Below are 229,015 nucleotides of genomic sequence, written 5' to 3'. Positions count from 1 at the left end.
CCCGTCGGCCGAGGGCGCCGGGCCGGTCACGCTCCCGCCGGTGAGGGCCCGGAGCCGGTCCCGGTCGTGCCGCACGGCCTCGCGGTCGGCGGCGCTCAGGCCGCCCTCTCGTGCGTACACGAGGACCAGCGTGCTGTCGCGCCCGGCGGGGAACTCCCGTCTGGCCAGCTCCACGGCCCGGGTCGACGGGGCGCTCGCGGGCATCCAGTTGGCCTCGTCGTTGTCCTGCACCTGGCCGATGCCCCCGGCCAGCGCGCCGAGGGGAACGAGCATCACCAGCCAGGCGGCGATCACCGCCCACTTGCCGATCCGCCCGGCCGGCAGCCCGGCCAGGCGTCGCAACGTCACCATTTCGCACCTCTCGTCGTCCTGGATGGGACATCAACGGTGGTGCGCAGGGGGCGTCACGGGCGTCCCCCGTGGAACGTCACGTGCCGCTACGGCGCGGCGCGTACGCCCCGGGGGCCGTCCGCGCCGTGGTCAGATGGTGATGACGACCTTGCCGAACGCCTCCCCTGAGGCGTAATGGCGGTAGGCGTCGTGAGCCTGGTCGAAGGGGAATGTGCGGCCGACGACCGGGTGAAGGCCGTTGACCTCGATGGCTCGGTTCATGGCGAGGAACTGGGCTCGGCTGCCGACCGCGACGGCGCGCACGGTGGCGCCGGAGGCGAAGAGCGCGCGCGCATCGAGCGCGGGCGCGGTGCCGGAGACGAAGCCCACGCAGGCGACGTGCCCTGCCATCGCCACCGCCGTGAGGGACTGTTCCAGCAGGCCGGCGACGTCGACCACGCGGTCGGCGCCTCGCCCGCCGGTGAGTTCGCGGACCCTCGCCGGCCAGTCGGGGACGGCCCGGTAGTCGATGACCTCGTCCGCGCCGAGGGCGAGCAGGCGGGCCGCCTTCTCGGGGCTGCTGGTGGTGGCGATCACCCGGGCGCCGAGCGTCTTGGCGAACTGCAGGGCGAACAGCGACACCCCGCCCGATCCCTGCGTCACCACGGTCTGGCCAGGACGCAGGCCGTCCCCGCCGGTCACGGCGTTCCAGGCGGTGACCGCGGCGCACGGGAGCGTCGCCGCCTCCTGATAAGACAGGTGGCCGGGGACGGGCACCAGGGCGTCCTGGTCGACCACGGCGCGTTCGGTGAGCATGCCGTCCAGCGAGCCACCGCGCTGAGGCAGGTGCTCGATGCCGAACGGGCCGTCCTGCCAGCTGGGGAAGAGGGTGGCGGTGACCCGCTCGCCGATCAGCCGCGGGTCGACCCCCGGCCCGACCGACACGATGTCGCCGGCGCCGTCGGACAGCGGGACCACGTCCGGTTTCACCGGCAGGACGTAGTCGCCGCGGGCGATCATCAGTTCCCGGAAGCTCAAAGACGCCGCGCGTACGGCGACGACGACCTGACCGGCGCCGGGGACCGGGTCGGGGTGGTCTCTGATCGTCAGACCCGCGAGCCCGGCGCCGCTGTCGAGGTGGTAGCTGCGCATGGTCAGGCCTGGGCCTCGGTGTCCGTGGCGAGGGGGACGGGGGCGCCGGTCTTGCTGTAGCCGAGGGCCTCGATGATTCTCCCGTCGCGGACCCGCATGAGGTTCACGCCGCGCACCGAGTCGTCGGGGCCGTCGCCGAAGCGGTAGCGCCACAGGATCGTCGCGCGGTCGCCGTCGACCCAGACCTGCTCGGGCCCGAACTGCGTGGTGCGGTCGTCGGCGAGCGTCCGCCAGAACGTCAGGCACGCCTGGCGACCCTCGACGCGCTCCCCGTCGGGAGCCGGCTGGATCGCCTCCATCACGCAGTCCTCGGCGATCAGGTCGTCGAGGACCTCGGGGTCGTGGTGGACGAACGCGTGGTTGAAACGGTCGATGACCTCGGCCGTGGTCAAGTGCGGCACATCGGCTCCTGGGAAGAGATAGAACATTCGGTCTATGGATTTATATCGACCAGTCGATCTACTCGTCAACAGGGCGCGAGGACGGCGCCCAGCCGTGACGCGCCGGAGCGTCAGGCGCGGTAGGTGCGGCGGACGTTGTCGTCGGGCGTGGGCAGGCGCTCGGCGGCGGGGCCTTCGGCGAAGCCCTTCAGCAGGTTGGTCGTCGCGGCGGTGACGAAGGCCCGCGTACGCGCGTCGATCCCGTGCGCCCGCGGCAGGTCGCGGGTGCGGGCCATGAGCGTCTCTGCCCACCGCATGGTCCCCGAGGCGAACACCCCGGCCCCGCTCGGGACGGTGTAGTAGGCCGCGTCGGCGAAGCTGGGCCGTCCCACACAGGTCACCGGCGAGTGGGCGAGGATCTGCAGCGGCCGAGGCGTCGGCACGTCCGTGTTCACCCGGTCGTACTCCACGCCCACGAGGTGGGGGAACGCGTCGCCGCGGCGCACGCCGGTGCCCGCGAAGATCCAGTGGCGGGGCTCGTGCACCACGAACGGCGCGTCCACCGGATAGCCGTCGTAGTAGACCCCGATGAGCGACGACTCGGGATCGGCCTTCGGCGCCGCCCGGAAGTCGGTCGTCGCGAGCGACGGGCGCGTGCGGACCAGCGGGTCGAGGTCCACCGCGGTCTTGTAGCAGACCACCAGCTTGCCGTCCTCCTCCATCCGGACGCGGCGGTAGCAGGTGTTGGCGCCCAGGAAGGCCAGGTTGGCGCCCGCGTCGCGGGCCTCGGTCACGGTGCGGCGCACCCCGGGCGTCCAGTACTCGTCGTGCCCGAGGAAGATCACGGCGGAGGCGCCGGTGAGCACGTCGTCGCCGGCCTCCAGGTCGCCGCCCGTCGTGTACGCCAGGGGCAGGCCGAGCCGTTCGGCCAGCGCCACCACCGGCCGCTCGTGGATGAGGAACTTCTCCATGCCGGTGCTGTCGTAGGGCCGGTCGAAGCTGACCGCGAGCGAGCGGCTCTCGTAGCGGCCGTCCTCGCCGTAGTAGAGGCTGTAGCCGCCCCACCGGTTGTACGCCTGCCAGGTGGGGGTGGCGTGGACCAGGACCGTGCGACCGGCCCCGGAGGCCGAGCGCACGACCAGCGGCACGTACCGCTGGTAGCCGCGCTCGGTGTCCAGGCGCAGCAGATAGGCCCCCTCAGGCCAGCCTTCCGTGGACACGGTCAGGGAGCGCCGCCACCCGGCCCGTACGGTGCGGGTGTCGCCGGCGAGCCGTCCGCGGCCCTGGTCGCGTCCCCTCATCCACCCCGAGCGCCACACCTGGCGGGCGAGCGTCCCGCCGTACCAGCCCATCCGGTAGGCCGTGACCCGGTAGCGCTCCTCCGTGGTGGAGACGTGCAGCCCGAACGACTCCCCGGGCAGCACGCTCGCCCGGTCGCCGTAGCCCTCGATCGCCTCGTCGGGGCCGTGCCTGCGCACCCGCCAGCCGGGGTCGCCGGGCAGCAGCCGTTCCGCCACCGGCTTCCTGCTGGGCGACGTGGAGGTGGAAGAAGGCGACGGGGAGGCGGGAGTGGAGCTTTCCCGGGACCCGGGCGCGCATGCGGCGACCGAGCCGACGGCGGCGGCGCACGCGATGCGGAGGAAACCGCGTCGTCCGAGCTCGTCACGTGGTGCGACATCCATGATCGCCCATTGTGCCCGCAACCGGGGCGTGCCCGGGACCGACGGCCCGCCCGGCCTGCGAGATACTTGCCCCGGCACGGAATGCATGGGGATCTTTTGGAGCCGGAGGAGGACCGCGGCGGGCGTGGTCGGTTACAGTCGCACAGTGGCAGGCCTCGACCCCCGCGCCGTTCTCAGGGAGCGTCCGTCCATCGGCCTCATCGTGGGTCTGGTCGTCGCCGGAATCTGCGCCCTGGTGTCGTTCTCCTTCGACATCATCAACGGCGAGCCGGTCCAGTTCTTCATCGCGCTCGGGCTCGCCGTGGCGCCGGTGCCGTTGCTGCTCGCGGGCGTGCTCGCCCTCGACCGCATGGAACCGGAGCCGCGCAGCAACCTGATATTCGCCTTCGCCTGGGGCGCCGGCATCGCCGTCCTGCTCGCCGGCGTGCTCAACTCTCTCAACCTCGTCTACGTGGCCCACCAGCTCGGGGACACGACCAGCGCGCGCAACCTCGTCGCCACGTTCGGCGCCCCGCCCGTGGAGGAGACGGCCAAGGGGCTGGTCCTGCTCGGGCTGCTGTGGTTCCGGCGGCAGGAGCTGGACGGGCCCACCGACGGGATCATCTACGCCAGCATGGTCGGGCTCGGCTTCGCCATGTCGGAGAACGTCAGCTACTACCTGGCCGCCCTGGAGGAGAACGGCGCGCAGGGGCTGGCTGCCACGCTCGTGCTGCGGGCCGTGCTGTCGCCGTTCGCCCATCCGCTGTTCACCTCCCTGATCGGCATCGCCGTGGCGTACGCCGCCCAGCGCGGGGGCGCGGTGGGGGTCGTCGTCATCGTCATCGGGTGGATCGGCGCCATGCTGCTGCACGGCCTCTGGAACGGCTTCGCCTCCTTCGGCGGCCTCGGCGGGCTCGCCATCGCCTACCTGCTGCTGATGATCCTGCTCATCGTCGAGATCATCGTGATCTTCCGGGACAGGCGGCGGATCGTCGGCCTGATCCACCACTACCTGCCGCCGTACGAGCGCAACGGGCTGATCAACCAGGCCGACATCTTCATGCTGTCGTCCCTGCGCCGGCGGCGGCAGGCCAGGGCGTGGGCCAAGGCCCACGGCGGCAGGGCCGGGGCACGCGCGATGATCGACTACCAGGTCGCCTCCACCGAGCTCGGGCTGCTGCACGCCCGTGCGGCCCGGGGCGGGGTGGACGAGGAGACCTTCCGCGTTCAGCAGCGGTCGCTCGCGAATCTCATGGCCTACGCCCGGCTGTCGTTCCCGCTGCCGGAACGCCACCAGGCGAACGCCGCGCGGGGGGTGCCCCCGCCGGGGTACGCGCCGGGCGCCCCGCCCCCGGGCCGGTGGCCCGGCGCCAGCCCCGCCGTGCCGCCCTGGTACGGACAGCAGCCGGGCGGGCCGGGCAACCGGCGGCAACCGGGCGGGCCGGGCTACGGCCCGCCGCCGGGAGGGCCGCCTCCCGGGTACGGGCACCCGCCGGGCGGTCCCGGACAGCCACCCGGTCCGCCGCAGGGCCCGCCCCAGGGTGGCCTCGGTCCCGGCGCCGGGCCGGGTCCGGGGCCCGGCGACCCGCGGCGCTGATCCGCTCGGCACGGTCGCGGTACCGCTTGGCCCGGACGGCCGGTGCGTGTTTCAATCACTGTGCGCGGTGGCCACTTGATGGGTGGGCTCCAGGAGGGCGTGCGGCGATGCCGCATGCGTTCTTCTCGTACGACAGCCCGAGACGGCGCGGCCTTCCCCCGAAGGCGTGCCCGCCCACCATGAGGAGAACCCCCAACCATGAGCACCACAGCGCAATCCCCGCGTTGGAGATCGCTGTCCCTGAGGTCCGGGCGAAAACTCGCCGTGCTCGCCGCGGTGGCGGCCGTGCTCGCCGGCCTCGTCGCGGTCCTGACGCAGACCGCGGCCGAGGCGCACGGCGCCCTGCAGGCCCCCGCGAGCCGCACGTACGCGTGCTACACCGACGGCCTCACCGGCGGCCAGATCATCCCGAACAACCCCGCCTGCAAGGACGCCGTGGCGGCCGGTGGCACCCAGCCCCTCTACGACTGGTATGGCGTGCTCCGCTCCGACGGGGGCGGCCGCACCCGGGGCTTCATCCCCGACGGCCAGCTGTGCAGCGGCGGTTTCAGCAAGTACGCCGCCTACGACGCGCCCAGGACCGACTGGCCGACCACCACGCTGAAGGCCGGCAGCACGTACGACTTCGTCTACGGCGCGTGGGTGCCGCACCCCGGCGGCTTCAAGCTCTACGTCACCAAGGACGGCTACGACCCGACCAAGCCGCTGACGTGGGCCGACATGGAGGAGCAGCCGTTCCTCACGGCCGACCCCGAGCCCGCGGTCACCAACGGCGCCTACCGCTTCTCCGGCAAGCTGCCCAACAAGAGCGGCAGGCACATCATCTACGCGGTCTGGTACCGGTCCGACAGCCAGGAGACCTTCTACGGCTGCTCGGACGTGAACTTCATCAACGACGGCGTCTCGCCCAGCCCCTCGCCGAGCGCCTCGCCCACCAGGAGCCCGTCGCCGAGCCCTTCGCCGAGCGCCTCGCCCACCAGGAGCCCGTCGCCGAGCCCCTCGGCCTCCCCGACGTCCGGGAACCCGGCGTGCACGGCCACGGTGAAGCTGACCAACACCTGGCAGGGCGGCTTCCAGGGCGAGGTCACGATCAAGAACACCGGCACGGCCCCGCTCAACGGCTGGTACGTCCAGTGGCAGATGTCGAACGGCGCGACGATCACCCAGGCGTGGAACGGGACGTCCATGCAGAGCGGGCCGTTCGCGATGATCCACGCGCCGGAATGGAACTCCTCGCTGGCCCCGGGGGCCTCGGCCACGGCCGGGTTCCTCGGCAGCGGGTCGGCCACGCCGTCGATCAGCGACATCAGCTGCGGCTGAGCGGCGCCTGATCGCGCCGGGCACGGCCCGGCGCCGGAGCCCGCGGGAGACGCCCGGGGAGCCGTCACGGCGGCGCCCCGGGCGTTGCGCGATGGGTGGACGGAGGAGGATCCGCCTCGTACCCGCGGTGCGATAGCCACTGTGGGTGTGGCCTCACCTCCCTCTGGGGATGGTGGGAGCGCTCCCACGTGGCCCGGACCCTAACGCGCCGCGCCGTCACCGGCCAGTGGACGCACCCGCGCCCGTCCTGTCCGCCCAGCTCAGGGCGCGTCGCCCGATGAAAGTTTCGTCCTGCCGGCCGCCGGGCCGCTGACCCTCAAAGGGGGAATTCAGCCGGCCAGCGCGCGATCGAGCGCGGTTTCGCGACGGCCGAGAAAACGCGGCGAGGAGTGCAGGACCAGACTGTCCAGCAGGCCCTTGGCGGAGGCGGGGAACTCCCTGACGGCGTAGGCCGCCGTCTCCATCGGCCAGTCGTGGCTGGAGTCGTCGCCGACGCCGAACGCGTCCAGCCCGGCCGCGCGGCACAGCGCGACGGCCCGCGGGAGGTGGAACACCTGGGTCACGACGACGAGACGGGACGCGCCGAAGATCTCCTTGGCCCGTACGCAGGAGTCCCACGTGTCGAACCCGGCGTAGTCGAGCACGATCCTTCCGGCCGGGACGCCGTGCGAGATCAGGTAGTCACGCATGATCGAGGGCTCGTCGTAGTCCTTGCGGCTGTTGTCGCCCGACAGCAGCAGGGCCCGCACCCTGCCCGTGCGGTACAGCTCGGCCGCGATGTCGAGCCGGGCGCCCAGCATCGCGCTGGGCTTCCCGTTCCAGACGCCCGCGCCCAGCACGAGCGCGGCCGGCATCGCGGGCACCTCGGCGGTCCAGCGCGTGCCCGGCTCGGCCGTGACCCGATGGGCGGCGCTCGTCAGCCAGACCCAGGTCATCGGCGCCAGCGGCAGCACGCTCAGGGCGACCAGCCCCTGGAAACCCCGGCGCAGGGCCGTACGCGACCAGGTCCAGGGGCGGGCGACCCGGGACAGGACGCCCGCGCGCGACGAGGAGCCCGATGATCCCCCCACCGGGAGTCACACCCCCGCGTGGTGGAGCTCCGGCTGCTCGGGAGCGGGGGCGGGGGCCGGGCCCCGGGTCCGCATCAGGAAGACGACGCGCAGCGCGCAGACCCACACGAGCGTGGCTCCCAGCACGTGCAGGAGCACCAGGGCCGCGGGGACGGCGAGGAAGTACTGCACGTACCCGATCACGCCCTGGGACAGCTCCACCCCGAGCAGCGCGAGCGCGCCGCGCCGGGCGCGGCCGGGGGAGTCGCTGACGCGCAGGGCGAACAGCAGGGCGAACGTCAGCCCGACGACGACGTAGGCGATGTCGGTGTGCAGCCGCACCACGCTCTGGATGTCGAAGCCGAAGCGGGAGGCCGCCTCGTCTCCCGAGTGCGGCCCGGTGCCGGTCACCACCACCCCGGCCAGCAGCAGCGCGAAGGCCGCCGCGGCCAGCACGTACGCGAGCGTGCGGATGTCCTTGTGGACCAGCCGCTGCGCCGGGGCGTCGCCCTCGCCCGCCCGGGCGAACAGCACGACGGCGGCGGCGGTCATGCCGATGGACAGCAGGAAGTGGACGCTGACGGTCACCGGGTTGAGCATCGTGTGGACCACGACCCCGCCCCACAGGGCCTGGACGAGGACGCCGGCCGGCTGCACCAGCGCGAGCCGCAGCAGGACCGGGCGGCCGCGCTCGCCCCGCGACAGCCGCCACGCGGCGACCACACACGCGGCCGCGACCGCGAGCACGAGGAACGACAGCAGCCGGTTGCCGAACTCGATCGCCATGTTGAGCGGCGCGTGCGTGTCGATCCTCGCCGGCACGAAGCTGTCGGGCGTGCAGCGCGGCCAGGTCGGGCAGCCGAGGCCGGAACCGGTGACGCGGACGGCGGCGCCGGTGACGGTGATGCCGACGTTGACCACGATCGCCGCCAGGGCCCACCGCCGCATCGACTCGTTCGTCGGGAACGTGAACGAGCGATACAGGGCGAGCAGCGTGCCGCGGATCCGGTCAGTCGTGGGATTCACGGAATTCATCGTAGGCGGCCCTGGGGGTGGTCCCCTCTCCGGGCCGCGCGCCGCCGGCGGGGGCCCGCGCCGCCCCCGCTCCCCAGGCCCGCCTGGGGACGCGCTGATCGTTTCCCCCGGCAGGGGCCGGTACGATCGGCCGTACGGGACCGAGGAGGGCGGTGGCCGGTCGATGGGCGCGGCGTGGAACGGACCGGCGGGCCGCGAGCGTGACGACCTCCGCGTGCCGGGCGCCGGAGCGCGGCAGAACCTGCGCGAGCAGGTGGCGCAGGCGCTGCGCGACGCGCTGGTGGCCGGGGAGATGCGGCCCGGCGCCGTCTATTCGGCCCCCGCGCTGGCGGCCAGGTTCGGGGTCTCGGCCACACCGGTGCGAGAGGCGATGCTCGACCTCGCCAAGGAGGGACTGTTCGAGGCCCTGCGCAACAAGGGCTTCCGGGTCGCCGAGGTGTCCGAGCGCGACCTCGACGAGATCATCGAGATCAGGCGGCTGATCGAGGTGCCCACGGTGGCCAGGCTCGCCGCGGAGTCCCCGGGCGCGCGGGCCGAGGCGCTGCGCCCGATCGCCGAGGAGATCGTCTCGGCTGCCGCAAGGGGCGACCTGCTCGCCTACGTGGCCGCTGACCAGCGGTTCCACCTCGCGCTGCTGGCCCTGTCGGGCAACGCCCGGCTGGTCGAGACGGTCAGGGACCTGCGCGCCCGGGCCCGGCTCTACGGGCTGCGCGGGCTGCCCGACGCGCGGATGCTGGCGGCCTCGGCGCGCGAGCACCTCGATCTCCTCGACGCCCTCGTACGCGGCGACGCCCAGGCGGCCGAGCGCCTGATGAACCACCATCTCCAGCACGTGCGCGCGATCTGGTCGGCCGACTCGCCGCAGCCGGGGGCCGGGCCGTACGGGTAGGCGAGAGGTCGCCGGCGCGGCCGGCGCGGCCCGGGAAAGCGGCCCGGGAAAACGGGAGGCGTCGGCGGGCGCGCCCTTCCTAGGATCAAGCGCGTGGACACGCCGAGCCAGGTCGACCTCGCCGCCGACCGCGATCTGCTGGCGGAGATCTACCGCCTGCGCGCGGAGTGCCATCGTCTCGACGCGCCTGAGGAGCCGTTCGCGACCGAGCAGGTATGGCGGGGCGTCGTACTGCACCCGCCGGCGCCCGTGACCCGCCTGCACTGGGTTGCCGGGGACTGGGTTGCCGAGGACTGGGTTGCCGAGGACTGGGTCGCCGAGCGAGGAGCCGTCGAGGGCGGGTATGCGGGGCTGTCGTGGATCCGCGGGGCCGCGGGCGCCTCGGTGGAGATCTGCGTGGCACCGTCCCGACCTGGATCAAGCGGGAGTCGTTGCGGCTGCCGGCCGCGGACCGGCCCGACGTCGCCCTGGTGACCACCGCGAACGACGCGTCGAACGCCGCGATCCTCGCGGTCAACCGGACGCTCGGCTTCGGGCCCGTGTCCACCTGGACCGACGCCGTCCTCCGGTTGTAGTCCCCGGCCCGAGCGGTACGGCTCAGCCGCCGCCGGCGCGGGTGGCGCCGATGGAGGCGACGACCACGCAGCCGATCGCCGCCCACTCGCGGACCTGGAGCACCTCGTGCAGGACGAACAGGCCGACGAGCGCGGCGGCGGCGGGCTCCAGGCTCATCAGGATGCCGAAGACCCGCTTGGGCATCCGGCGCAGGGCCTCCAGCTCCAGCGAGTAGGGGATGACCGAGGAGAGCAGGCCGACCCCGGCACCGATCAGCAGGATCTCGGGCCGCAGCAGGTCGCTCCCGCCCGCGGTGACCCCGATGGGCGCGATGACGATCGTGGACACGATCATGGCGAACGACAGCCCGCTCGCTCCGGGGAAGCGAGCGCCGGTGGCCGCGGAGAACACGATGTAGGCGGCCCAGCACGCCCCCGCAAGCGCCGCGCACCCGATGCCGACCCAGCTCGCGGTCCCCGCCCCTCCCCACGGGGCGAGCAGGATCACGCCCGCCGCGGCCAGCGCCACCCACAGCAGGTCGAGCCGGCGGCGGGAGGACACCACGGCCAGGGTGAGCGGCCCGATGAACTCGATGGCCACCGCGATCCCGATCGGCAGCCGGGCGAGGGCCTCGTAGAACGACAGGTTCATCAGGCCGAGGCTGAGCCCGAACGCGACGCCGACGGCGAGGTCGCGCCGCGACAGCCCGTGCACCCTGGGCCGGACGACGGCCAGCAGCATGACGGCGCTGGTGGCGATGCGCAGGAAGACCACGGCCGAAGGGGGGAGCTGCGTGAACAGGTTCTTGGCCAGTCCGGCGCCCACCTGCACCGACAGGATGCCCAGCAGCACCAGCCCGGACGGCGGTATCGCGTCCGAGGCGGCCCGCAGCGCCCTGCCCGGCGACGGCCTCATGCGATACGGCTCGGCTCCCGGAAGGGACTCAGCGGTCATGCCGGCAACCCCACAAGATGGCATTGATCACGAACAAACGCACGCAATCATATGCGCCGGCCGCCAGGCCGCAGGTAGGGCCCCCGGCGTCATACGCCGGGGCCCGGTGTCACTCCCGGCGGCCCGGTGTCACTCCCAGCGGAACGTGCGGGCGGCCAGGGCGAGCGCGGCCACCGTCCAGCACAGCAGCACGAGCAGCGCGCCGCCGGGGAAGCCGCCGCCGGCGCTCAGGACGGTCCGCAGGCCGGAGGTGAGCGCGCTGATCGGCAGCAGCCCGAGCACGTGCTGCACCCCGGCGGGGAACCGGTCCAGCGGGAACAGCACGCCGCCGAGCCCGAGCAGCACCAGATAGACGAGGTTGGCCCCGGCCAGCGTGGCCTCCGCCCGCAGCGTGCCGGCCATGAGCAGGCCGAGGCCGCTGAAGGCCGCCGTGCCCAGCAGCAGGAGCGGCACGGCCCACAGCGGATCGCCGTGCGGAGACCAGCCGAGCGCGAGCGCCACCGCGACGATCACCACGACCTGCAGCGCCTCCACGGCGACGACCGCGACGGTCTTGGCCAGCAGCAGCCCGGCCCGCGACAGCGGGGTCGCGCCCAGGCGCTTGAGCACGCCGTACCTGCGCTCGAAGCCGGTCGCGATCGCCTGCCCGGTGAACGCGGTCGACATGACCGCGAGCGCGAGGATGCCGGGAGCGACGAAGTCGACGCGCGCGCCGCCGCCGACGTCCACCAGCGGGGCCGTGGAGAAGCCGACGAGCAGCAGGATCGGAATGATCATCGTGAGCAGGAGCTGCTCGCCGTTGCGCAGCATGGCCCGGATCTCCGCGCCCGCCTGGGCGAGGACCATCCGGTGCAGCGGCGCGGCCCCGGGCCGCGGCGTGAGGTCCAGCGTGGCGATCGTGCTCACCGCAGCTCCCTGCCGGTCAGTTCGAGGAAGACGTCCTCCAGCGTGCGCCGCTCGATGCGCAGGTCCTCGGTGGTGACGCCCTCGGTGGCGCACCAGGCGGTGACCGTCGCGAGCAGCTGCGGGCCGACCTGCCCCTCGATGATGTAGTGGCCCGAGGGCGACTCCTTGGCGGCGCTGCCCGGCGGCAGCGCGGCCAGCAGTTCCTCCAGATCGAGTCCGGGGCGCGCGCGGAACCTGAGCTGGCGCTCGGCACCGGTGAGCGACTCGGGCGTGCCCTCGGCCACCACCCGGCCGTGGTCGATGACCACCACGTGGTCGGAGAGCTTCTCCGCCTCGTCCATCTGGTGGGTCGTCAGCACCACCGACACCCCGGCGGCGCGCAGCGCGGCGACCAGGTCCCAGCAGGCGTGCCGCGCCTGCGGGTCGAGCCCGGCGGTCGGCTCGTCCAGGAAGACCAGCTCCGGCCGCCCGATCACCGCCGCCGCGAGCGACAGGCGCTGCTGCTGGCCGCCCGACAGCCGCCGGTACGGTGTGCGCGCGTGGTCGGTCAGGCCGAGCACGCCGAGCAGGGCGCCGGGGTCGATCGGGTGGGCGTAGAACCGGGAGACCACCCGCAGCCACTCGCCCGCGCGGGCGGCGGGAGGCACCCCTCCCGTCTGCGGCATGATGCCCAGGCGCGGTTTGAGGGCGGGGTCGGCCGGGTCCAGGCCGAGCACGCGCACGGTCCCGCCGTCCGGCCGGCGGAAGCCCTCGCAGATCTCGATCGTCGAGGTCTTGCCCGCGCCATTCGGCCCGAGGATCGCCGTGACGGCGCCCCGCGCGCAGGTGAGGGTCAGCCCGTCGACGGCCGTGGTGCTTCCGTAGCGCTTGACGAGCCCGTCGATCTCCACTGCCGGCGCGGCGTCGCCCGCGCTGCCGAGCGTGCTCTCGAACGTGCTGTCAACCCCCGGCACTCCCACCGGCCTCCCCTCGCAGGACCGACCGCCGCAGCCGGCCGGATGCGGGCGGCCCTGGTCAGTCGTCGACGGCATCGAGTCTAGGGAGCGGGGGGCGCGCTCTCGTCGGCGAGTGCCGCCATTCCAGCCCAAGGAGGTAAAGGATGCGGAAAAGTCGCGTCGTCGCAGGTTAGGTAAGGCTTACCTGCGTGAGAAATTGCATCTCCGTCGACCTCGCCTTGGGTTTGTCGCCGGGGAAGGAATTACGGCACACTGATGTTGTGAAAAACGTGCAGGGGAAGCAGAGCGCCGAGAAGGCCGTGGTGACGCGGCCCGTTCCGGCATCCCCTGTGCACATGGACATCAGTGCCGAGCGCGGCACCCGGGCCAGGGTGGCGCGGCTCATCCTGGAGCACGGGCCGGTGACCGCCGCGGCGCTCGGCGAGCGGCTCGGGCTGACGCCGGCCGCGGTGCGCCGTCATCTCGACGCGCTGCTGGCCGAGGGCATGATAGAGCCGCGTACGGCCCGCCCGCGCGGCCAGCGGGGGCGCGGCAGGCCGGCGAAGATGTTCGCGATCACCGACGCGGGCCGCAGCGCCTTCGTCCACGCCTACGACGACCTCGCCGGCAGCGCGCTGCGCTTCCTGGCCGAGCGCCTGGGTGGCGAGGCGGTGTCGGAGTTCGCCCGGGCGCAGGTGTCCGGGCTGGTCGGCCGGCTCGAGGCGCTGATGCGCGAGGTCCCCGCCGACCAGCGGGTCCGCGTGCTGGCCGAGGCGCTGTCCACCGAGGGCTACGCGGCGTCGGCGTCCGCGACGGGCAAGGGCGGCGAGCAGCTGTGCCAGCACCACTGCCCGGTCGCGCACGTCGCGGCGCAGTTCCCGCAGCTGTGCGAGGCGGAGACCGAGGCCTTCGCCCGGCTGCTGGGCACGCCCGTGCAGCGGCTCGCCACGATCGCCAACGGCGACGGGGTCTGCACCACCCATGTGAGTTCACACGCGCTCGCCGCACGGCACGCGCGTCCCGATCTATCGACCGCCGATTCATCGACCGCCGATCTATCGGCCGCACATCAATCGAGCACATCGACGAGCAAGGAGTCCGGAAGGTGACTGTCACCGACCGCCCGGAGCTGGAAGGCCTCGGGAATTACAAGTTCGGCTGGGCCGACACGGACGTGGCCGGGGCCGCGGCCCGTCGTGGGCTGTCCGAAGAGGTCGTCCGCAACATCTCCGCGCTCAAGAACGAGCCGGAGTGGATGCTCGACCTGCGCCTCAAGGGCCTTCGGCTGTTCGGGAAGAAGCCGCTGCCGACCTGGGGCTCCGACCTCACGGGCATCGACTTCGACAACATCAAGTACTTCGTCCGCTCGACGGAGAAGCAGGCCGCGTCCTGGGACGAGCTGCCCCCCGACATCAAGAACACCTACGACAAGCTCGGCATCCCTGAGGCGGAGAAGCAGCGCCTCATCGCCGGCGTCGCCGCCCAGTACGAGTCCGAGGTCGTCTACCACAAGATCCGTGAGGACCTCGAGGAGAAGGGCGTCATCTTCGTCGACACCGACACCGGCCTGCGCGAGCACGAGGAGCTCTTCAAGGAGTACTTCGGCACGGTGATCCCGGTGGGCGACAACAAGTTCGCCGCGCTCAACACCGCCGTGTGGTCGGGCGGCTCGTTCATCTACGTGCCGCCGAACGTGAACGTCGAGATTCCGCTGCAGGCCTACTTCCGGATCAACACCGAGAACATGGGCCAGTTCGAGCGGACCCTGATCATCGTGGACGAGAACTCCTACGTCCACTACGTCGAGGGCTGCACCGCGCCGATCTACTCGTCCGACTCGCTCCACTCGGCGGTCGTCGAGATCATCGTGAAGAAGGGCGCCCGCTGCCGCTACACGACGATCCAGAACTGGTCGAACAACGTCTACAACCTGGTCACCAAGCGCGCCGTGGCCTACGAGGGCGCGACCATGGAGTGGATCGACGGCAACATCGGCTCCAAGGTGACCATGAAGTACCCGGCCGTCTACCTGATGGGCGAGCACGCCAAGGGCGAGACGCTGTCGGTGGCCTTCGCCGGCGAGGGCCAGCACCAGGACGCGGGCGCCAAGATGGTGCACCTCGCGCCCAAGACGTCCTCGACGATCATCTCCAAGTCCGTGGCGCGCGGCGGCGGCCGCACGTCCTACCGCGGCCTGGTGCAGATCGAGGAGGGCGCGGCAGGCTCGGCCTCGACCGTCAAGTGCGACGCGCTGCTGGTCGACCAGATCAGCCGGTCCGACACCTATCCCTACGTGGACGTCCGCGAGGACGACGTGTCGATGGGCCACGAGGCCACGGTCTCCAAGGTGTCGGAGGACCAGCTCTTCTACCTGATGAGCCGCGGCCTGGGCGAGGACGAGGCGATGGCCATGATCGTGCGCGGCTTCGTCGAGCCGATCGCCCGCGAGCTGCCCATGGAGTACGCCCTGGAGCTCAACCGCCTGATCGAGCTGCAGATGGAAGGAGCGGTCGGCTGATGGGCCTGGAGACCAAGCCGCTGTCGACGCTGCACGAGAAGTCGTCGTACGACGTGGCCGACTTCCCGGTGCCGACGGGCCGCGAGGAGGAGTGGCGCTTCACGCCGCTGTCGCGGCTGAAGGGGCTGCACAACGGCACGGCCGCCGTCACCGGCGGCGTCGTGGTGGACGTCGAGGCCGCGCCCGAGGTGCGCGTCGAGACGGTCGGCCGCGACGACGCGAGGCTCGGCAAGGCCTACACGCCGGCCGACCGGGTCAGCGCGCAGGCCTACTCGTCGTTCGAGAAGGCCACCGTCGTCACGGTGCCGAAGATGACGGCCGCCTCCCGGCCCACCGTGATCACGCTGCGGGGGTCCGGGGCGGGCGCCGCCGCGTACGGGCACATCCTCGTGTCGGTGGAGCCGATGGCCGAGGCCGTGCTGGTCCTGGACCACCGCGGCAGCGCCGTCTACGCCGACAACGTCGAGTTCGACGTGGCCGAGGGCGCGACGCTCAAGGTCGTCAGCCTGCAGGACTGGGACGACGACGCCGTGCACGTCTCCCACCACCACGCGCGGCTCGGCAAGGACGCGACGTTCCGCTCGTTCGTGGTCACCCTCGGCGGCGACCTGGTACGGCTGTCGCCCTCGGTGTCGTACACCGCCCCGGGCGGCGACGCCGACCTGACCGGCCTGTACTTCGTGGACGCGGGCCAGCACCTGGAGCACCGCCTGCTGGTGGACCACAGCGTGCCCAACTGCCGCAGCAACGTGACCTACAAGGGCGCGCTGCAGGGCGACGGCGCCCACGCGGTCTGGATCGGCGACGTGATCATCCGGGCCGAGGCCGAGGGCACCGACACCTACGAGCTGAACCGCAACCTCATCCTCACCGACGGCGCCCGCGCCGACTCGGTGCCGAACCTGGAGATCCTCACCGGCGAGGTCGCGGGAGCGGGCCACGCGTCCGCCTCCGGCCGCCTCGACGACGAGCACATCTTCTACCTGCAGGCCCGCGGCATCCCGTTCGACGAGGCCCGCCGCCTGGTCATCCACGGCTTCTTCGCCCAGCTGCTGGAGAAGATCGAGGTGGCGGAGATCCGCGAGCGGGTCCTGTCCGCGGTCGAGGCGGAGCTGGCCCGATGAGCGCCGAGACCGCCCACTGGGAGAAGGTCTGCCAGGTCGGAGACATCCCCGACGGCGGCGTCCTCGGCCTGGAGGTCGGGGAGACGCCCGTCGCGCTGGTGCGGACCGCCGGCGAGGTCTTCGCCCTGCACGACGTGTGCTCCCACGCCGAGGTCCGCCTCAGCGAGGGCGAGGTCTACGACCACACGCTGGAGTGCTGGCTGCACGGCTCCTGCTTCGACCTGCGCACCGGCAAGCCCACCGGGCCGCCGGCGACCAGGCCCGTCAACGTCTACCGAGTCAAGATCGAAGGCGACGACGTGTACGTCTCGCTCTCGAAGGAGTAAATACAAGTGTCCACCCTTGAGATTCGTGACCTGCACGTCGCCGTGGGCGACAAGGAGATCCTGCGCGGCGTCGACCTGACGGTCCGCAGCGGCGAGACGCACGCCATCATGGGCCCGAACGGCTCGGGTAAGTCCACGCTGGCGTACGCCGTCGCGGGGCACCCCAAGTACACCGTCACCTCCGGCTCCGTGCTGCTCGACGGCGAGGACCTGCTGGAGATGTCGGTGGACGAGCGCGCCCGCGCCGGCCTGTTCCTCGCCATGCAGTACCCGGTCGAGGTGCCCGGTGTCAGCGTGTCGAACTTCCTGCGCTCGGCGATCACCGCGGTCCGCGGCGAGGCGCCCAAGCTGCGCGAGTTCGCCAAGGAGCTGAAGTCGGGCATGGACGCGCTGTCCATCGACCCGGCCTTCGCCCAGCGCAACACCAACGAGGGCTTCTCCGGCGGTGAGAAGAAGCGCCACGAGATCCTCCAGCTGGAGCTGCTCAAGCCCAAGATCGCGGTGCTGGACGAGACCGACTCCGGTCTCGACGTCGACGCCCTGCGCGTGGTCTCCGAGGGCATCAACCGGTTCCGCGCCTCCGGTGACACCGGCGTGCTGCTGATCACCCACTACACCCGCATCCTGCGCTACGTGAAGCCGGACTTCGTCCACGTCTTCGCCGGCGGGCGCGTTGTGGAGGAGGGCGGCCCCGAGCTGGCCGACAAGCTCGAGAACGAGGGCTACGAGGCCTACACCTCGAAGGCGTCCGCCTGATGAGTGCGCCCGGCTTCGACGTGGAGAGGATCAGGAAGGACTTCCCGGTCCTCGCCCGCGAACTTCCCGGAGGCAGGTCGCTGGTCTACCTCGACTCCGGCAACTCCTCCCAGAAGCCGACCCAGGTGATCGAGACCATGCGCGATCACCTGACCTGGCACTACGGCAACGTCGGCCGGGCGCTGCACGTGCTGGGCAGCGAGTCGACCGAGGCGTACGAGGCGGCGCGCGACAAGATCGCCGCGTTCGTGAAGGCCCCGTCGCGCGACGAGATCGTCTTCACCAAGAACGCCTCCGAGGCCCTCAACCTCGTGGCGTACGCCTTCGGCAACCCCGTCGGCGAGGACGAGCGGTTCCGGATGGGCCCCGGCGACGAGATCGTCATCTCGGAGATGGAGCACCACTCCAACATCGTGCCGTGGCAGCTGCTCGCGCAGCGGACCGGCGCGACGCTGCGCTGGTTCCCGGTGACCGACGAGGGCCGCCTCGACATCGGGGGCCTGGAGGAGCTGGTCAACGAGCGCACGAAGATCGTCTCCATCGCGCACCAGTCGAACGTCCTCGGCACGGTCAACTCGGTCTCGCCGATCCTGGCCCGCGTGCGCCAGGTGGGTGCGCTGATGATGCTCGACGCGTCGCAGTCGGTGCCCCACCAGCCCGTGGACGTGACCGAGCTGGATGTCGACTTCGTCGCGTTCACCGGCCACAAGATGGTCGGGCCGTCCGGCATCGGCGTGCTGTGGGGCCGCCGCGAGCTGCTCGACGCCATGCCACCGTTCCTCGGCGGCGGCGAGATGATCGAGGCGGTCTGGATGGACCGCTCGACGTACGCGCCGGTGCCGCACAAGTTCGAGGCGGGGACGCCGCCCATCGTCGAGGCGATCGGCCTCGGCGCCGCGGCCGACTACCTGACCGCCGTCGGCATGGACCAGATCAAGGCGCACGAGAAGGAACTGGTCGCGTACGCGCTGGAGGCGCTGCCGGAGGTCCCGGGGCTCAGGATCATCGGCCCGCGCACGCCCATCGCCAGGGGCGGAACGATCTCGTTCACGCTGGAGGGGATCCACCCGCACGACGTGGGGCAGATCCTCGACGACGTGTACGGGATCGCGGTGCGGGTAGGTCATCACTGCGCCCGGCCGCTCCACCTCAGGTTCGGAATTCCGGCCACCACGCGGGCGTCTTTCTACCTGTACAACACGACGGCCGAGATCGACGCACTGGTCCGCGGCCTCCACCACGTGCAGAAGGTGTTCGGCTGAGCCATGATCGGTGAATCCATGTACCAGGAGCTGATCCTGGAGCACTACAAGCATCCCCAGGGGCGGGGCCTGCGTGAGCCGTACGACGCGGAGGTGCACCACGTCAACCCGACCTGCGGCGACGAGGTGACGCTGCGGGTGAAGGTGGCCGACGGCGGCAAGGTGCTCGACGTGTCCTACGACGGCCAGGGGTGCTCCATCAGCCAGGCCGCCGCCTCGGTTCTGCACGAGCTCGCCACCGGCTCCACGGTGGAGGAGTCGCTGTCGGTGGTGGACGAGTTCACCCGGCTCATGCAGGGCAGGGGCCAGGTGGAGCCCGACGAGGACGTGCTGGGTGACGCGGTGGCGTTCGCCGGTGTGGCGAAGTTCCCCGCCCGCGTCAAGTGCGCGCTGCTGGCCTGGATGGCCTACAAGGACGCGCTGATGAGGAGCCAGGGATGACCGGCGGCCTCCGCCGCGTTGGGAAGTACGGCGCCGCGCCGCGGGCGCCGCGAGGTGAGGAGACGACGTGAGCAAGCCGACCGAGACCCCGACGGGTACCGCGACCGAGGCGCCGACCGGGACCTTCGACGGGCAGACCTCTCTCGACGACGTGGTCGAGGCGTTGAAGGACGTCGTCGACCCCGAGCTGGGAATCAACGTGGTGGACCTCGGCCTCGTGTACGGCGTCAACCTCGACCCGGCCGCCGAGGGCGAGCGCCCCATCGCCACCATCGACATGACGCTCACCAGCGCCGCCTGCCCGCTGACCGACGTGATCGAGGACCAGGCCAACTCGGCGCTCGCCGACCTGGTCTCCAACGTGGTCATCAACTGGGTCTGGCTGCCGCCATGGGGCCCCGACAAGATCACTGATGAGGGTCGCGACCAGCTTCGCATGCTCGGTTTCAACGTCTGACCGGCCGGACCGGGTCCGGTCCTGCCACCCGTGTGTCCGGGGCCCGGCGCCCCGGACACACGCGTTCCGCCGGTCGTTTTCCCGGGTGCTCACGACGCGGCGCTCGCGCCGCGGTGCCGCAGCCTTTGCGATCCGGTGCTTGCGATGCGGTGCTCGCGCCGCCGCGCCCCGGCCGCCGTCGGCCCGTTGAATCGCCGCCGCGGCGCGGGAATGCCGTACAGTTGTTCTTTGCTTCTCTTTGTGCGACGTGAGTGACGGGCGTCCGTGGGATGCCGCCACCCGGCGGTCTCCACTTCTGCGGGACGCGCTCACGGCATCACCCGGGCGCAGGCCGCTTTCACTCTCCGGCCCGCGGCGCCCCGATCGGTACGGCCTCGCTCGCCGTACGTGTACAGGCTCGTCCTTTCGCAGAAGTGACGCGCCCACGTGTTCCGGCACGTTCTTTCTACGAAAGGCACGATTTCGTGACCATGCTTGACCTCGGTGAGGGCACCGAGACCCGCGCCGAGTTCGCACTGCTGGGTCTGCCCAAGCCGCTCGTGGCGGGGCTGGCCCGGCAGGGCATCAACGAGCCGTTCCCGATCCAGCGGGCGGCCATCCCCGACATCCTCGCCGGGTACGACGTCCTCGGCCGGGGCCAGACCGGCTCCGGCAAGACGCTCGCCTTCGGCCTGCCCACGCTGACCAGGATCGCGGGGGAGAGGGCACGCCCCGGCCGGCCCCGCGCCCTCGTCCTGGTGCCCACCCGCGAACTGGCCCTGCAGGTGACCGACGCCCTCGAACCGCTCGGTCGCGGGCTGTCGCTGCGCACCCGCACGGTCGTCGGCGGCATGTCCATGGGCCGCCAGATCGAGGACCTGCGCCGGGGGGTCGACGTCGTCGTCGCCACGCCCGGCCGCCTCACCGACCTCATCGAGCAGGGCGAGTGCGCGCTGGACGACGTCCAGATCACCGTCCTCGACGAGGCCGACCACATGTGCGACCTCGGGTTCCTGCCCGTGGTCAGCGCGCTGCTCGCGCGCACGCCCGCCGACGGGCAGCGCCTGCTGTTCTCCGCGACCCTCGACGGGGACGTGGACACACTGGTCAAGCGCTTCCTCACCGACCCGGTGATCCACTCTCTGGACCCGGCCACCTCCTCGGTGGAGACGATGGAGCACCACCTGCTCCAGGTGCACCGCGACGACAAGGTGGACGTGACGGCGGAGATCGCCAACCGGGACGGCCGTACGATCCTGTTCGTCCGCACCCAGCACGGCGTCGACCGCGTCGTGAAGCAACTCGCCCGGTCGGGGGTCCGCGCGGGCGGTCTGCACGGCGGCAAGCGGCAGAACCAGCGCACCCGCATCCTCGACGGGTTCCGCGAGGGCACGATCGGGGTGCTCGTCTGCACCGACGTCGCCGCCCGCGGCATCCACGTGGACGACGTGAGCCTCGTGCTGCACGTGGACCCGCCGGCCGACCACAAGAGCTACCTGCACCGGGGCGGCCGTACGGCCCGGGCGGGCGAGCGCGGCGTGGTGCTGACGCTGGTCCTGCCGAGCGAGCGCCGCGCCACCGAGTCGATGACCCGCAAGGCGGGGGTGACCCCGTCCCGTCACCGGGTGGCGCCGGGTGACCCGATCCTGGGCGAGATCGCCGGGGCCCGGCGGCCGAGCGGCGAGGCCGTTCCGGTGTGGGAGCCCGACGTGCGCAGGCCGCTGCGGCCCGCGCGCGACGACCGGGCGCCCGGCCGACGGCGGCACGGCGGGGACCGTCATCGCGGCGCCGACCGCCCGGGTGACGGGGACGGCCGGCGCAGGCGGTCCGACCAGGGCGAGCGGCCTCGCGGTCCCCGGACCGGCGACGGCTGGACCGAAGGCCGCGCCGAGTCCCACGGCGGCCACCGCCGTGGCCGCACGGGCGGACAGGGCGGCCAGGCCGGGCACGGCCAGGGCGGTTACAGCGGTCAGGGCGGATACGGCGGTCAGGGCGGATACGGCGGTCAGGGCGGACGCGGAGGCTACGGCGGGGACGGCGGCCGTGGCGGCAGCCGCGGCCGCGGCAGCCGCTTCACCGGCCGCTGAATCCATCCACCACATTGCCTGAGCAACCAACGGGCCGTCCGTACGGGCGGCCCGTTGGCGTGTCCGGGGCGAGCCCTCGGTCATGGCGCGGCCGAGAGCTGCAGCCTGCCCAAGATCGTGGACGCTTGCTTGGACAAAATATGTAGACCGGTCTATTGTCACCCGCATGAGTGGAACCAAGGGAGCCGAGACCAGTGCCCGGCTGGTGGAGTCGATGCTGGAGCTGATCCAGCGGCACGGCTACAGCGGTACGGGACTCAACGCGGTGGTGGAGCATGCGGCCGCCCCGAAGGGGTCGCTCTACTTTCACTTCCCTCAGGGGAAGGAGGCACTGGGAGAGAAGGCCGTCGAACTCGCGGCGGCGCGGTTCGGCTCCCTCGTCGCCGATTCCGCGCTGGAGTCGGCCACTCCCGGCGCGGTGGTGGGCCGCGTGATCGACGCGGTGGCCGGGATCCTCACCGACAGCGACTTCCACCTGGGCTGCCCGGTCTCGGTGGTGACGCTGGAGATGGGCGCGCAGAGCGAGCGGCTGCGGGAGGCCTGTGCGAACGCCTTCGAGTCGTGGATCGCGCCGGTGACCGAGTATCTCGTCGCGCGCGGTCGTCCTCGCTCCGATGCCCGCGCGACGGCCACGGCCGTCGTCAGCATGGTGGAGGGAGCGGTGATCGTGTCCCGTGCCCAGCGGTCGACCGAGCCCCTGCGCTGCGCGGCCCGGGCGCTCGCCGTACTGCTCGACGGCGTCTCCCCGGACGACGAGGCGTCCCACGGTGAGCGCACGGAGGTGTCGTCGTGAGCACCGGGGACCGGCACGCGCTGGTCCTGGGCGCGACCGGCTTCGTCGGACGCCACCTGGTCCTGGCACTCGGTCACGCCGGCGTCCGGGTGAGCGCGGCCAGCCGGAGCCCTGAGTCCTACCGGCGGCTGGTCCGCTGGCTGATCGAGCACGGGCATGACGAGGCCCCGGCCGACCTCCGGGTCGATTTCACCAAGCTGTCGCTGATCGAGGGTGAGCTCGACGACGTCACCGAGGTCTACAACTGCGCCGGCGCCTACCGGTTCGGCATGTCGGCGGACGAGGCCCGCCGCGCCAACGTCGACAGTGTCCGCGCGGTCGTCGCCTTCGCGGCGCGACTGTCGCGGCTGCGCCGCCTCGTCCACGTCTCCGGGTATCGCGTGAGAGGGCAGGACCCCCACCCCTGGAGCGAGGAGCGGCGGCGGGACACCTATCGGGCCCTGGGCGCGTACGAGGCGTCCAAAGTGGAGGCGGACGCCGTCTTCCGGGCCGAGGCGGATCGGCTGGGCGTGCCCTGGTCGGTCGTCAATCCGGCCAGCGTGATCGGTGACAGCGTCACCGGCGAGTCCGACCAGCACCTCGGGCTCGCGTCGACCCTGCGCGACCTCTGGCAGGGCGACCTCCCCGCGGTTCCGGGAAACGCGCGGACGTTCGTCCCCGTGGTGGCGGCGGACTACCTCGCCCGGTTCATGACCCTGCTGCCGGTCGACGAGACCGCCGAGCGCGCCTCCTACTGGCTGCTGGACGACGACACGCCCGCACTGCCCGGCCTGATCGCGCTCGTCGCGGAGCACTACCGGGTCAGGGCGCCCTGGGCGCGGGTTCCGGTGGCCGTGGTGAAGCGCCTGCCCCGCCGGCTCACGAAGGCCGATCCGGAGACGCTGACGTTCCTGTCGAGCGACCGTTACCCCACCGCCTCGGCCCGCGCCTTCGCCGCCCGTCACGGGCTGACCATGCCGGACACCGCCACGACGATCCGCCGCTGGGCCGACCACCTGGCGGCGAACCGGTTCGGGGACGCCCCCGGCGGCGGCAGGAGGTTCACCCGTCCGGGCGGGGTGCGGACGTTCGAGCTCGGCGAGCCGGGCGCGCCCACGGTGGTGTTGCCGGGTCTGCCGGTCAACGCCGACACGTGGGCGCGGGTCGTCGCGGCGCTGGGCCGGGCCCGCGCCGCCGACCTGCCGGGGCTGGGGATGAGCGCGGGAGGCCGCGAGGACTGGCCGTCCTGGCTGACCGCCCTCGTCACCGAGACCGGCGCACGCCACCTGGTCGGTCACTCCATCGGCGCCGCGGCCGCCGTCGAGGCCGCGGCCGCCCATCCGGGCGCGGTGGACCGGCTCACGCTCGTGGCGCCGTTCTTCCTCCAGGAGCGCTCCGCTCCCGCCGCCCGCTTCGCACTCCCGGCCCGCTGGTACCTCGACCGGGTCTCCGCCCGGGCGCTGGCCGCGCGGCTCACCGGAGACCCGGCGCACGCGGCCGCCCTCCACTCCAGCGTGGCGGACCTGCGCCGCGGCGCCGCCGCCACCGCCGCCCGGCTCCTGGCCGCCGCGGCGTCGCCCCGGTGGCGGGCGGATCTGCGGGCCGAGCTCGCGCGCTACCCGGGACACGTGCACGTCGTCGTGGGTTCCCGCGACCCGCTCGGCCCGGAAGGGCGGGCCCTTCTGGACACGCTCCCGCGGGTCACCGTGACGGTGATCTCGGACGCCGGTCATCACCCCCAGCTCACGCATCCCGAGGAGGTCGCCGAAGCCGTCCGGGCGTAGGGAGCCTCCCCGGGTGCGCGCGCCGTTCAGCCCTTCAGGCCGCTCAGCACGATCCCGCGGGTGAAGTAGCGCTGGAAGGCGAGGAAGAAGGCGATCGACGGCAGGGAGGCGAGCAGGCCGCCCGCCATGATCGCCCCCTGGTTCTGCGCGCCCGTGAAATAGGAGTTGAGGCGGGCCAGGGCGACCGGGATGTTCGCCATCTCGTCGCTCTGCACGATGATCAGCGGCCAGAGGAAGTTGTTCCACTCCGCGAGCACGATGAAGATCGACATCGCGGCGAGGGCCGGGCGCAGCAGCGGCAGCACGATCCGCCACCAGATGCGCCACTCCCCGGCGCCGTCGACCCGGGCGGCCTGGATGAGCTCGTCCGGGACCGAGTGGAGGAACTGCACCAGGAAGAACAGCACGAACGCCTTGGCCAGCGCCGGGACGATGTAGCCCTGGTAGGTGTCCAGCCAGCCCAGGTTGCGCATGATGACGTAGTTCGGCACCAGGGTGGTCTGCCAGGGCACCATCATCGAGGCGACGATCAGCAGGAAGATCAGCCGCCGCCCGGGCACGCGGTGCTTGGTGATCACGTACGCCGCCAGCGAGGCGATCAGCAGCGACCCGACCGTGATCGCGACCGTGATCACCAGGCTGTTGAACATGAAGCGGCCGAACCCGAAGTCCACCTGGAACCGCTGGAAGATGCCCTGGAGATGGCCGGGGTTGACCCGGGTGGGGGAGTAGCCGGGGTCGTAGAAGTTGTTCAGCGTGGGATGCTCGGGCACGAACGACGGCGGCTGCCGGTTCAGCTCCGTCACCGGCTTGAACACCGTGATCAGCATCCAGTAGAACGGCGCGATCATGGTGAGCGACAGCAGGTAGAACGGCAGGCGCAGCAGGTGGCCCCGCCAGGTGGCGCCCGTCCCGGCGGCGGGCGCCTGCCGGGGTGCGGCGGCCGGGTCGGCGACGATCGGTGTGGTCGTGGGGGCGACGGCCATCACAGCTCCTTCAGGGCGCGGCCGATGCGGAGGTTGACCATGCTGAGGGCGAAGATGATCAGGAAGAGCACCCAGGCGATGGCCGAGGCGTAGCCGAGCTTGAAGTGTGTGAAGCCCTGGTCGTAGAGGTAGGGCACGATCATCAGGCCCGCGTCGAGCACGCCGCCGATGTTGTTGGTGCCCCGGAACACGATGTAGACGGCTTCGAAGACCTGGAAGGCCCCGATCAGGCCGGTCACGACCACGTAGGTGGTGACCGGGCGCAGCAGCGGCAGCGTCACCCGGCGGAACTGCTGCCAGGTGCCGGCGCCGTCGATGCGGGCCGCCTCGTAGTACTCCTGCGGGATCGTGTTGAGCCCGGCGACGTACAGGACCATGCCGTAGCCCATCCCGCCCCACACCGACATGAGCACGAGGACGGGGATCGTGAGCCCGGGGGTGGCGAGCCATTCGACCGCCCTGCCGCCGAACCAGGTCATGACGGTGTTGGCCAGGCCGAAGTCGCCGGGGCTGAGGATCCACTTCCAGAGCAGCATGAGCGCGATCGACGAGGTCACCGAGGGCAGGAAGAAGATCGTCCGCATGATGCGGTGCGGCCAGCTCGACCCGCTGAAGGCCAGCGCGAGGCCGAGCGACAGCAGCGTGCCGATCCCGACGGACGCCACGACGTAGAGGAACGTGTTGCCGAGGGCGTGCCGGAACCGGTCGTCGTCGAACAGCAGGCGCCGGAAGTTCTCCAGGCCCTGGAACTGCGGGGCGTTCACCCCGTCGAACTTCGTGAAGCTGAGATAGAGCGAGTTGGCCAGGGGCCAGACCAGGAATCCGGCGAACAGGCCGAGGAACGGCAGCAGCATCAGATAGGAGGTGCCGTAGCGGCGCCATCGTTGCCGGGGCGCGGCGGCGTGAATTGCCATGTCGTTCTCCATCCGGAGGGAAACCGTGGACGGGACCCGGGCCGGTGCGGGGTCGGGCGGCACCGGCCCGGGCAGGTGTGCAAGGACGGAGGCCGCGGCCGGTGAGGGGTCAGGCGTCACCGGCGAGTCACGGCCGTCCCGGCTATCCGGCGTTGCGCTCCATGACCTTGGCGGCCTCGGCCAGGGCCGTCTTCACGTCGGCCTTGCCGAGGATCGCAGCCTGGAACTGCTTGGCCACGTCGGACGCGCTCTCGTCCCAGCCGGGGCATCCGGGCGCCGCCGCACCGGTCTTGATGATCTCTCCGAACACCGCCGAGTGCTCCGGCGTGAACGGGGAGTCGGCGACCTTGTCCGGGCGGGGCGGGATGTAGGCGATGTTGCGGGCCTTCGACTCCGCCGTCACCGCGTCGACGGCCTCGTCGGTGTAGAGGAACTTGACGAAGTCGGCCGCCTGCTGGATGTGCTTGCTGTACGACGTGACCCCGACGGCCCGTCCGCCGATGAAGGTCGTGGGCGCCGCCGGGCCGGCCGGCAGCGGGGCGATGGCCCACTTGCCCTTCAGCTTGGGCTTGCTGGTGTCGATGCCGAGGGCGTTCCAGTTGCCGCCGTAGACCATCGCGATGCCCTGGTCGAGCGCGTCCGAGGTCGTCACCGTGTCGGTCGGCGCGCCGTACTTACGGTGCAGGTCGATCCAGTACGACAGCGCCTGCTCGGCCTGTGGGGTGTCGAGCGAGGGCTTGCAGTCCGGCGTGTAGAAGCTGCCGCCGGCCTGGTAGAGGAAGTTGAAGTAGCCGATCCAGTCGAGGTTGCCCCAGTCGATGCTGAACGGCGTCTTCACCCCGGATTTCTTGAGTTTCCCGATGTCGGCGGTCAGTTCCTCCCAGGTCTTGGGCGGCTCCTTGAGCCCGGCCTTCTCGAACAGGTCGGTCCGGTAATAGAGGGCCTCGGTGGACATGTCGAGCGGGATGCCGTAGACGGTGCCGTCGGGGGAGACGGCCGACTTCCACTGGGCGGGCTGCGCCTTGGCCTGGAGCTGCTCGACGCCGTACTTACGCAGGTCGACCATCCCGCCGCGCAGGCCGAACTGGATGGTCCAGGTCATGCCGCCGGAGATGATGTCGGGCCCGCTGCGGCTGGTCGAGGCCGCCAGCAGCTTGGCGTACGCGTCGTCCCAGGCCAGCGTCTGCACCTTGATCGTCACATTGGGATGCGACTTCGTGTACAGGTCGGCCGCCTTCTGGAAGGCCGCGCTCTCGTCGTCGCCTCCGGTGGACCACCACGTGATCGCGGCGGGGGCGTTCGCGTCGGCCTGTCTGGTCTCCGAGGTGCCGCTGGTCGCGCAGCCCGCGCCGAAGGCGGCGATCAGGGCGGCGCAGGTCGCCGCCGTCGTTCGTCGCATGGACGTCTCCGATCTCTACGGAAAGTGATCGACTGACATGTCGTGCCCCCGAGAGGCGGCCCGCCGCGAGGCCGTGCCCGTGCGGCGCACCGCCCACGCTTCGAATTTGTGCAGAGTCCAGCACTAAACCGGATTAGTTTCAAGAGGGTGTTTCATGCCGTCAATCCGGACGTCACGCCGTTCGTGGCGTGATTTCGCAGGTTAGAGGCGTTGAGGATGGCGTGCCGGATTCCGGTGGACGACTCTTAACCGGGTCAGAAGTATGAAACAAGGCACTTGTGTAACCTTGCGGCGTACACGAGCCAGGCCCACCACCCCACGGGAGCTCCCATGTTCGTCGACATGCCCCTTGACCAGTTGCGCGCCTACCTTCCCGAGCGCCGGGAGCCCGCCGACTTCGACGCATTCTGGGACCGCACGCTCGCCGAGGCCCGCGCGCACGACCTGGATGCCGTCTTCGAGCCGTACGAGGCCGACCTCGCGCTGGTGGACGTGGCCGACGTGACGTTCGCGGGATTCGGCGGGCATCCGATCAAGGGGTGGTTCATCGCGCCCGCGGGCGCGCAGGGACCGCTGCCGTGCGTGGTGGAGTTCATCGGGTACGGCGGCGGCCGCGGCCGGCCGCACGACTGGCTGCTGTGGCCGGCCGCCGGATACGCGACCTTCGTGATGGACACCCGGGGGCAGGGCGGCACCTGGCGCTCGGGCGACACCCCCGACCCGGTGGGCGGAAACGGCGGGCAGATCCCCGGCAAGCTCACGCAGGGCGTGTTCGACCGCGACGACTACTACTACCGGCGGCTCTACACCGACGTCGTGCGCGCGGTCGAGGCGGCCAGGTCGCACCCCCTGGTGGACGCCGGGCGGGTCGTCGTGGCCGGCGGCAGCCAGGGGGGCGGCATGGCGCTGGCCGCCGCCGCGCTCGTGCCCGACATCGCCTACGCGTTCGTCAACGTGCCGTTCATGTGCGACATCCGGCGCGCCGTCGAGATCACCGACGAGGACCCGTACGGCGAGCTGGGCCGGTTCTGCGGAATCCACAGGACGCGGGTCGAGGACATCTTCGCGACCCTCGACTACTTCGACGGGCTGCACTTCGCGGCGCGGGCCCGCACACCCGCCCGGTTCTCCGTCGCCCTGCGCGACGGCGTCACCCCGGCCTCGACGGTGTTCGGGGCCTACAACCACTACGCCGGTCCCAAGGACATCACGGTCTGGCCGTTCAACGGCCACGAGGGCGGGGAGTCGCAGCAGGCGCTGGAGCTGCTCAGGCTGGCCAGGAAGGTCCTCGGCTGACCCGGCCTCGAAGGAGCCTGGGCACGGGACCGATCTCGCAGGGTGGACGCGGGGCGCGGCGGCCCGCCCCCGCGACTACCCTGGGGCCGATACCCTGAACGCGCAGGCACACGACCCGAGAGAGACCATGAAGACCTTCGAAGAGCTGTACGCCGAGCTGGCAGAGAAGGCGCGCACCCGGCCCGCGGGGTCCGGCACCGTGGCCGCCCTGGACGCCGGCGTCCATGCCATCGGCAAGAAGGTCATCGAGGAGGCCGCGGAGAGCTGGATGGCGGCCGAGCACGAGTCGGCGGACCGGGCGGCCGAGGAGATCTCGCAGCTGCTCTACCACGTCCAGGTCCTGATGCTGGCGCGCGGAATCGGGCTGGACGAGGTCTACAAGCATCTGTAGCCGCCGCGGCGGCCCCGGATCGTCCATCGACCTCGTTCTTGCCCGAAAGGATCTCCCACTCATGCTGCGCATCGCCGTACCGAACAAGGGCGCGCTCTCCGAGGCCGCCCAGACCATGCTGAAGGAGGCTGGCTACCGCCAGCGCAGGGACAGCAAGGAGCTCGTGGTCGTCGACTCCGAGAACTCCTGCGAGCTGTTCTTCCTCCGCCCGCGCGACATCGCCGTCTACGTCGGCGAGGGCACTCTCGACGCCGGGATCACCGGGCGCGACATGCTGTTCGACTCCGGCGCTCCGGCCGAGGAGGTCATGCCGCTCGGGTTCGGCCGGTCGACGTTCCGATTCGCCTCCACGCCGGGCGCCTACTCCGGCGTCGCCGACCTGTCCGGCCTGCGCATCGCCACCTCGTACGCAGGGCTGCTCGGCAAGCACCTCGCCGACCAGGGTGTGGACGCCAGGGTCATCAAGCTCGACGGCGCGGTCGAGACGGCGATCAGGCTCGGCGTCGCCGACGCGGTCGCCGACGTCGTGGAGACCGGCACGACGCTGCGCAACGTCGGCCTGGAGGTGTTCGGCGAGCCGATCGCGCACTCCGAGGCCGTCTTGATCAAGCGGGACGGCGCCCCCGAGGCCAACGGCTTCCAGCAGCTCATCCGCCGCCTGCAGGGCGTGCTCGTGGCCCGCGACTTCGTGATGATCGACTATGACATCCGGGCCGAGCGCATCGATGAGGCCATCGCCATCACCCCGGGCATGGAGGGGCCGACCGTCTCCCCGCTCCACCGCGAGGGCTGGGTGGCCGTGCGGGCGATGGTCCCGCGCAAGGGCCACCAGCAGGTGATGGACCAGCTCTGGGAGATCGGCGCCAAGGCGATCCTCGTCACCGCCATCTTCGCCTGCCGTCTCTGACCCGCGGAGCCCGCCGGGTGACGCGCGGATGACAAATGTCATCGCGAACGCCGGAGACGCGGCACTGATGATCGGACCCGCCCGATCCCTACCGTGAGGGCATGAACGCCATCGCCTTCACCGACGTCACCAAGAGGTACGGGGACGTGCTCGCGGTCGACGGCCTCGACCTGGAGGTCCCGGCCGGCGCCACGGTCGCCCTCCTCGGGCCGAACGGGGCCGGGAAGTCCACCTCGATCGCCATGCTGCTGGGCCTGCTGCGGCCCAGTTCCGGCGAGATCCGGGTCTTCGGCGAGCCGCCGCAGACGGCGGTCGCCAACGGGGAGATCGGCGCGATGCTCCAGGAGGGCGCGCTGATCCCCGAGCTGACCGTGGCCGAGACCGTGGACTTCGTCCGGCGGCTCTACCCGCGTCCGCTGCCGCTGGAGGAGATCCTGCGGCTCGCCGACCTCACCGAGCTCGCCCGGCGGCGGGCCGACCGGCTGTCCGGCGGCCAGACCCAGCGGGTCCGGTTCGCGCTGGCGATCGCGGGCGGGCCGAGGCTGCTGCTGCTCGACGAGCCGACCGCGGCCATGGACGTCGAGTCCCGCCGTACGTTCTGGGACAACATGCGGGCGTACGCCGCGCGGGGCCGGACGATCCTGTTCGCCACCCACTATCTGGAGGAGGCCGACGAGAACGCCGACCGGGTGGTCGTGATCGCCCGCGGCCGGGTCGTCGCCGACGGCAGCGCCGCCGAGATCAAGGCCGGGGTCGCCGGTCAGGCGGTGAGCTTCCTGCTGGGCGAGCAGCCGGTCGCCGGGCTCGACGCCCTGCCCGGGACGACCGGCGTGGAACTGCAGGGCGGCCGGGTCACGCTGCGCACCACCGACCTCGACGCCACCGTCGCCGCGTTGTATCGCAAGACCACCCTCGACATCCGCGACCTCCAGCTCCACGGGGCCGATCTGGAGGACGCCTTCCTCGCCCTCACCAAGGAGGCCTGACGATGCGGCACTACATCAAGGTCGAACTGCTGCGGATGCTGCGCAACAAGCGCTACGTCATCTTCGTGGTCGCCTTTCCCGTCGGGTTCTACCTCCTCTACTCCAACCTCTGGGGGGCGGAGTCCGACCAGGCGACCGGGCTGCGCGGCAGCGTCCTGCTGATGGTCTCGATGGCCGCGTACGGCGCGCTGGCCGCCGCCATGATGTCGACGGCCGTGCCCTGGTCGCAGGAGCGGCACAGCGGCTGGCTGCGGCAGCTCCAGATCACCCCGCTGCCGGGCCGGGCGATCATCCTGACGAAGCTGATCTCCTCGCTGCTGCTGGTGCTGCCGTCGCTGCTCCTGGTCGGCCTGGCCGCGGTGCTGACCCAGCACGTGTCGCTGTCGCCGGTGCGGTGGGTGGAGCTGATCCTGGCGATGTGGGCCGGCACGATCCCCTTCGCGGCGCTGGGCCTGGCGATCGGATCCCTGCTGCCGCCCGACACCGCGCAGCCCGTCGCGATGATCGGCATGTTCGGGCTGGCCCTGCTCGGCGGGCTCTGGTTCCCCGAGAGCATCATGCCCGCGGCCATGAAGAGCATCGCCCACGTGACCCCGTCGTACGACTACGCGCGCATCGGGTGGCGGATCGCGGCGGGCGAGACCCCGCACGCGGCCGACGCGGCCGGCATCCTCGTCTGGGCGGTGGCCCTGGTGGCGCTGGCGCTCGTCGCCTACCGTCGCGCTACAGTACGCGCCTGATATCCACCAGCTTCGGAGGGAACGGCGGGATGAGCCGGCTGGCCAGAGTGTTCACCTTCGGCGGGATGGACGACCGTCCCTCCCGCCTGAGGCGCCTGATGGGCATCTCGCTGGGCCTGATCTACCTCTTCTACCCGGTCTCCGAGGTGGTCGACGGCACGGTGAGCGGCGCGCGGGCGCTCTGGTGGATGGCCGCGCTCGCGGTCTTCGTGGCCGTCTACCTGACGATCGCGCTGGGGCCGCGCGCTCTCGACGACCATCCCCGGTGGCTGTTCCCCCTGCTCGGCGTCGCGACGGCGATGGCGGCGGTCTTCCCGTTGATCTTCTGGAGCCCTTCCTGGCTGGCCCTGTCGGTCTACCTGGTGGTCGTCTACTCGATGGGGCTGCCGCCCCGCCGCGCCCTGCTCGGGGTCGCGGCCATGGCCGCGCTCGTCGTCGCCGAGGGCAGGGTCATGGGCGCCGACGACGGCACGGTATGGGCGCTCGTGCTGCAGGTCGTCACGCTCGGCGTGCTGTTCATGAGCGTGCGCAACACCCGCGTCCTCGTCGTCCAGCTCAGGCAGGCGCAGAGCGAGGTCGCCAGGCTGGCCGCCACCGAGGAGCGGCTGCGGATCGCTCGCGACCTGCACGACCTGCTGGGGCACAGCCTCTCGCTCATCGTGCTCAAGAGCGAGCTGGCCCGCCGCCTGGGCGAGCAGGGCTCGCCGAAGGCCGCCGGGGAGGTGGCCGACATCGAGTCGGTGGCGCGGCAGGCGCTGGCGCAGGTGCGCGAGGCCGTGAGCGGATACCGCCGGCGCCGCATGTCGGAGGAGATCGACGGCGCCAGGTCGGCGCTGGGCGCCGCCGACGTCGCCCTCACCGTGCGCACGCGCGGCACCCCGCTGCCCGAGGACCTCGACGGCCTGTTCGCCTGGGCCGTACGCGAGGCCACCACCAACGTCGTACGGCACTCCGGGGCCACCCGCTGCGAGATCGACGTGGCGTACGGCGAGGAGGGCGCGGTGCTGGAGATCGCCGACAACGGCGGCGGCGGGGCCTACACGGCGGGCAACGGGCTCATCGGGCTCGGCGAGCGGGTGCGCGCGGCGGGCGGGGACCTGGAGGTCGAGGCCGGCAAACGGGGGTTCAGGGTGCGGGTCGAGGTTCCGCCGCCCCTGGGCCACACGGCCGAGATGATCGCGGATAGGTTGGGCGAATGATCAGGGTCGTGCTGGCGGAGGACCAGAGCATGGTGCGGGGAGCGCTCGCCTCCCTGCTCGGTCTGGAGCCCGACATCGAGGTGGTCGGAGAGGCGGCGAACGGGGACGAGGTGATCGCCGTCGCCGAGGCGACCCGGCCTGACATCGCGCTGCTCGACATCGAGATGCCCGGCAGGGACGGGATCGCCGCCGCCGAGGAACTGCGCCGCCGGGTCCCCGGGTGCCGGGTGGTGATCCTCACGACGTTCGGCAGGCCCGGCTACCTGCGCCGGGCGATGGAGGCGGGGGCGGTGGCCTTCCTGGTGAAGGACAGCCCCGCGAGCGAGCTGGCCGCCGCGATCAGGCGGGTGCTGCGGGGTGAGCGCGTGATCGACCCGGGGCTTGCCGCCGCCGCGCTCAGCGCCGGGCCGAACCCGCTGTCGCCGCGCGAGCGCGACGTGCTGTCCGCCGCCGTGGACGGCTCGACGATCAACGACATCGCGCTGCGGCTGCACCTGTCGGAGGGCACGGTGCGCAACTACCTGTCGGCGGCCATCCACAAGACCGGCGCGCGCAACCGCATCGAGGCCGTGCAGAAGGCCCAGGCGCAGGGCTGGCTCTAGAGTCCCTCCCGCGGCACTGCCGGCGAGGCGGGGCCGGCCGTGGTCACCAGGCGTACGCCTCGGGCGCGGGCTTGGCTCCGTTGGGCCCCGGAGGCGGGAAGAGCTCGTCCAGCCTGGCGAGCGTGCCGTCGTCGAGCGTGATCCGAAGTGCGCGCAGCGAGCCGTCGAGCTGCTCGACCGTTCGCGGTCCGACGATCGGTCCGGTCACCCCGTCCTGCGCGAGCAGCCACGCGAGTCCGACGTGGGCCGGGTCCTCGCCGATCTCGGCGCACAACTTCTCGTACGCCTCGACGGAGTCCCGGTGCTCGGCCAGCGCGGCGGCCCAGAGTCCCGAACCGCTGCGGGCGGCGATCCCCTCACGCTGCTTGCGCAGGACGCCGCTGAGCACTCCGCCGTGCAGCGGCGACCACGGGATCACCCCCAGCCCGTAGTGCCGCGCGGCGGGCAGCACCTCCAGTTCGGCCCAGCGCGACATCAGGTTGTAGATGGACTGTTCGCTGACGAGCCCGAGGAAGTGGCGGGACCGCGCGGCCTCCTGCGCCTGCGCGATGTGCCAGCCGGCGAAGTTGGACGAGCCGAAGTAGAGCACCTTGCCCTGCTGGCGAAGGACGCCGAACGCCTCCCAGATCTCCTCCCACGGCGTGCTCCGGTCGATGTGGTGCATCTGGTACAGGTCGATGTGGTCGGTCCGCAGCCGCCTGAGTGACGCCTCGCACGCGCGCCGGATGTGCAGAGCGGACAGGAACCGTTCGTTGGGCCGGTTCCCCATCGGCTGATAGACCTTCGTGGCCAGCACGGTCCTGTCGCGCCGGCCGCCGCCTTGGGCGAACCAACGGCCGATGATCTGCTCGGTGACGCCTTCACCCTGCTGCGCGCCGTATGCGTCGGCCGTGTCGAAGAAGTTGACGCCGTGCTCGTGCGCACGGTCCATGATCGCGTGACTGTCGTCTTCGGACGTCCGTGAGCCGAAGTTCATCGTGCCGAGGACGATCCGGGACACCGAAAGGCCGCTGCGGCCGAGGCGGGTGTACTCCACGTGTTTCTCACTCTCGAAGGGGCGTCACTGGTCGCATCAAGAAGGACGCAGTGAAGCTACAACTTGCGACATAGGTGTTGCAAGTCGTTCGCCAAGCGGCGACGCTGCCGTACGCGTTGCCCCTGGAGACAGCCGAACGCGCCCTCGGCGGTGGGCGTGCGGCGGCTTCAGCGAACCGGGCGCGCCTGGAGGTCGGCGGCGTGCCGCAGCAGGTCGCCGACCCGCACCACGCCCATGCACCTGCCGACCTCGTCGACCACCACGAGGTCGTCGTACACCCGGGCGTTGTCCCGGCCCGCCACCTGCATGGCCGCGACCACCGGGGTCGTCTTGGCCACGATCTTCGCGGGGTCCGCCAGGCGGCCGGCCGGCTTCCTCGCGTGCAGCGCGTGGCCGTACGCCCCGGCCATGAAGAGCAGGAACCGGCTGCGGTCGACGCTGCCCTGCGGCCGCTGGTATTCGTCCACCAGGATCACGCTCGTGATCGAGGGTTCGGCGCTCAGCACGGCGACGACCTCCTCGGCCGTCGCCTCGGCCGGCAGCGTCACCGCGGGAAGCAGGAGCTCCTGCACCCGGGGGCCCAGCGACGCGGTGACGGCGGCCGCCTCCGGCACAGGCAGCGGCACATGGACGCGGTTGTACCCGTGGGAGGGCCGCCAGTCGGACGGCGCGAGCAGGGGACCCTGCGCGAGCCGGATCCCCCAGCCGCGCACCGCCGCCAGCTGCGTCTCGTCCCGCACGCCCGGGGCGAGCACGTGCGCGCCGACGCCGCGCGCGAGCCGGACCAGCGACTCCGCGAGCGCGCCGCGCCGGGGATCGCGCGGTCCCCGCGCCACCAGGTCGGGGGCCAGCGCGATCACGTACGGCGAGGCGTCGGCGAGCAGGTCGAGCGGCAGCGCCGCGGTGCCGATCCCGCCGAACGCGATGAGGTAGCCCACCGCGCGCAGCCCGTCGATCCCGGACAGCAGGGCCGTGCGCTCCACGGGCGCGAGATCGCCCTCGATGACGAGGATGACCTCGCGGGGACGCCGGTTGCACATGCGCATGGCCTCGTGCAGCGGTGCGAGGCCGGCCGACCCGCTGGCCACGGCGGCGGCGGAGATCGGCAGGACCAGCGGCAGCAGGGCCTCCTCGCGGGCGGCGGCCAGCAGGCCGTTCACCGTGCCCGCCACGCCCGGGCCGCCGGGGGAGGCGCCCTCGGCGATCACCTCGATCGCCACGGCGCCGCCGGTGTCGAGATCGACCACCGGGAGGAAGAGCGGGGCGGCCGGGCCGGGGAAGCCGGGCGAGGAGGGCGCGTACGCGCGCGGGTCGTGCGGCTGGGCGGCGGCAGGGGTGTACCTCCGCACCATGGTCGCCGGGGCGTGGTCCCACACGACGTCGGCCGGGCCGTGTTCCCGCGCGGTGTCCGCCGGGGCGTGTTCCCGCCCGCTGTCCGGGGGGAACGGGGTCGCCGGGGCCGAGCCGGGCGCCGGCACGCGCTGAGGGGCCGCGGCGAGCGGCGCCGCCGAGGGGGAGGGGAGCGACACGATTGAATTGTGGGACGCCGGGCCCACGACGTTGACGCCCGCAGGAGGAAATTCACCTATATTTCCCCGTCAGTTGGACGGAATCCGGCAAACGGGTGCACGAGTAGGCTGATCAGCCATGACGGCAGGCCCCGCCGCGGGAGGCGGCAGACGGATCTCGGTCGCTCCCGAGCGGCTCGCCGGATGGATCGGGCGCTTCGCCGAACGGCACGGCGCGATCGAGGCCGTCGTCCTGCCCGACCTGGTCCGTCTCGACGCCGCGGACGGCGCGGTCGCCGAGTGCCACGTGCCGTTCCCGCCGCTGCGTCCCTCCCGCCACGGCGAGGACGGGCGCGAGGGCGAGGGCGGGCGCGAGGACGGGTTCCGCCTTCCTCCTCCCGCGGCGGCGCTGGTGGCCCACGTGTGCCGTGAGCGGACCGTCGGAGTGCTGCTGGCCCGGCTCGGCGGGCACGCCGCCGGCGTCTTCACCGGCGCCCGCCTGGTCACGGGCAAGGCCGGCTCGCGTCAGGTCCACGGCCGCAGCGCGGCGGGCGGGTGGTCGCAGCAGCGCTTCGCCCGGCGCAGGGACAAGCAGTCGGCCGAGGCGCTTCGGGCCGCCGCCGACGTGGCCGCCCGGGTGCTCCTGCCGAGGCTCGCGGACCTGGAGGCCGTCGTGCTCGGCGGGGACCGGCGCTCGATCGACGAGATCAGGCGCGACCCGCGCCTCGCGCCGCTGTTCGCCCTGGAGACCGGCCCCTTCCTCACCGTCCCCGACCCCCGGCCGGCGGTCCTGGAGGGCGCCCCCGCACTGTTCCGCGCCGTACGGATCCGCCTGCTCGACCCCTGACCGGCCGCGCGGCGGCGGGACGCGGGCGGGGGTTTCGCCGCAGGCGGCGGTAGGCGGGGCGGCACTACACTTGAGCCCATGCGCGCTCCCGATTGATCGCTCCCGGCGCCGATCCTGACCTCATCACCTACGGGAGTGTCCCCTTAACCATGATCATCGCAACCGACATCGAACTTCGCGCCGGCTCGCGCCTGCTCATCGAGGGCGCCTCGTTCCGGGTGAACCCGGGCGACAAGATCGGCCTGGTCGGCCGCAACGGCGCCGGCAAGACCACCCTCACCAAGGTCCTGGCCGGAGAGGGCCTGCCCGCCGCGGGCACGGTCACGATCTCCGGCAGCGTCGGCTATCTGCCGCAGGACCCCCGCACCGGCGACCTGAGCGTGCTGGCGCGCGACCGGATCCTGTCGGCCCGCGGCCTCGACGACGTGCTCCGCGAACTGCGCGAGGCCGAGGCCGGGATGGCGGCCGACGACCAGCGCGTACGCGACCGGGCGGTGCGCGCCTACGGCCGCCTGGAGGACCGGCTGCACGTCCTCGGCGGCTACGCGGCGGAGTCGGAGGCGGCGTCGATCGCCTCCAGCCTCGGGCTGCCCGACCGCGTCCTCGGCCAGCCGCTGCAGACCCTGTCCGGCGGTCAGCGGCGGCGGGTGGAACTGGCCCGCATCCTTTTCTCCGGAGCGGAGACTCTCCTGCTTGACGAGCCCACAAACCACCTCGATGCGGACTCGATCGGCTGGCTTCGTGATTTTTTGCGCTCGCACCAGGGCGGCTTGGTGATCATCAGCCATGATGTGAACCTTCTTGATGCGACGGTAAACCGGGTGCTCCACCTCGACGCCAACCGCTGCGTGATCGACACCTACAACGTCGGCTGGAAGGCCTATCTGGCCCAGCGGGAGACCGACGAGAAGCGGCGCAAGCGCGAGCGGGCCAACGCTGAGCGGCAGGCGTCCGCCCTGCTGTCCCAGGCCGACCGCATGCGGGCGAAGGCCACCAAGGCCAAGGCGGCCCAGGACATGGAGCGGCGCGCGCGGCGGCTGCTGTCGGGCGTGGAGGGCGAGCGGCGCTCCGACCGCGTCGCCAGGCTGCGCTTCCCCGAACCCGCGCCCTGCGGGAAGACCCCGCTGACGGCCCGCGGCCTGTCCAAGTCGTACGGCTCACTGGAGGTGTTCACCGACGTCGACGCCGCGGTGGACCGGGGCTCGCGCATCGTCATCCTGGGCCTGAACGGCGCGGGCAAGACCACCCTGCTGCGCCTGCTCGCCGGCATCGAGAAGCCGGACACCGGCGAGGTCATGCCCGGCCACGGGCTCAAGATGGGCTACTACGCCCAGGAGCACGAGACGCTCGACGCCGACCGCACGGTGCTGGAGAACATGCGGTCCGCCGGGCCCGATGTGGCCGACGTCGACCTGCGCAAGGTGCTGGGGTCGTTCCTGTTCACCGGCGACGACGTGGACAAGCCCGCCGGGGTCCTGTCCGGCGGGGAGAAGACCCGTCTCGCCCTCGCGACGCTGGTGCTGTCGAGCGCCAACGTGCTGCTGCTCGACGAGCCCACCAACAACCTCGACCCGGCCTCCCGCGATCAGGTGCTGGACGCCCTCGGCTCCTACACGGGCGCGATTGTGCTGGTCACGCACGATGAGGGGGCGGTGGAGGCGCTGAAGCCGGATAGGGTGATTCTGTTGCCAGACGGAGTAGAAGACGCATGGAGCGACGAATTTTCCGATCTTGTGGCGCTTGCCTGATCTTAATTTGAGCGGGTAGGGATCTTTTCCCGCGGAGTAGGTAGCCGATCCCGTCGAAATGACTGATCATGGGCTGAAGTAACGCTGCGGAAGTCTGGCACTACAGGAGGTACTCGTGGCCGAGACTCTGAAGAAGGGCACCCGGGTGACCGGGGCCGACCGGGAAAAGCTGGCCGCCGATCTCAAGAAGCGCTATTCCGCGGGTGAGAGCATCCGCGCTCTGGCTGCTTCCACCGGCCGGTCGTACGGGTTCATCCACCGCATCCTGAGCGAGTCCGGGGTGACTCTGCGCGGGCGCGGCGGCGCGACCCGGGGCAAGTCCAAGCGCTAGAGATCCACCTCAAAGACGCGCGACCGCAGCCGCTCGTTCCTGCAGGAGGAGCGGTCGCGTCCGACTCGCCAGAACGTTATTCGGTAAGCTCGGGCGCGACCGCGGGATGAACAGGAGGGCGGACGCCCGGCACGGACGGTGCGCCGCACCGGACCGGCCGTGCGAGGCGACGCCGCTCCGCGACGGACGCAGGAGCAGGGCATGGCGGAAGCGGCAATGGGGGGGAATCTGGAGCACGCCCGTGAGACGGGCGACGGCTCCGATGTGTCGACGATCTCGGCGGCCGCGCCGGCCGAGGTCGGAGTGCGCTTCGAGGTGGACGGCGAGATCGCGACCGTCACTTTGGACCGGCCGGACAAGCGCAACGCGCAGACGTTCGCGACATGGTCGGCCCTGGCCCGGATCGGGGAGACCCTTCCGGAGCAGGTGAGAGTGGTCGTGGTCAGAGGCGAGGGGCCGTCCTTCTCAGCCGGGATCGACCTGCGCATGTTCGGGCCCGAGGGGGTGCCCGGGCAGGGATCGTTCGCGAGCGCCGCCGCGCTCGGCGACACCGAGTTCGAGCAGCGGATCGCTGAGGCCCAGAAGGGCTTCCTGTGGCTGCGCAGGCCGGAGATCGTGTCGATCGCGGCCGTGCAGGGCCACGCGATCGGGGCGGGCTTCCAGCTCGCACTCGCGTGCGACCTGCGTGTCGTCGCGGACGACGTGAAGTTCTGCATGAAAGAGCCCGCGCTGGGGCTGGTTCCCGACCTGACCGGGACCAAGCCCCTGGCCGACATCGTGGGGGTTCCCCGGGCCATCGAGATGTGCCTGACCGCGCGTACCGTGGGGGCGGCCGAGGCCGTACGGCTCGGCCTGGCCGAGATCGCGGTGCCCGTGTCCGAGCTGGCCCAGGCCGTGGACGACCTGGCCGCCGCGCTGCTGTCGACGAACCGCGCCGCCGCGGCCGCCACGAAGCGGCTGCTGCAGGCCGCGCCGGGACGCACACTGGAGGAGCAGGCCGCCGCCGAGCGGGCCGAGCAGGTGACGCGCATCCGGGCACTGTTCGGAGCGAGCTGAGGGTCGTTGTCCGGAGCCGAACCGAGGGTCACTGTCCGGGGCGAACTAGGGTCGGTGTCCGGGGCGAACTGATACGTGCTGTTCGCTTCGAGCTGACGGGGGAATCGGGGGAGTCCTCCCACTGCTGCACGGCTGGGAGGATGTACGGCATATGTCGATGATGAACGGGGGCTACGGCCTTCAGGTGATGCGGTCCTTACGGCGTGACAGCTCCGTGACGAAGGAGCGGCTCGCGCCGGGGACCGTCCGGCGCATCGCCGGCTACGCCCGGCCGTTCCGCACCCAGATCGCCGGTTTCCTCGCGCTGGTCGTGGTCGACGCGGTCATCGTGGTCGCCAACCCGCTGCTGATGAAGGCGATCATCGATTACGGCATCACCCCCAAGCGGGTCGACGTCGTCGTGTGGCTCGCCGTGGCGATCGGAGCGCTCGCCGTGCTGGACGCCGGGCTCGGCCTGGTGCAGCGGTGGTTCTCCGCCCGCATCGGCGAGGGCCTGATCTACAACCTGCGCACCGAGGTCTTCGACCACGTGCAGCGGATGCCGGTGGCGTTCTTCATGCGCGCGCAGACCGGCGCACTGGTCTCCCGGCTGAACACCGACGTCATCGGGGCGCAGCGGGCCCTCACCAGCACCCTGTCGTCTGTGGTGTCCAACGTCATCAGCCTGGTCATGGTGCTCGGCACCATGCTCGTGCTGTCGTGGCAGGTCACGCTGGTCGCGCTGGTCCTGTTGCCGATCTTCATCTTCCCGGCGAAGTGGGTCGGCCGCCGGATGTCCGCGCTGACCCGCGAGCAGATGCAGCTCGACGCCGAGATGAGCTCGGTGATGACCGAGCGGTTCAACGTGGCCGGGGCCATGGTCACCAAGCTCTACGGCAGGCCGGACGACGAGGCGGCGCACTTCGCCGAGCGCGCGGGCCGGGTCCGCGACGTGGGCGTGATCGTCGCCATGTACGGCACGGTGTTCCGCATCGCGCTCGGCCTGGTCGCCGCGCTGGCGACCGCGCTCGTCTACGGCCTCGGCGGCGTGCTCGCGATCTCCGGGGCCTTCGCGCTCGGCACCCTGGTCGCCCAGTCGTCCCTGCTCATGCGCCTGTACGGCCCGCTGACCAGCCTGTCGAACGTCCACGTGGACGTGATGACCGCGCTGGTGAGCTTCGACCGGGTCTTCGAGGTGCTCGACCTCAAGCCGATGGTCGCGGAGAAGCCGGACGCACGGCCGATCCCCGAGGGGCCGGTCACGATCGAGTTCGACGACGTCCGCTTCCGTTACCCGGCCGCCTCCGAGGTGTCGCTGGCGTCGCTCGAGTCGGTGGCCCGCCCGGACACCGGGCCCTCGCAGGAGGTGCTCAAGGGCGTGTCGTTCACCGCGCGCCCGGGCGAGCTGGTGGCGCTCGTCGGCCACTCGGGCGCGGGCAAGACGACCATCACCCAACTGGTGTCCCGGCTGTACGACGTGGACGAGGGCGCCGTCCGGATCAACGGCGTGGACGTCCGCGACGCCACCCTGGACGGCATCAGGGACACGGTGGGAGTGGTGATGCAGGACGCCCACCTGTTCCACGACACGATCGGCAACAACCTCCGCTACGCCCGTCCCGAGGCGACCGACGAGGAGATCTGGGAGGCCCTGCGCGCGGCCCAGATCGCCGACCTGGTCAAGAACCTGCCGGAGGAGCTGGAGACGGTCGTCGGCGACCGCGGCTACCGGCTGTCGGGAGGGGAGAAGCAGCGCATCGCCCTGGCCCGGCTCCTGCTGAAGGCGCCGCGGGTGGTGGTGCTGGACGAGGCGACCGCCCACCTGGACTCGGAGTCCGAGGCCGCGGTGCAGCAGGCGTTGAAGACCGCCTTGCTGGGCAGGACGTCGCTGGTGATCGCCCACCGGCTGTCGACCATCCGCGAGGCCGACACGATCCTGGTGGTCGAGGACGGCCGGGTCGTCGAGCGCGGCCGGCACGAGGAGCTGCTGGAGCGGGGCGGCGCCTACGCCGAGCTCTACCGCACCCAGTTCACCGGCTCGGGCCCGGGCGGTTCCTGAAACGGTCCTCAGCGGTAGCCGAGGCGGGTGAGCTCCTCCCTGGCGACCTTCTCCACCAGTTCGGCGTCCTCGGCCGACAGCCGCCTGCGCCAGCTTCCCGGCCGGGGGATCGTCGCGCCGTACAGCGCGATCGTCGAGATCTTGGCCTCGAGGAAGGACGACACCGCCTCGATCGCCTCTCCCGGCGCGGCCACCATGTCCTCGTACCGCAGGGTGAGCAGGTGCTCGCCGGGCAGCTCGTGGCGCAGGGCGGCGCTCAGCCGTACGGCGCCGCGCCAGCGCAGGGCGCACTTGCCCGCGGGCGGCATCCCGGCCCAGCGGTCGCGGTGCTCGGCCGAGCGCACACCGAGGAACGGATTGGGAAACTCGGCGTCCTCGCTGAGCATGTGGGGCTTGACCCAGGTCATGCAGGCCGGATCGGCGAGCATGTCGGCGACCACGTCACGGCCGTCGCGGATGATCTGGATGAGCCGGGCGTCGGGGAACGCCCGCAGCAGCACCGGCGCGCTGTAGAGCAGGTCGGGGCTGGCGTCGCCGAACCGGGACAGCGCGCCCTGCCCGACGCAGGGCCCCGCGCCGACGATGCCGCCCGCCTCCCGGCAGGCGGTCGTGCACTCCGCGCACGCCGCCGGGACCACCTGCCACGCCTCCGCCAGCACGTCGCGCAGCACCTGCGGAGCGCCGCCGCTGCGGGCGATCGACGGTCTCCTGGCGAAGGCGTAGACGACCCGGGCCACCGGGCCCCTGCCCATGGTCACGTGGAAGCCGGGCGAGCGCTTGAGGGCACGGCCCAGCAGGTCCGCGCCGGAGTGCGGCGCCGCGACAACGAACACCGGACGGCGGACCTTGACACCGTTGACCACGAGGATGTGCGTCGGAGGTCGCATAGATACCGCTAAGTCTGACACCCTTTGAAGGGTGAGCGAGCGCTTCCCGGGAGGGGCGGGCGGTGACGCCTCGGTAACGGTCCCGAGGCTGCCCCGGCGGCTGCGGCCCGGCGACACCGTCGCGCTTGTCGCGCCGGCCGGCCCCGTCGATCCCGCACGGCTGGAGCGCGGCACCGAGGTCCTGACCGGGCTCGGGCTGCGGGTCGTGCACGGGGCGTCGATCCTCGCGCGGGAGGGCTACCTGGCCGGGCCGGACGCCGCACGGGCGGCCGACCTCCAGGACGCGTGGTGCGATCCCGGGGTGGCGGCGGTCATCTGCGCCAGAGGCGGTTACGGCACCACCCGGCTGCTCGGGCTGCTCGACTGGGACGCCATGGCGGCGGCCGGTCCGAAGATCCTGCTCGGGTCGAGCGACATCACCGCGCTGCACCGGGCCTTCGCCGACCGGCTGGGCCTGGCGACGCTGTTCGGGCCCATGCCGGCCACGGCGGCGATCAGCGAGCCTGAGGGGCCGGAGCCGGTCACCTTCGCCCAGCTGCGCGAGGCTCTGTTCGAGGGCGGCACGCCCGCGCCGGTGACGGGCGACCGGGTGATCGTGCCGGGCCGGGCCGAGGGCCGGCTCACCGGGGGCAACCTCGCCCTGCTCGCCGCCCTGTGCGGCACGCCGTACGCGCTGCGCGCGCGGGGCCGTATCGTGCTGCTGGAGGACGTCACCGAGGAGCCGTACCGGATCGACCGCATGGTGACGCAACTGCTCCAGGCCGGGTGTCTCGACGGCGTGGCGGGCATCGTGCTGGGATCGTGGGTGGAGTGCGGCGACCCGCTGCCCGTGCTGGCCGAACTCCTGGCCCCGCTGGGAGTGCCGACCGTCGCGGGCCTGCCCGTCGGCCACGGCGCACCACAGATGCCGATGTGGTTGGAGACGAATGTGGCTATTGTGACCGAATCGTGCTCTGTCGCGGGCACCTTCCGCGACTCTGACGCGGCAACCTGAGACGCGCCCGGATGCGCCCGGGCCGTGGCGAAGGGATGGTGCGTTGGGACTCTTGCGGCGACTGCTCAGCCGGACGCGGCCGGACCATCCCGCCCCGAGAGCCGTCGAGGACGTCGATCTCGACTCCCTGCTGGCCCTGGTCGCCGAGACCATGGGCTATACCTGCGCGTTCGCGGCCGACGGCACGTCGCTGACGCTGTCCTCGCCCGAGCGCGAGCGGGTGGTGAACCTCGTCGGCCTGCGCAGGGAGGCCGGTCGCCGTGCCCGTGAGGACTGGCCGATGCTGGTCTCGGAGCACCTGGCCCACGCCGTGTCGGGCGAGCCGTTCGACGCCTGCAACCTCACGCCCATCAAGCCGCTGCTGCGCACCCGGGTCCACGCCGCCGACGACCCGGCCTTCCCCGACCCCTCCCGGATCATCGGCCGCCACCTCAGCGCCGACCTGATCGAGGTGCTGACCGTCGGCGCCCGTCCGGTGCGGCCGGAGGAGGCGTTCTGCTGGCCGATCCCGCCGGCCGAGGCGCTCGACGTGGCCGTCGGCAACGCCCTGAACGACGAGCGGCCCACCGTGTCGCGGCTCGACCTCGCCGGGACCGAGGTGTCGCTGCTGACCGCGCCCAGCGCGGCGGCCCACCTGCGCCGCCTGACGGCGTACATGCACGTGCCCGAGGACGGCATGCTCGCCGTGCTGCCGCACCGCGGCATGGTCGCGGTGCACCCGGTGGCCGGCATCGGCGTGGTCCGCGCGATCGAGCGCCTGCGCATCTTCGCCCACCGGGAGCACGCCGGCCGGGCCGACGGGCTCAGCCCCCACGTGTACTGGTGGCGCCGGGGCAAGCTGACCCGCATCCAGGCCGACCTCATCAGCCACGACGGGCAGACCCGGCTGGTCGTCGCGCCGCCGCCGGAGTTCGCCCGGCTCCTCGCCCGCATCGCCGGCCAGCAGTAGCCCGATGGCCGCCTGAGCGCCGAGGCAGGGCGAGGAGGGCCGTCGCGCGGGAAATCACGTGCGGGGACACGCCGGCCGGAGTGAGACTGGCCGGCATGACGAGCGCGCGCTTCGACCGCAGGCCCTACGCCGGGGCGGAGGACCTGCGGGCCATGCAGGACCTCGCCGGCCGGTTGTGGTCGCCGGGAGCGACGTGGCACGTCGGCGACCTGGCCTGGGAACGCTTCCAGCACACGGGCAGGGAGCACGAGTGGCCGACCATGCTCTGGGACACCGGCGGCGCGACCGCGGCCTGGGGATGGGCCGACTCCGGCCACCTCGGTCTGGCGGCCGATCCGCGGCACCCCTCGCTGGCCGGCGAGGTCCTGGACTGGTTCGCGGCGACAGCACCTGCGACAGCACCCGGGCCGGCCCGGACGGTCACGGTCTCCAGCACCGAGACGCACCTGTTCCCGGCGCTCGACCGGCATGGCTACCGCCGTACGGGCGAGGGCCCCTTCTTCGTGCACATGGTCATGGACCTGGCCGGCCGCCTGCCCGAGCCGAGCCCGCCCGCCGGATACCGCCTGCGCGCGGTGGGCGACGCCGACGTACCCCAGCGCGTCGCCGCGCACCGGGCGGCGTTCCATCCGTCCAGGGTGACCGAGGAGAGCTACCGCGCGGTCCGGCGGGCCTGGCCGTACCGGCCGGATCTGGACTGGATCGCCGCGGCGCCGGACGGGAGCGCCGCGGCGTTCTGCCTGGTCTGGCTGGACGAGGCCAACCGGGCCGCCCGGATCGAACCGGCGGGCACGGCCCCGGGCCACCGCCGGCGCGGCCTCGCCCGGGCCGTCTGCCTGGCCGCGCTGCACGCGGCGCGACGGGCGGGCGCACGGTGGGCCGTGGTGAGCCCGCGCGGCGACGACGCCTATCCGGTGCCCGCCCGGCTGTACCGGTCGCTCGGGCTGCGCGAGTGCGCCAGGAGCCTCGGCTACCGCCGCTCGGCGTAGCGGGCCAGCGCCTGGGCCGTGCGGATCAGGTGGATGTGGGTGAACGCCTGGGGGAAGTTGCCGAGCTGGCGGCCTGCTCTTGGGTCGTATTCCTCGGCGAGGAGGCCGACGTCGTTCGACAGGGCGACGAGGCGTTCGAACAGCTCGACGGCGTCGTCGTGGCGGCCGATCATGGCTCTGGCCTCGGCGAGCCAGAAGCTGCAGGCGAGGAAGGCGCCTTCGCCGCCGGGGAGGCCGTCGACGGGGTTGTCCTCCGCGAGGGGGTAGCGCAGCACGAAGCCGTCGGTCATGAGTTCGCGTTCGATGGCCTCGACGGTGCCGATGACGCGGGGGTCGTCGGGGGGCAGGAAGCCGACGATGGGGATCTGCAGGAGGGCGGCGTCGAGTTCGCGCGAGCCGTAGGACTGGGTGAAGGTGTTGCGTTCGGGGTCGTAGCCCTTGTCGCAGACCTCGGCGTGGATGCGGTCGCGCAGGGCGCGCCAGCGCTCCACGTCGCCGCGCCGGCCCAGCTCCTCGATGACGCGGACCATGCGGTCGGCCGCTACCCAGGCCATGACCTTGGAGTGGACGAAGTGACGGCGGGGGCCGCGCACCTCCCACAGCCCCTCGTCGGGCTGGTCCCAGTTGTGCTCGAAGAACTCCATGACCTTCGTGACCAGGGCCCAGGCGTGGTCGTCCGGCGCCATGCCCTGCTTGCGCGCCTGATAGAGGGCGTCGACGAACTCCCCGTAGATGTCGAGCTGGAGCTGGGTGGCCGCGCCGTTGCCGATCCGCACGGGCGTCGAGTTCTCGTAGCCGGACAGCCAGTCGAGGGTCATCTCCGGCAGGCGGCGTTCGCCGGCCACGCCGTACAGGACCTGGACGTCCTCGGGGCGGCCGGCGATGGCGCGCAGCAGCCAGGAACGCCAGGCCGCGGCCTCCTCGACGTATCCGGCGCCGGTCAGCGCGTCGAGCGTCATGGAGGCGTCGCGCAGCCAGCAGTAGCGGTAGTCCCAGTTGCGCACACCGCCCAGGTGCTCGGGCAGCGAGGTGGTCGGCGCGGCCACGATGCCGCCGGTCGGGCTGTAGGTCAGCGCCTTGAGCGTGATCAGCGAGCGGACCACGGCGTCGCGCCAGGGACCCCGGTGACCGCAGCGCGAGACCCACTCCTCCCACAGGAGCCTGGTGTCGGCGAGCTGCTCCAGCGGGTCGATCCGCTCCGGCTCCGGCTGGTGGGAGGGGTGCCAGGTGAACACGAACGGCACGCGCTCCCCGGCGGCGACCGTGAACGTCGCCTCGTGCCGGTAGTCGCCGCCGCGCAGCGGGACGGCGGAGTGGATCCAGACCGAGTCGGGGCCACCGATGGCGTGCAGGTGCCCGCTTCTGCGGCGCACCCAGGGGACGATGCGGCCGTAGTCGAAGCGGATGCGGATCTCCGTCGTCATCTCCACGGTGCCGGACAGGCCCTCCACGATCCGTACGAGATCGGGGTTGGCGTGCCGGGGCGGCATGAAGTCGATCACCTTGACCGCGCCCGTGGGCGTCTCCCAGAAGGTCTCCAGGATGAGCGTGTCCTCGACGTACGCGCGGCGGGTGGCCTGCTCGTGTCCCGCGGGGGCCAGGCGCCAGAAGCCGTTGTTCTCGTCGCCGAGCAGCCGGGTGAAGCAGGAGGGGGAGTCGAACCGCGGCAGGCACAGCCAGTCGATCGAGCCGTCCCGGCCGACGAGGGCGGCCGACTGCATGTCGCCCACCAGGGCGTAGTCCTCGATCCGCATGCCCGTCACGCTACCGGGCGCGGGCCGTCCTCTCATCCGCGGGTGGATTGCCCTGTGAATTGAAAGGCTTTACTGACGCGGGACGCGAACGTAATCTTTGCGTCTGCCGCTTTTCGCCGATCGTGCTGGAGTCCGCCGTTCTCATGACTCATCCGCCGTCGGTGCCGTCGCCGGCCCCGCAGCCGCCGCCCACGCCAGTGAGCACGAAAGACGCACCGCCCGCGTCCCGGCCTTCGCCGGCGCCTCAGCCGTCTCCGGTCGCGGCAATTAGTGGCGGCTATTCCGGGATAAATCCGGCTTCAATGGATGAATTCGAGAAATGGCTCGGCCGAGCCGAGGACGTGATCGGCCGCAACGAGCAGGTCCTCGACCGAACCCTGCGAGGCCTCGATCTCGACACCTCAGGTCTGGCGGCCGTACGGGAGATGCGCACCTGGATCGCGGCGGGCCGTCCCGACCTGCGCAGGCGCAGCGCGACGATCCGCGCGGAGCAGACGGAGTGGGCCGCCTCGGCCGGAGTCCCGGGCGGGCTGAGCGCCTTCGACGAGGCCCTGTACGGCAGGGCCGGCCGCGATCCGGACGTCTACGCCGCGGTGACGACGCTGACGCAGGCCGCCGCCGGCGGCGAGGTGGACGAAAGGACCTTGGCGGCGCTGGAGAAACGGACAGGGGACGCCGCGTTCGCGACCGCGCTGATGACCACTCTGGGCGCGACCGGGTTCCGCAGGCTCATGGCCCAGACCGTCGAGCGCGGCGGCGACCAGAAGGTGAAACGGCTGCAGGCCGCTCTCGGGTCGGCACTCGGCACCGCGAGCGGACGGCTCGGCGACGCCTGGCGCGACGAGCTGACCGCGGGCTTCCGGGTGGGCTGGCAGGACGGCCTGGCGGTCGCACTCGCCCTCAAGCAGGGCAAATACGACACCGGGTTCCTGACGGCGGTGGCCAGGAAGCTCGACGCGTGGGACCGTGAGATGAGCAAGTTCCCGGTCGGCTCGGACCCCGGGGTGATGCGCACGGTCATGGAGGCGCTGAGCCGCGATCCCGCCGCCGCGCAGGACTTCTTCACCGGCGACCCGACCATGCTGCGGCGCTTCCTGACCGAACGCGGGCTGGGCGACGGCGGCACGGCCCTGGGCGAGGCGCTCGAGGCCGCCACGCTGAAACTCCGCGACCACGAGGGCTCCCCGCAAGACCCCTCCCGCGGCTACCTGTCGGCCAAGCTGACCTCCGAGTTCGTGCACATCGAGGCCGAACGCATCGACGCGGGCCGCCCCTCGCTCCTCAAACCCGTCACCACCGGCCGCATCCTCGCCGGCTACATCAGCGACATCGATCGCGTGGCCAGGGCGGGACACGACATGGTCTCTCTCGGCGTGCACGGAGGAGACAACCCGGGCGCGCCTCGCAAGGACCCGTGGGGTGCTCAGTTCAACAAGCAGGAGTTGCAGCATGTGATGCGTGAGGCATTCGCGGATTCCTCGGCGTTCGCCCATGTCACTACGGCGCAGACCGCGTTCGCCGCCATGTTGCTCGATGAGGCCGCTGCGAAGATGGCCGCGGGAGATGACGGCGACGCGCTCTTCGCGAGCGCCAAGCTGGTGGGATCGGGCTTCGGACTGATCACCGATGCCGCCGGACTGGCCAAGATCGAAGAGGGCAAGAACATGGACGAGGCGCAGGAGCGGAACATGAAGATCTTCACGGCCGTCGTCAACACCGGACTCGCCGTTCCTCAGGCGGCAGGCTGGTCGATCGCATCCGGTGTGGCCGGCGCGTGGACGGGCCTTGTCGAGGATATGGCGAAGGGCGACGCGGAGAGCAAGGCCCGCAGCGAGGCCAATGCCGCAGTGGACAAGGCCCGGATCCTGCTGCACGACCTGACCGCACAAGCCATGCTCAAGCACCGCCTGTTCGGCTCTGCGGATCCTCCCGCGAAGACCCACCCCTGGGCGACGCTGGAGGGGCTGGGAAAGGGAGACGACCCGCGTGCGAATCCGAACAACTTTCTCAAGGACGACGGTCGAACCCTCATGACCATCGACGAGATGGTCGACAAGACGGCGACCAACAGCACCGACAAGTACCGCAGGCTTGAAGCCTATGAACGTTGGCTCTACGACGGGCCATCCGGAAAGCCATGGCGAGACGTGGAAGTACGGCTCGACCAGGGGTTCGCGAACGCCTTCGCGCAATACGCCGCATGAGAAGGGGTCTTGCGCTGACGCTCGCCGTGCTCTGTGTGCTGCCGCTCGCCGCTTGCCGGCGCGACGAGCGGACCATCGACCGCACCCCGATGCCCACTGCCGCGACGGCTCCCTACGTCTGCGGGCACATCCCGCTGAAGGCGGTACAGCTCATGACGGGCGTTGTGAACCCGCACGTGCGGGGAGGTTTCGATTTGGCAAGCGCAGGAGGCATCGGTGAAGGCAGTTGCATCCTGTACCGGAACGGGGGCGACCGGCTGAAGGTGCTGGAGGTCGGCCTCGCACCGGACGGTTACCAGGGTGAGGTCGACGACCAGATCGAGGACGGAGCGACGCCGCTGCCCGAGATCGTGCCGGGAGCGACGGGCTGCTATTACAAGAGCCCGGGCAGCGGACGTACCGATGCCTTCGCACTTCTGGTACGAGGCAGGGCGGAACTCGCCATCAGGCTGGCCGCAGGCGTCGAGGGGCGGGACAACGCGGGGGATGTGATGGCGCTGATGAAGCTGATCGCGCCCAAGCTGATCACGGATGCGAGCGCCCCGTCGGCGAGCCCGTCTGTTTCCGGGAAGGGCTGATCGGCGTCATGGCCGCGCTGGTGCCCAATCCACTGTATCTGGCGCTGCGTGAGGCCCTGCGGACGGCTGAGCCTCTCGTCGAGGAGATCGAGAAGGCCGTCGAGGGACCGTACCTGTTCTTCCACAACGGCACCGTGTGGACCGGGCCGGCGGCGCGGCGCTTCGACGCGGAGTTCGCTCAGCACCGGTCGCGGGTGCGTGGTTCTGGTGACCGGATCCTGTCGGACCTGCGGCAGGCGCTGGCCCGGACCCCGCCGGAGGTGACGGAGGAGGAGGCCAGGTCCATCAGGAACCGGTACGACCTGCCGTGAGACCGCGAGCGGGCTGTCAGACGCTCATCACCGTGGCGGCGCCGGCGCCGCGTACCTCTCCGCTCAGCGCCTGGGCGGTGTGGATCAGGTGGACGTGGCTGAAGGCCTGGGGGAAGTTGCCGAGTTGTCGGCCTGCTCTGGGGTCGTATTCCTCGGCGAGGAGGCCGACGTCGTTCGACAGGGCGACGAGGCGTTCGAACAGTTCGACGGCGTCGTCGTGGCGGCCGATCATGGCTCTGGCTTCGGCGAGCCAGAAGCTGCAGGCGAGGAAGGCGCCTTCGCCGCCGGGGAGGCCGTCGACGGGGTTGTCCTCCGCGAGGGGGTAGCGCAGCACGAAGCCGTCGGTCATGAGTTCGCGTTCGACGGCCTCGATGGTCCCGATGACGCGGGGGTCGTCGGGGGGCAGGAAGCCGACGACGGGGATTCGCAGGAGGGCGGCGTCCAGCTCGCGCGAGCCGTAGGACTGGGTGAAGGTGTTGCGCTCGGGGTCGTAGCCCTTGTCGCAGACCTGCGCGTGGATGCGGTCGCGCAGGGCGCTCCACCGGTCGAACGGCCCGGTGCGGCCCAGCTCAGCGGCCCCCCGGGTCATGCGGTCCAGGGCGAGCCACGCCATGATCTTGGAGTGGACGAAGTGGCGGCGGGGGCCGCGCACCTCCCACAGCCCCTCGTCGGGCCGTTCCCAGTTGTGTTCGAGGAACTGGGCCCCTTTCATCAGCAGCGACCAGGTGTAGTCGTCGGGCGGCATGCCCTGCTTGCGCGCCCTGTAGAGGGCGTTGACCACCTGGCCGTAGACGTCGAGCTGGAACTGGCCGGCGGCGCCGTTGCCGATGCGGACCGGGCGTGAGCCCTCGTAGCCGGACAGCCAGTCGAGGCTCATCTCCGGCAGGCGGCGTTCGCCGGCCACGCCGTACATGATCTGGTGGTCCTCGGGGCGGCCGGCGATGGCGCGCAGCAGCCACACGCGCCAGGCGTCCGCCTCCTCGACGTACCCGGCCCGCAGCAGCGCGTCGAGCGTCATCGCGGCGTCGCGCAGCCAGCAGTAGCGGTAGTCCCAGTTGCGCACCCCGCCGAGGTGCTCGGGCAGGGAGGTGGTCGGCGCCGCGATGATGCCGCCGGTCGGGCTGTAGGTCAGCGCCTTGAGCGTGATCAGCGAGCGGACGACGGCGTCCCGCCACGGGCCCCGGTAGCCGCAGCGGGCGGCCCAGTCCTGCCACGTCTGGACGGTCAGGCCGAGCTCGGCGAGGGGGTCGATGGCCCGGGGCTGCGGCTGGTGGGAGGGGTGCCAGGTGAACACGAACGGCATCCGCTCCCCGGCGGCGACGGTGAACGCCGCCTCGTGCCGGTAGTCGCCGCCACGAAGCGGGACGGGCGAGTGGATCCAGACCGAGTCGGGGCCGCCGATGGCGTGCAGATGGCCGCCCGCCCGGCGTGCCCACGGCACGATCCGCCCGTAGTCGAAGCGGATGCGGATCTCCGTCGTCATCTCCACGACCCCGGACAGGCCCTCCACCATCCGGACCAGGTCCGGGTTGCCGGAGCGGACCGGCATGAAGTCGAGCACCCTGGCCGTCCCGGTGGAGGTCTCCCAGTCGGTCGCGAGCACCAGCGAATCCTCGACGTACGCCCGCCGGGCGGCCCTGTCGCGTCCCGCGGCGGCCAGCCGCCAGAAGCCGTTGTGCTCGTCGCCGAGCAGCCGGGCGAAGCAGGAGGGGGAGTCGAACCGCGGCAGGCACAGCCAGTCGATCGATCCGTCCATGCCGATGAGGGCGGCCGACTGCGTGTCCCCGATCAGGGCGTAGTCCTCGATCCGCACGCCCTCACCTCCCCGCGCTCACCTCCGCGTGCGTACGGCGCGTCCCCCTCAGCGCCGGGCGTGGGCCATGAGGGAGCGCAGGACGCCCACGGAGCCGGGCCGCCCGGTCAGGCGCTGCTCCACCTTCCCGCCGAGGGTCATCACCGCCGCTCCGGCCGCCCCGGCGACCAGGCCTTCCCAGAGCGCTCGCCTCATCATGACGGCTTTCTACCCGGTGGCCGGGCGGTGTCCCCGGTGGGAGCCCAGAGCTTCATGAAGACCTGCGTCGCCGGGCCGATCGTCAGGGCGAACACGACCGTGCCGATCCCGACCGTGCCGCCGAGCAGCCAGCCCACGGCGAGCACGCTGAGCTCGACGACCGTGCGAGCGAGCCGGATGGACAGGCCGAGCCGGTTGAGGCCCGTCGTCAGGCCGTCGCGCGGCCCAGGACCGAAACCCGCGTGGATGTAGAGCCCGGAGGCGGCGGCGATGGCGAGGATGCCGCCCAGGAGGAAGGCCCACTGGACCGGCCAGGCAGCGGGCGCGGGGACCAGCGCCATCACCCCGTCGGCGCTGGTGCCGACCACCAGGACGTTGCTGATCGTGCCGAGGCCGGGCCGTTGCCGCAGGGGGATCCACAGCAGCAGCACCAGCGCGCCCACCAGGTTGATGCACATGCCGATCGACCATCCGGTGCGCAGCGACATGCCCTGGTGGAAGACCTCCCAGGGGTCGAGGCCCAGCCGGGACCTGACGAGCAGGGCGATCCCGGCGCCGTACAGCGCCAGGCCGGTGTAGAGGCGGATGAGCCGCAGGGGGAGCGAACGGGGGCGGGGAAGGGACAGTTCGGTCATAGTCGGCCCATCGTGCAGGCCGGCCGGGTTGCGGGAAAAGAGCCAATCAGAGAAATTGGCCTTCATGGATCGGTATCTCAGCGCTCCCCAGCTCGCGCGGCTCGTCCGGGGCGGCACGGGGAAGGCCGCCGGGAAGAGCGCTGGACACGGTGCGGGAGGCACGCCGGACGCCCGGCCCTACTACCGGGCGCTCGCCGAGGCCGTGCGCGGCCTGGTCCTCGACGGGCGGCTCGCCGTGGGGGTGCGCCTGCCGGCCGAGCGGCACCTGGCCGAGGCCCTCGGCGTGAGCCGCACCACCGTGACCGCGGCGTACGACCGGCTGCGCGAGCAGGGCTACCTGGAGAGCAGGCAGGGATCGGGCAGCCGCGCGGCCCTGCCCGACGCGGGCGCGCTCGGGACCGACAACCCGTGGCTGGCGTCCGACGACGACGGGCTGCTGCCGCTGCACGCTGCCGCGCCCCCGGCGACCGCCCTGCTCGGCGGGGCCATCGAGGAGGCGGGCCTGGCCTACCACCGGTACGCGCTGGGCATGGGCTACCACCCGGCCGGGCTCGCGCCGCTGCGTGAGGCGATCGCCCGCAGGTACGGCGAGCGGGGGCTGCCGACCCGGCCGGAGCAGATCCTCGTCACCGCCGGAGCCCAGCAGGCCATCCATCTGCTGATGTCGGCGTTCGCCGGGCGGGGCGACCCGGTGCTGGTCGAGTCGCCGACCTACCCGCACGCGATCGACGCGGCCCGGATGCGGGGAGCCCGCCTGGTGCCGGTCGGCGTCCAGGAGGATGGGTGGCACCTCGACCTGGTGAGCTGCGCGATGCGCCAGTCGGCGGCCCGCCTGGCCTACGTCATCCCCGACTTCCAGAACCCGACCGGCCACCTGCTGTCCGACGCCGGCCGCGCCGAACTGGTGGAGGCGGCCCGCCGGTACGGCGTCACGCTGATCGCCGACGAGAGCTGGGTGGAGATCGCGCTGGACGAGACGGCCCGTGCGACGCCGCTGGCCGCGTTCGACACCGACGGCCGGGTGATCAGCGTGGGCTCGGCCTCGAAGCTGTGGTGGGGCGGCCTGCGGGTCGGCTGGATCCGGGCGAGCGCCGCGACCGTCCGCCGCCTGGCCGTGCTGCGCGCCGCCGTGGACATCGCGGGCGCGGTCTTCGAGCAGCTCGTGGTGGCGCGCCTGTTCGACCGGATCGAGGAGGCGCGCGCCGAGCGCCGCCGTGCGCTCGGCGCGTCGTGCGCGGCGCTCGCCGCGGTCCTGCGCGAGGAGCTGCCCGGCTGGGCGTTCACGGCGCCGCGCGGCGGCGGCTCGCTGTGGGTGCGGCTCGACGGGCCGGTGGCGAGCTCGGTCGCCGAGGCCGCCGCCGCCCGGGGCGTACGGCTGGCTCCGGGACCGTGGTTCGGCGTGGACGGCACGCTGGAGCGCTACCTGCGGCTGCCGTTCACCCAGCCGCCGGCCGTGATGGAGGAGGCGGTGCGCCGCATCGCCCGCGACCCCGCCGGCTATCGCCCGTGCGAGCCGCTCACGCCGACCCTGTGAGCCGCCCCTGTGAGCGGCGTGTTCAGCCGGCCGCGGGCACCGACGGCACGGGGTGCTCGGCCATCAGCGTGCGGAGCCTGCGGACGAACAGCAGCATGACGAGCCCCGCCGCGATCGCGGCGAGCGCGAGGACGAGGTAGTACACGGGCATCGGCACGACCTTGGTCAGCCGGTAGGCCTGGCCGCCGACGGAGTCGCCGAGGGCCATGGACAGGAACCACAGGCCCATGAGCTGGTTCTCGAACGCCCGGGGGGCGAGCTTGTTGGTGACCGACAGCCCGGCCGGGCTGAGGAACAGCTCGCCGACGGTCTGGATGAGGTAGACCGACAGCAGCCACATGATCGAGACCTTCACCCCGCCGGAGGCGACGCCGGCCGCGACCGACATGACGACGAAGCTGAGCCCGACGATCACCAGGCCGACCGCGAACTTGAGCGGCGTGCTGATCCGGGTGCCCGCCCTGAGGAACATCTCGGCGAAGAGGGGGGCGACGATGATGATCGCGAGCGAGTTGACGTTGCCCACCCAGCCCGGGGGAATCGTGAAGCCGAGCACGTTCAGGTCGGTGTCGTTCTTCGCGAACAGCAGCAGTGCGCTGCCGGCCTGGTCGTAGACGAGCCAGAAGATCGCGGCGGCCAGGAACAGCCACACGTACGCGAACAGCCCGGTCCGCTCCTCCGCGGTGACCTCCCGTGAGGAGAACAGGAAGGCGAAGTAGGCGACCGGCACGGCCGCCGTCACGACCGTGAGCACGAGGGCGAAGCGGTCCACGGTCAGCGTGCCGCTGAGCGCCCACAGGGCCAGCGCGCCCGCGCCGACGGCGAGCGAGACACCCGCGACGACCTTGAAGCGCCGCTCCTCGTCCGGTGTCAGCCGGTGGTCCGGCTCCTCGCCCGCGCCGCACAGCGTGGCCCGGCCCCGCACGTACTGGGTCAGGCCGATGGCCATGCCGAGCGCCGCCGCGCCGAAGGCCAGGTGCCAGCGGCCGCCCGTCTGGAGCCAGGGCACGACCATGATGCCGAGGAAGGCGCCCAGGTTGATGCCCATGTAGAAGATCGTGTAGCCGGAGTCGCGCCGGGCGTCGTCCTCGTGCCGGTACAGCTCGCCCACCAGCGCCGACATGTTCGGCTTGAGCAGCCCGCTGCCCAGCGCGATCAGCACGAGGCCGAGCCAGACGAACCCGCCGCCCATGGGCATCGCCATGCTGACGTGGCCGCCCATGATGACCAGGGCGCCGCACAGCACGGTCCTGCGCGCCCCGAGCAGCCGGTCGGCGAGCCAGCCGCCCGCGAGGGCGAGCAGGTAGACCGAGGCGATGTAGACGCCGTAGATGCCGACCGCGGTCGTCTCGGGCAGGCCCATGCCGCCGCGCGCGACCGGCGCGGTCAGGAACAGCACGAGGACGGCGCGCATGCCGTAGTAGCTGAAGCGCTCCCACATCTCCGTGCCGAACAGCGTGGCCAGCCCCCGTGGATGGCCGAAGAACGTCCGCTCGGCCATCGGCGGACCAGATCTTCCGGATGCCATGCGATCCCCCCGATCACGCATCATCCCGTGTACCTTACCTGCCTTTATGTCTTGTTTGTCCGATTGTGATGCCCGGCTATAGCACAGCCCGCCCCGCTTCTCACCGCCGGGGTCTTGTCCGTGGTGATCTCGTGTGGTGCGATGCATGCCACGCGTGCGAGATGCCCGTTGGGAGGCGCGATGACCGGCGTGCTTGAGGAACGGGCCGCGATCGAGCGGGAGATCGCGGGCAGGACGGTGTGCGGGCAGCTCAGGTGGGCCGCGCAGGAGCATCCGGACTCGCCGGCCTACTCCGATCCCGACGGTGACGGCTGGACGACCCTGACCTACGGCGAGGCGCGGAGGAGGGTGCTGCAGATCGCCGCGGGCTACGCCGCGCTGGGCCTGCGGCCGGGCGATGCCGTCGCGCTGATGCTGGTGAACCGCAGCGAGCACGTGCTGGCCGACCTCGGGGCCGTCCACGCGGGCGCCGTCCCCTGCTCGATCTACGCGACCTTCGCCCCCGAGCAGGTCGCGTACGTCGCCCGGGACGTCGGGGCGCGGATCGCGGTGCTCGGCGGCCCGGCCGACCTGGCCCGCTGGGAGCCGATCCTCGGCGAGCTGCCCGCGCTGACGAGGATCGTCATGCTGGAGGGCGCCCCCGAAGGCGACGAGCGCTTCCTGAGCTGGGAGGCGTTCCTGAAGCTCGGCGCCGACGCGCTGGCCGCCGACCCGGCCGCGGTGGACGCGCGCTGGCGCGCGGTCACCCCGGAGGACACGCTGGCCGTCCTCTACACCTCGGGGACGACGGGCAACCCCAAGGGCGTCCCGCTGACGCACGCCAACGTGCTGTTCGAGATCGCCACGACCCAGCGGATGATCGACCTGCCCGCCCACGGCACGCAGATCTCCTACCTCACCTACGCCCACATCGCCGAGCGGGTGCTCAGCCTGTATCTGCCGCTGGTCAAGGTCAACCACGTCTACTTCTGCACGGACATGGCGAACCTCGGCGCCACGCTCGGCCGGGTGCGCCCGGTGTTGTTCTTCGGCGTCCCCCGCGTCTGGGAGAAGATGATGGCCCGGCTGCAGGCGCTGCTGACCGCCCAGCCGCCCGAGCAGCAGGAGAACGTGCGCGCGGCGATGGCCGCCGGGCTCGCGTACGTCGAGGGGCTGCAGCACGGCCACACCGTCACGCCCGAGGTGCGGGAGGCGTACGAGCGGGCCGACGCCGCGCTGCTGTCGGTCGTCCGCGGCCTGATCGGGCTCGACCAGGCCCGCTGGTGCGCCACCGCCGCCGCGCCGATGCCCGTCGAGGTGCAGCGGTTCTTCGCCGGGCTCGGCCTGAAGGTCATCGACGTGTACGGCATGACCGAGACGACCGGCGCCTTCACCGTCAACTCGCCGGACGTCTTCAAGCTCGGCACGGTGGGCCGGGCCGAGCCGGGCGTCGAGGTGCGGATCGCCGAGGACGGCGAGATCCTCACCCGCAGCCCGCTCAACACCCGGGGCTACCTCGGCCTGCCCGAGGCGACCGCCGAGCTCCTCGACGACGACGGCTGGCTGCACACGGGCGACGTGGGGTCGATCGACGAGGACGGCTTCGTCCGCATCGTCGACCGCAAGAAGGAGCTGTTCATCACCTCGGGCGGGGAGAACGTCTCGCCGGCGGCCATCGAGGGCCACCTGAAGGAGCATCCGCTCATCGGGCAGGCCCTCGCGTACGGGGACCGCCGGCCGTACCCCGTCGCGATCCTCACCCTCGACGGCGAGGTGGCCCCCGAGTGGGCGCGGGCGCGCGGCATCGCCTTCGGCTCCCTGGCCGACCTCGCCGCGCACCCGGACGTGCTCAAGGAGGTCGAGGCGGCGGTCGAGTCCGCCAACCGCAAGCTCGCCCGGGTGCAGCAGGTCAAGCGGTGGCGGCTGCTGCCCGCCGAGTGGACGGCAGAGACCGCGGAGCTCACCCCCAGCCTGAAGCTCAAGCGCCGGGTCGTCCACGCCAGGTACGCCGAGGTGATCGAGGAGCTGTACGGGACCGGCTGATCGCGAGGCGGCTGCTTTCCCCGTGCCGAGTTCCCCTGCCGAATCTTTACCCGGCGAGGAGTGTGTCGGGGGCGGGACGGCCCGCGGGCCTGCGTACGGTCACGGGGCATGATGAGACCTCTGCTCGCGACGCTGGTCCTCGCGACCGCGACGACGGCGGCGGCGGCCGCGCCGGCCCCCGCCTCCGGCGACCTGGCCATCCGCTCGGTCGAGGTGCGCCCGTCCGACCCCGTGGTCGGCCCGAGCGGATCGGTGCGGCTGGTCGTCGACGTGGTGGCGCGCGGCGCGGACCGCGTCTCCGTCGTCCTGGAGCCCGGCCGCGCCCCCTCGGAAGGCGACGAGCCCGGAGGGGAGCCCGAGCCGGACGCGACCCCCTCGCCGCCGTCCGGAGACGCCGTGCCCGTGCCGTCCGTCTCCCCTGATCCGGTGGTCCCCCCGGGCGCCGCCGTGCCCGCGGCCGTGCCGCTGCCGGGGCTGGGCGGGCTGGCGTCCGCCGCGATGCCCGGCGTGGTGGGCGCGTCGCGCGACGGCGGACCGGCCCGCCGGATCGCGTCCGGCGAGTGGGAGACCTGGCGGTTCCTCCCGGACAAGCCGCTGTCGCGGTGGTATCCGAGCGGCCCGTGGACGGTCACCGCGACCGCGGTGAACGCGCGGGGCGAGCGCGCCGTCGCCCGGGTGGGGTTCAACCTGCGGCGGGCGACCGAGATCGAGGGGCTCAAGGTGGTGCGCGACGGAGAGGGCGTGCGCGTCACCGGGACGCTGATGCGGGTGGACCCGGTCGGGAAGGTCGACTACCGGCCCTTCCCTGGGCAGCGGGTCAGGATCTGCTTCCGCCCCGCCGGGTCGTCCCGGTGGAAGACCGTGGGGGAGGCGGTCACCCGCAGGGACGGCTGGTTCACCGCGCGGGTCCGCGCGGACGGCGAGGGCGCATGGCGCGCCGAATATGCAGGTACGTCCCGCTATGCCGCCGACGCCAGCCCACAACGAGAGGCGTGAACACGCCGTTATTACCGAAAAGGAATAAAACAGACATTAAGGACAGTTATCGTTTTGTGATCTGATTTCAGAAGGAGACCGGCAACTTTTCTTTCCCTTGTGACGTCTATGACGTAGGCGCGCCCCAAACCGGGGGCGCGTTCCTTGACGGGGAGAGGAACACCCTCATGGTGAAACGAGCTGCTACCACCCTGGTAGCGGTCGCCATGGGCGCCACGGCGCTCGCGACTGCGCCCGCGTACGCGGACCCTGTCGCGCCCACGTCGTCGCCCACGCCGAGCCCCACCACCGCTGGGGCCGACTTCCACAAGCCGTACACGCCCGACCCGCGCATCGTGTCCGTCGACGTCGACCCCGACGTGGTCGTGGTGAGCAAGGGCCGGTCCGCCCGGGTCACCGCCTGGGTCACGACCAAGGACGTCCAGAGCGTGGACATCGACCTGTGGGCCCCGTGGGGCCACGGCGACCACGGCGGCGACCACTGGTTCGGCAAGCGGAAGGGCGGCCACGACGACGGTCCGAAGTTCGACCGCGCCTCGCGGTCGTGGAGCTTCGACTGGAGCGACCGGGCGGGCACCTACCGGGTGCACGTCGAGGCGATCGGGCTCGACGGCAAGAAGTACACCGAGGATCGCTCCTTCACGGTGAAGCGCAGGGAGTGGCACCCGCCGCGTCCGACGGGTCCCAAGGCGACCCGCATCGCCGGCTTCGACGCCACGCCCGAGCCGGTCCGCAAGGGCCGCTCGCTCACCCTCAAGGGCACGCTGCAGGTCGCGCAGTGCTGGGGTGACTGGTACTACGACGACTGGGACAACTTCTCCGGCCGTCGCGGCGGCGACCGCTACTGCTTCGACAGCCGTGACTACTGGAACGACTGGCACTGGCTGGGCTCGCAGGACCTGAAGGTCTACTTCCAGCCCTCGGGCTCCCACAGGTGGCAGTACGTGGACACGATCGAGACCGACGGCGACGGCGACTTCGCCGCCAAGGTCCGGGCCTGGCGGTCCGGCACCTGGGCGGTGCGGTTCGACGGCACCGGCCGGCTCAAGGGTTCCGAGGCGACCGACTACGTGAAGGTCTGGCACCGCTGGTAGACCCCACCGCGACGCCCGGCTCCCAACGGGGGCCGGGCGTCCGGCTTTTTCTCTGACGCGGTTTCTGATTAAAGGTGACAGTTGGGGTAGAGAGGTCACGGCATGCGCGCGGAACCTGCATAGTGAGTGAAGCGCCGCGGTCACCAACGGCGAGCATCCGCTCGCACCGCGTGTAGGGGGTCTGGGTTGATCCGACTGATGCTCGCCGAGGACATGCACCTCATCCGTAAGGCGCTGGTCGCTCTGCTGTCGAGCGAGGACGACCTCGAGGTGGTGGCCGAGGCGGACAAGGGCGAGGACATCGTCCGGCTCGGCTGCCTGCGGCGCCCCGACGTCGCGGTGCTCGACATCGGGATGCCCGGTGTCGACGGCCTCACCGCGGCGGCCGAGCTGCACCGCCGATTACCCTCCTGCAGGACCGTCGTCCTCACCGGGCTCGGAACGCCCATGGCGCTGCGCAAGGCGCTGGACGCCAACGTGCGCGGCTTCGTCGTGAAGGACGCCTCGCCGGGCCACCTCGTGGACTGCATCCGCCGTGTGGCGAAGGGGGAGCGGGTCATCGACCCCGAGCTCGCGGTGGCCGCGCTCGACGCCGACAGCAACCCGCTGACCGCCCGCGAGCTCGACGTCCTGGAGACCGCGGCCGGCGGCGCCACCGTCGGCGAGATCGCCGACCGCCTGTCGTTGTCGCGGGGCACGGTCCGCAACTACCTGTCCCGCATCCTCACCAAGGTCGGCGCCCGCTCACGCGTCGAGGCGATCCAGATCGCCTCCGAGTGCGGCTGGCTGTGGCCCACGGCCGGCCGCGACATCGGCATCCTGCGCTACCGTCCCCGCCGCTAGCCTCTCCGGGCCCTCCCAGTGGCCCACCAGGTCGGCGTACAGCGGTGAGGAGGCCACCATCTCCTCGTGCGTGCCGAGCAGGACGCGGGTGCCGTCCATGACGAGCACCCGCCGGGCCCGCAGGGCCGAGGAGATCCGGTGCGCCACGACGACCACCGTGCCCCCGCGCGCCGCGAAGGCCGCCTCCGCCCGCGCCTCCGCCGCGGGGTCGAGATGGCAGGTCGCCTCGTCGAGCACGACCAGCCGGGCGGGGGACAGGTAGGTCCTGGCCAGCGCGACGAGCTGCCGCTCGCCCGCGGACAGCTCGGCCGGGTCGAGCGGGCCGCCCGCGGTGCGCTGCGCGAGCTCCGCCAGCCCGAACGCCGCCACCGCCTCGTCCACCCGCTCGGGAGGCGTCCCCGGCGCGAGGTACGTCAGGTTCTCCGCCAGCGTGCCGGGGAAGACGTACGCCTCCTGGGGGATCAGCGCGCGGGCGGCCGGGTGGACCCGCGCGGCCGGGACGCCGCCGACCAGGACCTCGCCGTCGTCCGGGGTCAGCAGCCCGGCGACGAGCGCGGCCAGCGTGGACTTGCCGATCCCGCTCGGGCCGACGACGGCCAGGTGGTCGCCCTCGGGCACGTCGAGGTCGAGGCCGTCGATCACCGGCTCGGGGGCCTTCTGCCCGGGCGTGCCGTAGGCGAAGCGCACCCCGCGCAGCTCCAGCCGGACCCCGCCGGGCCGGCGGTCGCCGTGCGGCACGGGCGGGCCGGGCGCGTGCAGGATGCGCTCGAGCGTGACGGCCAGGCGGACGCCGCTGACGCCGAGGCCCTGGACCAGGCCGCCGAGCGCGGGGGAGAGCGACTGCATCACGTAGGTCAGCGAGCCGAGGATCACCCCGCCGGTGACCCCCTGGCGCACCAGCCAGGGCGCGCCCGCCAGCAGCAGCACCACCGGCAGCCACGCGCCCACGGCCAGCGTCAGCGTCCTCGACGCCGTCACCCGGGCCAGCGCCCGCGCGGCCCTCGCCTGCCGGGAGACCTCCCGCCCGACGCTCGCCGCGACGCGCTCCTCGCCGCCGCAGGCGGTCACGTCGCGCAGGCCGCCCGCCATCGCGGCCACCGCGGCGGCCGTGCGCTCGTCGGCGACGATGAACTCGCGCTGACGCCGGGCCAGGGCGGGCAGGGAGACGAGGAACAGGCCGAGGCCCAGGGCCACCGGCGCCAGCACGAGCGGGACGACCTGCGGGGCCAGGGTCGTCAGCCCCACCGCCACACTCGCCAGCGTGAACACGAAGGTCCTGACCACCGTGATGATCGCGCCGAAGGCGTCCCTCGCCAGCTCGACCTGGTGGTTCATCCGGGCGACGGCCGCGCTGTCGCCGCCCCGCCCGGCCCGCAGCGCCCCGGTCACCACGCGCTCCAGCAGGTCGTCCCGGAACGGCTCGACGATCCCGGCGATGAGCAGCAGCACCTGCCGGGCGGCCACCGCGGCCACCCCCCACGCGGCGGCGAGCACGCCCAGCCACATCAGGCCGGCGCCGGGCCGTCCCGCGGCGAAGCCGTCGTCCACGGCCCGCGCGATCGCGTACCCGCCGGTCAGCGCGGGCAGGGCCTCCGCCACCGACCAGCAGGCCAGCCACACCAGCCGGGAGGGTTCGCGCCGCAGCGCGCCCGCGACCACCCGCCCGGCGGCCGCTCCCCGCCGCCCCGCGCCGGGCGCCCGGCCCTTCACGAAGCCTCCTCGGCGCGGAAGACCGCGCGGTAGCCGGGATCGTCCCACAGCCCCTCGTGCGTGCCGGTCGCGCGGATCCGCCCGTTCTCCAGCCACACGACCTGGTCGGCCTGCGCCGCCGTCGTCACGCGATGGGCCACCACCAGCCGGGTGCGGTCGGACAGGCTCCCGGTGAGCGCCTGCCCGACCTGCCGCTCGGTCACCGTGTCCAGGCTCGACATGGCGTCGTCGAGGATCAGCAGCCGGCCGGCCTGGGCGAACGCGCGGGCCAGGCCGACCCGCTGGATCTCGCCCCCGGACATCGGCGCCTCGCCGACCGGGGTGGCGTACGCGAGCGGCAGCCGCCGGATGAAGGCGTCGGCGCGGGCGGCGGCCGCGGCCGCCCGCACCCTTTCTCCGCTCCGCTCGCCGGTGTCGTCCCGTGCGCCGAGGCCGAAGGCGACGGCCTCGCCCAGTGTCTCGCCGAACAGCGCGGGCCGCTCGAACGCGTACCCCACCGCGCGGCGCAGCGGCTCCCGGGCGATCTCGCGCAGGGGCACGCCGTCCAGCAGGACCGCGCCGCGTTCGGGATCGACGAGGCGGCCGGCGACGGCGGCCAGCGACGACTTGCCCGAGCCCGAGCGGCCCACCACGGCCGTGCACGTGCCGCCGGGCACGACCAGGCTGACACCGCTCAGCAGCCGCGCGCCGTCGGCCCGCACGGTCACGTCGCGCAGTTCCAAGGTCCCCGGGCCCGGCGGCAGCGGCCGGTCCCCGTACGTCGGGGGCGGCACGGCGAACAGCTGCTCCAGGCGCCGGGCGGCCGACCGGGCGCGGGCGATGCGCGCCGCGTACCCGAGCGCCGACCCCAGGCCCGCCCCGAGCACGACGTAGCGGGCGGCGGCGAGCAGCTCTCCGACGGTGAGGCCGCCGGCCGACAGGCGCAGACCGCCGACGCCGAGCACGGCGATCTCCAGGAGCGGGACGACGACGGCGGCCTGGACGCCGGCCCGCGCCTGCAGCCGCCACAGCGCCAGGCCGTGGGCGCGCAGGCGGGGGAGCGGGGCGAGCACGCGCGCGGCCTCCCGCTCCTCGGTTCCCGCCGCGGTGATGGTGCGGGCCCCGGCGAGCGCGCCCACCAGCATGCCCGCGATGTCCCCCTGGGCCTGCTGGTAGCCGCCGGAGGCGGCCGTGGTCCTGCGCATGAACGCGCGCAGCACGGCGACGATCAGGAGCAGACCGGCGACCAGCGTGACCGCGAGCCACGGGTCGATCAGCGCGAGCGCGACGACGCTGCCGGCCGCCGGAACGATCAGGGTGGCGGCGGTGACCACCGCCTCGGGGGTGCGCCCGGCCTCCTCCACGTTCACCCCGGCGCGGGTGACGATCTCACCCGGCGTGAAGTGGCGGGTCATGCCGGCGCCGACGGCCAGGGTGTGGGCCACCACCCGGGAGCGCAGCCACTGCGCGGCCCGCGCCCCGCTCACCCCGGCGGCGAGCACGCCCAGCGCGTCGCACGCGACGACCAGCGCGACCAGCAGCGCGGCGGTCGCGAGCGGGCCGGTGATCCCGGAACCGGCCTCGGCCCCGGCCCCCGCCTGGGGCCGCACCACGGCGTCGACGGCGCGGCCGAGCGCCGCCGGGATCAGCAGGTCGGCCGCGGCGCCCAGCAGCGCCGTCGCCGTCAGCACCGCGAGCCACGGGCCGCCGCGCCGTACGGCCCGTGCGATCAGCAGGTCCGCCGGACGAGAGCTCACCGGATCCTCCAGAGATGAAAGGCCGGACGGGTACGGGGGACAGGGGCGGCCGGGGCCGGAAACGCGGAAGCCTGGGCGGCCGCGACGACCGCCCAGGACTCCGGTTCACGTGCTATCAGCCGCAGATGATGCTCAGGCTGCTGTTCTCGTGCGGGGTGCAGCCCAGCAGCGACAGGTTGCTGCCGGTGCTGCCGCCGCCGCCGGTGGGAAGCTCGAGGGTCTGCAGGTCGAGAAGCGCCATTTCGATCATCTCCTTGTATGAGTGCCGTCAGCCGCGGATGAGGCTGAAGTTCGTGTTCACCGAAGGGACCGTCAGCCGCAGATGAGGCTGAGGCTGCTGTTCTCGTGCGGGGTGCACCCGAGCAGGCTCAGGTTGCTGCCGCCGCCGTCGTGGCCACCGGGGGCCTCGAGGGTCTGCAGGTCGAGGAGCGCCATTGTGCGTTCACCTCCTTCCGGGGCTGGTCGGGACGTTCGACCCGGCGGCGGTGCGCAGGGGCCCCTGCGCCTGGGACCGTCCGGGGGGCTCGAGGAACGGGAGGTGGACCGGCTCGTCGTGCAGCGCGGTGCCGAGCGCGAGCAGCACGCCGGCGCTCCCGGTGGCGAGGTCCATGGACAGGCGGAGCAACTGGGCTCCGGGGAATGCCAGCCCGCCCTGGTAGGGAAGCTCGTGCCAGGCCAGCCGGGCGATCTGCGCCGCGGCGGCCTCGGGGTCGGGGCGGGAGCCGGACGACAGGCAGGCGATCATGCCGGCCCGGCCCGCGAACAGCCCCGACTGGACGTAGTAGTGCAGGGTCGTGACCGGCCGGATGGCCTCCAGCGACTCGGCGAAGGTCTCGTCGTGCCGGTGGGTCAGGTAGCGGTCCAGCACCAGGCCGATGCCGGCCGACCCCTCGTCGAGGTAGGGATTGGTCCGCCAGCCCTGCTGCACCTGGAGCTGACCGTCCTCGCGGCCGACGCACCGGCGCAGGTCCTGGCGCAGCGCGGTGGCCGCGAGGTCGAGCAGCCCGGGGTCGCCGGTGCGCTCGTAGGCGTGCAGGAACATCAGGGCGGGTCCCGACGACCCGTACATCAGCCCCGCGTGCGGGTACTTGCCGCCGCTGATCTCGGGCACGTCGTCCGGACCGCCGAGCCGGTCGGCCACCAGCGCCACGACCCGCTCGGCCCGCTCGCGGAACTCCGGTTCGCCGGTCGCGTCGTGCAGGTGCATCAGGGCGAGGGCGATGCCCGACAGGCCGCGGTAGAGGCTCAGGTCGAGCCCTTCACGAAGCTCCCGCCCGCATCGCCGCGCCACGTCGAGTGCCTCCTCGCGGCGGCCGAGCGCCTCCAGCGCGTACGCCACGCCGTGCAGCCCGTTGTAGAAGCCGGGTCCGATGCCGGGTTCGGCGGCCTGCCTGAGCAGCCACTCCTCGTGCTCGGGGAAGCGCCCCGCCCCGGTGGCCGCCAGCGCGTACAGGACGCCGGCCGCGCCGTTGGCGAGGCTCACCCCGCCGCCGGGCTCGAACTGGACGATGTCGCCGGGGAACAGCCGGTCCTCGCGGTCCGGTGTCGCCGAGGCGACGATGGCCTTCGCCAGCGCCTCCCGGACCGCGGGCCAGCCCTCCGCGAGCCGGTCCGGCCGGGGGAGCCGGCTCGGCTCCGGTGCGGGCGGATCCTGCCCGAGGATCGTCCGTACGGCCCCCTCGATCAGCGCGGGGGGCACCGGGAACGTCTCGACGATCAGCCGGCCGAGCTGGGCGGCCTTGGGCCGGTGGAGCTGCAGCAGCATGGTGGTCATCGGGGCGAACACGCCCAGGTGCAGGCAGGCCAGCGCGTACTCGTCGGCCTCGACGCCGGCCAGCTCGCGCGGCGGCACGAAGCCGGGGTTGGCGAGCGTGGGCCGCCTTCGCTCCTCGACCGGCGAGGAGACCTCGAAGTCGATCAGGACCACACGGTCGCCCTCCACCAGGATGTTGAAGGGGTGCAGGTCGCCGAACACCACGCCGCGCTCGTGCAGCGCCGAGACCGCCGCCCGCACCTTGGCGAGCATCCCGATGGCCCACTCGGCGTAGTCCGCGTCCAGCTGCGGGGTGCGGTCGGCCCGCGTGAGGGGGTGCCTCTGGGCGACGAGCTGACTGAGCGAGGTGCCGTCGACGTACTCCTGCACCAGGAAGTGGTGCTCGCCGACAGTGAAGTAGTCGCGCAGCGCCGGCACGACGTCGAGACCGGCAAGGCGTTCCATGATCGCGGCCTCGTGCCGCAGGCGGGTGACGGCGTCGCGTCCCTCGACGTCGAGCCCGGCGTGCGGGCGGGCCTCCTTGAGCACCACCTTCTCGCCGGTGCGCCTGTCGCGCCCCAGGTAGACGCCGCCGCCGTTGGAGAAGTGCAGAACGCTGTCCACCGCGTACGGCACGCCTTCGAGCGTCACCGCGTTGCGCGCGGCCAGGTGCGGTTCGAGGAACGCCGGCAGGGTCACCCAGGAGGGCAGGGCGAACGCGGGACCGCGCACGTCGGGGACGAGGTTGCCGTCGGCGTCCTCGATCGCGAGCACCCGCTCGCCGTTGTCGTCGAGGCAGTGGCGCTCGGCGAACCCGCCGTACCGGACGAACAGGGGGCCTTCGCCGTAACGCAGGTCGCTGAGGATGTACGGGCCCTCGACGCCGTCGAGGATCTCGGCGAGCTCCTTGAGCGTCAGCTCGAGCTGGGCCTCGTCCACGGGATAGATGGTGACCAGCTTGCCGCTCGACCCGCGGAAGGCGTACTTGGAGTTCTGCATCGTCATCACGCGCCGGCCGCGCAGGAACTTGAAGGCCAGCCCGCGGGGCACGCAGTAGTCCCAGGCCGCCGCGATCACCCGCTCCGCCTCCGGCACGGAGGAGGAGATGTGGATCTTCCAGCCCTGCGTGGGCAGCTTCGCGGCGACCGGCGCGTAGTGCAGCCAGGTGTCGGTCGCGAGGTGTGCCCACCCGTCCGGTGTGGGCCGGGCGGCGATGGCGAAGTCGGGATGCTCCGCGCGCTTTGAATCGAGGGTGTCGTAGAACAAGGGATCTGCGAGGCAGTAAATCTCGTACTTACTAATCACCAGATGTCCCCTTAGGCCGGTCACATCAAAGAATTCCGGAAATAAAGAGAAGGGCCTAGTTACGCCCGTCAACTGCGCTATGTGAAATCTGCATATAACGAACCGTGACGCAGTCATGGGTCGCCGGTGATGCTGTTCACGGCCGTCTGCGGGATGCCACGTGGACTATTCGGTCAAAACGCTGGTCAAGCGCGTGGCGCCGCTGTGCCGGGCCGGCCGGGGCACTCTGCGGGGCTCTGTGCGCGGCCCTGCGCGGGGCTTTGTGGGGGGCGGCGGGCGAGGTGGGGCAGCGCGTGCGGCCGGCGGGCGCTCGGGGAGCTGCGGAGGGGACGCGCGTCGCGCCGTGGAAGCCGGGCCCACCCAGCGGGTGGGGCCCGGCCGGCGTCAGCGGCGGTCCCCGCCCTTGCGGGGGATCTCGGCGATGAGGCGGAACCAGCCGTCCGGGTCGAGGACCGTTCCCACGACGCCGTCCAGCGCCGCCGCCCGGTTGCGGAGGTTGTCGAGTCCGGTGCCGTCGCCGGGCGGCACGGCGGGGTCGACGCCGTCGTTGGCGACGGTGAGCGTCGCCACGCCGCCGCGCACGACGATCTCGATCGTGCACAGGGTCGCCCTGCTGTGACGCAGGACGTTGGTCACCGCCTCGCGCACCATGATCGCTAGCACCCCGCTGACCTCGTCGCCCAGCTCCGACTCGGTCGCCTCGACCTTGCAGTCGGTGCCGTACGCCCGGAGCACGGCCCGCGCGTTGGCCAGTTCCGAGGTGAGCGAGACGTCCCGGAAGGAGCGGGTGACGTTGCGGATGTCGGCGGACGCCTGGCGGATCGACTGCACCACGTCGGCCAGCGCCGGCCGCAGGGGGCTGTCGTCGTCCGCGAGCCGGTAGGCGAGTTCGCTGCGCAGGGTGGCCAGCCACAGCCGGCTGCTCACGAGGTCGTGCACGTCGCGGCCGAACTGCTCACGCGCTTCGGCCGCGGCCTGCCTTACGGCCTCGGCCTGCATGGTGCGCAGGCGGCGCAGGCGCATCGCGAGGACGACCAGCGCGGCGATCAGGAGCGTACCGAGCAGGGCCAGTAGAGCGAGCAGGGCGATGTGCGGCAAGTGGGGCAAGTGACGACCCTCCAGTCATCCTTGCCGTAACATCGGCCTCGCCATTCGGTACACACGCTAGATCTTTGCATACCGGTCACGAAATATGGCTACTTCATCAATCTCGAAGTAGGTTCTATTACCACCGCGTATAGAGGGCTCCGGGGGCGTCCTAAAAACGGGCGTTCATGAACTGTGAATCCGGCTGTAACAATTCGCCGGGTACGTCTTCCGGGCGGCTCCGGCGGTGCCCTCAGCGCTCAGAGGTGGTCCGGCCGAGACGAGGGCCGGTCGCCTGCCGCGAGATTGCGGTGATCGCGTGGCGACATGCCGTAGGCGGCGCGGAAGGCACGGCTGAAGGTTCCGGCGTCGGTGAAGCCCCATCGGGCGGCGATGGACTGGATGGGACGGGAACGAAGCCGGGGATCGGCGAGATCGCGGTGACACCGCTCCAGCCGGCATCGGCGGATCCACGCGGCCACGGTGACGCCCTGCTCCTGGAAAATCTTGTACAGCTGCCGGACGGAGATCTGGTGTGCCGCGGCGATCGTCTCCGGGGTGAGATCCGGGTCGCCGAGTCGCCGCCGGATGAAGTCGTGGACCGACGACAGCAGGGCCTGGCGCCGCGATTCGGGTGACAACACGGTGGTGTCCTCGAACCGGTCGGCGCAGGCGGCCGCGATCAGGTCGAGAGTGACGGCGCCCACCGCCTGCGCGTCTCGAGCCGTGAGACCGTCGGCGTTTTCCGCCAGGTGCTTCAGGTGCCCGGCCAGGACGGCGGTGATGCCGTGCCGGACGGTGAACGGTGCCGCGACGAGCCGCCCGACCATGTCGGACCGCAGGCCGAGCGCGGCCCGGGGGAACTGGACGAGCAGGGCTTCGGCCGGGTCGTCCTCGGTCCCTCGCCACCCCTGATAGGGGCGGGAGGAGTCGATGATGAGGAACTGCCCGGCATGGAGACCGGCATCCCGTCCTCCCTGTGTTATGCCGCCGGCGCCGCCGAGAAGGAGGTGCAGTTGGAAGACTTCCGGATCAGACTGCCGGACGAGCTTGGCGGGCCGGCTCACCTCCAACCTGTGGTGGCTCATCACCGAGAACTGCAAACCGCCGAGATCGAATACTCGCGCCGACGCGTCGAAGCTGGCGGGATGCTTTGTGGTCAGCCACGCGTGCACATGCGCCCGTGACATCGTGTCGTACCAGGAAGCAAACCGATCCCGAACGGCCAGGTCTTTGCTGTGCCAATCCAAAATCTTCGTCATGTGTCCTCGGCGGATCGTCGTCGCGCAGGAGATGGTCGCTTCGCCGCGAGCGGTTTCCGTCACGCATCGAGAGTGCGATGAGGCGATGCGCAGAACAAACAGCAGGATGATGGCTTGCTGACCAGGTGCAGTCAATATCGCGTGCGTGATGAGGGATTGCGCTGCGTGAGAACGGAAAACCGCTCGCGAGGGAGCGGAGGTGCGGGTCGACCGGGGTTCGCCTCCCGTGACGCTTGGGATACGAAAAAGCCGGGCATCCCCGCCGCCCGGTTCGCCGGCACGGGCTCAGGCGAGCGACCGCACCGCCGCACCGAAGACCGCGGGCAGGCGCCGCGCGGCGGGCACGATCATCCGGGCCGCGGAGGGATGCCGCCTGACCTCCACCAACGCGGTCGTCAGCAGCCGGGAGCGCCGCGACAGGCGCCGCCAGGCGGCCTCGTACTCCTCGGGGCGGCCCGCCCGCAGGCAGCCGACCAGGGCGCGGGCCGACAGCAGCGCGAGCGAGATCCCCTCGCCGGTGAGCGCGTCCACGTAGCCCGCGGCGTCGCCGACGAGCAGCACCCGCCCGGCCACCCGCCGCCGCACCCGCTGGCGCAGCGGCCCGGCCCCGCGCACGGGGGTGACGGGCGGGCCGTCCAGCCGGGCGAGCAGGTGGGGGAAGCGCGCCAGGTGCTCGTCATAGGGCCGCCGCTCGCTGCTGAGCACGGCCACCCCGACGAGGTCGTCGCCCACCGGTGTGACGTACGCCTCGCCGCCGGGCGCCCAGTGCACCTCCACGAAGTCCGTCCACGGCGCGACCCGGTAGTGGCGGCGCAGGCCGTATCTGCGGGGGCCGCCGGAGGGCCGGTCGAGCCCGAGCCGCGCCCTGGTCGGCGAGTGCAGCCCGTCGGCCGCGACCAGCCACCGCGCGCCCAATTCCGGGCCACCCAGCTCCGGTCCGCCCGTCACGCGGGCACGCACACCCTCGGCCGTCCCGCGCACCGCGTCCACCCGGCCGGGCACCACGCGGACGCCGAGGTCCCGGGCGCGGAGGGCGAGGGCCGTGTGCAGGGCGGTGCGGCGCACGCCCAGCCCGGGTCCGTCCCGGAACTCCGCCTGCACCCGGTGCGGCCCGTCCACGTAGCGGATCCCGCGGAACGGCCTGCCGTCCGCCACCGTCACCCCCAGATCCGCCAGGGCGGCGGCGCCGGTGGGCATCAGGCCCTCCCCGCACGCCTTGTCGACCGGACCGGCCCGCGGTTCGACCACGACCGCCTCCATGCCGGCCAACGCCGCGTGGATGGCCGTGGCCAGCCCGGCGGGCCCGCCGCCGGCGACCAGCACGTCGATCACGCGGCGGTCCCCGCCCCGGCGTCACGCGCGGCGGATGCGGGGTCCGCGGTGGCGAGCGCGGCGTTCTCGCAGCGCAGGCGCACGACCATGAGCGGCACGTTGAGCAGGGTGAAGACCAGCGCGGTCAGCCAGGCGGAGTGCACGAGCGGCAGCGCCGCGCCCTCCACCGCCACCGCCACGTAGTTGGGATGGCGCAGCCACCCGAACCGGTACGGCCCGCGCCGCACGAGCGGCAGGCCGGGCACGACGATGACCTGAGTGTTCCACTGGGGGCCGAGCGTGGTGACGCACCACCACCGCAGCGCCTGCGCGGCCAGGACCAGCCCGAGCATCGGCCAGCCCAGGCCGGGGACGAACGGCCGATCCGCCAGCCACACCTCCAGCAGGCATCCGGCCAGCAGGCCGGTGTGCAGCGCGACCATCCAGGGATAGTGGCCTCTGCCGTACAGCACGCCGCCCCGGCCGAGGCTCCAGCGGGCGTTGCGGCGCGCGACGACCAGTTCGGCGAGGCGCTCCACCGCGACGAGCGCGACGAGCAGCACGTACCAAAGCGACCCGGGCCAGGACGACACGGCTCCTCCCTACCAGCTCAGCAGGACGAGTTCGGAGCAGAACCCCGGGCCCATCGCCAGCAGCAGGCCCGGTGTGCCCGGCGGCGGGGGCCGCAGGGCGAGGGTGTCGCGCAGCACGTGGAGCACCGAGGCCGACGACAGGTTCCCGTTGGCGGCAAGCGAACGCCAGGTGAGGTCGAGCGCGCCGTCCGGGAGCGCGAGCGTCTCCGCGACGGCCTCCAGCACCCTGGGACCGCCGGGATGGCAGACCCAGGCCGTGACGTCGCCCGCGGCCAGGCCGTGGTCGGCGAGGAACCCGTGCACGTCGCCGCCCAGATGGGTGCGGACCACGTCGGGCACCCCCGCGTCCAGCACGACCCGGAAGCCGCTGTCGCGGACGTCCCAGCCCATCACGCGTTCGGAGCCGGGATACAGGCGGCTGCGCGTCGCCACCACCACGGGCCCCGCCGCGTCCGCGCGGGGCGGCTCCCGCTCGTCCCCGTACGCGACCACGGCGGCGGCGCCGTCCCCGAACAGGGCGCCCGCCACGAGGTTGGCCGTGGAGGTGTCGTCGCGCTGCAACGTGAGCGAGCACAGCTCGACCGAGAGCAGCACCGCCACGTGGCCGGGCCAGCCGCGCAGGTAGTCGTGCAGCCGGGAGATCCCCGCCGCGCCCGCCACGCACCCGAGGCCGAACACCGGCACCCGCTTCACGTCGGGGCGAAACCCGATCCGGTTGGCCAGCCGGGCGTCCAGCGACGGCGCGGCGACACCGGTGACCGAGGTGCACATGATCATGTCGACGTCCGCCGGGGTGACCCCGGCCGCGTCCAGCGCCCCCGTGACGGCCTGCGCGCCCAGATCGAGCGCGGCCTCGATGAACAGGTCGTTGGCCGCGCCGAAGCCGTCGAGCTTGCCGTACTGGTCGAGCGGCAGCACCAGGTTGCGGTGCTCCACCCGGGCGCCGGCGTGCAGCCGGTCGAGAAGCCGGCGATCGGCGCCCGGCGGAAGGCAGACCCTCGCCAGCGCGTCCGAGATCTCCGCCTGTGAGTGGCGATGCGGGGGAACGACACCATGGACGGCCGCGATCCGCGTCATCTCACATCCCCGTGCAGGCGAAAACCGTGACAAGTCTCTCTTGCCCGTTGGTGGCCGCCGCATGCCTTCTGAGGCCAATCGTGATCTGTACCCGGAGTGCCGGGTTACGCTCGCAATCGTGACCGGTTCAGGGGACCCGCCCGGCGACGCGGCGGCCGGCGGCGGCGCGGGTGCCGCCGTGCCGGTTCGCGGCGCGCGCCGCGAGGACGTCGCCCCTGCCGGCATCGCGGGCCAGGCGTCGGGCGCGGCGGAGGGCGGGCGCCGAGGGGCCGCCCCGGCGGCGTGGACGGCGGCCTGGACGGTGGCGCGGACGGCGGCCGGGCTGGCGCGGGCGTGCCACCCGGGTCCCACGGTGGCGGTGACCACCCTGGTCACGGTGCTCGTGGCGGTCGCCGGGTGGGGCCCGGCGGGGACGGTGCCGGCGGCCCTCGCCGTGCTGACCGGTCAGCTGTCCGTGGGCTGGTGCAACGACGCCGTCGACGCCGCGAGGGACGCCGCGGCCGGAAGGACCGCCAAGCCGATCGTCGCGGGCCTGGTGTCCGCGCGCACGGTGCGCGTCGCGGCGTTCGCCGCGCTGGCGGCCTGCGTGCCGCTCTCGCTGGCCTGCGGCGTGGCGGCCGGGGCGACGCACCTGTCGGCCGTCGCCGCGGCCTGGGTCTACAACCTGTGGCTCAAGGGCACGGCGGCCTCGTGGGCGCCGTACGCGGCCGGGTTCGGCGCGGTGCCGGTGTTCGTGACGGCCGGAACGCCGGGACACGCCTCGCCGGTCTCACTGCCGGCGTGGTGGGTCGTGCTCGCCGCGGCGCTGCTCGGCTGCGCGGCGCACCTGGCCAACGTGCTGCCCGACATCGAGACGGACGTCGCGACGGGGGTGCGGGGCTGGCCGCAGCGTCTCGGCCCCGCCCGGGTGCGGGTTCTGCTGCCGCTGCCGCTGCTGGCCGCGTCCGCGTTGCTGGTGGTCGCGCCGCCGGGACCGGCGAGCCCGGCCGGGTGGCTCGCCTTCGCCGGGGTGGCCGCCTGCGCCGCGGGCGGTCTGCTGCTCGGGCGTCGTGTGCCCGTGGCTCCTTTCGCCGCCGCCATCGGCGCCGCCGGGATCGACGTCCTGCTGCTCGCGGGCACGCCGGGCTTCGTCGCCGGAGGCTGAGGCGGGGAAGCGTCCGCGCGGGTCACCTGCGGGGAGGACCGCGGGAGTCACCTGCGGGGGAGGAACAGCCCCAGCCCCACGGCCGCGATCGGCACCAGGCAGAGGATGGTGAAGACCCCCTGCGGGCCGTACGCCTCCGCGGCGAGGCCGAGCACCGGCGCGGCGAGCCCGCCGGCGCTCACGGCGAGCCCGAGCGTGACACCGGCCGCGGTGCCGGGCCGGCTCGGCAGGTAGTCCTGGCCCAGCTTCACCAGCACGGCGAACGGGATGTTGATCGCGATGCCCGCCAGCACGGCGAACAGCAGCGGCAGGTAGGGCCCCGGAAGCAGGCGCAGCCCGGCGAGCGTGGGGATGGCCAGCAGACCGCCGATCTGCACGGTCCGCACGAGCCCGATCCGGTCGGCGAGGCGCCCTCCGGTCAGCGTGCCCGCGACCCCGCCGACCAGGAAGCAGGCCAGGGCCCCGCCCGCGAGGCCGCGCCCGGCGCCCAGGTGCCTGATCCAGAACAGCTCGATGAAGGTGAGCACGCCGAAGAACGTCACCGATCTGACGACCTCGATGCCGGTGAGGACCATGAACGGCGCCCACCTGTCGGTGCCCGCGCGCGTGGCCGCCGTGGCCGTCTGGGCCGAGGGCCTCTTCCTGAGCAGCGCGAACGCGACCAGCAGGGCCGGCGGGACGAACAGAACCGTGGCGCCGACGCCCATCGAGATCAGGGCCGGCGTGGCCAGCACCGGCGCGAGGAAGAAGCCGACGCTCCCGCCCGCCGCGAAGACGCTCATGGCCGTGGCGCTGTCTCCCGCCGTCTCCCTGGCCCCCTTGCCCGCCGCCGGGTGGAACATGGCCACCCCGAGCCCGGACAGCAGGACGAGGGCCCAGACCGCGGGGTACGGCTCCACCAGCCCGGACAGTCCGAGGCCGAGCCCGGCCAGCGCGACGCCTGCGGCGGCCATCCAGCCCAGGCGGAAACGGTCGACCGCCAGGCCGATGAACGGCTGCGGAATCGAACTGCCCAGGGCCGCGGCCAGGGTCAGCCCGGAGGCGGCCACATAACCGTAGTGCCGGTCGAGCACGAAGTAGGGCACGCAGGCCGGCACCAGTCCCTGGTAGAGGTCGTCGACGGCGTGCGCGGCCGCCCACAGCCACATGCGCCGCCACGCGGACGCCGCCCTCGCCCCCGGCGCCCGAACGGATGTCTGTGTCACTGATCGTCTCCTTGAGAGGCTCCGTCGAGCATCGCGGACGACCGAGTCGGCGAACTAGCGATACTCTGCCGAGTCATGTCGGCAACCCGCCATTCCGCGAGCGGCGGCCCGTCCCGGGTGCCGCTGGCCCACCGCCAGCGCATCGACTGGCACGACCACGCCTCACACCAGCTCATCCACCCGCACCGCGGGGTGCTGCGGATCTCGACCCCGATCGGCGACTGGGTGGTGCCGCCGCATCGGGGCGTGTGGATACCGGCCGGGGTGGCGCACGCGCACGAGGCGTACGGGCCGACCGAGATGCGGGCGCTGGTCTTCGACCCTCCGGTCAACCCGCTGCGGCTGGACCGGCCCACGGTCCTGGCGATCACGCCGCTGCTGCGGGAGGTGGTGGTCGCCCTGACCGGCGACGACGAGCCGACCGCGAGCCAGCGGGCCAACCTGGAACGCGTGCTGCTCGACCAGCTCCGCGAGGTCGAGGCGCTGCCGCTGTGCCTGCCGACGCCGTCCGACCCCCGGCTGCGCGACGTGGCCGCGATCCTGGAGGCGGATCCGGCGGACGGCCGGACGCTCGCCGAGCTGGGCGCGGTGGTGGGCGCCTCAGAACGCACGCTCAGCAGGCTGTTCCGCGCGGAGACCGGCATGAGCTTCCCGCAGTGGCGCACGCAGCTGCGGCTGCATCGCGCGCTCATCCTGCTGGCCGGCGGCCGGTCGGTGACCTCGACGGCCGCCGCCTGCGGCTACAGCGGCCCCAGCGCGTTCATCCAGTCGTTCAAGCATGCCTTCGGCACGACGCCGCACGCGTACGTACGTGCGTGAGGCGGCCGGCTACGGCCGGGTGAGCACCACGTAGCCGGCCTCCCGGAACACCACCCGGTAGCCCTGCCGGAGCAGCGTCTCGACCCGGGCGATCTGCCGGCGGACCGAGTCGAAGGGGAAGTCCCTGGCTCCCACGTCGGCGGCGACCCACGGCGCCCCGCGCGGCGTGCGGTCCCACAGCAGGGTCCGCGTACGCGGCGACAGGGCCGGGGCGAGGGGGCCCGCCGCCTCGACCAGCGCGCCGTCGGGCACGGCCGCGACGGCGCGCCCGGCCGCGCGCGTCCGTGCCGTCTCCGCGTAGAACGACGGCGTGAACAGCGCGCCGAACGAGAAGAACGGCACCAGCGCGAGCGCGGTGGCGAGCACGAGCAGCGCCCATCCGCGCACGAGCATCGCGGACCGTGCGGGAAAGCGGGCGGCCGCCCGCAGTGCCCCGTCGATCCCGGCGGCGAAGACGACCGCGACGACGAAGGCCGTGTAGTGGTATCTCGGCGTCCACCAGTTCGGGTAGGTGCTGGCGAGAATCCGCTCCAGCAGCGGCGGCAGCAGAGCGAGGCCCAACGGGGACAGCGCGGCGGTGAACAGCACGGGAGTGAGCGTCAGCACGAGCGTGCGCAGCTTCAGCGGCGGATCGGCGAGCAGCGCGACGACGTCGCCGGGCCGCGTGACGGCGTGCACCACGGCCCGGCGCAGGTCCGGGCCCAGTGCCCAGTACGCCCAGTAGTAGCCGGCCCTGCCGCCGAAGTGCGGGATGAGGACCCGCGTCGCCACCAGGGTCGCGGCGACGCCGCCGGCGACGAGCAGCACGCCCGGCCTCCGTTCGCGGCGGCGGGTGAGCAGGAACAGCCCGAGACCGGCCAGCAGCAGGCCCATGTCCTCCTTGACCAGCAGCAGCGCCAGCCCCGCGAGGACGGCCGCCCGCCTGCGCCCGGCCTGGTGACGCTCCAGCATCGCCGCCGTGAGCAGCGGCGCGAACGCCACCTCGTGGAAGTCGAACGCCACGGCCTCGGTGATCGGCCACGACAGGGCGTAGGCGACCGCGACGGGATAGGCGACGCGCCGTCCGGCCGTGACCGCCGAGGAGGCGCGGAAGGCGTAGGTCCACACGAACGGGATCGACAGTGCGAGCAGGACGGCCTGCGCGACGAGCAGGGTCGCGGGCCCGTCGTGGATCCGGTACAGCGGCGCCAGCAGCGCGAGCATCGGAGACCAGTGGTCGCCGAGCACGCAGAACCCCGGTCCGAACCCGTTGTGCACCCCCTTCAGCATCGAGACCGGCGGCTGGAGGCGGCTGTAGGAGCGGATCGCCTGGTCGAATATCACCAGGTCGTACGCGCCCGCCCGGAAGCGCGCCAGCGTCACGCACGAATAGAGCGCGTAGAGCGCCGCCGCCGCGACGGTGAGGGCCGAGACGCAGGCCAGGTCCCTGCCGTCCACATTCAGGGTGGCCAGGTTTCCGGTGGTGCGGTTCCCGTCGATGCGGTCGCCGCGCCGCGCCCGCCCCCTTTGTGCGACCATCCGTGCGACTGCGCGCGCGATCCCCGCCATCCGTCCCGTTCGCTTCCGCCTGCCCCCTGCGGCAGCCTATCCACGCCGCCACGCTGCGCACCGGAACCGCCGCCTCGTTTCGCGGCAAGACGGGTGGATCAGCCGACTTCCGTGTGCGGCACACTATGAGGCATGCTCCACGGCCGCGAAGCGGAACAGGCGGCGATCGATCGGTTGCTGGCCGGCCGCACCGGTGTGATGATCCTCCGCGGCGAGGCGGGGATCGGGAAGACCGCGCTACTGGAGTACGCCGCCTCCGCCGCCAAGGGCCGCGTCCTGCGGGTGAGCGGGGTCGAGTCGGAGGCGGAGCTGCCGTTCGCCGCCCTGCACCTGCTGCTGCGCCCGATGCTCGGCCGCATCGCGGCGCTGCCGGACCAGCAGGCGGACGCCCTGATGAGCGCCCTGGGGCTGGGCCGGGCGGCGCCCGGTGACCGCTTCCTCGTCCGGCTCGCCACCCTGAGCCTGCTGACCGAGCTGGCGGCCGACCAGCCGCTGGTCTGCCTGGTGGACGACGCCCAGTGGCTGGACCAGGAGTCGGCGGACGCCTTGCTGTTCGCCGCCCGCCGCCTGCACGCCGAGCCGATCGCGCTGGTGTTCGCGGCCCGGGACGACGGGACGTCCTTTCCCGCCCCCGGGCAGCCGGAGCTGTGGCTGACCGGGCTGGCCCGGCGGCCGGCCGCGAGCCTGCTCGCCGAGCGGGCCGGCGGGCTCCCGGTGGCCGTACGCGAGCTGATCGTCGACGAGGCGCAGGGCAACCCCCTGGCGCTGCTGGAACTGCCGCGTACGCTCACCGCCGAGCAACGGGCCGGAGCCATCGGGCCGCCGGCCTTCTCCCTCGGCGGCGCCGAGCCGGTCTCCGGCCGGGTGCTTGCGGGCTTCCGCGCCGCGATCCTGGAGCTTCCCGCCGCGACCAGGTCGTGTCTGCTGGTGGCGGCCCTGAACGACAGCGGCGACATCGACACGCTCAACCGCGCCCTGCGCGGCATGGGCGTCTCGCTCACCGACTTCGCGCCCGCCGAGCGTGCGGGGCTGGTCGTGGTCACTCCCACCGGCGTCGCCTTCCGTCACCCTCTGGTGCGTACGGCGACGCGGCTCGCGGCGGACGTGGCGCAGCGCGTCGCCGCCCACCACGCCCTGGCCGGGGCCACGGACGAGGACCGCCGCGCCTGGCACCTGGCGGCGGTGGCCACCGGGCCCGACGAGCGGGTGGCGGGGGAGCTGGAGGAGGCCGCGATCCGCGCCGCGAGGCGCAGCGGCCAGGCGGCGGCGTCGGCGGGGTACGAGCGGGCGGCGCGGCTGTCCGCCGATCCGCCGGCCGCGGCGCGCCGCTGGGCCGCCGCCGCGGCGGCCGCCCTGGACGCCGGCCTGCGGCGGCGCGCCGAGGAGCTCACCCGCCGGGCCTGTCCCGCGGCCGACCCCGTGGTGGCGGCCGAGCTGGCGAGGGTGCGGGCCACGCTGGCCTTCGAGGCGGGCCGGCCGCTGGAGGCGATCCGGCTGTTCCTCGACGGCGTCGAGGCTCTGGCCCCGGTCGACCCCGAGGCGGTGCTGCCGATGGCGAGCATGGCCAGCGTCTACATCTGGAGCAGCACTCCCCATCCCGACCAGCTCGGCCTGGCCCGCCGTATCGCGGACCTGACTCCGCTCGTCGAGGGCCCCCTGAGCGTGCTCAAAGAGTTCAGCATGGACGTGGTCCACCTGCTTGAGGGCGACGACACGGCCGTCTTCGGCATGCCGTACTCCAGGCTGGGGCATCAGGCGGCGCTTCCGTTCGAGCTGCGCGCCATAAGGACCTACCTCGGCTTCGTCCACGGCCGGCAGCGCATGATGCTGGAGGACGCGAACGGCCTGGTCGCCGAATGCCGCCAGGCCGGGCGGGTCGGCCGCCTCCCGCAGGCCATGGTGCTCCAGGCCGTGGCGCAGATCCTCAACGGGCGCCACCGCGCCGCGCGGGCCGGCGTGAGCGAAGGCCTGCAGATCGCGGCGGACAACGACCAGCCGTACTGGGACAACTACCTCACCGGCGTCTCCGCCTGGCTCGCGGCGGTGGCCGGGGCGGAGGAGGAGTGCCGCCGGCTGATGGCGCAGGCATGTGCGGCCGAGACGTGGATGACCGGCACCACCTGGGCCACGTACGCGGCCATCATGCTGGACCTGGGGGCGGCCCGCTACACGTCGGTGCTCGAGCGCATGGACGAGCGCATGAGCGGGCCCGGACGGCACGCCTTCATCTGGCGGTACGCCTACCCCGACTACGTCGAGGCGGCCGTCCGGGTGGGCACCCCCGATCGGGCACGCGACGCGCTCGACCGCTTCGCCACGTGGGCGCGTGCCATCGGGCAGCCGTGGGCGCTCGCCGTGCTGGAGCGCTGTCATGCGCTGGTGACCGGCGACGAGGCGGCGTACGAGCGGGCGCTGGCCCTGCACCGCGAGGCCGACCACCCCTTCGAACAGGCCCGCACGGAGTTGCTGTACGGCGAATGGCTGCGACGTCACCAGCGCCGCGCCGAGGCCCGCACCCGGCTGAACGCCGCCATGGAGGCGTTCGCCCGCCTCGGCGCGGCCGCGTGGTCTGCCCGTGCGGCGGCCGAGCTGCGTGCCACCGGCGTCTCGCCGTCCCCCCGCGACCACGGCCGCGACCCGCTGGCCACGCTCACCCCGCAGGAGCTCCACGTGGTGCGGCTGGCGGCGGGCGGGGCGTCGAACCGGGAGATCGGCACGCAGCTCTTCCTGAGCCCGCGTACGGTCGCCTACCACCTGTACAAGGCGTTCCCCAAGCTGGGCATCACCTCGCGCGCCGAGCTCGCCAGGTTCGTGATGACCTAAGCGGACCCGGGTGACGTGGCCGCCACTACCGTCACATGACGGAGGCGGTGCGGACGCGTCCGTTCCTAGCCTCGGCGGCATGAGCATTCCCACCTATTCACTGGCGGAGCGGGACCGCCGCTGGGCGATCGCCCGCGGCATCATGGAGGCCGAGGGCGTGCAGGCGCTCATCGCGTACGGCGAGCACGAGTGCGTCGATCTCGCCCCCTTCGCCCCGGACGCCTACTTCACCAACGACCGGCCCGGCGCGATCGTCGTGTTCTGCCGCGACGCCGATCCCGTCGAGCTGACCTGGTCGACGCTCCCCGTCGCCGACCACATCCAGGCGAGCAGGCGGGGCGAGGAGCTGTGGATCCCCCCGGAGCGCATCCGGGTGGCCAAGCACGCGGCAGGCGTGGCGGAGGTCCTCAGGGAGCACCACCTGGAGACGGCGTCCGTCGGGGTGCTGGGGCTGGACCCCTACCCGCCGTTCCACATCAATCCGATCATGCCGTACGGGCTGTGGTCCCAGGTGCTGGCCGAGTTGCCGGAGGCGACCTTCAAACCCGTCGGGTTGAACTACCTGCTCGCCACCATCCGGCAGTCGGAGGAGGAGCTCGCCGTCATCCGATACTCGGCCGAGACGGGCGACGCGATGGCCGAGGCCATGGTGGAAGCCGCCCGGCCGGGGGTGAGCGAGGCGGAGGTCTACGCGGCCGGCATGGCGGCGGCGTTCCGGCGCGGTCTCGCCGCCCCGGGCATGCTGCTGTCGTCCGGGCCGGGCTTCGTCTCCTGGGGGCCGCCCGCCTGGTCCTACCGTCCCCAGGCGCCGCGCGTCGTCGAGGAGGGCGACGTGGTCATGGCCGAGGTGTTCTGCCGCTTCGGGATGAAGGAGACCCAGCACCAGGTGGCCATCGCCGTGGGCGAGCCGCACCCGGACATCGAGACCGGGGCGAAGGTGGCCCGTGCCAGTTACGACGCGGGTCTGGCCGCGGCCCGTCCGGGCGCCACCTTCGGCGACCTGGTGGAGGCCATGGAGGGGCCGCTGCGCGACGCCGGCGCCTGGAACGTCCACCCGCTGGTCCACACGCTCAACCCGATGGGCCCCGTCGGCGGCTTCGGCGCCGGTCTGCGCAGGCTGCCCGAGGCGGCGCGGTACGGCCGGCTCTTCGACCTGCCGACGATGGGCGGCCAGCTCCCCCTGATGCCGGGGATGACCTTCGCCTTCGAGCCCAACGCCGTCATCGGCGATCGCCTGACCAACCTCGGCGGCACCGTCGTCATCGGCGAGGACGGCCCCGTCGAGCTCAACCCCCTCACCACCCATCTGCTGAGGAGCGAGGGATGAACCCGACCGCTCACATCCCGGAACGCGAGCTGTCCGAGCGGCCGACCGGATACTCGGGGCCGAACCTCTCGCCCTCGGGCCTGCGGCTGGAGCCGCATGCCCTCGCGGACGGTGTCCACGCGCTGATGGCGACCATCCCGCCCAAGGACAACAACGGGCTCGTCGTCGGCAGGGACGCCGCCCTGGTCGTGGACGCGGGGATCACCCCGGAGGTGTCCGGGCGGATCCAGGGGCTGGTCGCCGAGCTGACCGACCGGCCGTCGCGGTTCCTGGTCAACACGACCTACCACGGTGACCACACCTTCGGGAACATGGCGTTCCCCGCCGACACCGTCATCGTGTCGTCGCGGGCGAACAAGGAGAACATGGCCGACCTCGGCTACGAGAAGCGGGTCAGGTCGGGCAACATGTACGGCGACGAGGCGCTCTTCGACGCCGTGACCCGATGGCGCACTCCCGACGTCGTGTTCGACGGCTTCGCCGAGATCGACCTGGGCGGGCGAGCGGTGGAGCTGTGGCACTTCGGCCCCGGGAACGGGCCCGGCGACACGGTCGTCTACGTGCCCGACGCCCGCGTCGCCTGGACGGGGAACCTCCTGTGTCACGCGGGGACCGCCCACATGCTGCTGCAGGGCGGTCCCGAGCCGTACGCCGGGACCCTCCGCCGGATGAAGGACGCGCTGCCCGATCTGGTGACCATCGTGCCGGGTCACGGGCCCTCCGGGGACGGCCATGCGGCCATCGACGCGCTGCTCGCCTACCTCGAGCGGCTGCACGACGAGGTGCTCGCAGCCGTGGAGGCGGGCCGCACCCTGGAGGATGCCACGGAGGCGTGCACCGACCCGTGGGCGGAGGGCCTGGACCCGGAGCTGTCCGCCGCGCTCGCGCGGTATCACATCCCCCAGGACGCGGCCCGGCGCGGCATGCTCGAGCTGTGCCGGAACCTGCACCGGCTCAACGTCCTGGCCACCTACCGTCTCTACACCCGTCCCTGAGCCGGGTGCCGGAGGGACGGGGGTGGTTCGAGGCGGCGCGATCGGATGACCCGCGGGCGAACGGCCGCCGCACCCGGTTCAGCTCAGGACGGAGAACCAGCGGCCGGCCTCGGTCCACACCTCCGCCGCGCGGAAGCCGGTGCGCGCGGCGAGCGGCCCGATGCCGGACACGCTGACCCGCGCCCAGGCGAACCATCCGGTGACCCGGCCCTCCCGGCGCAGCCGGACCCGTTCCGCGCGGGTCGCGGCGCCGGGAGGATCGAGCTCGGCGACGACCTCGCCGCCGGGGCGCAGCAGCTCGCGGACCCGCCGCAGCAGGGCGTCGGGGTCGCCGCCGATGCCGATGTTGCCGTCGGCCAGCAGCACGGTGCCCCAGCGGCCGGCGCCGGGCACGTGGCCGAACACGTCACGGCACAGGGCGCGCCCGCCGGCCAGGCGGGTGAGCCGGACTGCCCGGGGGGTGACGTCGATGCCGAGCGCCCGCACCCCGCGCCTCGTCAGCGCCACGGTCAGCCGCCCCGGTCCCGAGCCCACGTCGAGTGTCGGGTCGGCGCAGCGGGCGAGCATGGCCTCGTCCCCGTCGGCGCCGTGGAGCCAGCGCCGCGACTCCAGCGGCCACGTGCCGCCGTCGGCCGACTCGACCTCGACCCGCGCGCCGTCCAGCGACTCGGCGTAGAGGGGGCCGATCACGCGGGGACGTCCGTGCCGAGGCCCGCCAGCGTCGTCGCGAACCGGGAGGTGGGGATCCGCGCGGCCACCGCGCGCGCGTCGGCGGCGGTGTCCACGTCGGTCAGCTCGGGCAGCAGGGCGGTCCGCACGCCCGCTGCGCGGATCCGCTCCATCAGCAGCGCCCCGGTGTCGGGCCGGGACATCGGCAGCCCGGCGAGCAGGGCGGGGTCGGGCCTGCGCTGCCCGAGCAGCCAGAACCCGCCGTCGGCGGCCGGGCCGACCACGACGTCGTGCCCGTCCAGCGACCGCCCGGCCTCGGCCAGCAGCGCGGGGGTGACCTGCGGGGTGTCCATGCCGATGAGCACGACCGGGACGGGCAGGGCCGCCCACGCGTCGGCGAAGGCGGCGGCCAGCCGCGCGGCCAGGTCGTCCCCCCGCTGCGCGACCACGTCGTAGCCCGCGGGCAGCCAGGGCCCCGGCTCGCCGAGCAGGGCCAGCACCCGGCGCGCGGCGGGGGCGGCGGCGACGGCCGACAGCGTGTCGCGCAGCGCCGCCTCGGCGAGCGCGGCGGCCTCCCGCGCGGTGTAGGGCGGGGTGAGCCGGGTCTTGACCGTCCCCGGCACGGGCGCCTTGGCGATGACGACGACCTGCGTCGCGGTCCCGCCCGTGGCCGGCGTCACGCCGCCCGCCACATGTCGCGGACCGTCCGCACCGTGCCGCGGACGGTCCCCGTCACCTTCGAGCGGCCCACCCGCGGCAGGTAGTCGACCTCGACCTCGCCGATGCGCCAGCCCGCCTCGCTCGCCCGCAGCACCATCTCCAGCGGATAGCCGAACCGCCGGTCCCGCAGGCCCAGGGCCAGCAGCGCCGTACGGCGGGCCGCGCGCATAGGACCGAGGTCGTGCAGCGGGGCGCCGGTGCGGCGGCGCAGCCGCCAGGCGAGCACCCGGTTGCCCAGCCGGGCGTGCGCGGGCCACGCCGATCCGGTGACGGGCCTGCGGCGGCCGAGCACCAGGTCGGCGGCGCCGCTCACCACCCCCTCCGCGACGTACGGCACCTGCCGGGGGTCGAGGGAGGCGTCGGCGTCCATGAAGCACACGACGGGGGCGGTCGCGGCCTCCAGTCCCGCGTGGCAGGCGGCGCCGAAGCCCGGCCTCGGCTCGGTCACCACGAGCGCGCCGTGCCGGGCGGCGACCTCGGCCGACCCGTCGGTGGATCCGTTGTCCACCACGATGGCGCGGCAGCCGTCCGGCATCCGGCCGAGCACCCAGGGCAGCGCCGCCGCCTCGTCGAGGCAGGGAAGCACCACATCGATCTGCATGCGCAGAACGTAGGGCCGCGGGAGCCGCCCAGTTCTTACGAAGTGACTACGGGACCGTCCACGGGGCGGGGACGTCGGCACCGCGGGCCTAGCGTGTGGCCGTGATCGGACGACGGGAGGCGCTGGCCGGCTGGGCCACCCTGGTGGCGGGCGCGTTCGCGGTGGGCGGTGTGCTGCACGCCCGCGGGGTGCTGCGCATCGACCACCTCCCGCCGCTGCACGCGCTGGCGCGCCTGCCCACGCTCGCGCTGTTTGCGGCCGCGGCCTTCGCCGCGGTCGCCGTCCCCGCGCTGCCCCGGCTGACCGCGCACCTGCCGATGCGCGCGGCGCTGACGGCGGCCTTCGCCGCGTCGCTCGCGTGGACGGTCCTGCTGGCCGTGTCGGGGGAGGGGCTGGCGTGGCCGTTCACCCACCCGCAGGAGTACCTGGCCGGGCTCGGGGCCGTGGGAGACGACCCCCTCGGCTGGCTCGCCGGGTTCACCCGCGACCTGCCGGCCTACCCCACGCACGTGCGCGGCCATCCGCCGCTGCCGGTGCTGGTGCTGTGGGCGCTTGCGGCCGCCGGGCTGCCGGGGCCGTTCTGGGCCGCCGTCCTCGTGGTCGTGACGGGATGCTCGGCCACGGCCGCGATCGGGCTGGCCGTGTGGCGCGTCGCGGGGGAGGAGGCGGCCAGGCGGGCGCTGCCGTACCTCGCCCTGTGCCCGGCGGCGGTGTGGATCGCGACGACCATGGACGCGTTCTTCGCCGGTGTGGGGGCGTGGGGGACGGCGCTGCTGGTGCTCGGCGCGCGGAGCCGGGCGGGCCGGGTGGCGCTCGGCCTCGGCGCGGGGCTGGCCCTGGGCGCGCTGCCCTACCTCAGCTACGGCCTGGTGCCCTACCTGCTCGTCCCCCTCGTGGCGGCGGTCGCCGCGGAGGTGCCGCGTACGACCGTGGCCGCCTGCCTGGCCGCGATGGCGGGGGTGAGCGCCCTGTTCGCCGCCGGGGGGTTCTGGTGGCCGGCCGGAGTGCTCGCCACCCACGCCGAGTGGGCGGCCGATCCCGGCGCGGCCCGGCCGTACCTGTACTTCCTGGTCGCGAACCTGGCCGTGCTCGCCCTGCTGACCGGCCCGGCCGCCGCCGCCGGGCTGGTGGCGCCGGGGCGGGCCGGGGAGCGGATCCTGCCCGTGGCGGCGCTGGCCGCGGTGCTCGCCCTCGACGTCAGCGGCGTCACCCGGGGCGAGGTGGAGCGGATCTGGCTGCCGTACGCCCTGTGGGTCGCCGCGGCGGCCGGGCGCACGGGAGCCGGGCGTGAGGGAGACCGCCGCCTGCTGGCCGCGCAGGCGGTGCTCGGCCTGCTGCTACAGGGGTTCGTGAGATCTCCCTGGTGATTCAGCCGGCCGTCGCCAGAGGGGCGTGGGCGAACTCCCGCATGCCGTCGGTGAAGCGGACCCGGGCCCGGAAGCCCAGGTCGGCGGCGGCGCGGTCGGGGGAGGCCACGATGTGCCGCACGTCGCCGAGCCGGTAGCGGCCGGTGACCTCGGGGGCGGGTCCGCTGCGCGCCGCGCTGAGCGCGTCCGCCAGGTCGCCGATCGTGCGGGGCTCGCCGCTGGCCACGTTGTACGCGCGAAGCCGCCCGGGCGGGGCGGACTCCAGCGCGTCCAGCGCGGCGAGGTTGGCCGCCGCGACGTCCCCGACGTGGACGAAGTCCCTGCGCTGGCCGCCGTCCTCGAACACCAGCGGCGCCCGCCCGGCCTCCAGCGCGGACCGGAAGATCGCGGCCACCCCCGAGTAGGGGGTGTCGCGCGGCATGCCGGGGCCGTACACGTTGTGGTAGCGCAGGGCGACCGCCGCGCCGCCGGTCTCGCGGGCCCAGTTGGCCGCCAGGTGCTCCTGGGCGAGCTTGCTCGTGGCGTACGCGTTGCGCGGATCGGCCGGGACGTCCTCCTCCACGGTCCCCGGCGTCAGCGCCCGCCCGCAGCGCGGGCACGCCGGCTCGAACCGGCCCGCGGCCAGGTCCTCCTCGGCCCGGGGGCCGGGGCGCTGGCGGCCGTGCTCCGCGCAGTCGTAGACGCCCTCGCCGTAGACCACCATCGACGACGCCAGGACCAGCCGGGTGATCCCGCGCCGCGCCATCGCGGCGAGCAGCACCGCGGTCCCGAGCGCGTTGACCGACACGTAGTCCGGCAGGTCCCGCACGTCGACGCCGAGACCGACCTTGGCTGCCTGGTGCACGACGGCGCCGGCGCCGTCGAGGACGCGGCCGACGGCGTCCTCGTCCCGCACGTCGCCGGCCGTGACGTCCTCGCCGCCGCGCAGGTCGAAACCCCGCACCTCGTGCCCGGCGTCGCGCAGCAGCCCGGCGACCCGGCTCCCGATGAAACCGGCCGCGCCGGTGACCACGATCTTCATCCCGCGACGGTAACAACGGCCCGCCGGGCTGAAAATTTCAGATTCCTTACGGGACGACCGGCGCGGACGCGGACGCCCCTTTGACGGGCCCGCTTGGGCGAACGATGATCCGGGCGATGCCGTCGGCGGATCGTCGTCCCGGAGGGTGGCTCGTGTCCAGACTGTCGTGGCCGGCCGCGTGGACCGCGGCGGGCGCCGTCGCCGCCGCGTTGCTCGCGGCCAACATCGCCGCTCCGCCCGTCCTCGCGACGAGCGTCGTGTACGCCGCTTCCGCGTCCTCGGGCGAACCCACGCCGCAGCCGACGGGGAGCGGCCCGGCGGGGACGGACACCACGCCGCCGACGACCCCGGGCGAGGTGCGGCCCTGCCCGCCGCCCCTGCCCACGGGCGGCACGCCCCAGGGCGTGGTGGGCCTGTGCTGGACGCCGTCCTCCGACGACGTCGGCGTCACCGGCTACGAGATCTACCGCCTCACCCCCGACGGCTTCGTCAAGGCGGCCACCACCACCGGCACCTTGACCGTCGTCACCGGCCTGACCATCGGCCGCACCTACACCTTCTACATCGTGGCCAAGGACGCCGCGGGCAACACCAGCCGTCCCACCGCGCCGTTCAGCACCACGGCGGTCACCGGCATGTCCGTGTCGCCGAGCCCCGGCACCGGCGACACGACCCCGCCGACGAAGCCCGCCGGGATCCAGGCCGACTGCCTGCCCGACTTCAAGGGGACGTCGTTCTGCTGGACCCCGTCCACGGACGACGTCGGCGTCACGGGCTACGACGTCTACCGGCGCACCGACACCGCCTGGATCCCGGTGGGCACCGCCATCGGCACGCACTTCACCGAGGGCAACCTCGTCACCGGCCAGTCGTACGTCTACTTCATGGTGGCGCAGGACGCCGCGGGCAACCTCAGCCTGCCGTCCGACCTGATAACGGCCCGGGCGTCGGGAGGCTACCCGACGTACTCGCCGCCCCCGGTCAGCTGCAAGGTCAAGTACGACTGGTGGCCCTGGGGCGGCGGCTTCACGGCTAGCGTGACCATCACCAACCTCGGCCAGACGGCGACGAACGGCTGGACGCTGCGCTTCGTCCTCCCCGACGCGGGGCAGAAGATCACCAGCGGCTGGTCGGCCACCTGGTCCCAGTCGGGCAAGGACGTCACCGCCGCGAGCACGCCGTGGAACGCGGTGATCCAGCCCGGCGGGTCCCTGCAGATCGGCTTCACCGGCACCTCCACGGGCGCCAACCCCGAGCCCACCGGCTTCACGCTGAACGGAGGCGTCTGCATCCGCGGCTGACCGCCGTACCCGACCGGACCGTGTGCCAGGCCGTTTTCGAGGGGCGAATCGGGGCAGGCAGGACGATATGCCGCTGCTCGACACCACGCTGCTCCTGCTGCTCGAGGGCTACGCCTGGCTGCCGGCCCGCTGGCGGGAGGCCCAGGGGGAAATGGTCCACACCCGGCTGATGGGCCAGCGCGCCGTCGTGCTGCGCGGGCCTGACGCCGTCCGCTTCTTCTACGACGACAACCACGTCCAGCGGGCTCCCGCGCTGCCCGAGCCGATCAAGAGCACGCTGTTCGGCCACGGCGGCGTGCACACGCTCGACCAGGCCGCGCACCGGGCGCGCAAGGGCATGTTCATGTCGCTCATGACGCCGGAAAGCGTCGCCGCGCTCGTGGGTGAGACCACCGCGGCGTGGGACGCGGCGGTGGCGACGTGGCCGGACAGGGGACACGCCGTGCTCTTCGACGAGGCCGCCCGCGTCATCACCCGGGGGGCGTGCCGGTGGGCGGGCATCCCGCTCACCGAGGAGGAGACCGGGCCCCTCGCCGCCGACCTCGTCGCGATGGTCGACGGCTTCGGGTCACCCGGCCCGCGGCACTGGCGGGCCCGCGCCGCCCGCAGGCGCCGCGAGGCGTGGCTGGCGGGACTGGTCGAGGACGTGCGGCGCGGGACCCTGCGGGTGCCGGACACCTCGGCGCTCGCCGTGGCCGCCCGCCACACGGAGCCCGACGGGGAGCCGCTCGCGCCCCGGATCGCGGCGGTCGAACTGCTCAACCTGGTGCGCCCCACCGTCGCCGTGAGCTGGTTTGTCATGTTCGCCGCGCACGCGCTGCACTGCTGGCCGGTCACCCGCGTCCGCCTGGCCGAGGACGCCGACGGCACGTACGCCGAGGCGTTCGCGCACGAGGTGCGGCGCTTCTACCCCTTCGCGCCGTTCGTGGCGGGGAAGGCCGCCAAGGACCTCACCTGGAAGGGCGAGCCGATCCTGGCCGACTGGCTCGTGCTGCTCGACGTCTGGGGCCAGAACCACGACCCGGCGCTCTGGCCGAACCCGTGCGCGTTCGACCCGCGCCGCTTCATCGGCCGGGAGATCGGCCCGTACGACCTGATCCCGCAGGGCGGGGGCGACCCGGCGGCCGGCCACCGGTGCCCGGGCGAGCCGGTCGCCGTGGGCCTGCTGGAGGCCCTCGCGCCGCGGCTGGCCCGGCTGGACTACACGGTGCCGGAGCAGGACCTCGGCGTCTCGCCCTACCGGATCCCGGCCCGGGTGGCGAGCGGCTTCGTCCTGCGTCCGGCCGGCGCCCGTCCGTCCGGCTCAGCGCCCCGCGAGACCGTGGGGGCGCAACCGCGGCGCCCCTCCGTTCACCCCTTGTAGTTGAAGACCTGGCGCAGCGTGTGCCGGACCTCCACGAGGTCCTTCTGGTCCGCCATCACCTGGTCGATCGGCTTGTACGCCTCGGGGTGCTCGTCGACCAGGGCGGCGGCCCGGTCGGCGTTCCAGGTCCGGCCGCGCATCGCCTCCCTGAGCGAGGCCGGCGACAGCTCGCGCTTGGCCCGGCTCCTGGACATCCTGCGCCCCGCGCCATGCGAGCAGGAGTTGTACGACAGCGGGTTGCCCCGCCCGCGCACGATGTACGACCGGGTGCCCATCGAGCCCGGGATCACGCCCTCGTCCCCGGTGTCCGCCTTGATCGCGCCCTTGCGGGTGATCCACAGCTCCTTGCCCTGATGGGTCTCCAGCTGGGTGAAGTTGTGATGGCAGTTGATCGTCCGGACCCGGGCGCCCGTGCCGACGACGCGGAACAGCGCCTCGCCCAGCACCCTGTCCATCCGTGCCCGCGACGCCATCGCGTAGCGCTGCGCCCACAGCATGTCCTCGATGTAGGCGGTGAACTCCGGGGTGCCCTGGGTGAAGTAGGCGAGGTCGTGGTCCTCCATCCCGACCCCCAGGCTCCGCATGAGCCGCTTGGCGCCGTTGATGTGTGCGGTGGCGAGCTGGTTGCCGATCCCGCGCGAGCCGGAGTGCAGCACGGTCCAGACCCGGTCGCGCTCGTCGAGGCAGACCTCCACGAAGTGGTTGCCCGAGCCGAGGGTCCCGAACTGGCAGGCGACGGTGTTCTCCTGCTTGGGCGTCAGGCCGGTGTGCGGCCGGCCGAGCTCACCGAGCGCGCGGTCCACCGCGCGGTCGTCGTGCCCCTTGCCCACGCCCGCCGGGATGCGCCGCTCCACCAGCCGCATCAGCGGGTCGAGCGAGTCGGGCAGGTCGGCGGCCGTGAGCGTGGTCTCGGTCGCGACCATGCCGCAGCCGATGTCCACGCCGACGGCGGACGGGATGATCGCGCCCTCCGTGGGGATCACGGAGCCGACCGTCGCGCCGATGCCCACGTGCGCGTCCGGCATGAGCGCGACGTGACCGGGCACGAACGGCAGGCGCGCCGCCCGGGCGGCCTGGTCGATCGTCCCGTCGTCGATCTCGCTCGCCCAGGACAGCACCTTCGGGGCGATGTGCTTCGGCATGTGAAACTCCTCCTCGGTCGAGATCCACTGTGCCGGGCGCCGGGCGGGAATCCCAACCGAATATCGCGGCGGAAAAGTCGTTTGCCGCCCTACCCGCCCGTCGCCCATCATGCCGAAATGAGCGACGAATCCCGGGATCGCGGCGGCGACGGCCCGCCCCCGCCCGCCGGCGGCGTACGACTGCCGTGGACCGCGGTGCCCGCGCGCCTGCGGCTGGCCGTCGAGACGCACCTGGGGGACCGCGTGACCGAGGCCGTCAGCCAGCCCGGCGGGTTCTCCCCGGGCGTGGCGGCCCGCCTGCGGCTCGCGGGTGGCGGCAGGGCCTTCGTCAAGGCGGTCGGGCCCGAGCCGAACCCGATCAGCCCCGGCATCCACCGGGCGGAGGCCCGGGTGGCCGCCGCGCTGCCGGCCACGGCGCCCGCGCCACGGCTGCTCGCGTCCTTCGACGAGGACGACTGGGTGGTCCTGCTGTTCGAGGACGTCGAGGGCCGCACGCCGGCCCAGCCCTGGGTTCCGGCCGAGCTCGACCTCGTGCTCGGCGCGATGGCCGAGCTGGCCGAGTCGCTCACCCCCGCGCCCGTGGCCGTGCCGCCGGCCGCCGAGCGGCTCGCGGAGGAGTACCAGGGATGGCGGCGCCTGGCCGCCGGCCCGGACGGCCTCGCCGTGGACGGATCCGACGCCGCGTGGGCCCGGCGGCACCTGGACCGGCTGGCGGAGCTGGAGGCGGTCTGGGGCCGGGCGGTGGAGGGCGACACGCTGGCCCACGCCGACCTCCGGGCCGACAACCTGCTGCTCACCGCGGACGGGCGCGTGTATGTGGTGGACTGGCCCTGGGCGTGCCTGGCGGCTCCGTGGTTCGACCTGCTCGGGATGCTCCCGAGCGTGGCCATGCAGGGTGGGCCGCCGCCGGCCGAGGTCTTCGACGGCCACCCGGTCGCGGCGAAGGCGGACGGCGACGCGGTCACCGCGGTCCTGGCCGCCGTGACCGGCTTCTTCCTGCAGCGGGGAAGCCTTCCCCCGCCGCCGGGCCTGCCCACGCTCCGCGCGTTCCAGCTCGCGCAGGGCCGGGCGGCGCTGGCCTGGCTGCGGCGACGGACCGGCTGGAGCTGACGCCGGCGATCTCGCCGCGATCGGCGCGCGACCCTGGATCGGGAACCGGGGAGCACGCGTGGAACCCTGAGCGAGGGAGAGGGCGAGGGCGCGGGCCGTGACCGGCGGGACGGCTCGGCGGGGCCCGGTCCCGCCCGCCCCGCCGGTTTCGCGTGCGCGAGAGGAGAGCGAGAATGAACCCCGCCTCGGCCGCCGTGGGCGGCGCGGCCGTCTTCGTCTGGCTCGGGATGGTGCTGGCGATCTCCTTCCTGGAGGCGCCCCTGAAGTTCCGTGCGCCGGGGGTCACGATCCCGATCGGGCTCGGCATCGGCCGGCTCGTCTTCCGCGCGCTCAACGCCGCCGAGGCCGTGCTGGCGGTCGTCGTGATCGTGGCGGTCGCGACCGGATCGCCCGGCACCGCCGCGGTCGCGCTCACGGCGGTCGCCGCGGCCGTCCTGGTGATCCAGATCGCCGCCGTGCGTCCGCCGCTCAACCGCAGGTCCGACCGCGTCCTGTCCGGCGAGGACCCGGCGCGGCACCGGTCGAGGGCGCACCTCTACTACGTGGCGCTGGAGGTCGTGAAGGTCCTCACCCTGGCCGCGCTCGGCTGGGTCCTGCTGGGGCGGATCTGACCCGGGTGCGGCGGCCGCCGTCCGCCTACTGCGCGCTCTGCCAGGAGTTCCAGTGGACGACCTCGGTGACCGGGACCCGGCGGGCGGGTTTGAATTCGGTGCCGATCGTCCAGGCGACGGGGATGAGCGCGCATTGGACGGTCGTCTCGTACGGCAGGCCGAGCAGTGCGGCCGCCTGGCGTTCGTAGTTGAGGTGGGGTGTGGTCCATACGGTGCCGAGCCCGCGGCTGCGTGCCGCCAGCATGAAGCTCCACACGGCGGGCAGCACCGAGCCCCAGGTGCCGGCCTGCGTCGCAGGATCGTCGAGTTCCGCCCGCGACCCCACACGGATGCAGGGCACCAGCAGGACGGGCACCTGGTCCAGGATGCCGACCAGGTGGCGCAGGCTCTCGGCGATCGCGTGCCAGCCCGACTCGGCGGTGAAGTCGTGGCGGCTGGGGCCACTGCGGCTGGGGTCACTGTGGGACTGCGTCGCGGCGGGGCTGGTCAGGCCGCGTCGCCACAGGTCGGCCAGGGCGCGCCGCCGGTCGGGGTCGGTGACGAAGACGAAGTCCCATCGCTGCCGGTTGCGTCCGCTGGGGGCCTGCTGGGCCAGGCGGGTGCAGTCGAGGAGCACCTCGCGCGGGACCGGTCTGGTCACATCCAGCCTGCGGCGTACCGCGCGGGTCGTGCTGAGCAGTTCGTCAGGGGTGAGGTTCGGCAGGCTGCGGTCGTGGGGGATTTCAGGCTGGAACATGGTCACTCCTGGTGTGGCGGTCGCGTTCGGGGTGGACCAGAAGGGCGAACAGGGCTCCGGCGAGGGCGAGCAGGATGCCGCTGAGCAGGAAGGCGGTCGTGTAGCCCGCCTGCGGGGTGGCGGCTCGGTCCAGCAGCCATCCGGTGATGACGGGGCTGGCGATCCCGGCGGTGACGCTGAGCCCGGAGAAGACGCCGAGGATGCCGGCTCGCTGGTGGGGAGGCACGAGCTCGGCCACGGCCGGGTTGGCGAAGGTGTTGACGGTGACGGATATGCCGTAGCCGAGCATCAGGAGGGCGATGGCGGGGATCGGCGCGTGAATCAGCGGCAGGCCGGTCAGCAGGATGCCGGCGCCGGCCAGGCAGGCGCCGCCGAGCAGGCCGCGGGCCCGTCTGGAGGTGATGCCCGCGCGCAGGAGCCGGTCGGTGACCGCTCCGGAGGCGACCAGTGCCACGATGCCGAGCGCGCTGGGCAGGCCGAACAGCGACCCGGCCGCCTCCGGGGAGAATCCGAGGGCGTTCTCGAAGTAGGAGGGCAGCCAGGTGAAGACGATGGCGGCGAGTGCGTTCTGGGCGAAGTAGGCGATGAGGCACCCGATGAACGTGCGGTTGAGCAGCGCGCGGCGCCAGGGGACGCCGGCGACCTGACGGTGCCGCGGCCGGCCGCCCCGGCCGGGGGCGGCCCCGTACGGGCCGAGCCGCCCGGTGGCCAGCCACAGCAGCGACCAGCCGAGCGCGAGCGCTCCGACGGTGAGGAACCCGGCTCGCCAGCCGAATCCGATGATGACCAAGGTCAGGAGGGGCGCCATGGCGATCTTCGCGACCGCGGCGCCCGCCGTGTAGAGCGCCTGCGGCAGGCCGCGCCGCTCGTTGGGGAACCACGAGTACAGCACGGTCATGGACAGCGGGTTGGCCGGTCCTTCCGCGGCCCCGACCAGGATCCTGCTGGCGTACAGCATGCCGCCGGTGGCGGCGACGACGGCGGGCACCTGGCCGGCTGCCCACAGCAGGCCGCAGGCCAGCAGGACCCACCGCGGGGAGATCCGCTGTGCGGTGAAACTGACGGCGATGCAGGTCACGCCGAAAAGCACGTAGGAGGCGCTGCCCAGGCTGCCGAAACCGGCGGCGGACATGCCGAGCTCGGCGCTCATCGGCTTGGCGACCAGGCCCAGCAGGGCCTTGTCGAGGAACACCACCACCGCGGAGAGGACCAGCACGGCGGTGACGCCCCAGGCGCGGGCTCGGACGGGTGAGGAGGACATCGGAGCGCCCGGCGGTGCCAGGCTTTCGTCGACTGCCACTGCTGCTTTCCTTTCCTGCGGGTTATCGGGGAAGGGCCGACAGCCAGCGCATGAGGGAGTCGTTGACGTCGCCGGCCAGTTCCTGGTGGATGAAGTGGCCCGCCTGCGGGCGCAGGACCACCTGGCTGTAGTCGTGGGACAGGCACATCCGCTCCACCTGGGCCCGTGCCGCGTGGCGGTGGAAGGCCAGCACCGGCTGGCGGCGGCGGCGCAGGACCGGCTCGGCCTGGGGACGGAAGCGCAGGCTGCCGGGACCGAAGGCGCTGTGCCGGAAGGTCTGTGCCCTGAGCCAGGCCGGTCGAGACAGGACCTCCAGCAGGTGCCAGGTACGCAGGTGCCCCGGGGTGGCCGGAGTGTGGAAGCGGTCGCTGAACAGCTCCTGGGCGACCTGGTCGGCGTCCGGGCCCTCCAGGTCGTCGGCCAGCCGGGCCATCCACTCCCGATCGCCGGGGTCGCCGGCGTAGTCGGGGTCGATCACCACCAGAGCGTGGACGAGATCGGGGTGGCAGGCGGCCAGGACGGTGGCCGCCGAGCAGCCCATCGAGTGGGCGAGCACGACGACCGGCGCCAGGCCGGCGTGGCGGATCAGGGCCGCCAGATCCTCGGCGTGGTCGCCGACGTCATAGCCCGTCGGCGGGCTGCCGGAACGTCCGTGGCCGCGCAGGTCGATCGCCACGGTGCGGTAGCGGGACCGCAATGCGGGGATCTGGTAGATCCAGCCTTCGGCCGCGCCCCACATGCCGTGCACGAGGAGCAGATTGAGCGGCGGCCGGGCCGAGGAGGCGGGCGGGTAGTCGGCGTAGAACAGGCGCACGCCGGAGCGTTCGAAGTAGGGCACGGGGACTCCGTCAGGCTGAGGGGGCGAGCTGGGCGCCGCCGCACACGTGCAGGACCTCGCCGGTGATGAAGCTCGCCCGGTCGCCGGCGAGGAAGGCGACGGCGTCGGCCACGTCCTGGGGCCGGGCCAGCCGGCCCAGCGGTGTCATCGCCCGGTGACGGCCGGTGAACTCCTCGAACTCCCGGGCGCTACGCCCCGCCCTGGTCAAGGGGGTCTCCACCACGCTGGGCGCCACGGCGTTGACGGTGACACCGATGGGGCCCAGTTCGACGGCAAGGGTCCGGGTCAGGCCGACGACGGCCGCTTTGGAGGTGACGTACCCCGTCGGGCCGCCGCCGAGCCAGGTGCGGGAGCCCACATTGACGACCCGGCCCCAGCCGTGACGCCGCCACCAGGGCCGCATCGCCTGGCACAGCAGCATCGGCCCGCGAACGTTCACCGCCATCGTCGCGTCCCAGCTCTCGGGGGTCTGCCCGGCCAGGGGACGGCGGATGTTGACGGCGGCGTTGTTCACCAGGCAGTCCAGCCGTCCGCCCGCGTGCTCCACGCGCGCGATCCCTTCACGGACCGCCTCGGGGTCGCTCACGTCCACCCGGTAGGCGCGGACGGTTCGGCCACCGGATGCCGACAGGCGGCCGGCGGCGTCGGCGACGGCCTCTTCGTCGATGTCGAAGAGCGTCACGTCGAATCCGTCGGCGGCCAGCTGAGCGGCGACGGCCATGCCGAGGACACCCGCTCCTCCGGTGACGATCGCCCCTCCTCCGTTCACCGCCGCCCTCCTTCCGGCGCCTCGAACGTGACGTGGCCGCGCAGATAGGCGGCGTTGAACACGAGGGCCGCCCGCGGCGGCCGGGCACCGCTGAAGTCCTCCACCGACACCCATCCGCGGTAGCCGGTGTCCTGAAGCAGCCGCAGGATCGCGGGCACGTCGAGCACGCCGTCATCCATCGGCATCCAGCGAGGCCGCCACGGGCCGCCGCCCTCGGGGCGTTCGAAGGCGACGTTCTTGATGTGCACGTGCGCCAGATGCCCGCCGAGGATCTGCAGCGCCATCCGGGGATCCTCCGACCCCTCCACCACGGCGTTGCCGGGATCGTAGACGACCCCCACCAGGTGCGGGGGCAGGTGTCCCACGACCTGCCTGGCCAATGCCGCACTGGGGCAGATCGTGCGCTGGTGCATCTCCAGCAGTGCCTGGACGCCGAAGCGGCCGGCCAGCGCCGCGACCTCGTCGAAGAACTCGATGCCCCGGCCGAGTGCCTGGTGGAATCCGCCGTCCGTCATCCGCGGAGCCCACAGCCGTACCCGCGGTGCTCCCGCCTCGTCCGCCAGCCTCATCAGCCGCTCGACTCCCCGCACGTCGCCGGCCGGGACGTAGCCGCTGAGGCCGATGACGGCCAGGCCCGCGCGGTCGCACAACTCCCGCGCCCGGCGAACGTCGTCTTCTTCCGGACGAAGGGTGCAGCGGTTGTTGGTCAGAAAGTGTGCCGGGCCCGGTGAGCCGGCCTCAGCGGAGACCCGCCATTCGATTCCGGCATACCCGGCCGCGACCGCCGCCTCGATCGCCTGTCGCGGCGTCAGCTCCGGCAGGCAGGCCGAACACACGCCAAGCCTCATCGTGCTCCTCGAAGAACGCAGCATGGAGAGCTGCTCACCGTTCCGCGTCACCATCGGTGATGACCGTCGACATCAGTACAGAGCCGGACATCCCTCGCCGTCCAAGTCCTTCTGGGCAGTTCTGGTATGTTCTGCAGGCATATCTGAGCGATCAGACGGGGGAGAAGCCGTGGAACTCCGGCACCTGCGCTATTTCGCCGCGGTGGCCGAGGAGGGCTCGTTCTACCAGGCCGCTCAGCGCCTGCTGGTCTCGCAGCCGTCGCTGAGCCGGCAGATCATGGATCTGGAACGGCGACTCGGGCAGCGGCTGTTCGAGCGCACGTCCCGGGGGGTGCGGCTGACGCCGAGCGGAGAGGCGCTGCTGCAGCACGCCCGGCAGATCCTCGGCCTCGCCGCGACCACTCAGGAGATCGTCTCGGAAGCGGCTCGTGCCCGCCAGGTGGTCTCCATCGGCGTGCCTCCCGCGACGCCTGGTTCCTGGCTGTCGTCCGTCGTCGAGGCGGTGGACCGGACGCTGCCCCACGCCGAGCTGAACTACGTGGAGGCCACCAGCTTCGACCAGCTCCGCCTGCTGCACGAGGGCAGGCTTGACCTGTGCCTGGTCCACCGGCAGCCACCCGGTCACCACGGCTCGTGGCTGTTGCGTCAGGAGGTCCTCGGGCTGGCGGTGCGGCCCGGCCATCCGCTGGCCGGCGAGCCGCGCTACCGGATCGGTGACCTCCACGCGCTGCGGGTGCTCGTGCACGCCCGTGAACGGGAACCCTCCCGGGAGAGCGTCACGGCGGCCGTGCTGGCCGCCGGAGTCCGGCCGTACTGGCGATTCGCCCAGTTCACCGAGCACGTTCTGGCCTGCGCGCAGGCGACGCGGTCCGATGCCGCGCTGGTCGCCTCGCACGTCGCCGCGCTGCGGCTGCCCGGCTGGCGCTGGCGGCCCGTCGAGGGGCTGCCCGAGGCCGTGATGACCACGTGGCTGGTGTGCCAGCGTCCCACGCGGGCGGTGGTGGACGAGGTGGCCGACGTCGTGCGAGCCGTGCCGGCCTGACCAGGCCGCCCCGGGGTGCGGGCGGCCCGGCCTGACGCGTTCACCACCGGTCCCAGTGCAGGACCTCCTCTCGCGGGATGCGGGGAGCGGGCTTGAAGTCGGTGCCGACGGTGAAGGCCAGCGGGATGAACGCGGCCAGCATCACCTCCTCGTACGGCACGCCGAGCACCTCGGCGAGTTCGCGTTCGAGCGGTGCCTGGGCGGTGGTCCATGTCGTGCCCAGGCCGCGTGCCCGGGCGGCCAGCATGAAGCTCCACACGGCGGGCAGGATCGATCCCCACGCCCCGGCCTGCACGGCCACCGGGGCGCGGTCGGTGCGTCCCTCCACCCCGGGGATGACGAACGCGGGCACCCGGTGGATGTTGTCGGCAAGGTGGCGCAGCCCGTCGAAGACCCGCTCGGTGGAGCCGCGGTGATAGTTCATGCGCCACAGGTCGCGTTCGGTCAGCGGCTGCCCGGCGGCCAGCGGCAGGGCGCGCAGGAAGATGTCGGCCACGGCATGCCGCCGTTCCGGCTCGGTGACCACCAGGAAGTGCCAGCGCTGCCGGTTGCGCCCGGTGGGGGCCTGCACGGCCAGGTCCACGCATTCTTCGATGAGCTCGCGGGGCACCGGCCGGGTGAAGTCCAGGCGCTTGCGGACGGCACGGGTGGTGCTCAACAGCTCGTCGGGGGTGAGATCCAGCGTCATCATGTGTCTCCTTCAGGCGGTGGGCACGGGGGCGGGGTGGCGTGAGCGCAGACCGTACGCGGCGATGAGGGCGCCCACCAGGGAGAAGCCGCCCGCCGTCAGGAACGCGATCCGGTAACCGGCCGGCGCGGACCCGCCCAGGGTCATGACGGCGGCCAGTGCCGCGACGCCGATCCCCGCGCCTATCTGTACGGAGGAGGTGACCAGACCCGAGGCCAGACCCTGCCGCTCGTCCGGCAGGCCGCCGACCGCGGCGATGTTGAGACTGGGAAACGACAGCCCGTTGCCGACGCCGTGGACGACCAGCGCGGGCAGCAGCACGGTGAGGTAGTCGCCGCCGGCGCCGGCTCGCAGGAACAGCAGGATTCCCGCCCCTTGGACGAGCATCCCGGCCGCGGCCACCCGGCCCAGTCCCCATCGGGCGATCAGCCTGCCGGCGAGGTTGGCGGTGATGACGATGGCCACCCCCATCGGGACGATTCCGAGCCCGGTGGCCAGCGCGCTGTAGCCGAGTTCCCCCTGCAGGTAGAGGACGGCGACGAACTGCCAGCCGATCGTCGCGCAGGCCCAGGCCAGCGCCGCGAGATTGGCGGCGGCCACCGTGCCGGACCTGAACACCTCCAGTGGGACGAGCGGCGCGGGCCGCCGGCGCTCGATGGCCACGAAGGCGCCCAGCAGCAGCACGGCCACCAGGCCCGCGGGCCGGTTCCTCTCCGTCAGAGCGAAGACCAGCAGCAGCACCCCGCCGGTGACCGCGACCGCGCCGGCGGCGTCGAACCCCTCGCGCGTCCCGGACGGCCGGAGGCCGCGCGGCAGCGCCAGCGGCGACATCACCAGGACCAGCACCGCGACCGGAACCGGCAGGAAGAACACCAGCCGCCAGCTGATCTCGGTCAGCAGGCCGGAGGCGATCAGCCCGGCGGTGTAGCCGGTCGCCCCGGCCAGCGAGTAGACCCCCAGCGCCCGGTTGCGCTGCGGCCCCTCGGCGAAGGTGGTGGTGATGAGCGACAGCGCGGCGGGTGCGGTGAGCGCGGCCGCCACCCCCTTGACCACCCGCGTGACGACCAGCGGCCATCCCGCCGACAGCAGCCCACCGGCCAGGCTCGCCGCCGCGAAGATCGCTAACGACAGCAGGAACACGCGGCGGCGGCCGAACAGGTCCGCCACCCGGCCGCCAAGCAGCAGGAACCCGCCGTAGGCCACTGCGTATCCGGACATCAGCCACTGCAGGACGCTCTCCGGCAGCGACAGATCGCGCCCGATGGCGGGCAACGCCACGCCCATCAGGGACAGGTCCATCGAATCCAGGAACACCGCTGCGCACAACACCAGCAGGGCCGCCTGTCTGCGGCCGTCGATCGGTGGCACGACCACCCTCCATCTGTGGACAAACAATTTGCTGACAGACGATCCCGACCGTATGGCCGCAAATCATCTCCTGTCAAACGATTGGAGTCGAGATGGTCTGCTGTAGGCTGGTGACAGAGCGAAGAGGAGAGCGATGGCGACCACGACCAGGACGGCCGAGCGGATGCGCGTGACGTACTTTCCGCGGCTGGCGGCCGAGCGGCTCGACATCGCGCTGTGCCGGGCCTCGGCAGCGGTGGCGCGCGCCGCGGACGACCACGCCGCCGAGGAAGGTCTCGGCGTCGGGCAGCATCTCGTGCTCCAGATGCTCGACGCCGTCGGCCCTTGCTCCCAGCAGACGCTCAGCGAGGAACTGCGCATCGACCGCAGCGTCATGGTCGGCATCTGCGACGACCTGGAACAGGCGGGCCACGTACGCCGGGAACGCAACCCGCGCGACCGCCGTTCCTACGCCGTCACGATCACCGACTCGGGCCGGCGGCGGCTGGCCGAGGCTCAGACATCGATCCCGGCCTTTCTCGAGGACGCCTTCAACCCTCTTACACCCGAGGAGCGTGGCCAGCTGAGCGCGCTTCTCGGCAAACTCCTGGGAACCGGCGCCTGACGCGCGCCGGCCAGGACCGGCAGTCGCGGGCTTCGTTCGTAAAAACTCGGATCCAGGCGCCCGAGCCGGGGACGGGCGTCTGTCTGTATCCTGGCCGCGCACACGAAAACGCGGTCCCGGTCGGTAGCCCGGGCGCCCGCCGGTCCCCGGGTTCGCAGCCGGGCCCGGCGGTCTCGTATCCGCCTCACGTGTCCCCTCGGGGAGCCTCGGAGGATGTCCGGTGTGCCGGAATGCGGCTTCGCCAAGCCGCCTGTCGGCATACCTGTGGAGGCATCGTGGTTTCCCTGTCCGTCTACTTCGAGAGCCCGTTCTGGGTGGGCGTCCTGGAGATCGCCGAGGACGGCGAGCTCCGCGCGACCCGGTTCGTCCTCGGCTCCGAACCCACCGACCCCGAGCTGTACGAGTTCCTCATGCGGCACGGGGTCGCCCTGCTCGAACGCGCGCAGGCGGCCCCCGCCGTACCCATGGGGGAGCGCGGGGAGCGGCGGGTCGGTCCCAAGCGCGCGGCCAAGCTGGCCGCCCGCGCGGCGGCCCGGGTCACGCGGCGCGGCACGGCCGCGCAGGAGGCGCTGCGGCTCGAACTGGAGAGCACCAAGAGCCAGGCGAGCGCGAACCGGCGCGAGCGTGAGCGCGCGCTGGCCGAGCACCGCCGCGAGGTCGCCCGCCGCAAGCGGATCGAGCGCCGCCGCGACCGGTGACCGCGGGCGGCGGCAGGAACGCCACCCGGGGTCCGCCGGCCGCCCGGAGGTCCGCTCGCCGGCCTGGCCGAGGGCCGCGCCGCGGCGACGGCGGCGCACCGCCGCTCACCCCCGGCCGCGACTCCGCCCTGGGACGGACCCCGGTCCGTCCCAGGGCGGGGGAATCATGCCGGGACGACCGGCGTTGCCGCCATCGTGACGGCAGGGCTTAGGCTTGAGGCTCTCTGGGGTGGGAGGTCCTCTCGTGCTGGTTGACTCGTTCGGCCGGGTCGCGACCGATCTGAGGGTGTCGCTGACCGACCGGTGCAACCTTCGGTGCTCGTACTGCATGCCACCGGAGGGCCTCGACTGGCTGCCCAAGCCCGAACTGCTCACCGGTGAGGAGATCGTCCGCCTGGTGACGATCGGCGTGGAGCGGCTCGGCATCCGGGAGGTCCGCTTCACCGGTGGCGAGCCGCTGCTGCGGCGGGAACTCGTCGAGATCGTGGCCGCGACCGCCGCGCTGCGCCCGCGTCCCCAGGTGTCGCTGACGACCAACGGCATCGGCCTGGTCCGCCTCGCGGAGCCGCTCGCGCGGGCCGGTCTCGACCGCGTCAACGTCTCGCTGGACACGCTCGACCGCGACGTGTTCGTCCGGCTGGCGCACCGCGACCGGCTGCGCGACGTGCTGGACGGGCTCGCCGCGGCGACGGCGGCGGGCCTCACGCCGGTCAAGGTCAACGCGGTGCTGATGCGCGGCGTCAACGAGCACGAGGCCGTGCCGCTGCTGCGCTACTGCCTCGACCAGGGATACGAGCTGCGCTTCATCGAGCAGATGCCGCTCGACGCCCAGCACGGCTGGCGCCGCGACGACATGATCACGGCCGACGAGATCCTCGGGCTGCTGAAGGACTCCTTCGACCTCACCGAGGACGACCCGCGCGAGCGGGGCAGCGCCCCCGCCGAGCTGTTCCTGGTGGACGGCGGCCCGCACCGGGTGGGCGTGATCGGCTCGGTCACCCGGCCGTTCTGCGGCGCCTGCGACCGCGTCCGGATCACCGCCGACGGCCAGGTCCGCAACTGCCTGTTCGCCACAGAGGAGTCCGACCTGCGTGGAGCGCTGCGCTCGGGCGCCTCGGACGAGGAGCTGGCGGCGCGGTGGCTCGCGGCGGTGCGGGGGAAGAGGGCCGGGCACGGCATCGACGACCCCGCGTTCCTCCAGCCGGCCCGCCCGATGTCGGCCATCGGCGGCTGACGGAGCCCCGAGAGAGTCCAGGGAGCACCCGTGCGTCCCCGCTCCGGAACCGGCGCCGGTGAGGCGGCTTCCCCGCCGCCGTACGACGCCGTGATCCTGGCGGGGGGCCGGGCCGAGCGGCTCGGCGGCGCGGACAAGCCCGGTGCGCTCGTCGGCGGGCTGCCCCTCGTCGAGCGGGTGGCGGCGGCGGTCCGCGACGCCCGCGCGGTGGTCGTGGTGGGCCCGCCCAGAGACATGCCGGGCGTGCTGTTCACCCGTGAGGACCCGCCGGGCGGCGGACCGGTGCCGGCGCTGCGCGCCGGGCTCGCCGAGGTGAGGTCCCCGCTGGTCGTCCTGCTCGCCGCCGACCTGCCGTTCGTCGTCGCCGGCCACGTCAGGGCGCTTGTGGCGGCGCTTCCCGAGGACGGCGCGGGCGCGGTGCTCGTGGACGACGAGGGCCGCGAGCAGTGGCTCACCGGCGCGTGGCGGACGGCGGCCTTGCGGGCCGCGCTCGGCGCCTACGAGGGGCGGTCGCTGCGCGGGCTGCTCGGCCCGCTGGGGCCGGTGCCCGTGCGCCCTCCGGTGGCGCCCGGAGAGACCCCGCCGTGGTTCGATTGCGACACCGTCGACGATCTCCGCGCGGCCCGCGAGCGGGCCCGAGGGCGCGGGTGAAGGGAGTGCGCGTGAACGTGCTGGAGGAATGGACGGCTCTGGTCTGCCGCGAGCTGGGCATCGACCCCGCCCGGGTGGACCGGACCGCGGTGCTCGACCTGACCAGGGATGTGGCGCACGGAGTGGCGCGGCCCGCCGCTCCGCTGACCGCCTACCTGGTGGGGCTGGCGCAGGGGGCCGGCACCGCGCCGCCGGACGTGGTGGAGCGGCTGTCCCGGATGGCGAAGGACTGGTCGGAGGCGGCCGCGCAGTCACGCGCGGCTACCGGCACCCCCGACTCCTGACGCCTGCTTCCACGGTCCCGGCGCGCCGCGTAGAGGGGAAGGGCGGGCGCCGGGGACCGCTCGGCGGAAGGACCGTCCCTGCCGGGACGACCGCGACGGCCGGTCCGTGAGACCTGCGCGAAGTCGAGACTCGTGCACGGCCGTGAGCTGTGCAAAGCCGGGGAAAAGGGCGGCGCCGGGTGGTTACGGGGGCAAACCACCCGGCGCCGCTTCATCGGCGTTCCGACGGGGGCCCGGAACGCCGGCACCAGCGCTCCGACGGGGGACCAGAGCGCTTGGCTAAACTGTACACCTCCAACCCATGGGTTGCGTCAAGACTTTGTCACGACCCGATCTCGCGTCGATGGCGTGGTATCTCGTTTTGGCTAGACGAGGTCAAGTCGGGGGGCGGAGGAGGCTCGTGACCTCTCTGATTGGCCCCGATAACGGCAAGGTATGGCAAAAGAACCGCCCCCGCGACGAACAGGGCCTTGACGGGCCAGGGGGCCGGCACGGCGACGGCCAGAATGAGGCACACGAGCCGGATGCCCATCTTGATGAGGTAACTGACCTCCCGCTTGCGCACGTCGTCGGACAGCGACGGCTGGGCGTCCGTCACCTGGTGAACGACCGGGCGGTCTTTTCGCAACCTGCGCCATGGATTCACGATTTCCACGGTAGACCCCGGGGATGGCGGGGGTGACGCCCGCACGGCGATACGATCGCGCGACACGCACAGGCAGGAGGACGTGATGTCGGACCGCACCTATCGGGTGACCGAGATAGTGGGCACCTCGGCCGAGAGCGTCGACCAGGCCATCCGCAACGGCGTCAGGCGGGCCGCTCAGACACTGCGGCACCTGGACTGGTTCGAGGTGACCGAGGTGCGCGGGCACATCGTGGACGGCGAGGTGGCCCACTTCCAGGTCGGCATGAAAGTCGGCTTCCGCCTCGAGGACGCCGAATAGGACCAGGTGCTGTGACCGGAGGCGGCCACCGCGCGTAGCCGGCGGTGGCCCCTGGCGAGGCCGCGGACGGCGCGCACGACGCGGGCGCCTTCCGCGGCGAGCGCGCGGGCGGCGACCGGTGACTTCGAGCGCAGGACGCTAGCTGGCCTGGCTGACCGTCGACATGTTGAAGTCGGGCACCCGGACCGGCGGCATGACGGCGCGGGTGAACCAGTCGTTCCACTCGCGCGGCAGCGTCTGCTCGCTCGGGCCCACCTCGGTGAGGCGGCCGAGCAGGTCGACCGGCGACTCGTTGAACCGGAAGTTGTTGACCTCGCCCACGACCTCGCCGTTCTCGACGAGGTAGACGCCGTCCCTGGTCAGCCCGGTCAGGAGCAGCGACTGCGGGTCGACCTCGCGGATGTACCACAGGCAGGTCAGCAGCAGGCCCCGCTCGGTCGAGGCGATCATCTCCTCCAGCGAGCGGCCGTCCTCCGGTCCCGTCATGACCAGGTTGTCGATCTGCGGGGTGGCGGCGAGGCCGGTCAGCTCGGCGGAGTGCCGGGTCTGCACGAGGTTGGCCAGCGTGCCGTCGCTGATCCACTCGGTGCGGGCCAGGGGCAGGCCGTTGTCGAAGACCGACTGCTCCCGGCTGGAGGAGTGCGCGACGACGAACGGCGCGCACTCGACGCCGGCCCGCGCCGGATCGCTGTGGAGCGAAATCGGCAGCGTCGAGAGCCGCTCGCCCACACGGGTGCCGCCGCCGGGCCGGGAGAACACCGTGCGGCCGTCGGCGGCGTCCCGCGCGCCGGCCGACCAGTACAGGTAGATCATCAGGTCGGAGACCGCCGTCGGCGGCAGGAGCGTCTCGTAGCGGCCCGGCTCCAGGCTGATCCGCCGCTTGGCCCAGTCGAGCCGCCGGATGAGCGTCTCGTCCAGGGCGGCCACGTCCACGTCGGAGAAGTCGCGGGTGGCCACGCCGGTCCAGGCCGAGCGCGTCATGTCCGCCGACTTGGCGTTCAGTTCGAGCCGCCCGGTCGGCTGGTCGTGGCGCAGCCGAAGACCGGTGGACGAGCCGACGAACGTCGAGGTCATGCTGTGCTCGGCGAAGCCGTACAACCTGCGGCCGGAGGCGTCGGCGGCGGCGAACGCCTCACCGAGCGCGGGGGCGAAGCCGCCGAACACGTCGATGGAGGTCGGCTCCACCGGGCGCTCCCAGCCCTCCCCGGCGGTGCCCTCCACCAGAGGCCGGGCGTCCTCCGACGGCCGGGCCTCCCGCGCGGCGCGGTCCGCCGCGGCCACCACGTCGGCCAGCTGACCGGCCCGTACAGCGGAGCGCGAGACGACCCCCACCCCGGCGCCCACGACGGAGATCACGGTGAGCTGGGACGAGCGCGCGACCCCGTTGGTCGTCAGCGTGTTGCCGGCGAAGCGCAGGTTGGCGGTCGAGCCCTCGTCCACGATGACGACGCAGCCGTCGGCCTCACTCAGCGCGAGCGCCCGCTCCACCGTCTCCTGCGGTGTGGTCACCCCGTCGCTCACTTGCTGCCACCCTCCTGGACGGTGTTGAGGATCCGTACGCCGCGGAACAGGGCCGACGGAGCGCCGTGACTGACCGGCGCGACCTGGCCCGGCTGGCCCTTGCCGCAGTTGAAGGCGCCGCCGAGCACGTACGTCTGCGGGCCGCCGACGGCCTCCATCGAGCGCCAGAAGTCCGTCGTGGTCGCCTGGTAGGCCACGTCGCGCAGCTGCCCGGCCAGGCGGCCGTTCTCGATGCGGTAGAACCGCTGGCCCGTGAACTGGAAGTTGTACCGCTGCATGTCGATCGACCAGCTCTTGTCGCCGACGACGTAGATCCCGCGCTCGATCCGTGAGATCAGCTCGTCGGTGGAGGGGCCGTCCGCCGCCGGCTGGAGCGACACGTTGGCCATCCGCTGGATCGGCACGTGCCCGGGGGAGTCGGCGAACGCGCAGCCGTTCGACCGCCCGAGGCCCTTCAGCAGCGCCATCCGCCGGTCGAGCTGATAGCCCACCAGCGTGCCCTCGCGGACGATGTCGAACGACTGGCCGGCCACGCCCTCGTCGTCCCAGCCGACGGTGGCCAGGCCGTGCTCGACCGTGCGGTCGCCCGTCACGTTCATCACCGGCGAGCCGTAGTGCAGGCTGCCGAGCTGGTCGAAGGTGGCGAAGGAGGTGCCGGCGTAGGCCGCCTCGTAGCCGAGCGCCCGGTCCAGCTCGGTGGCGTGGCCGATCGACTCGTGGATCGTCAGCCACAGGTTCGACGGGTCGACCACCAGGTCGTACGGCCCGGCCTCGACCGAGGGCGCCTTGAGCTTCTCGTCCAGCAGGTCGGGGATCTCGGCCAGCTCGGTGGGGAAGTCCCAGCCGGTGCCGGTCAGGTACTCATACCCCCGGCCGACCGGCGGGGCCAGCGTGCGCATGTCGTCGAACCGGTCGCCGTCGGCCCGCATCGCGGTCAGGACGGGATGCAGCCGCACGCGCTGCTGCGTGGTGACCGTGCCCGCCGTGTCGGCGTAGAACTTCTGCTCCTTGACCTGCATGAGCGAGGCCGAGACGTGGTCGACCCTGCCGAGCAGGCCGGACGACCACTCCGCCAGCAGCGCCGCCTTGTCCGGCAGCGGCACGTCGAAGGGGTCGACCTCGTAGGCCGACACCCAGGTCACGTCGTCGTACACCGGCTCGGGGGCCAGCTCCACCGGCTCGCGGTTGATGGGCGCGCTGACCGCCGCGACCCGCACGGCCTCCTCGGCGGTCCTGGCCGCGGCCTCCGGGGTCAGCTCGATCCCGGACGCGAAGCCCCAGGTGCCGTCCTTGATCACCCGTACGGCGAAGCCGAGGTCGTCGGCGTCCGAGGATCCCTCGAGCCGGGCGTCGAACAGGCGCAGCGTCTCGGCGCGCACGCGTTCGAGCCGGAACGAGGCGTGCTCGGCTCCCAGGTCACGGGCGCGCTGCAGGGCCGCGTCCGCCAGCCGCCGCAGCGGCAGGGCGAGGAAGTCGGGGTCGATCTGGCGCATGTCCACGATCCTAACCCTGTGATCTTGTGCCCAGCGGACAAGTGGACTACCCCCGGGTAGCCGATACGGTCGGTCGCATGGTTCGCTCTGTTCTCGTCACCGGCGGAAATCGCGGCATCGGCCTCGCGATCGCCCGCGAGCTCGCCGCCGCGGGGGACGCCGTCGCCGTCACCTACCGTTCCGGCGAGCCCCCGGAGGGGCTGTTCGGGGTTCGCTGCGATGTGACGAGCTCCGCCGACGTCGACGCCGCCTTCGAGAAGGCCGAGGCCGAGCACGGCCCGGTCGAGGTGGTCGTCGCCAACGCGGGGATCACCAAGGACACGCTGCTGCCGATGATGAAGGAGGAGACCTTCACCGACGTCATCGACACGAACCTGACCGGCGCCTACCGCGTCGCCAAGCGGGCCGTACGGCCCATGCTGCGGATGCGGCGCGGGCGCATCATCCTGATCTCCTCCGTCGTCGGCCTGTCCGGCTCCGCCGGCCAGACCAACTACGCCGCCTCCAAGGCCGGCCTGGTCGGCTTCGGCCGGTCGCTGGCCCGCGAGCTCGGCTCGCGCGGCATCACGGTCAACGTGGTCGCGCCCGGGTTCGTGGAGACCGACATGACCGCGGTGCTCGAGGAGGCGCAGCAGGAGCAGATCCGCAAGACGATCCCGCTCGGGCGGCAGGCGCAGGCGGAGGAGATCGCGCGGGTCGTCAGATTCCTGGCGAGCGACGACGCCTCCTACATCACCGGGGCGGTCATCCCCGTCGACGGCGGCCTCGGCATGGGCCACTGAGCGGACGACAGACTGGAGCTGGACATGGGTTTGCTGGACGGGAAGCGACTGCTGGTCACCGGCGTCCTCACCGATGCGTCGATCGCCTTCAACGTCGCGAAGCTGGCCCAGGAGGAGGGCGCCCAGGTCGTGCTGACCGGTTTCGGCCGCCTCAGCCTGGTCGAGCGTATCGCCAAGCGGCTGCCCGAGCCGCCACCGGTGATCGAACTGGACGTCCAGAACACCGATCACCTCGACACGCTCGCCGACCGCGTCGGCGAGCACATCGGCGGCCTCGACGGGGTGGTCCACTCCATCGGGTTCGCGCCGCAGTCCTGCCTGGGCGGCAACTTCCTCAACACCTCGTGGGAGGACGTCGCCACGGCGGTCCACGTCTCGACGTTCTCGTTCAAGTCGCTCGCGGTCGCGTGCCTGCCGCTGATGAAGGACGGCGGCTCGATCGTCGGCCTGGACTTCGACGCGACCAAGGCGTGGCCGGTCTACGACTGGATGGGCGTGGCCAAGGCCGGGCTGGAGTCGTGCTCGCGCTACCTCGCCCGCGACCTGGGCAAGCACGGCATCCGGGTCAACCTCGTCGCCGCCGGTCCGCTTCGCACGATGGCGGCCAAGAGCATCCCCGGGTTCAGGGAGTTCGAGGACTCCTGGCCGGAGCGCGCGCCGCTCGGCTGGGACTTGGCCGACACCGCCCCCGCCGCCAAGGCCTGCGTCGCGCTGCTGTCCGACTGGTTCCCCGCCACCACCGGCGAGATCGTCCACGTCGACGGCGGCGTGCACGCGATGGGCGCCTGACGGCCCCCGCCGGCGACATCCCGCCTCCCCCATAGGGCGGGCTCACGGGCCGCGGCGGCGTGCGAATCTTGCCGCGGCCCGTCCTCGCGCTTAGCATCTGGGCGTGTCTGACGCCCGCGCGTTCTCCGGTGTGGGCGTGAGCGGTCAGGCGCGAGCGTGGTGCCCGGGCCCTCCCGTCCCCGTACGCCCCGGGACGGCGTCGCCCGCGGCGACGTTGCCGTCGAACTGGTGTGGGGACCATGGGACGACCAGAGCGCGACCTCAGCCCCGAGGATGGGCCCGTGCAGGCGTTCGCCGTCGCGCTGCGGCGGCTGCGCGAGGAGGCCGGGTCGCCCACCTACCGGGCCCTCTCGGAGAAGGCCCACTACTCGCCCACGGTGCTGTCGCGGGCCGCGGGCGGCCGGGTCCTCCCGAGCCTGGAGGTCACCCTCGCCTTCGTACGGGCCTGCGGGGGCGACGAGGACGAGTGGGCGCGGCGCTGGCACCGGGTCGGCGAGGAGATGCCGGGGCGGACGGCGCAACGGCCGGAACCGGCCCCGGCCGGTGAACAGCCCTCGTCTCCGGCTTCCGGCGCCGCCCAGGTCGTCTCACCGGCCGAAACCGGCGGCGGGCGCGGCGGTCTCGCAGGCCGGGTGCGGCGGCGTGGGCGCCTGCTCGCGCTTGCCGTCGTCCTCGTGGTCGCCGGCGTGGTGGCGCTGGGCGCGGCCGCGCGCGGCCTGGGGCTCGCGCCCGGCTGGACCTCGCGCAACCAGCACGTCACCGACCGGGCGGGGGACGGGAGCCGGGCCGAGGACATGGACGGCGACGACCCCCGCGCCCGCGGGTGCGGAGACGACCTCGACACCATCGAGACGCTCGACGCGGTGCCGCTGAACCTGCCCGACGGCACCCGCTTCGGCACGCTCCGGCTGCGGCGCAGTCCCGAGTGCGACACGGCCTGGGCGTCGGCGTACTTCGACAACCCCCGTCTCTACACGGTGTGGCTCGCCGCGCACCGTCCCGCGGACGACGCCCAGGTGCGTTCCCAATGGTCGAACAACACGCCGCCGGGCAGCTACGGCGACATGCTCTCCCTCGCCCGCGGATGCGTCTGGGTGGAGGGCTGGGTGGTCACCGAGCAGGGGGAAGGCCCCCACGCGAGAACGCGCTGCGCGCGCTGACCCCGTCGCCCCCGCTCACCCCCTCGTCTCCTGCGCTCCGCCCTCGACGGTGCCCGCAGGGCACGCCTGGAAGCCCAGCCTCACCGGGACGCGGTGCCGGTGAAGGGGATGGCGGCCGGGAGCGGGTCGTCGAGCGCGTCCACCGGGTGCCGCCACACCCCCCTGCGGCGCAGCAGGGGCAGGACGCCCTCGCCGAACCAGTAGGCCTCCTCCAGATGCGGGTGACCGGACAGCACGAACTCGTCGATGCCGAGCGCGTGGTACTCCTCGATCCGCTCGGCCACCTCGACGTGGCTGCCCACGAGGGCCGTGCCCGCGCCGCCGCGGACGAGCCCCACACCGGCCCACAGGTTCGGCGAGACCTCCAGCGCGTCCGTGCGGCCCCCGTGCAGGGCCCGCATCCGCCGCTGCCCCTCCGACCCGCTGCGCGCGAGACCGGCCTGCACCGACGCGATGACCGCCGGGTCCAGGGCGGACAGCAGCCGCTCGGCCTCCGCCCACGCCTGCGCCGAGGTGTCCCGGCTGATGACGTGGAGCCGGATGCCGAAGCGCACCTCGCGGCCGGCCGCGGCCGCCTCCCGGCGGATCCAGGCGAGCTTCTCGGCGACCTGCGCGGGCGGCTCGCCCCAGGTCAGGTAGACGTCGCTGTGCCGCGCCGCCACCCTGCCCGCGGCCGGGGACGACCCGCCGAAGTACACGGCCGGCACCGGGGACGGCACCCGGCTCAGCGCGGCGTCCGCGACCCTGACGTGTCTGCCCTCCAAAGTGACCCGTTCCCCCCGCCACAGGGCGCGTACGACCGTGAGGAACTCGTCGGTGCGCTCGTAGCGCTCGTCCTTGGCGAGGAAGTCGCCGTAGGCGCGCTGCTCGTGGTCCTCGCCGCCGGTCACGACGTTGACCAGCAGGCGCCCGGCCGAGTGCCGCTGGAACGTGGCGGCCATCTGTGCGGCGAGCGTGGGCGACAGCAGCCCCGGCCGGAAGGCGACCAGGAACTTCAGCCGCTCGGAGTTCGCGACCAGCATGGCGGTGGTCAGCCAGGCGTCCTCGCACCAGGCGCCGGCCGGGGTGAGGGCCCCCTCGAAGCCGAGTTGCTCGGCGGCGCGCACGATCTGGCCCAGGTACGCCAGGGTGGCGGGCCGGTCTCCGCCGGCCGTGGTGATGTCCGTGCCGTGCCCGCCGCCGACGAGGTGGCGGCTGTCGCCGTACGTGGGCAGGAACCAGTGGAACGTCAGTGTCATCGGGGTCCCCTCAGGACGCGGCAAGCAGCGGGCGGCGTGCGGCCAAGGCCGACGCGAAGGCGTCGACCACGCGGTAGAGCGGGGCGGCGTGGTCAGGGTCGAGGCCGGCCTCGTCGCCGCGGACCGCGATGTGCCGGTCCAGGACGAACCATCCCGGCACGACGTGGTCGGCCCCGAGCGAGGTCAGGACCGGGCGCAGCGCGTAGTCGATGGCCAGCACGTGGGCGGGGCTGCCGCCGGTGACGATCGGCAGGACGACCTTGCCCGCGAACGCGAACTGCGGCAGCAGGTCGAGCAACGTCTTCAGCAGTCCGCTGTAGGCGGCCTTGTACACGGGTGAGGCGACCAGGACGCCGTCCGCATCGCCGATGAGGCCGACGACCTCGGCGATCCGAGGGTGCCCCGTGTCGGCCGACAGCAGCGCCTCCGCCGGCAGGTCGCGCACGTGCACGGTGCGGACCTCGTGGCCGAGGAGGCGCAGCCGGTCGGCGAGGTGCGTGCTCAGGGCCGCGGTTCGCGAGACCGCCGAAGGGCTGCCGGACAGGACGACGATGGTGGACATGGCGGAACCTCCGTCAGAGGGGACCGGATTCGGATGGGGCCGGATTCGGGATCAGATCAGGCCGTGGCGTGGGGGCGGGGTCCGGTTCAACGCGTACCGGCCGATGTGCTGGATCTTCCAGCGCACCGGATCGTGCAGGGTGTGGGTGCGGGCGTTGCGCCAGTGCCGGTGCAGGTTCAGCGAGTCGAGCGCCGACCTGGTGCCCGACACCTCGAACAGGGCGTCGGTCACCTCGACGGCTGCCGGGTCGGCGAACGCCTTCGCCGTGGCGACCGCGATGGACGCCGCCGCCGCGGTCTCGTCGTCGAGCCGCTCCCGTGCCCGGTCGACCGCCCGCCCCGCCTCGCCCAGCAGCGCCTCCGCGGCGCGTACGGAGACCTCCAGCTCTCCGAAGCGCTGGATGGTCAGGGGGTCGTCGGCGGCGTGGTCGAGGCCGCTCTCGAACCAGGGCCTGCTGCGGGTGCGGACGAACTCGGCGGCCTCGGTGAGCGCCGCGCGGGCGATGCCGACGTCGATCGCGGCGTGCAGCAGTTGCGCGTGGGCGCCGTGCAGTTGCGGCCCGGTGAAGGTCAGGTGGTGGGGGACCACGCGGTCGGCCGGCACCCGCACGCCCTCCAGCCGGACGGTGCCGCTGGCCGTCGTGCGCTGGCCCATGCCCTCCCAGTCGTCCACGACCGTGAGGCCGGGCGCGCCGGCCGGCACGTACGCGACGACGAGCCGGTCGGCGGGGTCCTTGGCCAGCACGGTGATCCAGTCGGCGAACAGGGCCCCGGTCGAGTAGTGCTTGACGCCGTCGAGGACGAAGCCGCCCTCCTCGGCGGGACGCAGCCGGGTGCGGTAGTCCTGCACGTGCCGGGTGCCCGCCTCCGACTGGGCGTTGCCGAACCGCCTGCCCGCCAGGACCTCGGCGAAGAAGAACTCCCGCTGCGCCGCGGACCCCTGCTGCCGCAGCACGTTGACGTACACGAAGTGGCTCTGCGGGATCTGGGCGATGTTGGGGTCGGCGGTGGCGAGCAGGCGGACGACCTCCGCCAGTGTCGCGGTCCGCACGTCGGCGCCGCCGTGCTCGCGGGGGACGGTGATGCCGAGCAGGCCGCTCGCCGACAGCTCGGCCAGCTCGGCGTGCGGGAGCTCGCGACGGGCGTCCCGTCCGGCGGCGCCGTTCGCGAACCGCCCGGCGAGCTCGGCGGCGACGGCGAGGGCCTCCTCGTCACCGGTGACGACGTGCGCGGTCTCCAAGGGGTGAACGGGTGCGTGGGTGAGATCGGTCATGGGATCAGGCCCGGGCAGGTTCCACCGGGAACGCGCCCTTTGCCGCGAGTTCGCCCTCCAGCTCGCGAATGATGGGCAGCACGTGGCGGCCGAAGTACTCGACCTCCTCGTGGTAGTGCAGGAAGCCGAGCAGGAGCAGGTCGACGCCGCGCTTCTTGTACTCGATCGCCCGGTGCGCGATCTGCTCCGGCGTGCCGATGAGGCGGGTGCGGAAGCCGTCGTTGTACTGCACGAGGTCCTCGAACGTGGAGTCGGCCCACATTCCCCGTCCGTCCTGCGTGGACCGGCCGGCCTGGCGGACCGCGTCGCGGAACCCGTGGACCGCCTCCACGTCGGCCTTGGCCACGATCTCGCGCAGCGTCTCGCGTGCCTCCGCCTCGGTGTCCCTGGCGATGAGGAAGCCGTTCAGGCCGAACCGCACTCGCCGGCCGTGGGCCCGCGCCGCCGCGCCGACCTCCTCGATCTGCTCGGTGACGCCGTCGAAGTCCTTGCCGTTGCTGAAGTACCAGTCGGAGACCCGGCCCGCCATGGCGCGTGCCGCGGTGGAGTTGCCGCCCTGGAAGACCTCGGGGTGCGGGCGGTCAGGCCCGGAGAGCGGCTTGGGCTGCAGGTCGTAGCCGTGCAGGCGGTAGAAGTCGCCCTGGAACCGCGCCTTGTCCTCGGTCCAGCTCGCCCGCAGGACGCGGATGAACTCCTCGGCCCGGCGGTAGCGCTCGTCGTGCTCCAGCCACGGCTCGCCCAGGGCGGTGAACTCGCCCTTGAACCAGCCGCTCACCACGTTGACGGCGGCCCGGCCGCCCGAGAGGTGGTCGGCGGTGCTGAGCAGCTTGGCCAGCACCGCCGGGTGCCACAGGCCAGGGTGCACGGCGGCGATCACCTTCAGCCGCTGGGTGGCGAGCAGCAGCGCCAGGCTGAAGCTCGTCGACTCCTGCTGGTAGGCGGCGCCGTAGCTGGCCATGTAGCGCACCTGGGACAGCGCGTACTCGAAGCCGTTGTTCTCCGCGAGCACCGCCAGCTTCCGGTTGTAGTCGTAGCTCCAGTCGGTGCGCTGCTCGATGGTGCTGGTGACGAGCCCGCCGCTGACGTTGGGCACCCAGTAGGCGAACCGCAGCGGCTCGGGACTGACGTTCGCTGACACGAAGGACCCCTTCCAGCTATTTCCTACTTGGACAATGGGGATAGTACGTCGGCCGCGCCCCGGAGTTCCACACGCGATCGGCGGGGGAGTGATAGGGCCGCCCTGTCACTCCGCCCTTTCACCCCGCGGCGCGCGCCTGGGCGTCGGCGCGGCACTCCCGTGCCCGGTCCAGGAGGAACCGGTGCAGGTCGCGGGCCACCCGGGGGCCGGAGGCGGATCGCTGCGACTGGATCACCAGGAGGACCTCCGCCGCACGCTGCGCCAGCGGCCGGTAGGTGATCGCGCCGCTGCGCAGGAGGGGATCGCCCGCCACGCTGAACTCGGGCAGCACGGTGGCGCCGAGCCCCTCGGCGACCATGAGCTTGCCCATCTCGGCGCCGTCGGTCGAATACGAGAACGACGGCGCCCGCCCGCCGAGCAGGCGGTGCACCAGGCGGTGCATGACGTAGCCGGAGCGCATCACGATCAGAGGCTCGCGGAGCAGGTCGCCGACCTCGACCGCGGGCAGCGAGGCCAGCGGGCTGCCGGGCCTTACGCACACGACCGGGCGGCCGCGCAGCAGCTCGGTCGTGGCGAGGTCGGGCGGCAGGTCGTCGCCGGTCAGGTAGTTCACCAGCCCGAGGTCGAAGCTCCCCTCCCGGATGCGCCGGTGGATCTCGGCCTGCTGCGCGCCGACGACCTCGACCTGGGTCGCCGGATGGGCCTCCCGGAACGCGCGTACGGCGGGGATCAGCAGCGGGACCGTGGCCGCGTTGACCGTGCCCAGCCTGACCATGCGGGCCGTGCGGTGCTGCTCGTCGGCCGCGCCGCGCAGGCGGTCCACCGCCTCCAGCACGCCGTTGATGTACGGCAGCAGCTCGCGGCCCTTGTCGCTGATGGTGGCGCCGGACCTGCGCCGCTCCAGGAGGTCGACGCCGAGCTCCCGCTCCAGGTTGCGCACGGTCTCGCTCAGCGCCGGCTGGGACAGGTGCAGGTGGTCGGCCGCGCGGCGCAGCGAGCCGAGGCGGGTCACCGCGCGGATGTATTCGAGCTGCTCGATGCGCATCGTCGTCCACCTCGTCCAAGGGGTTCGCCGGCGGTGTTCAAGGGCGACCCTACCGGCCGTTCGGCAACTTTCCTACTTAACAAGTAGAGAATGTTGCCTAACCTGGTGAGCGACAGCCGGCGCGACGCGCCGCACACGAGAGGAGACGACACGTGACCATCGCTCACGCCAGCCGTACGGACTGGACGGACGGCCCGGCGCCGCGCACTCCGGACGAGTGGATCGCGCGCGCCGGCGAGGTGGCGGCCGTCCTCGCGGTGGACGCCGCCGAGCGTGACAGGGCCGCGAAGACCCCGTACGCGGAGATCGGGCTGCTCAAGGACTCCGGCCTGGTCACGCTGCTCGGACCCGCCGGGCACGGCGGCGCGGCACAGGACTGGCCCACCGCCTACCGCGTCGTCCGTGAGGTCGCCGCGGCCGACGGCTCCATCGGCCAGCTGCTCGGCTACCACTACCTCTGGAACTGGGCGGCGCGCCTGGTGGGCACCCGCGAGCAGTGGGAGCGGATCGAGGCCGACGCCGCCCGGCACCGCTGGTTCTTCGGCGGGGCCGTCAACCCCCGCGACCGCGACATCGTCGTGCGCGACGAGGGCGACACCCTCGTCTTCGACGGCCGCAAGACCTTCTCCACCGGAAGCAAGGTCTCCGACGTCACCGTCCTCGAGGGCGTGCTGGAGGGCACGGACAAGCACGTCTTCGCCATCGTCCCCTCCGGCTCCGAGGGGCTGACCTTCCACGACGACTGGGACAACATCGGCCAGCGGCTGACCGAGAGCGGCAGCGTCACCGTCTCCGGCGTGCGCGTGCCGTGGCGCGACGCCCTCGGCTACGTGGACAAGGAGTTCCAGCCACGCGTCTACGCCACCCTCAACGTGCCGACCATCCAGCTCGTGTTCGTGAACTTCTACCTCGGCATCGCCAGGGGAGCGCTGGAGACCGCGCTGGCGTACACGCGGGAGCACACTCGCCCGTGGCTGCACGGCGGGCACGAGCGCGCGGTCGACGAGCCGTACGTCATCGACCTCTACGGCGACCTCACCGCCAAGCTGTGGGCGGCCGAGGCGCTGGCCGACGAGGTCGCCCGGGAAGGCCTGTGGTTCCACCTCAACCCGGACGAGGTCACCCCCCGGCTGCGCGGGGAGCACGAGGTGCGGGTGGCCGCGGTCAAGGCGCACGCCACCGACGTGGCCCTGGAGGTCACCTCGCGTGTCTTCGAGGCCACCGGCGCCCGCTCGACCGCGTCCCGATACGGGCTCGACCGGTTCTGGCGCAACGTGCGCACCCACACCCTGCACGACCCTGTGGCGTACAAGCGCCGCGAGGTGGGCGTCCACCGCTTGCGGGACGAGATCCCCGAGCCCACCTGGTACTCCTGACGGGGCCGCGTCCTGCCTCCTCACGAACGTGCGAGGAGGCAGGACGGCCGCGGGACCGGCCCCCGTTTCCGCGCCCGCCCCCTCCGTGAGGCGGCGTACGGGCGCCAGGACCATCGGGTCTCGCGGCGGGCTCAGCCCCGCGCCCAGGCGGAGGCGATGTCCGGCCAGGTGCCGCAGCACAGCGCGTACGCCGTCGCCTCCACGTCCCTCGCGTAGAGCTGGTCGGAGTACGCGGTGCCGTCGCGGGTCGCGTACGTCTCGGTGCAGTCGCCGAAGCCCTCGCCGCGGCACATGAGAACGCCCACGGGTCCGGTGCGGCCCTCGTCGAGCGCGACCCGCGACCAGTTGGTCCCGCATCGGGGGGAGTACCGCAACTCGACGGTGGCGCCGGCGGACCGGGTGGCCCGTCCGCGGCCGTCGTGATACCAGAGCCGCGAACTCGCCACGGTGTAGGCGCCGTGGTCGCAGCGGCTCCTGATCGGGTCGGTTCCGTCACAGGTCTGCGCGCTCTTGCGCCCCTGGTCGCACAGCGTGTCGGAGACTCGGCGCGGGAGGTCGGCGGTCCCGCCGCGCGGAATGTCGTCGAGCCGCACCGCGCCGGTCCGGCCCGACCCCGACCCCGATCCCGGCCCGTCTCCCGATCCGGCGACCGCGCCGGTCGCGGTCGTCGCCAGCGCGACGACCGCCGCCGCCGCGACGACCGGCGCCCTGAGGGCGATGCTCCATCTCATGCCGGGCTGCTCCTTCCGTGGCAGGGGCACCTCGCGGTGCCGCCACGGCATGGATAACCCGTGCCGGAGTTGATGCGCGATCGCCCGGCACGGGTTCGCATCAACCCATCAATCGGCAAGAAGCAGCTCGGTCCCGGCGGACGCCCTCAGGCGAGCCGGTGGCGTCCCGCCTTCCCCGGCAGCTGCAGGCCGCCCTCGAAGGGGATCGACTCGTGCGGCTCCTGCTGCCCGGCGCGGGCCCGCCGGGCCGAGACCACGCGGGTGGCGAGCAGCGCCGAGAGCAGCAGAACCGCGGTGAGGGCCGTCCCCGCCGTGTCGTAGGACCGCTGGGCGCGAGCGCGCGCGGCCGCCGCGTCGCCGCGCAGTTCGGGCAGTTCCGGTATTTTCTGCCCGGGCCACAGGAGCGGGATCACGCCGTCCTCGTCGGGGTCCACCTTCGCCGCGCGGCCGGTCTCCGGCGTGTCGTCGAGCGCCGCGACGAGACGCGGCCGATAGGGCTCGGGCGAAAGGGTGCCCTCGGGAGTCATGGACGCCTTGGGCCGTGTCGCCTTCTTGCCGGCCGGTCGCGTCCTTCCGGAGCCCGGCGCGCCCTCGCCGCTGTCGCCGTGCCCTTGCGACGCGCAGCGCTCGCCGGCGACCAGGGGCAGGCAGGTGTCCTGCACGGTGCGGGTCAGCCCGTCGGTGAGCTTCTGGATGCTGGGAGCGGGGCTGTGCGCGGTTCCGGATCCGTCGCCCGTCACCGCCCCGGTCGCCGCTCCCGCCGCTCCGCTGACCGCTCCCGTCGCTCCGCTGACCGCTCCGGTCGCGTCGTCCGCCGCTCCACTCGCGGCGCCGGTGGCGGTGTCCGCCGCCCCGGTGAGCGTCTGGCCGGCCTTGTCGACCGTCTTCCCGACGTCGTTCACCGCCGTGCCCGCGGCGCCGGTGGTCGTCTTCAGCGTGTCGTCCACGGCCTTCGTGACCGGTTCCGTCGCCCCGCCGGTGGCCTTGTCCGCGACGTCGGTCACGCCGTCCGCCAGGCGGCCCACGCCGTCCACCAGGGAGCAGACGCCGCCGGTGACGCCCGAGACCAGGCCGCCGCCTCCCGTGCAGTCGAGCGCCTGTGCCGGGGATGCGGCGAGAGGGAGCCCTCCGGCCAGGGTGATCGCGAGAGCCCCGGCGGAGATCGCGGAGGCCTTGCCTACGATCCCCATGTGTCCCCTTCCGCAGTGCTCTGATCCATCCCCCGACATACCCGCCACTCTTCGCCAGAGCGCGGGGTTATGCAGTAGAAAGTTGCAGTTCGGTATCGATGTGTGATACGTGAAGGCGATTCTCGTTCGCCTCGCCGGCCCGGAGTCGGGGTCAGGGGTCGGAGACGTCGTCCAGAGCCTCGCGGATCTCCCACGGCAGCGTCAGCTTCTCGGCCTGCAACACGCCGAGGAGCTGCGCGTGGGTGCGCGCGCCGACGATCGCCGACGACACGCCCGGGCGGTCGCGCACCCAGGCGAGCGCCACCGCTAGCGGCGACACGCCGAGCCCCTCGGCCGCCGTCGTCACCGACTCCACGATGCTGCGGCACCGTTCGTCCAGGTAGGGCCGGACGAACTCGGCGAAGTGCGGGGTGGCGGCGCGGGAGTCCGCGGGGATGCCGGTGCGGTACTTGCCGGTCAGCACGCCGCGTCCCAGCGGCGACCAGGCGAGGACTCCGGCGCCCACGTGCCCGGCGGCCGGCAGCAGTTCCTCCTCGGCGTCCCTGGCCAGCAGGGAGTACTCCACCTGCGCCGCGACGATCGGGGCCCGCGAGTCGCCGCACCGCTGCCACGTGGCGGCGGCCGCGAGCTGCCAGCCCGTGTAGTTGCACACGCCCGCGTAGGCCGTACGCCCGGTGGAGACGGCGTAGTCGACGGCGGCGAGCGTCTCCTCCAGCGGCACCCGGGGGTCGAACGCGTGGAGCTGCCACAGATCGACCTCCTCCAGCCCGAGCCGGGCCAGGGAGGCGTCGAGCGCGCGGATGAGGTGACGGCGGGAGGCGTCGTGCTCGCCGCCGGGGGTGAGCACGGCCTTGGTGGCGATGACCAGCTCGGAGCGCGGCACCACGTCGCGGATGAGCCGGCCGATCAGGCGCTCGGCGTCGCCGCCGCCGTACACGTCGGCGGTGTCGATCAGCGTGCCGCCGGCCTCGGCGAAGGCGGTGAGCTGTGCCGTCGCCTCCTCGGCGGAGGTGTCGCGGGCCCAGGTCATCGTGCCGAGCCCGATCCTGGACACCGACAGACCGCTGCGCCCGACTAGTCGCTGGTCCATGGTGCGGACAGACTAGCCGATAGGCTGTCCGCACCATGGACGTACTACAGGCGATCGTGCTCGGGCTCGTGCAGGGTCTCACCGAGTTCCTGCCCATCTCCAGCTCGGCCCACCTGCTGATCGTGCCCAAGCTGGCCGGATGGGGCGACCCCGGTGCCGCGTTCACCGCGGTGATCCAGCTCGGCACCATGCTCGCGGTGCTCATCTACTTCTGGCGCGACATCGTCCGGATCACCTGGACGTGGCTGCGCAGCCTGTGGACGCCGGAGCTGCGCGGCGACCTCGACGCGCGGATGGGGTGGTACATCGGCCTGGGCACGATCCCGATCGGCGTCGCCGGCCTGCTGTTCAAGGACGCGATCGAGGGCCCGGCCCGCAACCTGTGGCTGAACGCGGTCATGCTCATCGTCTTCGGCCTGCTGCTGCTCGTGGCCGACCAGATGGGCCGCAAGAAGAAGGAGGTCGCCGACCTCACCATGCGCGACGGCCTGATCGTGGGCGCCTGGCAGATGCTGCCGCTGATTCCCGGCGCCTCCCGCTCGGGCTCCACGATGACCGGCGCGATGTTCCTCGGGTACACGCGCGAGGCGGCCGCCCGCTACTCCTTCCTGCTGTCGATCCCGGCGGTGATCCTCTCGGGGCTGTTCGAGCTGCGGCACGTCGGCGACGGCGGCGGCCCGCCGGTCGTGCCGACCCTGATCGCGACCGTCGTGTCGTTCGTCGTCGGCTACGCCTCGATCGCCTGGCTGCTGCGGTACGTGGCGCGCCACTCGACCATCGTCTTCGTCGTCTACCGCGTCTTCGCCGGAACGTTCCTCCTCACGCTGCTGGCCCTCGGGGTGGTGCAGTCATGACGACCGTCCTCCTCGTACGGCACGGCCTCACCGCGATGACCGGCCCCGTGCTGGCCGGCTGGACCCCCGGGGTCCATCTCGACGAGCGTGGCCGGGAGCAGGCGCGCGCGGTGGCGGAACGCCTCGCGCCCCTGGAACTGGACGCCATCGTGTCCAGCCCGCTGGAGCGGTGCCGGGAGACCGCGGCCGCCATCGCGCAGGGCCGCCCCGTCTCGGTGCAGACCGACGACAGGTTCGGCGAGTGCGGCTACGGAGACTGGACGGGCAGGCCGCTGAAGGAGCTCGCCGAGGAGCCCCTGTGGCGGGTGGTGCAGGCCCATCCCAGCGCGGCGGTGTTCCCCGGCGGGGAGGCGCTGGCGGAGGTGCAGAGCCGCGCCGTGCGGGCCGTACGCGACTGGAACGAGCGGCTCGGCGAGAAGGCCACCTATCTGGTGTGCAGCCACGGGGACGTGATCAAGGCGATCGTGGCCGACGCGCTGGGCCTGCACCTGGACCAGTTCCAGCGGATCACGGCCGATCCCGCGTCCGTCACGGTGATCCGCTACACCCCCCTGCGTCCCTTCCTGCTCAGGGCGAACGACGTGGGCGGGGGAGTGGCCAACCTGGTGCCCCCGCCGGAGGTGTCGGAGGACCAAGACGGGGGAGAAACCATCACCGGAAGCGATGCCGCCGTCGGCGGTGGACCCGGGACCACATAAGGTCGGGCTATGCCGGTCTTCGACTACGATCCGCCTGACAGGTTCGTGGCCGGTGCCGTGGGGCAACCGGGCGCGCGAGCCTTCTTCCTGCAGGCCCGAGGCCAGGGCAGGATCACCACGGTGGCGCTCGAGAAGTTCCAGGTCGCCGTGCTGGCCGACCGCCTCGACGAACTGCTCGACGAGGTGCTGCGGCGCAGCGGCGGGCGCGCGCCCGTCCCGGCCATGGCTCCCGCGGAGCTGGCCGACGAGGGCCCGCTCGACCTGCCGATCGACGAGGACTTCCGGGTGGGCACGATGGCGCTCGCCTGGGATCCCGAGACCGCCCAGGTGATCATCGAGGCGCAGGAGGCCGCCGAGGGCGACGAGGAGGACGAGCCGCCGCTGGACGACCGGCCCGAGCCCGCCGTCCTCAGGGTGCGGATCAGCGCCGCCGCCGCCCGCGCGTTCAGCCGCCGGGCGCTTGAGGTGGTCGCCGCGGGCCGTCCGCCGTGCCCGCTGTGCGGACGGCCCCTCGACCCCGAGGGCCACATCTGCGTCCGTCTCAACGGTCACCACCCCGGAGGATTGTCGGCATGAGAGGCGCGGTGTGAACGGGTGGAAGGGCGGCCTCGCGCCGCGCGGGCGAGGAACCGGATGACGGCCGAGGGCGAGGCGAGCATCAGCGACGTGGACGGGCCGGGGCTGGACGACGCGGCGGCCATGCGCCTGCTGCGGGAGGGCACCTTAGAAGTGGCCGGACGACTCGTCGAGGCCACGAACATGACGCTCTACTGCTCCATCAGGAACGGCGAGCACACGGCGGCGTGCGTGTACAAGCCGGTGCGCGGGGAGCGCCCCCTGTGGGACTTCCCCGACGGCACGCTCGCGGCCCGGGAGGTGGCCGCCTACGAGGTGGCGGCCGTCACCGGATGGCGCATCGTGCCGCCGACCGTCTACCGGGACGGCCCTTTCGGCCCGGGGATGGTGCAGCTGTGGATCGACGCCGATCCCGAGACCGATCTGATGGCCCTGATGCGCAGCCGCAACCCCGCCCTGCGCCGCATGGCCGTGTTCGACGCCGTGGTGAACAACGCCGACCGCAAGGGCGGCCATCTGCTGCCGCTGCCCGACGGGCACGTGTACGGGGTCGACCACGGGGTCTGCTTCGCTGTGGAGGACAAGCTGCGCACCGTGCTGTGGCAGTGGCGCGGCAAGACGCTCCCGCGCGAGGCGGTCAACGTGCTGGTGCGGCTGGAGCGCGAGATCGAGCGGGGGCGCCTCGGCCGGCGACTGCGCGAGCTGCTGACCCAGGCCGAGGTCGAGGCCACGTGGGAGCGGGTCAAGAGGCTGCTGGCCACCGGGGTCCACCCGCATCCCTCCGAGGACTGGCCGGCGATCCCGTGGCCCCCGATTTGATCACCGCAGACAGGCTTGCGCAAAACGTGCGAATTGTGCACTCTGCAGGGGTCTCTACCGATATTGGAGGGAACACGCATTGTGTACGGTCATCGTGAGCGTCGAGCCGGAGGCCGGCACGCCGGTGCTCCTGGCGGGAGTGCGTGACGAGTTCGTCACGCGGCCGTGGATGTCGCCGGACCGGCACTGGCCCGCGTACCCCGGCCTGATCGGTGGCCGCGACCTGGAGGCGGGCGGCACCTGGCTGGCCGCCGACCCCGCGGGGCGGCGCGTGGCCGCCCTGCTCAACGGCGACGGCGTCGCGGCCCCGGCGGGCAGGCGCCACTCGCGCGGCGAGCTGCCGCTCCTCGCCGCCGCCGCAGGGGAGTTCCCGCCCGTCGACCTGTCCTGGTACGACCCTTTCCATCTCGTCATCGGGGGGCTCGACGGCGTACGGCTGTGGAGCTGGGACGGCGAGAGCCTGGCCGAGGAGAAGCTGCCCGAGGGCGTGCACGTGATCGTGAACACGGGCTGGGACCGCGGCGAGAGCCAGCCGCGCACCGCCTGGTTCCGGCCCCGCTTCGCCCGGGCCGCCCGGCCGGGGTGGACCACGGGCGGCTCGCCCGAGCGGTTCTGGGGGGAGTGGCTCGATCCCGCGTCTGGCGCGGGGGTGCCCTGGGACGATCCCCGCGCGCTGGTCATGCGGCGGCGGCTGCCGGACGGACGGGTCTTCGCCAGCCTCTCGATCACGCTGGTCGCCCTCGCGGAGGAGGGGCTGCGCTACGACTTCTGCCCCCAGCCGGACGACCCCGCCACCTGGCACGAGATCGACACCTCGTGGAGCGCACCGGCTGACCGGGCGCGCCGGCCTCGCGGATAGGCTTCACACCATGCGATCGTGGTCTGCTCCGAATGTCCCCAGGCTGCCTGGTTCGGGCCTCATGCTCCGTCTGTACGACACCGCCGCCCGTGAGGTGCGTGAGACGGCCCCCTCCGGCGAGGCCCGGCTCTACGTCTGCGGCATCACGCCGTACGACGCGACCCACCTTGGCCACGCCAACACCTACCTCGCCTTCGACCTGGTCAACCGGGTGTGGCGGGACAACGGCCACGACGTGCACTACACCCAGAACGCCACCGACGTGGACGACCCCCTGCTGGAGCGGGCCGAGGCGACCGGGACCGACTGGCGCTCCCTCGGAGAGCGTGAGATCGAGCTGTTCCGGTCCGACATGGAGGCGCTGCGCATCCTGCCGCCCCGCGAGTACGTCGGGGTCACCGAGACCGTCGGGGAGATCGCCGAACTGATCGGCCGGCTGGCCGAGCGCGGCGCCACCTATGAGATCGACGGGGACGTCTACTTCTCGGTCGCGTCCGCGCCCAAGTTCGGCGCGGTCTCGGGTTACTCCGAGGAGACCATGCTGGAGCTGTTCGGCGAGCGCGGGGGCGACCCCGGCAGGGAGGGCAAGCGCCATCCGCTCGACTGGCTGCTGTGGCGGGCGGAACGGCCGGGAGAGCCGTCCTGGGAGTCGCCCTTCGGCCGCGGCAGGCCCGGGTGGCACATCGAGTGCACGGCCATCGCCCTGCGCAACCTGGGCAGCGGCTTCGACGTCGCCGGCGGCGGCTCGGACCTGATCTTCCCCCACCACGAGATGGGCGCCTGCGAGGGCCACGTGGCCACCGGCGAGTGGCCGTTCGCGCGGGCGTACGTCCACGCGGGCATGGTCGGTCTGGACGGCGAGAAGATGTCGAAGTCCAGGGGCAACCTCGTGTTCGTCTCCAGGCTGCGGCAGACGGCCGACCCCATGGCCATACGGCTGGCCCTGCTGGGCCACCACTACCGCGCGGACTGGGCGTGGACACCGGACCAGCTCGCCGCGGCCGAGGACAGGCTGGCGCGGTGGCGGGCGGCGGTGGCCCGCCCGGCGGGCCCCGCGGGCGCACCGGTGCTGGCGGCGGTGCGCGAGCGCCTCGCCGACGACCTCGACGCGCCGGGCGCGCTCGCGGCGATCGACGCCTGGGCGGCGCAGGAGGGCGACGACGTCTCCTCTCCGGCGCTGGTGCGCGACGTCGCCGACGCGCTCCTCGGTGTCGCCCTCTGAACCGCGCTCACTGAACCGAACGGCGCCTTCTTAAGCCCGTTATGGCGCGGGGACCAGGTTGTCGGCGGCGTCCGCGCGGTCGACGAAGAGCCGGCCGGCGCGTTCGCCGGCGGCGAGGGCGGAGCCGGCGAAGTTCGCCTCGACCTCGCGGCGCTCCGCCGCGCTGGGGGTGGCGTTGGTGCAGCTCACCGGGGCGCTGTGACCCGACATCAGGTCGGTGCAGCGGCCGGTGCGCCGGTCGGGCAGGCCGAGGATGTGGCCGATCTCATGGGTGGCGATGCGCAGGGGGTAGTAGCCCTCGGCGGTCGCCTCCCTGCCCATCCAGATGGTGCCCCTGCCCACCCTGGTGACGCTCGTGCGGGGCCAGCCGTCGTCGGCGAGCACCACGAAGTCGGCGGGCGTGCCCGCGACGAGCCGGACGTTGCCGACGCCGGCGTTCCAGACCTGTGCGGCCTGGTCCATCACCGCGCGGAACTCGGCGGCCCGGCTCGCGTCGTACCGCAGCACGCGTACGGCGCTCGCCGCCGATTCGCCGGCGGGTGCGGCCGCCCGGGCCGGCGACACCGGGAACAGCACGGCCAGTCCCAGGAGCGGGGCCGAGACGGCCCGGAGGAACCTTGACGAGATGTGCATGGGGTCGGTGATATGGGAGGCTTCGCTATCCCAGCGGCACCCGCGGCGCCAGCCAGGGGAACACGACGTACCACAGCGCGGCCACGGCGACGCCGGTCAGCAGCAGCACGACGGCCAGCCGGAGCCCGGTGCCGCCGGGCAGCCGCCGCCAGAGGAATCCGTACACGCAGAATCTCCCTCGGTCAGTCCTGACGTTCCTCGCGGCGGACGAGCACGCTCTGGACGACCAGGCGCTGCGCCGCGGAGAACTTGGGGTGGCAGGTGGTCATGGTCATGAACGCGGTCGTGGGCCGCTGCCCGGGGTGGCCGGGGACGGGATCGACGACGTCGACCTCGCCGGGGTCCACGACCTCCTTGCGCGTCACCTGGTAGGTGTAGCGGGCGTCCCGCGCGTCCACCACGATGTCGTCGCCGCGCCGCAGCTGGTCGATCCGGTTGAACGGCGCGGCGTAGGTGGTGCGGTGCCCCGAGAGCACGAAGTTGCCCACCTGGCCGGGCAGCGCCGTGCCGGGGAAGTGGCCGGGGCCCTTGCGCAGCTCCGCCGGGCCGACGCCCTCGACGACGGCGAACCGGTAATGAGCGCCCAGCCGCGGGATGCGCAGCAGCGCCAGGGCGTCGCCGAGCCGCACCGCACTCATGCCTGGGCCCAGGCCCGCGTGGCGGTCGTGCCTGCCGAAGACCTCGCCGAGCTGCCGCTGCAGGACGCGCTGCTCCCGCTCGGTCTCCGCGCCGGTGCCCCACAGCAGGTATGCGTAGAACAGCAGCAGGACCAGCCCGACGGGCAGGCACAACTCACCGATGACCCTCGTGACCGCTCGCACGGCACGAGTATCGTCGCAGGACCTCGCCACACGGCGGCCACGCGGGGGGCGTTGGTGAAATCTTTGGCACGCCGGGCACAGGAGCGGCAAGTCCGTCGCGTGTCCCGCACCGTACGGCCGGCGCGAGCCGTACGGTGCTTCTCGCGCCGTTCACCTGCGGTTATTCGGCTGTGGTCAACGAAGCGAAAACATGGACGATCCTTCGGTAAGCACCGTGCGCCGGACCGAAGAGGCTCCGCGCCCGGCGCATATAACAGTCGAGCAGCGAAATATCGCTGGCAATCCGCAATATGCCCAATCGGCATAATGGCCGTTATCGGGAGTCCAAGTGGCGCGAAATAAAATACCTATTTTCCTGGCGGCGGCGGTCGCCGGCGGCCTGGCCCTCGGGATGCCCGGGGCCGCGGCGGCGCAGTCCGTCGGGTTCACCGTGCTGCCGTCGGACGACGGCGTCTATCCGCCCCGGCCCGTGGTCGTGGAGAACGTCCAGACTCCGACGGAGCCGGAGGTGGTGCACGAGAACCAGGTGACGCAGCCCAACAACGGCTGGGTCTGGCCACAGCAGAACTGGCAAGGCTGGAACTGGCCGCAGGCCCAGACGAACAACGACACCAAGAACAGCAACGCGCAGCCCATCGTCGCGCCCGGCACAGGTGGTCCCAGTGGGGTCACCCCGGTGCAGAACGCCGTGCAGCAGGCCGCACCCGAGGCGATGCCGGCGGAGGAGACCGAAGAGGAGGAGGAGCCCGAGGAGAGCCTCGAAGAAGAATCCGAGGAGGCTCCCGAGGAGGAGTCCGGGCCCGTGGGCGAGGCACCGGCCGGAGCGCCTCCCGCGCAGGCCGCGGGCGGTCCGTCCGGCGGCGGTCAGCTGCCGTTCACGGGTGCCCCGATGGGCGTGGCCGTCGCGGGCGCGGGCCTGCTGGCCGTGGCCCTGGGCTGCACCCTGCTCTCCGCCCGGCGTCGCCGGTCGAGCGGTGCCGAGTAGGAGGAATCGCCGGCTGGCCGTTGCCGGCCTGCCGTCGCTGGCCCTCGGCCTCGTGCTGGCCGGGGGCTGGTCGGCCCACCTGGGGCTGAGCGTGCGCGACCATCTGGAGGCCACGCGGGCCGCCCTGCTGCGGCTGCGGGCGGGTGACATCGGGTCGGCCCGCACCGTCGCCGCGACGCTCGCCGAGGCACGCGCCCACGCGGTGGAGGCGCGGCGGCTGACCGGCGGTCTCTACTGGGCGCTGCTCACGCACCTTCCCGTGGTGGGCGACGGCGCGGAGACGACCCGGGGGCTGGCCGCGTCCGTGGCGGACGTCACGGATGTGCTGTCTCGAGTGGAGCGCGCCGGCACGCCGTTCCTGTCCGCGAGCACACAGGCGCCCGGTGATCTGCGGCGCGCGCTGGCCGCCCTCGACGCGATGGCCCCGGTGCTGCGCGACGGCGCCGTCCGCGTGGAGGCCGCGAGGTCGCGCGTCGCGAGCACCCCGGCGTCGACCGGGCTGGCGGCCCTGGACACGGCACGCGACACCGTGCTCCGCGAGGCGGCTCGGCTGCGTGCCTTCCTGAGCCAGGGGGCGGACGCCGCGGCGCTGCTGCCGCCCATGCTCGGCCGCGACGGTCCCCGCCGCTACTTCCTGGCCTTCGAGACCAACGCCGAGGCCAGGGGCACCGGAGGCCTCGTCGGCGCGTTCGGCGTCCTGAAGGCCGACGGCGGCAGGGTGTCCGTCGCGCGGCTGTCGGCCAACACCGGCATGGCGGCGAGTGCGAAGCCCGTCGCCGACCTCGGCCCCCAGTTCGCCGCCCGGTACGGACGCGGCGCGACGACGACGCTGTCGGTCTCCAACCTCTCCCCGCACTTCCCTTACGCGGCGGCCACCTGGATGGGGCTGTGGCGGCGCCAGACCGGTCAGACGCTGGACGGGGCCGTCGCGACCGACCCGGTCGGCCTCTCCTACATCCTGGGCGCGATCGGGCCGGTGAAGCTCCCCGGCGGGGAGACGGTGACGGCGGGCAACGTCGTCGACCTGACGGAGCGGGAGGCCTACGCCCGCTACCCGGACCCGGTGGAGCGCAAGAAGTACCTGATCAGAATCGCCGGCGCGGTCAGCGAGGCGTTGACCGGATCGCTGCGTGAGCCCGCCCGGCTGCTGCCCGCCTTCTCCCGTATGGTGAGCGAGCACCGGCTCCGGGTCTGGAGCCGGGTCGAGGACGAGCAGCGCCGTCTGGCGGCCACCCCGCTCGGCGGGGTGCTGCCCGAGCGGCGCGGGCCGTACGCCGGGCTCGTGGTCAACAACTCGGCCGGCACCAAGCTCGACTACTACCTGGACAGATCGCTCACCTACCAACTCGGTCCGTGCCGCCCGGACGGAATGCGCACCTCCCGGGTGCGCGTCCGGCTGACCAACGACGCGCCGCACGGCCGGCTGCCCACGTACGTGACCGACCGGCTCGACGACCCGGAGCACCCGCACGCGGCCGGCTCCAACCTGCTCTGGGTGTCGCTCTACGCCGGGATCGGCGCCAAGGCGGCGGCGGTACGGCTCGACGGGCGGCCGATCTCGTACTACGCGGAGACCGAGCGGTCCCACCCCGTCTTCTCGAAGGTGCTGGAGTTCGCTCCCGGCCAGTCGCGGACGCTGGAGTTCGACCTGCTGGAGCCGTACTCGGCGGCGGCCCCCGTGGTCCCCGTGCAGCCGCTCGTCCGCCCGCAGCGGACGCTGGTGACGGCCGACAGCAGGGGCTGCTCCTCCTGACAAGCGCCGCCAGGATCCGTAAAACCCGGCGTGCCGCGAGCGGCGGCACGCCGGGCTCGGCCTAGCGTCCCGCCCATGGAGCGTACGAGTGCGGGGGAGACCGCGGCGCAGGAGACGGACGCGGACAGCACACCGCAGGACGCGGAGAGATTCCGCGTCCTGTTCGTGTGCACGGGGAACATCTGCAGGTCGGCCATGGCCGAACGGCTCGCCCTGGCCGCGCTCGGGCCGGATTCGCCGATCCGCGTGGGCAGCGCGGGAACCCGCGCCAGGGCGGGGTGGCCGATGGCGGAACGGGCGCGTGAGGTGCTGCTGCGGCTCGGGGGGGATCCGGCGGGCTTCTCGTCACGCCCGCTCACCGCCGAAGCGGTGGCCCGTGCCGACCTCGTTCTCGCGGCCGCGACCGAGCACCGCGCCGAGTCGGTGGCCCTGCATCCTCTCGCGGCCGCGCGGGCGTTCACGATCGCCGAGTTCGGCGCGCTCGCCCGCGCGGTCCCTACCGAGATGGTGCTGAGCCACGGGCATCCCGCCCGCCGGGCACGGGCCCTGCTGGAGGAGGCCCACGCACTGCGAGGGCTGGTCCGGGTGGACCAGCCCGACATCGCGGACCCCTACGGGCGCTCCCGCAGAGCCTACCGGGAAGCGGCCCACCGCATCGCGGACTCCCTCGCCGTCCCTATCCGGTTGCTCACACAGGCGTCGGTGCCGTGACCTGAGCCGCCTCATGGTCCGTGGGGTTCGAGCCGTACCCGTAGCCATAGTACGAGTTGTGCTTGACCGGCACGAAGTTCAGCACCGTCCCGACGAGCCGGGCGTTGACCGACGACAGCAGCTCCACGGCCCGCGCCACCTGCTCGCGCCGCGTCTTGCCGTAGCGTGCGACGAGCAGCGCGCCGTCGGCGATCGCCGCGAGCGCCGCGGCGTCCGCGACGGGCAGCAGCGGTGGCGCGTCGAGGATCACCATGTCGTAGTCCTGAGTGAGCTGGTCCAGCAGCGAGCGCATTCCGTGCGAGCCGAGCAGCTCGCTGGGATTCGGCGGTATCTGACCGCTCGGCAGCACCGCCACGTCCGAGTGACCCCACGTCTGGACGACGTCCTGCAGGCGCGCCTTGCCGATCAGGACATCGGTGAGGCCGGTGGAACCCTCGATGCCCAGATAGTCCGGAATGCGGGGACGTCGGAGATCGCCGTCGACCAGGATCACCCGCCACCCCGCCTGGGCCAGCGTGATGGCCAGGTTCGAAGATGTGGTGGACTTGCCCTCCTCAGCCAGGCAACTCGTCACGACGAGCGACTTCGGCCGTTGGTCCACCCCGATGAACTGCAGGTTCGTCCGCAGCGACCGGAAGGACTCCGCTCGTGAGGACCGGCCGTTGTTGCGGCTGATGAGGGGGTGACGCCTCGCGTCCCGCTCGTACCCGATCATCCCGAGGACCGAGCTCCCGGCGACCCTCTGCAGGGCCTCCGAGGTCTTTACGGTGGTGTCGAGGCGATCACGCAGGACGAGCGCGCCCACGGAGAGGAACAGCGCGAGCAGGGCGCCGAGGGCCAGGTTGAGCTGCGGCTTGGGCGCGACCGGTGCGTTCGGGACCTCAGCCTTGTCGACCACGGTGATCCGTACCGTCGGGGGGCTCTTGGGAGTGGGCCTTTCGATCCGGTCGATCAGCCTGGCGAACGTCGCGCCCAGCGCATTGGCCCGGTCGGCCGCCCGCATGGGGTCGGTGTCGTTCACCGTGGCGCGGAGCAGGGCGGTGTTGGGCACGACCTCGGCGGTGATGCTCGCCTGGATGGCGTTGGCGTCTTTGCCGGTCGCGATCTGGCTCACCACCTGCCGGCTGGTCAGCAGAGTGGCATAGGACTGCACCCGCTGCTGGGACAGTGCTCCCGCCTGGAGGGCGGCCGAGACGCCGCCCTCCCTCTCGTCGGCGGAGACCAGCATGGAGATCGTCGCGACGTACTTGGGCGGGGTGTTCGCGGTGACCACCAGGGCGGCTCCCACTCCGATGCCGAGCGAGAGCAGGAGCAGCAGCCAGTTTCTGCGTACGAGCCGCGCGTAGTAGAGCAGTTCCATGAGTGTTACCGCTTTCCGATAGGAGATGGCTGTGGGCTGACCGACGGGTAGACCCGCATCCGTTGCGGCAGGCCGATCAGAACGCAGGCGGCCCCCAGCCCGATGAGCGACGCGTTGAGCGGCGAGATCCAGTGCAGTGTCATCACCAAATCCAGAATTCCGGTCACGGCCGCGAGAGCGGCGAGTGTCAGGGCCGTGAGCGGCTTGCTGAAACCGAGTCTGTGCAGACGATGGGACAGGTGGTCGGTTCCGCCCTGCATGATCGACCGGCCGGCCCTCGCGCGCGACAGCACCACGATTCCGGTGTCGACGATCGCGACGAAGGTCGGGAGGAGCAGGCCCGCGATCGCGGTGCCGGCGCTCCGGCCGGTGACCAGGAGGGCCGCCGAACAGGCGAGGACGAATCCGATGAACAGCGAACCGGCGTCCCCCATGAAGATCTTCGCAGGTGCCCAGTTGTACGGCAGGAAGCCCAGGGCGGACAGGAAGAGGGCCGCCAGGAGCAGACCGAGCAGCGGTTGACCGGATACGAAGGCCGTCGCCGCGAGAATCGCGGCGGACACAATGGCGACGGCGCCGAGAGCGCCGTCCATGTTGTCGAGCAGGTTGAAGGAGTTGGTGACCACGGCGATCCACACCAAGGTGGCCGGGACGTCCAGCCAGGTGCCGGTGAGCGGCGCCACGACCCCGCTCACCACGACGACACCGGCCGCCAGCGCCTGAACGGCCAGCCGGGTGATCGGGGGGAGCGGTATGAGATCGTCGATCAGGCCGAGCAGTGCCATGGCCACGGCGCCGACGAGGATGCCGGCGACCGGCTGGACGGCCGGCCCGGCGAGCGCGACCGGCGGGACGAGGGTGCCCAGCGCGATGGCGACCCCGCCCAGATAGGGTGTGGGCCGCCGGTGCGACTTGTGACCCCCGGGCCGGTCGACGATCCCCCAGCGCAGCGCCAAGCGCCGCAGCATATGTGTGGCCGCCGCGGTCAGGAGAAAGCCGCAAACCGCGACGGCCAGGACAGTGGAGCCGTTCATCGCGAGGGGGCCACCAGCTCCGCGTGGGCCTCGGCGATGGTCTCCTTCAGGATGTCGTCGAGCGTCCGGCCGGGTGACCAGCCGGTCAGCTCGCGCAGCCTGGTCGTGTCGGGGACACGGCGCGTCATGTCCTCGAAGCCCTCCCCGTAGGCCTTGGTGTACGGGACCAGCTCGATGGCCGACGTGCTTCCGGTCAGCTCGACGATGAGCTTGGCGAGCTCCAGGATGCTCACCTCGTGACTCGCGCCGATGTTGAACGTCTGGCCCACCGCGCCCTCGTGGTCGAGCAGGCGCACCAGCCCGTCGACCACGTCCTTGACGTGGGCGAAGCACCGGGTCTGGGTGCCGTCGCCGTACACGGTGAGGGGCGACCCGGTCACCGCCTGCCGGACGAGGGCGGGGATGACCATGCCGTAGGCGGGGCTCTGCCGGGGGCCGACGGTGTTGAACAGCCGCACGATGATCGTCGGCAGGCCGCGTTCCTTGTGATAGGTGTTGGCGAGGATCTCGTCGACGGCCTTGGCCGTGCTGTAGGACCATTTGGCCAGCGCCGGGCTGCCGAGGATGCGATCGGAGGACTCCGTGAGCGCGTCGCCGGCGTTCTTGCCGTAGATCTCGCTCGTGCTCGTCACGAGGATCTTGCGCCGGTAGCGGTGGGCCGCCTCGATGACCACCTCGGTGCCGCGGATGTTGGTGACGAAGGAGCGCAGCGGCTCCTTGAGGATCAGCTTGACCCCGACGGCCGCCGCGAGGTGGACGACCACGTCGCACTGGCGCACGAGCTCGTCGACCATGAGTGTGTCCAGCACCGATCCCTGGACGAAACGCAGGTTCGGGTGCGGGGTGAGGTTGGCGAGCCGACCTGTCGACAGGTCGTCGAGGACGACGACCGAGTCGCCGCGTGCGAGCAACGCGTCGCATAGATGGGAGCCGACGAAGCCGCTTCCTCCGGTGATGAGGTACGTGCGCTCTGCGGCGTCGATCATCGAATCCTCCTGGGATGTGTGCGTTGGGACGTGAAAGAGAGCATGCGAAACGGGTGTGCCGGGAGGGAGCGGGATCAGGACACCGCTCCGGAGGTCTTCTCGAACCACTCCACGGTCTGGCGCAGGCCCTCGCTCATCGGCACGGGCCGCACGCCGGGGAACAGTTCGAGAAGCAGCCGGGACGACGCCTGTGACACGTGGATGTCGCCCGCGCGCGGAGGCAGGAACGTCGCTTCCACGGGACGGCCGAGCACCGCGGCGAGGGCGTCCTTAAGGGACAGCAGCGAGGTGCGCGTCCCGTACGCGAGGTTCACCGGCGTGCCGCTCGCCACCCCGCGGACCACCGCCTCGGTGAGCACCTGCGCGACCGTTCCGACGAAGGTGAAGTCCCGCGCCTGGGTGCCGTCGCCGTGGATCGGCACCGGTTCGCCGGCGAGCGCGGCGGACACGAACGCCGGGATGACCGCCGCGTACGCGTGGCCGGCCGACTGCATGGGCCCGTACACATTGAAGAAGCGGAAGGGCAGCACCCGCAGGCCGAAGCTCGAGGCGTACGCCATGGCGTACGCCTCGGTGGCGAGCTTGCTCGCGGCATACGGGCTGAGCGGGCGCGTTGGCAGGTCCTCATGCTTGTACGGCTCGGTGCAGTTGCCATAGACGGAGGACGAGGAGGCCAGGACCAGGTGCGGCCGGGTCACCCGGCATGCCTCCAGGACGTGGAGCGTGCCTGTCGCGTTGGCCGTGTGCGACGCCAGCGGGTCCGCCAGCGACCTGGGCACCGATGGCCGCGCGGCGAGGTGCACGACAGCGGTCGCCCGGGCAACGAGGTCCGCCAGCAGTTCCCGGTCCAGGATGCTCCCGGTCACCAGTTCCACGCCTACGTCCTCGATGTTGCGCCGGTCGCCGGTGCTCAGGTCGTCGAGCACCGTGATGCTCTCGATCTCGGGCCGGGTGATGAGCGCGCGGCAGAGGTTCGCGCCGATGAAGCCGGCGCCGCCCGTCACAAGAATCCTCAATGTGTTGCTCTTTCAGACAAGGCGGTGCCGGGAGGCGCCGCGAAGTGATCGGTAAAGGGCTTCGGTGTCCGAGACGAGGCGTTCGACGCTGAACGCGCTCGTCGTCCAGTCGCGGGCCGCCTCGCCCATCCGGCGGGACAGGGTGGTGTCCGAGAGCAGCCGCACGACGTGTTTCGCGAGCTCGGCCGCGTCGGGAGCGGCGAGCAGACCGGTGTGTCCGTCGCGCACGACCTCGGCGACGCTGCCGACGCGGGTGGAGACAACGGGGGTTCCGGCCATGCCCGCCTCGACGAGCGTCAGCGGCGTGCCCTCGTTGTCGGCGGTCATCAGCACCACATCGGCGGCCGCGTAGACCGTCGCGACGTCCCTTCGCCACCCCAGCAGATGGAAGGAGTCCCGGGCGGAGCCGATGCCGCGCTCCAGCTCCTGCCTCAGCTCGCCGTCGCCGCAGACGATGAACCGGCAGCCGGGCACGCGGCGGAGCACGGCGTCCGCCACCTCGAGGAAGCGGTCGGGCCGCTTGATCCGGGTGAGCCTTCCGACATAGGCGACGACCGGCGCGTCGAGGGGGACTCCCAGCTCGGCGCGGGCCGCCTCCCTGCCGGGCACCGGGCCCAGCCGCACGCCGGGCGGGATGACGGCGTACTGCTCCCGCCGCCCGATCCCGGCGGCCAGCAGTTCGTCGCGGACCTGGGCCCCGACGGTCACCAGCCGGTCGGACATCGACGCGAGCGCCCGCTCCGTCTGTATGTAGAGGCGCAGCTTGGCAGGGGAGAAGTAGCCGTGCAGCAGGTGCCCGTGGAACACGTGCACCCGAGCCGCCCCCACCCCGGAAAGGCGGGCCGCCGTCCGCCCGAGCGCGCCCGCCTTGGCCGTACGGGTGTGCACGATGTGCGGCCGGAATTCCCGCATCGCACGAACCAGCTGAAAAAGGGCGCGCACGTCGTTCGCCGGGCTGATCGACCGGCCGAGGCCCTGCACCCGGTGCACCGGCACGGAGGCGTCACGCAGGCGCATATGGTCGCCTTCGGCGTCGCCGACATAGCCGATGTAGAGCCGGTGGTCGAACTCCTCGGAGTTCAGCCCCTCAGCCAGTCCCAAAACCTGCGTGGCGGGACCGCCCACATTCATACGGGCAATGATTTCCATGACACGAATCCGGCCGTCCGGCTTCATAGGGGATCCTCGCTGATAGGCCTGCCTCACGCCGGAGAAGCTAACTCGCCCGGGGATCTACGCACGGGTGCGCTCACCGTGACGGCGAAGAGTTTCCGATTTCGGTACTCCTGCATGATCGAGCACGGCGTCGTCCGGATTCTCGGCAAAATGCCTGGAGTTTGCGGGAAAGAAAAGGGTCAAGGGGCCGTGTGCCGCTTGAGGCCGGCTAATTCGACGATTTTCCTTACGCAGGTCGGAGTGAGCTTCGGGGGCTGGCCCGCAGCATTTCCCGCTCTACGGACAGCGGACGTGAACCGGACGGGAGAACATGAGCGATCTGCGGGTGTGCGAGGTAGTGAAGACCCTTGACATCGGCGGCGTCGAGGTGCTGCTCGTGGAGCGGCTCCTGGCCGCGCGGAAAGGGGTCGTGGACTACACCGTTATCTGCCTGCGAGCGTCGACCGACGACCTCATCGGGCGTCTGCGCTCGGCCGGGGTCACGGTCATCGATCTCACCGCTTGTGCCCGGCCGCTGGTCTACGCCAGGCTCGTCACCACGGTTCGCCGGCTCGCGCCCCACGTGCTGAACGTGCATTCCCCGGCGCCCGCCATCGCTCTCCGCCCGTTCGTCCGGCTCACCAGGCGCCGACCGGCTTTCGTCTCGACCGTCCACTGCGTGCGCTGGCCGAAGACCATGTGGCTCGACCGCCTGACCCGATGGCTGGACGACTGCACTGTCGCGGTGGCACCGCAGGTGGCTCGGTCGCGGGCCGTCACCGGCGCCCGGCGCGTGCTCACCCGCGTGCACGGCGTCGACGTAGGGCAGCAGCGGCGATGGGCCGCCCAGGCGAGCCTGCTGCGGCGTGAGTTCGATGTCCCGGAGGGCGCCTTCCTGTGCGCCTGCGTCGCCAACTTCCGGCCCGAGAAGAATCACCGGCGGCTCGTACACGCGGCGGCGGAGGTCATACGGAAGCGGCCGGAGGCCGTCTTCCTGCTCGCCGGTGAGGGCCCCCTGCGTGACGAGGTGGTCAGGGATGTGGACGCGCGCGGCCTCAGCGAGCGGATACGCGTCCTGGGGACGTTGCCCAGGGCCGCGCGCCTGGTGGCGGCGGCCGATCTTCTGGTGCTGAGCTCAGATCATGAAGCACTGCCGGTGGTGGTCATGGAGGCGCTCGCCGCGGGAGTTCCGGTCGTCTCCCCCCGGGTGGGGGGACTGCCCGACTTGGTCATCTCCGGCACAAACGGGATCTTGAGCAAGCCGGGGTCGGCCGACGCCCTCACCGAGGCGATCTTGCGGGCGATGGACCCGCGGATCCACCGCGCGTTGCGAGCCGGAGCCCTGGCCGGCGCGGAAAGCATGGACATGGCCGGCACTGCGGAGTGGTTCGAAGAGCTTTATGAGGAGCTGGCCGGGGGAGTGGGTGCCTGATGTGCGGCATCGCGGGGATCGTTTCGACGGCGGCGCCGGATCCGGAGCTCGTGCGGCGGATGTGCGACGTGATCGCGCACCGAGGGCCGGACGGCGAGGGTTTCTACAGCGACGAGCGCGCGGCGCTCGGAATGCGACGCTTGGCGATCATCGATGTGGCCACCGGTGACCAGCCGGTCCGCAATGAGGACGGCATGGTCGTCGCGGTCTTCAACGGTGAGATCTACAACTTCGCGGAGTTGAGGCGCGACCTGGAACGGCGCGGCCACCGGTTGCGTTCGGCCGGTGACTCCGAATGCCTCGTCCACCTTTACGAGGAGCACGGCGCCGACCTGGTCCACCGGTTGCGTGGGATGTTCGGCTTCGCGATCTGGGACCGTGCCCGTGGGCGGCTCGTCCTCGCGCGTGACCGGGTAGGCAAGAAGCCGCTGTTCTGGCGATCCGACGGCGACACGATCTGGTTCGGATCCGAGCTGAAGTCGCTCGCGCAGGATCCCGGCATGCGCAGGGAGGTGGACCCGGTCTCGCTGCATCACTACCTCACCTATCAGTACGTCCCGGCGCCGTGGTCGATCTACCGAGGGGTGCGGAAGCTGCCTCCCGGACACGTGCTGGTCTGGGAGCGGGGCCGGATCACGATGCACCGCTACTGGACGCCGGACTGGACCGCCCGCCGGGTGACCGACATCCGCGAAGAAGAAGAGCGGCTACGCGAACTGCTCCTGGAGGCGACGAGGATCCGCATGGTGAGCGAGCGCCCCGTCGGGGCGTTCCTCTCGGGTGGAATCGACTCGTCCGCGGTGGTCGCCGCCATGGCGATGCAGAGCGGCGAGCCGGTCAAGACGTTCTGCATCGGCTTCGAGGACGGCAGGTACGACGAGCGCCGCAAAGCGCGGCTGGTCGCCGAGCGTTACGGCACCGACCATCACGAGCTGGTCGTGACCGGTGACATGCTCCACGTTCTTCCCCGCCTCGCCTGGCAGTTCGACGAACCCTTCGCCGACTCCTCTGCGATCCCGAGCTTCTACGTGGCGGGGTTGAGCCGCAGGCACGTCACGGTGGCGCTGAACGGAGACGGCGGGGACGAGTCCTTCGGCGGTTACCGGCGCTATGCCCTCATGGACATGGCACGCGCGTTGCCTCACCTGCCCCGGCCGCTGGCCGGGGTGTGCCGCTTCGTCGGCACGGCCATGGTGGAGCGGAGCGACTACGGGACCCTGCGGCGGCGGCTCGGCCGGGTCATCCGGTTCGCGGGCGAGCCGCCCTCGCGCCGCTACGCCGGCCTGATGTGCCGCTGCCTGGAGGAGCAGAAGGCGAGAATATACAGCGACGACCTGCGCGACCTGCTGGCCGGTGCGGACAGCGGCAGCCTCGTCGAGAATCTGTTCCTCGGCTCGCGCGCGGCGACGGATCTCGGCCGGGCCCAGGACGCCGACATCGCCGCCTACCTTCCCGGCGACCTTCTGGTCAAGGTCGACACAACCACGATGGCGCACTCGCTGGAGGGCAGGTCGCCGTTCCTCGACCACCACCTCATGGAGTGGGCCGCCGGACTCCCCGGCGCTCTGAAGGTCCGCCGCGGCCGGACCAAGCTGCTGCTGAGACAGGCCGTCGCCGGCTGGCTGCCTCAGGAGTTGCTGCACAGCCCCAAGAAGGGATTCGGGGTCCCGCTCGCCGCCTGGCTGCGCGGCGAACTGCGTGACCTGGCATGGGAGGTCCTGACCGACCAAACGGCTCGAGGGCGCGGCCTGTTCAGGCCGGAGGCCGTACAGGCTCTGTTGCTGCGGCATATGAGCGGCGCGGACCACAGCGACATCCTCTGGTCTTTGATGCAGTTCGAACTCTGGCAGCGGGCGCACGCCATCCAGCAGGTGAACGGCGTACGCCCGTGCAGCGCCGCAGAGGCCATCGGCACGCCCTGACCTGCCGACGACCGGGGCGTACCGATGGGGGTCCGTTCGGCCAGGCGTCCGGACCGCGGCTCGCAGTGAGCCGGCGCCCCCGCAGCCGAGGCGGTGACCGGCCTCGGCGCGGGTATCCCGGCGGGGAGTGACGGCCGCCAGGTCGCGTAAGTGGGCGCGGTTCCTGGTGACGGCGCGCTCGGCGGCGGCGCCGAGATTCACAAAAATGTGCCACCGGCCGGCGACCTGGATCATCGTCTGCGAGGCACCACGGGCGGCGCCCTCGGCGTAGCAGCCGGCCCTGTCCCGGCAGACGATCTCCACGCCGATGGTCGGGCCGGCCACCTGCTGGGCCAAGGTCTTCGCGCCGCAGGCGCCGCTGCCGCACCGAAAACGCCGTACCCGCAGGTGAAGCGCCGTCTCCTGGCCGCCGACCGCGGTATCGCACGAGCCGAGTGTCGGAAGGTGACAGAACCGGCGCCAGAGTCGCTTTTCACGCCTCATCGACAGCGGCGCCACTTGGTGCCGACCGCCGTTCAGGGCAGGATCGCGCAGGCCATAGGGTCTTCCGCCCCGGCCGGCAGCGGATGTCCGAGTCCCATCCCGGCGAAGACCACCACCAGCAGGGTGCCGGCTCCGGCCGCGATCCACCAGCCGCGGCTCATCGCCCGCTTCCCTCCTGACAGGAGCAGGGCGCAACCCAGGACGCCGAGCAGGACGACGGGGAGCGCGAACCGCGTCTCTGTCGAAGACGTGACCAGCGTGGCACACACTCCGATCAGCGTCGCGACCACGGTCACGGAGTAACCGCGAAGTGGCCCGCGACGGCAGCGGACCGCCAGGGCGATCAGCGCCAGGGCTCCGCACACGGTCACCGCGGAAACCGGCAGGAGCAAGCTGTAGCTCTCCGTGGCGGTCGGGTTGCTGTATGGCGTTGCCGGCGACCATGCCAGCGCCGCCGAGAACTTCTCCGCGAGGAATACGGCCGACCAGGGGAAGTTGCCGATCAGGGTGTGGAGCAGCCCGCCCCCCGCTGCGGAAGCCATGTGAGGATCGCAGTAGAACTGCCGCGGCAGACTGGACAGGACGGTGTCGTATCTGACCACGTAAGAGCCCAGGTCGGCCTGGTAGCGCGCCAGGGTCCATGTCGCGGGCGGCACAGGAACCCACCAGAACCCCCACACCACGTTCAGGAGGAACTGCGGGAGGAGGGCGACGGCCGCTCCGGGAAGCAACCAGAGGGCGCGGAACCGATGGAGGACCGCCACCACCGCCGTGACCGCCGCCAAGGGGAGGAGGTAGGCCGGCCGGATATTGAAGGCGATACCCGCGCACAGACCCGTGAGCGCGATTCCCAAGGGCGATCGCTTCGCTGCGAACAGGACAGCACCGAGGAACGCGGCGGCGGCAGGGAGATCCATCAGCGGATACGGTGCGAATCGTGCACCGACGAGCCAGACCAGGGCCGCGCACGCGCCTGTGACGAGGGGGCCTCGTACGCCCAGCGCCTTCGCGATGGCCGGGAGCAGGACGGCCCCGACCACCGCCATGATGAGCGAGTTCTCGACGAGGACCGCGGCTTCGCCTGAGCCTGGGAAGAGCCTGTCCATCAGCGCGGGCGGCGAATACGAGAGGTACGCCAGAATCCCGCGCAGGCGGAGGGGCAGCTCGAGGAGCGAGTCGAGCCCTGCCAACGCTCCGTCCTTCGTGGCCGAACTGGCGATCGACTCCAACCCGGCATGCGATCTCAAACCGCCACTGAGAATATTCGCCCACGCGGCCTTGGCCCCCGACCAGTACGCCTGGGCGTCGAAACGGAAGCCGTGTGCCGGGCGCTGGGCGACCGTGAAGACGAAAAGCAATCCCGCAGCGACAAATGAGGTGGCGCGGCGGCGAGTCCTGGCCGCTGGCTCAGTCACGGCAGCCTGACCGAAACCGGGCGGAGTCTCCGTCACGGCGGTCACATGGAGTGTCATGACGACGTTGTACCAGGATGCGACAAGCGGGTCGGAGAGCCACGCCATCGAGCCGCTTCCCGTAAATATTCGCAATGGCGCAGTCAAGAAGTGTCGGCGGCGACGCGCGATGCAATGGCATGGCGAAATAGATTTTTTGCGGGGACTTGGCATCTGGAGGCGGCCATGCGTCCGCCGTCCTGCGGACTTCTCTCGGTTACATTGTCTCGACCTTCCGGAGAGCTCTCGGCCACCCCAGTATTCAGGTGATTCTTAGTGGAGTACGTAGTCGTCGCGGCGGCCGCGGCAATGCTGGTCTTCCTCGTCCAGGCCTGCTTGGAGGGCGCTGTGGCGCGGCGCGCCCTGTGGGTGCTGCTCCTGGCCTTCGCCGTGCGATTGCTCGTTCACCTCCTGGTCGTGCGCACCGGCCTGCTGCCCTACGGCGGCGACAATTACGCTTACTTCAAAAGAGCGTTGGACATCGTCGCGTACTGGGACCGCGAGGGAATGCAATTCGTCACCGCGGACCAGATTCCCGCGCTCTACTCCGTCACGGTGCCCTGCAACATCTTCGCGTTCATCTTCTACCTGTGCGGCGGCCCTGCCCCCTTGGCATGCACATCTGTGGTAGCGCTGGTCGCCTGCGCGCTGTGCATCGTCATGTACCGGTTCGCCGGGCTCATCGGAGCCGACGAACGGGCCGCCTTCAGGCTGCTCGTCCTCACGGCGTTCATTCCCGCGCTTCTGCTGCACACGTCGGACATGTTCAAGGACGGTTTCAACGCGTTCCTCGTTGTGGCGTGCCTCGGTCTGGCGGCCTCTAACGTGCAGAAATTCGATGTCCGGAAATTGCTGTTGCTCGCACCGCTGCTGTGGGCGCTGTGGAACGTGCGCCCCTACATGGTGTTCATGTGCGGACTGCCCCTCGTCCTCGGCTTCGTCGGGTCCAGGCGCGCTCTCCCCATGGGCGTGCTCGCCCTCGTCGCGGTCGTTCTGTCGCTCTTCGTGTTCTTCCCGGAAACGACGCAGGATGTGGCCCTGGGATCACTTCAGGAGCAACTCGAGACCGGGCAGTCCGAAGCGGTGCGCAGCGCCAACGCTCAAGGGGGCTCCGGTGTCGTTTTCGACGACGGTGGGAATCCGTGGAGCGCGTTGGGGCCGAAGCTGCTCTACACCCTGTTGTCTCCGTTCCCCTGGTCGGGCGGAAGCATGGTCCTCCAGCTCGGAAAAATCGAAACCCTGCTGTGGTACTACCTCCTCTTCTGGGCGGTGAGAGGCGCCCGCGACCTGTGGCGCCATGACCGCCGGGTGTTCATGATCCTTCTGCTTTTCGTCGTCCCCTGCACGATCGTGTACGCGACGAGCATGTCCAACATCGGTCTCATCTTCCGGCAGCGGATACCAATCGTCATGGCCGTGAGCCTGCTGTCCGCGTTCGCCTGGACGCGAGCCAGGCAGAACCCTGCCCCGGAGCCTGCCCAGCCGCTGGAACACGCGATTCGCTGAAGCAAATCAGGAGCGAACATGAGGATTTTGCACATCGGACACCGACTGCCGCCGGAGCCCGGGGGCAAGGAGCTTTATATCGAACGGCTCGTCCGCGAGCAGGTGCGGCGCGGCCATGAGGTGATCGTCGCGCACCGGCGAGGCGAGATGCTTCCCGGCGCCGAACCGTTGTGCTTGGCCCGCACCTGGCCCGGCCGGGCGGCCGCCCTGAAATCGGATGAGCTCGCCTTCGCGACGGAATGCGCCAAGGCCTTGCCTCGTACCCGCGGGCTCGATGTCATCCACCTGCACGGGGACCACCGTGAGGCGCTCGCGCTCGGCCCCGCCGCGCGGCGCCTCGGCATACCGCTCGTGCTTCACATCCATGGAGCCCTCCCGATGCGCCACCGCTGGATCATGCCGTGGGCGTTCCGCCATGTGGATGGATTCATCACGGTGGGTGCGCGGCCCAGGGCGGATCTGCTCGCTGCCGGCGTCCCCGACCGGTTGATTCATGTGGTGCCGAGCGGCGTGGACTTCCGTCTTCTCACCGAATTCCGCAGCTGCGGCCGACCCGAGCGGGGGCTGATCGTCAGCGTGGGTTCGCTGCTGAAGGTCAAGAACCACGAGCTGACCATCGAGGCGTTCCACCGCCTGCGGGCCGTCCGGCCGGACGTCCGCCTCGTCATCGCGGGAGGCGGGCCGGAGCGAGACCGGCTGCGGAGGCTCGCGGCCGTCGGCCCGGGGATCGAGTTCGCCGGGCATGTCTCCCAGGAGCAGGTCTGGTCGCTGGTGAGCCGGGCGGAGGTCTTCGTGCAGTCGTCCAGGAGGATGCGTGCCATGGGGGAGGGGATACCGACCGCGGCGCTGGAGGCAATGGCGCTCGGCACCGCTGTCCTCCTCTCGTCGGAGGCCTCGCTGGACCCGGTGATCCCGCGGGACTGCTATCGGATCTTCCGTTCCCGGTCGGTGACCGACCTGGTCGCCCAGCTCGATGCTCTTCTCCACGACGACGAAGTGCGTTCGAGGCTGAGTGAAAAGGGCGTCCGAGCCGCAGAGGACGTCGACTGGCAACTGGTGGCCGCGCGCATCGAGCGGTGGTACGAGAGCGTACGCGGAGTGCCCGTCCTGGCGGCGACGTGAACGTGAGGGGCGTCCGGTTCCCGGGAGCAGGACGCTTGCTGCCGGGTGGACGGCATCTGCGGACCTTCACATCACTGAGTGCGGCCGGGCTCGGCGAGGCCGTCTTGCCGGCGCTCAGCCTGATAGCCCTCGTCAGGGTCACCGGACCCGAGGCCGCCGGGCAGGTCATCTTCGCCCAGTCCGTCGCGAACCTGGGATTCCTCCTGTGCGATCCCTGCCTCGAGAACGCCGCGCAGCGGTTCGTCCCGGTGGAGCAGCGGCGTAGCGGCCGTGGCTATGCGCTGTTCCTCCGCCTCCTGCGGCTGGACGCGGGGATCGGCCTTGCGGCGACCTCGGTCGCCCTCGTGGCGGTCCTGGGCGCCTGGCTCGCGGGCCTGGCATCGGACGTCCTCGCGCTCCTGCTCGCTCTTTCGGTGGTCGGAAGAGGGGCCACGGCGCCGTACGGCACGGCCACAGCGGGGTTCGCCCTGGCGGATCGGTTGCAGGTGTCGGGGATGTTGCGTGTGCTCGGCGCGCTCCTGTCGTTCGTGCTCTCCCTGGCCGGGCTCTTCGCCGGCGGCCCATTGTTCTACCTGGCAGGTCAGGCGGTGGCCGCCCTGTTGATGGCGGCGGGGTTCTGCCTGCTCGCGTCGCGCGCGGCGGCGCGGACGCTGGGTGCGTGCAGGGGCGGTACGCCGCCCCTGCCGGCGGGGATCTTCCGGTTCACCCTGTCGACCTCGATCGGCACGAGCGTGGCGAGCGTCTCCGACTTCGGGATCCTTGCCGTCGCCGGCCCTGTCGGAGGCCCGCCGCTCGTCACCATCCTCAAGATCGCAATGGCTCCCGGGCGTTTCTACGCCAACCTGGCCATCCCGGTCGCCGCGATGCTGTACCCACGGCTCGCCCAGGCGGCCGCACACGGAGCCGGTGAGGCCGGCGTCAGACGCGACATCACGCGTGCCACGCTACTGCTCGCGGCGGCCGGGGCGGTGACGGCCGTCCTCGCGATCCCGGCGCTCGGCACCGTCATCGCCATCGCCTACGGAAGGGAGTATGCCGGCACCGGCACGGTGGCGGTGCTGCTGCTCGGTGCCGCCTGCGTGAAGGGCATCGCCTGCTGGTCCAATGTCCTTCCCCTCGCCATGGGAAGGCCCGGCTGGCGGCTCGTGTACCTCAGCACCGAGGCCGCCCTGCTCGTCGGAACGCTGCTCGTCGCCGGTCGGGTGACATCCGGCGCACTGGCGACCGCTCTTCCCTTCGCGTGGGGCACGCTGGTCATCGCCGTTCTCGGCACCAGCTTCTGGATCATGTCACTGGGCCGCCTCATCAGGCCCTGCCCGGATCTGGGCACTCCCACGGCCGAGCGCGTGGCCGCCCGACAGACTTGACAACCACAAAGGGCGGCAAGGAAACAGCGGGCCACGTGTGTCGGGGCCGGTGCCCGGCCTTCTCCTCGTCAGGATCGCGCTCATGGACACGACCTCGCCCGTCCGCCGTGCCGACTCGAACCCGCGCCTGCCGGAACGGGCGCGCCGACGGACGGTAGGAGATGCCTTCGCGTCACGGTGGCTTCCCGCTGTCACGGTGACCGCGCTCACCGCCGCGGTTCTGCTCCACTACGGCGTCTCTGCACGCGACCTGCTGGTCTTCGCCGCTTATGTCCTTCTGTGCCTGACCGTACCCGGCGTACTGCTGATCCGGGCCCTGTACGGCGGAAGCCGCACAGCGGCAGAAGAGGCCGCCCTCGGGCTGGGCCTGGGCTACGCCGTCGAAGTCTTCGCCTATATCGCCGCCCGCACGATCGGTCTTCCCCTGCTGGTGCTGGCCTGGCCCGTTACCACCTACGCCCTGTTCCTGCTGCTGCCGCGCCTACGCAGACACTGGAAGCGCCCGCCCCGCCGGCCCACCCCCTTGTGGTGGTCGTGGGCACTCGCCCTGATCATGCTCTACCTGCTGGCGCTGGGCGTGGTGACCTTCTTCAGTAAGAACGCCCTCACCTGGCCCGGGCTCGCCACCTCGTACATCGACATGCCCTACCACCTGGCCCTGATCGGCGAGCTGAAGAACCAGATGCCGCCCACGGTGCCGGTGGCCGCGGGGGAGCCGCTCTTCTATCACTGGTTCGTCTACGCGCACTTCGCCGCCTCCAGCTGGATCACCGGCATCGAGCCGCTGGTCCTGCTGTTCCGTCTCGGCATGGTGCCCATGATGGCCGCCATAGTCGTCCTCTTCGGCATGATCGGAAGGCGGGTCACCGGTTCGCTTACGGGCGCCCTGGTGGCACTGGCCGGCACGGTCTTCATGGCGGCACCCAACCTTTATCTGGGAGCGAACATCGGCCTGTTCACCTGGCGGGGTTTCGAGTCGTGGACCAGTCCGAGCCAGACCTTCGGCGCTCTCCTCTTCGCTCCCGTCGTGCTGCTGATGATCGACATGCTTGGCGAGGGCCGGCGGCACGGCGTGCGTGCCTGGGTGCTGCTCTGCGTGTTCTGCCTCGCGGTGATGGGGGCGAAGGCGACCCATCTGCCTCCTCTCGCCGCAGGCCTCGCCCTGGTCGCGGGAGTCCAGGCGATCAGGCGCCGCCGGCCGCTGTGGCCGGTGCTCACCATGCTCGGCCTGACCATCGCGTGTTCCGCCTACGCGCAGCTTGTACTGTTCGGCGGGGCGCGACAGGCCATGATCGTCGACCCGCTGTCGCTGCTGCGCCATACCTGGGCGGAGCTGACCGGTCGTTCCGGGGCGGTCGCACCTCTCGTGTCCGTTATCGGGATTACCCTGCTCTACCTGCTGTGTCTCATGGTCACCTGGTGCGGTGTCCTCGGACTGCTGCGCAGACCACGGCTCCTTCTGCGGCCCGCCGTGATGCTCCTGCTCGGCATGGGCGCCGCTTGCTGCGGCGCGGTGCTGCTCCTCGGCCACCCGGCCGCGGGCCAGCTCTACTTCTTCGGCGCCGGCTACCCGTACCTGATGATCGTCGCCGCCTACGGGCTCGTGACCGTGGCGCATCGGGCGGTGATCTCGCTGCCCGCGATCGCGTACGCGGTGGGAGTGGGGGTCGTGGGTGCATACCTGGTGCGGACGCTCTGCGACGTCAGGGCGCCGTTGTCTCCCGGGCAGCCGGAGAGCGTCCTCTACCGGCCCTACCTGGCCCTGACGGTCGTCGCCGCCGCGACGGTCGCGGCCCTGCTCCTCCGCAGGGGCGGCGTGCGCGCCTGGGCGTTCGCGCTCGTCGTGTTCACCGCAGTGGGGTGGCCCGCGGCCTGGGCCGCCCGCGTATTGCCGACTGTGGGCACCGTCCCGTCGGTTCCCCGCGGGGTGCCGCCGGTGGGGCCGCAGGCGATCCCGAGCGGACTGGTGGAGACGGCACGGTGGTTGCGCGCGCGGAGCGCACCCGACGATCTGGTCGCGACCAATGTGCACTGCCGCTGGGGCTACGAGACTCCCTGCGACACCCGGCAGTTCTGGGTGTCCGCACTGACCGAGCGGCGCGTGCTGGTCGAGGGGTGGGCGTACTCGGACAGGAGCCAGAGCCGCTGGCGGCCGGGGGAGGCGACGGAGTACCTGCCGTTCTGGGACGCGGAGCGGCTGCGCGCGAACGACCTGGCCTTCGCCTCGCCGTCAAGGGAGGGGGTCGGGCGGCTGCGTGATCGGTACGGGGTGCGCTGGCTGCTCGTCGACGACCGGTATGCGCCCCGGGCCGCCGCGCTCGGCGAATTCGCCGAACTGCGATTCCGCTCCGGTGACTACGCGCTCTACCACCTCGCATGACGCGGATGCATAAAAGACCAGGCAAGAACGCCCCCCGCCCGGAGTCCCCGGGCTCATCCGGCGCCTTTCGACGTCAGGCTTCACCCATGGTCGAAGCTCTGTCCCAGCCGCGGCCCGCTGAGGCGACGCGAGGAGAAGCTCAGCCCAACCAGCGATCCGCCGCGGTGAGGACGCCGGCGAGATGGTTGCCGGCGGCGTTCGCGGCCGCTTTCGCCGTGGCAGTCGTGATCTTCTACGGGGTTTCCGTCGGGGAGGTCGCCGTCTTCGCGGCCTATGCCGGGCTCGGGATCGCCCTGCCCGGTGTGCTATGGACACGAGCGCTCCACACCGGCCGCCGCACCGCGGCGGAAGAGATCGCCCTTGGCCTGACGTGCGGTTACGCGGGCGAGGTGTTCGCCTACATGGGTGTTCGCGCCCTGGGCATGCCGCTCCTGGTGGTGATCTGGCCGCTCGGCACGTGCATCCTGTTCCTCGCCGTGCCAGGACTGCGCCGGCATTGGCGAGGCGGGCGACACCGCGGGGGCACGCCCCCGCTCTGGTATTCCTGGTCTCTCGCCCTCGCCTTCACCTATCTTGTGGCCTGGGGCGCCGCCACCTATTTCAGGCCGAACCCGCTGACCTGGCCGGCGCTGGGCAGGTTCGTGAGCGACCTCCCCTTTCATCTCGCCCTGGTCGGCGAGCTCAAGCACCACATGCCGCCCACCCTGCCGATGGTCGCCGGCGAGCCGTTGCTCTACCACTGGTTCGTCTACGCGCATCTGGCCGCCGCGAGCTGGGTCACCGGTCTGGAGCCGCTGGTCCTGCTGGCTCGCCTGGCTGTGCTGCCCATGCTCGCGGCGCTCGTCGTCCTGATCGGAATGCTGGCCAGACGCGTCATCGGCGCGTGGGGAGGGGCCTCACTCGCCGTCGCGGGCTCGATCCTCGTCGCGATTCCGAGCTTGTACCTTGGGGGCAACGGGTCGTTCACCTGGGGAGGCATTCCGGACCTCGCATGGACGAGTCCTACCCAGACATTCGGCGCACTCCTGTTCGCCGGGCTCATGCTTGTGCTGATCGACGCTCGTCGCCATCGAGGCGCCCCGCGTTCCTGGGTCCTCGTAGGTCTGCTACTCCTCGCGATCATGGGGGCGAAAGCGACGTATCTGCCGTTGCTCGCGACGGGTCTGCTGGCCGTGGCGGCGCTGGAGACCCTCGGACGAGGCCGGCCGTCCCGGCCCACCGTCGCGGCGCTCGCGATGACCGGCGGGTGCTTCCTGTACGCGCAACTCGTGCTGTTCGGCGGGGCTCGTCAGGCGATGATCGTCGCCCCCCTGTATTTCGTACGGACATCCTGGCAGGAGCTCACCGGAAAGGGGGAGCTGGTGTCGCCGCCGCCGGGTTCGCTGCTCGCGATGACGGCGGTGTGCCTGCTGGGCTGGTTCGTCACCTGGTCGGGCATGCTGGGACTGTTGAGCCGCCCCCGGTCCCTGCTACGGCCCCCGCTGGCTCTCATGCTGGGCATCGGTGCGGCGGGACTCGGTACGGCGCTACTCCTGGGTCATCCCGCCCGCAGCCAGCTCTTCTTCCTCTGGGGTGCCTACCCCTATCTCGTAATCGCGTCGGTCTGCGGCATCTTCACCGTCGTGCGGCGTGCGGGGCTGCCCCGCCGGGTCGTCATCGCCGCCGCCTCCGCCGGGGTGGCCGCGGCTTACCTGATCCCCCTCTCGTGCGGAGTCCGGGTGCCGCTCAGCGCGGGCCAGCCGGACGCTGTACTGGTCCGCCCGTACGTCGTGCTGCTGGTCGTCGCCGCGCTGGCCGCGATCGCGTTGCTCCCGACTGTGGGGCGGCTTCGCACGGGAGCCGTCCTGGTCGTCGTGGCCGCGAGCCTTGGCCTGCTCGCCGACGGGCACGGATTCGTCCTCGGGCATCTGCCCGGGAGGGTCGATTCGGGCGGGTCGATTCCGACTGCGCAGGCTCAGGTGGTCCCACCCGGAGCCATGACGGCCGGACGCTGGTTGCGCGACCACTCGGACCCCGGAGATCTCGTCGCCACGAACGCGCACTGTCTCTGGGGCCGAGAGGTTACCTGCGACAGCCGCCACTTCTGGGTGTCCGCGCTGTCCGAACGACGGGTGTTGATCGAGGGGTGGGCCTTTACGGAGAGAAGCGAGGCCCAGTGGCGTCCGGGCCGGCCGGCGATGCGTCTGCCGTTCTGGGACGGCCGGAGGATGGCGGCGAACGAGGCGGCGTTCTCGACCCCTTCCGCGACGTCCATCGGACTGCTGCGCGACCGCTACGGCGTGCGCTGGCTTTTCGCAGACGAGCGACTCGTCAGACCGGGGACGAGAATCAGTGAATTCGCTGATCTCCGTTTTCGTTCCGGTGACTATGCCGTTTATCGGGTGCGGGACGGCGCGGGTCACGAATCCAGTCATGATGGGCAAATAAATGATCAGCAGGCTGCGTCAGGATATCCGTCGGCGCGGGAATCAATAGTCTGATCAGGTCCGGCACGTCGAGCATTTCGAGACAGCGAGGGAAGGCGTGGCTGACCAGATCCCGGTGAACGACCTCCGGCGGCACGCGGTTGCGACGGAAAAGGCTGTGCGTAGTTCTGTCGACCGTGTGCTGAGCAGCGGTTGGTACATTCTGGGCAAGGAGTGCGAATCCTTCGAGCGAGAATTCGCCGATTACTGTGGGACGGCTCACTGCGTGGGCGTCGCCAATGGAACGGACGCCATCGAAATCGGGCTACGCGCCCTGGGCGTCGGCGCGGGCAGTCGCGTGGCCACGGTCGCGAACGCCGGCTTCTACACCACGACGGCACTGATGGCTCTCGGCGCGCGGCCGGTCTTCGTCGACGTGGAGCGCGGCACGAAACTGATGGATCTCGCCCACCTGAAGCAGATCCTGGACGAGGGAACCCTCGACGCGGTCGTGGTCACCCACCTCTTCGGTCTCCTGCACGACATGGAGGCGGTCCTCGATCTCACGGACCGGGCGGGCGTCCCGGTTCTGGAGGACTGCGCGCAGGCCCACGGTGCCCGCAGGGGCGGCCGTCGCGCCGGCTCCTTCGGCGCCGCGGCGACTTTCAGCTTCTATCCCACGAAGAACCTTGGCGCCCTGGGCGACGGCGGCGCGGTGGTCACCGGCAGCGCGGCGGTCGCCGAGCGGGTGAAGAGGCTACGGCAGTACGGCTGGGAGGCGAAGTACCGCGTCGGCGCCGAAGGGGGGCGCAACAGCCGTCTCGACGAGATGCAGGCCGCGATCTTGCGGGCCAAGCTCCCTCTTCTCGACGGCTGGAACGAGCGGCGCCGCGAGGTCGCGACCCGCTATTCACAGGAGATCGGCAATCCGAGGGTGGCCTGTCCGCCGGTGTACGGGGAGGAATTCGTCGGACATTTGTATGTCGTGGTCTGCGACGACCGTGATGCGCTTCGCGCTCATCTCGCCGACGAGGCGATTTCGACGGACGTGCATTTTCCGGTCGCCGACCATCGCCAGTCCGTGTCGGCCGATTTCGGTCAATCGGCTGATCTGCCGGTAACCGACAGTCTGTCGGGTTCGGTGCTGACGCTGCCCTGCTATCCCGAAATATCCGATGAGGAGGTCGCACGAGTGATCTCTTCTATCAATTCCTGGTGACATGATGTTCTCAGTGATCGTTCCCGTCTACCGGAACGCGGAATACGTGCCGCAGTTGATCGCGGAATTCAGCGGCATCAGCGCGATCGCCGCGGAACGCTTCCAAATGCCCATGGAGTTCGTCTTCGTGGTCGACGGCAGCCCGGACGACAGTTTCGAGCTTCTGAAGGCCGCCCTTCCGCAGGCGCCCTTCCGCTCGCAACTGCTCCTGCATGCCCGAAACTTCGGCGCGTTCGCGGCCGTCCGCACCGGCCTGCGCGCGGCCCAGGGCGATTACTTCGCCGTCATCAACGCGGATCTCCAGGAGCCGCCGGAATTGCTGCTCAGGTTCCTGGACAGGCTGGTGAACGACGACATGGATATCGCGGTGGGTGTTCGGGAGGGGCGTCATGATCCCGGCCTGTCGCGCCTGGCGGCCACCATGTTCTGGGCCTTCTACCGCCGTTTCATCATGAGGGACATCCCGCGTGGCGGCGTCGACGTCTTCGGCTGCAACCGGCGGATCAGGGACGAACTCATGATGCTGGAGGAGGCGAACAGCTCCCTCGTCGGGCTCGTCTACTGGCTCGGTTTCCGCCGGTGCGAGGTGCCGTTCGAGCGGCGTGCGAGAGTGCACGGCAAGAGCGGCTGGACCCTGTCCAAGAAAATCAACTATTTCCTGGACAGCGTGTTCGCCTTCACGGACCTGCCGATCCGCATGTTCACGATCATGGGAGCACTCGGATTCGCCTTCGCCGGCTGTCTTGCCATCTTCGTCATCGTCATGCGTCTGAGCGGGCAGATCGAGGCGGCGGGCTACACGACCACGATTTTGGTCATCACCTTCTTCGGGGCGCTGAACACCCTCGGGCTCGGATTCCTCGGGTCCTACGCGTGGCGCAGCTACGAGAACACCAAGAAACGGCCGCTGGCCCTGGTGCGTACGGCTCGCTCCTTCGACGGAGGCTCCGACACCACCTCTGATCTTCTCTACTCCGGGCGGCGTCCATGAACCAGACCTTCGTCCATCCGCAGGCGCTCTGCGAAAGCAGGGACATCGGCGCCGGCACCCGAATCTGGGCGTTCGCACACGTGCTCCCGGGCGCGCGGGTAGGGGCCGAGTGCAACATTTGCGACGGCGTCTTCATCGAGAACGACGTCGTACTGGGAAATCGCGTGACCGTCAAGTGCGGGGTCCAGATCTGGGACGGCATCACGATCGAGGACGACGTCTTCATCGGCCCCAACGCGACGTTCACGAACGACCCCTTCCCGCGCAGCAAGATCTACCCGGAGAGGTTCGCCCGCACGGTGGTCCGCTCCGGTGCCTCAGTCGGCGCGAACAGCACGATCCTGCCCGGTGTGGAGATCGGCACCGGTGCGATGGTGGGGGCGGGAGCCGTCGTGACGCGCTCGGTCCCCTCGAACGCGATCGTGGTGGGCAATCCCGCGCGGATCATGGGCTATGTGGACGCCGCGAAACGCTCCTTCGCGGACGGCGACAGCGTGTCACCAGACCGCCGGACTGAGCTCGGGATCGGGGGGGCGAGCCTGCTCGAGCTGAACGTCATGAAGGATCCGCGCGGCGAGCTTTCCGTCGGCGAGTTCGAGCGCGAAGTGCCGTTCACGCCCAAGCGCTACTTCCTGGTCTCCAACGTGCCGAGCACCGAGGCCAGGGGCGAGCACGCGCATCGGCGATGCGAGCAGTTCCTGATCTGTGTGCGCGGCTCATGCGGCGTTCTTCTGGACGACGGCCGGAACCGCTGTGAGATCACCCTGGACCGCCCAACTCGCGGCGTTCACATGCCGGCCATGATCTGGGGCACCCAGTATCGGTACACGCCCGACGCCGTGCTTCTCGTCTTCGCCTCCCATCACTACGATCCGGACGACTACATCCGATCGTACGACGAATTCCAGAAAATCGTGTCGGCGCGGGCAGCGTCCTTGTGAGGGGTTCGCCGTTCGCCCGCTTTCTCATCGGCGGCGCGGTCAACACCGGCGTCACGTACGCGCTCTTCGTAATTCTCTCACGGTGGCTGCCGCCGTCGGTCGCCTATTCGCTGGTCTTCCTCTCCGGTATCGCCCTCGCCTATCTCATCAACACGGCCTTTGTGTTCCGGACCAGGGCGTCGGTCGGCTCCGCCGTGCGGTTCCCGGGGGTCTACCTCGTTCAGTACCTCGTGGGGCTGGGGCTTCTGACGCTGCTGGTCCGCCTAGGGGTCGACAGCCGGGCGGCGCTGCCGCTGACGATGTGCGTGACGGTGCCGCTCACGTTTGTAATGAGCCGCCATGTCCTCGAGAAGAAGGCCGCAAAAAACACTGCAGTGATTCTGCAGAACAGCAACTCAAAGAACATGGAAGGAATCGGACAGCGGTGAAGGCGCTAGTTCTGTCGGGCGGGAAGGGGACGAGACTCCGCCCGCTGACCCACACGTCGGCCAAACAACTGGTCCCCGTCGCGAACAAACCGGTGCTCTTCTACGGGCTTGAGGCCATCAGGGACGCCGGCATCACCAGTGTGGGCATCATCGTCGGCGACACCGGACGCGAGGTGCGGGAGGCCGTCGGGGACGGCTCGGCGTTCGGGCTCGAGGTCACCTACATCGAGCAAGAGGCGCCGCTCGGGCTGGCGCACTGTGTCCTGATCGCCAGGGAGTTCCTGGCCGACGACCCGTTCGTCATGTACTTGGGCGACAACTTCCTCGTCGACGGCATCACCGGCCTGGTCGACGCATTCCGCGCGGCCGAGTGCGACGCGCGCATTCTGCTGACCCGTGTGGCCGAGCCGCAGTTCTACGGTGTCGCCGAGCTCGGTCCTGACGGCGAGATCATCGGTCTGGAGGAGAAGCCGGAGCACCCCCGCAGCGACCTGGCGATCGTCGGGGTCTACACGTTCTCGCCCGCGATCCACGAGGCCGTACGTGCGATCAAGCCGTCGGCGAGGGGTGAGCTGGAGATCACCGAGGCCGTCAAATGGCTCATCGACACCGGCCGCCGCGTCCAGTCCCACTTCGTCACGGGCTACTGGAAGGACACCGGCCGGCTGCAGGACATCCTGGAGTGCAACCGCATCGTCCTGGAGGCGATCGCGCCCGACGTCCGGGGGACCGTGGACGGGTTCTCGGACGTGACCGGTCGCGTCGTCATCGCCCCCGGCGCCGTCGTGGAAGGCTCGGTCATCCGGGGACCGGTCGTGATCGGCGCCGACGCCAAGATCACTAAATCCTATGTCGGCCCCTACACATCGATCGGGGAGGGCTGCGTGATCGAGGACGCCGAAGTCGACTACAGCATCGTGCTCGGCGACTCGGCCATCAGGGGGGTCCCCGGGCTCACGCACTCCCTGATCGGCCGCAATGTCGAGGTCAGCCGGGCGACCGGGGTACCCAACACGTGTCAGCTCATGGTCGGAGATCACAGCAAGGTTCAGGTGCGCGCATGAAGATCCTGGTTCCCGGCGGCGCCGGATTCATCGGCTCCCACTACGTGCGGTCGTTGCTGTCCGGGGCATACCCCGGCTACGAGAACGCCCGCGTCACCGTGCTGGACAAGCTCACCTACGCTGGCAACCAGGCCAACCTGGCCGCGGCCGAAGCCAATCCCCGATTCGCCTTCGTACGCGGTGACATCACCGACGCCGCGCTGCTGCGCGATCTGGTCCCCGGGCACGACATGATCGTCAACTTCGCCGCGGAGACACACGTCGACCGCTCCATCACGGGCGCCGGCGACTTCGTGACGACCAATGTCCAGGGCACCCAGCGACTGCTCCAGGCCGCGCTGGAGGCCGGAGTCCGCGCGTTCGTCCAGGTCTCCACCGACGAGGTGTACGGGTCGATCGAAACGGGATCGTGGGCCGAGGAAGAGCCGCTGCTGCCCAACTCGCCGTACTCGGCCGCCAAGGCCGGCGCCGACCTGCTCTGCCGTGCTTACCACAGAACCTACGGGCTCGACGTACGGGTGACCCGGTGCTCCAACAACTACGGCCCCTACCAGCACCCGGAGAAGGTCATCCCGCTGTTCGTCACCAACCTGATCGACGGGATGCCCGTGCCTCTGTACGGCGACGGTCGCAACGTACGGGAGTGGCTGCACGTGGACGACCACTGCCGGGGCATCCAGCTCGTTGCGGACAAGGGCTCGGCCGGCGAGGTCTACAACATCGGGGGTGGCGTCGAGCTGACCAACCTGGAACTCACGGAGCGGTTGCTCGCGGCCTTCGGCGTCGGATGGGAGATGGTCGAGCACGTGCCGGACCGGCCGGGGCACGACCTGCGCTATGCGGTGGACTCCAGCAAGATCCGCTCGATCGGTTATCGGCCCGTGGTCGACTTCGAGCAGGGACTCGCCGATGTCGTCCGGTGGTATCGCGACAACCAGGACTGGTGGCGCGGTCTGAGGGTCACGACGTCCTGAAAAGGACCTGACAGCCGATGCCGCCGCGCGACCAACCGAGGGATCGCGCGGCGGCATCGGCGTGCTTGGGCGATTCAGTCCAGCGGCTGCACCCGTAGTGGAAGGGCGCCTCCGGCGACGCACTCTCCGGTCGCGGCGTCCCATTTCCAGTGATGCCGCGGACATTCGATGACGCCGTCACAGATCGTGGCGTACGTCAAGTCCTCCCCGGCATGCGGGCAGAACCGCTGCATCCGCAGGCCGTCCCGTTCGATGGTCTCGGTGTTCTGCCGCTCCCTGAGCATCTGCATGGTCTGCGCCGGCTGATTGCCGTATCGCAGCAGACTCATGAACGTCAGATCGAACACATCCGGCTCCCGATGCAGGCCCACCCGCATCGACAGCAGAGCCTCTTCCCAGCCGATCCGCTCCTCGATGACCGCCCTCATCGTCCGGGGACACAGCAGCAGGGTGTATTCGGGGTCATAGGGCTCCTCGCCCTCGATCACGAACCGTTCGGCCAGACGGCCCAGCCGCACGTCCCACATACGCCCGTCGGCGACCAGACGGATGTCCTTGGCGAAGTCGCCGAGGAAACGCTTGTTCCACAGTTGCAGCTTCGCGAAGTACGCCTCGATCTCCCCGCTGCTCACCGGATCGGCGGGCTCGTCGTAGAACGCGCTCCATTCGTCGCGCCGCCGTTCCCGATAGGCCGCCAGATCCTCACTCGTCCGGGCGCCGGGATAGCGATCCACCACCCGGCGCTCGCCGACCCGCAGGGTGTCGCCGGGGAACATCCGCACCACCTCGACTCCCGGGCAGGCCGCTGTGAACTCCTCGGAGACGTCCTCCCAATGGGGGAAGATCGTCGCATCGCGGTCGTTGTACTGCTCCAGGACGGGGTCGAGGAAGCACGCCGGGCCTGCGGAAGGCAGGTAGGCCGCGGCGCCGGTGATCCGTATCTTGCGATAGAGCGTGTCGAGGTGGTCTCCGCGGACTGTGTCGACCTTCTTGCTCATCACGTCGGGCGGATAGTCGTAGCAGTTGGGATACCACATCGCCCCCGAGAACTGCGCGGAAAGCAGGTCTACGTCGCGGGGCAGTTCCGACATCGGCGTGTTGCAGTCGTTGAGGTCGAGGAACCGGAAGCCGCCGAGGTCGAGCAGCAGGCCGCTGTCCTCCTTGTGGCTCGTGTCCAGGTACATCGTCACGGTGAAGCCAGGGGCCAGTTCGAGGGACTCCTTGTGGTCGAGCGCCACCACGTTCTCGTATCCCAGCTCGGAGAAGCGCTTCACCATGACCTTCGAGCGGTACTTGGGAACGATCACGTTGATCGACCGGTCCAGCGTGCGGAGGAGGCGCTCGTCGTAGTGGTCCTCATGCGCGTGAGAGATGTAGAGAAAGTCGAAATTCGCGTTGCGCACGGTGTCCAGTAGATACCGGTTATCGGGATATGGGAACCATGAGTGCAGGAACGCGGGATAGAACCACGGGTCGATGAGTAGTCGAACACCCTGATACTCGGCGATGAAGCCCGCGTGCCCGAGATAGCGCAGCACGCTTTTATGTCCGTTGTGGTGCTGATCCAACGAGAGTCCTCTCGGCCTGATTGATGAGCGTCCGACTCGGCGAATGCCGTGCCATGAAACCGCAGTATGCCGAGAGGATCTGGAAGGGGCCAATCAACAAACCATCGTTGATTGAGAAATTTGGATTTCCGTGAGTTGGGTTTCCCCTGAGCGGAAGTCTGAGGTCGTGTAGCTGGTTATGTCCGTCGGAGACAGGTCAGGCGGCATGGTCGTGCGCCAACCTTCACATCGCCGCGGACACCAGTCGACGCCCGGCGTGTCTGTTGACGAGGGTCAGCGAGAACAGAAAGCTTGATGCCACCATCAGGCGGCCTTTTTCTCGCGGCACCACGATGCCGCGTCACGCTGGGGCGATACGGGGCAGCTAGGTGTCAACGTCGCTCATTCAGAAGGAATCATGCCAAAGTCCCTATCCGTCGCGGCGCCCACGCATGTGTCCGCTCGATCGCTGGCGCCGGATCTGGCGCGTGGCTCCATGCTGCTGCTGATCGCTTTGGCACATGCGCCGGCTTTCGTCGGCGACTCGCGAATCGGGCCCGCTCCGCTCAACACCGCCGCGGAGTTCGTCACGGCCCTCCTGATCGAGGACCAGGCCCGTAACATGTTCGCGTTTCTGTTCGGCTACGGTGTCGGGCAGTTGGCGCAGCGTCAGCATGATCTGGGCGGCGACTGGACCTCGATCCGGAGGCTGCTGCGGCGCAGGGCCTTCTGGCTGATCGTCATCGGCTTTGCGCACGCGGTACTGGTCGTGCCGTTCGACTTCATCGCGGTGTACGGCCTGGTCCTGCTGGTGCTCGCACCGCTCGTGAGAGCACGGAACCGGGTGCTGTGGGGGACGTGGATCTTGTCGCTCACTCTCGCGGTCCGCCTGCTGGTTGCTCAAGTAAGACCCGTCACCGCACCCCTCACCGCACCCGGCACCACGTCAACGCTCATGGAGCACACGTACGCCGTCCACGTCGTCGCGCGTATCGCATCATGGCCGGTGCCGACCGCTCTCTCCGCGATCACGGTGGCACCGGTCATGCTGCTGGGAATCTGGGCCGCCAGGCGCCGGATCCTCGACCAACCTGAGCGTCACGCGTCGTTGCTGCGCCACGTCACCGTGATCTTCTTGGGCGTTTCGGTCATACTCCGGCTTCCTGCGGCTCTGCTGGCGGCGGGCGAGTGGACGACCACCTCGAATTCCCTTCGCTGGGCGGTAGCCATCGTGCACGTCCTGATCGCATACGCGGGCGGCGTCGGCTTGGCCGCCGCCTCCGGACTCGTCGCGATCAAAATCCGGCGTGGCCGCCTGGCCACAGCCATGGCGGCGCTGGGACAGCGGTCGATGACCTTCTACCTGTTCCAATCCCTGGTGTGGCTGGTGCTCTTCTACCCGTTCACCCTCGATTTGCATGACGGCATGAGCCTCGCCGCCACTTCCGGAATCGCCATCGCGCTCTGGGTAGCCTCTGTTCTGCTGGCCGACGGGATGCGCCGCGCGGGCCATCGCGGCCCGGCAGAAGTGCTGTTGCGTCGGCTGTCGTACTGGAGCCCCGCTTGGGCTTCCGGTCGCGACAAGTCCCAGGACGGTCTGCCGGGCGAGGCGAGAATGCCGGACGCCGGCTGTGATCGAACGAGTACCCGATCCACCCCGACGCGGCTGAGGTAGGTTCGCTTGACGGCTCAGGCCAGAGACCTGCCGTCGAAACCCGCGAGAAGGAGCGCCTGGTAGGCGGCGTGCACGACCTCCGGTACTTCTTGCGCGATGGAGAACCCGCGCTTGGGATACTCGATGATGCGCTGCAGGTCGCCCACGATCATGTCGACCACGAGCTTCTCGTCACCGATGGCCTTGACGTAATCGTCGAGCGCCAGCGGCTCGGAAGAGCACACCACCTCGACGTCCGGCCACAACTTGCGCGTGGTGGCGTACGAGCGGCGCTCCATGTACGGCTTGGAGATCAGCAGCACCGACCGCGGGCGGATCCCGGCCGCGGCCAGGACCTGACGCGACAGGGCGATGTTCTCCCCGGTGTTGGTCGCATTCGGCTCCAGCAGAATCACGGCGTCCGGGACGCCGAGTCGCAGGGCGTGCTCGCGATAGTGCACAGCCTCCCCGCGAGGGAACCGGGCGAGCGTGGCCGGGCTGTTGCCCCCGGTGAAAACCAGACGAGGGAACAGTCCCTCGTGGTAGAGCCGGGCACAGTGCCCGGCCACGCCGAGGTCGTGGCTGCCCAGTCCGATGGCCACATCACAGGGCCGCAGCGAGTGGCCCATCCGGTGGTAGCCCCAGAGCAGCTTCGCCAGCCGCCGGTGCTCTTCGGTGATGATGGCCTGCCGGTCGTCGGTCACGGTGGCTCCTGGTCCGCAATCGTGGAGGCGCGGGCCTCAGCCCGCGCCGGATGTCCTCGATACCGTGAGTGGTCGCGCTCAGGTCCCCGAGATCTCGCGGGTCTCCAGGGGGGCGCAGCGCGCGTTCAGGCACTCTCCCGTGGCCAGGTCGAAGGTGAAGAAGTGGCCGAGGCATTGAATCTTGCCGTCCTCGATGACGGCGCCCTCGGCCAGGTCCTCGCCCGCGTGCGGGCAGTACCTGCCGACCTCGAACCTCCGGTCGCCGTCGGTGACGACGATGCGGTCGGCCGCGTCCCTGCCGGTCTCGTATTCCTCGATGGCCTGCAGGGCCGGGGCGTTGGCGTGCTTGAGCAGCCCGGCCAGGTAGCCGTTGTACACGTCGGGGTCGCGGTGCAGGCGGATCCGCAGGGAAAGCAGCAGGTCTTCCCACGCGAGCTCACCGGTCAGGATGGGCTCGACCCAGCGTCCCTGCACGCTGATCGTGTAGCCGGGGCGCTCGGCGGTCGCGGGGCCGATGGCCAGGCCGTCTGCGTTCATGCGGACGTCCCAGACGCCGCCGTTCGGCCCCGTGATCTCGAAACGGACCGTCATGTCGATGTGTTTGAGGAAGTAGCTGCTGAGCGTGCCGAGCCGGACGAAGTGGTTGACGAAGCGCTCGGGGAAGTCGGGTCCCGGTTCGGGATACTCGACACGGAGCTTCTCGAGGATCTCCGCCCGGTCCTCCGCGTAGCGCTGGATGTACTCGCCGACCCCCTCGGTGAAGCTGAACTCCGCCGATACGGGGTCCCGCACCACCTCGAAGGTCTCCAGGTCGAGCCGGTCGCCCGGCTTCAACGTCTCCCAGGCCTGCCTTGGCAGGTGCTCGCTCAGCCAGCTCCTGGCGGCCTCCGGGTGGACGAAGGCTCCGTTGTCGGTGTCCAGCACCCAGTTGAGGTCGCGCAACTCGGGATCGAGGAAGCAGGGCGGGCCGGCGAAGGGGATGGCCAGCGCCGGCCCCGTGGCGCGTATCAGGCGCTGAACGGAGACCAGCTTGGCGATCCGCTTCTCCATGGCGATGCGCCGTTCCTCCTCCTCGTCGTAGGAGTAACGCATCGGATGCCAGGTCGCCGAGGAGGCCTGCACGGCCATGACGTCGAGCCGGCCGCCCGCCATGTGCTTGGCGCGGCGGGTCTGCGACGCGATCAGCTTGGCGTCGTTGCAATTCAGAACGGACCTGCCCTCGGCCACGATGAGGAACGCCGAATCATGGTACAGCGGAGACGGCTGGGGGATCGTGGTGATCCACGATTCGCCGTCGTTCAGGATGAACTTCTCCCATGCTGGGATTCGGATGATGTTCGTGACGCCGGTTTCCCGGATCCGATCGATGAGAGTATCTGACGGATAGGTGGGGATCAGTACCGTGGTCTCGTCGCTGAGCTGTTCGAGAAACCAGGAGTCCATATGGTCGAGATGTTCATGAGAAATCGCCACATAAGTCGCCGAGGTCAGGCTTTTGACATCAAGGTGGTCGTTGCGCGGAAACTGGAACCATGACCCCATGTAGCCGCCGGACGGACTCATCCACGGGTCGAATATCAGAGTGAACGTGGAGGCTTCGATCGTGAGCCCGGCGTGACCGATTGAGGTGAGTGTTGCCATTTGCCTCGATCTTCCTTACCCGGGCGTGCCGCCGTCGACGGAAGACATGTGCCCGCTAGGTCATCGGTTGGTTACTTTCTGGCGTCGGATTAAATCATGCGAGATAGGCGGCTGAGAGGGCGTGACGCAAGCCTGAACTAAGAAGCGGGTAAAGATTCATGACGGCCGGGCGGGCACTGGATAATTCAGTGCGAACTCGGCCTGACAGCTCCACTCCGGCGCAGGACCCTCACGCCGTGCCGTCGTGACCGCTGAAGCGGAGAAAGATATGCCGCCGGCCCATGCCTCTGGATCGCAATTTCGGGTGAAGAACACGGTAACGGACACGGGCGGTGACGGCGCTTTCCGCCGGATCCGTGCTGCGATGGACGGCGCAGATGCGTAGGCGACGTCTCGGAGCGCAGCGCGACGCCCCCCGCGCCGTGACCGCGCGAGACGCTCGAAAGGATCAGTCGTTGGAGCACGGGGGCCTGGTTATGGAAGAGAAGCTCGTCGTGATCGGCCAGGGATACGTGGGCTTGCCGCTCGCGATGCGTGCGGTCGAGGCGGGGTATCGCGTGGTGGGCGTCGAGGTGGACGAGTGGCGGGTCAAGCGTCTCAACGCCGCCCAGTCGTACGTCGAGGACATCGGCGACGACGCGCTCGCGGCGGCGCACGCGACGGGCCGCTACCGGGCCAGCGCGGACTACGCCGACGCCGAGGGCTTCGACGTCTGCGTGATCACCGTGCCGACGCCGCTGACCGACGGCGTGCCCGACCTCAGCCACATCGCGTCGGCGGGCCGTTCGCTCGCCCCACGCCTGCGGGCGGGCGCGACCGTGGTGCTGGAGTCGACCACCTATCCCGGGACGACCGAGGAGTACCTGCGCCCGATCCTGGAGGAGGGATCGGGCCTGCGCGCCCCCGGCGACTTCCACCTCGGCTACAGCCCCGAGCGGATCGACCCCGGCAACGCGCGGTGGCGCCTGGAGAACACGCCGAAGGTCGTCTCCGGCCTCGACGACGCCGCCCTCGCGCGGGTCCGCGCCTTCTACGAGGCCGTCGTCGATCAGGTCGTCACCGTGTCCTCGCCGCAGGTGGCCGAGTTGTGCAAGCTCCTGGAGAACACCTTCAGGCACGTCAACATCGCCCTGGTCAACGAGCTGTCGATCTTCGCCAGGCAGCTCGGCATCGACGTGTGGGAGGCCATCGACGCCGCCTCCACCAAGCCGTTCGGCTACATGCGCTTCACCCCGGGGCCCGGCGTCGGCGGCCACTGCCTGCCGATCGACCCGTCGTACCTGTCCTGGAAGGTCAAGCGCAGCCTGGGGCACAACTTCCGGTTCGTGGAGCTGGCCAACGACGTCAACGACCACATGCCCGCGCACGTCGTCGACCGGCTGGTCCTGGCGCTGAACGACCGGCGCAAGGCGCTGAACGGCAGCCGGGTGCTCCTGCTCGGCCTGTCGTATAAGAAGAACACCGGGGACTGCCGCGAGTCCCCGGCGCTGGAGGTGGCCAGGCACCTGCGCAAGCTGGGCGCCGACGTGCGCGGAGCCGACCCGCACGTCGACCTCGCCCTCGTGCCCGAGGGGGTGGCGATCGCCGAGGCGTCGCCGCGGGAGATCGCGGCGGCCGACGCCGTCGTGGTCCTCACCGACCACGACTGTTTCGACTACGCCCTGATCCAGCGCGAGAGCGCCTTCGTCTTCGACACCCGCAACCGCTGCCGGGGGCCGAACGTCGAGCGGCTCTGACGGCGGAGGTCGTCGAAGGCCGCTATCCGCCGGTGGTGTGCGGCGGCAGGTGCACGGTCATGAGCAGCTCGCAGGGCTCGGCGCCGCCGCCCCGGTAGGTGTGGGGGACGCCGCCGTCGAAGGTCGCGGTGGCCCCGGCGGGGACCTGGTGTTCCACGCCGTCGAGGACGAGGGCCAGGCAGCCGCGGATGACGCTGACGGTTTCCACCACCCCCGCCGGGTGGGGGTGGCTGGGATACGCCTCGCCGGGGTGCAGGCGCCAGCGCCACACCTCCACCGGCGCCGGGCCGCTGGTGGTGAGCATGAGACGGGCCTCGCCGCCGTGCTCTCCGGTCCACAGCGGCTCGGTGCCGGCGGCCTCGACGATCTGGATGTCGCGATGCCGCGGGCCCTCGGTGAGGGCCGACACCGACATGCCCAGGGCGTCGGCGAGGCGCACCAGCGTGGCCAGGTTGGGGTTGCCCTGGGCGTTCTCCAGGCTGACCAGCGCTCCCTTGCTCACCTGCGCCCGGGCGCTGAGCTGCTCCACGGACAGGCCCGCCCGCAGCCGGGCCGCCTTCACATTGGACGCCACCGCCCGCAGAGCCGCCGCCGTATGCCCCACTTGCCGTCCCTCCTGCCGGTCACTTTATTGTACCTTACGGTCGTTCCCTTGAAAGGTATGCGTTGTGACCGCTCTCCTGCTGGCCCTGGCCAGCTCTCTCGCGTACGGCTGCGCCGACTTCCTCGGCGGGCTCAGCGCCCGCGGCGCGCACGTCCTGCGCACCGTCGTCATCGCGGCTCCCGCCAGCCTCGCCGTCGAACTCGCCTTGTGGCCCTTCCTCGGCGCGCACTGGAGCCCGGCCGCGCTGGTCTGGGGTGCGGCGTCCGGAGCCGCCTCGGCCGCTGCCTTCGCGCTGCTCTACCGCACCCTGGCGATCGGCCCCATGAGCGTGCTCTCTCCCGTCACCGCGCTGGTATCCGCCGCCCTACCGGTCGGCCTCGGCCTGGCCCAGGGCGAACACCTCACCACCTACGCCCTGCTCGGCCTCCCGCTCGCGCTGACCGCCGTCGTCCTGGTCAGCGCGGGCCCCGGCGTGGGCGCCTCCCGTCCCGGCCGCACGGCCCTGCTGCTGGCCCTGGGCGCGGGCACCGCCATCGCCGCCCAGCTCGTCTGCCTCCACCAGGCCCCCGCCGACAGCGGCCTCGCCCCGATCATCGCCGGCCGCGCCGTCTCCTCCGCCCTCGTCCTGACCGCGGCCGCCCTGCTGCGCAAGCGCCTCGGCGACCGGCGCCCCGCGCCCGCCCTGTGCGCCGCCGCGGGCATGCTGGACTCCCTGGCCAACCTCGCCTTCCTCCTGGCCGCCCGCAGCGGAGACCTCGCCGTCGTCGCCGTCGTCACCGCGCTCTATCCGGCCGGCACCGTCCTGCTGGCGCGCGTCGTCCTGGCCGAACGCATCCACCGCAGCCAGCTCACCGGGCTCGGCGCCGCCGCCGTCGCCGTCGGCCTCCTCGCGCTCAACTGACCACCGGCCCCCAGCGGGCCGTTTCAGTGGGACAGGTCGTGCGGGCCCACGGCGGGACCGTGCTCCAACGGCAGGTCGCCGATGAGGGCGGCTCCCTCGTACGGACCGTCGGGCAGCGCGAGGCGCGGCGGCGGGGGCTCGGCCCGTCCGGACCCGCGCCCGCCCAGGCGGTGCGCGACGTCGTCCCGCAGCTGCGGCAGGTACGCGTAGAGGCGGTCGCCGGGGCAGGCGGTCCGGTTGAGGTCGCGGTGGCCGACGATGGCCTCGTGCGGGTCGAGCGCGTAGGCGTCGCACAGCCAGGCCAGCAGCGCGGTGAGCGCGGACAGCTGGCGGGCCGGGGGCAGGCAGGACGTGTACGTCCCCTCGGTCTCGATGCCCAGCGTGTGGTCGTTGTGATCGGCCGCCTGCGCGCCCAGCACGTGCTTGCCCGCCTCGACGGCCGGCAGCGAGCGGTTGCGGCCCTCCATGACGTATCCGCCCCGGCTGACCGTGAACTGCTCGCCGATGTCCTCCCAGCCGTTGTGCTTCATGTGGTAGCGCTGGATCGTCCGCGACAGCCGGAAGGCCGCGTCGAGGTCGGTCGCGCCCGTGTTCGCCGTCGCCGTGTGGTGGACGACGAGCCGGTCGGGCGCGCGGTCGAGCACGTCGGCCTTGCTCCTGGGCGGGTCGGCCTTCCAGTCCGACCGGGTGTACACGCGCGGCCGCCGCGGGCGGTTCCCGGCCCAGACGGGCGTGGCGGTCGCGACGAGCCCGCCCTGCGCGGTCAGGATCGCCGCGGGCAGGCACGCCGACCAGAGGAGCCCCGTCGATAGAAACGCGCGGCGCGAGACCGCTGGCATCCGTCCTCCCCGAGTGCGCGGGGCCCTCGGGGGCCCTCGTACGGCGGGAGGCGGCATCGATATCCCCTCTCCCCGCCGCGGATATTCCTGCGAGCGGAAAACCGGTCACATGTCAACCGAAATGTCCATGCCATCCCGCGGCGGAAAACGCCGCAGTCCGGTCATGGAATGGCGCTACCGCGATCGCGGGAATTTCCCGAAATACCCACACGCGGGCCAGGGCGGACATGCTGACCTTGCGTGACGGCGACCGGTCCGGGGTCGGTGCGGCCGGCGACACAACCGTGAAACGCGGGCCGCACGAGGGGCGAGCCCGTGTTAACCCGATGTTGCGTCCGTTATGCCTGTGGATTGCATGTTTCGTGGGTGCGGCACATGTAACGGTCGCACGGTCACGCATGGTCAAAGTGCGTAACGCGCTCTTCCTAGCTTCTGTTACCGGCCCCAGCTACAAGGACGCAGGAGGAGCGATGACGGCGACGCAGGCGGCGCGCACGGCCCGGGACGAACCCCGGAAGGGCCGCTGGATCGGTGACTGGCGACCGGACGATCCCGTCTTCTGGGAGAGCACCGGCAAGAAGGTGGCCCGGCGGAACCTGGTGTTCTCGATCCTGGCCGAGCACCTGGGCTTCACGCTGTGGACCGTCTGGAGCATCGTCGCGGTCAAGCTCGGCGCCTTCAAGTTCTCCACCGACCAGCTGTTCTGGATCGTCTCGCTGCCCAACCTCGTGGGCTCGGCGCTGCGCATCCCCTACACCTTCGCGCCGGCCAAGTTCGGCGGCCGGAACTGGACGGTGGTCAGCGCGACGCTGCTGCTGGTGCCCGCCGTCCTGCTCGCGGTGGCGGTGAACGACCCGGGCACGCCCTACTGGGCCTTCCTCCTGATCGCGGCGACGGCCGGGCTCGGCGGCGGCAACTTCGCCTCCAGCATGGCCAACATCACCTACTTCTACCCGCAGAACAGGCAGGGCGCCGCCCTCGGCCTGAACGCGGCAGGCGGCAACATCGGCGTCAGCTCCGTGCAGTTGCTCATGCCGCTGGTCATCGCCGGGTTCGGGCTGGCCGCGGCCGGGTTGTTCTGGGTGCCCTTCGTCCTGGCCGCCGCCGTCGGGGCGTACTTCTGCATGGACAACCTCACCTCGGCCAAGGCCGAGCCGAGGGAGATGGTCAAGGCGGCAGGCCGGGCGCAGACCTGGATCATGTCGGTGCTCTACATCGGCACGTTCGGCTCGTTCATCGGCTACTCGACCGCGTTCCCGCTGCTCATCAAGTCGCAGTTCGCCGAGCACGCCTCGCTGACCTCGCTGGCGTTCCTCGGCCCGCTGGTCGGGTCGCTCATCCGGCCGGTCGGCGGCTGGCTGTCGGACCGCCTCGGCGGCGCCTCGGTGACGTTCTGGAACTTCGCCGCGATGTTCGCCGCGGTCCTGCTCGTCTGGCAGGCCATGTCGGCCCACAACTTCGCGCTGTTCTTCGCGGCGTTCATGCTGCTGATCGGCACCGCGGGCGTCGGCAACGGCTCCACGTACCGGATGATCCCGGCGATCTTCCGGGCGAAGGCGGTGGCCGGCGTCGAGCCCGGCACCCCCGCGTACGAGGAGGCGCTGGCGACCGGCAAGCGCGACGCCTCGGCGGCCATCGGGTTCATCTCCGCGGTGGGGGCCTTCGGCGGGTTCTTCATCAACCGCGGGTTTGGCAGCTCCATCTCCGCCACCGGCGGCGCGGGGGCGGCGCTGGCGGCCTTCGCCGCCTTCTACGCCATCTGCTTCGCGCTCACCTGGTTCTGCTACATGCGCACCCTCGGGGCGAAGTCGGCGCCGAGCCTGGCGGCCGCCCGGGTCTGAGACGCGGCCTTTCGCGGGCGCCCGCGCGGCGCCCGCCTTTTTCGGACTCGTGCTTCACAAGCGGCGACAGCACAAGTGAGCTTTCGAGACGACGGGGTCTCTCACACGCCGCGCTCGCCGAAGTTAGCGCGGTTGGCGCCTTGTAGCACAGCGGTAACAGAAGGGACCCAGCGGTGAAACCGCCTGTAAGCACCATCGGATCCATGCCGATCTCACTGCACGCTCCCGGTCCTGTGATGTCACAGGCCGACGCGGGCACCGTGGTCCACACGGACACAGCCCACACGGACACCGTGCACGCGGACACCGCCGTGGGCTCGGCCACCCACTGCCCGTACTGCGCGCTCCAGTGCGGCATGTACGTCGCGAAGGGGGAGATCACCCCGCGCGAGGACATCCCGGCCAACGCCGGTGGCCTGTGCCAGAAGGGCTGGACGGCGGCGGAACTGCTGACCTCGCCGGAGCGGCTCACCACCCCGCTGCTGCACGGCAGCCCGGTGAGCTGGGATGAGGCGCTCGACTACGTCGCCGCCCGGATCGAGGCCATCAGGGCCGCGCACGGGCCGGACGCCGTGGCGGTGTTCGGCGGCGGCGGGCTGACCAACGAGAAGGCCTACCAGCTCGGCAAGTTCGCCCGGGTCGCGCTGCGGACCAGCCAGATCGACTACAACGGCAGGTTCTGCATGTCCTCGGCGGCGGCCGCTGTCAACCGGGCCTTCGGCATGGACCGGGGGCTGCCGTTCCCCATCACCGACATCGCCCGCGCCGGCGCCGTCCTGTTCGCCGGGGGCAACGTCGCCGAGACCATGCCCCCCTTCGTGCGCCACCTGTCCGCGATGCGCTCCGCGGGCGGCCGGCTCGTCGTCGTCGACCCGCGCCTCACCCAGACCGCCAAGATGGCCGACCTGCACCTGCAGGTCACCCCGGGCACCGACCTCGCGCTCGCGCTCGGCCTGCTGCACATCGCGATCGCCGACGGGTACGCCGACCTGGACTACCTGGCCGCCCGCACGACCGGCTTCGAGGAGGTGCGCACCTCCGTCTCGGCCTGGTGGCCCGAGCGGGTGGAGCGCGTCACCGGCGTCCCGGTCGCGCAGATGCGCGAGGCCGTACGGATCCTCGGCGAGGCGGAGCGCGCGATGGTGCTGACCGGCCGGGGGGCCGAGCAGCACGCCAAGGGCACCGACACGGTCACGGCGTTCGTCAACCTGGCGCTCACCCTCGGGCTGCCCGGCCGTGAGGGCTCCGGCTACGGCTGCGTGACCGGGCAGGGCAACGGGCAGGGCGGCAGGGAGCACGGGCAGAAGGCCGACCAGCTCCCCGGCTACCGCAAGATCGACGACCCGGCGGCACGGGCGCACGTCGCGGGCGTGTGGGGGATCGACCCCGCCGACCTGCCCGGCCCCGGCCGGTCCGCGTACGAGCTGCTGGACGCGCTCGGCACGCCGGAGGGACCGAAGGCGCTGCTGCTGTTCGGCTCCAACCCCGTCGTCTCCGCGCCGCGCGCCGGGCACGTCGCCCGGCGGCTGGACGCGCTCGATCTGCTCGTGGTCTCCGACTTCGTGCTGTCGGAGACGGCGGCCATGGCCGACGTCGTGCTCCCCACGACCCAGTGGGCGGAGGAGGCGGGCACGATGACCAACCTGGAGGGCCGGGTCCTGCTGCGCCGCCAGGCCGCCGCGCCGCCGCCGGGCGCGCGCAGCGACTTGGAGATCCTGCGGGGCCTCGCCGAGCGGCTCGGCTGCGGCGAGAAGTTCTCCGCCGACCCGCGCACGATCTTCGACGAGCTCCGCCTGGCCTCCGCCGGGGGCGTCGCCGACTACTCCGGCATCACCTACGAACGCATCGCGGCCGAGACCGGCGTGTTCTGGCCGTGTCCCGAAACGGCGGGGGAGGAGCCTCACCCCGGGACGCCGCGGCCGTTCCTGGACGGCTTCGCCACCCCGGACGGCCGGGCCCGCATGGTGCCGGTGGAGCACCGCCCGCCCGCCGAGGACGTGGACGAGGAGTTCCCGCTCTACCTGACGTCGGGCCGGGTGCTCGCCCACTACCAGTCGGGGGCGCAGACGCGCCGCATCCGCCCGCTCACCCAGGCGTCGCCCGAGGTGTTCGTGGAGTTGCACCCGGACCTCGCCGAGCGGCTGGGCGTCGCCCCCGGCGACCGCGTGCGGGTGCGCAGCCGCCGGGGCGCCGCCGAGGGCGTGGCCCGCGTGAACGCCTCGATACGGCCGGACACGCTGTTCATGCCGTTCCACTGGGAGGGCGTCAACCTGCTCACCAATCCGGCGCTCGACCCGATGTCGCGGATGCCGGAGTTCAAGGTCTGCGCCGCCGCGATCGAGCGGTGCGCCGAAGACGGGGAGCGTGTCGCGTGAGGCTTGTCGTGGTGGGGAACGGGATGGCGGGCTCGCGCCTGGTGAGCGAGGTCCGCGCCCGGGACAAGGACGTGAAGATCACGGTGTTCGGCGCCGAGGCGTGGCAGCCGTACAACCGGGTCCTGCTGTCGAACGTGGTGGCCGGCACGTCGAGCCCGGACCAGGTCCGGCTCCTCGACCCCCGCTGGTACGCCGACCACGGCGTGACCGCCCGCCTCGGCGTCGAGGTCACCGCCATCGACCGGGACTGCCAGACGGTGGTCGCCGCCGACGGGACGCGCGAGCCGTACGACGTGCTCGTGCTCGCCACCGGCAGCGAGCCGGTCGTCCCGCCGCTCCCCGGCGTGGAGCGGGCGACGGCCTTCCGCACGCTGGACGACTGCGAGCGGATCAGGGAGGCCGCCGTGAGCGCGCGCAGCGCGGTCGTGGTCGGCGGCGGGCTGCTCGGCATCGAGGCCGCGCGCGGCCTGGCCGGCCGGGGCGTCCCGGTGACGCTGCTGCACCTGGCCGGACACCTGATGGAGCGCCAGCTCGACGAGGAGGCCGGGCTCATCCTCCGCGAGACGCTCGGCGCGCTCGGCGTCGCCATCCGCACGGGCGTCACCGTGAGCGCGATCCGCGAGCGGCACGTGGAGCTCGCCGGGGGTGAGCTGATCGACGCCGACCTGGTCGTGCTGGCCTGCGGCGTGCGCCCGGTCGTCGGGCTCGCCCGGGACGCGGGGCTGGAGGTCGAGCGCGGCGTTGTCGTGGACGACGAGCTGCGCACCGACGACCCGTCGATCTTCGCGATCGGGGAGTGCGCCCAGCACGCGGGCCGCGTCTACGGACTGGTCGCCCCCGGCTGGGAGCAGGCGTCGGTCGTGGCCGACCTCGTCACCGGCGCCGACAAGGGCGCGCGCTACCGGGGCTCGCGGCTGGTCACCCGGCTGAAGGCCAGGAGCGTCGAACTCGCGGCGATGGGGGAGACCCAGCTGACGGAGGACGAGGCGGAGATCGTCCGCTTCTCCCACCGGCACAAGGGCACCTACCGCAAGCTCGTCATCCGCGAAGGCCGGCTGGTCGGCGCGATCCTCCTGGGCGAGACCTCCGCGGTGGGCACGCTGACCCAGCTGTTCGACCGGGGAGGACCCCTGCCCGGCGACCGCACGGGGCTGCTGTTCCCCGATCTCGCGGGCGCGGGCGGCGCGGCGGTGGCCGACAGCCCCACCCGGATGCCGGACTCGGCCCGGGTCTGCCAGTGCAACAACGTGACGAAGGGCCAGATCAGGGCGTGCTGGGAGTCCGGCGCGCGGACCGTGGAGGCCGTGGCCGCCGCGACGAGGGCCACCACCGGCTGCGGCAGCTGCCGCGACGCGGTCGAGGGCATCGTCGGCTGGCTGTGTGAGCAGGAAGGCGTAAGCGCATGAGACTCGTCGTTGTAGGACACGGCCCGACGGCACACCGCCTGATCGAGACGCTCGCCGGTCGGGGCTTCGACGGGACGGTCACCGTTTTCGGGGAGGAGCCCCGCCCGGCCTACGACCGGGTGGCGCTCACCTCCTACCTCAGCGGCAAGAGCGTCGAGGACCTCACCTATCCGGTGCCGGACGGCGTCAGGCTCAGGACCGGCGTCCGCGTCACCGCGATCGACCGCGCGAACCGCACCGTCGCCACCGACGCCGGTGACAGCGAGCCGTACGACGTGCTGGTGCTGGCCACCGGGTCGGCGCCGTTCGTGCCGCCGGTGCCCGGCCGGGACCTGCCGGGCTGCTTCGTCTACCGCACGATCGACGACCTGGACGCCATCAGGGACGCGTCGCGGGACGCCCGCGCGGGCGTGGTCATCGGCGGCGGCCTGCTCGGCCTGGAGGCGGCCGACGCCCTGCGCGGGCTCGGCCTCGACACGCACGTCATCGAGATGAGCGGCTGGCTCATGCCGCGCCAGGTGGACGAGGGCGGCGGCTCGGTGCTGCGCGGGCACATCGAGGGGCTCGGGCTGACGATCCACACGGGTGCGGGTGTGCGCTCGATCGAGGCCGGCCCGGACGGCCGGGTCACGTCGCTCGTGAAGCCCGACGGCGAGGCGATCGACGCGCAGATCGTCGTCTTCTCCGCCGGCATCCGGCCGCGCGACGAGCTCGCCCGGGACTGCGGCCTGGAGGTCGGCGAGCGCGGCGGCATCGTGGTCGACGAGGGCATGCGCACCTCCGACGAGCGCATCTACGCGATCGGCGAGTGCGCCCTGGCCGGCGGAATGGTCTACGGCCTCGTCGGGCCCTGCAACACCCAGGCGGAGGTGGCCGCCGAGCGCATCCTGGACGGGGCCGCCGCCTTCACCGGCGCCGACATGTCCACCAAGCTCAAGCTGCTGGGCGTGGAGGTCGCGCAGTTCGGGGCCATGTCGGGCGCGCTCGACGTCACCTACATGGACCCCGTGGGCGGCGTCTACAAGCGGCTGTTCATCAGCGACGACGCCACGACCCTGCTCGGCGGCATCTGCGTCGGCGACGCCGCGCCGTACAACGCGCTGCGGCCGTTCGTCGGCAAGCCGCTGCCCGGCGCGCCGAGCGACCTGCTGTTCGCCGGGGCGGGCAAGGCGTCGGTCGACCTGCCCGACGACGCGCAGGTCTGCTCCTGCAACAACGTCACCAAGGGCAAGATCTGTGAGGCCATCGCCGACAAGGGCCTGACCGACGTGCAGGGCATCAAGGACTGCACCAGGGCCGGCACCACCTGCGGAAGCTGCGTGCCGATGCTCAAGCAGATCCTCGTGAAGTCGGGCGTCGACGTCGGCAAGGCGCTGTGCGAGCACTTCCCCCACAGCCGGGCCGAGTTGTTCGACATCGTCAACGTCCGGGGGATCACGACGTTCTCCCAGCTCATCGCCGAGCACGGGACCGGCCGCGGCTGTGACATCTGCAAGCCCGCGGTCGCCTCGATCCTCGCCTCACTCGGCCGCGGCCACATCCTCGACGGCGAGCAGGCCACGCTGCAGGACACCAACGACCAGTTCCTGGCCAACATCCAGAAGAACGGCACCTACTCGGTCGTCCCGCGCATCCCGGGCGGCGAGATCACGCCGGACAAGCTCATCGTGATCGGCGAGGTGGCCCGCGAGTTCGGGCTCTACACGAAGATCACCGGCGCGCAGCGCATCGACCTGCTCGGGGCCCGGGTCGAGCAGCTGCCCGCCATCTGGCGCCGCCTCGTCGACGCCGGCTTCGAGTCCGGCCACGCGTACGGCAAGGCGCTGCGGACGGTGAAGTCCTGCGTCGGGTCCACCTGGTGCCGGTACGGCGTGCAGGACTCGGTGGGCCTGGCCATCGCCCTGGAGCTGCGCTACCGGGGGCTGCGCTCGCCGCACAAGCTGAAGTCGGCCGTCTCCGGCTGCGCCAGGGAGTGCGCCGAGGCCCGGTCGAAGGACTTCGGCATCATCGCGACCGAGCAGGGCTGGAACCTCTACGTGGGCGGCAACGGCGGCTTCAAGCCCCGCCACGCCGACCTGCTCGCATCCGACCTGTCCACCGACGACCTGGTCAGGACCATCGACAGGTTCCTGATGTTCTACATCCGCACCGCCGACCGGCTCCAGCGCACCGCCGCGTGGCTGGAGAACCTGGACGGCGGGCTCGACTACCTCCGTGAGGTGATCATGGAGGACTCGCTCGGCATCTGCGCCGAACTCGACGCGCAGATGGAGCGGCACGTGTCCACCTACGTCGACGAGTGGCGCGCCACCATCGAGGACCCCGACAAGCTGCGCCGCTTCGTCAGCTTCGTCAACGCTCCCGGCGTGCCCGACCCCTCGATCTCCTTCGAGACCGAACGCGACCAGATCAAGCCGGTGCTGATTCCACTGGAGGCGACCCGCAGATGACCATCCTCGACGAGAAGCCGGCCCTCGCCGGCCACTGGACCCCGGTCTGCTCCTACACCGACCTGCTGCCCGAGCGGGGCGCGGCGGTGCTTGTCGGCGACCGGCAGGTGGCGGTCTTCCGCACCTTCGACGGTGCCCTGTACGCCCTGGGCAACCTCGACCCGTTCAGCGGGGCGTACGTGATGTCCCGGGGCATCGTCGGCACCAGGAACGGCGAGCCGACCGTGGCCTCGCCCATGCACAAGCAGGTGTTCTCGCTGGTGACCGGTGTGTGCGCGGACGACTCCGGCGTCGCCGTGCCGACCTACCCCATTCGAGTCACCGACGGAACCGTGGAGGTGAGCGTGGTATGACCGCGCTGGTGGACGAGGCCTCGACGAGCCTGGAGACGGCGCCGGACGCGCTGGCCGGGTTCACGATCGGGGTGACGGCGACCCGCCGCAGCGAGGAGCTGGCCGCGCTCCTCGAACGGCGGGGCGCCCGGGTCGTGCGGGCGCCCGCGATCCGCATCGTGCCGCTCGCGGAGGACGCCGGGCTGCTCGCCGCGACCCGGGCCTGCCTGGAGGCGCCCGTCGACGACGTGGTCATCACCACAGGGGTGGGATTCCGCGGGTGGATGGCGGCGGCGGAGGGCTGGGGCCTGGCCGCCGACCTGAACGCGCACCTGGGCGGCGCGCGGCTGCTCGCCCGCGGTCCCAAGGCGCGCGGGGCCGTCCGCGCCGCCGGCCTGGTGGACTTCTGGACGCCGGCCACGGAGTCGTGTGAGGAGGTCAAGGAGTACCTGCTCGCGCAGGACCTGCACGGCCGCCGCATCGCCGTGCAGCTGCACGGCGAGCCGCTGGACGGCTTCGTCGCGTCGCTGCGGGAGGCGGGCGCCGAGGTGATCGAGGTGCCGGTCTACCGGTGGCTGCCCTACCGCGACACCTCCCCACTGCGCCGCCTGATCAGCCAGGCGATCACCGGCTCGGTGGACGCGGTGGCCTTCACCAGCGCGCCCGCCGTGCTGGCCATGCTGGGCGCCGCCCGCGCCGACGGGCTGGAGGAGGCGCTGCTCGCCGCGTTCGACACCCGCGTGGTGGCGGCCTGCGTGGGCCCGGTCACGGCCGGGCCGCTGACCCAGCGCGGCGTGCGGGTCGTCCAGCCCGACCGGTCGCGCCTCGGCGCGCTCGCCCGGACCCTCGCCCGCCACCTGCCGGAAAGCGGCGTCACGCGGCTCGTCGCGGGCGGGCACGCGCTGGAGATCCGCGGCCACGCCGTGGTGGTCGACGGCGAGCTCAAGCCGCTGCCGCCCGCCCCGATGGCCGTGCTCAAACGGCTCGCCGAGCGCCCCGGGCACGTCGTGAACCGGGCCGACCTGCGGGTCGTGCTGCCCGGCGGCCCCTCCCGCGACTCGGCCGAGCACGCCGTCGAGATGGCCATCACCCGCCTGCGCCGGGCGCTCGGCCCCTCGGGCATCGTCGAGACCGTCGTCAAGCGCGGCTACCGCCTCGCCTGCGGCAGGGACGAGCGATGACCCCGACTCTGGTGATGGCGGCGCACGGGGCGCGCAGCGGCCACTGGGAGTCGGTCATGGACTCCCTGGCGGCCCGCGTGCGCCGCGCCAGGCCGGGCGCGCCGGTCGAACTCGGCTTCCTGGAGATCAGCGCGCCGCTGCTCTCGGACGTGCTGTCGCGGGTGGCAGGACCGGTCGTGGTGGTCCCCATGCTGCTCGCCGGGGGATACCACGCGCACATCGACCTGCCGGCCGTCGTCGCCCGCACCCGGCCCGACGCCGTCGTCGCCGGGCAGCTCGGGCCGCACCGGCTGCTGACCTCGGTGCTGGCGCGCCGCCTGGCCGCGGCCGGCCTGCGGCCCTGCGACGCCGTGATCCTGGGCGCGGCCGGCTCGTCCGATCCCGCCGCGCTCGACGACGTCCGCGCCGCCGCCCGGCTGTTGTCCGTACGGCTCTCGCGTCCCGTCACCGCCGCCTTCGCCTCGGCCGGGACGCCCACGCTCGCCGAGGCGCTGGAGCACACCAGGGCCGGCCTCGCCCCGCGGGTCGCCGTCGCCTCCTACCTGCTCGCGCCCGGCTTCTTCCACGACCGGCTGGTGAGCAGCGGCGCGGACCTGGTCAGTGCGCCCCTCGGCGTGGACGACGACCTGGCCGCCCTCGTCTGGGCCCGCTTCGACGAGGCCCTCGCCCGGCCCCGCGCGGCCGTTTCGCCCGCCCGCGCCTCGTACCCCGCCGTCACCCGGGCCTGAGCGGACCGCCTCCGCGCCTTTCCCCCCGGAAGCCGGATCAGGCGGCATGGTCGCGGAGGTACTGGGCGAACGCCTCCCTGGCCAGCTGCGACACGGTCTTGCCCTCACGTTCCGCCAGCGCCCTGGCCTTCTCCTCCGGACTCAGGTGCCGTGAGAGAGGGACGGCCGACCGTCCGGCGCACGTGCTCGACCGCGGCCTCGGCATAGGCCTCGTCGATCCGATTCCCCCGTCTGTCGTAGAGCTCCTCCGTGCCCAGGTCGACGTCCGACTCGTCGTCCACGGTGAGCTCGACGTCCTCCGGGGGCCAGGGTCCCGTGTACTCGGTCATGGCTCGTTCCTCCTGAACGCGGTCGGCGTCGCGTGGATCACCAGCAGGTACTTCTCGGTCAGAACGGCGATCGCGCGCTGTCCCGATGCGAGGCTTCCGCGCTGACTGCGTGAACCTGTTTCTCCGCGCAACGAGGAATTGTGCCATGCACAATAGGGTCACTGTTCACGCGTTGTGATTGATTGCTTGCGCTGGGTTCGCAGGCGTGCTGTGCCGGCGAGGGCGCGGGGCGTCGTCGAGGACCTGGCCGCTCTCGTCCGGCCCGCTTCGACGAGGCCCTCGCCGGGCCCCGCGCGGCCGTTTCGCCCGCCCGCACGTCGTACCCCGCCGTCACCCGGGCCTGGGCGGACCGCCTCCGCGCCCTTTTTCTCTTTTTTTCCACCGTGCCGGTCCGCTCGCAGGCCGGCGCGCGGGCATTTGTGACTCCGCCGGCCCGGAGAATTTCCCTTACAGGCTCGAATAATTCGGTAGGACGGCTGTCCGGTCGGGGTCGTCGGCCCGTCGATTACCGGTCGAGGGCTTGCCGTATAGGGGTTGACCTGTGCTTCCGTAGCCATCACCCTTACCCAATAACCGAGGAAAAAGGGTCCGAAATTCACCGTCCCGGGAATGGCCGCGAAGCGTTGTCCGGCCATGTGGCGAGTTCGCCATTCCGCAGATCCGGGGCTTTTGCCTGATGGTTCATTCGCCGTGATTGTGAGGAGGCGAAGATGCCGCATGCCCAAAACAGGTGTTCTCCGCCGGCGGCGCGCGGAGAACGGCCAGAGAAACTGCTGCGCCTCCTGGCCGAGGACCTGCTGACGATCGTCGAGCGGGACCCGTCCGTGCGCGACCGGAAGGAGGCGCTGCTGCACCCGGTGCTTCCCGCGCTGTGGCTGCACCGGGTCGCCCACCGGCTGCACCGCCGCGGCCGGCGCCTGCCGGCCCGGCTGCTGATGCTCCTCGCGCGGTGCGTCACCGGGGTGGAGATCCACCCGGGTGCGGTGCTCGGACGCAGGGTCTTCGTCGACCACGGCGCGGCCGTGGTGATCGGGGAGACCGCGGTCGTGGGCGACGACGTGACCATCTACCACCAGGTGACCCTGGGGGCGGTCGGCTGGTGGCGCGACAACCTGCGCGCGGACGGGGAACGGCGGCATCCGGTGATCGGAGCCCGCGTGGTGCTGGGCGTCGGCGCGACCGTTCTCGGCCCGGTGCGCGTGGGCGACGACGCCGTCGTCGGGGCGCGGGCGCTCGTCCTCGGCGACGTGCCCGCCGGCGCGCGCGCCCTCGCCCCCGCCGGGACCCTGTCACCGCCTCGTGGCGGCATGCCGTCGTCCCGTACGGCCAGGGCCCACCCGCCCCGGCCCTCCGACGTTCGACCCTCCGACGAAAGGAATGGATCGATGAATCCGGACAGCACGGTCCTGATAGTCGGCGCCACCGACGAAACCGTGCGCAAGGCCAAGGAGCTGGGCCTGACCGTCCTGCTGCTCCAGCACCCGACCAAGGTCAGCCCCGAGCAGGAGGAGCTCGCCGACGTCCTGCGCGTCCTGGACTACACCGACTGGGCGGTCGTCGAGCCCGTCGTGAGGCAACTGTGGCAGGAGCCGGGGTTCCGGGTCGCGCTGTCCATCACCGAGCCGGGGCTGGAGAACGCGGGACGGGTCAACGACCTGTTCGGCCTGGGCGGCACCGGCTACGAGGTCACCAGGAGGTTCCGCGACAAACTGGCCATGCGCCGCCACCTCGCGTCGGTTCCGGGCGCGGAGCTCGACCCCTCCGCGGTGGCCGCCGCGCCGCTGCGGCGGCGTGAGGACCTCGACTCCTTCGGCGCCGCCCACGGCTATCCGTTCATCGTCAAGCCGACCGACGCGACCGCGAGCATCGGCGTCTTCCGGGTCGGGGGACCGGAGGACGCCGAGCGGATCTGGGCCACGGTGGAAGGGTTGCGCGGCACCCGGACCGACCGGGTCTCGACCATGTACCTCCTGCGCGACTTCCTCATGGAGGAGTACGTCGAGGGACCGGAGTTCAGCGTCGAGGCGTTCAGCTTCGCGGGCCGCCACGTCGTGGTGGCGGTCACCGAGAAGTTCGTGCACGCCGACCGGTTCGCGGAGCTCGGCCACGCCGTCCCCGCCCGGCTGGACGAGCCGGTGCGGGAGCGGATCCACGCGAGCGTGCGCCGCTTCCTCGACCTGATCGGCCTCAGAGACGGCGTCACGCACACCGAGCTGCGGCTCGGTCCGCACGGCCCGGTCGTCATCGAGAGCCACAACCGGGTCGCCGGCGACATGATCCCCGAGCTCGTGCGCGGCGCGTACGGCATCGACCTGGTCGAGTACGCCCTGGGCTGGCCGTTCGGGCTGGTCCCGGAGCTGCCGGATCGGCCGGAGGCGCACGCCGGGGCCAGCGTGCGCTCCCTGGTGAGCGAGCCGGGGCGGGTCGAGTCGGTGGAGGGCGTCGCCGAGGCCGCGGCGCGCGACGGCGTGCTCGACGTGCGCGTCACCGCCAAGCCCGGCGACACGGTGCACGCCTTGCGCGACAACTGGGACCGGCTCGGCCTGGTGGCGGTGACCGGCCCCGACACGGACGCGGCCATCCGCCGCGGCGCGGAGGTCATCGACGACGCCATCCGGATCCGGGTCGTGGGCGAGGACGGACGGACCTGGCTCGCGCACGCGGCCGAGGCCCGATCCCTGGCGGAGGTGCCGGCATGAGCGTCGTCATCGTGCACCGCAACCCGCTGGAGCCGTTCCCGTACGACCGCTGGCTGCGCGACTACGAGGGCCCGGTGGTGATCCTCGCCGCCCGCGACAGGTTCGAGCCGTTCGGCGAGCCGATCCCCGAAGGAAACCTCGGCTACACGCATCTGGAGCTGTTCGACCACGACGACCAGGTGGCCGGGCGGGTCGCGCGCCTCGCCGCCGAGTACGGCGCCACGCACCTGATCGGGGAGCACGAGGCCGACGTGCTGCGCGTGGCGGCCCTGCGCGAGGAGCTCGGGCTGCCCGGCGCACGGGCCGCCGACGTGCTGCCGTTCCGGGACAAGGCCCTGATGAAGGAGCACGCGGCGCGGGCCGGCGTGGAGGTCGCGCCGCACACCGTGCCCCGGACCGCGGCGGAGGTGTCGGCCTTCGCCGAAGCCCACGGGTTCCCCCTGGTGGTCAAGGACCGGTCGGGCTTCAACTCCATCGGCCTGCGGATCCTGCGCGACCGGGACGCGCTGACGGCCTTCCTCGCCGAGGCGTACGGCTCGGGGCGGGACGGGCAGCGGGACGACCTGCTGCTGGAGGCGTACGTGCCCGGCCGCATGTGCCACGTCGACGGGCTGGTGGTGGACGGCGAGGTCGTGCTGGCCTGGCCCTCGCAGTACCAGTACGAGCTGGCCTCGTTCGGCACCGACCCCGGCTCCCGGGTCGACCTGGCGCTCGACCCCGGCGACCCGCTCACCGGCCGCCTGCTCGAGCTGACCGGGCGGACGCTGGCGGGCCTGCGGCGGCCCGGCGGCCGGCTGCGCGACCACGCCTTCCACGCGGAGATCTTCCACACGCCCGACGACCGGCTCGTCCTGTGCGAGATCGCCTGCCGGTCCGGCGGCGGGAAGATCCGCGAGGTCTTCCACACCCTGTTCGGAGTCAACCTCGCCGAGTGCTCCATCCGCGCCCAGCTCGGCCTCCCGCTGCCCGACGTGGAGCGCGCCGTACGCCCCGGGCGGCGGCCGGAGCCGGCCCGGATGGCCGGTCAGGTCCTGATGATGAAGCGGCCGGGACTCATTCATGCGCTGCCCGACGCCCCGCGGGAGCCCTGGGTGGAGCACTTCTGGCTCTACGCGCGGCCGGGCCAGGTGGTCCCGCCCGCCTCCGGCTCGGCCGACTTCCTGACCGTGGCCATCGCCTCGGCCCCCACCCGCGCGGAGTGCGAGCGCAGGCTGCGCTCGCTCGGCGCGCGGCTGGAGGAGCAGGTGCGGATCGAGGCGGTGCCGTCGTGACCCGCCCGCCGACGCGGGTGCGCTACATGGCCGGAATGGTGGTCGACGCCACCGGCAGCGGCATGTACCTGCCCCTGTCCCTGCTGTTCTTCCACCACGTCACCGGACTGCCGATCGAGCGGGTCGGCGTCATCATGACCGCGGCGGCGCTGTTCAGCCTGGTCGGCAACCCGATCGCGGGCGTGCTCGTCGACCGCTTCGGCGCGCGGGCCGTCGTCGTGGGCGGCTACCTGGTGCGCGCCGCGGGGTTCGCCGTCTACCCGCTGGTGGACTCGCCGATGACGATGTTCCTCGCGGTGGCGCTGGTGGCGCTCGGCGACGGCTCCTACCCGCCGTCGATCCAGTCGTTCGTCGCCGCGATCACGCGGGGCGCGGACCGCGACCGGCTCCTCGCCGCGCAGCGCAGCCTGCGCAACGCCGGCCTCGGCGCGGGCGGCCTCATCGCGGGCGCCGCGCTCGGCCTGGGCAGCGACGCCGCCTACCGGGTGATCGTCCTCGTCAGCGCCGCCGCGTTCGCCGGCGCCGCGCTGATCCTCCGCACGATTCCTGTTCCCGGCGGCCGGGCCGGTGCGGCCCCGCGCGCGGCGGCCGCCGACCGGCGGAGCGGGGGATACCGGCTCGTCCTGCGCGACCGGACGTTCCTCGCGCTGACCCTGCAGAACGTGCCGACCGCCTTCGGGTACATGGTGCTGTCGGTGGCGCTGCCCGTCTACGTCACCCAGGAACTGGACGTCCCCGCGTCGCTGGTCGGCGTGCTGTACGCCGTCAACACCGTCGGCATCGCGCTGCTGCAGATCCCGGTGACGCGGCGGTTGATCCGGTATCGGCGCACCCGCACGGTCGCGGCCGGGGCCGCCACGTTCGCGGCGTCGTTCGCGGCGTTCGCCCTGCTGGCCGGGGTCCCCGCACGGCCGGTCGCCCTGGCCGGGGTCTTCGCCGCGACGGCGCTGTTCACCCTGGGGGAGATGCTGCACGGCGCGCCGCTGTCCGCGCTCGTGTCGAGCGCGGCCCCCGAGGAGACCCGCGGCAGGTACATGGCGGTCTACCAGTTCTCCTGGGCGATCCCGATCACGCTGGCTCCGGCCGTGCTGACCGCCCTGCTGAGCCTGTCGCCGGTCTCGATGTGGCTGCTGCTCGCGGGAGGCGTCTCCTGCTCGGCCCTCACCATGCTCCGCCTGGAGTCCCGGCTGCCCGCCCGGGCCGTCCACGCGCGGGCGCCCGAAGACCCGGAAAACCCCGAAGACCCCGAAGAGACAGACGACCGTCGCGACGCGACGGCGAGACAGAAGGCTGGTGTGGACTGATGGGCAGATCGAGTTGGCATGTGCTGCAGGGGGAGGACCCGGCGTACGCGCTGCCGGAGGCCGCCGGACAGTGCGGCTGGGTCAGCCAGTTGCGCCCCCTGATCAGGGAGATGAGCCGGCCGGGAGACGTCGTGCTCGACCCGTTCGCCGGCTGGGGGACCACGCTGGTGGCCTGCGCGGTCGAGTCCCGGAAGGGGATCGGCCTGGAGGTCTCGCCGGAGCGCGCGGAGCAGGCGCGAAAGCGCCTGGAGGCGTATCCCGGCCAGACGATGCTGTGCGCCGACGCCCGCACGCCGCCGCTGCCGGCGGAGTCGGTGGACTTCGTCCTGGCCGACCTGCCCTACTTCGGCACCGACCTCGACACCGACTCCACGGTGGAGGGCCAGTTCTACGCGCTGCGGGACTACGAGGAGTACCTGAGCGCGGTCGACGAGGCATTCGCCGCGGTGACGAAGGTCATGCGGCCCGGCGCGCGGGCGGTGCTGGCCGTCCAGAACCGCCGCCTGGCCGGCAGGTTCGTGCCGCTCGCCTGGGACGTCGCCCGGGTGCTCGGCCGCCACCTGACCCTCGGCGACGAGCGGATCCACTGCTACGACCGGCCGGTGAGCGACGACGACCCGATGCTGACCAACCGCTCGCACGAATACCTGCTGGTGGCCGAGAAGGAGCAGGCATGATCCCCCTGGTAGGCCGCGACGTAGCGACCAGGATCGACGACCTCATCGGCGGCACGCCCCTGCTCCGCCTCGCCCTCGACGGCCTGCCCCCGGCCGCCGCCGTGCTCGCCAAGCTGGAGGCGGCCAACCCGCTGTCGAGCGTCAAGGACCGGGTGGCGCTGCGCATGATCGAGGAGGCCGAGGCGTCCGGGGCCCTGACCCCCGGCGCGACCGTGATCGAGTCCACCTCGGGCAACACCGGCATCGCCCTGGCGGCGATCGCGGTCAGCCGCGGACACCCCTGCGTCGTCGTGATGCCGGACAACGCGTCGCGGGAGCGCACGCTGACCCTGCGCATGCTGGGCGCCCGGGTCGAGTTCACCGACCACGCCCTCGGCTTCCAGGGGTGCGTCGACCGGGCGACGGAGCTGCACGCCGCCGTCCCCGGGTCCTGGTACGCCCGCCAGCACGAGAACGCCGCCAACGTCATGGCCCACTACACGACCACGGGACCGGAGATCTGGGCCGCCACCGGCGGCGAGGTCGACGTGCTGGTGTGCGGGGTCGGGACCGGCGGCACCCTCACGGGAACGGCCCGCTACCTCCGCGAGCGCAACCCCCGGCTGCGCGTCGTCGCGGTCGAGCCGGAGGGCTCCCCCCTGCTGTCGGGAGGCGCCCCGGGACCGCACCGGATCCCCGGCCTCAACGGCGGCTTCACCAGCCCCGTCACCGACGTCACCCTCATCGACGACGTGATCACCGTGGCGGACGACGAGGCGGCCGCCATGACCCGGCGCATCGCGGCCACCACCGGGCTGCTGGTCGGGGTCTCCTCGGGTGCGGCGGCGTACGGCTGCGCCGAACTCGCCCGCCGTGAGGACCTGTCGGGGCGGACGATCGTGACGATCTTCCCGGACACCGGCGAGCGCTACCTCAGCTGGTGGCCGGACTGACCCTTCGCGACGTCCCGGGGTCAGCGGTCGGTGCCGCGGTCGCGGCGGCGCAGGTAGCGCTCGAACTCCGCCGCGATGGCGTCGCCGCTGGCCTCGGGCAGCTCGGCCGCGTCCTTGCGCTCCTCGAGCTCCCGCACGTACTCGGCCACCTCGCTGTCCTGGGCCGCCAGCTCGTCGACGCCGTGCTCCCAGGCCCGCGCCTCCTCGGCCAGGTCGCCGTACGGCATCGGGATGTCGAGCATGTCCTCGATGCGGCGCAGCAGCGCCAGGGTTGCCTTGGGATTGGGCGGCTGGGCGACGTAGTGCGGGACCGACGCCCACAGGGACACCGTCCGCAGCCCGGCGGTGCCGAGGGTGTGCTGCAGCACGCCCACGATGCCCGTCGGGCCCTCGTACTTGGTCAGCTCGAGGTTGAGCGCGCGGGCCATGCCGGGGTCGCTGACCGAGCCGGTGATCGGCACAGGCCGGGTGTGCGGCGAGTCGTTGAGCAGCGCGCCGAGCAGGATGGCCAGCTCGATGCCGAGATCGTGGCAGAGCCCGACGATCTCGGCGCAGAACGACCGCCACCGCATGTTGGGCTCGATGCCGCGCAGCAGCACCACGTCGCGCTTGGCGCCCGGCGGGCGGGCCAGCAGCAGCCGGGTCGTCGGCCAGACGATGGAGCGGGTCACGCCGTCGCCGAGCTCGACCACCGGCCGGGTCACCTGGAAGTCGTAGTAGTCCTCGGGGTCCAGCTCGACGAGCGGGGTGGCCTTCCACTCGGACTCGAGGTGCGCGAGCACGCCGCTGGACGCCTCGCCGGCGTCGTTCCATCCCTCGAACGCGGCGATCAGCACCGGGTCGACGAGCTCGGGGAGCCCTTCGAACTCGATCACGCGCCGCCTCCTCACTGGCCTTGTGCAGTATGACTCAGTCCAAGACTATTCGGTGAGGGGCCCCGTACGTCACCTCCGCCAGGCACCGGCCCGTCGCGCTGCGTCTACCTGCGGCGTCGCGCCGGCGGACGTGGACCCGTCGTCCCTCACGCAACCGGTATTCCCGCTTACCGCGCGCGGACGATGTTCCGTCCGGCGGGGCCGATAGGCTTGCCTCCATGACCAGCAGACCGTCGTTCCGAGAAGTGCTGTCCGAGCGAGTCCTGATCGCCGACGGAGCCATGGGGACGATGCTGCAGTCCTACGACCCCACCCTTGACGACTTCCAGGGCCACGAGGGCTGCAACGACGTGCTCAACGTGAGCCGTCCCGACATCGTACGGGCCGTGCACGACGCGTATCTGGAGGTGGGCGTCGACTGCGTCGAGACCAACACCTTCAACGCCAACCGCGCGGCCCTGGGTGAGTACGGCATCGAGGACCGCATCTTCGAGCTCTCCGAGGCCGGCGCGCGGCTGGCCAGGGAGCGCGCCGACCACTGGTCGACGCCGGACCGGCCCCGGTTCGTCCTCGGCTCGATGGGCCCCGGCACGAAGCTCCCCACGCTCGGCCACCTGCCGTACGAGACGCTGCGCGACGCCTACCGCGACAACGCCGCCGGCCTGATCGCGGGCGGGGCCGACGCCCTGATCATCGAGACCTGCCAGGACCTGCTGCAGGTGCGGGCGGCGGTCGTCGGCGCGAAGCGGGCGGTCGAGGCCGCCGGGCGGGACGTTCCGATCATCACGCAGGTCACCATCGAGACCAACGGCGCGATGCTGCTCGGCTCCGAGATCGGCGCCGCGCTGACCGCGATCGAGCCGCTCGGCGTCGACCTGATCGGCCTCAACTGCGCCACCGGCCCGACCGAGATGAGCGAGCACCTGCGCTACCTGGCCAGGCACTCGCGGATCCCGATCTCCTGCATGCCGAACGCCGGTCTGCCGCAGCTCACGGCCGACGGCGCGTACTACCCGCTGAGCCCGGGTGAGCTCGCGGACGCGCACGAGGCGTTCACCCGCGACTACGGGCTGGCGCTGGTGGGCGGCTGCTGCGGCACCACCCCCGAGCACCTGCGCCAGGTGGTCGAGCGGGTGGGCGGCCGCGCCCGCGGCGAGCGGCGGCCCCGCCCGGAGGCGGGGGCGGCCTCGCTCTACCAGCACGTGCCGTTCCGGCAGGACACCTCCTATCTCGCCATCGGCGAGCGGACCAACGCCAACGGCTCCAAGGCGTTCCGCGAGGCGATGCTGGCCGGCAACTACGAGGAGTGCGTGGAGATCGCCCGGGCGCAGGCCCGCGACGGCGCGCACATGCTCGACCTGTGCGTCGACTACGTCGGCCGCGACGGCGTCGCCGACATGAAGGAGCTGGCCTTCCGTTTCGCCACCGCCTCGACGCTGCCGATCGTGATCGACTCGACCGAGCCCGCCGTCATCGAGGCCGGGCTGGACATGATCGGCGGCCGGGCCGTGGTCAACTCGGTCAACTACGAGGACGGCGACGGCCCCGACTCCCGCTTCCAGCGGATCATGCGCCTGGTCAAGGAGCACGGCGCGGCCGTGGTCGCGCTGACCATCGACGAGGAGGGCCAGGCCCGCACCGCCGAGGGGAAGGTGCGGATCGCGACCCGCCTCATCGAGGACCTGGTGAACAACTGGGACATGCGGGTCGAGGACATCATCGTCGACTGCCTGACGTTCCCGATCGCCACCGGCCAGGAGGAGACCCGGCGCGACGGCCTGGAGACGATCGAGGCGATCCGCGAGCTCAAGCGCCGCTACCCGGGCGTGCAGACCACGCTGGGCGTCTCCAACGTGTCGTTCGGCCTCAACCCCGCGGCCCGCATGGTCCTGAACAGCGTCTTCCTCAACGAGTGCGTCAACGCGGGGCTCGACTCCGCCATCGTGCACGCCTCCAAGATCCTGCCGATGAACCGGATCCCGGACGAGCAGCGGCAGGTCGCGCTCGACCTGGTGTACGACCGCAGGCGCGAGGGCTACGACCCGCTGCAGCGGTTCATGGAGCTGTTCGAGGGCGTGGACGCGGCGTCCATGAAGGCCGGCAAGGCGGCCGAGCTGCTCGGGCTGCCGCTGTGGGAGCGGCTCAAGCGGCGCATCATCGACGGTGAGCGCAAGGGCCTGGAGGCCGACCTCGACGAGGCCCTGGCCCAGCGGCCGGCCCTGGAGATCATCAACGACGTGCTGCTCGACGGCATGAAGGTCGTCGGCGACCTGTTCGGCTCCGGCGAGATGCAGCTTCCCTTCGTGCTGCAGTCGGCCGAGGTGATGAAGACGGCCGTGGCCTACCTCGAACCGCACATGGAGAAGGTCGAGGGCAGCAGCAAGGGCCGCATCGTGCTGGCCACGGTCAAGGGCGACGTCCACGACATCGGCAAGAACCTCGTGGACATCATCCTGTCCAACAACGGCTACGACGTGGTGAACCTCGGCATCAAGCAGCCGGTGTCGGCGATCCTTGAGGCCGCGGAGGAGCACCGCGCCGACGTGGTCGGCATGTCCGGGCTCCTGGTCAAGTCCACCGTGGTCATGAAGGAGAACCTCGAGGAGATGAACTCCCGGGGCCTCGCGGACAAATACCCCGTGCTGCTCGGCGGCGCCGCCCTGACCAGGGCGTACGTCGAGCAGGACCTGGCCGACCTCTATCGGGGCGAGGTCCGCTACGCGCGTGACGCGTTCGAGGGCCTGCGCCTGATGGACGCCTTCATGGCGGTCAAGCGCGGCGAGGACGGCGCGGCGCTGCCGCCGCTGCGCGCGCGGCGGGTGAAGACCGGCGCCGTGCTGAAGCGGACCGCGGAGGAGGATCTGCCGGCCCGCTCCGACGTCGCGGCCGACAACCCGGTGCCCACCCCGCCGTTCCTCGGCGACCGGGTCGTGAAGGGCATCCCGCTGGCCGACTACGCCGCCTTCCTCGACGAGCGGGCGACGTTCATGGGCCAGTGGGGCCTCAAGGCCGCCCGGGGCGGCGAGGGCCCGTCGTACGAGGAACTGGTCGAGACCGAGGGCAGGCCCCGGCTGCGGATGTGGCTGGAGCGGCTGCAGACGGAGAACCTGCTGGAGGCGGCGGTCTCCTACGGCTACTTCCCCTGCGTCAGCGAGGGCGACAACCTGATCATCCTGGACGACGACGGGAAGGAGCGGACCCGCTTCACCTTCCCGCGGCAGCGGCGCGACCGGCACCTGTGCCTGGCCGACTTCTTCCGCTCCCGCGAGTCCGGGGAGACCGACGTCGTCGCCTTCCAGGTGGTGACGATGGGCAACCGGATCAGCGAGGCCACGGCCGAGCTGTTCGCCAAGGACGCCTACCGCGAATACCTGGAGCTCCATGGTCTGTCGGTGCAGCTGACCGAGGCGCTGGCCGAATACTGGCACGCGCGGGTGCGGTCGGAGCTGGGCATCGGCGGTGACGAGTCGCTGGCCGACATGCTCAAGGTGAACATCACCGGCTGCCGCTACTCCTTCGGCTACCCGGCCTGCCCCAACCTGGAGGACCAGGTGCAGGTCATGGAGCTGCTCGATCCCGCGCGCATCGGCGTGACGCTGTCGGAGGAGTTCCAGCTCCACCCCGAGCAGGCCACCTCCGCGCTGGTCGTCCACCACCCCGAGGCGAAGTACTTCAACGTCTGACCGGGCGCATCGCCCTTCACACGCGCCCCTTACCATGTTGGTCCCCCCTGCTCGGGGGGACCAACGGGGGGAAGGGGCCACGTGGACGCCGTGCTGTTCGACATGGACGGGCTGCTCGTCGACACCGAAGGGGTGTGGTTCGAGGTCGAGACCGAGGTGGTCACCCGCCTCGGCGGGAGCTGGGGCCCTGAGCACCAGGAGCAGCTCGTGGGCGGCTCCTGGGACCGCACCGTCGCGTACATGCTGGAGCTGACGCAGGCCGACGTCGACCCCGCGGTGGTGGGGGAGTGGCTGATCGACGGCATGGAGAGCCGGCTGACGAGAGGCGTCGAGCCCATGCCGGGGGCCCTCGACCTGCTGCGCGGGCTCGGCGACCAGGGCGTGCGTACGGCGCTGGTCACCTCGTCGCTGCGGAACATCGCCGACGCCGTGCTCAAGGCCGTCGGGCGCGAGCACTTCGAGGTCGTCGTGACGGCCGACGACGTCACGTGCACCAAGCCGCACCCGGAGCCGTACCTGACCGCGGCCGGCCTGCTGTCGGTGGACCCGGAGCGGTGCGTGGCGCTGGAGGACTCGCCGAACGGCGTCGCCTCGGCGACCGCCGCGGGCTGCCGGGTCGTCGCCGTGCCGGGAATCCTGCCGATCGCCCAGGCGCCCGGGCGGGTCGTCATGCCCTCGCTGCTCGACGTGGACGTGGACTTCCTGCGGTCGCTCGTCCGGTAGCAGCGGGCCCCCGCGTCGTCGCCTTCCGGGTGCCAGGATGGAGGGTACGCCGTGGACGAAGGGGACCCGCCATGACATATAACGACATCGCCTGGCTGCCGCTGTGCGCCGGCCTCACCGCGGTGGGCATCGGGCTCAGCTATCTGGCCTTCCGGCGCAGGGGAGTGACCGCCGGCCTGCGGGCCACCGCCTGGTCCCTGCTGCCGCTGGCCGCCTACCTCACCGGCGCGCTGCAGACGCTCTGGAACATCGGCGCGGCGGCGGTGGGCTTCGTGACCGGCCTGGTCCTGTCGCCCGCGGTGTGGGCCGGGGTGATCCTGGCCGGGCTGTCGGCGCTGCTGTTCGTCGTCTCCGGCACGCTGCGCGGCCGCGCCCTGTCCCGCACCCGTACGGCACGGCCCGAGCCTGAGGGAGCCGCCGCGGCGCCAGAGCGGCCTGCTACGCCTAAAACGGCACAGACCGGGAAGACGGCACCGCGACAGGTGGAACAGCCCGCAGGGGACGATTTCTCCGACATCGAGGACATTCTCAAGCGCCGGGGGATCAGCTGAACATCCCACATCGTGGGACCAAGTTACCGGTCAGTGCAATGTTACAGTTCCACGACATAATCGAAACGGGACGCGGACAAACGCTCCAAGATCAACACGAATGAGTTTCGCGTGAATCACAGTTGAGCCACAGGGCACCTCTGGGGACTGGTCAGCCCAGCTCAGACCATAGATTCTGCCTCCGGGGGTCGCACACCACGCGGCCCCTTCGGACAATGTCGTCTGGGATCCAGGGGGCCTGCACCAAATGGCCGTGCGAGGCAAGGTCGTGAGCGGCCGCCGCATCTTCGTCGCCGGATCGATCCCGGGCTACCCCGAGCGCGTCACCGCGGACGCGGTTTGCTCGGGCAGGGCGAAGGAGGATCGATGACCGCGCCGATGGACGTCACCGGTGGGGACACGCAGGCCACGCCGGAGGCCGTCGTCGACGCGTCGGACGGCAAGGCGATCCAGGGCAGGTCCCTCGGTCAGATCGCCTGGATGCGGCTCAAGCGCGATAAGGTCGCCCTCGCCGGCGGTCTGATCGTCATCCTGCTGATCCTGGTCGCGGTCTTCGCGCCGGTGATCGTCGGGGCGTTCGGGCAGGACCCGACGCAGTTCAACTCCGACCTCATCGACTCCTCCACGATGGCGCCCAAGACGGGCACCGGCATCAGCGCCGACCACCTGTTCGGCATCGAGCCGGTGAACGGCCGCGACATCTTCAGCCGGGTCGTGTACGGCGCGCGGATCTCGCTGCTCATCGCCTTCCTCGCCACGCTGCTCTCGGTGGTCATCGGCACCCTGCTCGGGGTCACCGCCGGCTACTTCGGCGGCCTGGTCGACTCGATCATCAGCAAGACGATGGACGTCTTCCTGGCGTTCCCGCTGCTGGTCTTCGCCATCGCGCTGGCGGGCATCGTCCCCGACTCGGCGTTCGGCCTGACCGGCGACACGCTGCGCGTCTCGCTGCTGGTGTTCATCATCGGCTTCTTCAACTGGCCGTACATCGGGCGGATCGTCCGGGGGCAGACGCTGTCGCTGCGCGAGCGGGAGTTCGTGGACGCGGCGCGCAGCCTCGGGGCGCGCGGGCCGTACATCATCTTCCGCGAGCTGCTGCCGAACCTGATCGCGCCGATCCTCGTCTACGCGACGCTGCTGATCCCCACGAACGTGTTGTTCGAGGCGGCGCTGTCGTTCCTCGGCGTCGGCGTGCGCCCGCCCACCCCCACCTGGGGCGGCATGCTGTCGGACGCGGTGCGGTTCTACACGATCCCGCACTTCATGTTCTTCCCCGGCATGGCGATCTTCATCACGGTCCTGGCGTTCAACCTGTTCGGCGACGGCCTGCGGGACGCTCTCGACCCGAAGGCCCGCTGAGCCCCTCCCTTCCCCGTAAAGTCCCCCGGCTCCTATCACCAAGGGGTTTGCAATGCTAAGAAGAAGACTGGGTGTGGCGGCCACCGGCGCCGTGCTCGCCCTCGCCGTGGCCGCCTGCGGCGGCGGTTCGGGCAGCAGCACGCCGTCGTCCACCGGCGGCGCCGCGGCCGGCTCCGACGCCAAGAGCGAGTTCAACGCCGCCCTGACGCAGGTGGTCAACCCGTCGGACAAGAAGGGCGGCATCCTCAAGTTCGCCAACGGCGGCGACTGGGACTCCCTGGACCCGGGTGACACCTACTACGGCTACTCCTGGAACTTCATCCGCCTGTACGGCCGGTCGCTGCTGATGTTCAAGTCCGCCGTGGGCAAGGAGGGCAACCAGCTCGTCCCCGACCTCGCCGAGGACATGGGCAAGCCGAGCGACGACGCCAAGACCTGGACGTACAAGCTCAAGAAGGGCATCAAGTTCGAGGACGGCACCCCGGTCACGTCCAAGGACGTGAAGTACGCCGTGGAGCGGTCGTTCGACAAGGAGGTGTTCCCCGACGGGTACACCTACTTCAACGACTTCCTCGACTGGCCGAAGGGCTACAAGGGCGCGTACAAGTCCAAGGACGTCAACACCGACAGCGCGATCGAGACGCCCGACGACTACACGATCGTCTTCCACCTCAAGCAGCCGCTGAGCAACTTCGACTACTTCGCCCAGCTTCCCGCCACGATCCCGGTCCCCAAGGACAAGGACACCGGCGCGAAGTACAAGGAACACATCATCGCCACCGGGCCGTACAAGTTCGAGAAGAACGAGATCGGCAAGGGCTTCACGCTGGTCCGCAACGACCAGTGGGACCCGGCGACCGACCCGAACCGCAAGGCGCTCCCGGACGGCTACGAGGTCTCCACCAACGTCAACGCCGACGACATCGACAACCGGATCATCGCCGGCGACCTCGACGTCGACGTCGCGGGCATCGGCATCCAGTCGGCGGCCCTCGGCCGGGTCCTGTCCGACCCCGCGATGAAGGCGAACTCGGACAACCCGACGAGCACCCGCCTCTGGTACACCTCGATCAACGGCAACGTCCCGCCGCTCGACAACATCGACTGCCGCAAGGCCGTCCAGTACGCCACGGACAAGGTGGCCCTCCAGACCGCCTGGGGCGGCGAGTTCTCCGGCGGCCAGATCGCGACCAGCCTGCTGCCGCCGGCGATCCCCGGCCACGAGGACTTCAACCTCTACCCGCCGGGCGCCGACAACAAGGGCGACCTGGCCAAGGCCAAGGAGGCGCTGACCGCCTGCGGCCAGCCCAATGGCTTCGAGACCAACATCTCCTACCGCGCCGAGCGGCCGAAGGAGAAGCAGGCCGCCGAGGCGCTGCAGCAGTCCCTCGGCCGGGTCGGCATCAAGCTCACGCTCAAGCCGTTCCCGCAGGCCGACTACTTCGCGCTGTACGCCGGCAAGCCGGGCTACGCCAAGGACAACAAGATCGGCCTGGCCATGAACGGCTGGATGTCCGACTGGCCCGACGGCTTCGGCTTCCTGCAGCAGATCGTCGACAGCCGCGTCATCCGCGAGACCGGCGGCTCCTCCAACATCAGCGTCCGCGACCCCGAGGTCGACAAGCTCGTCGACCAGGCGATGAAGGAGACCGACACCAACGCCCGCAACGCGATCTGGACCCAGATCGACAAGAAGGTCATGGAGGACTCCTTCATCCTGCCGAACGTCTGGACGAAGACCCTGCTCGTGCGCAGCAAGAACGCCACGAACATCTTCGTCAACGAGGCGTACGGCATGTACGACTACCTCGGCATGGGCGTCAAGTAAGCGCCCGCCGAGATCAGACAGATCCGATAGACGCGTGAACGCGGCAAGGGGGCCGGTCCCACAGGGCCGGCCCCCGGAGCCGGGGGGACTGTGGTCACATACATCATCCGGCGGCTGATCTGGGCGGTCGTGATGCTCACCATCGTGAGCATCGCCACGTTCGCCATCTTCTTCCTGGTGCCCCGCCTGGCGGGCGCCACCTCGGAGAGCCTGGCCGCGCGCTACGTAGGGCGCACCGCCTCGGCGGAACAGGTGAAGATCGCGGCTGAGAAGCTGGGCTTCAACGATCCGCTGGTCGTGCAGTACGGGCGGTTCGCCAAGGGCATCGTCGCCGGCGCCGACTACGACTACGGCCCCGGCGTGGAGCACTGCCCGGCGCCCTGCTTCGGCTACTCCTTCCTCACCCGGCTCCCCGTCTGGCCCGACCTGCTCAACCGGCTGCCTGTGACGATCTCACTGGCCATCGGGGCCGCGGTCATCTGGTTGGTGGCCGGTGTGGCGACCGGCGTGCTGTCCGCGCTGAAACGCGGCAGCTTCTTCGACCGGGCCGCGATGAGCGTCGCCCTGGCCGGCGTCTCGCTGCCCATCTTCTTCACCGGCATCGTCTCGCTGGTCATCTTCAGCTATGGCACGCCGTTCCACATCACCGCCCCGGGCGGCAGTTTCACGCCGTTCGAGGAGAACCCGGCCATGTGGGCCTACAACCTGATCCTGCCGTGGATCACGCTGGCCTTCCTGTACGCCGCCGGGTACGCGCGGCTCACCCGGGCGGGCATGCTGGAGACGATGAACGAGGACTACATCCGCACCGCCCGGGCCAAGGGCCTGAACGAGCGGACCGTCGTGGTCAAGCACGGCCTGCGCGGCGCGCTGACCCCGATCCTCACGATCTTCGGCCTCGACCTCGGCCTGCTGCTCGGCGGCGCCGTGCTCACCGAGAGCACCTACTCGCTGCCCGGCATGGGCAAGTACGCGATCGACGCGATCCTCGCCCAGGACCTGCCGAAGGTCATGGGCGTCGTGCTCGTCGCCGCGTTCTTCGTGGTCTTCGCGAACCTGATCGTCGACCTCCTGTACGCCGTCGTGGACCCGAGGGTGAGGCTGGGATGAGCTTCCTGGAACTGAAGGACCTGCGGATCCACTTCCCGACCGACGACGGCCTGGTCAAGTCCGTCGACGGACTGTCGTTCACGCTGGAGCGGGGCAAGACGCTCGGCATCGTCGGCGAGTCCGGCTCCGGCAAGAGCGTGACCAGCCTCGGCATCCTCGGCCTGCACAAGGGCGGCCGCGCCCGCATCTCCGGGGAGATCTGGCTCGACGGTGAGGAACTCGTCGGCGCCAGCCTGGAGCACGTCAGGTCGCTGCGCGGCAAGAAGATGGCGATGATCTTCCAGGACCCGCTGTCGGCGATGCACCCGTTCTACACGGTCGGCGACCAGATCATCGAGGCCTACTGCATCCACAACGACGTGAGCAAGAAGGTCGCGCGCAAGCACGCGATCGACATGCTCGGCCGGGTGGGCATCCCGCAGCCGGACCGGCGGGTGGACAGCTACCCCCACGAGTTCTCCGGCGGCATGCGGCAGCGCGCCATGATCGCGATGGCGCTGAGCTGCGACCCCGAGCTGCTGATCGCCGACGAGCCGACGACCGCGCTCGACGTGACCGTGCAGGCGCAGATCCTCGACCTGATGCGCGACCTGCAGCGCGACTTCAACGCCGCGCTGATCATCATCACCCACGACCTCGGCGTCGTCGCCGAGCTGTCCGACGACATCCTCGTGATGTACGGCGGCAAGTGCGTCGAGTACGGCACCTCCGACGACATCTTCGAGCGGCCCGAGCACCCCTACACCTGGGGCCTGCTCGGCTCGATGCCGCGCCTGGACCGCGAGCCGACCGAGCGGCTGATGCCGATCAAGGGCTCGCCGCCGTCGCTGATCAACGTGCCGTCCGGCTGCGCCTTCCACCCGCGCTGCGTGTTCGAGGAGCGTACGGGCGGCCGGGCCAAGGCGGAGGTCCCCGAGCTGCTGGAGACCGAGGGCGGCCACCTCGTGCGCTGCCACCTGCCGCGCGAGCGGCGGCGCGCCATCTGGGAGAACGAGATCAAGCCGAACCTGGAGGCTTCGTGAACGAGGAGCCCTTGCTGTCCGTACAGGGGCTGGAAAAGCACTTCCCGGTCACGAAGGGCCTGCTCAAGCGGCAGGTCGGCGCGGTCAGGGCCGTCGACGGCATCAGCTTCGACGTGAAGAAGGGCGAGACCCTCGGCCTGGTCGGCGAGTCGGGATGCGGCAAGACCACCACCGGACGTCTCGTCACCCGGCTGATCGAGCCCACCGGCGGGAAGATCCTGTTCGAGGGCAACGACATCACCCACATGTCCCAGGGCCGGCTGCGCCCGCTCCGCCGGGACGTGCAGATGATCTTCCAGGACCCCTACAGCTCGCTCAACCCCCGGCACACGGTCGGCGCCATCGTGGGCGCGCCGTTCCGGATCCAGGGCATCAAGACCGAGCAGGGCACCAAGAAGGCGGTCCAGGAGATCCTCGAGCTGGTCGGCCTCAACCCCGAGCACTACAACCGCTATCCGCACGAGTTCTCCGGCGGTCAGCGGCAGCGCATCGGCATCGCCAGGACGCTCGCGCTCAAGCCCAAGCTGATCATCGCGGACGAGCCGGTGTCGGCCCTCGACGTGTCGATCCAGGCCCAGGTCGTGAACCTGCTCGAGGATCTGCAGAAGGAGCTCGACCTCACCTACGTGGTGATCGCGCACGACCTGTCGGTGGTGCGGCACATCAGCGACCGCGTCGCGGTGATGTACCTCGGCAAGATCGTGGAGATCGCCGACCGCAAGGGCCTGTACGACGCGCCGATGCACCCGTACACCAACGCGCTGCTGTCGGCGGTCCCGATCCCGGACCCGAAGCGGCGCAAGGAGCGGGAGCGGATCCGGCTGCAGGGCGACGTGCCCTCGCCGCTCAACCCGCCGCCCGCCTGCCGGTTCCACACCCGCTGCTGGAAGGCGCAGGAGATCTGCACGCAGGTCGAGCCGCCGCTGGCGACGCTCGCCCCCGGCCACCAGGTGGCCTGCCACTTCCCCGAGAACGCCCCCTCCGGAGGGGCGGCCGCGGCCCCCGCGGAGACGGCCGCCGCCCCCGCGGACTGAGCTTTTCCGCCGGTACGGCCCCCGCCGTCTTCCCCCCAGACGGTCCGCGGGAGCCGTACCGGCGGGGCGTGTTCCGCCACCTCGGCCACGCCCCTGTCACGACGCTATCGGGGCGCGCCCCCGTCCGGCATCGGCCTTCCGTACGGCTCTCGCCCACGACCACGGGAGTACCCGGCCCGCCTCGCTCCTCCCGTGGGCGTAGGCCGAAGGTCAGGAGAAGGCGCCGGGGACGATCAGCCCGGTCTCGTAGGCGAGCACGACCGCCTGGACCCGGTCGCGCAGCCCCAGCTTGGTCAGCACGTTGCCCACGTGGGTCTTCACGGTCGTCTCGCTGACCACCAGCTGGGCGGCGATCTCGGCGTTCGACATGCCCTTCGCGATCAGGCGCAGCACCTCGAGCTCGCGCTCGGTGAGCCGGTCGAGCCGCGCGGGGGTGGCCTGCTGGTGGGCGGGGGGCAGCCGGGTGGCGAACCTGTCCAGCAGGCGCCGGGTGACGCTCGGCGCCACGATCGCGTCGCCGGCCGCCACCACACGGATCGCCTGGACCAGCTCGTCCGGCGGCACGTCCTTGAGGAGGAACCCGCTCGCGCCCGCGCGCAGCGCCTCCACGATGTACTCGTCGAGGTCGAACGTGGTCAGCACGAGCACCTTCGGCACGTGGGCGCTGGGCGCGGCCTCCCGCACGATCCGCCGGGTCGCCTCGATTCCGTCGGTGCCGGGCATGCGGACGTCCATGAGCACCACGTCGGGCAGCAGGGCTCGCGACTGCTCCATGGCCACCGCGCCGTCGCCCGCCTCGCCCACGACGGTGACGTCCGGCTCCGCCTCCAGGATGAACCGGAACCCGGTGCGCAGCAGCGGCTGGTCGTCGACCAGCAACACCCGGATCGTCATGATGCGTCCGTCCTGGGATGGGCGGCGGGCCGCCGGGTGGAGGGGGACACCCTGATGGTCATGGTCTGTCCTTGAAGGGGCTCTACGTGAGGGGGCTGTGGTTGAGGGGGAAGCGGGCGCGGACCTCGAACCCGCCTCCGGTGCGGGGGCCGATCCGCAGAACTCCACCATAGAGCGCCACACGCTCGCGGATGCCGACGAGGCCGTGTCCCTTGCCTCCGATCCGCACCGACTCCTCCGCCGCGCCGCGCCCGTCGTCCTCGACCTGGATGCTCAGCTCGTCGGGCTCGTGCCGTACGGTCACCCAGGCGCGGGCGGCGGGCCCCGCGTGCCGCAGGCTGTTGGTCAGCGCCTCCTGCACGAGCCGGTAGGCGGCCAGATCCACCCCCGGCGGCAGGCCGCGCCGCTCGCCCTCGATCCACAGCTGGGTGCGCAGCCCCGCCTCGCGCATCTGCTCCACCAGCGCGGGCAGGTCGTGCATGCCCGGCTGCGGCCCGCGCTCGGCCGGGCCGTCGGTGCGCAGCACGCCGACGATGCTGCGCATCTCCGCCATCGCCGTACGGCCCATCTCCTCGATGGCGGTGAGGGCGTCGCGCGCCACGTCGGGCTTGGTGTCGAGCATCTTGCGGGCGGCGGCGGCCTGGACCGTCATCACGCTGACGTGGTGGGCCACGACGTCGTGCAGCTCCCGGGCGATGCGGGAGCGCTCCTCGGCCCTGGCGGCCCTGGTGTCGGCCTCCCGCGCCCGCTCCAGCCGGTCGGCCCGCTGCACCAGCTCCGCGAGGTAGGCGCGGCGCAGCCGCAGCGCCCGGCCGCACACCCAGCACAGGAGCAGGACGGCGGCGACGACGACGTGGTCGGTCCAGGACGGGGTGATGACCCCGGCGACGGCGCTGGCGACGTAGGAGGCGAAGGAGACGACGAGGGCGGCCAGGCTCAGCGCCAGCCCGCGGCAGGCGGCCACCGAGTAGAGCAGGACGAGCCCGCCGAACTCGCTCAGGCCGGGGTCGTAGTGGAGCGTGTCGAGCACCGCCTGAGGGACGCAGGTGGCCACCAGCAGCACGAAGGGCCGGTTGCGCCGCAGGGCCACGGGCAGCGTGCAGGCCGCCGCCAGGATCAGGTTCAGCGCGTCCGCCGGGCGCGGCGGCACGGACCGCAGCCAGCCGGCATCCTCCCCGGGGACGGTTGAGACGATCCACCACAGGGACGCGGCCGTCAGCACCACCGCGAGGATCGAGTCGTAGACCAGGGGATGAGCCCGAAGCCAGGACCGCGTACTGCCGGGGGTGGTGCGCACGTACCAAATCTAGGCGTTCGCCGCCCGCGTCCACCCTGCCCGGGAGGGATATCCCCCTCCTCCCCACGGAGGAGTCGCGCGCAGGAGTCGCGCGGAGGAGCCCCGCGGGCGTCACAGCTCGTCGCTGGCCGACCTTCTGCTCACGCGGGCGGACAGCCCGGGCTCGCGGTCGGGCACGGGCGGCGGGGTGCCGCCGAACTCCGGGCACAGCGCCTGGTGGTCGCACCAGTCGCACAGCCGTGAGCGGCGGGCGCGCCACTCACGGGTGCGGACGGCGCGCTCGATGGCCGCCCAGAGGGCCTCGACCTTGCGCTCGGTCGCCCGCAGGTCGGCCTCGTCGGGGACGTAACGGACGATCTCGCCGTTGCCCAGGTACATGAGCTGGAGCATCCGGGGGACCTGGCCGCTGCGCCGCCACAGCGCGAGCGCGTAGAACTTCATCTGGAACAGCGCCTTGGCCTCCCACTCGCGCCCCGGCGCCGTGCCCGTCTTGTAGTCCACGACCCGCATCTCGCCGGTCGGGGCCACGTCGAGCCTGTCGATGTAGCCGCGCAGCAGCAGCCCGCTGTCGAGCACGACCTCGACGTACATCTCCCGCTCGGCGGGCTCCAGCCGCTGGGGGTCCTCCAGCGTGAAGTAGCGCTCGACCATGCCGCGGGCCTGCGTCAGCCAGGCGTCCCGCTCCGCGTCGTCCTCGAACAGCCCCGCGTAGTCGGGCTCCTCGGTGAGCAGCCGCCGCCACTGGGGCTCCAGCAGATCCTGGGCGGCGGCGACCGTCCGCGCCTCCGCGGGCAGGTCGTAGAGCCGTTCGAGCACGGCGTGAACGAGCGTGCCCCTGACCGCGGCGGCCGAGGGCCGCTCGGGGAGCTGGTCGATCACCCTGAACCGGTAGAGCAGGGGGCAGGTCATGAAGTCACCGGCCCGGGAGGGGGAAAGCGCCCCGATGATGGCGCGCTCTTCGGCGAGGGTCATGCCGGAACTGTAGGACACCGGGCCGACAGAACGCTCCCGCACCTCTCCACGCGCGCCGTGGCGGGCTCAGGCCGAGCCGGACTCCGGGGTGGCGAGTACCGGCACAGGGCGCATCACCGGATCGATGGCGGGCAGCCGGACCACCAAGCGCGCGCCGCCGGCGGGGGAGTCCTCGATGTGTATGGTGCCGCCGTGCGCCGAGGCCATCTCCCGGCAGATCGCCAGACCGAGCCCGGCGCCGTGAGGATCGGCTCGGAGCGACTTCTCCGACCTGACGAACCGCTCGAAGAACCGCTCCCGATCGGCGGGCGGTACCCCGTCCCCGTCGTCGTCGACGGCCATCTCGGCGATGTCACGATCACGCCGCACGGTGACGACGATCGACCGCCTGGCGTACCGCTGCGCGTTGCTCAGCAGGTTGAGCAGGATCCGGCCGAGCTGTGTCGGCACGCCGTTGACGTACACCCCGGGCTGGAGCCGGAGCAGGACCGGGACGGGTCCGCTCTGCCGGGAGACGTTCTCCTTCACCACCTCGGAGACGTCGACCGGGCGTGGCCGGGTGGCCGCGTTCCCCGCCCGCAGGCGGCACAACGTGAGGAGGTCGTCGATGACGGATTCCAGGCGGTCGACGTCCCGCAAGCCCTCGCGGAGCAGTTCATCCAGCTCGGTCTCGGGAATGTGAAGCTGCGCCTCCTCGAGTCTCACCCGGAGGGCGGTGAGGGGGCCGCGGAGCTCGTGCGAGACGTCGGAGGCGAACCGGGAGCATCGAGCGGCGTGGTCGAGGGTGGCGTTGATGCTCTCGGCCAGTGGGGCCAGTCCCGTGCGGTGCTCCGGCTTCTGGATCCGCCCGCTGCCGCCACCGCTGTTGATCTCGTCGAGTTGCCGGCGGAACCGCTCGACGAGGGCGGGCTCGGGCCGGGCGAGCCGACGCGCCAGCCACCCTATGCGCATGAGCAGCGCCGTCGTCAGGGCGCTGGTCATGCTGTCGGACAGACGCGCGCGCAGGCCCACGTGCGCCCGATTACCCAGGAGAGCGGGGGTGACCCATACGGCGCGAAAGTATGTGCGAATCTTTACCCGGGCACGGGGGAATCCACATCGGTCGCCGTCCCGGCCCGCGCGCCGGGACGATCACACGGTGCGCGAGGGGCGGGCGAGCTCTTAGGCTGACCTCACGGCCCGGCGCGTAGCATCGAGGGGCGTGGGAGGGGAAGGCGGCCACATGAGCACACCTGTCAAGGAGTCCACCGGACTGCGGATGGGACGGCCGTTCGGCATCCCGGTCTACGTCTCGCCCAGCTGGCTCATCGTGGCGGCGTTCATCACGATCAGTTTCCAGCCCCAGTTCGCCGACATGCTGCCGGGCTACAGCGAGGCCGCGGCGTACGCCGTCGCGCTGGCCTTCGCCGTCCTGCTCTACGTCTCGGTCCTGCTGCACGAACTGGCGCACTGCGTGGTGGCCAAGCACTACGGCCTGCCGGTGCGCCGGATCACCCTCTACATGCTCGGCGGCGTCTCGGAGATCGAGCGCGAGCCGGAGACGGCGGGCAGGGAGTTCAACGTGGCCTTCGCCGGGCCGCTGCTGTCGCTGGGGCTGGCCGGCATCGGGGCACTCGCGGAGGCGTTCGTCGTGCCGCCGGGCGGCCTGGCACAGGTGCTCGTGTGGCAGTTGTGGGTGTCCAACCTGATCGTCGGGCTGTTCAACCTGCTGCCCGGCCTGCCGCTCGACGGCGGCCGGATGCTGCGGGCCGCGGTGTGGAAGGTCAGGCGTGACGCGGGCACGGGCACGATGGCCGCCGCCTGGGTCGGCCGCGGCGTCGCGGTCGCGGTGGTCGTGGTGCCGCTCCTCATGAACCTGATGGCCGGGCAGGAGCCCGGCATCGGGAGCATGCTCTGGACGGTGGTGCTGGCGTCGTTCATCTGGCTCGGGGCCTCCCAGTCGCTGCGGGTGGCCCGCGTACGGGCCCGGCTGCCGCAGTTGCGGGCCCGGGCGCTGGCCCGCCGGGCGATTCCGGTCACCGCCGAGGTGCCGCTGTCGGAGAGCCTGCGCCGGGCGCGGGAGGCCGGGGCGGGGGCCATGGTGGTGGTCGACCACGACGGGCGTCCGGTCGGCATCGTCAACGAGGCGGCGGTCAACGCAACCCCCGAGCAGCGCAGGCCGTGGGTGAACGTCGGCGCGCTGTCCCGCGCCCTGGAGCCCTCGCTCGTGCTCGGCGCCGACCTGGAGGGGGAGACCCTGCTGGACGCCATGCGGGAGACCCCCGCGCCGGAGTACCTGCTCGTCGAGCGCGGCGGCGAGATCTACGGCGTGCTCGCCACGGCCGACGTCAACCGCATGTTCAGCGGCGTGTGAGCGCGGCGTCGCCGGGGATTAGAGTGCTGCTCGAGACCGGGGCCGGGCGCTGTCCGGCCGCCCGCCGCGGACTCCGGCAAGCCGGTTCATCACTCTTTTTTGCTACTTTCTGGGGTGATCGATCCGGCACATGGCGTGCCGGCGATGGTGCCGGTCATCCGGTGGCGTTTCCGGAGGGAGAACTTCTGTGACGGAACAGGGCGTGGGGGTGGTCCGCCCGCTGCCGGGGGAGGGCGTGGTCGCCCATCTGAACGGTTTGCTGCTCGTGTGCGCCACCGGCGGCGACCAGCCGGTCGAGGACCTGCTGAACGCGGTGAGCGAGACCGCCACGACGGGCGGGGACGGCCGGGCGCTGGCCCGGCGGGTGGCCCAGGTCCTCGCGCGCGCCATGGACAGGTCGATCGGCGGCGAGCCGGTCGCCTGCGCCGTCGCAGGACCGGCAGGAGGAGGCGTGGCCGTCCTGGTCAGCGGGGCCGCGTACGCGACCGTGTCGGGCGGTCCCGACGGCGAGGTCCGCCTCGCCGGGCACGACGCGCTGACCTGGACCGATCGTCTCGTCAACGGCCCGGTGTCCCGGGTCGAGCTGCGGCTGCCCGGAGCGGGCCCGTCGAGCCCGTACGCCAGGCTGGACGGCGGTGTGGTCACCGGGGCCGGGCTGGAGTGCGACTTCACCCGTCACGGCGACCTCGCCTTCCCGCCGCTGCCCCCGCGCCCGCCGCAGCCGCAGCAGCAGGGCGTGCAGCCCCCGCCCATCGGCGCTCCGGAGCCGATCGCCCCGCGCGGGCCCGTGGTGCCCCCGTCGCCCGTGCCGCCGCCACCCGTGTCGCCGTTCCCGGCCGGCCCGATCCCCGGCGGCGGGCCGTCGGGGGAGCACGCGGCGCCGTCCCCGGGATCGTCCCAGCCGCTCGCGCCGCCGCCCGTCCAGCCGCCGTCCCACGTCTCCCAGCCGCTGCCCCCGCTGCCGCCCTCCCTCTCCGACCCCGGTCCGGCGCACCACTCGGGACCGCTGCCGCTGCCCCCGCTGCCCGAGCCCGCCGAGGAGCGGGGCGCCCCGCAGCACGATTCGGGTCCCCACGACCTGGGTGGGCTGCCGCACGACCTGGGCGGGCCGGACGGCCCGCCGAGCGGACCGTTCGAGCCGGTGCCGCACGCGCCCGCGGACGAGGAGCCGGGCGAGGCGACCCAGATGGACGCGACGCCCGAGCCGGAGCAGCGGCCGATGGTCTACGGCGTCGACTGCAAGAACGACCACTTCAACGACCCGCGCGCGCCCTACTGCGCGGTCTGCGGCGTCCCCATCGACCAGCGGGCGGTGGTGCCGTACAAGGGTCCGCGGCCGCTGCTCGGCGTGCTGCTGCTCGACGACGGCATGGCGCTGCCGCTGGAGGCCGACTACCTGCTGGGCCGCGACCCCGAGCGCGCGCCCGAGGTGCAGTCGGGCGAGGCCAGGCCGGCCAGGGTCACCAGCCCCGACGGCTCGGTGTCGCGCCGTCATCTGCGGGTCTTCCTGGACAACTGGGACGTCAACCTGCTCGACCTGGGCTCGGTGAACGGCACCCAGATTCAGCCGCCCGGCGACCCCAACTTCTACGACATCCCGCCGAACGAGCCGGTGCCGATCCTGCCCGGCACGACCGTGCGTGTCGGCGTCTCGCGCACGATGCGCTACGAGGCCCACCGCAACGCCTGACGATCCCGAGGCCGCCGGAGCCACCGGCTCCCGGCGGCCGGATCAGGGGCGCAGCCGGTCGATCTCGCTCAGGATCAGCCGTTGCAGCCGCTCGCCGGTGACGTGCGCGGGATACAGCAGCCGGTGCACGCTCAGCCCGTCCACGAGCGCCAGCAGCCGTTCCGCGACGTCCTCCAGGTCCTCGTCCGTGCGGATCTCACCGGCCTCGGCGGCGGCCCTGAGCAGGCTCGTCACAAGATAGCGGAGCTCGGCGGCCTCCCTCCGCTGGACCTCCAGCAGCGCGGGGCTGGTCAGGCTGCGCCCCCAGAACCCCACCTCCAGCCCGGTCTCCCCGGCCCGCTCGTCGTCGAGGGGCACGTTGTCGAGCAGCAGCTCGCGCAGCGCCGCCAGGCCGGTGCGGCCCGACAGCTTCTCCCGCAGCCGGTCGGCGATCCGGCGATGGGACGCCTCCAGTGCCGACAGCAGGATCTCGTCCTTGTCGGCGAAGTAGTGCGTGAGCACCCCGTTGGAGTAGCCGGCCTCCTTGGCGATGGCCCGCGTCGTCGCGGCCTCGATGCCCTCGCGCAGGATGATCCGGCGGGCCGCCGCGACGACCTCGCCCCTGCGCTCCTCGTGGTTGACGATCTTCGGCATGGTCCATCACCTCGGTTGACATTTTAGTCGGGCGCCCGTCTATTATCCGCTCATGACGGTAGTGACGGTCGGCGTGCATATCGTCGACGTCCTGGCCCGCCCGGTCGAGTCCATCCCGGCCGGTCAGGACACCCACCTGCTGGAGCAGATCCGCATCACCGCGGCCGGTGCGGCCGCGGGCACGGCCGTGGCCCTGGCGAAGATCGGCGTGCCGGTCGCCTCGATCGGCGCCGTCGGCGACGACGAGCTCGGCGACTTCCTCCTGATGATCATGGCGCGGCACGGTGTGGACGTGAGCGGCGTGGTGCGCAGGGCGGGGGAGCAGACGGCGGCCTCGATCCTGCCCATCCGTCCCGACGGCGGACGGCCCTCCTTCCATGTGCCCGGGGCCAACCTGGGCCTGGCGACCGCCGACCTCGACGCGGACCGTCTCGCCGACGCGAAGGTGCTGCATCTCGGCGGCATGGACGTCACGTGGGGCCTGCACGACCCCGCCTTCTTCGCGCTGCTCGACAAGGCCCGCGAGGGCGGCACGACCGTCACGCTGGACCTGCTGTCCAACATGCCCGATCTCATGCCCGGCGTCCGCGCGTTCCTGCCCCACGTCGACTACCTCCTGCCCAACGAGGAGCAGGCGCTCATGCTCAGCGGGGCGGCGACGCCGGAGGAGGCCGCGGCCGCGCTGCTCGCGGAGGGCCCGAAGGGTGTGATCGTCACCCTGGGGGCCGCAGGCAGCCTCGTGGCCACCGCCGCCGGGGTCACCCGCGTGCCCGCCCTGGACGTGCCGGTGGTCGACACCACGGGCTGCGGCGACGCGTACTGCGCCGGATTCGCCGCGGGACTGCTGCGCGGCCGGGACGTCCTCGGCGCCGCCCGCCTCGGCACGGCCGTCGCCGCGCGGGTCGCGGGCGGGCTCGGCTCCGACGCCGGCCTGGACGGCTCCGTGGTCGAAGACCCGGGCCCGGACGCCTGATCCCCGGCTCCCCACCTCCCCGATTCCTCCGATCTCAGGAGTGCCGCCCATGTCCCTCGACGCCTCCCTGCGGGCCCGTGCCGCGAAGGTCATCCCCGGTGGCATGTACGGCCACCTCAACGCGGCCCTGCACGGGGACCGCTACCCCCAGTTCTTCGTCCGCGCCGAGGGGGCCCGGCAGTGGGACGCCGACGGCCGTGAGTACGTCGACCTGATGTGCAGCTGGGGGCCGATGATCGTCGGCCACCGCAACCCGCGGGTGGAGGCCGCCGCCGCGGCGCAGCAGGCGGAGGGCGACTGCCTGAACGGCCCCGGCCCGGTCATGGTGGAGCTCGCCGAGTTGCTGGTGGACCTCATCCCCTCCGCCGACTGGGCCATGTTCTCCAAGAACGGCACCGACGCCACCACCCAGGCCCTGATGGTGGCCAGGGCGGCGACGGGCAGGACCAAGGCGCTGGTCGCCCACGGCTCCTACCACGGCGCCGACCCGTGGTGCACGCCCGGCCTGTCCGGCGTCACCCCCAACCAGCGGGCCGACACCATCGAGTTCACCTACAACGACCTCGCCAGCGCCGAGGCCGCCGCGGCCCAGGCGGACGGCGACGTCGCCGCAATCCTGGTCACCCCGTTCAAGCACGACTCGTTCGAGGACCAGGAGCACGCCGACGCCGAGTTCGCCCGCGGCGTGCGCGCGCTCGCCGACCGGATCGGCGCTGCGCTGGTCATCGACGACGTACGCGCCGGGTGGCGGCTCGATTTGCGCGGCTCGTGGGAGCCGCTCGGTGTGCGCCCCGACCTGACGGCCTGGAGCAAGGCGATGGCCAACGGCTTCCCCATCGCGGCGCTCACCGGGACCGACGCGCTGCGCGGGGCGGCCCAGACGCTGTACTCGACCGGCTCCTTCTGGTTCTCGGCCACGGCCATGGCCGCCGCCAAGGCGACGATCGAGATCCTGCGCGAGACCGACGGCGTCGCGCTCATGCACAGGGCCGGGACCCGCCTGCGCGAGGGCCTCGCCGCCCAGGCGGCGGCGCACGGCTTCGTGGTCCGCCAGACCGGCCCGGTGCAGGTGCCGTGGCTGTCCTTCGAGGGCGACGAGACCCTGGAGAAGGGCATCGCCTGGGCCGGAGCCTGCCTGGAGGAGGGGGTCTACCTCCACCCCTGGCACAACTGGTTCCTGTCGGCCGCGCACACCGACGAGGAGATCGACCGGGCCCTCCAGGGCACCGACGCCGCCTTCGCCAAGCTGAGGGCCGCGTACGGAGCCGACTGAGGAAGCGGCCTGCACCGGCGTGGCCGGGACGCCCGGCGGGCGTGCCGCGCCGCGGACGGCCCGCGCTCGGGCGCCGGGTTCCGGGCGGCGCCCGAGCGCGGGAGGTCCGTTCCGCGATCTCCCGCAGGGTCCGGGAGGCGCGCTCAGGGGCGTGTCCTCGCCCACTGGACGTCGTCAAGGCGGGTGCCTCCGGGCCCGGGCAGCAGCCCCTTGACGAGGTGCTCCCGGGTGAATCCCGCCCGCTCGAGCACGCGGTGGGAGGCCGTGTTGCCCGGCGCCGTCCCGGCGACGATCCGCCTCAGCGGCGTGTTCGCGAACGCCCACTCGACCAGCAGGTTCACCGCCCGCGTCACCATGCCCCTGCCGCGGAAGCCCGGACGGAGGCTGTAGCCGAGCATCGCCTGGCCGAGCGGCGGGACGACGCCGGTGAGCTGGATGTCCCCGGCGAAGTCCCCGGTAGCCGCGTCCCTGATCGCGATATCCGCCCGCTGGCCGGTCAGCCACCGGTGCCCGGCGTAGCGGCAGACGACCTCGGCGTCCGCGTACTCCGGCTGTCCGGGCGGGACGTGCGAGTCCATCACGTCGGGGACGGACGCCAGCGCGAAGTAGTCGTCGGCGTCGGAGGCGGTCAGCGGCGTGAGCCGGACGACGCCGTCGGTGAGAGAGCCGCCCGGGAACCCCCCGGGGAAGAACGGCAGGAAGGGCGTGATCGGGTCGCCCGGGTCGGTGCTCAGCCGCCCGAACACGGCGATGTCGGCCGGGGTGCCGCCCCGGGGAGTGCCGGCCCCGCGCAGCACGCCCTCGGAGGCGAAGCCGCACCGCAGGGCGACCTGCTGGCTCGTGACGTTCTCCACGTCGGCGAGCAGCCCGATCCGGGGGACGCCCCGGGCGAAGGCCCGCTCGGCGAGCGCCCGCACGGCGGCCGTGACGACGCCGCGCCCCCGGGCCCACGGCGCCAGCCAGTAGCCCACCTCCGTCGCGCCGAACCGGTCCGGCGGCTTGAGCCCCGCGGTCCCGAGGATCTCGTCCGTGACCGGTTCGGCGACGACGAAGTCGGCGCCGCCGTTCTCCCACATCTCGGGCACGGTCTTGGTGATCCACGCCAGCGCGTCGTCCCGCGAGTACGGCGAGGGGAGGAAGGGGATGAACCTCGCGATCTCGGGGTCGGCACAGGCTCGGGCGATCTGGTCGGCGTCCCCCTCCACCGGCAGGCGCAGAACGGCCGGCCCGGCGGGGATCGCCTCTTGGGGCAACATGTCCCATTGTTACCAGCAGTGACACCGCACCGGCCAGGTCTTTTCCCGGCCGGCCCCGCTCCCGCCCCGGGCAAATCTCGTCGGTCGCGGCACCCGTGCCCCTCCCGCCGATCTTTGCCCCGTCGCGTCGCCCGGAGCGGCACCTCGCCGCGTTGTCGTCGTCGCCGATGACGCTGTCATCGGCTCCTCCTCCGCCTTGCGATGCACCACTCCGGACACCGCTCCGTCCGGGCAAATCTCGTCGGTCGCGGCACTAGCCTTTTCCGCATGGGTTTTCGCAGGCACGGCCCGTTTCAGGCCGGAGATCAGGTCCAGCTCACCGACCCCAAGAACAAGCGGCACACGGTGACGCTGAAAGAGGGCGGCGTCTTCCACACGCACAAGGGGTCGATCCCGCACGACGACCTGATCGGCCAGCCCGAGGGGTCGGTGGTGCGGTCCTCCGGCGGCACGGCCTACCTGGCGTTCCGGCACCTGCTCGCCGACTACACCGTGTCGATGCCCCGCGGCGCCGCGGTGGTCTACCCGAAGGACGCGGCCCAGATCGTCGCCATGGCCGACATCTTCCCCGGCGCCCGGGTGGTCGAGGCCGGCGTGGGGTCCGGCGCGCTCACCTGCTTCCTGCTGCGCGCGGTCGGGACGGAGGGGAAGGTCACCTCCTACGAGCGGCGCGCGGACTTCGCCGAGGTGGCCACCAAGAACGTGGAGAAGTTCTTCGGCGGCCCTATGGGGCAGTGGCGCCTGGTGGTCGGTGACTTCGTCGACGCGCTGGACGAGGCGGACGTGGACCGCGTCATCCTCGACATGCTCGCTCCTTGGGAGTGCGTTGACGCGGCGGCGAAGTCCCTTACTCCCGGGGGAGTTATTTGCTGCTATGTTGCGACAACGACCCAGATGTCCAGAACGGTGGAAACCCTGCGCGAGCACGGGAGTTTCACCGAGCCTCACGCGTGGGAGACCCTGGTTCGCGACTGGCATGTCGAAGGTCTCGCCGTACGGCCCGACCACCGGATGGTCGGCCACACGGGATTTCTCGTCACGGCCCGTCGTATGGCGGACGGCGTCACGCCCCCGCCGCGGCGCAGGCGTCCCGCCAAGGGGGCGTACGGAGAGGGGATCGAGCAAGGGTGACGATTCAGCCACAACCCGGCAAAACCACGTGACACGGGAACATATGGGTGTGTTCCTAATGGTGAACCGAACAATCGGTCCATAAGGTATCAAACGCCGAACACCCAACGTAACTACACGAACACTGCCCGGCCAGGTTACGTACAGCGCCAAGATAGGTAGGGTCTTGAGTAGTCGTTCTCGACGGGGAAGGAGGTGACGGGGCGTGGCAGCTCGCGACGACGCTGAGGCTCGAGCCGCGCAGCGCGAACGGGAGGTCGCGGATCTCACAACACAGGTCTCCTTCCTGCAAGAGGAGATCACCGCGTTGCGCCGGAAGCTGGCCGAGTCTCCCCGGCAGGCCAGGGTCATCGAGGAGCGTCTCCACGAGGCGCAGGCACAGGTGGCCGCCCTCACAAGCCAGAACGAGCGTTTGGTCGCCACCCTCAAGGAGGCCAGGGACCAGATCGTCGCCCTCAAGGAGGAGGTCGACCGGCTGGCACAGCCGCCGTCCGGATTCGGCGTTTTCCTCGAGGCCAGGGATGACGGCACGATCGAGGTGTTCACGGGCGGGCGCAAGCTCCGTGTGAACGTCAGTCCGGCGGTCGACGTCGACTCGCTCAAGCGTGGCCAGGAGGTCATGCTGAACGAGGCGCTCAACGTCGTCGAGGCCCTCGGCTACGAGGACGTCGGCGAGATCGTGATGCTCAAGGAGTTGCTGGAGAGCGGCGACCGCGCGCTCGTCATCTCGCACGCCGACGAGGAGCGGGTCGTCAAGCTCGCCCACTCGTTGCTCGACCAGCCGCTGCGGGCCGGCGACTCCCTCCTGCTCGAACCCCGTTCCAACTACGTCTACGAGCGCATCCCCAAGTCCGAGGTGGAGGAGCTCGTCCTCGAGGAGGTCCCCGACATCTCCTACGAGGAGATCGGCGGCCTCGGCCGGCAGATCGAGCAGATCAGGGACGCCATCGAGCTGCCCTACCTGCACGCCGATCTGTTCCGCGAGCACAAGCTCCGGCCGCCGAAGGGCGTGCTGCTGTACGGCCCGCCCGGCTGCGGCAAGACGCTCATCGCCAAGGCGGTGGCCAACTCCCTGGCCAAGCAGGTCGCGGAGAAGACCGGCCAGTCCGGCAAGAGCTTCTTCCTCAACATCAAGGGCCCCGAGCTTCTCAACAAGTACGTCGGCGAGACCGAGCGGCACATCCGCCTGGTCTTCCAGCGGGCGCGTGAGAAGGCGTCCGAGGGCACCCCGGTGATCGTGTTCTTCGACGAGATGGACTCGATCTTCCGCACCCGCGGCTCCGGTGTGTCCTCCGACGTCGAGAACACCATCGTCCCCCAGCTCCTTTCGGAGATCGACGGTGTCGAGGGCCTGGAGAACGTCATCGTCATCGGCGCCTCCAACCGCGAGGACATGATCGACCCGGCGATCCTGCGGCCTGGCCGCCTGGACGTCAAGATCAAGATCGAGCGGCCCGACGCCGAGGCGGCGAAGGACATCTTCTCGAAGTACCTCGTCAGCGACCTGCCGCTGCACCCGGACGACCTGGCCGAGCACGGCAGCAGCCGCGAGGGCACGATCGCCGCGATGATCCAGCGGGTCGTCGAGCGGATGTACGCCGAGAGCGAGGAGAACCGCTTCCTCGAGGTGACCTACGCCAACGGCGACAAGGAAGTCCTCTACTTCAAGGACTTCAACTCCGGCGCCATGATCCAGAACATCGTGGACCGGGGCAAGAAGATGGCCATCAAGGAGTTCCTCGAGACCGGGCAGAAGGGCCTGCGGATCGCGCACCTGATGGCCGCCTGCGTGGACGAGTTCTCCGAGAACGAGGACCTGCCCAACACCACCAACCCCGACGACTGGGCCCGCATCTCCGGCAAGAAGGGCGAGCGGATCGTCTACATCCGCACCCTCGTGCAGGGCAAGCAGGGCACCGAGGCCGGGCGGTCGATCGACACGGTCGCCAACACCGGCCAGTACCTGTAGTAGCACCCCGGCTCCGGCCGGCCGGTGCCATCGAGGAGCGGCGCGATCGCGGATCGCGCCGCTCCTCCGGCTTTCCGGGCCCTTTCCTGCGCCGGCGCGCGGACGGGGCGGCAGCGGCGGGACAAAAGCGACCTTTAGTGACGATGGTGATCTGAGGGAACCAAACCCTGGAGCGATCACGTCAAAGAGGGCATGATCTTCCTTGGCCGGCGTGGGTAATCGCTGTGGGACAGCCTGTGAGACACCCCGTGCGACCGTCAGGACCGGCCGCGGCCGTGCCGGCCCCGGGGCCGGCCGCCGCCCCCGCGCGGGGCGCCGCCGCGGCCGTCAGGAGCCGCCGCCTGGTCGAGCTCGACGTCCTGCGCTTCGTGGCCGCGTTCGCCGTCATGGCCTTCCACTTCATGGCGGCGAGCAAGTCGCTGTGGGACGAGTACCCGACCAAGCTGTTCGAGCCGGTCGCCCGCCTGACCACGCTGGGCATCCTCGGCGTCGAGTTGTTCTTCCTCATCAGCGGGTTCGTCATCCTGATGAGCGTCTGGGGGCACACGGTCGGCGAGTTCGCCGTCTCCCGGGTGTCGCGGCTGTATCCCGCGTACTGGTTCGCCGTACTCGTGATCTTCATCATGTACCGCTTCAGCGGGGTCGCCGGGTTCGACCCCAAGCTCAGCGACGGCGAGTACCTGCTCAACCTGACCATGTTCCAGGGGGCGTTCGGCGTGGGCCACGCCGGCGGCGTCTTCTGGTCTCTCTGGGTGGAGCTGCGGTTCTACGTCCTCGTGGCGCTGTTCTCCCTCGTGGGGATCACGCTGCGGCGCTGCCTGGTGTTCCTGGCGGCCTGGTCCGGCCTCGCGCTGCTGGCCGAGTTCACCCAGAACGAGACACTGGTCTTCGTCTTCATGCCGCGGCAGGCGCCGTACTTCATCGCGGGCATGGCCTTCTTCCTGATCCACCGCTTCGGGGCGCGTTCGGGGGCCCTCGTCCCGTGGCTGCTCGTGGCCGCGGGCTACGGGATGTCCCTGTACGCCGCCATGGAGCGCGTGGGGGAGCGGGTGAGCCTGGTCGGCATCAAGTATTACCCGGCGCCCCCGGAGGCCGTCGTCGTCGCGATCACGGTCATCTACCTCCTGATGGCCGCGGTCGCCCTCGGCTGGCTGCGATGGGTGCGCTGGCGTCGCCTGATCGCTCTCGGGGCCCTCACGTATCCGCTCTATCTCCTGCACCAGACGGTCTCGGCCGTCGTGATCCCCGCGTACCGGGAGGTGGTCGACCCCTGGCTGCTGGCCGCGATCACGATGGCGGTCTCGATCGGGCTCGCGTACCTGATCTACCGTATGGTCGACAAGCCCGGTCAGCGCTGGCTTCGTGCCAGGCTGGGGGCCCTGCTCGACCGCTCCCGGAGGTCCCGTCCCCGGGGTCGCGGGGGTACCTCCCGGACTGCGGCGGCCATTCCGGCGCAAAGTCCCGAGGCATCTGTGCCGTAACTGTTCGGTAGCAGGGCATAGAGAAAGGGCTAGGCTCGGATATGACGGCGACGGATTTGATCGACGGCCTGAAGCAGGCGGGGTGCGAATGACGGTTCGGCGGGTGATGGGCATCGAGACCGAGTACGGCATCGCCGTGCCCGGTCAACCGGGAGCGAACGCGATGGTGACCTCCTCACAGGTCGTCAACGCGTACCTGGCGGCGTCGGCCGCCCGGGCTCGCCGGGCCCGGTGGGACTTCGAGGAGGAGAACCCGCTCCGCGATGCCCGAGGGTTCGACCTGGCCCGTGAGGTGGCCGACCAGAGCCAGCTCACCGACGAGGACCTCGGGCTCGCCAACGTGATCCTCACCAACGGCGCGCGCCTGTACGTCGACCACGCCCACCCGGAGTACTCCACGCCCGAGTGCACCAATCCCCGGGCCGCGGTGATCTGGGACAAGGCGGGCGAGCGGGTGATGTACGACGCCGCCGTCCGGGCGTCCTCCATGCCCGGCAACGCCCCCATCCAGCTCTACAAGAACAACACCGACGCCAAGGGCGCGTCGTACGGCTGTCACGAGAACTACCTCATGCGCCGCGCGACGCCGTTCGCCGACATCGTCAGGCACCTCACGCCGTTCTTCGTGTCGCGGCAGGTCGTCTGCGGCGCGGGCAAGGTCGGCATCGGCCAGGACTCCCGCGGCGAGGGCTTCCAGATCAGCCAGCGGGCCGACTTCTTCGAGGTCGAGGTCGGGCTGGAGACCACGCTCAAGCGGCCGATCATCAACACCCGCGACGAGCCGCACGCCGACCCGGAGAAGTACCGGCGGCTGCACGTGATCATCGGCGACGCCAACATGTCGGAAATTTCGACATATTTGAAGCTGGGTACGACGGCGCTGGTCCTGGCGATGATCGAGGAGGGGTTCCTCACCATCGACCTGACCCCCGAGTCGCCGGTCGCGGCGCTGCGCGCGGTCTCCCACGACCCGACCTGCAAGTACGAGATCGCGCTGCGCAACGGGCGGAAGATGACCGCGGTGCAGTTGCAGATGGAATACCTGGAGCAGGCCCGCAAGTACGTCGAGGACCGCTTCGGCTCGGGCGTGGACGACCTCACCAAGGACGTGCTCAACCGCTGGGAGTCGGTGCTCACCCGGCTCGCGGAGGACCCGATGCAGCTGTCCCGGGAGCTCGACTGGGTCGCCAAGCTGGAGATCCTGGAGGGCTACCGCACCCGCGACAAGCTGCCGTGGTCGCATCCGCGGCTGCAACTGGTCGACCTGCAGTACTCCGACATCCGTCCCGACCGCGGCCTGTACAACCGGCTGGTCGCCAGGGGCCGCATGCAGCGCCTGGTGACCGACGAGGACATCGACCGGGCGGTCGAGATGCCGCCCACCGACACCCGGGCCTACTTCCGCGGCCGGTGCCTGCGGCAGTACAGCGAGTCGGTCGCCGCCGCCTCCTGGGATTCGGTCATCTTCGACATCCCGGGCCGCGAGTCGCTGCAGCGCGTGCCGACACTGGAGCCGCTGCGCGGCACCAAGGCGCACGTGGGCGACCTGCTCGACCGGTGCCGTACGGCCGCCGACCTCGTCGCCGCCCTCACCGGCGAGGGCTGAGGGGAAGCGGCGCGGGCCGGCGCCCCGGTCAGTCGTGCCGGGTGATCCGGGGGACCGGCACGCCGCCGGCGCACCGCACCTCCACCTCGAGCCTGCCCTCGTCCGACTCGAACTTCACCCGGGCGCGGTCGTCCGGCCCCGGGTCGACGTCGTCGACCTCGTAGCCCTGTGCCGGGGTCCACGACTGGAGCCGGACCAGCCCGCCGTCGCACCGGGCGATCAGGCTGCCCGCGCCCGTGGAGACGAGCCTGCGTCCGGTCGCGGGCGCGGCCTTCGGTGTCTCGCCGCCCGGCGGGTCCGCCGGGGCCGCGACGGCGGGGGTGGAGGCCGGGGAGGGCGGGCCCGGGGTGTCCCGGGCGAGCGCGAGGCGGATCTCCTCGGCCGTCATCGGCCGCTCCGCCGGGCCCGTAAGCGGCCGGCCGAGCAGGCCGAGCACGGCGACGCCCGTACCGGTGGCGAGGGCGGCGGCCAGAAGCCACCCGGCGACGGCGAGTGCGAGGCGGCTGTTCACGCCGCCACTCTCCCACCCCGAACGCTAAGGGATTGCTAAGGCCCGGATAACGGACTTATGCCGCATCCGCCGGACGGCTACCGTAGCGCTCAAATGCCAAGCGTGCTGCTCATCGAAGACGACGCCCCCATCCGCACCTCCCTCACCCGGAGCCTGCGTGATCGCGGCCATGCCGTCTCCTCCGCCTCCACCGCCCTCGACGGCCTGCGGTCGGTCGTCGAGGACCGCCCCGACCTGATCGTGCTCGACCTCGGCCTGCCCGACATGGACGGCGCCGACCTGCTGCGCATGGTCCGCGCGGTGAGCCGCGTCCCGGTCATCGTCGCCACCGCCAGGGACGGCGAGGCCGAGATGGTCCGCCTGCTCGACGCCGGCGCCGACGACTACGTGGTCAAGCCCTACAGCGCCGCGCAACTCGACGCGCGCATCCGCGCCGTGCTGCGCCGGGTCGACACCGGGCGTGCGGACACCTCCCTGACGGTGGGGACCCTGCGCGTCGACCCGGGCACCAGGGAGGCGACGCTCGACGGCGCGGCGCTGGACCTGACGCCGCGGGAGTTCGACCTGCTGCACTATCTGGCGGCCCGGGCCGGGCAGGTCGTCACCAAACGGGAACTGCTCACCGAGGTCTGGCGCATCCCCTACGGGGGCACCGACAAGACGGTCGACGTCCATCTGTCCTGGCTGCGCCGCAAACTCGGCGAGACCGCCCAGCGGCCGCGCCATCTCCAGACGGTCCGCGGGGTGGGCGTGCGCCTGACCGCACCGCCCGCCGCGCCCGGGGAGTGAGCCGATGAGGCGCTGGCTCGCCGCCCTCGTCGCGGCGACCACGTCGCTCGTCCTGGTGTCGCTGCTGGTGCCGCTGGCGTTGCTGGTGCGGTCGGTGGCCCGGAGCGAGGCCGTCGCCTCCGCGACCCGGGCCGCCGAGTCCGTCGCCGTGGCCGTCGGCGCGGTGGACGAGGAGACGCTGCGGCTGACCGCCGAGCAGGCGGGCGCGTCGAGCGGACACCCCGTCACGGTCTTCCTCGCGGACGGCCGTGTGCTCGGGGCCGTGGCGGCCCGCACCCGCGCCGTCGACCTCGCCGCGCGCGGCCGGAGCCTGACCGCGGCGGTGCCCGGCGGCAGGGAGATCCTGGTGGCGGTGCAGGGGGCGCCGGGCGGCACCGCCGTGGTCCGCGCCTTCCTCGGCGACGACGACCTCGACCGCGGCGTCCATCGGACGTGGCTCGCGCTGCTGATCCTCGGGGTCGCCCTGGTCGGGCTCGGCATCCTGGTGGCCGACCGCCTCGCCCGCGCGGTCGTGCGGCCCACCACGGCGCTCGCCCAGGTCTCCCACCGCCTCGCCACGGGCGACCTGACCGTCAGGGCCACCCCGCAGGGCCCGCCCGAGGTCCGTACGGCCGGCCTGGCCCTCAACCACCTCGCGGGACGCATCTCCGACCTGCTCGCGGAGGAGCGCGAGACGGCGGCGGACGTCTCCCACCGGCTCCGCACCCCTCTGACCGGCCTGCGGCTCGAAGCGGAGTCGCTGGCGGACCCCGGCGAGGCGGCCAGGATGGAGGCCCGCGTGGACGCCCTGGAGCGGGCGGTCACCGCCGTGATCAACGACGTGCGGCGGCGGTCGCGGGAGCGGGCGTCCTGCGACGCCGTCGCGGTGGTTCGCGGCAGAGTGGAGTTCTGGTCGGTGCTGGCGGAGGACCAGTCCAGAACCGTCGCGCTCGACCTCGTGCGCGGCCCGCTGCCGGTGGCCGTCCCGGCCGAGGATCTGGCCGACTGCGTCGACGCCCTCCTCGGCAACGTCTTCGCGCACACCCCCGACGGGACGGCCTTCCGCGTCCGGCTGGCCTCCGGACCGGGTGACACGGCGGCCTTGACGGTCTCGGACGCCGGGCCCGGCTTCGGCCCCGGCGATCCGCCGGCGCGCGGGGAGAGCGGCGCGGGCTCGACGGGGCTCGGGCTGGACATCGCCCGCCGCGTGGCCGAGGATTCGGGCGGCTCCCTGGCCGTCGGCCGATCGGACCTCGGCGGCGCGGAGGTGCGCCTGCTTTTAGGGATCGCTTAGCGCGGCCCTAGCATGATCGCTGCGAACCTCGGGGCATGAGACAGACAACGAAGATCGCTCTCGCCGCCGCCGTCACCGTCACCGCTCTGGCCGCCGGGGGAACCGCCGCCGCGGCCGCGCCCACCTCTCTCTCCGCGCCCACCTCTCTTTCCGTGCACGCCTCCGCTTCCGTCTCCCCGACCTCGGTCACCCGGAGCCAGGCGGTCGCGATCGCGATGAGGAGGGTGCCCGGCGCGCGGGTGACCGAGGTCGAACGCGAGTGGGAGCACGGCCACCGCACCTGGAAGGTCGAGCTGCGCAAGGGCCACCGGGAATATCACGTGTACGTGTCCGCCGCGAGCGGGAGGATCGTCAAGTTCCGGGACAGGCACGACGACCGGGGTCACGACGACCGCCGGCACGACGACCGCCGGCACGACGACCGCCGGCACGACGACCGGGGTCACGACGACCGGGGTCACGACGACTGATCCTGGGCAGGCGGGCCCGGGCGGCACGGGGGCTACGGGAGGCGTGGAGGCCTGGGCCGGCGAGGCCCGGTCGTGGGGGAGGGCCAGTAGGGATTGTCCCGGCGACGCGACTCCACGTCGTAGAAGCGCCCCGTCGTGAGTTCGCCGGGCGCTGGGAGATCCCGGGGTGCTGTGAGTTCCCGGGGGGCGAGGGGCCACCCATGGCCGGAGGAGCGGCCGGGGTGCGCCCCGCCCGGTTTGGGCGGCGTGTTGGGCGCCGTGTTGGGGGTGGTGTTGGGCGTGGTGCGGCTTGGCAGCTCGCCGGCGGTGCGGCCCGGCGTCGCCGCCGGGATGCCCTGCCGCCGCAACACGTCCACGAGCACGTGCATCGCCTGGTCGACGCTGAGCCGCTCGTCCGGGTCGTGCCGCAGCAGGCCCTCGATCAGCGGCCGAAGGGGGCCCGCCCGGCGTGGCGGCTCCGGCTCGCGGCCGAGCAGCGCCGCGGACGGCAGCGCCTCCACGGCCGGGTACGGCGGCCGCCCCTCGACCCCGCAGTACAGCGTGGCGCCGAACGACCACAGGTCGGCGGCGGGGGCCAGGCCCTTCCCGCGCAGCCGCTCCGGGGCGAGATAGGCCCCGGAACGCGCCACGGGCACGGTCGTCGACCCGGTGGGGTCCCGGTCGAACGCGGCGATGCCGAAGTCGGTCAGCACCACCCGGTCCTCGGTCAGCATCACGTTGGCGGGCCGGATGTCCCCGTGGACGACGCCCATCGCGTGCGCGTGCCGTACGCCCGACAGGAGCTGGAAACCCACCCAGGCGGCCCAGTGGACCGGCAGCCGCCCGAGGTGGCGGACGGTGTCGCCCAGCGTGAGGCCCTGCAGGAGCTCTGTGACGATCCAGAGCCGGCCCTTGTCCTCCAGGAGGTCGTGCACGGTGATGACGGCCGGATGGCTGAGGCGGGCCGCGGAGCGGGCCTCCCGCAGCGCCTGCCGGCGGGCGGCCGGCAGGTCGGCCACGTCCACCCGGTACGGCGGCTGCACTTCCTTGATCGCGACATCGCGCTTGAGTCGGAGATCGTGTGCCTGCCACATGATCCCGCCGCCGTCGCGCCGGAAGGGCGTCAGCAGCTTGTACCGATCCGCCAGCAGTTGCCGTGCGTGCGATGCCATCGACCACCCGTGCGCTAGGTCGTGCCGTGATCCATCAATTGTCGTCCCGGACCCGGTCGCTCTGCGCCGAAAGGCGGCCACGGGGCGTGTGACGTCGATAACGATCCGGTCTAACGAAGGCGGCCTCCGAGGGCCGATGTGCCCGCCGCGAGGCCGGATCCCGCGCGTTTGCCTTCCCGGGCCTCACCGGGTTGTCTGGCCACAGCGGCCCGGCCGAAGATCGCGCGCTCTTTCGCGCGCATTGTCGGTCGGTTCGGGGAAGATATGGGGAGAGGCGTCCCCCCGAGCAGCGGAGGTGTCAGGGATGGCGACCAAGGAGAGCGGCGGCCAGAAGCAGACCGGGCGCCAGGAGCACGAAGTCGAAGAGGTCGAGGCGCAGGCGTCCCCGGACGTCCAGGAGCGTCACGAGAAGCTCACCGACGACGTGGACGCGATCCTGGACGAGATCGACGAGGTCCTCGAGGAGAACGCGGAGGAGTTCGTCCGTTCCTACGTGCAGAAGGGCGGGCAGTAGCCCGGGCGGGAGGCGTCCGGGCCGGTGGCGGCCGCGCCGGGGAACGTTCCCGGCAGGGCCGCCGTCGGGCCCGGAAACCCCCGTCGAACGCGTCCTCGTCCGCCGCGCCGCGATGACCGGCGCACCAAGCCGCCCGCGGCGGCGATGCGGCAGACGATGACCCGTCAGCCGACGACGCGGTGAGCGGCGCCGGCAGGCCGCCCCGGCTCCAGTGCAGGTCGCGCAGGCCGGGCGTCAGGCGCTGCCGAGATGGGCGAGATGGACGGTCGCGATCTCGAAGGGCTTCAGCGGGACGCGCACCGTCCGCCACGACGCCGCGGGTTTCTGCCCGTCCGCCCAATCGCCGGGGAACACCTCGTCGCGGGACACCTCCAGAGGGCTCAGGGGAGAGCCCAGCACGCCGGCCGTCCAGGCCGCGGTGAAATCTCCCCGGACGACCGCCTCGGTGGCCGTGGGATGCTCGGCCACCAGGCGGACCTCCAGCCGTCCGTCCCGCTCGCGCAGAGCGGCCATCATGACCCCGTCCCCGCTGATCGCGACGCGACCCCCTCCGCCCGGGCCTTCCCCGTCCGCGTCGCTCGCACCGGCGGCGCCGGTGCCCGGCACGGCGAGCAGGTCGTGGCGGAACTCCTCGGCGAGCCTCGGCAGCCCGGCCTCGTGCCACTCGCCCGCGTACGGCAGGACGGCGAGGCGCACGGTCAGCGGCCCCTGGCACTGGGCGGCCGGGGTGGGCACCTCGGGCCCTGCGGGCTCGTCGCGGTAGGGGTTGCGGTTCCTGGACAGGTAGCCGACCGACCGCACGAGCGTCAGCGCCATCTCGGTCCCGTCCCCGCTGCTCCCGTCCCTGACGATCTCGTACTCGGTGACGTGGTCGAGCAGCACGGCCAGGCCGCCGGCGGCGGCGAAGGACTCGGCGGGGAAGGTCGGGATCGGCCGCTCGCCGCCCCCGTCCCTGCCTCCGCCCTCGGCCGTGAGACCCCGCCGCACCACGGCGAACTGTCCTTCGGCGTACGATGCGGCCGCCGCGCGGGGCAGCGGCGCGTGCCAGCGGACGCGGTGGTCGCGGCAGCGCACGTCCATGGTGATCTCGCACCGCGCGAACGGCTCGCCGGCCCTGAGCTCCACCCGGGTCGTGACGGCCGTCGGCACCGTCTCGGCGGCCTCGTCGTCGGCGTCGCCGAGGCCGGCCGGCCAGTCGTACACCCGCGTGATCGCGTACGCGCCGGTCAGCGGGCCCGAGCAGACCTCCTCGACGACGACGCGGGAGGGCCGCTCGACGAGCCGGTCGTCCGGCGGGGGCGCGTGGTTGTAGGTGTCGCCGGCGTCCCCGCCGTGGACGATCCGCCCGACGCCGTGGATCTCGGTCCCGTCCGCGCCGCGCAGCGAGAGCGTCCCGTCGCCGGCCACCCGCACCCGCAGCAGACCGTTGTCCAGCACCGGCTCGAACCCGCAGGCGTCGGTCGTCAGCGCGCCGGCGACGGGGGCGGGCCGGCCGGGCGCGGGCGGACGGGCCGTGAGGACGGCACGGCCGAGCGGCGGCACGGTGACCAGCGCGGCCACGGTGACCACGGGCTCGGCCACCGTGCGGACGACCCACGGCCCCGGACCGGCCTCCAGGACGGCCCGGCGCAGGTCCTCGTAGGCGTACGCGCCGGAGGCGTGCCTGCTCACGGTGACGGTGAACACGCCGTCTCCGGCGTGCCAGGAGACGATCTCGTGGCCGTACAGTTCCCGCTCGTGCACGCGCCCGAGAAGCCGGGACAGGTCGTCCATGACGGTCTCGTCGAGCAGGGTCGGCGCGTGTTCCAGCCGCTGCACGGGGACGGCGCGGCCCGAGGAGTCCGCCAGGGACGCGCGGTCCTCCGGCAGGTCGGCGAGCACCAGGCCGGTCCGCTCGAACGGGGACGGATTGACGACCACGAGCGCGCCCTTCGGCGCGGCCTCGGCGAGGGACGCCGCGACCAGGTCCACGACCGCCTGGGCCGTCTGCCCGGCCTCGGCGATCCTGGCGCCCACCTGCTGGGCGGTCTCGTCCGAGCCGCACCCGGTGACCGAGTCGTGCCCGCTGCAGGCGATGACCGACCGCCAGGCCATGTCGACGAGGCGCTCGCAGGCGGACCGGTCGGCGAGCCACAGCGCCGACAGCGGTTCGGCGTAGCGGGTGAGGATCCGCTCGGCCCGCGCCATGGCCTGCTTCAGCGGCACCCGGGCCGAGATCACGCCGGGCAGGATGTTGGCCCGCGCGTGCGAGCGCAGCTCGCCCACCACCCGCGGCACCTGTCCATGCGCTCCGTCCGCGCGATCGCCGGTCAGGGCCTCGGCGAGGGTGGCGACGCGGAGCCCCGAGGCGGTGATCTCGCGGGCCGGCGCCGAGTGGTCCGCGCCGTACATCGCCAGCAGGGTGTCACCGGCCGCCCAGCCCTTCGCCGTGGAGACGAAGGCCGTCACGCGGTCGGGCATCGCCTCGGCCGGGCCGGTGAACAGCCCGAAGGCGTTGCCGTACCCGCCGGGCAGATACCTGGTCCTGATCGTGGTGCCGTCGGCGCCGGTCCAGTCGAAGGCGTCGCGGTCCACATGCGCGGGCACGCCGCGCCACAGGCACGCCAGGCGCAGCCCCGCCAGCGCCAGCATCTGCGGCATCTGGGCGCAGTGGCCGAACTGGTCGGGCAGGTAGCCGACGGGCATGGCGCCGCCGAGCGCGGCGGCGCCCCGCATGCCGTACTCCAGGTTGCGCAGCAGGGTCTCACCCGAGCACAGGAACTCGTCGGCGAGGATCAGCCAGGGCCCGACGGCCAGCCGTCCCTCGGCGACGAAGCGGGCGACGTCGCCGCGCCGCGCGGGCCGGATCTCCAGGTAGTCCTCGATCGCCGCGAGCTGGCCGTCCATCGTGAAGCGATAGGCGGGGTCGGCGGCCATGGCGTCCACCACCTCGTCGAGCACCCGCACCAGCCCGACCCGGAACCGCTGGAAGGGCAGATACCACTCCCGGTCCCAGTGCGTGTGCGGGACCACCACGATCCTGTCGCTATCTGCTGAGGCTCTCCTCGGCGTGACCGCTGGCTCCACTCCCGCCCTCCTCGGCGTAGCTGCTGTCGGCCCCGGCGGTCGCCTCCCTCGGGGCGCCGGTGACCTCCTGGGCGCACTCCCCGCCGATGGGGATGCCCGCCCACCGCGCGTACCGGTGCACGATCCGCTGCGCGGTGACGATATCCTCCAGGGCCCCGTCGAGTCCGGTGAGCGGCGGTTCCTCCTGGGTGACGAAGCGGTGGAAGGCGCGCAGCTGGCGTTCGAACGCCTCGGCGACGTCCTCGTTGACGACCGTCCGCTCGGTGGTGCCGACCCGGCAGGTGACCGTCAGCCGGGTGGGCGCGTTCAGCAGATAGGGGGAGGGGAAGCGCAGCTCCAGCGAGCCGTGCTCGTGGTGCAGCGTCATGACCTCGTGATAGGCCGGGTAGCTCGTCAGGTAGTGCCACCGGATGCCGTACCTGCCGGAGCACTCGCCTCCGAGCGTCCCGCTCACCTCGAGGGACGGCGGGAACGCCTCCACCGGCCAGACGGCCACGTGGTCCACGGTGTCGGGTGACCCGGTGAACAGGCGCATCAGCGACAGCTCGTGGCACAGGCTGCTCAGCAGCACCTCCGCGTACAGGCGGCGCAGCCGCTCCGACGACGTGCCGAGCGCGGCGGTGAGCGCCCGCTCGTCGGCCTCCGCGTAGGGGGCCACCCGCTCGGGCGCGGGCCGTCCGGGCCGCGCCCGGGCGAACAGCAGTTGCGACTCCTCCGACGGGTGCAGCACGGTCGCGTCCAGGTGGCGGACGACCTCCGGCCCCCCGGCCTCGTGCAGCGCCTCCAGCAGCCGCTGGGAGGCCGGGTCGTACTGCTTCATGTAGCCGGCCATCAGCCGCCGGCCGGAAAAGCCGCTCAGCTCGGCCCGGCTGTAGGCGAGGGGCTTTTCGCACAGCACCCACAGGCCGCGTTCGAGTGCGGCCCGCACCAGCGGCCCGTGGGACCCCGGCGTGAGCACGATCAGCGCGTCGAACCCGCCCCTGTCGAGCATCGCCAGCGGGTCGTCGTACGCCGGGACGCCCGCCTCCCGGCCGACCGTCTCCGCGTGCCCGGGGTCGAGGTCGCACACGGCCGCGATCCGGAACAGGTCGCGCCGCCGTGTCAGCAGGGGCAGGTAGACGACCTGCGCGACCACGCCCAGCCCGGCGATCCCCACCTTCACCGTCTCCACGTCCTCACCCTCCTCCGCTCGGCGACCTGCCCTGCACCTCCCCATCGGGGGCGGAGCACAACCCCGTCACGTGCAGACGGCCACCACCTCGTTGGCGGGCGTCTCCAGCCGGTGCACCCCGGGACGGGCGGGCAGGAGGGCGAGGTCCCCTCGGACCACCCGCCGGGTCCGCGGGCCCCACAGCACCAGCCCGTCGGCGTCCACGGCGAGGAACTCGTCCTCCAGCCGCAGCAGCAGCGGGGCGCCGGGGGAGGCCGACACCGCCGTCCGCCCCTCCGCCACGGCCCGTACGACTTCCCCGGCCGCCTCGGGACCCCGGCCGTCGCCCTCGGCGAGCACCCAGGTCGTCGGCGCGCCGGGCAGGTGACCCTCCTCGGGCCGGTGGTAGTCGCCGCCGCCCACCACCACGAGATCGCCGGCCGGGTCGCCGGTCGAATCGCCCGTCCAGGCCTGCGCCCAGGCCAGCGGCGCGCCCCAGCTGCGGTCCTGCCAGCTCCAGTGCCACAGCTCGACGACCCGCGGCCGGTCGGCCATCGGGTGCCGCCAGGCGCAGTCGGCCGCCACCGGATGGTTGACCGACAGCACCCCGCCCCGGTCGCGCACGACCTTCGCCCACTCGTCCGGGGGCCGCCGGAAGTCGATCCAGCCGACGTCCCCGAGGGCTCCGGCGTGCCCGAGGTCGGTGGTCACCTCCTGCCCCGGCACGAGCACGATGCCGGCCAGCGCCGAGGCCGCCGCGAGCTCCACGTGGTGGCTGACGGTGTTGTGGTCGGTCACCGCGAGGAAGTCCAGCCCGGCCGCGGCCGCCACACAGGCCAGTTCGTAGACGCTCAGCGTCCCGTCCGAGTGGTCGGTGTGCGCGTGCAGGTCCCCGGCGAGCCAGCGGTATCCCGGCGGCGACGGCAGGCGGCGCCGTACGGCGGCGGGCTCGGGCGGAACGGGCCCGGGCACCCGGGAGAAGCGGGTGCGGCGCCGGCGCGGCCGGACGGGCGGCCGCACGTGCCTGATCACCCGGATCTCGTACGGCAGACCGCCGAGGGGCACCCGGTGCAGCCCGACCAGCACCCGCCACACCCCCGGCTCGATCTCGCCGGGCAGGTAGCCGGGGGTGGCCCAGGAGGGGGTGATGGTGTACTCCGAGCGCGCGCCGCCCGACCAGCCGCGAAACCCGGCGGGCCCGGCGCAGCCGAGGTCGAGCACGCCGGCCGACCGGTCGTAGGACAGGCGCACCGTGAGGGCGGCCGTGCCGGGCCGCACCTCCACCGGCACCTCGGCCACCGGCCCGGCCAGCCGGTCGTCCAGCGTCCACGTCCCGCTGATCGCGGCCCTTGTCGTCACGCGCCACCCACCAGGGCGTCGTCCCGGTAGAGCAGCGCCCGGCCGGGACGGGGCACCGCCCAGGCGGCCGTCCCCGGCGGGGGCTCGGCGCCCTCGGGCACCACCACCTGCAGCAGGTGGTCCGCGCACTCCAGCGTGACGAGATGGGCCGTGCCGAGGTTCTCCACCACCGCCACCTTCCCCCGGAACGCTCCCTTCTCCCCGGGCTCCCGGGTGGTCAGGTCGGCGTACTCGGGCCGCAGGCCGTACAGGACCTCGCCGTCGCGGAAGCCGTTCAGCAGGCGCAGGCCGTCCGGCAGGGGGAACTCGGCCCCGGCCACCCGCAGCACGCCGTCGTCGGCGACGCCCGGCAGCAGGTTCATCGGGGTGGACCCGATGAAGGAGGCCACGAACGTGGTGGCCGGGCGCCGGAACACCTCGGACGGCGTGCCGAGCTGCGTGATCCGCCCGGCCGACATGACCGCGATGCGGTCGGCGAGCGCGAGCGCCTCGCTCTGGTCGTGCGTGACGAAGACCGTGGTCACCCCCAGCTCGCGCTGCAGGCGTTTGAGGAACGTGCGGGCCTCCAGCCGCAGCCGGGCGTCCAGGTTCGACAACGGCTCGTCGAACAGGAACGCCTTCGGGTGGCAGGCGACCGCACGGGCGAGCGCCACCCGCTGCTGCTGCCCGCCCGACAGTTGCCCGGGCCTGCGGTCCAGCAGCTCCGACAGGCTGAGCCGCGACGCGGTCTCGGCGGCCTTGGCCTCGCGCTCGGCCCGCGGGACCTTCTTGATCCGCAGCGGATAGGCGATGTTGGCGGTGACGTCCATGTGCGGGAACAGCGCGTAGTCCTGGAAGACCATCGCGACGTCCCGCCGTCCCGGGGGCGTCCCGGTCACGTCCACGCCGCCGATCTCGATCCGGCCCGCGGTGGGGGTCTCCAGGCCGGCGATCGTCCGCAGCAGCGTCGTCTTGCCGCAGCCCGACGGGCCGAGCAGCGCGAAGAACTCGCCGTCGCCGATCTCCAGGTCGAGCGAGTCGACCGCCCGCACCCCGCCGGGGAACTCCTTGGTCAGGCCGCGCAACGCGATCACCGCTTGATCCCCCCGTGGAAGCGGAAGCCGTACCTCCGGCTGACGAACACGTACATCACCACCACCGGCAGCGAGTAGAGCAGCGAGAACGCCGAGATCACGTCGAGGCGCGGCGCGCCGCCCTCGGTGTAGAGCGTGTAGAGGATGACCGCGCCGGGGGCCTTGTCCGGGTCGCGCAGCAGGATGAACGGCTGCAGGAAGCTGCCCCACACGTTGGCGACCGCCCACACCGCGATCGTCGCCAGGCCGGGCCGCACCAGCGGGATCACGACGTGCCGCAGCACCTGCCCCGGCGACGCGCCGAACACCCGCGCCGACTCCTCGTACGACGTGGGCGTGGCGTCCATGAAGTCCTTCAGGATGAAGATCGCGGCGGGCAGCAGGCCGCCCGACAGCGTGAGCACGACGCCGAGGTGGGTGTCGATCAGGTTGAGCCGGGTCGCCAGCTCGAACAGCGGCACCATCGCCGCCGTCCCCGTCACCACCGACGACAGGAGCAGCAGCACGTACAGCAGCGCGTCGCGGCCCGGCACCCGCGCCCGCGACAGCGCGTACGCCGCCAGCGCGGCCAGCGTCACGACCAGGGCCGCGCTGCCGCACGCCTGGATCAGCGAGTTGCGCAGCGAGCCCAGCGCGTACGGGTTGTCCAGCAGCGCCCGGAAGTTCGCCAGCGTGAACTCCGGCACCGAGGCCGTGATCGACGGGTGGGCGTCGAACGGCGCCGAGGCCAGCCACAGCAGCGGCAGCGTGAAGAACCCCAGCACCAGGGCCAGGAACGTGGCTCGCCCGAGGACCGCGAGCGCGTGGCGCACCGGCGGGGTCACGGCGTCCTCACCTCGCCCCTGGAGCGCAGGAGCCGCAGGTAGGCGAACGCCAGGACCAGGTTGACCAGCAGGACGAGGAAGGAGACCGCCGCGCCGAAACCGAGCCTGCCGCCGCTCATCGCGACGTTGTAGATGTAGACGGGCAGGATCTCCGACCGTCCCTCGGGGCCTCCGGCGGTCAGCTGGAAGGCCGTGAAGTCGTTGAACGTCCACAGCGTGATCAGTAGCAGGTTCGTCAGCACGTGCCCCTTGACGTGCGGGAAGACCACGTCCCTGAGCTGCTGGAGCGTCGAGGCCCCGGAGAGCCTCGCGGTCTCCAGGTGCGACGGCGGCACGTTCTCCAGCGCCGCGCCGTAGAGCATCATCGAGAACGCCGTGCCGCGCCAGACGTTGAACACGACGATCGACGCCATGGGGTGGTCGAGCAGCCAGGCGAAGCCGGGCGTGTGCAGGATCGCGTTCAGCGTCCCGCCGTCGCGGTCCAGCAGCGCGATCCACAGGAACGCGACGACCGACGACGGCAGGATCCACGCCAGCAGCACCAGCCCCTCGGTGAGGCTCTTCAGCGGCCCCCGCCGGTCGCGCAGCGCCCACGCGATCGCGAACCCGAGCACCGCCTGCCCGAGCACGGCCGAGCCGAGCACGAACTGCACGGTGAGCCACAGCGACGTGCGGAACCGCTCGTCGCCCAGCGCCTCGGCGTAGTTGGCCGCCCCCACCACGTGGGGATCGGCCGCCGCGAGGCCCGTGAGCCGGTAGTCCGTGAGGCCGAGGTAGACGGTCCACAGCGCGGGGAAGACCAGGAACACCCCGATCAGCACCAGCGCCGGCACCACGAAACCGAGCGCGCGAGGCGTGCTCAGCGTGCCGGACTCAGCTCGCGACATGCTCAGCTCGCGACATTGGCGGGGCCGCCGACGAGGGACTCGACCTTGCGCTGGTAGGCGGCGGCCGCCTCGTCCACGCCCGTGCCCGCCACGACCGCGGCCGTGGCCTCCTGCAGGGCGACCGACACCTGCGGGTAGACGGCCAGCGGCGGCCGGTACGCCGTGAGGGGCAGGACCTCGTCGGAGACGAACTTCAGCATCGGGTCGGCCCCCAGCACCGTGTCGTTCACGTCCTTGCGCGCCGTGATCCGGGCGGCCCCGGCGAGCTGCGACGTGGTGGCCTCGGCCGAGTGCATGAACGACAGCAGCTCCCAGGCCAGCTTCGGGTTCTTCGAGTTGGGGTTGAGCACCCGCACGGCGCCGCCGGACATGCTGACGAAGTCCTGGCCCCGGATGCCGGCGCCGGGACGCTGGGCGGGGATCAGGGCGTAGCCGACGAGGGAGTCGCGGTCCTTCATCGGGGCGACCCCGGCCTTGGGCTCGATCACCGACCGCCAGAAGTAGTCGCCCTCCGCCAGGATGGCGATCCTGCCCTCGGCGAACTGGGCGAACGACTTGTCCCGTCCCCGCGCCTCCTGCTGGAGTCTCGGGTCGCCGAGGCCGCCGGAGTAGACCTGGCGGTAGAAGCCGAGCACGTCCCTGAGCGCCCGGGAGGCGCCGGTCCACTTGCCGTCCGCGTAGATCTGCGCCCCCGCGCCCGCCAGCAGCGGCAGCGCGCCCTGCATGGTCGTCGCCTCGCCCATGGCGGTGCCGGCGTCGATCTGGATCGGGACGGGGACGCCGGCCCTCTTGAGCGCCGCGCCGGCGTCGAGGATCTCCTGCCAGCTCCGCGGCTGCCAGCGGTCCGGCAGGCCGGCCTTGCGGAACAGGGCCCTGTTGTAGAACAGCACCCGTCCGTCGGTGCCCTGCGGCAGGCCGTACCTCCTGCCCTCGAACGTGCCGAGACCCTGCACGGCCTGCGGGATCTGGCTCCAGCCCTCCCAGGAGTCCGCCTCGGGACCGGCGACCTCGGCGAGCGGCTTGATGTACCCGGCCTGGGCGAACTCGCCCACCCAGATGCCGTCGAGGTCGATGACGTCGGCGCCCGCCCGCGACTTGAGGTCGAGGGCGACCTTCGTCTTGTACTGCTCGTCGTCCACGCCGCTCGGCTGGAACACCACGCGGACGTTCCGGCCCTTGGCCTTCTGCGCGGCCTCGAACCGGGGGATGACCCACTTGGCCGTCCAGTCGGCGGTCTCGGCGTTCTTGCCGCCGGAGATCGCGTTGGCGGTGATGGTCAGGGTGACGCCCTCGCCCGTGGAGCCGCCGGAGCCGCCGGTGCCGCAGGCGCCCAGAGTCAACAGGGCCACCGCCGCCACCGCGAGCGCAGGTCTCATGATCGACCTCCCCGTAAGTCCTGACGTACGGACAAATCGACACTCGCACGCGATTACCGACACGTAAAGAAACGGTTTGGTGAACGAGTAAGGGACGTGCGCCCGGCCTCTTGTGGGATGTCTGGTTCGCGCTGAGCTGATCGGGAAGAGTGCAACCAGCGCTGAGACCTGAGTAGGGTCGGGCTTAACAACGCATGCTTGGAGGGAGTCGCGTGGCATCTCAGCCAGCCTGGATGAACAGCCTCTTCACATATACGGGATCGTCGTCGTTCTCGGAGTTCCTAGGCGTGCACGCGCCGAACCTGCTGCCCGCCCGCAACGAGTCGCTGGCGGCGCCGGTGGGTGACGAGATCCCGCACGCGACCACCATCGTCGCGGCGACCTGCGCCGGCGGCGTGGTGATGGCGGGCGACAGGCGTGCGACCTCCGGGAACATCATCTCGCAGCGGGACATCGAGAAGGTGTTCCGCACCGACGACTACTCCTGCATGGGCATCGCGGGCACCGCGAGCACCGGCCTGGAGCTGGCCCGGCTCTACCGGGTCGAGCTGGAGCACTACGAGAAGACCGAAGGTCGCTCGCTGTCGACCGAGGGCAAGGCGCACCGCCTGGCCACCATGATCCGCGGGAACCTGCCCATGGCGATGCAGGGCCTCGTGGTCGTGCCGCTCTTCGCGGCCTACGACCCGGCCCGCGACGTCGGCCGGATCTTCAGCTACGACGTGGGCGGCGGGCCGTACGAGCAGAAGGAGTTCCACTCGATCGGCTCGGGTTCGATCTTCGCCCGGGGCTCGCTCAAGAAGCTCTACCGGGAGAACTCCAGCCCGCAGGACACGGTCCTGGCCTGCCTGCACGCCCTGTACGACGCCGCCGACGACGACTCGGCGACCGGCGGCCCCGACGTGATGCGGAAGATCTGGCCGGTCGTGTCCGTCATCACCGCCGACGGCTTCCGCCGCCTCCCGGACGACGAGGTCGCCGAGTTCGTGGAGTCCATGCTGGAGAGGCGGATGACCGCCCCCGAAGGCCCGACCGCGCCGCTGCGCTAACCCAAGAGAGGATCACCCCCGGTGTCCATCCCCTTCGGAGGATATGCCTCACCCGAGCAGATCATGCGGGACAGGGCGGAGTATGCCCGCAAGGGCATCGCTCGCGGTCGCAGCGTGGTCGTGATGCAGTACGCCGACGGCATCCTGTTCGTGGCGCCCAACCCGTCCAAGGCACTGCACAAGATCAGTGAGATCTACGACCGCATCGGCTTCGCCGCGGTGGGGCGCTACAACGAGTTCGAGTCGCTCCGCCTGGCCGGCATCCGCTACGCGGACATCAACGGCTACACGTTCAACCGCAACGACGTCACCGGCCGGGGCCTGGCGAACCTGTACGCCCAGCAGCTCGGCATGATCTTCACCGAGTCGATCAAGTCGTTCGAGGTGGAGATCGTCGTCGCGGAGGTCGGCGACGCCCCCGAGGACGACCAGATCTACCGGATCACCTTCGACGGCTCGGTCTTCGACGAGCAGGGCATGGCCGTGATCGGCGGCCAGGCCGACGCCGTCGGAGGTCGCCTGAAGGAGCGCTACAGCGAGGGACTGCCGCTGCCGCAGGCCCTCGACGCCGCGCTGAGCGCCCTGACCGAGCCGGGAGGGGAGCGCCCCCCGGCGCCCCAGATCGAGGTCGCCGTCCTCGACCGGGGCAGGGAGCACCGCAAGTTCCTGCGCCTGACCGGGCCTCGCCTGGAGAAGCTCCTGGAGACCGCCAAGGAGAGCCAGGAGGGCGCGCAGCGGCCCGCGGCCGAGGAGTCTTCCGCCGAGCAGGCCGAGGCGGAGCAGGCTCCCGGCACCGCCCCGCCGATCGCCCCCGAGGGCGACATCGACACGGGCTCCGGCGAGTAGCCGGGCGGTGGTCTCCGACCTGATCGAGACGGTCAGCGGCACCACCTACTTCGTGAAGAAGATCTCCGGCG

The 229,015-nt window shown here is 72.0% G+C and carries 204 protein-coding genes (1 of these 204 cut by a window edge); 118 read left to right on the top strand and 86 right to left on the bottom strand.

Annotated elements, in window-relative coordinates; genetic code table 11:
* From ABZ860_RS19505 to ABZ860_RS19490, 4 genes are all read right to left on the bottom strand, one after another.
* Positions 1–351 carry the beginning of an MMPL family transporter gene (locus tag ABZ860_RS19505; protein ID WP_357221945.1) on the bottom strand. The gene continues 1,749 nt to the left of window position 1, outside the view, so only the first 351 of its 2,100 coding nucleotides appear in the window; its start codon is at positions 349–351; its stop codon lies off the left edge, out of view.
* A 129-nt stretch (positions 352–480) separates the two neighbouring features.
* Positions 481–1,482 (bottom strand): NAD(P)-dependent alcohol dehydrogenase, encoded by a 1,002-nt coding sequence (locus ABZ860_RS19500; protein WP_357221943.1) that lies wholly within the window; start codon positions 1,480–1,482, stop codon positions 481–483.
* Between the two features lie 2 nt (positions 1,483–1,484).
* Entirely contained in the window at positions 1,485–1,883 is a 399-nt protein-coding gene (locus ABZ860_RS19495; protein WP_357221941.1) for a nuclear transport factor 2 family protein, read from the bottom strand.
* Between the two features lie 110 nt (positions 1,884–1,993).
* Positions 1,994–3,544, bottom strand: a complete 1,551-nt coding sequence (locus ABZ860_RS19490; RefSeq protein ID WP_357221939.1) for a N,N-dimethylformamidase beta subunit family domain-containing protein — start codon at positions 3,542–3,544, stop codon at positions 1,994–1,996.
* Between the two features lie 145 nt (positions 3,545–3,689).
* Between ABZ860_RS19490 and ABZ860_RS19485 the strand changes: the two genes are divergently transcribed.
* Positions 3,690–5,120 (top strand): PrsW family intramembrane metalloprotease, encoded by a 1,431-nt coding sequence (locus ABZ860_RS19485; protein ID WP_357221937.1) that lies wholly within the window; start codon positions 3,690–3,692, stop codon positions 5,118–5,120.
* Positions 5,121–5,318: 198 nt separating this feature from the next.
* Positions 5,319–6,440, top strand: coding sequence for a lytic polysaccharide monooxygenase (locus tag ABZ860_RS19480; protein ID WP_357221935.1), 1,122 nt, complete (start codon positions 5,319–5,321; stop codon positions 6,438–6,440).
* A gap of 329 nt (positions 6,441–6,769) precedes the next feature.
* Here the strand turns inward: ABZ860_RS19480 and ABZ860_RS19475 are convergent, their stop codons facing one another.
* Both ABZ860_RS19475 and ABZ860_RS19470 read right to left on the bottom strand, forming a co-directional pair.
* Positions 6,770–7,510, bottom strand: coding sequence for an ElyC/SanA/YdcF family protein (locus ABZ860_RS19475; RefSeq protein WP_357221933.1), 741 nt, complete (start codon positions 7,508–7,510; stop codon positions 6,770–6,772).
* Between the two features lie 6 nt (positions 7,511–7,516).
* Positions 7,517–8,524: a COX15/CtaA family protein gene (locus ABZ860_RS19470; RefSeq protein WP_357221931.1), complete on the bottom strand. Its 1,008-nt coding sequence runs from the start codon at positions 8,522–8,524 to the stop codon at positions 7,517–7,519.
* Positions 8,525–8,687: 163 nt separating this feature from the next.
* On the opposite strand from ABZ860_RS19470, the gene ABZ860_RS19465 reads away from it, so the two are divergent.
* Both ABZ860_RS19465 and ABZ860_RS19460 read left to right on the top strand, forming a co-directional pair.
* Positions 8,688–9,413 carry a GntR family transcriptional regulator gene (locus ABZ860_RS19465; RefSeq protein ID WP_357221929.1) on the top strand — a complete coding sequence of 242 codons (726 nt, stop codon included), beginning with the start codon at positions 8,688–8,690 and terminating at the stop codon, positions 9,411–9,413.
* Between the two features lie 93 nt (positions 9,414–9,506).
* The gene (locus ABZ860_RS19460; protein WP_357221927.1) at positions 9,507–9,887 is read left to right on the top strand and encodes a hypothetical protein; all 381 of its coding nucleotides are present in this window, start codon (positions 9,507–9,509) and stop codon (positions 9,885–9,887) included.
* Between the two features lie 123 nt (positions 9,888–10,010).
* Here ABZ860_RS19460 and ABZ860_RS19455 read toward each other — a convergent pair whose 3' ends face one another.
* The 3 genes from ABZ860_RS19455 to ABZ860_RS19445 form a co-directional block, all read right to left on the bottom strand.
* Positions 10,011–10,922: an EamA family transporter gene (locus ABZ860_RS19455; protein ID WP_357221925.1), complete on the bottom strand. Its 912-nt coding sequence runs from the start codon at positions 10,920–10,922 to the stop codon at positions 10,011–10,013.
* A 129-nt stretch (positions 10,923–11,051) separates the two neighbouring features.
* The gene (locus ABZ860_RS19450; RefSeq protein WP_357222050.1) at positions 11,052–11,768 is read right to left on the bottom strand and encodes an ABC transporter permease; all 717 of its coding nucleotides are present in this window, start codon (positions 11,766–11,768) and stop codon (positions 11,052–11,054) included.
* A 56-nt stretch (positions 11,769–11,824) separates the two neighbouring features.
* Positions 11,825–12,781, bottom strand: a complete 957-nt coding sequence (locus ABZ860_RS19445) for an ABC transporter ATP-binding protein (RefSeq protein ID WP_357221924.1) — start codon at positions 12,779–12,781, stop codon at positions 11,825–11,827.
* Positions 12,782–13,119: 338 nt separating this feature from the next.
* On the opposite strand from ABZ860_RS19445, the gene ABZ860_RS19440 reads away from it, so the two are divergent.
* The 11 genes from ABZ860_RS19440 (at position 13,120) to ABZ860_RS19390 (ending at position 24,269) form a co-directional block, all read left to right on the top strand.
* Positions 13,120–13,872, top strand: coding sequence for a metalloregulator ArsR/SmtB family transcription factor (locus ABZ860_RS19440; RefSeq protein WP_357222048.1), 753 nt, complete (start codon positions 13,120–13,122; stop codon positions 13,870–13,872).
* Positions 13,845–15,281 (top strand): Fe-S cluster assembly protein SufB, encoded by a 1,437-nt coding sequence (gene sufB, locus ABZ860_RS19435; protein WP_357222046.1) that lies wholly within the window; start codon positions 13,845–13,847, stop codon positions 15,279–15,281. The genes ABZ860_RS19440 and sufB overlap by 28 nt, the downstream gene beginning before the upstream one ends.
* On the top strand, positions 15,281–16,405 hold the full coding sequence (gene sufD, locus ABZ860_RS19430) for a Fe-S cluster assembly protein SufD (protein ID WP_357221922.1): 1,125 nt from the start codon (positions 15,281–15,283) through the stop codon (positions 16,403–16,405). The genes sufB and sufD overlap by 1 nt, the downstream gene beginning before the upstream one ends.
* Positions 16,402–16,731 carry a non-heme iron oxygenase ferredoxin subunit gene (locus ABZ860_RS19425; protein ID WP_357221920.1) on the top strand — a complete coding sequence of 110 codons (330 nt, stop codon included), beginning with the start codon at positions 16,402–16,404 and terminating at the stop codon, positions 16,729–16,731. The genes sufD and ABZ860_RS19425 overlap by 4 nt, the downstream gene beginning before the upstream one ends.
* Positions 16,732–16,737: 6 nt before the next feature.
* Positions 16,738–17,487, top strand: coding sequence for a Fe-S cluster assembly ATPase SufC (sufC, locus tag ABZ860_RS19420; protein ID WP_357221918.1), 750 nt, complete (start codon positions 16,738–16,740; stop codon positions 17,485–17,487).
* The gene (locus ABZ860_RS19415) at positions 17,487–18,749 is read left to right on the top strand and encodes a cysteine desulfurase (RefSeq protein WP_357221916.1); all 1,263 of its coding nucleotides are present in this window, start codon (positions 17,487–17,489) and stop codon (positions 18,747–18,749) included. Before sufC ends, ABZ860_RS19415 begins: the two co-directional genes overlap by 1 nt.
* Before the next feature lie 3 nt (positions 18,750–18,752).
* Positions 18,753–19,190 carry a Fe-S cluster assembly sulfur transfer protein SufU gene (gene sufU, locus ABZ860_RS19410; protein ID WP_357221914.1) on the top strand — a complete coding sequence of 146 codons (438 nt, stop codon included), beginning with the start codon at positions 18,753–18,755 and terminating at the stop codon, positions 19,188–19,190.
* 151 nt (positions 19,191–19,341) lie between these two features.
* Complete coding sequence (locus ABZ860_RS19405) at positions 19,342–19,647, top strand: metal-sulfur cluster assembly factor (RefSeq protein WP_357222044.1); 306 nt, start codon at positions 19,342–19,344, stop codon at positions 19,645–19,647.
* Positions 19,648–20,117: 470 nt separating this feature from the next.
* On the top strand, positions 20,118–21,713 hold the full coding sequence (locus ABZ860_RS19400) for a DEAD/DEAH box helicase (protein WP_357222042.1): 1,596 nt from the start codon (positions 20,118–20,120) through the stop codon (positions 21,711–21,713).
* Positions 21,714–21,879: 166 nt separating this feature from the next.
* Complete coding sequence (locus tag ABZ860_RS19395; RefSeq protein WP_357221912.1) at positions 21,880–22,506, top strand: TetR/AcrR family transcriptional regulator; 627 nt, start codon at positions 21,880–21,882, stop codon at positions 22,504–22,506.
* Positions 22,503–24,269: an alpha/beta fold hydrolase gene (locus tag ABZ860_RS19390; protein WP_357221910.1), complete on the top strand. Its 1,767-nt coding sequence runs from the start codon at positions 22,503–22,505 to the stop codon at positions 24,267–24,269. The genes ABZ860_RS19395 and ABZ860_RS19390 overlap by 4 nt, the downstream gene beginning before the upstream one ends.
* Positions 24,270–24,295: 26 nt before the next feature.
* Here ABZ860_RS19390 and ABZ860_RS19385 read toward each other — a convergent pair whose 3' ends face one another.
* The 3 genes from ABZ860_RS19385 to ABZ860_RS19375 form a co-directional block, all read right to left on the bottom strand.
* Positions 24,296–25,255 (bottom strand): carbohydrate ABC transporter permease, encoded by a 960-nt coding sequence (locus tag ABZ860_RS19385; protein WP_357221908.1) that lies wholly within the window; start codon positions 25,253–25,255, stop codon positions 24,296–24,298.
* Entirely contained in the window at positions 25,255–26,169 is a 915-nt protein-coding gene (locus ABZ860_RS19380; RefSeq protein ID WP_357221906.1) for a sugar ABC transporter permease, read from the bottom strand. Before ABZ860_RS19380 ends, ABZ860_RS19385 begins: the two co-directional genes overlap by 1 nt.
* A 142-nt stretch (positions 26,170–26,311) precedes the next feature.
* On the bottom strand, positions 26,312–27,568 hold the full coding sequence (locus ABZ860_RS19375) for an extracellular solute-binding protein (protein WP_357221904.1): 1,257 nt from the start codon (positions 27,566–27,568) through the stop codon (positions 26,312–26,314).
* Positions 27,569–27,898: 330 nt separating this feature from the next.
* On the opposite strand from ABZ860_RS19375, the gene ABZ860_RS19370 reads away from it, so the two are divergent.
* The 7 genes from ABZ860_RS19370 (at position 27,899) to ABZ860_RS19340 (ending at position 33,689) form a co-directional block, all read left to right on the top strand.
* Positions 27,899–28,864, top strand: coding sequence for an acetylxylan esterase (locus tag ABZ860_RS19370; RefSeq protein ID WP_357221902.1), 966 nt, complete (start codon positions 27,899–27,901; stop codon positions 28,862–28,864).
* A gap of 127 nt (positions 28,865–28,991) precedes the next feature.
* Positions 28,992–29,255, top strand: a complete 264-nt coding sequence (locus ABZ860_RS19365) for a phosphoribosyl-ATP diphosphatase (protein ID WP_357221900.1) — start codon at positions 28,992–28,994, stop codon at positions 29,253–29,255.
* 61 nt (positions 29,256–29,316) lie between these two features.
* The gene (hisG, locus tag ABZ860_RS19360) at positions 29,317–30,162 is read left to right on the top strand and encodes an ATP phosphoribosyltransferase (protein WP_357221898.1); all 846 of its coding nucleotides are present in this window, start codon (positions 29,317–29,319) and stop codon (positions 30,160–30,162) included.
* A gap of 101 nt (positions 30,163–30,263) precedes the next feature.
* Complete coding sequence (locus ABZ860_RS19355; RefSeq protein ID WP_357221896.1) at positions 30,264–31,148, top strand: ABC transporter ATP-binding protein; 885 nt, start codon at positions 30,264–30,266, stop codon at positions 31,146–31,148.
* 2 nt (positions 31,149–31,150) lie between these two features.
* A complete protein-coding gene (locus ABZ860_RS19350) occupies positions 31,151–31,888 on the top strand; it encodes an ABC transporter permease (RefSeq protein WP_357221894.1) in 738 nt (245 codons plus the stop codon).
* 29 nt (positions 31,889–31,917) lie between these two features.
* Complete coding sequence (locus tag ABZ860_RS19345) at positions 31,918–33,087, top strand: sensor histidine kinase (protein ID WP_357221892.1); 1,170 nt, start codon at positions 31,918–31,920, stop codon at positions 33,085–33,087.
* Entirely contained in the window at positions 33,084–33,689 is a 606-nt protein-coding gene (locus tag ABZ860_RS19340) for a response regulator transcription factor (protein WP_357221890.1), read from the top strand. Before ABZ860_RS19345 ends, ABZ860_RS19340 begins: the two co-directional genes overlap by 4 nt.
* Before the next feature lie 43 nt (positions 33,690–33,732).
* Here ABZ860_RS19340 and ABZ860_RS19335 read toward each other — a convergent pair whose 3' ends face one another.
* Together ABZ860_RS19335 and ABZ860_RS19330 are read right to left on the bottom strand one after the other, a co-directional pair.
* On the bottom strand, positions 33,733–34,725 hold the full coding sequence (locus ABZ860_RS19335) for an aldo/keto reductase (protein WP_357221888.1): 993 nt from the start codon (positions 34,723–34,725) through the stop codon (positions 33,733–33,735).
* Between the two features lie 167 nt (positions 34,726–34,892).
* Positions 34,893–36,254: an EAL domain-containing protein gene (locus tag ABZ860_RS19330; RefSeq protein ID WP_357221886.1), complete on the bottom strand. Its 1,362-nt coding sequence runs from the start codon at positions 36,252–36,254 to the stop codon at positions 34,893–34,895.
* A gap of 118 nt (positions 36,255–36,372) precedes the next feature.
* Between ABZ860_RS19330 and ABZ860_RS19325 the strand changes: the two genes are divergently transcribed.
* The 5 genes from ABZ860_RS19325 (at position 36,373) to ABZ860_RS19305 (ending at position 42,253) form a co-directional block, all read left to right on the top strand.
* Complete coding sequence (locus ABZ860_RS19325) at positions 36,373–37,080, top strand: acVLRF1 family peptidyl-tRNA hydrolase (RefSeq protein WP_357221884.1); 708 nt, start codon at positions 36,373–36,375, stop codon at positions 37,078–37,080.
* 149 nt (positions 37,081–37,229) lie between these two features.
* Positions 37,230–38,828: an ABC-F family ATP-binding cassette domain-containing protein gene (locus tag ABZ860_RS19320; RefSeq protein ID WP_357221883.1), complete on the top strand. Its 1,599-nt coding sequence runs from the start codon at positions 37,230–37,232 to the stop codon at positions 38,826–38,828.
* Between the two features lie 115 nt (positions 38,829–38,943).
* The gene (locus ABZ860_RS19315) at positions 38,944–39,159 is read left to right on the top strand and encodes a helix-turn-helix domain-containing protein (protein ID WP_030507271.1); all 216 of its coding nucleotides are present in this window, start codon (positions 38,944–38,946) and stop codon (positions 39,157–39,159) included.
* Positions 39,160–39,360: 201 nt separating this feature from the next.
* Positions 39,361–40,215 (top strand): enoyl-CoA hydratase/isomerase family protein, encoded by an 855-nt coding sequence (locus tag ABZ860_RS19310; protein WP_357221882.1) that lies wholly within the window; start codon positions 39,361–39,363, stop codon positions 40,213–40,215.
* Positions 40,216–40,366: 151 nt separating this feature from the next.
* Positions 40,367–42,253, top strand: coding sequence for an ABC transporter ATP-binding protein (locus ABZ860_RS19305; RefSeq protein ID WP_357221880.1), 1,887 nt, complete (start codon positions 40,367–40,369; stop codon positions 42,251–42,253).
* Positions 42,254–42,261: 8 nt separating this feature from the next.
* On the opposite strand, the gene ABZ860_RS19300 is transcribed toward ABZ860_RS19305, so the two are convergent.
* The gene (locus ABZ860_RS19300; RefSeq protein ID WP_357221878.1) at positions 42,262–43,140 is read right to left on the bottom strand and encodes a sulfotransferase; all 879 of its coding nucleotides are present in this window, start codon (positions 43,138–43,140) and stop codon (positions 42,262–42,264) included.
* Positions 43,141–43,171: 31 nt separating this feature from the next.
* Here ABZ860_RS19300 and ABZ860_RS19295 point away from each other — a divergent pair, with 31 nt between their 5' ends.
* The 3 genes from ABZ860_RS19295 to ABZ860_RS19285 all read left to right on the top strand — a co-directional run bounded on the left by ABZ860_RS19295 (position 43,172) and on the right by ABZ860_RS19285 (position 46,072).
* Positions 43,172–44,134: an LD-carboxypeptidase gene (locus ABZ860_RS19295; protein WP_357221876.1), complete on the top strand. Its 963-nt coding sequence runs from the start codon at positions 43,172–43,174 to the stop codon at positions 44,132–44,134.
* Positions 44,135–44,177: 43 nt separating this feature from the next.
* Positions 44,178–45,083, top strand: coding sequence for a hypothetical protein (locus ABZ860_RS19290; protein ID WP_357221874.1), 906 nt, complete (start codon positions 44,178–44,180; stop codon positions 45,081–45,083).
* A 95-nt stretch (positions 45,084–45,178) separates the two neighbouring features.
* The gene (locus tag ABZ860_RS19285) at positions 45,179–46,072 is read left to right on the top strand and encodes a GNAT family N-acetyltransferase (protein ID WP_357221872.1); all 894 of its coding nucleotides are present in this window, start codon (positions 45,179–45,181) and stop codon (positions 46,070–46,072) included.
* On the opposite strand, the gene ABZ860_RS19280 is transcribed toward ABZ860_RS19285, so the two are convergent.
* Entirely contained in the window at positions 46,054–47,826 is a 1,773-nt protein-coding gene (locus tag ABZ860_RS19280) for a glycoside hydrolase family 15 protein (RefSeq protein ID WP_357221870.1), read from the bottom strand. The two genes, ABZ860_RS19285 and ABZ860_RS19280, sit on opposite strands and share 19 nt — an antisense overlap.
* A gap of 122 nt (positions 47,827–47,948) precedes the next feature.
* Between ABZ860_RS19280 and ABZ860_RS19275 the strand changes: the two genes are divergently transcribed.
* From ABZ860_RS19275 to ABZ860_RS19265, 3 genes are read left to right on the top strand one after another with little or no spacing between them, the layout of a single operon-like run.
* A complete protein-coding gene (locus ABZ860_RS19275; protein ID WP_357221868.1) occupies positions 47,949–50,030 on the top strand; it encodes a hypothetical protein in 2,082 nt (693 codons plus the stop codon).
* Entirely contained in the window at positions 50,027–50,608 is a 582-nt protein-coding gene (locus tag ABZ860_RS19270; protein ID WP_357221867.1) for a hypothetical protein, read from the top strand. The genes ABZ860_RS19275 and ABZ860_RS19270 overlap by 4 nt, the downstream gene beginning before the upstream one ends.
* 8 nt (positions 50,609–50,616) lie before the next feature.
* Complete coding sequence (locus tag ABZ860_RS19265) at positions 50,617–50,919, top strand: hypothetical protein (RefSeq protein WP_357221865.1); 303 nt, start codon at positions 50,617–50,619, stop codon at positions 50,917–50,919.
* A 16-nt stretch (positions 50,920–50,935) separates the two neighbouring features.
* On the opposite strand, the gene ABZ860_RS19260 is transcribed toward ABZ860_RS19265, so the two are convergent.
* Genes ABZ860_RS19260 through ABZ860_RS19250 form a run of 3 tightly spaced genes read right to left on the bottom strand, consistent with a single transcriptional unit; the run spans position 50,936 to position 53,565 of the window.
* Positions 50,936–52,732, bottom strand: coding sequence for a glycoside hydrolase family 15 protein (locus ABZ860_RS19260; protein ID WP_357221863.1), 1,797 nt, complete (start codon positions 52,730–52,732; stop codon positions 50,936–50,938).
* A gap of 48 nt (positions 52,733–52,780) precedes the next feature.
* Entirely contained in the window at positions 52,781–52,930 is a 150-nt protein-coding gene (locus ABZ860_RS19255; protein WP_357221861.1) for a hypothetical protein, read from the bottom strand.
* Positions 52,927–53,565, bottom strand: a complete 639-nt coding sequence (locus ABZ860_RS19250; protein ID WP_357221859.1) for a hypothetical protein — start codon at positions 53,563–53,565, stop codon at positions 52,927–52,929. Before ABZ860_RS19250 ends, ABZ860_RS19255 begins: the two co-directional genes overlap by 4 nt.
* 64 nt (positions 53,566–53,629) lie before the next feature.
* Between ABZ860_RS19250 and ABZ860_RS19245 the strand changes: the two genes are divergently transcribed.
* Positions 53,630–55,099, top strand: a complete 1,470-nt coding sequence (locus ABZ860_RS19245; protein WP_357221857.1) for a PLP-dependent aminotransferase family protein — start codon at positions 53,630–53,632, stop codon at positions 55,097–55,099.
* 22 nt (positions 55,100–55,121) lie between these two features.
* Here ABZ860_RS19245 and ABZ860_RS19240 read toward each other — a convergent pair whose 3' ends face one another.
* The gene (locus ABZ860_RS19240) at positions 55,122–56,600 is read right to left on the bottom strand and encodes an oligopeptide:H+ symporter (protein ID WP_357221855.1); all 1,479 of its coding nucleotides are present in this window, start codon (positions 56,598–56,600) and stop codon (positions 55,122–55,124) included.
* 207 nt (positions 56,601–56,807) lie between these two features.
* On the opposite strand from ABZ860_RS19240, the gene ABZ860_RS19235 reads away from it, so the two are divergent.
* The 4 genes from ABZ860_RS19235 to ABZ860_RS19220 all read left to right on the top strand — a co-directional run bounded on the left by ABZ860_RS19235 (position 56,808) and on the right by ABZ860_RS19220 (position 61,582).
* Positions 56,808–58,649, top strand: a complete 1,842-nt coding sequence (locus tag ABZ860_RS19235; protein ID WP_357221854.1) for an AMP-dependent synthetase/ligase — start codon at positions 56,808–56,810, stop codon at positions 58,647–58,649.
* Between the two features lie 108 nt (positions 58,650–58,757).
* Entirely contained in the window at positions 58,758–59,645 is an 888-nt protein-coding gene (locus ABZ860_RS19230) for a hypothetical protein (RefSeq protein ID WP_357221852.1), read from the top strand.
* A 167-nt stretch (positions 59,646–59,812) separates the two neighbouring features.
* A complete protein-coding gene (locus tag ABZ860_RS19225) occupies positions 59,813–60,739 on the top strand; it encodes a hypothetical protein (RefSeq protein ID WP_357221850.1) in 927 nt (308 codons plus the stop codon).
* A 186-nt stretch (positions 60,740–60,925) separates the two neighbouring features.
* A complete protein-coding gene (locus tag ABZ860_RS19220) occupies positions 60,926–61,582 on the top strand; it encodes a response regulator transcription factor (protein WP_357221848.1) in 657 nt (218 codons plus the stop codon).
* On the opposite strand, the gene ABZ860_RS19215 is transcribed toward ABZ860_RS19220, so the two are convergent.
* The 10 genes from ABZ860_RS19215 to ABZ860_RS19170 all read right to left on the bottom strand — a co-directional run bounded on the left by ABZ860_RS19215 (position 61,484) and on the right by ABZ860_RS19170 (position 73,415).
* On the bottom strand, positions 61,484–63,292 hold the full coding sequence (locus ABZ860_RS19215; RefSeq protein WP_357221846.1) for an ABC transporter ATP-binding protein: 1,809 nt from the start codon (positions 63,290–63,292) through the stop codon (positions 61,484–61,486). The two genes, ABZ860_RS19220 and ABZ860_RS19215, sit on opposite strands and share 99 nt — an antisense overlap.
* Complete coding sequence (locus tag ABZ860_RS19210; protein WP_357221844.1) at positions 63,289–65,028, bottom strand: ABC transporter ATP-binding protein; 1,740 nt, start codon at positions 65,026–65,028, stop codon at positions 63,289–63,291. Before ABZ860_RS19210 ends, ABZ860_RS19215 begins: the two co-directional genes overlap by 4 nt.
* A gap of 115 nt (positions 65,029–65,143) precedes the next feature.
* Complete coding sequence (locus ABZ860_RS19205; protein WP_357221842.1) at positions 65,144–65,278, bottom strand: SapB/AmfS family lanthipeptide; 135 nt, start codon at positions 65,276–65,278, stop codon at positions 65,144–65,146.
* 62 nt (positions 65,279–65,340) lie between these two features.
* Positions 65,341–65,463 carry a SapB/AmfS family lanthipeptide gene (locus ABZ860_RS19200; protein ID WP_357221840.1) on the bottom strand — a complete coding sequence of 41 codons (123 nt, stop codon included), beginning with the start codon at positions 65,461–65,463 and terminating at the stop codon, positions 65,341–65,343.
* Positions 65,464–65,470: 7 nt separating this feature from the next.
* Complete coding sequence (gene lanKC, locus ABZ860_RS19195) at positions 65,471–68,086, bottom strand: class III lanthionine synthetase LanKC (RefSeq protein ID WP_357221838.1); 2,616 nt, start codon at positions 68,084–68,086, stop codon at positions 65,471–65,473.
* Positions 68,087–68,470: 384 nt separating this feature from the next.
* Positions 68,471–69,193, bottom strand: coding sequence for a histidine kinase (locus tag ABZ860_RS19190; protein WP_357221835.1), 723 nt, complete (start codon positions 69,191–69,193; stop codon positions 68,471–68,473).
* Positions 69,194–69,432: 239 nt separating this feature from the next.
* The gene (locus tag ABZ860_RS19185) at positions 69,433–70,497 is read right to left on the bottom strand and encodes a helix-turn-helix domain-containing protein (RefSeq protein ID WP_357221834.1); all 1,065 of its coding nucleotides are present in this window, start codon (positions 70,495–70,497) and stop codon (positions 69,433–69,435) included.
* Between the two features lie 222 nt (positions 70,498–70,719).
* Complete coding sequence (locus tag ABZ860_RS19180) at positions 70,720–71,766, bottom strand: NAD(P)/FAD-dependent oxidoreductase (RefSeq protein ID WP_357221832.1); 1,047 nt, start codon at positions 71,764–71,766, stop codon at positions 70,720–70,722.
* On the bottom strand, positions 71,763–72,338 hold the full coding sequence (locus ABZ860_RS19175; RefSeq protein WP_357221830.1) for an isoprenylcysteine carboxyl methyltransferase family protein: 576 nt from the start codon (positions 72,336–72,338) through the stop codon (positions 71,763–71,765). Before ABZ860_RS19175 ends, ABZ860_RS19180 begins: the two co-directional genes overlap by 4 nt.
* A 9-nt stretch (positions 72,339–72,347) precedes the next feature.
* A complete protein-coding gene (locus ABZ860_RS19170; RefSeq protein WP_357221828.1) occupies positions 72,348–73,415 on the bottom strand; it encodes a 3-oxoacyl-[acyl-carrier-protein] synthase III C-terminal domain-containing protein in 1,068 nt (355 codons plus the stop codon).
* Positions 73,416–73,533: 118 nt separating this feature from the next.
* Here ABZ860_RS19170 and ABZ860_RS19165 point away from each other — a divergent pair, with 118 nt between their 5' ends.
* On the top strand, positions 73,534–74,559 hold the full coding sequence (locus tag ABZ860_RS19165) for a UbiA family prenyltransferase (protein WP_357221826.1): 1,026 nt from the start codon (positions 73,534–73,536) through the stop codon (positions 74,557–74,559).
* Between the two features lie 47 nt (positions 74,560–74,606).
* Here the strand turns inward: ABZ860_RS19165 and ABZ860_RS19160 are convergent, their stop codons facing one another.
* Positions 74,607–75,764 carry an MFS transporter gene (locus tag ABZ860_RS19160; RefSeq protein ID WP_357221824.1) on the bottom strand — a complete coding sequence of 386 codons (1,158 nt, stop codon included), beginning with the start codon at positions 75,762–75,764 and terminating at the stop codon, positions 74,607–74,609.
* A 75-nt stretch (positions 75,765–75,839) separates the two neighbouring features.
* Here ABZ860_RS19160 and ABZ860_RS19155 point away from each other — a divergent pair, with 75 nt between their 5' ends.
* Positions 75,840–76,583: a helix-turn-helix transcriptional regulator gene (locus tag ABZ860_RS19155; protein WP_357221822.1), complete on the top strand. Its 744-nt coding sequence runs from the start codon at positions 75,840–75,842 to the stop codon at positions 76,581–76,583.
* Between the two features lie 9 nt (positions 76,584–76,592).
* On the opposite strand, the gene ABZ860_RS19150 is transcribed toward ABZ860_RS19155, so the two are convergent.
* On the bottom strand, positions 76,593–78,101 hold the full coding sequence (locus ABZ860_RS19150; protein WP_357221820.1) for a DUF2079 domain-containing protein: 1,509 nt from the start codon (positions 78,099–78,101) through the stop codon (positions 76,593–76,595).
* 162 nt (positions 78,102–78,263) lie between these two features.
* On the opposite strand from ABZ860_RS19150, the gene ABZ860_RS19145 reads away from it, so the two are divergent.
* The 3 genes from ABZ860_RS19145 (at position 78,264) to ABZ860_RS19135 (ending at position 83,276) form a co-directional block, all read left to right on the top strand.
* Positions 78,264–80,954: an AAA family ATPase gene (locus ABZ860_RS19145; protein WP_357221818.1), complete on the top strand. Its 2,691-nt coding sequence runs from the start codon at positions 78,264–78,266 to the stop codon at positions 80,952–80,954.
* A 79-nt stretch (positions 80,955–81,033) separates the two neighbouring features.
* A complete protein-coding gene (locus ABZ860_RS19140) occupies positions 81,034–82,281 on the top strand; it encodes a M24 family metallopeptidase (protein WP_357221816.1) in 1,248 nt (415 codons plus the stop codon).
* The gene (locus tag ABZ860_RS19135; protein ID WP_357221814.1) at positions 82,278–83,276 is read left to right on the top strand and encodes an MBL fold metallo-hydrolase; all 999 of its coding nucleotides are present in this window, start codon (positions 82,278–82,280) and stop codon (positions 83,274–83,276) included. The genes ABZ860_RS19140 and ABZ860_RS19135 overlap by 4 nt, the downstream gene beginning before the upstream one ends.
* 78 nt (positions 83,277–83,354) lie before the next feature.
* On the opposite strand, the gene ABZ860_RS19130 is transcribed toward ABZ860_RS19135, so the two are convergent.
* From ABZ860_RS19130 to ABZ860_RS19120, 3 genes are read right to left on the bottom strand one after another with little or no spacing between them, the layout of a single operon-like run.
* Entirely contained in the window at positions 83,355–83,966 is a 612-nt protein-coding gene (locus tag ABZ860_RS19130; RefSeq protein ID WP_357221812.1) for a methyltransferase domain-containing protein, read from the bottom strand.
* Positions 83,963–84,625 carry a TIGR04282 family arsenosugar biosynthesis glycosyltransferase gene (locus tag ABZ860_RS19125; protein WP_357221810.1) on the bottom strand — a complete coding sequence of 221 codons (663 nt, stop codon included), beginning with the start codon at positions 84,623–84,625 and terminating at the stop codon, positions 83,963–83,965. The genes ABZ860_RS19130 and ABZ860_RS19125 overlap by 4 nt, the downstream gene beginning before the upstream one ends.
* Positions 84,622–85,266, bottom strand: a complete 645-nt coding sequence (locus ABZ860_RS19120; RefSeq protein ID WP_357221808.1) for a glycosyltransferase family 2 protein — start codon at positions 85,264–85,266, stop codon at positions 84,622–84,624. Before ABZ860_RS19120 ends, ABZ860_RS19125 begins: the two co-directional genes overlap by 4 nt.
* A gap of 101 nt (positions 85,267–85,367) precedes the next feature.
* Between ABZ860_RS19120 and ABZ860_RS19115 the strand changes: the two genes are divergently transcribed.
* Complete coding sequence (locus ABZ860_RS19115) at positions 85,368–86,633, top strand: hypothetical protein (protein ID WP_357221806.1); 1,266 nt, start codon at positions 85,368–85,370, stop codon at positions 86,631–86,633.
* A 1-nt stretch (position 86,634) separates the two neighbouring features.
* Here the strand turns inward: ABZ860_RS19115 and ABZ860_RS19110 are convergent, their stop codons facing one another.
* Positions 86,635–87,654, bottom strand: a complete 1,020-nt coding sequence (locus ABZ860_RS19110; RefSeq protein WP_357221804.1) for an NAD-dependent epimerase/dehydratase family protein — start codon at positions 87,652–87,654, stop codon at positions 86,635–86,637.
* Positions 87,655–87,806: 152 nt separating this feature from the next.
* Between ABZ860_RS19110 and ABZ860_RS19105 the strand changes: the two genes are divergently transcribed.
* Positions 87,807–88,955, top strand: coding sequence for a cellulose-binding domain-containing protein (locus ABZ860_RS19105; protein ID WP_357221803.1), 1,149 nt, complete (start codon positions 87,807–87,809; stop codon positions 88,953–88,955).
* A gap of 67 nt (positions 88,956–89,022) precedes the next feature.
* Complete coding sequence (locus ABZ860_RS19100) at positions 89,023–90,318, top strand: cytochrome P450 (protein ID WP_357221801.1); 1,296 nt, start codon at positions 89,023–89,025, stop codon at positions 90,316–90,318.
* On the opposite strand, the gene ABZ860_RS19095 is transcribed toward ABZ860_RS19100, so the two are convergent.
* Complete coding sequence (locus ABZ860_RS19095) at positions 90,306–91,460, bottom strand: RtcB family protein (protein WP_357221799.1); 1,155 nt, start codon at positions 91,458–91,460, stop codon at positions 90,306–90,308. The genes ABZ860_RS19100 and ABZ860_RS19095 overlap by 13 nt on opposite strands.
* 117 nt (positions 91,461–91,577) lie before the next feature.
* Here ABZ860_RS19095 and ABZ860_RS19090 point away from each other — a divergent pair, with 117 nt between their 5' ends.
* Entirely contained in the window at positions 91,578–92,570 is a 993-nt protein-coding gene (locus ABZ860_RS19090) for a phosphotransferase (RefSeq protein ID WP_357221797.1), read from the top strand.
* A 173-nt stretch (positions 92,571–92,743) separates the two neighbouring features.
* Entirely contained in the window at positions 92,744–93,181 is a 438-nt protein-coding gene (locus ABZ860_RS19085; protein ID WP_357221795.1) for a hypothetical protein, read from the top strand.
* Between the two features lie 25 nt (positions 93,182–93,206).
* On the opposite strand, the gene ABZ860_RS19080 is transcribed toward ABZ860_RS19085, so the two are convergent.
* From ABZ860_RS19080 to ABZ860_RS19060, 5 genes are read right to left on the bottom strand one after another with little or no spacing between them, the layout of a single operon-like run.
* A complete protein-coding gene (locus tag ABZ860_RS19080; protein WP_357221793.1) occupies positions 93,207–93,917 on the bottom strand; it encodes a nitroreductase family protein in 711 nt (236 codons plus the stop codon).
* Positions 93,904–95,217, bottom strand: coding sequence for an MFS transporter (locus tag ABZ860_RS19075; protein WP_357221791.1), 1,314 nt, complete (start codon positions 95,215–95,217; stop codon positions 93,904–93,906). Before ABZ860_RS19075 ends, ABZ860_RS19080 begins: the two co-directional genes overlap by 14 nt.
* A gap of 22 nt (positions 95,218–95,239) precedes the next feature.
* On the bottom strand, positions 95,240–96,055 hold the full coding sequence (locus tag ABZ860_RS19070; RefSeq protein WP_357221789.1) for an alpha/beta hydrolase: 816 nt from the start codon (positions 96,053–96,055) through the stop codon (positions 95,240–95,242).
* A 10-nt stretch (positions 96,056–96,065) separates the two neighbouring features.
* Positions 96,066–96,824, bottom strand: a complete 759-nt coding sequence (locus ABZ860_RS19065; RefSeq protein ID WP_357221787.1) for an SDR family NAD(P)-dependent oxidoreductase — start codon at positions 96,822–96,824, stop codon at positions 96,066–96,068.
* The gene (locus tag ABZ860_RS19060; RefSeq protein WP_357221785.1) at positions 96,821–97,672 is read right to left on the bottom strand and encodes a sugar phosphate isomerase/epimerase family protein; all 852 of its coding nucleotides are present in this window, start codon (positions 97,670–97,672) and stop codon (positions 96,821–96,823) included. The genes ABZ860_RS19065 and ABZ860_RS19060 overlap by 4 nt, the downstream gene beginning before the upstream one ends.
* A gap of 169 nt (positions 97,673–97,841) precedes the next feature.
* Here ABZ860_RS19060 and ABZ860_RS19055 point away from each other — a divergent pair, with 169 nt between their 5' ends.
* On the top strand, positions 97,842–98,714 hold the full coding sequence (locus tag ABZ860_RS19055) for a LysR family transcriptional regulator (RefSeq protein ID WP_357221783.1): 873 nt from the start codon (positions 97,842–97,844) through the stop codon (positions 98,712–98,714).
* Positions 98,715–98,754: 40 nt separating this feature from the next.
* Here ABZ860_RS19055 and ABZ860_RS19050 read toward each other — a convergent pair whose 3' ends face one another.
* Together ABZ860_RS19050 and ABZ860_RS19045 are read right to left on the bottom strand one after the other, a co-directional pair.
* Positions 98,755–99,405 carry a nitroreductase family protein gene (locus ABZ860_RS19050; RefSeq protein ID WP_357221781.1) on the bottom strand — a complete coding sequence of 217 codons (651 nt, stop codon included), beginning with the start codon at positions 99,403–99,405 and terminating at the stop codon, positions 98,755–98,757.
* A gap of 9 nt (positions 99,406–99,414) precedes the next feature.
* The gene (locus ABZ860_RS19045) at positions 99,415–100,770 is read right to left on the bottom strand and encodes an MFS transporter (RefSeq protein ID WP_357221779.1); all 1,356 of its coding nucleotides are present in this window, start codon (positions 100,768–100,770) and stop codon (positions 99,415–99,417) included.
* Between the two features lie 133 nt (positions 100,771–100,903).
* On the opposite strand from ABZ860_RS19045, the gene ABZ860_RS19040 reads away from it, so the two are divergent.
* The 5 genes from ABZ860_RS19040 to ABZ860_RS19020 all read left to right on the top strand — a co-directional run bounded on the left by ABZ860_RS19040 (position 100,904) and on the right by ABZ860_RS19020 (position 104,241).
* Positions 100,904–101,374 carry a MarR family winged helix-turn-helix transcriptional regulator gene (locus tag ABZ860_RS19040; protein ID WP_357221777.1) on the top strand — a complete coding sequence of 157 codons (471 nt, stop codon included), beginning with the start codon at positions 100,904–100,906 and terminating at the stop codon, positions 101,372–101,374.
* Between the two features lie 275 nt (positions 101,375–101,649).
* Positions 101,650–102,072, top strand: a complete 423-nt coding sequence (locus tag ABZ860_RS19035) for a YjdF family protein (RefSeq protein ID WP_357221775.1) — start codon at positions 101,650–101,652, stop codon at positions 102,070–102,072.
* Positions 102,073–102,316: 244 nt separating this feature from the next.
* The gene (moaA, locus tag ABZ860_RS19030) at positions 102,317–103,306 is read left to right on the top strand and encodes a GTP 3',8-cyclase MoaA (RefSeq protein WP_357221773.1); all 990 of its coding nucleotides are present in this window, start codon (positions 102,317–102,319) and stop codon (positions 103,304–103,306) included.
* A 30-nt stretch (positions 103,307–103,336) separates the two neighbouring features.
* A complete protein-coding gene (locus ABZ860_RS19025) occupies positions 103,337–103,957 on the top strand; it encodes an NTP transferase domain-containing protein (protein WP_357221771.1) in 621 nt (206 codons plus the stop codon).
* A gap of 11 nt (positions 103,958–103,968) precedes the next feature.
* Positions 103,969–104,241, top strand: coding sequence for a DUF6457 domain-containing protein (locus tag ABZ860_RS19020; protein WP_357221769.1), 273 nt, complete (start codon positions 103,969–103,971; stop codon positions 104,239–104,241).
* Between the two features lie 322 nt (positions 104,242–104,563).
* Here the strand turns inward: ABZ860_RS19020 and ABZ860_RS19015 are convergent, their stop codons facing one another.
* Complete coding sequence (locus tag ABZ860_RS19015) at positions 104,564–104,839, bottom strand: DUF3099 domain-containing protein (RefSeq protein ID WP_357222040.1); 276 nt, start codon at positions 104,837–104,839, stop codon at positions 104,564–104,566.
* A gap of 133 nt (positions 104,840–104,972) precedes the next feature.
* Here ABZ860_RS19015 and ABZ860_RS19010 point away from each other — a divergent pair, with 133 nt between their 5' ends.
* Positions 104,973–105,188: a dodecin gene (locus ABZ860_RS19010; RefSeq protein WP_079314915.1), complete on the top strand. Its 216-nt coding sequence runs from the start codon at positions 104,973–104,975 to the stop codon at positions 105,186–105,188.
* A gap of 138 nt (positions 105,189–105,326) precedes the next feature.
* Here ABZ860_RS19010 and ABZ860_RS19005 read toward each other — a convergent pair whose 3' ends face one another.
* Together ABZ860_RS19005 and ABZ860_RS19000 are read right to left on the bottom strand one after the other, a co-directional pair.
* Positions 105,327–106,709, bottom strand: coding sequence for a metallopeptidase TldD-related protein (locus tag ABZ860_RS19005; protein WP_357221766.1), 1,383 nt, complete (start codon positions 106,707–106,709; stop codon positions 105,327–105,329).
* Positions 106,706–108,202, bottom strand: coding sequence for a TldD/PmbA family protein (locus tag ABZ860_RS19000; protein WP_357221764.1), 1,497 nt, complete (start codon positions 108,200–108,202; stop codon positions 106,706–106,708). The genes ABZ860_RS19005 and ABZ860_RS19000 overlap by 4 nt, the downstream gene beginning before the upstream one ends.
* Before the next feature lie 77 nt (positions 108,203–108,279).
* Here ABZ860_RS19000 and fabG point away from each other — a divergent pair, with 77 nt between their 5' ends.
* From fabG to ABZ860_RS18985, 3 genes are all read left to right on the top strand, one after another.
* Complete coding sequence (gene fabG / locus ABZ860_RS18995; RefSeq protein WP_357221761.1) at positions 108,280–108,984, top strand: 3-oxoacyl-[acyl-carrier-protein] reductase; 705 nt, start codon at positions 108,280–108,282, stop codon at positions 108,982–108,984.
* Positions 108,985–109,008: 24 nt separating this feature from the next.
* Positions 109,009–109,773: an enoyl-ACP reductase FabI gene (fabI, locus tag ABZ860_RS18990; protein ID WP_357221758.1), complete on the top strand. Its 765-nt coding sequence runs from the start codon at positions 109,009–109,011 to the stop codon at positions 109,771–109,773.
* A gap of 239 nt (positions 109,774–110,012) precedes the next feature.
* Positions 110,013–110,933, top strand: coding sequence for a helix-turn-helix domain-containing protein (locus ABZ860_RS18985; RefSeq protein ID WP_357221755.1), 921 nt, complete (start codon positions 110,013–110,015; stop codon positions 110,931–110,933).
* 80 nt (positions 110,934–111,013) lie between these two features.
* Here ABZ860_RS18985 and ABZ860_RS18980 read toward each other — a convergent pair whose 3' ends face one another.
* The 5 genes from ABZ860_RS18980 to ABZ860_RS18960 all read right to left on the bottom strand — a co-directional run bounded on the left by ABZ860_RS18980 (position 111,014) and on the right by ABZ860_RS18960 (position 116,188).
* Positions 111,014–112,171 carry an LLM class flavin-dependent oxidoreductase gene (locus ABZ860_RS18980; RefSeq protein WP_357221753.1) on the bottom strand — a complete coding sequence of 386 codons (1,158 nt, stop codon included), beginning with the start codon at positions 112,169–112,171 and terminating at the stop codon, positions 111,014–111,016.
* Between the two features lie 10 nt (positions 112,172–112,181).
* Positions 112,182–112,733 carry an NADPH-dependent FMN reductase gene (ssuE, locus tag ABZ860_RS18975; RefSeq protein WP_357221750.1) on the bottom strand — a complete coding sequence of 184 codons (552 nt, stop codon included), beginning with the start codon at positions 112,731–112,733 and terminating at the stop codon, positions 112,182–112,184.
* Positions 112,734–112,784: 51 nt separating this feature from the next.
* The gene (locus ABZ860_RS18970) at positions 112,785–114,005 is read right to left on the bottom strand and encodes an SfnB family sulfur acquisition oxidoreductase (RefSeq protein WP_357221747.1); all 1,221 of its coding nucleotides are present in this window, start codon (positions 114,003–114,005) and stop codon (positions 112,785–112,787) included.
* Between the two features lie 4 nt (positions 114,006–114,009).
* The gene (gene sfnG, locus ABZ860_RS18965; RefSeq protein ID WP_357221744.1) at positions 114,010–115,143 is read right to left on the bottom strand and encodes a dimethylsulfone monooxygenase SfnG; all 1,134 of its coding nucleotides are present in this window, start codon (positions 115,141–115,143) and stop codon (positions 114,010–114,012) included.
* Positions 115,144–115,261: 118 nt separating this feature from the next.
* The gene (locus ABZ860_RS18960; protein WP_357221741.1) at positions 115,262–116,188 is read right to left on the bottom strand and encodes a LysR family transcriptional regulator; all 927 of its coding nucleotides are present in this window, start codon (positions 116,186–116,188) and stop codon (positions 115,262–115,264) included.
* Positions 116,189–116,340: 152 nt separating this feature from the next.
* Here ABZ860_RS18960 and ABZ860_RS18955 point away from each other — a divergent pair, with 152 nt between their 5' ends.
* Entirely contained in the window at positions 116,341–117,564 is a 1,224-nt protein-coding gene (locus ABZ860_RS18955; protein ID WP_357221738.1) for an acyl-CoA dehydrogenase family protein, read from the top strand.
* Positions 117,565–117,695: 131 nt separating this feature from the next.
* On the opposite strand, the gene ABZ860_RS18950 is transcribed toward ABZ860_RS18955, so the two are convergent.
* The 3 genes from ABZ860_RS18950 to ABZ860_RS18940 form a co-directional block, all read right to left on the bottom strand.
* Positions 117,696–118,295, bottom strand: a complete 600-nt coding sequence (locus ABZ860_RS18950; protein ID WP_357221735.1) for a DUF2690 domain-containing protein — start codon at positions 118,293–118,295, stop codon at positions 117,696–117,698.
* Positions 118,296–118,441: 146 nt separating this feature from the next.
* The gene (locus ABZ860_RS18945; RefSeq protein WP_357221732.1) at positions 118,442–119,485 is read right to left on the bottom strand and encodes a hypothetical protein; all 1,044 of its coding nucleotides are present in this window, start codon (positions 119,483–119,485) and stop codon (positions 118,442–118,444) included.
* Between the two features lie 151 nt (positions 119,486–119,636).
* On the bottom strand, positions 119,637–120,575 hold the full coding sequence (locus ABZ860_RS18940) for an aldo/keto reductase (RefSeq protein ID WP_357221729.1): 939 nt from the start codon (positions 120,573–120,575) through the stop codon (positions 119,637–119,639).
* Between the two features lie 35 nt (positions 120,576–120,610).
* On the opposite strand from ABZ860_RS18940, the gene ABZ860_RS18935 reads away from it, so the two are divergent.
* From ABZ860_RS18935 to mshC, 6 genes are all read left to right on the top strand, one after another.
* Positions 120,611–121,429, top strand: a complete 819-nt coding sequence (locus ABZ860_RS18935; RefSeq protein WP_357221726.1) for an undecaprenyl-diphosphate phosphatase — start codon at positions 120,611–120,613, stop codon at positions 121,427–121,429.
* The gene (locus tag ABZ860_RS18930) at positions 121,426–122,127 is read left to right on the top strand and encodes a histidine phosphatase family protein (RefSeq protein WP_357221723.1); all 702 of its coding nucleotides are present in this window, start codon (positions 121,426–121,428) and stop codon (positions 122,125–122,127) included. Before ABZ860_RS18935 ends, ABZ860_RS18930 begins: the two co-directional genes overlap by 4 nt.
* A 9-nt stretch (positions 122,128–122,136) precedes the next feature.
* Positions 122,137–122,703, top strand: a complete 567-nt coding sequence (locus tag ABZ860_RS18925) for a DUF3090 domain-containing protein (protein ID WP_357044931.1) — start codon at positions 122,137–122,139, stop codon at positions 122,701–122,703.
* A gap of 57 nt (positions 122,704–122,760) precedes the next feature.
* The gene (locus ABZ860_RS18920) at positions 122,761–123,522 is read left to right on the top strand and encodes an SCO1664 family protein (protein WP_357221720.1); all 762 of its coding nucleotides are present in this window, start codon (positions 122,761–122,763) and stop codon (positions 123,520–123,522) included.
* A 94-nt stretch (positions 123,523–123,616) separates the two neighbouring features.
* Complete coding sequence (locus tag ABZ860_RS18915; RefSeq protein ID WP_357221717.1) at positions 123,617–124,381, top strand: NRDE family protein; 765 nt, start codon at positions 123,617–123,619, stop codon at positions 124,379–124,381.
* A 10-nt stretch (positions 124,382–124,391) separates the two neighbouring features.
* Positions 124,392–125,603, top strand: a complete 1,212-nt coding sequence (gene mshC, locus ABZ860_RS18910) for a cysteine--1-D-myo-inosityl 2-amino-2-deoxy-alpha-D-glucopyranoside ligase (RefSeq protein WP_357221714.1) — start codon at positions 124,392–124,394, stop codon at positions 125,601–125,603.
* A gap of 39 nt (positions 125,604–125,642) precedes the next feature.
* On the opposite strand, the gene ABZ860_RS18905 is transcribed toward mshC, so the two are convergent.
* From ABZ860_RS18905 to ABZ860_RS18895, 3 genes are read right to left on the bottom strand one after another with little or no spacing between them, the layout of a single operon-like run.
* Complete coding sequence (locus ABZ860_RS18905) at positions 125,643–126,236, bottom strand: snapalysin family zinc-dependent metalloprotease (RefSeq protein WP_357221711.1); 594 nt, start codon at positions 126,234–126,236, stop codon at positions 125,643–125,645.
* Positions 126,237–126,261: 25 nt separating this feature from the next.
* Positions 126,262–126,402: a hypothetical protein gene (locus tag ABZ860_RS18900; protein ID WP_357221708.1), complete on the bottom strand. Its 141-nt coding sequence runs from the start codon at positions 126,400–126,402 to the stop codon at positions 126,262–126,264.
* Positions 126,403–126,418: 16 nt separating this feature from the next.
* Positions 126,419–127,057 (bottom strand): class E sortase, encoded by a 639-nt coding sequence (locus tag ABZ860_RS18895; RefSeq protein WP_357221705.1) that lies wholly within the window; start codon positions 127,055–127,057, stop codon positions 126,419–126,421.
* A 328-nt stretch (positions 127,058–127,385) separates the two neighbouring features.
* Here ABZ860_RS18895 and ABZ860_RS18890 point away from each other — a divergent pair, with 328 nt between their 5' ends.
* The 3 genes from ABZ860_RS18890 (at position 127,386) to ABZ860_RS18880 (ending at position 130,506) form a co-directional block, all read left to right on the top strand.
* Complete coding sequence (locus ABZ860_RS18890; protein ID WP_357221702.1) at positions 127,386–128,042, top strand: hypothetical protein; 657 nt, start codon at positions 127,386–127,388, stop codon at positions 128,040–128,042.
* The gene (locus ABZ860_RS18885; RefSeq protein ID WP_357221699.1) at positions 128,032–129,795 is read left to right on the top strand and encodes a DUF4012 domain-containing protein; all 1,764 of its coding nucleotides are present in this window, start codon (positions 128,032–128,034) and stop codon (positions 129,793–129,795) included. The genes ABZ860_RS18890 and ABZ860_RS18885 overlap by 11 nt, the downstream gene beginning before the upstream one ends.
* A 75-nt stretch (positions 129,796–129,870) precedes the next feature.
* On the top strand, positions 129,871–130,506 hold the full coding sequence (locus ABZ860_RS18880; RefSeq protein ID WP_357221696.1) for a hypothetical protein: 636 nt from the start codon (positions 129,871–129,873) through the stop codon (positions 130,504–130,506).
* Here the strand turns inward: ABZ860_RS18880 and ABZ860_RS18875 are convergent.
* The 5 genes from ABZ860_RS18875 to ABZ860_RS18855 form a co-directional block, all read right to left on the bottom strand.
* Entirely contained in the window at positions 130,484–131,866 is a 1,383-nt protein-coding gene (locus tag ABZ860_RS18875) for a polysaccharide biosynthesis tyrosine autokinase (protein WP_357221693.1), read from the bottom strand. The two genes, ABZ860_RS18880 and ABZ860_RS18875, sit on opposite strands and share 23 nt — an antisense overlap.
* Positions 131,867–131,871: 5 nt before the next feature.
* Entirely contained in the window at positions 131,872–132,822 is a 951-nt protein-coding gene (locus tag ABZ860_RS18870; RefSeq protein WP_357221690.1) for an MraY family glycosyltransferase, read from the bottom strand.
* A gap of 74 nt (positions 132,823–132,896) precedes the next feature.
* A complete protein-coding gene (locus ABZ860_RS18865; protein ID WP_357221687.1) occupies positions 132,897–133,886 on the bottom strand; it encodes an NAD-dependent epimerase/dehydratase family protein in 990 nt (329 codons plus the stop codon).
* A gap of 74 nt (positions 133,887–133,960) precedes the next feature.
* A complete protein-coding gene (locus ABZ860_RS18860; protein WP_357221685.1) occupies positions 133,961–134,902 on the bottom strand; it encodes an NAD-dependent epimerase/dehydratase family protein in 942 nt (313 codons plus the stop codon).
* 12 nt (positions 134,903–134,914) lie between these two features.
* Positions 134,915–136,033: a glycosyltransferase gene (locus tag ABZ860_RS18855; RefSeq protein WP_357221682.1), complete on the bottom strand. Its 1,119-nt coding sequence runs from the start codon at positions 136,031–136,033 to the stop codon at positions 134,915–134,917.
* A 355-nt stretch (positions 136,034–136,388) separates the two neighbouring features.
* On the opposite strand from ABZ860_RS18855, the gene ABZ860_RS18850 reads away from it, so the two are divergent.
* Positions 136,389–137,489: a glycosyltransferase gene (locus tag ABZ860_RS18850; RefSeq protein ID WP_357221679.1), complete on the top strand. Its 1,101-nt coding sequence runs from the start codon at positions 136,389–136,391 to the stop codon at positions 137,487–137,489.
* Positions 137,489–139,411 carry an asparagine synthase (glutamine-hydrolyzing) gene (gene asnB, locus ABZ860_RS18845; protein WP_357221676.1) on the top strand — a complete coding sequence of 641 codons (1,923 nt, stop codon included), beginning with the start codon at positions 137,489–137,491 and terminating at the stop codon, positions 139,409–139,411. The genes ABZ860_RS18850 and asnB overlap by 1 nt, the downstream gene beginning before the upstream one ends.
* Before the next feature lie 515 nt (positions 139,412–139,926).
* Here the strand turns inward: asnB and ABZ860_RS18840 are convergent.
* Positions 139,927–141,414, bottom strand: coding sequence for a hypothetical protein (locus ABZ860_RS18840; RefSeq protein WP_357221674.1), 1,488 nt, complete (start codon positions 141,412–141,414; stop codon positions 139,927–139,929).
* A gap of 207 nt (positions 141,415–141,621) precedes the next feature.
* Between ABZ860_RS18840 and ABZ860_RS18835 the strand changes: the two genes are divergently transcribed.
* The 11 genes from ABZ860_RS18835 (at position 141,622) to rfbB (ending at position 155,742) form a co-directional block, all read left to right on the top strand.
* A complete protein-coding gene (locus ABZ860_RS18835) occupies positions 141,622–142,851 on the top strand; it encodes a hypothetical protein (protein ID WP_357221671.1) in 1,230 nt (409 codons plus the stop codon).
* Positions 142,852–142,878: 27 nt separating this feature from the next.
* A complete protein-coding gene (locus ABZ860_RS18830) occupies positions 142,879–143,973 on the top strand; it encodes a glycosyltransferase family 4 protein (protein ID WP_357221668.1) in 1,095 nt (364 codons plus the stop codon).
* A 104-nt stretch (positions 143,974–144,077) separates the two neighbouring features.
* A complete protein-coding gene (locus tag ABZ860_RS18825; protein ID WP_357221665.1) occupies positions 144,078–145,340 on the top strand; it encodes a hypothetical protein in 1,263 nt (420 codons plus the stop codon).
* Between the two features lie 196 nt (positions 145,341–145,536).
* Entirely contained in the window at positions 145,537–147,720 is a 2,184-nt protein-coding gene (locus tag ABZ860_RS18820) for a hypothetical protein (RefSeq protein WP_357221662.1), read from the top strand.
* An 86-nt stretch (positions 147,721–147,806) separates the two neighbouring features.
* A complete protein-coding gene (locus ABZ860_RS18815; protein WP_357221659.1) occupies positions 147,807–150,200 on the top strand; it encodes a hypothetical protein in 2,394 nt (797 codons plus the stop codon).
* A 43-nt stretch (positions 150,201–150,243) separates the two neighbouring features.
* The gene (locus ABZ860_RS18810) at positions 150,244–151,344 is read left to right on the top strand and encodes a DegT/DnrJ/EryC1/StrS family aminotransferase (protein WP_357221656.1); all 1,101 of its coding nucleotides are present in this window, start codon (positions 150,244–150,246) and stop codon (positions 151,342–151,344) included.
* A 13-nt stretch (positions 151,345–151,357) separates the two neighbouring features.
* Positions 151,358–152,335: a glycosyltransferase family 2 protein gene (locus ABZ860_RS18805; RefSeq protein ID WP_357221653.1), complete on the top strand. Its 978-nt coding sequence runs from the start codon at positions 151,358–151,360 to the stop codon at positions 152,333–152,335.
* Positions 152,332–153,276 carry a WxcM-like domain-containing protein gene (locus tag ABZ860_RS18800; protein ID WP_357221650.1) on the top strand — a complete coding sequence of 315 codons (945 nt, stop codon included), beginning with the start codon at positions 152,332–152,334 and terminating at the stop codon, positions 153,274–153,276. Before ABZ860_RS18805 ends, ABZ860_RS18800 begins: the two co-directional genes overlap by 4 nt.
* Positions 153,273–153,704: a GtrA family protein gene (locus ABZ860_RS18795; protein ID WP_357221647.1), complete on the top strand. Its 432-nt coding sequence runs from the start codon at positions 153,273–153,275 to the stop codon at positions 153,702–153,704. The genes ABZ860_RS18800 and ABZ860_RS18795 overlap by 4 nt, the downstream gene beginning before the upstream one ends.
* Positions 153,701–154,768, top strand: a complete 1,068-nt coding sequence (locus ABZ860_RS18790) for a glucose-1-phosphate thymidylyltransferase (RefSeq protein WP_357221644.1) — start codon at positions 153,701–153,703, stop codon at positions 154,766–154,768. The genes ABZ860_RS18795 and ABZ860_RS18790 overlap by 4 nt, the downstream gene beginning before the upstream one ends.
* Positions 154,765–155,742, top strand: coding sequence for a dTDP-glucose 4,6-dehydratase (gene rfbB / locus ABZ860_RS18785; RefSeq protein ID WP_357221641.1), 978 nt, complete (start codon positions 154,765–154,767; stop codon positions 155,740–155,742). The genes ABZ860_RS18790 and rfbB overlap by 4 nt, the downstream gene beginning before the upstream one ends.
* A 74-nt stretch (positions 155,743–155,816) precedes the next feature.
* Here rfbB and ABZ860_RS18780 read toward each other — a convergent pair whose 3' ends face one another.
* Positions 155,817–157,310, bottom strand: coding sequence for an MBL fold metallo-hydrolase (locus tag ABZ860_RS18780; RefSeq protein WP_357221638.1), 1,494 nt, complete (start codon positions 157,308–157,310; stop codon positions 155,817–155,819).
* 475 nt (positions 157,311–157,785) lie between these two features.
* On the opposite strand from ABZ860_RS18780, the gene ABZ860_RS18775 reads away from it, so the two are divergent.
* Positions 157,786–158,964 carry a DUF418 domain-containing protein gene (locus ABZ860_RS18775; RefSeq protein WP_357221635.1) on the top strand — a complete coding sequence of 393 codons (1,179 nt, stop codon included), beginning with the start codon at positions 157,786–157,788 and terminating at the stop codon, positions 158,962–158,964.
* 14 nt (positions 158,965–158,978) lie between these two features.
* Here ABZ860_RS18775 and ABZ860_RS18770 read toward each other — a convergent pair whose 3' ends face one another.
* Positions 158,979–159,647, bottom strand: a complete 669-nt coding sequence (locus tag ABZ860_RS18770) for a YdcF family protein (protein ID WP_357221632.1) — start codon at positions 159,645–159,647, stop codon at positions 158,979–158,981.
* A gap of 78 nt (positions 159,648–159,725) precedes the next feature.
* Positions 159,726–161,090, bottom strand: coding sequence for a Rieske 2Fe-2S domain-containing protein (locus ABZ860_RS18765; protein WP_357221629.1), 1,365 nt, complete (start codon positions 161,088–161,090; stop codon positions 159,726–159,728).
* Positions 161,091–161,764: 674 nt separating this feature from the next.
* Here ABZ860_RS18765 and ABZ860_RS18760 point away from each other — a divergent pair.
* On the top strand, positions 161,765–163,024 hold the full coding sequence (locus tag ABZ860_RS18760; protein WP_357221626.1) for a nucleotide sugar dehydrogenase: 1,260 nt from the start codon (positions 161,765–161,767) through the stop codon (positions 163,022–163,024).
* Between the two features lie 22 nt (positions 163,025–163,046).
* Here the strand turns inward: ABZ860_RS18760 and ABZ860_RS18755 are convergent, their stop codons facing one another.
* A complete protein-coding gene (locus ABZ860_RS18755) occupies positions 163,047–163,628 on the bottom strand; it encodes an XRE family transcriptional regulator (protein ID WP_357221623.1) in 582 nt (193 codons plus the stop codon).
* A 64-nt stretch (positions 163,629–163,692) separates the two neighbouring features.
* Between ABZ860_RS18755 and ABZ860_RS18750 the strand changes: the two genes are divergently transcribed.
* Positions 163,693–164,529: an EamA family transporter gene (locus ABZ860_RS18750; RefSeq protein WP_357221620.1), complete on the top strand. Its 837-nt coding sequence runs from the start codon at positions 163,693–163,695 to the stop codon at positions 164,527–164,529.
* A gap of 23 nt (positions 164,530–164,552) precedes the next feature.
* Here ABZ860_RS18750 and ABZ860_RS18745 read toward each other — a convergent pair whose 3' ends face one another.
* Positions 164,553–165,368, bottom strand: a complete 816-nt coding sequence (locus tag ABZ860_RS18745) for a peptidoglycan recognition family protein (protein ID WP_357221618.1) — start codon at positions 165,366–165,368, stop codon at positions 164,553–164,555.
* A 470-nt stretch (positions 165,369–165,838) separates the two neighbouring features.
* Here ABZ860_RS18745 and ABZ860_RS18740 point away from each other — a divergent pair, with 470 nt between their 5' ends.
* The 7 genes from ABZ860_RS18740 to ABZ860_RS18710 all read left to right on the top strand — a co-directional run bounded on the left by ABZ860_RS18740 (position 165,839) and on the right by ABZ860_RS18710 (position 175,681).
* The gene (locus ABZ860_RS18740) at positions 165,839–167,209 is read left to right on the top strand and encodes an MFS transporter (RefSeq protein WP_357221615.1); all 1,371 of its coding nucleotides are present in this window, start codon (positions 165,839–165,841) and stop codon (positions 167,207–167,209) included.
* A 203-nt stretch (positions 167,210–167,412) separates the two neighbouring features.
* Positions 167,413–169,584: a molybdopterin oxidoreductase family protein gene (locus ABZ860_RS18735; RefSeq protein WP_357221612.1), complete on the top strand. Its 2,172-nt coding sequence runs from the start codon at positions 167,413–167,415 to the stop codon at positions 169,582–169,584.
* Positions 169,581–170,990, top strand: a complete 1,410-nt coding sequence (locus ABZ860_RS18730) for an FAD-dependent oxidoreductase (protein WP_357221610.1) — start codon at positions 169,581–169,583, stop codon at positions 170,988–170,990. Before ABZ860_RS18735 ends, ABZ860_RS18730 begins: the two co-directional genes overlap by 4 nt.
* Positions 170,987–173,440, top strand: a complete 2,454-nt coding sequence (nirB, locus tag ABZ860_RS18725; protein ID WP_357221607.1) for a nitrite reductase large subunit NirB — start codon at positions 170,987–170,989, stop codon at positions 173,438–173,440. Before ABZ860_RS18730 ends, nirB begins: the two co-directional genes overlap by 4 nt.
* A complete protein-coding gene (gene nirD, locus ABZ860_RS18720) occupies positions 173,437–173,793 on the top strand; it encodes a nitrite reductase small subunit NirD (RefSeq protein ID WP_193204705.1) in 357 nt (118 codons plus the stop codon). The genes nirB and nirD overlap by 4 nt, the downstream gene beginning before the upstream one ends.
* Positions 173,790–174,953, top strand: a complete 1,164-nt coding sequence (locus ABZ860_RS18715; RefSeq protein WP_357221603.1) for a uroporphyrinogen-III synthase — start codon at positions 173,790–173,792, stop codon at positions 174,951–174,953. The genes nirD and ABZ860_RS18715 overlap by 4 nt, the downstream gene beginning before the upstream one ends.
* On the top strand, positions 174,950–175,681 hold the full coding sequence (locus ABZ860_RS18710) for a sirohydrochlorin chelatase (protein WP_357221600.1): 732 nt from the start codon (positions 174,950–174,952) through the stop codon (positions 175,679–175,681). The genes ABZ860_RS18715 and ABZ860_RS18710 overlap by 4 nt, the downstream gene beginning before the upstream one ends.
* Positions 175,682–175,785: 104 nt before the next feature.
* Here ABZ860_RS18710 and ABZ860_RS18705 read toward each other — a convergent pair whose 3' ends face one another.
* Complete coding sequence (locus ABZ860_RS18705; RefSeq protein ID WP_357221597.1) at positions 175,786–176,010, bottom strand: hypothetical protein; 225 nt, start codon at positions 176,008–176,010, stop codon at positions 175,786–175,788.
* Between the two features lie 710 nt (positions 176,011–176,720).
* On the opposite strand from ABZ860_RS18705, the gene epsC reads away from it, so the two are divergent.
* The 5 genes from epsC to ABZ860_RS18680 are packed head-to-tail and all read left to right on the top strand — an operon-like array spanning position 176,721 to position 182,893.
* Positions 176,721–178,709: a serine O-acetyltransferase EpsC gene (epsC, locus tag ABZ860_RS18700; RefSeq protein WP_357221594.1), complete on the top strand. Its 1,989-nt coding sequence runs from the start codon at positions 176,721–176,723 to the stop codon at positions 178,707–178,709.
* Positions 178,706–179,980, top strand: coding sequence for a hypothetical protein (locus ABZ860_RS18695; RefSeq protein WP_357221591.1), 1,275 nt, complete (start codon positions 178,706–178,708; stop codon positions 179,978–179,980). Before epsC ends, ABZ860_RS18695 begins: the two co-directional genes overlap by 4 nt.
* Positions 179,977–181,284: an MFS transporter gene (locus ABZ860_RS18690; RefSeq protein WP_357221588.1), complete on the top strand. Its 1,308-nt coding sequence runs from the start codon at positions 179,977–179,979 to the stop codon at positions 181,282–181,284. The genes ABZ860_RS18695 and ABZ860_RS18690 overlap by 4 nt, the downstream gene beginning before the upstream one ends.
* Positions 181,284–181,961 carry a DNA methyltransferase gene (locus ABZ860_RS18685; protein WP_357221585.1) on the top strand — a complete coding sequence of 226 codons (678 nt, stop codon included), beginning with the start codon at positions 181,284–181,286 and terminating at the stop codon, positions 181,959–181,961. Before ABZ860_RS18690 ends, ABZ860_RS18685 begins: the two co-directional genes overlap by 1 nt.
* Positions 181,958–182,893: a cysteine synthase family protein gene (locus tag ABZ860_RS18680; protein WP_357221582.1), complete on the top strand. Its 936-nt coding sequence runs from the start codon at positions 181,958–181,960 to the stop codon at positions 182,891–182,893. The genes ABZ860_RS18685 and ABZ860_RS18680 overlap by 4 nt, the downstream gene beginning before the upstream one ends.
* 20 nt (positions 182,894–182,913) lie before the next feature.
* On the opposite strand, the gene ABZ860_RS18675 is transcribed toward ABZ860_RS18680, so the two are convergent.
* Positions 182,914–183,768 (bottom strand): PAC2 family protein, encoded by an 855-nt coding sequence (locus ABZ860_RS18675; RefSeq protein ID WP_079315266.1) that lies wholly within the window; start codon positions 183,766–183,768, stop codon positions 182,914–182,916.
* A 218-nt stretch (positions 183,769–183,986) separates the two neighbouring features.
* Here ABZ860_RS18675 and metH point away from each other — a divergent pair, with 218 nt between their 5' ends.
* From metH to ABZ860_RS18635, 8 genes are all read left to right on the top strand, one after another.
* Positions 183,987–187,451 carry a methionine synthase gene (gene metH / locus ABZ860_RS18670; protein ID WP_357221579.1) on the top strand — a complete coding sequence of 1,155 codons (3,465 nt, stop codon included), beginning with the start codon at positions 183,987–183,989 and terminating at the stop codon, positions 187,449–187,451.
* A gap of 81 nt (positions 187,452–187,532) precedes the next feature.
* On the top strand, positions 187,533–188,174 hold the full coding sequence (locus ABZ860_RS18665; RefSeq protein WP_357221576.1) for an HAD family phosphatase: 642 nt from the start codon (positions 187,533–187,535) through the stop codon (positions 188,172–188,174).
* A gap of 71 nt (positions 188,175–188,245) precedes the next feature.
* Positions 188,246–188,725 (top strand): cellulose synthase, encoded by a 480-nt coding sequence (locus ABZ860_RS18660; RefSeq protein WP_357221573.1) that lies wholly within the window; start codon positions 188,246–188,248, stop codon positions 188,723–188,725.
* A gap of 366 nt (positions 188,726–189,091) precedes the next feature.
* A complete protein-coding gene (locus tag ABZ860_RS18655) occupies positions 189,092–190,084 on the top strand; it encodes an ABC transporter permease (protein ID WP_357221570.1) in 993 nt (330 codons plus the stop codon).
* Positions 190,085–190,136: 52 nt separating this feature from the next.
* Positions 190,137–191,912, top strand: a complete 1,776-nt coding sequence (locus ABZ860_RS18650) for an ABC transporter substrate-binding protein (RefSeq protein ID WP_357221567.1) — start codon at positions 190,137–190,139, stop codon at positions 191,910–191,912.
* 90 nt (positions 191,913–192,002) lie between these two features.
* Positions 192,003–193,022: an ABC transporter permease gene (locus ABZ860_RS18645; protein ID WP_357221564.1), complete on the top strand. Its 1,020-nt coding sequence runs from the start codon at positions 192,003–192,005 to the stop codon at positions 193,020–193,022.
* Positions 193,019–194,044, top strand: coding sequence for an ABC transporter ATP-binding protein (locus tag ABZ860_RS18640; protein WP_357221562.1), 1,026 nt, complete (start codon positions 193,019–193,021; stop codon positions 194,042–194,044). Before ABZ860_RS18645 ends, ABZ860_RS18640 begins: the two co-directional genes overlap by 4 nt.
* On the top strand, positions 194,041–195,078 hold the full coding sequence (locus tag ABZ860_RS18635; RefSeq protein WP_357221559.1) for a dipeptide ABC transporter ATP-binding protein: 1,038 nt from the start codon (positions 194,041–194,043) through the stop codon (positions 195,076–195,078). Before ABZ860_RS18640 ends, ABZ860_RS18635 begins: the two co-directional genes overlap by 4 nt.
* A 210-nt stretch (positions 195,079–195,288) precedes the next feature.
* Here the strand turns inward: ABZ860_RS18635 and ABZ860_RS18630 are convergent, their stop codons facing one another.
* From ABZ860_RS18630 to ABZ860_RS18615, 4 genes are all read right to left on the bottom strand, one after another.
* Entirely contained in the window at positions 195,289–195,972 is a 684-nt protein-coding gene (locus ABZ860_RS18630) for a response regulator transcription factor (protein WP_193204691.1), read from the bottom strand.
* 82 nt (positions 195,973–196,054) lie between these two features.
* On the bottom strand, positions 196,055–197,269 hold the full coding sequence (locus ABZ860_RS18625; protein WP_357221556.1) for a sensor histidine kinase: 1,215 nt from the start codon (positions 197,267–197,269) through the stop codon (positions 196,055–196,057).
* A gap of 111 nt (positions 197,270–197,380) precedes the next feature.
* Positions 197,381–198,241: a PD-(D/E)XK nuclease family protein gene (locus ABZ860_RS18620; RefSeq protein WP_357221552.1), complete on the bottom strand. Its 861-nt coding sequence runs from the start codon at positions 198,239–198,241 to the stop codon at positions 197,381–197,383.
* A 66-nt stretch (positions 198,242–198,307) separates the two neighbouring features.
* The gene (locus ABZ860_RS18615; protein ID WP_357221549.1) at positions 198,308–199,222 is read right to left on the bottom strand and encodes a HAMP domain-containing sensor histidine kinase; all 915 of its coding nucleotides are present in this window, start codon (positions 199,220–199,222) and stop codon (positions 198,308–198,310) included.
* 241 nt (positions 199,223–199,463) lie between these two features.
* Between ABZ860_RS18615 and ABZ860_RS18610 the strand changes: the two genes are divergently transcribed.
* Together ABZ860_RS18610 and ABZ860_RS18605 are read left to right on the top strand one after the other, a co-directional pair.
* Entirely contained in the window at positions 199,464–200,594 is a 1,131-nt protein-coding gene (locus ABZ860_RS18610) for a site-2 protease family protein (RefSeq protein WP_357221547.1), read from the top strand.
* A 187-nt stretch (positions 200,595–200,781) separates the two neighbouring features.
* Positions 200,782–202,284 carry an FHA domain-containing protein gene (locus tag ABZ860_RS18605; RefSeq protein ID WP_357221544.1) on the top strand — a complete coding sequence of 501 codons (1,503 nt, stop codon included), beginning with the start codon at positions 200,782–200,784 and terminating at the stop codon, positions 202,282–202,284.
* A 42-nt stretch (positions 202,285–202,326) separates the two neighbouring features.
* Here ABZ860_RS18605 and ABZ860_RS18600 read toward each other — a convergent pair whose 3' ends face one another.
* Positions 202,327–202,917, bottom strand: a complete 591-nt coding sequence (locus ABZ860_RS18600) for a TetR/AcrR family transcriptional regulator (RefSeq protein WP_357221541.1) — start codon at positions 202,915–202,917, stop codon at positions 202,327–202,329.
* A 52-nt stretch (positions 202,918–202,969) separates the two neighbouring features.
* Here ABZ860_RS18600 and ABZ860_RS18595 point away from each other — a divergent pair, with 52 nt between their 5' ends.
* Together ABZ860_RS18595 and ABZ860_RS18590 are read left to right on the top strand one after the other, a co-directional pair.
* Positions 202,970–203,890 carry a sugar kinase gene (locus ABZ860_RS18595; protein ID WP_357221537.1) on the top strand — a complete coding sequence of 307 codons (921 nt, stop codon included), beginning with the start codon at positions 202,970–202,972 and terminating at the stop codon, positions 203,888–203,890.
* A 49-nt stretch (positions 203,891–203,939) separates the two neighbouring features.
* A complete protein-coding gene (locus ABZ860_RS18590; RefSeq protein ID WP_357221535.1) occupies positions 203,940–205,163 on the top strand; it encodes an aminotransferase class III-fold pyridoxal phosphate-dependent enzyme in 1,224 nt (407 codons plus the stop codon).
* A 143-nt stretch (positions 205,164–205,306) separates the two neighbouring features.
* Here the strand turns inward: ABZ860_RS18590 and ABZ860_RS18585 are convergent, their stop codons facing one another.
* Positions 205,307–206,419 (bottom strand): GNAT family N-acetyltransferase, encoded by a 1,113-nt coding sequence (locus ABZ860_RS18585; protein WP_357221532.1) that lies wholly within the window; start codon positions 206,417–206,419, stop codon positions 205,307–205,309.
* A 267-nt stretch (positions 206,420–206,686) separates the two neighbouring features.
* Between ABZ860_RS18585 and ABZ860_RS18580 the strand changes: the two genes are divergently transcribed.
* The 4 genes from ABZ860_RS18580 (at position 206,687) to dop (ending at position 212,606) form a co-directional block, all read left to right on the top strand.
* Entirely contained in the window at positions 206,687–207,550 is an 864-nt protein-coding gene (locus tag ABZ860_RS18580; protein ID WP_357221529.1) for a tRNA (adenine-N1)-methyltransferase, read from the top strand.
* 205 nt (positions 207,551–207,755) lie between these two features.
* Positions 207,756–209,519, top strand: coding sequence for a proteasome ATPase (gene arc / locus ABZ860_RS18575; protein WP_357221526.1), 1,764 nt, complete (start codon positions 207,756–207,758; stop codon positions 209,517–209,519).
* 275 nt (positions 209,520–209,794) lie between these two features.
* The gene (locus tag ABZ860_RS18570; RefSeq protein ID WP_357221523.1) at positions 209,795–211,000 is read left to right on the top strand and encodes an acyltransferase; all 1,206 of its coding nucleotides are present in this window, start codon (positions 209,795–209,797) and stop codon (positions 210,998–211,000) included.
* 88 nt (positions 211,001–211,088) lie between these two features.
* Entirely contained in the window at positions 211,089–212,606 is a 1,518-nt protein-coding gene (gene dop / locus ABZ860_RS18565; RefSeq protein ID WP_357222038.1) for a depupylase/deamidase Dop, read from the top strand.
* Between the two features lie 28 nt (positions 212,607–212,634).
* On the opposite strand, the gene ABZ860_RS18560 is transcribed toward dop, so the two are convergent.
* The gene (locus ABZ860_RS18560) at positions 212,635–213,117 is read right to left on the bottom strand and encodes a hypothetical protein (protein ID WP_357221520.1); all 483 of its coding nucleotides are present in this window, start codon (positions 213,115–213,117) and stop codon (positions 212,635–212,637) included.
* A gap of 93 nt (positions 213,118–213,210) precedes the next feature.
* Here ABZ860_RS18560 and ABZ860_RS18555 point away from each other — a divergent pair, with 93 nt between their 5' ends.
* Genes ABZ860_RS18555 through ABZ860_RS18545 form a run of 3 tightly spaced genes read left to right on the top strand, consistent with a single transcriptional unit; the run spans position 213,211 to position 215,649 of the window.
* Entirely contained in the window at positions 213,211–213,906 is a 696-nt protein-coding gene (locus ABZ860_RS18555; protein WP_357221517.1) for a response regulator transcription factor, read from the top strand.
* Between the two features lie 4 nt (positions 213,907–213,910).
* The gene (locus tag ABZ860_RS18550; RefSeq protein ID WP_357221514.1) at positions 213,911–215,179 is read left to right on the top strand and encodes a HAMP domain-containing sensor histidine kinase; all 1,269 of its coding nucleotides are present in this window, start codon (positions 213,911–213,913) and stop codon (positions 215,177–215,179) included.
* Positions 215,180–215,214: 35 nt separating this feature from the next.
* On the top strand, positions 215,215–215,649 hold the full coding sequence (locus ABZ860_RS18545; RefSeq protein WP_357221512.1) for a PepSY domain-containing protein: 435 nt from the start codon (positions 215,215–215,217) through the stop codon (positions 215,647–215,649).
* A 32-nt stretch (positions 215,650–215,681) separates the two neighbouring features.
* Here the strand turns inward: ABZ860_RS18545 and ABZ860_RS18540 are convergent, their stop codons facing one another.
* A complete protein-coding gene (locus ABZ860_RS18540) occupies positions 215,682–216,800 on the bottom strand; it encodes a serine/threonine-protein kinase (protein ID WP_357221509.1) in 1,119 nt (372 codons plus the stop codon).
* Between the two features lie 304 nt (positions 216,801–217,104).
* Between ABZ860_RS18540 and ABZ860_RS18535 the strand changes: the two genes are divergently transcribed.
* Positions 217,105–217,314, top strand: coding sequence for a ubiquitin-like protein Pup (locus ABZ860_RS18535; protein WP_357221506.1), 210 nt, complete (start codon positions 217,105–217,107; stop codon positions 217,312–217,314).
* Positions 217,315–217,548: 234 nt separating this feature from the next.
* Here the strand turns inward: ABZ860_RS18535 and ABZ860_RS18530 are convergent, their stop codons facing one another.
* From ABZ860_RS18530 to ABZ860_RS18500, 7 genes are all read right to left on the bottom strand, one after another.
* Entirely contained in the window at positions 217,549–220,329 is a 2,781-nt protein-coding gene (locus ABZ860_RS18530) for an alpha-mannosidase (RefSeq protein ID WP_357221503.1), read from the bottom strand.
* 10 nt (positions 220,330–220,339) lie between these two features.
* A complete protein-coding gene (locus ABZ860_RS18525; RefSeq protein WP_357221499.1) occupies positions 220,340–221,551 on the bottom strand; it encodes a Gfo/Idh/MocA family oxidoreductase in 1,212 nt (403 codons plus the stop codon).
* Between the two features lie 66 nt (positions 221,552–221,617).
* Positions 221,618–222,889, bottom strand: coding sequence for a CehA/McbA family metallohydrolase (locus ABZ860_RS18520; protein ID WP_357221496.1), 1,272 nt, complete (start codon positions 222,887–222,889; stop codon positions 221,618–221,620).
* A complete protein-coding gene (locus ABZ860_RS18515; RefSeq protein ID WP_357221493.1) occupies positions 222,886–223,962 on the bottom strand; it encodes an ABC transporter ATP-binding protein in 1,077 nt (358 codons plus the stop codon). The genes ABZ860_RS18520 and ABZ860_RS18515 overlap by 4 nt, the downstream gene beginning before the upstream one ends.
* The gene (locus ABZ860_RS18510) at positions 223,959–224,786 is read right to left on the bottom strand and encodes a carbohydrate ABC transporter permease (RefSeq protein ID WP_357221490.1); all 828 of its coding nucleotides are present in this window, start codon (positions 224,784–224,786) and stop codon (positions 223,959–223,961) included. Before ABZ860_RS18510 ends, ABZ860_RS18515 begins: the two co-directional genes overlap by 4 nt.
* The gene (locus ABZ860_RS18505; RefSeq protein WP_357221487.1) at positions 224,783–225,673 is read right to left on the bottom strand and encodes a sugar ABC transporter permease; all 891 of its coding nucleotides are present in this window, start codon (positions 225,671–225,673) and stop codon (positions 224,783–224,785) included. Before ABZ860_RS18505 ends, ABZ860_RS18510 begins: the two co-directional genes overlap by 4 nt.
* 2 nt (positions 225,674–225,675) lie before the next feature.
* The gene (locus tag ABZ860_RS18500; protein WP_357221484.1) at positions 225,676–227,049 is read right to left on the bottom strand and encodes an extracellular solute-binding protein; all 1,374 of its coding nucleotides are present in this window, start codon (positions 227,047–227,049) and stop codon (positions 225,676–225,678) included.
* Positions 227,050–227,282: 233 nt separating this feature from the next.
* Here ABZ860_RS18500 and prcB point away from each other — a divergent pair, with 233 nt between their 5' ends.
* Positions 227,283–228,098 carry a proteasome subunit beta gene (gene prcB / locus ABZ860_RS18495; RefSeq protein ID WP_357222036.1) on the top strand — a complete coding sequence of 272 codons (816 nt, stop codon included), beginning with the start codon at positions 227,283–227,285 and terminating at the stop codon, positions 228,096–228,098.
* Positions 228,099–228,119: 21 nt separating this feature from the next.
* Positions 228,120–228,944 (top strand): proteasome subunit alpha, encoded by an 825-nt coding sequence (prcA, locus tag ABZ860_RS18490; protein ID WP_357221481.1) that lies wholly within the window; start codon positions 228,120–228,122, stop codon positions 228,942–228,944.
* The last annotated feature ends 71 nt before the right edge of the window (positions 228,945–229,015 follow it).

It is taken from the genome of Microbispora sp. NPDC046973, from assembly GCF_040644495.1.
Classification (GTDB): Bacteria; Actinomycetota; Actinomycetes; order Streptosporangiales; family Streptosporangiaceae; genus Microbispora.
This window is presented reverse-complemented; position numbering and strand designations above follow the sequence as displayed.

Bases quoted from the DNA above. Each gene is read 5' to 3' on its own strand.
- ABZ860_RS19145 (WP_357221818.1), top strand. From the start codon at position 78,264: ATGCTCCACGGCCGCGAAGCGGAACAGGCGGCGATCGATCGGTTGCTG.
- ABZ860_RS19060 (WP_357221785.1), bottom strand. From the start codon at position 97,672: ATGAGGCTTGGCGTGTGTTCGGCCTGCCTGCCGGAGCTGACGCCGCGA.
- ABZ860_RS19135 (WP_357221814.1), top strand. From the start codon at position 82,278: ATGAACCCGACCGCTCACATCCCGGAACGCGAGCTGTCCGAGCGGCCG.
- ABZ860_RS19340 (WP_357221890.1), top strand. From the start codon at position 33,084: ATGATCAGGGTCGTGCTGGCGGAGGACCAGAGCATGGTGCGGGGAGCG.
- ABZ860_RS19080 (WP_357221793.1), bottom strand. From the start codon at position 93,917: ATGTTCCAGCCTGAAATCCCCCACGACCGCAGCCTGCCGAACCTCACC.
- ABZ860_RS18925 (WP_357044931.1), top strand. From the start codon at position 122,137: ATGCCGGTCTTCGACTACGATCCGCCTGACAGGTTCGTGGCCGGTGCC.
- ABZ860_RS18695 (WP_357221591.1), top strand. From the start codon at position 178,706: ATGAGCGTCGTCATCGTGCACCGCAACCCGCTGGAGCCGTTCCCGTAC.
- metH (WP_357221579.1), top strand. From the start codon at position 183,987: ATGACCAGCAGACCGTCGTTCCGAGAAGTGCTGTCCGAGCGAGTCCTG.
- ABZ860_RS19200 (WP_357221840.1), bottom strand. From the start codon at position 65,463: ATGGCGCTCCTCGACCTGCAGACCCTCGAGGCCCCCGGTGGCCACGAC.
- ABZ860_RS19365 (WP_357221900.1), top strand. From the start codon at position 28,992: ATGAAGACCTTCGAAGAGCTGTACGCCGAGCTGGCAGAGAAGGCGCGC.
- ABZ860_RS18655 (WP_357221570.1), top strand. From the start codon at position 189,092: ATGACCGCGCCGATGGACGTCACCGGTGGGGACACGCAGGCCACGCCG.
- ABZ860_RS18505 (WP_357221487.1), bottom strand. From the start codon at position 225,673: ATGTCGCGAGCTGAGTCCGGCACGCTGAGCACGCCTCGCGCGCTCGGT.
- ABZ860_RS19150 (WP_357221820.1), bottom strand. From the start codon at position 78,101: ATGGTCGCACAAAGGGGGCGGGCGCGGCGCGGCGACCGCATCGACGGG.
- ABZ860_RS18745 (WP_357221618.1), bottom strand. From the start codon at position 165,368: ATGCCAGCGGTCTCGCGCCGCGCGTTTCTATCGACGGGGCTCCTCTGG.
- ABZ860_RS19305 (WP_357221880.1), top strand. From the start codon at position 40,367: ATGTCGATGATGAACGGGGGCTACGGCCTTCAGGTGATGCGGTCCTTA.
- asnB (WP_357221676.1), top strand. From the start codon at position 137,489: ATGTGCGGCATCGCGGGGATCGTTTCGACGGCGGCGCCGGATCCGGAG.
- ABZ860_RS18610 (WP_357221547.1), top strand. From the start codon at position 199,464: ATGAGCACACCTGTCAAGGAGTCCACCGGACTGCGGATGGGACGGCCG.
- ABZ860_RS18640 (WP_357221562.1), top strand. From the start codon at position 193,019: ATGAGCTTCCTGGAACTGAAGGACCTGCGGATCCACTTCCCGACCGAC.
- ABZ860_RS18970 (WP_357221747.1), bottom strand. From the start codon at position 114,005: ATGACCGATCTCACCCACGCACCCGTTCACCCCTTGGAGACCGCGCAC.
- ABZ860_RS18850 (WP_357221679.1), top strand. From the start codon at position 136,389: ATGAGCGATCTGCGGGTGTGCGAGGTAGTGAAGACCCTTGACATCGGC.
- ABZ860_RS19205 (WP_357221842.1), bottom strand. From the start codon at position 65,278: ATGATCGAAATGGCGCTTCTCGACCTGCAGACCCTCGAGCTTCCCACC.
- ABZ860_RS19090 (WP_357221797.1), top strand. From the start codon at position 91,578: ATGAGCGACGAATCCCGGGATCGCGGCGGCGACGGCCCGCCCCCGCCC.
- epsC (WP_357221594.1), top strand. From the start codon at position 176,721: ATGCCGCATGCCCAAAACAGGTGTTCTCCGCCGGCGGCGCGCGGAGAA.
- ABZ860_RS19010 (WP_079314915.1), top strand. From the start codon at position 104,973: ATGTCGGACCGCACCTATCGGGTGACCGAGATAGTGGGCACCTCGGCC.
- ABZ860_RS19155 (WP_357221822.1), top strand. From the start codon at position 75,840: ATGTCGGCAACCCGCCATTCCGCGAGCGGCGGCCCGTCCCGGGTGCCG.
- ABZ860_RS19395 (WP_357221912.1), top strand. From the start codon at position 21,880: ATGAGTGGAACCAAGGGAGCCGAGACCAGTGCCCGGCTGGTGGAGTCG.
- ABZ860_RS18960 (WP_357221741.1), bottom strand. From the start codon at position 116,188: ATGCGCATCGAGCAGCTCGAATACATCCGCGCGGTGACCCGCCTCGGC.
- ABZ860_RS18555 (WP_357221517.1), top strand. From the start codon at position 213,211: ATGCCAAGCGTGCTGCTCATCGAAGACGACGCCCCCATCCGCACCTCC.
- ABZ860_RS19255 (WP_357221861.1), bottom strand. From the start codon at position 52,930: ATGATGAGGCGAGCGCTCTGGGAAGGCCTGGTCGCCGGGGCGGCCGGA.
- ABZ860_RS19245 (WP_357221857.1), top strand. From the start codon at position 53,630: ATGGATCGGTATCTCAGCGCTCCCCAGCTCGCGCGGCTCGTCCGGGGC.
- ABZ860_RS19325 (WP_357221884.1), top strand. From the start codon at position 36,373: ATGACGGCAGGCCCCGCCGCGGGAGGCGGCAGACGGATCTCGGTCGCT.
- fabI (WP_357221758.1), top strand. From the start codon at position 109,009: ATGGGTTTGCTGGACGGGAAGCGACTGCTGGTCACCGGCGTCCTCACC.
- ABZ860_RS18880 (WP_357221696.1), top strand. From the start codon at position 129,871: ATGGAGCGTACGAGTGCGGGGGAGACCGCGGCGCAGGAGACGGACGCG.
- ABZ860_RS18775 (WP_357221635.1), top strand. From the start codon at position 157,786: ATGCTGCTGCTGATCGCTTTGGCACATGCGCCGGCTTTCGTCGGCGAC.
- ABZ860_RS19385 (WP_357221908.1), bottom strand. From the start codon at position 25,255: ATGGCCGTCGCCCCCACGACCACACCGATCGTCGCCGACCCGGCCGCC.
- ABZ860_RS19280 (WP_357221870.1), bottom strand. From the start codon at position 47,826: ATGCGGATCGAGGACTACGCCCTGGTGGGCGACATGCAGTCGGCCGCC.
- ABZ860_RS18650 (WP_357221567.1), top strand. From the start codon at position 190,137: ATGCTAAGAAGAAGACTGGGTGTGGCGGCCACCGGCGCCGTGCTCGCC.
- ABZ860_RS19050 (WP_357221781.1), bottom strand. From the start codon at position 99,405: ATGATGACGCTGGATCTCACCCCCGACGAGCTGTTGAGCACCACCCGT.
- ABZ860_RS18545 (WP_357221512.1), top strand. From the start codon at position 215,215: ATGAGACAGACAACGAAGATCGCTCTCGCCGCCGCCGTCACCGTCACC.
- ABZ860_RS19120 (WP_357221808.1), bottom strand. From the start codon at position 85,266: ATGCAGATCGATGTGGTGCTTCCCTGCCTCGACGAGGCGGCGGCGCTG.
- ABZ860_RS18580 (WP_357221529.1), top strand. From the start codon at position 206,687: ATGGGTTTTCGCAGGCACGGCCCGTTTCAGGCCGGAGATCAGGTCCAG.
- ABZ860_RS18740 (WP_357221615.1), top strand. From the start codon at position 165,839: ATGACGGCGACGCAGGCGGCGCGCACGGCCCGGGACGAACCCCGGAAG.
- ABZ860_RS18765 (WP_357221629.1), bottom strand. From the start codon at position 161,090: ATGGACTCCTGGTTTCTCGAACAGCTCAGCGACGAGACCACGGTACTG.
- ABZ860_RS19400 (WP_357222042.1), top strand. From the start codon at position 20,118: ATGCTTGACCTCGGTGAGGGCACCGAGACCCGCGCCGAGTTCGCACTG.
- ABZ860_RS18540 (WP_357221509.1), bottom strand. From the start codon at position 216,800: ATGGCATCGCACGCACGGCAACTGCTGGCGGATCGGTACAAGCTGCTG.
- ABZ860_RS18585 (WP_357221532.1), bottom strand. From the start codon at position 206,419: ATGTTGCCCCAAGAGGCGATCCCCGCCGGGCCGGCCGTTCTGCGCCTG.
- nirD (WP_193204705.1), top strand. From the start codon at position 173,437: ATGACCATCCTCGACGAGAAGCCGGCCCTCGCCGGCCACTGGACCCCG.
- fabG (WP_357221761.1), top strand. From the start codon at position 108,280: ATGGTTCGCTCTGTTCTCGTCACCGGCGGAAATCGCGGCATCGGCCTC.
- ABZ860_RS18735 (WP_357221612.1), top strand. From the start codon at position 167,413: ATGCCGATCTCACTGCACGCTCCCGGTCCTGTGATGTCACAGGCCGAC.
- ABZ860_RS18855 (WP_357221682.1), bottom strand. From the start codon at position 136,033: ATGAATGTGGGCGGTCCCGCCACGCAGGTTTTGGGACTGGCTGAGGGG.
- ssuE (WP_357221750.1), bottom strand. From the start codon at position 112,733: ATGTCCACCATCGTCGTCCTGTCCGGCAGCCCTTCGGCGGTCTCGCGA.
- ABZ860_RS19095 (WP_357221799.1), bottom strand. From the start codon at position 91,460: ATGCCGAAGCACATCGCCCCGAAGGTGCTGTCCTGGGCGAGCGAGATC.
- hisG (WP_357221898.1), top strand. From the start codon at position 29,317: ATGCTGCGCATCGCCGTACCGAACAAGGGCGCGCTCTCCGAGGCCGCC.
- mshC (WP_357221714.1), top strand. From the start codon at position 124,392: ATGCGATCGTGGTCTGCTCCGAATGTCCCCAGGCTGCCTGGTTCGGGC.
- ABZ860_RS18620 (WP_357221552.1), bottom strand. From the start codon at position 198,241: ATGACCCTCGCCGAAGAGCGCGCCATCATCGGGGCGCTTTCCCCCTCC.
- ABZ860_RS19230 (WP_357221852.1), top strand. From the start codon at position 58,758: ATGATGAGACCTCTGCTCGCGACGCTGGTCCTCGCGACCGCGACGACG.
- ABZ860_RS18930 (WP_357221723.1), top strand. From the start codon at position 121,426: ATGACGACCGTCCTCCTCGTACGGCACGGCCTCACCGCGATGACCGGC.
- ABZ860_RS19170 (WP_357221828.1), bottom strand. From the start codon at position 73,415: ATGACGCGGATCGCGGCCGTCCATGGTGTCGTTCCCCCGCATCGCCAC.
- ABZ860_RS18865 (WP_357221687.1), bottom strand. From the start codon at position 133,886: ATGATCGACGCCGCAGAGCGCACGTACCTCATCACCGGAGGAAGCGGC.
- ABZ860_RS18710 (WP_357221600.1), top strand. From the start codon at position 174,950: ATGACCCCGACTCTGGTGATGGCGGCGCACGGGGCGCGCAGCGGCCAC.
- ABZ860_RS19500 (WP_357221943.1), bottom strand. From the start codon at position 1,482: ATGCGCAGCTACCACCTCGACAGCGGCGCCGGGCTCGCGGGTCTGACG.
- nirB (WP_357221607.1), top strand. From the start codon at position 170,987: ATGAGACTCGTCGTTGTAGGACACGGCCCGACGGCACACCGCCTGATC.
- ABZ860_RS19085 (WP_357221795.1), top strand. From the start codon at position 92,744: ATGAACCCCGCCTCGGCCGCCGTGGGCGGCGCGGCCGTCTTCGTCTGG.
- ABZ860_RS19225 (WP_357221850.1), top strand. From the start codon at position 59,813: ATGGTGAAACGAGCTGCTACCACCCTGGTAGCGGTCGCCATGGGCGCC.
- ABZ860_RS19265 (WP_357221865.1), top strand. From the start codon at position 50,617: ATGGCCGCGCTGGTGCCCAATCCACTGTATCTGGCGCTGCGTGAGGCC.
- ABZ860_RS19140 (WP_357221816.1), top strand. From the start codon at position 81,034: ATGAGCATTCCCACCTATTCACTGGCGGAGCGGGACCGCCGCTGGGCG.
- ABZ860_RS19100 (WP_357221801.1), top strand. From the start codon at position 89,023: ATGCCGCTGCTCGACACCACGCTGCTCCTGCTGCTCGAGGGCTACGCC.
- ABZ860_RS18840 (WP_357221674.1), bottom strand. From the start codon at position 141,414: ATGGCGTGGCTCTCCGACCCGCTTGTCGCATCCTGGTACAACGTCGTC.
- ABZ860_RS19375 (WP_357221904.1), bottom strand. From the start codon at position 27,568: ATGCGACGAACGACGGCGGCGACCTGCGCCGCCCTGATCGCCGCCTTC.
- ABZ860_RS19110 (WP_357221804.1), bottom strand. From the start codon at position 87,654: ATGAAGATCGTGGTCACCGGCGCGGCCGGTTTCATCGGGAGCCGGGTC.
- ABZ860_RS19480 (WP_357221935.1), top strand. From the start codon at position 5,319: ATGAGCACCACAGCGCAATCCCCGCGTTGGAGATCGCTGTCCCTGAGG.
- ABZ860_RS18980 (WP_357221753.1), bottom strand. From the start codon at position 112,171: ATGACACTGACGTTCCACTGGTTCCTGCCCACGTACGGCGACAGCCGC.
- ABZ860_RS18680 (WP_357221582.1), top strand. From the start codon at position 181,958: ATGATCCCCCTGGTAGGCCGCGACGTAGCGACCAGGATCGACGACCTC.
- ABZ860_RS19250 (WP_357221859.1), bottom strand. From the start codon at position 53,565: ATGACCGAACTGTCCCTTCCCCGCCCCCGTTCGCTCCCCCTGCGGCTC.
- ABZ860_RS18615 (WP_357221549.1), bottom strand. From the start codon at position 199,222: ATGACCAGCGCCCTGACGACGGCGCTGCTCATGCGCATAGGGTGGCTG.
- ABZ860_RS19350 (WP_357221894.1), top strand. From the start codon at position 31,151: ATGCGGCACTACATCAAGGTCGAACTGCTGCGGATGCTGCGCAACAAG.
- ABZ860_RS18905 (WP_357221711.1), bottom strand. From the start codon at position 126,236: ATGCACATCTCGTCAAGGTTCCTCCGGGCCGTCTCGGCCCCGCTCCTG.
- ABZ860_RS19300 (WP_357221878.1), bottom strand. From the start codon at position 43,140: ATGCGACCTCCGACGCACATCCTCGTGGTCAACGGTGTCAAGGTCCGC.
- ABZ860_RS18715 (WP_357221603.1), top strand. From the start codon at position 173,790: ATGACCGCGCTGGTGGACGAGGCCTCGACGAGCCTGGAGACGGCGCCG.
- ABZ860_RS18800 (WP_357221650.1), top strand. From the start codon at position 152,332: ATGAACCAGACCTTCGTCCATCCGCAGGCGCTCTGCGAAAGCAGGGAC.
- ABZ860_RS19490 (WP_357221939.1), bottom strand. From the start codon at position 3,544: ATGGATGTCGCACCACGTGACGAGCTCGGACGACGCGGTTTCCTCCGC.
- ABZ860_RS18630 (WP_193204691.1), bottom strand. From the start codon at position 195,972: ATGACGATCCGGGTGTTGCTGGTCGACGACCAGCCGCTGCTGCGCACC.
- ABZ860_RS18590 (WP_357221535.1), top strand. From the start codon at position 203,940: ATGTCCCTCGACGCCTCCCTGCGGGCCCGTGCCGCGAAGGTCATCCCC.
- rfbB (WP_357221641.1), top strand. From the start codon at position 154,765: ATGAAGATCCTGGTTCCCGGCGGCGCCGGATTCATCGGCTCCCACTAC.
- ABZ860_RS19240 (WP_357221855.1), bottom strand. From the start codon at position 56,600: ATGGCCGAGCGGACGTTCTTCGGCCATCCACGGGGGCTGGCCACGCTG.
- ABZ860_RS19235 (WP_357221854.1), top strand. From the start codon at position 56,808: ATGACCGGCGTGCTTGAGGAACGGGCCGCGATCGAGCGGGAGATCGCG.
- ABZ860_RS18950 (WP_357221735.1), bottom strand. From the start codon at position 118,295: ATGAGATGGAGCATCGCCCTCAGGGCGCCGGTCGTCGCGGCGGCGGCG.
- ABZ860_RS18760 (WP_357221626.1), top strand. From the start codon at position 161,765: ATGGAAGAGAAGCTCGTCGTGATCGGCCAGGGATACGTGGGCTTGCCG.
- ABZ860_RS18500 (WP_357221484.1), bottom strand. From the start codon at position 227,049: ATGAGACCTGCGCTCGCGGTGGCGGCGGTGGCCCTGTTGACTCTGGGC.
- sufD (WP_357221922.1), top strand. From the start codon at position 15,281: ATGGGCCTGGAGACCAAGCCGCTGTCGACGCTGCACGAGAAGTCGTCG.
- ABZ860_RS19470 (WP_357221931.1), bottom strand. From the start codon at position 8,524: ATGAATTCCGTGAATCCCACGACTGACCGGATCCGCGGCACGCTGCTC.
- ABZ860_RS19345 (WP_357221892.1), top strand. From the start codon at position 31,918: ATGAGCCGGCTGGCCAGAGTGTTCACCTTCGGCGGGATGGACGACCGT.
- ABZ860_RS19000 (WP_357221764.1), bottom strand. From the start codon at position 108,202: ATGCGCCAGATCGACCCCGACTTCCTCGCCCTGCCGCTGCGGCGGCTG.
- ABZ860_RS19380 (WP_357221906.1), bottom strand. From the start codon at position 26,169: ATGGCAATTCACGCCGCCGCGCCCCGGCAACGATGGCGCCGCTACGGC.
- ABZ860_RS19310 (WP_357221882.1), top strand. From the start codon at position 39,361: ATGGCGGAAGCGGCAATGGGGGGGAATCTGGAGCACGCCCGTGAGACG.
- ABZ860_RS19455 (WP_357221925.1), bottom strand. From the start codon at position 10,922: ATGACCGCTGAGTCCCTTCCGGGAGCCGAGCCGTATCGCATGAGGCCG.
- ABZ860_RS18660 (WP_357221573.1), top strand. From the start codon at position 188,246: ATGACATATAACGACATCGCCTGGCTGCCGCTGTGCGCCGGCCTCACC.
- ABZ860_RS19425 (WP_357221920.1), top strand. From the start codon at position 16,402: ATGAGCGCCGAGACCGCCCACTGGGAGAAGGTCTGCCAGGTCGGAGAC.
- ABZ860_RS18595 (WP_357221537.1), top strand. From the start codon at position 202,970: ATGACGGTAGTGACGGTCGGCGTGCATATCGTCGACGTCCTGGCCCGC.
- ABZ860_RS19465 (WP_357221929.1), top strand. From the start codon at position 8,688: ATGGGCGCGGCGTGGAACGGACCGGCGGGCCGCGAGCGTGACGACCTC.
- ABZ860_RS19270 (WP_357221867.1), top strand. From the start codon at position 50,027: ATGAGAAGGGGTCTTGCGCTGACGCTCGCCGTGCTCTGTGTGCTGCCG.
- prcB (WP_357222036.1), top strand. From the start codon at position 227,283: ATGAACAGCCTCTTCACATATACGGGATCGTCGTCGTTCTCGGAGTTC.
- ABZ860_RS19440 (WP_357222048.1), top strand. From the start codon at position 13,120: ATGGACATCAGTGCCGAGCGCGGCACCCGGGCCAGGGTGGCGCGGCTC.
- ABZ860_RS19320 (WP_357221883.1), top strand. From the start codon at position 37,230: ATGATCATCGCAACCGACATCGAACTTCGCGCCGGCTCGCGCCTGCTC.
- dop (WP_357222038.1), top strand. From the start codon at position 211,089: ATGACGGTTCGGCGGGTGATGGGCATCGAGACCGAGTACGGCATCGCC.
- ABZ860_RS18685 (WP_357221585.1), top strand. From the start codon at position 181,284: ATGGGCAGATCGAGTTGGCATGTGCTGCAGGGGGAGGACCCGGCGTAC.
- ABZ860_RS19415 (WP_357221916.1), top strand. From the start codon at position 17,487: ATGAGTGCGCCCGGCTTCGACGTGGAGAGGATCAGGAAGGACTTCCCG.
- ABZ860_RS18935 (WP_357221726.1), top strand. From the start codon at position 120,611: ATGGACGTACTACAGGCGATCGTGCTCGGGCTCGTGCAGGGTCTCACC.
- ABZ860_RS18815 (WP_357221659.1), top strand. From the start codon at position 147,807: ATGGTCGAAGCTCTGTCCCAGCCGCGGCCCGCTGAGGCGACGCGAGGA.
- ABZ860_RS19450 (WP_357222050.1), bottom strand. From the start codon at position 11,768: ATGGTCCTCGCCCAGGCGGGCGCGGAGATCCGGGCCATGCTGCGCAAC.
- ABZ860_RS18945 (WP_357221732.1), bottom strand. From the start codon at position 119,485: ATGGGGATCGTAGGCAAGGCCTCCGCGATCTCCGCCGGGGCTCTCGCG.
- ABZ860_RS19355 (WP_357221896.1), top strand. From the start codon at position 30,264: ATGAACGCCATCGCCTTCACCGACGTCACCAAGAGGTACGGGGACGTG.
- ABZ860_RS19285 (WP_357221872.1), top strand. From the start codon at position 45,179: ATGACGAGCGCGCGCTTCGACCGCAGGCCCTACGCCGGGGCGGAGGAC.
- ABZ860_RS18600 (WP_357221541.1), bottom strand. From the start codon at position 202,917: ATGCCGAAGATCGTCAACCACGAGGAGCGCAGGGGCGAGGTCGTCGCG.
- ABZ860_RS18550 (WP_357221514.1), top strand. From the start codon at position 213,911: ATGAGGCGCTGGCTCGCCGCCCTCGTCGCGGCGACCACGTCGCTCGTC.
- ABZ860_RS19040 (WP_357221777.1), top strand. From the start codon at position 100,904: ATGGCGACCACGACCAGGACGGCCGAGCGGATGCGCGTGACGTACTTT.
- sufU (WP_357221914.1), top strand. From the start codon at position 18,753: ATGATCGGTGAATCCATGTACCAGGAGCTGATCCTGGAGCACTACAAG.
- ABZ860_RS18920 (WP_357221720.1), top strand. From the start codon at position 122,761: ATGACGGCCGAGGGCGAGGCGAGCATCAGCGACGTGGACGGGCCGGGG.
- ABZ860_RS18985 (WP_357221755.1), top strand. From the start codon at position 110,013: ATGGGACGACCAGAGCGCGACCTCAGCCCCGAGGATGGGCCCGTGCAG.
- ABZ860_RS18535 (WP_357221506.1), top strand. From the start codon at position 217,105: ATGGCGACCAAGGAGAGCGGCGGCCAGAAGCAGACCGGGCGCCAGGAG.
- ABZ860_RS18705 (WP_357221597.1), bottom strand. From the start codon at position 176,010: ATGACCGAGTACACGGGACCCTGGCCCCCGGAGGACGTCGAGCTCACC.
- ABZ860_RS19370 (WP_357221902.1), top strand. From the start codon at position 27,899: ATGTTCGTCGACATGCCCCTTGACCAGTTGCGCGCCTACCTTCCCGAG.
- ABZ860_RS18875 (WP_357221693.1), bottom strand. From the start codon at position 131,866: ATGGAACTGCTCTACTACGCGCGGCTCGTACGCAGAAACTGGCTGCTG.
- ABZ860_RS18940 (WP_357221729.1), bottom strand. From the start codon at position 120,575: ATGGACCAGCGACTAGTCGGGCGCAGCGGTCTGTCGGTGTCCAGGATC.